192 protein-coding genes, 7 pseudogenes and 1 riboswitch (1 of these 200 running past the window's edge) are annotated in these 225,545 nt (G+C 72.3%); of the genes and pseudogenes, 114 read left to right on the top strand and 85 right to left on the bottom strand.

Annotated elements, in window-relative coordinates:
* The first annotated feature begins 119 nt into the window (after positions 1–119).
* Genes AC6I72_RS33950 through AC6I72_RS33940 form a run of 3 tightly spaced genes read left to right on the top strand, consistent with a single transcriptional unit; the run spans position 120 to position 2,598 of the window.
* Positions 120–923: an alpha/beta fold hydrolase gene (locus tag AC6I72_RS33950; RefSeq protein WP_498005300.1), complete on the top strand. Its 804-nt coding sequence runs from the start codon at positions 120–122 to the stop codon at positions 921–923.
* Positions 923–2,284 (top strand): PP2C family protein-serine/threonine phosphatase, encoded by a 1,362-nt coding sequence (locus tag AC6I72_RS33945; protein ID WP_498005299.1) that lies wholly within the window; start codon positions 923–925, stop codon positions 2,282–2,284. Before AC6I72_RS33950 ends, AC6I72_RS33945 begins: the two co-directional genes overlap by 1 nt.
* Complete coding sequence (locus AC6I72_RS33940) at positions 2,281–2,598, top strand: STAS domain-containing protein (protein WP_498005298.1); 318 nt, start codon at positions 2,281–2,283, stop codon at positions 2,596–2,598. Before AC6I72_RS33945 ends, AC6I72_RS33940 begins: the two co-directional genes overlap by 4 nt.
* A gap of 199 nt (positions 2,599–2,797) precedes the next feature.
* Here the strand turns inward: AC6I72_RS33940 and AC6I72_RS33935 are convergent, their stop codons facing one another.
* Entirely contained in the window at positions 2,798–3,409 is a 612-nt protein-coding gene (locus AC6I72_RS33935) for a lysozyme family protein (RefSeq protein ID WP_498005297.1), read from the bottom strand.
* Between the two features lie 246 nt (positions 3,410–3,655).
* Here AC6I72_RS33935 and AC6I72_RS33930 point away from each other — a divergent pair, with 246 nt between their 5' ends.
* The gene (locus tag AC6I72_RS33930) at positions 3,656–4,483 is read left to right on the top strand and encodes an SMI1/KNR4 family protein (protein WP_498005296.1); all 828 of its coding nucleotides are present in this window, start codon (positions 3,656–3,658) and stop codon (positions 4,481–4,483) included.
* A gap of 6 nt (positions 4,484–4,489) precedes the next feature.
* Here the strand turns inward: AC6I72_RS33930 and AC6I72_RS33925 are convergent, their stop codons facing one another.
* A complete protein-coding gene (locus tag AC6I72_RS33925; RefSeq protein ID WP_498005295.1) occupies positions 4,490–4,714 on the bottom strand; it encodes a hypothetical protein in 225 nt (74 codons plus the stop codon).
* A gap of 272 nt (positions 4,715–4,986) precedes the next feature.
* Here AC6I72_RS33925 and AC6I72_RS33920 point away from each other — a divergent pair.
* Positions 4,987–5,232 (top strand): annotated as a pseudogene (locus AC6I72_RS33920) (MBL fold metallo-hydrolase); the annotation flags it as partial.
* 499 nt (positions 5,233–5,731) lie between these two features.
* On the opposite strand, the gene AC6I72_RS33915 reads toward AC6I72_RS33920, so the two are convergent.
* A complete protein-coding gene (locus tag AC6I72_RS33915) occupies positions 5,732–6,685 on the bottom strand; it encodes an alpha/beta hydrolase family protein (RefSeq protein ID WP_498005294.1) in 954 nt (317 codons plus the stop codon).
* A gap of 512 nt (positions 6,686–7,197) precedes the next feature.
* Here AC6I72_RS33915 and AC6I72_RS33910 point away from each other — a divergent pair.
* From AC6I72_RS33910 to AC6I72_RS33865, 10 genes are all read left to right on the top strand, one after another.
* Positions 7,198–7,365 carry a hypothetical protein gene (locus AC6I72_RS33910; RefSeq protein WP_158771598.1) on the top strand — a complete coding sequence of 56 codons (168 nt, stop codon included), beginning with the start codon at positions 7,198–7,200 and terminating at the stop codon, positions 7,363–7,365.
* Positions 7,366–7,609: 244 nt separating this feature from the next.
* Positions 7,610–9,196, top strand: a complete 1,587-nt coding sequence (locus AC6I72_RS33905) for a radical SAM protein (RefSeq protein ID WP_498005293.1) — start codon at positions 7,610–7,612, stop codon at positions 9,194–9,196.
* Positions 9,197–9,290: 94 nt separating this feature from the next.
* Positions 9,291–11,177 (top strand): carbamoyltransferase C-terminal domain-containing protein, encoded by a 1,887-nt coding sequence (locus AC6I72_RS33900; protein ID WP_498005292.1) that lies wholly within the window; start codon positions 9,291–9,293, stop codon positions 11,175–11,177.
* Between the two features lie 115 nt (positions 11,178–11,292).
* Complete coding sequence (locus AC6I72_RS33895; protein ID WP_498005291.1) at positions 11,293–12,195, top strand: phytanoyl-CoA dioxygenase family protein; 903 nt, start codon at positions 11,293–11,295, stop codon at positions 12,193–12,195.
* Positions 12,188–13,726 (top strand): MFS transporter, encoded by a 1,539-nt coding sequence (locus AC6I72_RS33890; RefSeq protein WP_498005290.1) that lies wholly within the window; start codon positions 12,188–12,190, stop codon positions 13,724–13,726. Before AC6I72_RS33895 ends, AC6I72_RS33890 begins: the two co-directional genes overlap by 8 nt.
* Before the next feature lie 3 nt (positions 13,727–13,729).
* The gene (locus AC6I72_RS33885) at positions 13,730–14,665 is read left to right on the top strand and encodes an NAD(P)/FAD-dependent oxidoreductase (protein ID WP_498005289.1); all 936 of its coding nucleotides are present in this window, start codon (positions 13,730–13,732) and stop codon (positions 14,663–14,665) included.
* 54 nt (positions 14,666–14,719) lie between these two features.
* On the top strand, positions 14,720–15,637 hold the full coding sequence (locus AC6I72_RS33880) for an SGNH/GDSL hydrolase family protein (protein WP_498005288.1): 918 nt from the start codon (positions 14,720–14,722) through the stop codon (positions 15,635–15,637).
* Complete coding sequence (locus tag AC6I72_RS33875) at positions 15,634–15,897, top strand: hypothetical protein (protein ID WP_498005287.1); 264 nt, start codon at positions 15,634–15,636, stop codon at positions 15,895–15,897. The genes AC6I72_RS33880 and AC6I72_RS33875 overlap by 4 nt, the downstream gene beginning before the upstream one ends.
* A gap of 1 nt (position 15,898) precedes the next feature.
* On the top strand, positions 15,899–17,875 hold the full coding sequence (locus AC6I72_RS33870; RefSeq protein WP_498005286.1) for a carbamoyltransferase family protein: 1,977 nt from the start codon (positions 15,899–15,901) through the stop codon (positions 17,873–17,875).
* Positions 17,853–18,092 (top strand): hypothetical protein, encoded by a 240-nt coding sequence (locus AC6I72_RS33865; RefSeq protein WP_498005285.1) that lies wholly within the window; start codon positions 17,853–17,855, stop codon positions 18,090–18,092. The genes AC6I72_RS33870 and AC6I72_RS33865 overlap by 23 nt, the downstream gene beginning before the upstream one ends.
* On the opposite strand, the gene AC6I72_RS33860 is transcribed toward AC6I72_RS33865, so the two are convergent.
* Positions 18,073–18,702 (bottom strand): class I SAM-dependent methyltransferase, encoded by a 630-nt coding sequence (locus AC6I72_RS33860; RefSeq protein WP_498005284.1) that lies wholly within the window; start codon positions 18,700–18,702, stop codon positions 18,073–18,075. The genes AC6I72_RS33865 and AC6I72_RS33860 overlap by 20 nt on opposite strands.
* 1,014 nt (positions 18,703–19,716) lie before the next feature.
* On the opposite strand from AC6I72_RS33860, the gene AC6I72_RS33855 reads away from it, so the two are divergent.
* Together AC6I72_RS33855 and AC6I72_RS33850 are read left to right on the top strand one after the other, a co-directional pair.
* Positions 19,717–22,146, top strand: coding sequence for an SdrD B-like domain-containing protein (locus tag AC6I72_RS33855; RefSeq protein ID WP_498005283.1), 2,430 nt, complete (start codon positions 19,717–19,719; stop codon positions 22,144–22,146).
* Between the two features lie 500 nt (positions 22,147–22,646).
* On the top strand, positions 22,647–23,327 hold the full coding sequence (locus AC6I72_RS33850) for a hypothetical protein (RefSeq protein ID WP_498005282.1): 681 nt from the start codon (positions 22,647–22,649) through the stop codon (positions 23,325–23,327).
* A gap of 7 nt (positions 23,328–23,334) precedes the next feature.
* Here AC6I72_RS33850 and AC6I72_RS33845 read toward each other — a convergent pair whose 3' ends face one another.
* Positions 23,335–24,678: a right-handed parallel beta-helix repeat-containing protein gene (locus AC6I72_RS33845; RefSeq protein WP_498005281.1), complete on the bottom strand. Its 1,344-nt coding sequence runs from the start codon at positions 24,676–24,678 to the stop codon at positions 23,335–23,337.
* 87 nt (positions 24,679–24,765) lie between these two features.
* Between AC6I72_RS33845 and AC6I72_RS33840 the strand changes: the two genes are divergently transcribed.
* Entirely contained in the window at positions 24,766–25,932 is a 1,167-nt protein-coding gene (locus AC6I72_RS33840) for a Dyp-type peroxidase (RefSeq protein WP_498005280.1), read from the top strand.
* 606 nt (positions 25,933–26,538) lie between these two features.
* On the opposite strand, the gene AC6I72_RS33835 is transcribed toward AC6I72_RS33840, so the two are convergent.
* The gene (locus tag AC6I72_RS33835; protein WP_498005279.1) at positions 26,539–27,924 is read right to left on the bottom strand and encodes a hypothetical protein; all 1,386 of its coding nucleotides are present in this window, start codon (positions 27,922–27,924) and stop codon (positions 26,539–26,541) included.
* A gap of 238 nt (positions 27,925–28,162) precedes the next feature.
* On the opposite strand from AC6I72_RS33835, the gene AC6I72_RS33830 reads away from it, so the two are divergent.
* From AC6I72_RS33830 to AC6I72_RS33795, 8 genes are all read left to right on the top strand, one after another.
* Positions 28,163–29,182: a LacI family DNA-binding transcriptional regulator gene (locus AC6I72_RS33830; protein WP_498005278.1), complete on the top strand. Its 1,020-nt coding sequence runs from the start codon at positions 28,163–28,165 to the stop codon at positions 29,180–29,182.
* A 149-nt stretch (positions 29,183–29,331) separates the two neighbouring features.
* Positions 29,332–31,971 (top strand): serine/threonine-protein kinase, encoded by a 2,640-nt coding sequence (locus AC6I72_RS33825; protein ID WP_498005277.1) that lies wholly within the window; start codon positions 29,332–29,334, stop codon positions 31,969–31,971.
* A gap of 289 nt (positions 31,972–32,260) precedes the next feature.
* The gene (locus AC6I72_RS33820) at positions 32,261–32,977 is read left to right on the top strand and encodes an SDR family oxidoreductase (protein ID WP_498005276.1); all 717 of its coding nucleotides are present in this window, start codon (positions 32,261–32,263) and stop codon (positions 32,975–32,977) included.
* A gap of 215 nt (positions 32,978–33,192) precedes the next feature.
* A complete protein-coding gene (locus AC6I72_RS33815) occupies positions 33,193–33,591 on the top strand; it encodes a hypothetical protein (protein ID WP_498005275.1) in 399 nt (132 codons plus the stop codon).
* 109 nt (positions 33,592–33,700) lie between these two features.
* Positions 33,701–35,848, top strand: coding sequence for a hypothetical protein (locus AC6I72_RS33810; RefSeq protein WP_498005274.1), 2,148 nt, complete (start codon positions 33,701–33,703; stop codon positions 35,846–35,848).
* Positions 35,849–36,005: 157 nt separating this feature from the next.
* The gene (locus tag AC6I72_RS33805) at positions 36,006–36,752 is read left to right on the top strand and encodes a DUF4232 domain-containing protein (RefSeq protein WP_498005273.1); all 747 of its coding nucleotides are present in this window, start codon (positions 36,006–36,008) and stop codon (positions 36,750–36,752) included.
* Positions 36,753–37,278: 526 nt separating this feature from the next.
* On the top strand, positions 37,279–39,876 hold the full coding sequence (gene rph / locus AC6I72_RS33800; protein WP_498005272.1) for a rifamycin-inactivating phosphotransferase: 2,598 nt from the start codon (positions 37,279–37,281) through the stop codon (positions 39,874–39,876).
* Between the two features lie 568 nt (positions 39,877–40,444).
* On the top strand, positions 40,445–41,122 hold the full coding sequence (locus AC6I72_RS33795; protein ID WP_498005271.1) for a hypothetical protein: 678 nt from the start codon (positions 40,445–40,447) through the stop codon (positions 41,120–41,122).
* Positions 41,123–41,187: 65 nt separating this feature from the next.
* Here the strand turns inward: AC6I72_RS33795 and AC6I72_RS33790 are convergent, their stop codons facing one another.
* Positions 41,188–42,210 carry an Lrp/AsnC family transcriptional regulator gene (locus tag AC6I72_RS33790; RefSeq protein WP_498005270.1) on the bottom strand — a complete coding sequence of 341 codons (1,023 nt, stop codon included), beginning with the start codon at positions 42,208–42,210 and terminating at the stop codon, positions 41,188–41,190.
* A 107-nt stretch (positions 42,211–42,317) separates the two neighbouring features.
* Between AC6I72_RS33790 and AC6I72_RS33785 the strand changes: the two genes are divergently transcribed.
* The 3 genes from AC6I72_RS33785 to AC6I72_RS33775 all read left to right on the top strand — a co-directional run bounded on the left by AC6I72_RS33785 (position 42,318) and on the right by AC6I72_RS33775 (position 46,420).
* Complete coding sequence (locus AC6I72_RS33785) at positions 42,318–43,730, top strand: MFS transporter (RefSeq protein WP_498005269.1); 1,413 nt, start codon at positions 42,318–42,320, stop codon at positions 43,728–43,730.
* Positions 43,727–44,968 (top strand): amidohydrolase, encoded by a 1,242-nt coding sequence (locus tag AC6I72_RS33780; RefSeq protein WP_498005268.1) that lies wholly within the window; start codon positions 43,727–43,729, stop codon positions 44,966–44,968. Before AC6I72_RS33785 ends, AC6I72_RS33780 begins: the two co-directional genes overlap by 4 nt.
* Before the next feature lie 417 nt (positions 44,969–45,385).
* Positions 45,386–46,420, top strand: coding sequence for a DNA topoisomerase IB (locus AC6I72_RS33775; protein ID WP_498005267.1), 1,035 nt, complete (start codon positions 45,386–45,388; stop codon positions 46,418–46,420).
* 141 nt (positions 46,421–46,561) lie between these two features.
* Here the strand turns inward: AC6I72_RS33775 and AC6I72_RS33770 are convergent, their stop codons facing one another.
* Positions 46,562–47,239, bottom strand: coding sequence for a GntR family transcriptional regulator (locus AC6I72_RS33770; protein ID WP_498005266.1), 678 nt, complete (start codon positions 47,237–47,239; stop codon positions 46,562–46,564).
* 162 nt (positions 47,240–47,401) lie between these two features.
* Between AC6I72_RS33770 and AC6I72_RS33765 the strand changes: the two are divergent.
* Positions 47,402–48,796, top strand: a pseudogene (locus AC6I72_RS33765) (malonyl-CoA decarboxylase domain-containing protein).
* Positions 48,797–48,826: 30 nt separating this feature from the next.
* Entirely contained in the window at positions 48,827–50,353 is a 1,527-nt protein-coding gene (locus AC6I72_RS33760) for a malonate--CoA ligase (protein WP_498005265.1), read from the top strand.
* Between the two features lie 305 nt (positions 50,354–50,658).
* On the opposite strand, the gene AC6I72_RS33755 is transcribed toward AC6I72_RS33760, so the two are convergent.
* The 7 genes from AC6I72_RS33755 to AC6I72_RS33725 all read right to left on the bottom strand — a co-directional run bounded on the left by AC6I72_RS33755 (position 50,659) and on the right by AC6I72_RS33725 (position 59,188).
* Entirely contained in the window at positions 50,659–52,086 is a 1,428-nt protein-coding gene (locus AC6I72_RS33755; protein ID WP_498005264.1) for a sodium:solute symporter family protein, read from the bottom strand.
* Complete coding sequence (locus tag AC6I72_RS33750) at positions 52,083–52,328, bottom strand: hypothetical protein (RefSeq protein ID WP_498005263.1); 246 nt, start codon at positions 52,326–52,328, stop codon at positions 52,083–52,085. Before AC6I72_RS33750 ends, AC6I72_RS33755 begins: the two co-directional genes overlap by 4 nt.
* A 15-nt stretch (positions 52,329–52,343) precedes the next feature.
* The gene (locus AC6I72_RS33745; RefSeq protein ID WP_498005262.1) at positions 52,344–53,825 is read right to left on the bottom strand and encodes an amidase; all 1,482 of its coding nucleotides are present in this window, start codon (positions 53,823–53,825) and stop codon (positions 52,344–52,346) included.
* A 177-nt stretch (positions 53,826–54,002) separates the two neighbouring features.
* Positions 54,003–55,070, bottom strand: coding sequence for an Lrp/AsnC family transcriptional regulator (locus AC6I72_RS33740; RefSeq protein ID WP_498005261.1), 1,068 nt, complete (start codon positions 55,068–55,070; stop codon positions 54,003–54,005).
* A 61-nt stretch (positions 55,071–55,131) separates the two neighbouring features.
* Positions 55,132–55,641, bottom strand: a complete 510-nt coding sequence (locus AC6I72_RS33735; RefSeq protein ID WP_498005260.1) for a hypothetical protein — start codon at positions 55,639–55,641, stop codon at positions 55,132–55,134.
* 467 nt (positions 55,642–56,108) lie between these two features.
* Positions 56,109–57,359: an IS701 family transposase gene (locus AC6I72_RS33730; protein ID WP_498006430.1), complete on the bottom strand. Its 1,251-nt coding sequence runs from the start codon at positions 57,357–57,359 to the stop codon at positions 56,109–56,111.
* Between the two features lie 353 nt (positions 57,360–57,712).
* Complete coding sequence (locus AC6I72_RS33725; RefSeq protein ID WP_498005259.1) at positions 57,713–59,188, bottom strand: DHA2 family efflux MFS transporter permease subunit; 1,476 nt, start codon at positions 59,186–59,188, stop codon at positions 57,713–57,715.
* Positions 59,189–59,302: 114 nt separating this feature from the next.
* Here AC6I72_RS33725 and AC6I72_RS33720 point away from each other — a divergent pair, with 114 nt between their 5' ends.
* The gene (locus AC6I72_RS33720; RefSeq protein ID WP_498005258.1) at positions 59,303–59,734 is read left to right on the top strand and encodes a MarR family winged helix-turn-helix transcriptional regulator; all 432 of its coding nucleotides are present in this window, start codon (positions 59,303–59,305) and stop codon (positions 59,732–59,734) included.
* A gap of 554 nt (positions 59,735–60,288) precedes the next feature.
* Positions 60,289–60,768: an ATP-binding protein gene (locus AC6I72_RS33715; RefSeq protein ID WP_498005257.1), complete on the top strand. Its 480-nt coding sequence runs from the start codon at positions 60,289–60,291 to the stop codon at positions 60,766–60,768.
* Between the two features lie 247 nt (positions 60,769–61,015).
* On the opposite strand, the gene AC6I72_RS33710 is transcribed toward AC6I72_RS33715, so the two are convergent.
* Both AC6I72_RS33710 and AC6I72_RS33705 read right to left on the bottom strand, forming a co-directional pair.
* Complete coding sequence (locus AC6I72_RS33710) at positions 61,016–63,469, bottom strand: SpoIIE family protein phosphatase (protein WP_498005256.1); 2,454 nt, start codon at positions 63,467–63,469, stop codon at positions 61,016–61,018.
* Between the two features lie 37 nt (positions 63,470–63,506).
* Entirely contained in the window at positions 63,507–67,781 is a 4,275-nt protein-coding gene (locus tag AC6I72_RS33705; protein ID WP_498005255.1) for a HAMP domain-containing protein, read from the bottom strand.
* Positions 67,782–68,393: 612 nt separating this feature from the next.
* On the opposite strand from AC6I72_RS33705, the gene AC6I72_RS33700 reads away from it, so the two are divergent.
* On the top strand, positions 68,394–69,482 hold the full coding sequence (locus AC6I72_RS33700; RefSeq protein WP_498005254.1) for a hypothetical protein: 1,089 nt from the start codon (positions 68,394–68,396) through the stop codon (positions 69,480–69,482).
* Between the two features lie 415 nt (positions 69,483–69,897).
* Here AC6I72_RS33700 and AC6I72_RS33695 read toward each other — a convergent pair whose 3' ends face one another.
* The 3 genes from AC6I72_RS33695 to AC6I72_RS33685 all read right to left on the bottom strand — a co-directional run bounded on the left by AC6I72_RS33695 (position 69,898) and on the right by AC6I72_RS33685 (position 72,488).
* On the bottom strand, positions 69,898–70,524 hold the full coding sequence (locus AC6I72_RS33695) for a hypothetical protein (protein ID WP_498005253.1): 627 nt from the start codon (positions 70,522–70,524) through the stop codon (positions 69,898–69,900).
* A gap of 209 nt (positions 70,525–70,733) precedes the next feature.
* Complete coding sequence (locus AC6I72_RS33690; RefSeq protein WP_498005252.1) at positions 70,734–71,546, bottom strand: alpha/beta hydrolase; 813 nt, start codon at positions 71,544–71,546, stop codon at positions 70,734–70,736.
* Between the two features lie 276 nt (positions 71,547–71,822).
* On the bottom strand, positions 71,823–72,488 hold the full coding sequence (locus AC6I72_RS33685; protein ID WP_498005251.1) for a DUF4097 family beta strand repeat-containing protein: 666 nt from the start codon (positions 72,486–72,488) through the stop codon (positions 71,823–71,825).
* Between the two features lie 232 nt (positions 72,489–72,720).
* On the opposite strand from AC6I72_RS33685, the gene AC6I72_RS33680 reads away from it, so the two are divergent.
* Positions 72,721–73,458: a helix-turn-helix domain-containing protein gene (locus tag AC6I72_RS33680; RefSeq protein ID WP_498005250.1), complete on the top strand. Its 738-nt coding sequence runs from the start codon at positions 72,721–72,723 to the stop codon at positions 73,456–73,458.
* A 395-nt stretch (positions 73,459–73,853) separates the two neighbouring features.
* Here the strand turns inward: AC6I72_RS33680 and AC6I72_RS33675 are convergent.
* A pseudogene (locus tag AC6I72_RS33675) lies at positions 73,854–74,079 on the bottom strand (hydrolase); the annotation flags it as partial.
* Positions 74,080–74,362: 283 nt separating this feature from the next.
* On the opposite strand from AC6I72_RS33675, the gene AC6I72_RS33670 reads away from it, so the two are divergent.
* From AC6I72_RS33670 to AC6I72_RS33640, 7 genes are all read left to right on the top strand, one after another.
* Positions 74,363–75,991, top strand: coding sequence for an Hsp70 family protein (locus AC6I72_RS33670; protein ID WP_498005249.1), 1,629 nt, complete (start codon positions 74,363–74,365; stop codon positions 75,989–75,991).
* A gap of 34 nt (positions 75,992–76,025) precedes the next feature.
* Positions 76,026–77,159, top strand: coding sequence for a tetratricopeptide repeat protein (locus tag AC6I72_RS33665; protein ID WP_498005248.1), 1,134 nt, complete (start codon positions 76,026–76,028; stop codon positions 77,157–77,159).
* Complete coding sequence (gene grpE / locus AC6I72_RS33660) at positions 77,156–77,719, top strand: nucleotide exchange factor GrpE (protein ID WP_498005247.1); 564 nt, start codon at positions 77,156–77,158, stop codon at positions 77,717–77,719. The genes AC6I72_RS33665 and grpE overlap by 4 nt, the downstream gene beginning before the upstream one ends.
* A gap of 740 nt (positions 77,720–78,459) precedes the next feature.
* Positions 78,460–78,663 carry a hypothetical protein gene (locus AC6I72_RS33655; protein WP_498005246.1) on the top strand — a complete coding sequence of 68 codons (204 nt, stop codon included), beginning with the start codon at positions 78,460–78,462 and terminating at the stop codon, positions 78,661–78,663.
* The gene (locus tag AC6I72_RS33650) at positions 78,660–79,556 is read left to right on the top strand and encodes an XRE family transcriptional regulator (RefSeq protein WP_498005245.1); all 897 of its coding nucleotides are present in this window, start codon (positions 78,660–78,662) and stop codon (positions 79,554–79,556) included. The genes AC6I72_RS33655 and AC6I72_RS33650 overlap by 4 nt, the downstream gene beginning before the upstream one ends.
* A gap of 9 nt (positions 79,557–79,565) precedes the next feature.
* Positions 79,566–80,588, top strand: a complete 1,023-nt coding sequence (locus tag AC6I72_RS33645) for a hypothetical protein (protein WP_498005244.1) — start codon at positions 79,566–79,568, stop codon at positions 80,586–80,588.
* 216 nt (positions 80,589–80,804) lie between these two features.
* Positions 80,805–81,182 carry a nuclear transport factor 2 family protein gene (locus AC6I72_RS33640; RefSeq protein WP_498005243.1) on the top strand — a complete coding sequence of 126 codons (378 nt, stop codon included), beginning with the start codon at positions 80,805–80,807 and terminating at the stop codon, positions 81,180–81,182.
* 275 nt (positions 81,183–81,457) lie between these two features.
* Here the strand turns inward: AC6I72_RS33640 and AC6I72_RS33635 are convergent, their stop codons facing one another.
* Entirely contained in the window at positions 81,458–85,855 is a 4,398-nt protein-coding gene (locus AC6I72_RS33635; protein WP_498005242.1) for a hypothetical protein, read from the bottom strand.
* Positions 85,856–85,998: 143 nt separating this feature from the next.
* On the opposite strand from AC6I72_RS33635, the gene AC6I72_RS33630 reads away from it, so the two are divergent.
* Complete coding sequence (locus AC6I72_RS33630) at positions 85,999–86,205, top strand: hypothetical protein (RefSeq protein ID WP_498005241.1); 207 nt, start codon at positions 85,999–86,001, stop codon at positions 86,203–86,205.
* Positions 86,206–86,227: 22 nt separating this feature from the next.
* On the opposite strand, the gene AC6I72_RS33625 is transcribed toward AC6I72_RS33630, so the two are convergent.
* Positions 86,228–87,214: a hypothetical protein gene (locus tag AC6I72_RS33625; protein WP_498005240.1), complete on the bottom strand. Its 987-nt coding sequence runs from the start codon at positions 87,212–87,214 to the stop codon at positions 86,228–86,230.
* Between the two features lie 77 nt (positions 87,215–87,291).
* Complete coding sequence (locus tag AC6I72_RS33620; protein WP_498005239.1) at positions 87,292–87,774, bottom strand: hypothetical protein; 483 nt, start codon at positions 87,772–87,774, stop codon at positions 87,292–87,294.
* Positions 87,775–88,156: 382 nt separating this feature from the next.
* Here AC6I72_RS33620 and AC6I72_RS33615 point away from each other — a divergent pair, with 382 nt between their 5' ends.
* The 9 genes from AC6I72_RS33615 to AC6I72_RS33575 all read left to right on the top strand — a co-directional run bounded on the left by AC6I72_RS33615 (position 88,157) and on the right by AC6I72_RS33575 (position 98,576).
* Positions 88,157–89,200 carry a winged helix-turn-helix domain-containing protein gene (locus tag AC6I72_RS33615; RefSeq protein ID WP_498005238.1) on the top strand — a complete coding sequence of 348 codons (1,044 nt, stop codon included), beginning with the start codon at positions 88,157–88,159 and terminating at the stop codon, positions 89,198–89,200.
* Between the two features lie 224 nt (positions 89,201–89,424).
* Positions 89,425–89,533, top strand: a riboswitch (SAM riboswitch).
* Between the two features lie 357 nt (positions 89,534–89,890).
* Positions 89,891–90,871, top strand: coding sequence for an amino acid ABC transporter permease (locus AC6I72_RS33610; RefSeq protein ID WP_498005237.1), 981 nt, complete (start codon positions 89,891–89,893; stop codon positions 90,869–90,871).
* Positions 90,868–91,665, top strand: a complete 798-nt coding sequence (locus AC6I72_RS33605) for an amino acid ABC transporter ATP-binding protein (RefSeq protein WP_498005236.1) — start codon at positions 90,868–90,870, stop codon at positions 91,663–91,665. The genes AC6I72_RS33610 and AC6I72_RS33605 overlap by 4 nt, the downstream gene beginning before the upstream one ends.
* 61 nt (positions 91,666–91,726) lie before the next feature.
* Positions 91,727–92,749 (top strand): transporter substrate-binding domain-containing protein, encoded by a 1,023-nt coding sequence (locus AC6I72_RS33600; protein WP_498005235.1) that lies wholly within the window; start codon positions 91,727–91,729, stop codon positions 92,747–92,749.
* A gap of 86 nt (positions 92,750–92,835) precedes the next feature.
* Complete coding sequence (locus AC6I72_RS33595; RefSeq protein WP_498005234.1) at positions 92,836–93,561, top strand: GNAT family N-acetyltransferase; 726 nt, start codon at positions 92,836–92,838, stop codon at positions 93,559–93,561.
* A gap of 188 nt (positions 93,562–93,749) precedes the next feature.
* Entirely contained in the window at positions 93,750–94,949 is a 1,200-nt protein-coding gene (locus AC6I72_RS33590; protein ID WP_498005233.1) for an LLM class flavin-dependent oxidoreductase, read from the top strand.
* A 21-nt stretch (positions 94,950–94,970) separates the two neighbouring features.
* The gene (locus tag AC6I72_RS33585) at positions 94,971–96,347 is read left to right on the top strand and encodes an NtaA/DmoA family FMN-dependent monooxygenase (RefSeq protein ID WP_498005232.1); all 1,377 of its coding nucleotides are present in this window, start codon (positions 94,971–94,973) and stop codon (positions 96,345–96,347) included.
* Positions 96,344–97,435 (top strand): LLM class flavin-dependent oxidoreductase, encoded by a 1,092-nt coding sequence (locus AC6I72_RS33580; RefSeq protein WP_498005231.1) that lies wholly within the window; start codon positions 96,344–96,346, stop codon positions 97,433–97,435. The genes AC6I72_RS33585 and AC6I72_RS33580 overlap by 4 nt, the downstream gene beginning before the upstream one ends.
* The gene (locus AC6I72_RS33575; RefSeq protein WP_498005230.1) at positions 97,428–98,576 is read left to right on the top strand and encodes an LLM class flavin-dependent oxidoreductase; all 1,149 of its coding nucleotides are present in this window, start codon (positions 97,428–97,430) and stop codon (positions 98,574–98,576) included. Before AC6I72_RS33580 ends, AC6I72_RS33575 begins: the two co-directional genes overlap by 8 nt.
* A gap of 225 nt (positions 98,577–98,801) precedes the next feature.
* On the opposite strand, the gene AC6I72_RS33570 is transcribed toward AC6I72_RS33575, so the two are convergent.
* Complete coding sequence (locus AC6I72_RS33570; protein WP_498005229.1) at positions 98,802–99,767, bottom strand: serine hydrolase domain-containing protein; 966 nt, start codon at positions 99,765–99,767, stop codon at positions 98,802–98,804.
* Between the two features lie 615 nt (positions 99,768–100,382).
* Between AC6I72_RS33570 and AC6I72_RS33565 the strand changes: the two genes are divergently transcribed.
* Positions 100,383–101,267, top strand: a complete 885-nt coding sequence (locus tag AC6I72_RS33565) for a fructosamine kinase family protein (protein ID WP_498005228.1) — start codon at positions 100,383–100,385, stop codon at positions 101,265–101,267.
* Positions 101,268–101,393: 126 nt separating this feature from the next.
* Here the strand turns inward: AC6I72_RS33565 and AC6I72_RS33560 are convergent, their stop codons facing one another.
* Positions 101,394–101,813 carry a VOC family protein gene (locus AC6I72_RS33560; protein ID WP_498005227.1) on the bottom strand — a complete coding sequence of 140 codons (420 nt, stop codon included), beginning with the start codon at positions 101,811–101,813 and terminating at the stop codon, positions 101,394–101,396.
* Positions 101,814–101,930: 117 nt separating this feature from the next.
* Complete coding sequence (locus AC6I72_RS33555) at positions 101,931–102,779, bottom strand: helix-turn-helix transcriptional regulator (protein ID WP_498005226.1); 849 nt, start codon at positions 102,777–102,779, stop codon at positions 101,931–101,933.
* Positions 102,780–102,917: 138 nt separating this feature from the next.
* Here AC6I72_RS33555 and AC6I72_RS33550 point away from each other — a divergent pair, with 138 nt between their 5' ends.
* Complete coding sequence (locus AC6I72_RS33550) at positions 102,918–103,697, top strand: NAD(P)H-dependent oxidoreductase (RefSeq protein ID WP_498005225.1); 780 nt, start codon at positions 102,918–102,920, stop codon at positions 103,695–103,697.
* A gap of 196 nt (positions 103,698–103,893) precedes the next feature.
* Here AC6I72_RS33550 and AC6I72_RS33545 read toward each other — a convergent pair whose 3' ends face one another.
* Together AC6I72_RS33545 and AC6I72_RS33540 are read right to left on the bottom strand one after the other, a co-directional pair.
* Positions 103,894–104,499 (bottom strand): peptidase inhibitor family I36 protein, encoded by a 606-nt coding sequence (locus AC6I72_RS33545; RefSeq protein WP_498005224.1) that lies wholly within the window; start codon positions 104,497–104,499, stop codon positions 103,894–103,896.
* Between the two features lie 367 nt (positions 104,500–104,866).
* Complete coding sequence (locus tag AC6I72_RS33540) at positions 104,867–105,739, bottom strand: aldo/keto reductase family oxidoreductase (protein ID WP_498005223.1); 873 nt, start codon at positions 105,737–105,739, stop codon at positions 104,867–104,869.
* 130 nt (positions 105,740–105,869) lie between these two features.
* Between AC6I72_RS33540 and AC6I72_RS33535 the strand changes: the two genes are divergently transcribed.
* Positions 105,870–106,304, top strand: coding sequence for a winged helix-turn-helix transcriptional regulator (locus AC6I72_RS33535; protein WP_498005222.1), 435 nt, complete (start codon positions 105,870–105,872; stop codon positions 106,302–106,304).
* A 309-nt stretch (positions 106,305–106,613) separates the two neighbouring features.
* Here AC6I72_RS33535 and AC6I72_RS33530 read toward each other — a convergent pair.
* Together AC6I72_RS33530 and AC6I72_RS33525 are read right to left on the bottom strand one after the other, a co-directional pair.
* A pseudogene (locus tag AC6I72_RS33530) lies at positions 106,614–106,835 on the bottom strand (amidohydrolase family protein); the annotation flags it as partial.
* Between the two features lie 218 nt (positions 106,836–107,053).
* Entirely contained in the window at positions 107,054–107,431 is a 378-nt protein-coding gene (locus tag AC6I72_RS33525; protein ID WP_498005221.1) for a MerR family transcriptional regulator, read from the bottom strand.
* A gap of 67 nt (positions 107,432–107,498) precedes the next feature.
* On the opposite strand from AC6I72_RS33525, the gene AC6I72_RS33520 reads away from it, so the two are divergent.
* From AC6I72_RS33520 to AC6I72_RS33510, 3 genes are all read left to right on the top strand, one after another.
* On the top strand, positions 107,499–107,834 hold the full coding sequence (locus AC6I72_RS33520) for an EthD domain-containing protein (protein ID WP_498005220.1): 336 nt from the start codon (positions 107,499–107,501) through the stop codon (positions 107,832–107,834).
* Positions 107,835–108,509: 675 nt separating this feature from the next.
* Entirely contained in the window at positions 108,510–109,451 is a 942-nt protein-coding gene (locus AC6I72_RS33515) for a ketopantoate reductase family protein (RefSeq protein ID WP_498005219.1), read from the top strand.
* Positions 109,452–109,633: 182 nt separating this feature from the next.
* Complete coding sequence (locus AC6I72_RS33510; protein WP_498005218.1) at positions 109,634–109,870, top strand: hypothetical protein; 237 nt, start codon at positions 109,634–109,636, stop codon at positions 109,868–109,870.
* Between the two features lie 395 nt (positions 109,871–110,265).
* Here AC6I72_RS33510 and yczE read toward each other — a convergent pair whose 3' ends face one another.
* The gene (yczE, locus tag AC6I72_RS33505) at positions 110,266–110,937 is read right to left on the bottom strand and encodes a membrane protein YczE (protein WP_498005217.1); all 672 of its coding nucleotides are present in this window, start codon (positions 110,935–110,937) and stop codon (positions 110,266–110,268) included.
* Positions 110,934–111,506 carry a TetR/AcrR family transcriptional regulator gene (locus tag AC6I72_RS33500; RefSeq protein WP_498005216.1) on the bottom strand — a complete coding sequence of 191 codons (573 nt, stop codon included), beginning with the start codon at positions 111,504–111,506 and terminating at the stop codon, positions 110,934–110,936. The genes yczE and AC6I72_RS33500 overlap by 4 nt, the downstream gene beginning before the upstream one ends.
* 243 nt (positions 111,507–111,749) lie before the next feature.
* On the opposite strand from AC6I72_RS33500, the gene AC6I72_RS33495 reads away from it, so the two are divergent.
* The 3 genes from AC6I72_RS33495 (at position 111,750) to AC6I72_RS33485 (ending at position 114,550) form a co-directional block, all read left to right on the top strand.
* Complete coding sequence (locus AC6I72_RS33495; protein ID WP_498005215.1) at positions 111,750–112,688, top strand: NADP-dependent oxidoreductase; 939 nt, start codon at positions 111,750–111,752, stop codon at positions 112,686–112,688.
* A gap of 13 nt (positions 112,689–112,701) precedes the next feature.
* Positions 112,702–113,181 carry a MarR family winged helix-turn-helix transcriptional regulator gene (locus AC6I72_RS33490; RefSeq protein ID WP_498005214.1) on the top strand — a complete coding sequence of 160 codons (480 nt, stop codon included), beginning with the start codon at positions 112,702–112,704 and terminating at the stop codon, positions 113,179–113,181.
* Positions 113,182–113,476: 295 nt separating this feature from the next.
* Positions 113,477–114,550, top strand: coding sequence for an alkene reductase (locus tag AC6I72_RS33485; protein ID WP_498005213.1), 1,074 nt, complete (start codon positions 113,477–113,479; stop codon positions 114,548–114,550).
* A gap of 429 nt (positions 114,551–114,979) precedes the next feature.
* Here the strand turns inward: AC6I72_RS33485 and AC6I72_RS33480 are convergent, their stop codons facing one another.
* Entirely contained in the window at positions 114,980–115,777 is a 798-nt protein-coding gene (locus AC6I72_RS33480) for a DUF1963 domain-containing protein (RefSeq protein WP_498005212.1), read from the bottom strand.
* A gap of 494 nt (positions 115,778–116,271) precedes the next feature.
* Complete coding sequence (locus tag AC6I72_RS33475) at positions 116,272–116,961, bottom strand: nitroreductase (protein ID WP_498005211.1); 690 nt, start codon at positions 116,959–116,961, stop codon at positions 116,272–116,274.
* A gap of 115 nt (positions 116,962–117,076) precedes the next feature.
* Here AC6I72_RS33475 and AC6I72_RS33470 point away from each other — a divergent pair, with 115 nt between their 5' ends.
* Positions 117,077–117,691 carry a TetR/AcrR family transcriptional regulator gene (locus AC6I72_RS33470; protein ID WP_498005210.1) on the top strand — a complete coding sequence of 205 codons (615 nt, stop codon included), beginning with the start codon at positions 117,077–117,079 and terminating at the stop codon, positions 117,689–117,691.
* A gap of 307 nt (positions 117,692–117,998) precedes the next feature.
* On the opposite strand, the gene AC6I72_RS33465 is transcribed toward AC6I72_RS33470, so the two are convergent.
* Positions 117,999–118,643, bottom strand: coding sequence for a TetR/AcrR family transcriptional regulator (locus tag AC6I72_RS33465; RefSeq protein ID WP_498005209.1), 645 nt, complete (start codon positions 118,641–118,643; stop codon positions 117,999–118,001).
* A gap of 50 nt (positions 118,644–118,693) precedes the next feature.
* Here AC6I72_RS33465 and AC6I72_RS33460 point away from each other — a divergent pair, with 50 nt between their 5' ends.
* Complete coding sequence (locus AC6I72_RS33460) at positions 118,694–119,659, top strand: NADP-dependent oxidoreductase (protein WP_498005208.1); 966 nt, start codon at positions 118,694–118,696, stop codon at positions 119,657–119,659.
* A gap of 126 nt (positions 119,660–119,785) precedes the next feature.
* Here AC6I72_RS33460 and AC6I72_RS33455 read toward each other — a convergent pair whose 3' ends face one another.
* On the bottom strand, positions 119,786–120,592 hold the full coding sequence (locus AC6I72_RS33455; RefSeq protein WP_498005207.1) for an SDR family oxidoreductase: 807 nt from the start codon (positions 120,590–120,592) through the stop codon (positions 119,786–119,788).
* 63 nt (positions 120,593–120,655) lie between these two features.
* On the opposite strand from AC6I72_RS33455, the gene AC6I72_RS33450 reads away from it, so the two are divergent.
* Both AC6I72_RS33450 and AC6I72_RS33445 read left to right on the top strand, forming a co-directional pair.
* Entirely contained in the window at positions 120,656–121,441 is a 786-nt protein-coding gene (locus tag AC6I72_RS33450) for a helix-turn-helix domain-containing protein (RefSeq protein ID WP_498005206.1), read from the top strand.
* A 173-nt stretch (positions 121,442–121,614) separates the two neighbouring features.
* Entirely contained in the window at positions 121,615–122,178 is a 564-nt protein-coding gene (locus tag AC6I72_RS33445; protein WP_498005205.1) for a dihydrofolate reductase family protein, read from the top strand.
* A 409-nt stretch (positions 122,179–122,587) separates the two neighbouring features.
* On the opposite strand, the gene AC6I72_RS33440 is transcribed toward AC6I72_RS33445, so the two are convergent.
* A complete protein-coding gene (locus tag AC6I72_RS33440; protein WP_498005204.1) occupies positions 122,588–123,253 on the bottom strand; it encodes a TetR/AcrR family transcriptional regulator C-terminal domain-containing protein in 666 nt (221 codons plus the stop codon).
* Positions 123,254–123,318: 65 nt separating this feature from the next.
* Here AC6I72_RS33440 and AC6I72_RS33435 point away from each other — a divergent pair, with 65 nt between their 5' ends.
* Positions 123,319–124,833 (top strand): monooxygenase, encoded by a 1,515-nt coding sequence (locus tag AC6I72_RS33435; protein WP_498005203.1) that lies wholly within the window; start codon positions 123,319–123,321, stop codon positions 124,831–124,833.
* A gap of 382 nt (positions 124,834–125,215) precedes the next feature.
* Here the strand turns inward: AC6I72_RS33435 and AC6I72_RS33430 are convergent, their stop codons facing one another.
* The gene (locus tag AC6I72_RS33430) at positions 125,216–125,590 is read right to left on the bottom strand and encodes a winged helix-turn-helix transcriptional regulator (protein ID WP_498005202.1); all 375 of its coding nucleotides are present in this window, start codon (positions 125,588–125,590) and stop codon (positions 125,216–125,218) included.
* Positions 125,591–125,664: 74 nt separating this feature from the next.
* Between AC6I72_RS33430 and AC6I72_RS33425 the strand changes: the two genes are divergently transcribed.
* Complete coding sequence (locus tag AC6I72_RS33425) at positions 125,665–126,075, top strand: RidA family protein (RefSeq protein WP_498005201.1); 411 nt, start codon at positions 125,665–125,667, stop codon at positions 126,073–126,075.
* A 131-nt stretch (positions 126,076–126,206) separates the two neighbouring features.
* Here the strand turns inward: AC6I72_RS33425 and AC6I72_RS33420 are convergent, their stop codons facing one another.
* Positions 126,207–127,187: an intradiol ring-cleavage dioxygenase gene (locus AC6I72_RS33420; RefSeq protein ID WP_498005200.1), complete on the bottom strand. Its 981-nt coding sequence runs from the start codon at positions 127,185–127,187 to the stop codon at positions 126,207–126,209.
* Between the two features lie 193 nt (positions 127,188–127,380).
* Positions 127,381–128,340: a LysR family transcriptional regulator gene (locus AC6I72_RS33415; protein WP_498005199.1), complete on the bottom strand. Its 960-nt coding sequence runs from the start codon at positions 128,338–128,340 to the stop codon at positions 127,381–127,383.
* Positions 128,341–128,495: 155 nt separating this feature from the next.
* On the opposite strand from AC6I72_RS33415, the gene AC6I72_RS33410 reads away from it, so the two are divergent.
* The 4 genes from AC6I72_RS33410 (at position 128,496) to AC6I72_RS33395 (ending at position 135,203) form a co-directional block, all read left to right on the top strand.
* Entirely contained in the window at positions 128,496–130,898 is a 2,403-nt protein-coding gene (locus tag AC6I72_RS33410) for a M4 family metallopeptidase (protein WP_498005198.1), read from the top strand.
* A gap of 401 nt (positions 130,899–131,299) precedes the next feature.
* On the top strand, positions 131,300–132,868 hold the full coding sequence (locus AC6I72_RS33405; RefSeq protein ID WP_498005197.1) for an alpha-L-arabinofuranosidase B: 1,569 nt from the start codon (positions 131,300–131,302) through the stop codon (positions 132,866–132,868).
* A gap of 212 nt (positions 132,869–133,080) precedes the next feature.
* A complete protein-coding gene (locus AC6I72_RS33400; protein ID WP_498005196.1) occupies positions 133,081–134,286 on the top strand; it encodes an NAD(P)/FAD-dependent oxidoreductase in 1,206 nt (401 codons plus the stop codon).
* Positions 134,283–135,203 carry an RNA polymerase sigma-70 factor gene (locus tag AC6I72_RS33395; protein ID WP_498005195.1) on the top strand — a complete coding sequence of 307 codons (921 nt, stop codon included), beginning with the start codon at positions 134,283–134,285 and terminating at the stop codon, positions 135,201–135,203. The genes AC6I72_RS33400 and AC6I72_RS33395 overlap by 4 nt, the downstream gene beginning before the upstream one ends.
* A 40-nt stretch (positions 135,204–135,243) precedes the next feature.
* Here the strand turns inward: AC6I72_RS33395 and AC6I72_RS33390 are convergent, their stop codons facing one another.
* Positions 135,244–135,630, bottom strand: coding sequence for a nuclear transport factor 2 family protein (locus AC6I72_RS33390; protein WP_498005194.1), 387 nt, complete (start codon positions 135,628–135,630; stop codon positions 135,244–135,246).
* Positions 135,631–135,730: 100 nt separating this feature from the next.
* Between AC6I72_RS33390 and AC6I72_RS33385 the strand changes: the two genes are divergently transcribed.
* Positions 135,731–136,411 (top strand): TetR/AcrR family transcriptional regulator, encoded by a 681-nt coding sequence (locus AC6I72_RS33385; protein WP_498005193.1) that lies wholly within the window; start codon positions 135,731–135,733, stop codon positions 136,409–136,411.
* Here the strand turns inward: AC6I72_RS33385 and AC6I72_RS33380 are convergent.
* Positions 136,389–136,772 carry a hypothetical protein gene (locus AC6I72_RS33380; RefSeq protein ID WP_498005192.1) on the bottom strand — a complete coding sequence of 128 codons (384 nt, stop codon included), beginning with the start codon at positions 136,770–136,772 and terminating at the stop codon, positions 136,389–136,391. The two genes, AC6I72_RS33385 and AC6I72_RS33380, sit on opposite strands and share 23 nt — an antisense overlap.
* Before the next feature lie 435 nt (positions 136,773–137,207).
* Between AC6I72_RS33380 and AC6I72_RS33375 the strand changes: the two genes are divergently transcribed.
* Positions 137,208–137,495, top strand: coding sequence for a hypothetical protein (locus tag AC6I72_RS33375; RefSeq protein WP_498005191.1), 288 nt, complete (start codon positions 137,208–137,210; stop codon positions 137,493–137,495).
* Positions 137,496–137,627: 132 nt separating this feature from the next.
* On the opposite strand, the gene AC6I72_RS33370 is transcribed toward AC6I72_RS33375, so the two are convergent.
* The 3 genes from AC6I72_RS33370 to AC6I72_RS33360 form a co-directional block, all read right to left on the bottom strand.
* Positions 137,628–138,191, bottom strand: coding sequence for a TetR/AcrR family transcriptional regulator (locus AC6I72_RS33370; protein ID WP_498005190.1), 564 nt, complete (start codon positions 138,189–138,191; stop codon positions 137,628–137,630).
* Between the two features lie 217 nt (positions 138,192–138,408).
* Positions 138,409–139,800 carry an amidase gene (locus AC6I72_RS33365; protein WP_498005189.1) on the bottom strand — a complete coding sequence of 464 codons (1,392 nt, stop codon included), beginning with the start codon at positions 139,798–139,800 and terminating at the stop codon, positions 138,409–138,411.
* A complete protein-coding gene (locus AC6I72_RS33360) occupies positions 139,787–139,996 on the bottom strand; it encodes a hypothetical protein (RefSeq protein ID WP_037853426.1) in 210 nt (69 codons plus the stop codon). Before AC6I72_RS33360 ends, AC6I72_RS33365 begins: the two co-directional genes overlap by 14 nt.
* A gap of 290 nt (positions 139,997–140,286) precedes the next feature.
* On the opposite strand from AC6I72_RS33360, the gene AC6I72_RS33355 reads away from it, so the two are divergent.
* The 6 genes from AC6I72_RS33355 (at position 140,287) to AC6I72_RS33330 (ending at position 147,643) form a co-directional block, all read left to right on the top strand.
* On the top strand, positions 140,287–141,690 hold the full coding sequence (locus AC6I72_RS33355; RefSeq protein WP_498005188.1) for an MFS transporter: 1,404 nt from the start codon (positions 140,287–140,289) through the stop codon (positions 141,688–141,690).
* A 153-nt stretch (positions 141,691–141,843) separates the two neighbouring features.
* On the top strand, positions 141,844–142,758 hold the full coding sequence (locus AC6I72_RS33350) for an MBL fold metallo-hydrolase (protein WP_498005187.1): 915 nt from the start codon (positions 141,844–141,846) through the stop codon (positions 142,756–142,758).
* Positions 142,759–142,897: 139 nt separating this feature from the next.
* Positions 142,898–143,527 carry a DUF4291 domain-containing protein gene (locus AC6I72_RS33345; protein WP_498005186.1) on the top strand — a complete coding sequence of 210 codons (630 nt, stop codon included), beginning with the start codon at positions 142,898–142,900 and terminating at the stop codon, positions 143,525–143,527.
* Positions 143,528–143,880: 353 nt separating this feature from the next.
* Entirely contained in the window at positions 143,881–144,576 is a 696-nt protein-coding gene (locus AC6I72_RS33340; RefSeq protein WP_498005185.1) for a rhodanese-like domain-containing protein, read from the top strand.
* 342 nt (positions 144,577–144,918) lie between these two features.
* Positions 144,919–146,283: a rhodanese-like domain-containing protein gene (locus tag AC6I72_RS33335; RefSeq protein WP_498005184.1), complete on the top strand. Its 1,365-nt coding sequence runs from the start codon at positions 144,919–144,921 to the stop codon at positions 146,281–146,283.
* Positions 146,284–146,866: 583 nt separating this feature from the next.
* Positions 146,867–147,643: a sulfite exporter TauE/SafE family protein gene (locus AC6I72_RS33330; protein WP_498005183.1), complete on the top strand. Its 777-nt coding sequence runs from the start codon at positions 146,867–146,869 to the stop codon at positions 147,641–147,643.
* A 225-nt stretch (positions 147,644–147,868) separates the two neighbouring features.
* Here the strand turns inward: AC6I72_RS33330 and AC6I72_RS33325 are convergent, their stop codons facing one another.
* Positions 147,869–148,861 carry an alpha/beta fold hydrolase gene (locus AC6I72_RS33325; RefSeq protein ID WP_498005182.1) on the bottom strand — a complete coding sequence of 331 codons (993 nt, stop codon included), beginning with the start codon at positions 148,859–148,861 and terminating at the stop codon, positions 147,869–147,871.
* Positions 148,862–149,005: 144 nt separating this feature from the next.
* On the opposite strand from AC6I72_RS33325, the gene AC6I72_RS33320 reads away from it, so the two are divergent.
* A complete protein-coding gene (locus AC6I72_RS33320; RefSeq protein ID WP_498006429.1) occupies positions 149,006–149,590 on the top strand; it encodes a helix-turn-helix domain-containing protein in 585 nt (194 codons plus the stop codon).
* A gap of 378 nt (positions 149,591–149,968) precedes the next feature.
* Here the strand turns inward: AC6I72_RS33320 and AC6I72_RS33315 are convergent, their stop codons facing one another.
* Positions 149,969–150,589 (bottom strand): TetR/AcrR family transcriptional regulator, encoded by a 621-nt coding sequence (locus tag AC6I72_RS33315; RefSeq protein ID WP_498005181.1) that lies wholly within the window; start codon positions 150,587–150,589, stop codon positions 149,969–149,971.
* A gap of 87 nt (positions 150,590–150,676) precedes the next feature.
* Here AC6I72_RS33315 and AC6I72_RS33310 point away from each other — a divergent pair, with 87 nt between their 5' ends.
* Positions 150,677–151,696 carry a DMT family transporter gene (locus tag AC6I72_RS33310; RefSeq protein WP_498005180.1) on the top strand — a complete coding sequence of 340 codons (1,020 nt, stop codon included), beginning with the start codon at positions 150,677–150,679 and terminating at the stop codon, positions 151,694–151,696.
* 123 nt (positions 151,697–151,819) lie between these two features.
* Here the strand turns inward: AC6I72_RS33310 and AC6I72_RS33305 are convergent, their stop codons facing one another.
* Together AC6I72_RS33305 and AC6I72_RS33300 are read right to left on the bottom strand one after the other, a co-directional pair.
* Positions 151,820–153,022, bottom strand: a complete 1,203-nt coding sequence (locus AC6I72_RS33305; protein WP_498005179.1) for an acyl-CoA dehydrogenase family protein — start codon at positions 153,020–153,022, stop codon at positions 151,820–151,822.
* A gap of 24 nt (positions 153,023–153,046) precedes the next feature.
* The gene (locus AC6I72_RS33300) at positions 153,047–154,603 is read right to left on the bottom strand and encodes a class I adenylate-forming enzyme family protein (RefSeq protein WP_498005178.1); all 1,557 of its coding nucleotides are present in this window, start codon (positions 154,601–154,603) and stop codon (positions 153,047–153,049) included.
* A gap of 153 nt (positions 154,604–154,756) precedes the next feature.
* On the opposite strand from AC6I72_RS33300, the gene AC6I72_RS33295 reads away from it, so the two are divergent.
* Positions 154,757–155,353: a TetR/AcrR family transcriptional regulator gene (locus tag AC6I72_RS33295; protein ID WP_498005177.1), complete on the top strand. Its 597-nt coding sequence runs from the start codon at positions 154,757–154,759 to the stop codon at positions 155,351–155,353.
* A gap of 60 nt (positions 155,354–155,413) precedes the next feature.
* Here AC6I72_RS33295 and AC6I72_RS33290 read toward each other — a convergent pair whose 3' ends face one another.
* On the bottom strand, positions 155,414–156,736 hold the full coding sequence (locus AC6I72_RS33290) for an MFS transporter (RefSeq protein WP_498005176.1): 1,323 nt from the start codon (positions 156,734–156,736) through the stop codon (positions 155,414–155,416).
* Positions 156,737–156,920: 184 nt separating this feature from the next.
* Between AC6I72_RS33290 and AC6I72_RS33285 the strand changes: the two genes are divergently transcribed.
* The 3 genes from AC6I72_RS33285 (at position 156,921) to AC6I72_RS33275 (ending at position 159,385) form a co-directional block, all read left to right on the top strand.
* On the top strand, positions 156,921–158,105 hold the full coding sequence (locus AC6I72_RS33285) for a serine hydrolase domain-containing protein (protein ID WP_498005175.1): 1,185 nt from the start codon (positions 156,921–156,923) through the stop codon (positions 158,103–158,105).
* Between the two features lie 181 nt (positions 158,106–158,286).
* Entirely contained in the window at positions 158,287–159,012 is a 726-nt protein-coding gene (locus AC6I72_RS33280) for a pyridoxamine 5'-phosphate oxidase family protein (RefSeq protein ID WP_498005174.1), read from the top strand.
* 73 nt (positions 159,013–159,085) lie between these two features.
* A complete protein-coding gene (locus AC6I72_RS33275; RefSeq protein ID WP_498005173.1) occupies positions 159,086–159,385 on the top strand; it encodes a hypothetical protein in 300 nt (99 codons plus the stop codon).
* Between the two features lie 155 nt (positions 159,386–159,540).
* Here AC6I72_RS33275 and AC6I72_RS33270 read toward each other — a convergent pair whose 3' ends face one another.
* The 6 genes from AC6I72_RS33270 to AC6I72_RS33245 form a co-directional block, all read right to left on the bottom strand.
* Entirely contained in the window at positions 159,541–160,488 is a 948-nt protein-coding gene (locus AC6I72_RS33270) for a PfkB family carbohydrate kinase (RefSeq protein ID WP_498005172.1), read from the bottom strand.
* Positions 160,489–160,565: 77 nt separating this feature from the next.
* Complete coding sequence (locus tag AC6I72_RS33265) at positions 160,566–161,567, bottom strand: SIS domain-containing protein (protein ID WP_498005171.1); 1,002 nt, start codon at positions 161,565–161,567, stop codon at positions 160,566–160,568.
* Between the two features lie 88 nt (positions 161,568–161,655).
* A complete protein-coding gene (locus tag AC6I72_RS33260) occupies positions 161,656–162,501 on the bottom strand; it encodes an ABC transporter permease (protein WP_498005170.1) in 846 nt (281 codons plus the stop codon).
* Positions 162,498–163,325, bottom strand: coding sequence for an ABC transporter permease (locus tag AC6I72_RS33255; RefSeq protein ID WP_498006427.1), 828 nt, complete (start codon positions 163,323–163,325; stop codon positions 162,498–162,500). Before AC6I72_RS33255 ends, AC6I72_RS33260 begins: the two co-directional genes overlap by 4 nt.
* Before the next feature lie 41 nt (positions 163,326–163,366).
* A complete protein-coding gene (locus AC6I72_RS33250; RefSeq protein WP_498005169.1) occupies positions 163,367–164,638 on the bottom strand; it encodes a polyamine ABC transporter substrate-binding protein in 1,272 nt (423 codons plus the stop codon).
* Between the two features lie 15 nt (positions 164,639–164,653).
* Positions 164,654–165,829 carry an ABC transporter ATP-binding protein gene (locus AC6I72_RS33245; protein ID WP_498005168.1) on the bottom strand — a complete coding sequence of 392 codons (1,176 nt, stop codon included), beginning with the start codon at positions 165,827–165,829 and terminating at the stop codon, positions 164,654–164,656.
* 162 nt (positions 165,830–165,991) lie between these two features.
* Here AC6I72_RS33245 and AC6I72_RS33240 point away from each other — a divergent pair, with 162 nt between their 5' ends.
* The 3 genes and pseudogenes from AC6I72_RS33240 to AC6I72_RS33230 all read left to right on the top strand — a co-directional run.
* Positions 165,992–167,155 carry a LacI family DNA-binding transcriptional regulator gene (locus AC6I72_RS33240; protein ID WP_498005167.1) on the top strand — a complete coding sequence of 388 codons (1,164 nt, stop codon included), beginning with the start codon at positions 165,992–165,994 and terminating at the stop codon, positions 167,153–167,155.
* A gap of 516 nt (positions 167,156–167,671) precedes the next feature.
* Positions 167,672–168,349: a GAP family protein gene (locus tag AC6I72_RS33235; RefSeq protein ID WP_498005166.1), complete on the top strand. Its 678-nt coding sequence runs from the start codon at positions 167,672–167,674 to the stop codon at positions 168,347–168,349.
* 219 nt (positions 168,350–168,568) lie between these two features.
* Positions 168,569–168,664, top strand: a pseudogene (locus tag AC6I72_RS33230) (TetR/AcrR family transcriptional regulator C-terminal domain-containing protein); the annotation flags it as partial.
* A gap of 17 nt (positions 168,665–168,681) precedes the next feature.
* Here the strand turns inward: AC6I72_RS33230 and AC6I72_RS33225 are convergent.
* Complete coding sequence (locus AC6I72_RS33225; protein ID WP_498006425.1) at positions 168,682–169,029, bottom strand: TetR family transcriptional regulator; 348 nt, start codon at positions 169,027–169,029, stop codon at positions 168,682–168,684.
* Positions 169,030–169,097: 68 nt separating this feature from the next.
* Between AC6I72_RS33225 and AC6I72_RS33220 the strand changes: the two genes are divergently transcribed.
* Positions 169,098–170,246 (top strand): FAD-dependent monooxygenase, encoded by a 1,149-nt coding sequence (locus AC6I72_RS33220; protein WP_498005165.1) that lies wholly within the window; start codon positions 169,098–169,100, stop codon positions 170,244–170,246.
* A 592-nt stretch (positions 170,247–170,838) separates the two neighbouring features.
* Positions 170,839–171,546, top strand: coding sequence for a CBM20 domain-containing protein (locus AC6I72_RS33215; RefSeq protein WP_498005164.1), 708 nt, complete (start codon positions 170,839–170,841; stop codon positions 171,544–171,546).
* Between the two features lie 297 nt (positions 171,547–171,843).
* Here AC6I72_RS33215 and AC6I72_RS33210 read toward each other — a convergent pair whose 3' ends face one another.
* Positions 171,844–172,869 (bottom strand): LacI family DNA-binding transcriptional regulator, encoded by a 1,026-nt coding sequence (locus AC6I72_RS33210; protein WP_498006423.1) that lies wholly within the window; start codon positions 172,867–172,869, stop codon positions 171,844–171,846.
* A gap of 277 nt (positions 172,870–173,146) precedes the next feature.
* Here AC6I72_RS33210 and AC6I72_RS33205 point away from each other — a divergent pair, with 277 nt between their 5' ends.
* Genes AC6I72_RS33205 through AC6I72_RS33185 form a run of 5 tightly spaced genes read left to right on the top strand, consistent with a single transcriptional unit; the run spans position 173,147 to position 180,266 of the window.
* Positions 173,147–174,508, top strand: coding sequence for an ABC transporter substrate-binding protein (locus AC6I72_RS33205; RefSeq protein ID WP_498005163.1), 1,362 nt, complete (start codon positions 173,147–173,149; stop codon positions 174,506–174,508).
* A complete protein-coding gene (locus tag AC6I72_RS33200; protein ID WP_498005162.1) occupies positions 174,505–175,437 on the top strand; it encodes a carbohydrate ABC transporter permease in 933 nt (310 codons plus the stop codon). Before AC6I72_RS33205 ends, AC6I72_RS33200 begins: the two co-directional genes overlap by 4 nt.
* Positions 175,438–175,439: 2 nt before the next feature.
* Positions 175,440–176,399 (top strand): carbohydrate ABC transporter permease, encoded by a 960-nt coding sequence (locus tag AC6I72_RS33195; protein ID WP_498005161.1) that lies wholly within the window; start codon positions 175,440–175,442, stop codon positions 176,397–176,399.
* Between the two features lie 56 nt (positions 176,400–176,455).
* Positions 176,456–178,546, top strand: coding sequence for a glycoside hydrolase family 2 protein (locus AC6I72_RS33190; RefSeq protein ID WP_498005160.1), 2,091 nt, complete (start codon positions 176,456–176,458; stop codon positions 178,544–178,546).
* Positions 178,547–178,601: 55 nt separating this feature from the next.
* The gene (locus tag AC6I72_RS33185) at positions 178,602–180,266 is read left to right on the top strand and encodes a ricin-type beta-trefoil lectin domain protein (RefSeq protein ID WP_498005159.1); all 1,665 of its coding nucleotides are present in this window, start codon (positions 178,602–178,604) and stop codon (positions 180,264–180,266) included.
* A gap of 193 nt (positions 180,267–180,459) precedes the next feature.
* Here the strand turns inward: AC6I72_RS33185 and AC6I72_RS33180 are convergent, their stop codons facing one another.
* The 3 genes from AC6I72_RS33180 to AC6I72_RS33170 all read right to left on the bottom strand — a co-directional run bounded on the left by AC6I72_RS33180 (position 180,460) and on the right by AC6I72_RS33170 (position 183,374).
* Positions 180,460–181,329 (bottom strand): 3-hydroxyacyl-CoA dehydrogenase family protein, encoded by an 870-nt coding sequence (locus tag AC6I72_RS33180; RefSeq protein WP_498005158.1) that lies wholly within the window; start codon positions 181,327–181,329, stop codon positions 180,460–180,462.
* Positions 181,330–181,437: 108 nt separating this feature from the next.
* Positions 181,438–182,349, bottom strand: coding sequence for an SMP-30/gluconolactonase/LRE family protein (locus tag AC6I72_RS33175; protein WP_498005157.1), 912 nt, complete (start codon positions 182,347–182,349; stop codon positions 181,438–181,440).
* Entirely contained in the window at positions 182,295–183,374 is a 1,080-nt protein-coding gene (locus AC6I72_RS33170) for a 3-hydroxyacyl-CoA dehydrogenase NAD-binding domain-containing protein (protein WP_498005156.1), read from the bottom strand. Before AC6I72_RS33170 ends, AC6I72_RS33175 begins: the two co-directional genes overlap by 55 nt.
* A gap of 211 nt (positions 183,375–183,585) precedes the next feature.
* On the opposite strand from AC6I72_RS33170, the gene AC6I72_RS33165 reads away from it, so the two are divergent.
* Together AC6I72_RS33165 and AC6I72_RS33160 are read left to right on the top strand one after the other, a co-directional pair.
* Positions 183,586–184,500: a LysR family transcriptional regulator gene (locus AC6I72_RS33165; RefSeq protein WP_498005155.1), complete on the top strand. Its 915-nt coding sequence runs from the start codon at positions 183,586–183,588 to the stop codon at positions 184,498–184,500.
* 322 nt (positions 184,501–184,822) lie between these two features.
* Positions 184,823–185,518, top strand: a complete 696-nt coding sequence (locus tag AC6I72_RS33160; protein ID WP_498005154.1) for a restriction endonuclease — start codon at positions 184,823–184,825, stop codon at positions 185,516–185,518.
* A gap of 105 nt (positions 185,519–185,623) precedes the next feature.
* On the opposite strand, the pseudogene AC6I72_RS33155 reads toward AC6I72_RS33160, so the two are convergent.
* Both AC6I72_RS33155 and AC6I72_RS33150 read right to left on the bottom strand, forming a co-directional pair.
* Positions 185,624–185,719, bottom strand: a pseudogene (locus AC6I72_RS33155) (MBL fold metallo-hydrolase); the annotation flags it as partial.
* Positions 185,674–185,862 carry a hypothetical protein gene (locus tag AC6I72_RS33150; protein WP_498006422.1) on the bottom strand — a complete coding sequence of 63 codons (189 nt, stop codon included), beginning with the start codon at positions 185,860–185,862 and terminating at the stop codon, positions 185,674–185,676. The gene AC6I72_RS33150 and the pseudogene AC6I72_RS33155, both read right to left, overlap by 46 nt.
* A gap of 293 nt (positions 185,863–186,155) precedes the next feature.
* Between AC6I72_RS33150 and AC6I72_RS33145 the strand changes: the two genes are divergently transcribed.
* Positions 186,156–186,287 (top strand): hypothetical protein, encoded by a 132-nt coding sequence (locus AC6I72_RS33145; protein WP_498005153.1) that lies wholly within the window; start codon positions 186,156–186,158, stop codon positions 186,285–186,287.
* 153 nt (positions 186,288–186,440) lie between these two features.
* Here the strand turns inward: AC6I72_RS33145 and AC6I72_RS33140 are convergent, their stop codons facing one another.
* Entirely contained in the window at positions 186,441–187,898 is a 1,458-nt protein-coding gene (locus AC6I72_RS33140) for an MFS transporter (protein WP_498005152.1), read from the bottom strand.
* A 134-nt stretch (positions 187,899–188,032) separates the two neighbouring features.
* On the bottom strand, positions 188,033–189,094 hold the full coding sequence (locus tag AC6I72_RS33135; RefSeq protein WP_498005151.1) for a GntR family transcriptional regulator: 1,062 nt from the start codon (positions 189,092–189,094) through the stop codon (positions 188,033–188,035).
* Positions 189,095–190,002: 908 nt separating this feature from the next.
* Between AC6I72_RS33135 and AC6I72_RS33130 the strand changes: the two genes are divergently transcribed.
* On the top strand, positions 190,003–191,331 hold the full coding sequence (locus tag AC6I72_RS33130; protein ID WP_498006420.1) for an amidohydrolase family protein: 1,329 nt from the start codon (positions 190,003–190,005) through the stop codon (positions 191,329–191,331).
* A 106-nt stretch (positions 191,332–191,437) separates the two neighbouring features.
* Here the strand turns inward: AC6I72_RS33130 and AC6I72_RS33125 are convergent, their stop codons facing one another.
* The 4 genes from AC6I72_RS33125 to AC6I72_RS33110 form a co-directional block, all read right to left on the bottom strand.
* Entirely contained in the window at positions 191,438–192,094 is a 657-nt protein-coding gene (locus tag AC6I72_RS33125) for a maleylpyruvate isomerase N-terminal domain-containing protein (protein ID WP_498005150.1), read from the bottom strand.
* A gap of 289 nt (positions 192,095–192,383) precedes the next feature.
* On the bottom strand, positions 192,384–192,917 hold the full coding sequence (locus AC6I72_RS33120) for an EF-hand domain-containing protein (protein ID WP_498005149.1): 534 nt from the start codon (positions 192,915–192,917) through the stop codon (positions 192,384–192,386).
* Positions 192,918–193,153: 236 nt separating this feature from the next.
* Positions 193,154–193,621, bottom strand: coding sequence for an HIT family protein (locus AC6I72_RS33115; protein ID WP_498005148.1), 468 nt, complete (start codon positions 193,619–193,621; stop codon positions 193,154–193,156).
* Between the two features lie 96 nt (positions 193,622–193,717).
* Entirely contained in the window at positions 193,718–194,920 is a 1,203-nt protein-coding gene (locus tag AC6I72_RS33110; RefSeq protein WP_497999502.1) for an IS110 family RNA-guided transposase, read from the bottom strand.
* Positions 194,921–195,390: 470 nt separating this feature from the next.
* On the opposite strand from AC6I72_RS33110, the gene AC6I72_RS33105 reads away from it, so the two are divergent.
* Positions 195,391–195,663: a DUF4190 domain-containing protein gene (locus AC6I72_RS33105; RefSeq protein WP_498005147.1), complete on the top strand. Its 273-nt coding sequence runs from the start codon at positions 195,391–195,393 to the stop codon at positions 195,661–195,663.
* 360 nt (positions 195,664–196,023) lie between these two features.
* Here AC6I72_RS33105 and AC6I72_RS33100 read toward each other — a convergent pair whose 3' ends face one another.
* The 3 genes from AC6I72_RS33100 to AC6I72_RS33090 all read right to left on the bottom strand — a co-directional run bounded on the left by AC6I72_RS33100 (position 196,024) and on the right by AC6I72_RS33090 (position 198,863).
* A complete protein-coding gene (locus AC6I72_RS33100; RefSeq protein WP_498005146.1) occupies positions 196,024–196,443 on the bottom strand; it encodes an SRPBCC family protein in 420 nt (139 codons plus the stop codon).
* Between the two features lie 53 nt (positions 196,444–196,496).
* Entirely contained in the window at positions 196,497–197,507 is a 1,011-nt protein-coding gene (locus tag AC6I72_RS33095; RefSeq protein ID WP_498005145.1) for an aldo/keto reductase, read from the bottom strand.
* A 405-nt stretch (positions 197,508–197,912) separates the two neighbouring features.
* Positions 197,913–198,863, bottom strand: coding sequence for a CPBP family intramembrane glutamic endopeptidase (locus tag AC6I72_RS33090; RefSeq protein WP_498005144.1), 951 nt, complete (start codon positions 198,861–198,863; stop codon positions 197,913–197,915).
* Positions 198,864–199,001: 138 nt separating this feature from the next.
* On the opposite strand from AC6I72_RS33090, the gene AC6I72_RS33085 reads away from it, so the two are divergent.
* The 5 genes from AC6I72_RS33085 (at position 199,002) to AC6I72_RS33065 (ending at position 204,876) form a co-directional block, all read left to right on the top strand.
* Positions 199,002–201,362, top strand: coding sequence for a sensor histidine kinase (locus AC6I72_RS33085; RefSeq protein ID WP_498005143.1), 2,361 nt, complete (start codon positions 199,002–199,004; stop codon positions 201,360–201,362).
* A complete protein-coding gene (locus AC6I72_RS33080; RefSeq protein ID WP_498005142.1) occupies positions 201,362–202,018 on the top strand; it encodes a response regulator in 657 nt (218 codons plus the stop codon). The genes AC6I72_RS33085 and AC6I72_RS33080 overlap by 1 nt, the downstream gene beginning before the upstream one ends.
* 401 nt (positions 202,019–202,419) lie before the next feature.
* The gene (locus AC6I72_RS33075; protein WP_498005141.1) at positions 202,420–203,253 is read left to right on the top strand and encodes a PIG-L family deacetylase; all 834 of its coding nucleotides are present in this window, start codon (positions 202,420–202,422) and stop codon (positions 203,251–203,253) included.
* A gap of 288 nt (positions 203,254–203,541) precedes the next feature.
* Complete coding sequence (locus tag AC6I72_RS33070) at positions 203,542–204,459, top strand: DUF6891 domain-containing protein (RefSeq protein ID WP_498005140.1); 918 nt, start codon at positions 203,542–203,544, stop codon at positions 204,457–204,459.
* Between the two features lie 234 nt (positions 204,460–204,693).
* A complete protein-coding gene (locus AC6I72_RS33065) occupies positions 204,694–204,876 on the top strand; it encodes an Lrp/AsnC ligand binding domain-containing protein (protein WP_498005139.1) in 183 nt (60 codons plus the stop codon).
* 58 nt (positions 204,877–204,934) lie between these two features.
* On the opposite strand, the gene AC6I72_RS33060 is transcribed toward AC6I72_RS33065, so the two are convergent.
* Positions 204,935–205,342 carry a winged helix-turn-helix transcriptional regulator gene (locus tag AC6I72_RS33060; RefSeq protein ID WP_498005138.1) on the bottom strand — a complete coding sequence of 136 codons (408 nt, stop codon included), beginning with the start codon at positions 205,340–205,342 and terminating at the stop codon, positions 204,935–204,937.
* 81 nt (positions 205,343–205,423) lie between these two features.
* Here AC6I72_RS33060 and AC6I72_RS33055 point away from each other — a divergent pair, with 81 nt between their 5' ends.
* On the top strand, positions 205,424–206,893 hold the full coding sequence (locus AC6I72_RS33055) for an MFS transporter (protein ID WP_498005137.1): 1,470 nt from the start codon (positions 205,424–205,426) through the stop codon (positions 206,891–206,893).
* A gap of 42 nt (positions 206,894–206,935) precedes the next feature.
* Here the strand turns inward: AC6I72_RS33055 and AC6I72_RS33050 are convergent, their stop codons facing one another.
* From AC6I72_RS33050 to AC6I72_RS33030, 5 genes are all read right to left on the bottom strand, one after another.
* Positions 206,936–207,751: a class I SAM-dependent methyltransferase gene (locus AC6I72_RS33050; protein ID WP_498006418.1), complete on the bottom strand. Its 816-nt coding sequence runs from the start codon at positions 207,749–207,751 to the stop codon at positions 206,936–206,938.
* A gap of 397 nt (positions 207,752–208,148) precedes the next feature.
* Positions 208,149–208,583 (bottom strand): PRC-barrel domain-containing protein, encoded by a 435-nt coding sequence (locus AC6I72_RS33045; RefSeq protein WP_498005136.1) that lies wholly within the window; start codon positions 208,581–208,583, stop codon positions 208,149–208,151.
* On the bottom strand, positions 208,580–209,221 hold the full coding sequence (locus AC6I72_RS33040; RefSeq protein ID WP_498005135.1) for a PRC-barrel domain-containing protein: 642 nt from the start codon (positions 209,219–209,221) through the stop codon (positions 208,580–208,582). The genes AC6I72_RS33045 and AC6I72_RS33040 overlap by 4 nt, the downstream gene beginning before the upstream one ends.
* A complete protein-coding gene (locus AC6I72_RS33035; protein WP_498005134.1) occupies positions 209,218–209,364 on the bottom strand; it encodes a hypothetical protein in 147 nt (48 codons plus the stop codon). The genes AC6I72_RS33040 and AC6I72_RS33035 overlap by 4 nt, the downstream gene beginning before the upstream one ends.
* Before the next feature lie 704 nt (positions 209,365–210,068).
* Entirely contained in the window at positions 210,069–210,749 is a 681-nt protein-coding gene (locus AC6I72_RS33030; RefSeq protein WP_498005133.1) for a TetR/AcrR family transcriptional regulator, read from the bottom strand.
* A 103-nt stretch (positions 210,750–210,852) separates the two neighbouring features.
* Here AC6I72_RS33030 and AC6I72_RS33025 point away from each other — a divergent pair, with 103 nt between their 5' ends.
* The 4 genes and pseudogenes from AC6I72_RS33025 (at position 210,853) to AC6I72_RS33010 (ending at position 214,246) form a co-directional block, all read left to right on the top strand.
* On the top strand, positions 210,853–211,818 hold the full coding sequence (locus tag AC6I72_RS33025) for an NADP-dependent oxidoreductase (RefSeq protein WP_498005132.1): 966 nt from the start codon (positions 210,853–210,855) through the stop codon (positions 211,816–211,818).
* A gap of 360 nt (positions 211,819–212,178) precedes the next feature.
* Positions 212,179–213,276, top strand: a complete 1,098-nt coding sequence (locus AC6I72_RS33020; RefSeq protein ID WP_498005131.1) for an FAD-dependent monooxygenase — start codon at positions 212,179–212,181, stop codon at positions 213,274–213,276.
* A 219-nt stretch (positions 213,277–213,495) separates the two neighbouring features.
* Positions 213,496–213,639: pseudogene (locus AC6I72_RS33015) on the top strand (alpha/beta hydrolase fold domain-containing protein); the annotation flags it as partial.
* Positions 213,640–213,847: 208 nt separating this feature from the next.
* Positions 213,848–214,246 (top strand): hypothetical protein, encoded by a 399-nt coding sequence (locus AC6I72_RS33010; protein ID WP_498005130.1) that lies wholly within the window; start codon positions 213,848–213,850, stop codon positions 214,244–214,246.
* A gap of 251 nt (positions 214,247–214,497) precedes the next feature.
* On the opposite strand, the gene AC6I72_RS33005 is transcribed toward AC6I72_RS33010, so the two are convergent.
* Complete coding sequence (locus AC6I72_RS33005) at positions 214,498–214,689, bottom strand: hypothetical protein (RefSeq protein ID WP_498005129.1); 192 nt, start codon at positions 214,687–214,689, stop codon at positions 214,498–214,500.
* 115 nt (positions 214,690–214,804) lie between these two features.
* On the opposite strand from AC6I72_RS33005, the gene AC6I72_RS33000 reads away from it, so the two are divergent.
* Together AC6I72_RS33000 and AC6I72_RS32995 are read left to right on the top strand one after the other, a co-directional pair.
* On the top strand, positions 214,805–215,716 hold the full coding sequence (locus tag AC6I72_RS33000; protein WP_498005128.1) for a hypothetical protein: 912 nt from the start codon (positions 214,805–214,807) through the stop codon (positions 215,714–215,716).
* 110 nt (positions 215,717–215,826) lie between these two features.
* Positions 215,827–216,936: a PP2C family protein-serine/threonine phosphatase gene (locus AC6I72_RS32995; RefSeq protein ID WP_498005127.1), complete on the top strand. Its 1,110-nt coding sequence runs from the start codon at positions 215,827–215,829 to the stop codon at positions 216,934–216,936.
* A 267-nt stretch (positions 216,937–217,203) separates the two neighbouring features.
* Here the strand turns inward: AC6I72_RS32995 and AC6I72_RS32990 are convergent, their stop codons facing one another.
* The 4 genes from AC6I72_RS32990 to AC6I72_RS32975 form a co-directional block, all read right to left on the bottom strand.
* The gene (locus tag AC6I72_RS32990; protein WP_498005126.1) at positions 217,204–218,055 is read right to left on the bottom strand and encodes an ATP-binding cassette domain-containing protein; all 852 of its coding nucleotides are present in this window, start codon (positions 218,053–218,055) and stop codon (positions 217,204–217,206) included.
* Positions 218,052–219,926, bottom strand: a complete 1,875-nt coding sequence (locus tag AC6I72_RS32985) for a dipeptide/oligopeptide/nickel ABC transporter permease/ATP-binding protein (protein ID WP_498005125.1) — start codon at positions 219,924–219,926, stop codon at positions 218,052–218,054. Before AC6I72_RS32985 ends, AC6I72_RS32990 begins: the two co-directional genes overlap by 4 nt.
* A complete protein-coding gene (locus AC6I72_RS32980; RefSeq protein WP_498005124.1) occupies positions 219,923–220,864 on the bottom strand; it encodes an ABC transporter permease in 942 nt (313 codons plus the stop codon). Before AC6I72_RS32980 ends, AC6I72_RS32985 begins: the two co-directional genes overlap by 4 nt.
* A 73-nt stretch (positions 220,865–220,937) precedes the next feature.
* Complete coding sequence (locus tag AC6I72_RS32975; RefSeq protein WP_498005123.1) at positions 220,938–222,467, bottom strand: ABC transporter substrate-binding protein; 1,530 nt, start codon at positions 222,465–222,467, stop codon at positions 220,938–220,940.
* A gap of 365 nt (positions 222,468–222,832) precedes the next feature.
* Between AC6I72_RS32975 and AC6I72_RS32970 the strand changes: the two genes are divergently transcribed.
* Complete coding sequence (locus AC6I72_RS32970; protein WP_498005122.1) at positions 222,833–223,492, top strand: TetR/AcrR family transcriptional regulator; 660 nt, start codon at positions 222,833–222,835, stop codon at positions 223,490–223,492.
* Here the strand turns inward: AC6I72_RS32970 and AC6I72_RS32965 are convergent.
* Positions 223,482–224,459: an SGNH/GDSL hydrolase family protein gene (locus AC6I72_RS32965; RefSeq protein WP_498005121.1), complete on the bottom strand. Its 978-nt coding sequence runs from the start codon at positions 224,457–224,459 to the stop codon at positions 223,482–223,484. The two genes, AC6I72_RS32970 and AC6I72_RS32965, sit on opposite strands and share 11 nt — an antisense overlap.
* Positions 224,460–224,811: 352 nt before the next feature.
* Between AC6I72_RS32965 and AC6I72_RS32960 the strand changes: the two genes are divergently transcribed.
* A protein-coding gene (locus tag AC6I72_RS32960) for a glycoside hydrolase family 3 C-terminal domain-containing protein (protein ID WP_498005120.1) crosses the window boundary here: on the top strand, positions 224,812–225,545 show its start. Its footprint extends 1,735 nt past the window's final position; only the first 734 of its 2,469 coding nucleotides appear in the window; it begins with the start codon at positions 224,812–224,814; the stop codon falls past the right edge of the window.

Genomic DNA, 225,545 nt, shown 5'->3' with positions numbered 1-225,545 from the left:
TCGTACCCCCGGACCGTGCGCCTACTCCCACCGGATCCGGCACGCGGGGCACCACCGCGATGCGGAGCGGTCGTGAACCGCCTGCGGGGCGCGTCGTGCCGAATGGGAGGATGACGGGCATGGACATCCGCCGCAGGAACAATGTGACGATCACGGGCCCCGCCGACGGACCGGTCGTGGTGCTGGCCCACGGCTTCGGCTGTGATCAGAACATGTGGCGCTCGATCGTGCCCGCACTGGCCGAGCGGCACCGGGTGGTGACGTTCGACTACGTGGGATCCGGCGGGTCGGACCTGTCGGCGTGGACCGAGGAGCGGTACTCCTCGCTCCACGGCTACGCCCTCGACGTGGTGGAGGTCTGCCAGGAGCTGGACCTGGAGCGGGCCGTGTTCGTGGGGCACTCGGTCAGCGCGATGGTCGGGGTGCTGGCGGCCCGGACCGCGCCGGAGCGGATCGGAGCGCTGGTGATGGTGGCCCCGTCCCCCTGCTACATCGACGACGACGGCTATCGGGGTGGCTTCACGGCGGACGACATCGACGAACTGCTCGCCTCCCTGGAGGCGAACTACCTGGGCTGGTCCTCCGCCATGGCCCCCGTGATCATGGGCAATCCGGACCGTCCCGAGCTGGGGCGGGAGCTGACCAACAGCTTCTGCGCCACCGACCCCGACATCGCCCGGGTCTTCGCCCGCACCACCTTCCTGTCCGACAGCCGCGAGGACCTCAAGAGCGTCAGCGTGCCCACGCTGGTGCTGGAGTGCTCCCAGGACGTCATCGCGCCCCGCGAGGTCGGCGCCTTCGTGCACGCGGCGGTCCCCGGCTCCCGCCTGGTCACGCTGGACGCCACCGGCCACTGCCCCCAGCTGAGCGCCCCGGAGGCCACCTCGGACGCGATCCTGGACTTCTTGAAAGAGCTGCTGTGATGTGCCGCACGGGCGAGCAGCCGGATCCGTGGGAGACGGGCGACAGCGTCACCGACGCCGCCTTCACCGCGCTCCTGGAGGACAGCGCCAAGGACCTGTACGAGTCGGCGCCCTGCGGTTACCTCTCCACGATGATGGACGGCACGATCGCCCGGATCAACACCACGCTCCTGGACTGGCTCGGCCTCGCGCGCGAGGAACTGGTCGGGCGCCGGTACTTCACCGACCTGCTCAGCGTGGGCGGCAAGCTGTACCACGAGACGCACTTCGCGCCCCTGCTGCGGATGCAGGGCGAGCTGCGCGGCATCGCCCTGGAGATGAAGACCGCCGACGGCGGCCGTCTGCCGGTCCTGGTCTCGTCCCAGGTCAAGTACGGTGGTGAGGGCGAGCCGCTGCTGATCCGTACCACGGTCGTCGACGCCTCCGACCGGCGCGCCTACGAAGAGGAGCTGCTGCGCCGCCGCCAGGACGCGGAAAAGGCCCGGGCGCAGGCCGAGAAGGCGCGGGCGGAGGCCGAGAAGGCGCGGGCGGAAGCCGAAGCGGCCCGTCGGGAGGCCGAGGCCGACCGGGCGAGGCTGGCCCACGCGCTGACCGTGCTGCAACGGTCCCTGCTGCCCGACTCGCTGCCCACGGTGGCCGGGCTGGAGACGGCCGTGTACTACCACACGGCCTCGCCGCACCGCCTGGGCGGCGACTTCTACGACCTCTTCCAGAGAGACGGCAAACGCTGGGCGTTCTTCCTCGGCGACGTGTGCGGCAAGGGGCCGGAAGCGGCTGCCCTGACCTCGCTGACGCGCTACACCCTGCGGGCCGCGGCCCTGCACGACCCGGAGCCCGGCGCCGCACTGACCACGCTGAACACCGTGCTCTACGAGCGGTACTCCGCCGGCGGGGACCCCCGCTACTGCACGGTGGTCCACGGCGTCGTCGAACCCGGCGACGAAGACGGTCACATGACCGTGCGCCTCGCCTCCGGTGGCCACCCGTCCGCCCTCGTGCTGCGCGCCGACGGCCGCGCGGAGTTCCTGCCCACCCCCGGCGGCCTGCTCGTCGGTGTCCTGCCCACCGCCCCGGTCGGCACGACCGAGACCACCCTGGCCCCCGGCGACACCCTGCTGCTCTATACGGACGGCCTCACCGAGGCGCGCACCGGCCCCGCCCGGGACGACCTGTACGGTGAGGACGCCCTGCACGCCTTCGCCCGCGACCTCGCCCCCGCGACACCGCAGGAGACGATCGCCGCCCTGGGCGAGCTGCTGAAGAACTTCGGTGACGGCCTCGACGACGACACCGCGCTCCTGGCGGTCGGCGTCCCGCCGCGCCCCCTCCCCACCCGCCCGGCAACGAATCACCTGCGATGAGCCCGTTGAACATCACCCGACGAGAAACCCCGACCGGCCCCGTCCTGCGGGTGGCCGGCGAACTCGACTACGCCCGGGCGGCCGCCCTGCGCGAACAGGTCGGCGGACTCGTACTGAACGCGGACCAGTGCCTGGTGATCGACCTGTCCGGGCTGGAGTTCTGCGACTCCACCGGCATCACCGCCCTCCTCGCCGCCCGCCAGCACGCCCACGCCGCCGGAGCCGACATCGTGCTGGCCGGCGTCCCTTCCAACACCCTGCGCGTCCTGTCCATCGTCGGACTCGACCAGGTCTTCACCATCCGGCAGGACTGACCCCTCCACCCGGCGGGACTACTCCTGCACCTGCTGGGACTCTCCTCCACGTGGTGGGACTGGCTCCTCCACCGTCCGGCGGGACCGACCGGGGCCGAGCCGAAGCGAGCGCGGACCGGCCGAGCCGAAGAGAGCCCGGCCGAGCCGATCCGGGCCGGTCAGGTCAGGTCGGGGCGAGGGCGGGGTCCGGAGCGGCCGGTCACCGCTGCGCCGTGCTCCCCAGGGCGCCGCGTGAACCGTCCGCTTCCGCCACCGCCCCGGCGGCCCTGGGCCAGTGGGCCCGCAGACGGCGGAGATAGGACCGCGCCATCGGGCCCGGGGGCACGCCCCGGGCGAAGGCCCGCATGTTGCGTTCTCCCGCGTTGTAGCCGAGGGCGAGGAGTTCGTCCCGGCGGTAGCGGCGCGCGCACCGCTCGGGCAGCACGCGGTCGAGGTCCTTCAGGTGCAGGGCCGCCACGTGGACGGCGAACGCCGGGTCGTCACGCAGGTCCTGCCAGCGTCCCGGCAGCGCGTGCGCGCGCCGCACCTTCTCGAACGTCGCCCGGTGCATGTTGGCGACACCGAAGGAGGCGTCCCGCTTCCACCACTGCCAGACCCGTTCGAGGAGCGGATGGTGCGGTTTGTACGCCTCGTTGTGGAGCACGGCCATCAGCAGCACCGGAGAGACACCCGCCTCCCGGGCGCTGCGCACCACCGCCGTGGTGTAGTCGGCCGGGTCGTAGCCGCCGGGCCGCAGGGGCGGGGTGCGCGCGGCCTCCCGGCCGCCCGGTCCCACCGTCCGCCCCCGCGTCGCTCGCAGTCCCTCACCCATCCTCGTCCCGTTCTCCCTCGCCGTACCGAAGGGCCGCCGGAGCGACCACCGTGTGGAGGACCACGTGCCCCCGCGACCGCACCTCAATCCGAGGGGGCCTGCTCCGGCCCCGCACCTCACACCGTCCCGGCCGCGCCCTTCGTACGACCCCGGCCACACCCCTCGAACGGCCTCGGCCCCGCACCTCGCACGGCCCGGCCGCGGTCCGGCGCGTCCGTTGTCAGTGGGGTGCGTTTCACTGTCGTCATGGAGCTCACACAGACGACCGTCGGCGACCTGCTGGCCCGGCTCGGTCCGGGGGACGGCTGCATGTACCTGCCCGACGACCTGGACCCGGGGGCCCTGACCGATGTGCTCGCAGACAGGTACGGAGCCCCGCGCACCCTGGTCCTCGACGGTTCCACCGATCCCGCGGTCGACATGTCACGGGGCGCCGCCCTCCTCGTCCCCTTCCAGGACCGGGCCGTGCGGATACGGGCGTGGGCGTGGGGGGACCGGTGGATCGGCGCGGGCACGGCGCGGGACGCCCAGGGGGTCGTACGGCCGGTGCTGGCGGTCGCGCACAGGCGGGTGCCGGAACCTGCGGTCGTCGCTCCGGAGGAGGGCGCGGCCCAGGACACCGACTGGACGCAGCGGCTCCTGGGGATCACCGGATGGTGGCATCCCGCCCAGCGGCCCGACGTGAACTGGGGGGAAGTGGAGTCGCGCCTGGGGACCGCCCTCCCGCGCGACTACAAGTGGATGGTCACGACATTCGGCGTGGGCGCCTTCGACGGATACCTGGGCCTGAACCAGGAGCCGTGGACACACCTCCAGGAGGAAGGGCTCCTCGTCTGGGCGGGCACGGAGCACGAGGACCTGTACTGCTGGCGGGCCGACGGCGACGACCCCGACCGCTGGCCCGTCGTCGTCCGGACCTTCGACGGCGAGTACGTCCCCTACGACTGCCGGGCCGCCGAGTTCGTCTGCCGCATCCTCGCCGACCCGCACCACCGATTCACGATGGCCCGCTACTTCGACACCCACTGGTTCATGAACTACCGGCGGACCGACCGCTGTCCTGACCGGTTCTGACGGGGCTCAGCGCCGTGCTTCGGTGGGGGCGGCCAGCAGCAGCCCCGCCCACAGCGCCGCCTGCACCGCGAGGCCGAGCACGGTGCGCACGCCGGCCCCGGTGGCGAGGGCGGACGCCAGAAGGGCGACGGAGAGCAGCAGGAAGGCGAGATAGGCCAGCTGGGCCGAGCGCAGGAGCGCGGCCGTCCAGGCCGAGGACCGTGAGAGCTGTCGATTCTGATGCACTGTCATCCAACCGCCCGAATGGACATCGACGTCACCGTCCTGATCCGAGAAGGACCCCCGGGACCGGCCACGAGGCTCCTCGCCCGGCCGGCGGGACCCTGATGCTCTCCGGGTGCCCCGGCCGACGAGACCGACACCCCGGCCGCCGCACGAGGGGGTGAACTCGGCCCGGCGGTGGGACGGTTCCGCGGTGGGCGCGCACACCGACGTATGGGGGGTGGTGTCGTTGATGGTGCCGGTCGGCCTCGGCGGGGCGCTGACCGCGTCGCTGCTCGACGTTCGTCGGTGACCTGCTGCACAACCCGGTGCAGATCCTCGAACCGGACGCCAACAGCTGCTTCTGCGAGGACCCGGCGGGCGCCCGCGCCACCCGCCGCAAGGTGCTCGGCTGGGCGGCCGACAACAACGCACTCGTGATCCCCGCGCACCTGGGCGGGCACGGCGCCGCCGAAGTGGAGCGCGACGGCGCCAGGTTCGCCGTCAAGGGCTGGGCGCCCTTCACCCCGTACACCGAGCAGGCCTGACACCCCACGGAAGGCACCACCGTGCACCACCACCCCGACCCCATCGTGACCACGGCGCAGGGAGCGGTCCGCGGCCTGCGCCGGGGCGGCACCACCGCCTTTCGGCCGGCCCGCCTCATCGATCGGGCCGGCTGCCCGCAAATCCTCGTCACCGGCGGCGCTGTCGAGCGCCGTGCCCACGACGACGCCTGGCTGCGCGGCGAAACCCCGGATGCCGTACCCGGCCCAGCGGTTGTCGGGTCCGACGGCGGTCAGGACGGGGGCGCACTCCGACTGGGCGTGCCGATGCCGTCGAGGGCTACTTCAGCGGTGGTGGCCGGGGTGAACCCCGCGCCGAGGGGGTGCTGCTGCCGACTCATGCGACCGGCCTTTCGGGGGTGAGCGGTGTCAGCGCGGGACGGTGAAGTCGAACCGCCTGGTCCGGGTGACGTGTGCGGTGGAAGGGGCGGGCGGGAGCACCGTGCGGGACGTTCCCGCTTCGGGGCACCCCCGCGGGGGCCTACTTCGACTCCACGCGACCCACCGGCTCAGAACCGGCCAGCAGGTCTTGGCAGGCCCGCTGCCAGGCGTGGTCGTCGAGCCCGAAGCGGGTGGCGAGGTAGGCCGCCGTGAGCCGCCCCAGACTGGAGACGCGTTCGGGGTTCTCGTCGGTGGTCTCGGCCGCGTCGTATCCCGCGATGCCGCCCAGCCCGTGCTCCGCGTCGAAGAGGGTGAGCAGAGTCTTGGGAGCGGGCGCGAGGGCGTAGGGGTCGGTGTGCCAGCCGGGGCCGGCGTCCGTGAAGTGCCGGGAGTCGTCCTTGTCCCCGGCGACGATCAGCGCGGGGGTGGCCATGGTGGAGAAGTCGATGGACCCGAAGACGGGTATCCGTTCGGCCATGGCCGCGTGGATGACGTCACCGCGGCCCGGTGCGGCGAGCACCACGCCCGCCTTGATCCGGGGCTCCAGAACGCTCACCCGCTCTCCGGTGCCGGGGTCGGTGACCCGGGCGCCCAGCAGGAGGTTGGCGGTGAAGCCGCCGAGCGAGTGCCCGGCGACGGCGACCTTGTCGTGGTCGATGCGCCCGGCGAGCCCGGGCACGGTCTTCTCGATGACGTCGAGCCGGTCGAGGACGTGCGTCATGTCCTCGGCGCGCGAGCGCCAGAACAGGGGCGCGCCGGGGGCGCCGGCGAGGCGGTGGGCCAGGGTCCTGGAGGAGAGGTGGGTGGGCTGGACGACGACGAACCCGGCCTGCGCCCACAACTGCGCGATCGGCGCGTAGCCGTTGAGCGAGGACAGGTTGTTCGAGCCGCCGTGGCCGTGGGAGAGCAGGATCAGGGGCAGGCTCGTCCCGGTGGCGGGCGCGGTGACGCGGATCTGGAGGTCCACGGGGCGCCCGGCCACGGGAAGGACCAGGGGGCTGTAGGACAGCACCGGGGTGGGCGACTCACCAGCGGCGGAGGCGAGTTCGTTCATGGGAGAGGGTCCTTTCCAGGAAGTCCGGGACGCTGCGCCGTCCGGAGACGGACAGGACGGAGGAGCGCGCGGTCGCAGGCGCCGGACTGAGGCGGAACGCTGCTCCGATTAGTATGTGGAGCACTGTTCCGCTTTGTCAACGGCGCGCGGCACCGGCAGGTCCGCCCCGCCGGGAGGGCCCTCCCGGCGCCCCCGGGCCGGCTCCCGCCGAGATCGTCCGGGCGCGCCGGCCGCCCCCGGTTTCCCCTTCTGGCCGGAATTCGTCCCGGCGGAGATTCGTCCCGCAGTCGCCCGGAGGGCGGCCGGCCGGCTCGCCGGAAATGCGATCAAGAATAGAGACCGGGCAAAACACCGGACCGGTCGGGCCGTCCGTGGTCGACGGAAGATCGATTCCGTGCCCTAAACCCTGCGGTCGCCCGTGGATTCGAGTGTGTCCGGATGAAGTCTTATCGCCCCTGTTCTCCTCTGCTTCAGTGGAACGCGTTGTGTCCCGCACCTATCGAGGAGGCCACATGGCCGAAGTCAGGAAGGTCGCCCGACCTGCGGTCACCGCATCGTCGCGGCCCTGCGCGTTCGTCTCGCCGGACAAGGGCAACGCGCCGACCATCACGCCCGTCCGCAAGCAGGTGGAGGCCGACACCGCCCCCGCCGAGCAGCGGAAAGAGTCCGCCTCCGCCTGAGCGCCGAGGCTGACCGGGGTTCCGTCCGGCAGGCCGGACCCCAGGGCCGTAGCGCGGACCGAACCCCTGTGCGGGGTCGGTCCGCGTTCCAGGGACCGCGCGCCCGCAGAGCCCTTACGCCGACGCCGTACCGCGCGCCCGCCGCGCCCGCGCCCGCCCCGCCGAATCGTGCGGCCGGGCCGTGGAGGAGGGCCGCGCCCCGCACCGTGCCGAAAGCCGTGAGACGCAGGGAGAAGTCTTCAGCATGCAGAATTCGGTGTACCAGTCCTCGCGTTACGTCCGCACCCTGCGTGCCGCGGGTGACCGGGATTTCACGTCTTTCGGGGGACGCGTCAATTCCTTTGAGGGCGACGAGCGGACGATGGCCTTTCATTCGCTGTACGGGAATGCGCGGCTCGTCGACAAGGACGTCGTCGACCTCCTGAAGGACGCCTCCCAGGGCCTCAGCGTGGAGCGGCTGAGGGAGCGGCTCGACGACGACTCGCTGCGCGACCTCGTGGAGGCGCGGTTCCTGGTCGAGGCCGGCCACGACGAGGCCCGGGAGATCGACCGCCTGCTCGAGAGCCGTCAGGAGGCGCTGGGCACCGGGGTCTTCCACTCCTCCATCCAGCTCGTGCTCACCAACGCCTGCAACTTCTCCTGTCAGGGCTGCTTCGCGTACAACTTCGACGGCGGTGTGCAGGAGCGCAACACCTCCGGCGAGTCCGTGAAGCCCGGCCCCGTCCTCGTGGAGCTGCGCCGTTCCCGCGAGGACGGGACCGGGCCGGTCCGCCAGGACTCCGGGCCCACCCTGGCGAGCGGCGACTGGAACCACGGCTCGGACAGCGCCCGCAACCCCTCGATGCACATGTCCCGCGAGGTGGCCGAGAAGACGATCAAGGAAGCCATCGCCCTGCGCAAGGCCAACGGCGGCGGCCACCTCACCGTCTCCTTCTTCGGCGGCGAGCCCACCCTGGCCCGGGGGACGATCCTGCACGTGCTGCGCACCTTCGGCGACAGCCACGACGGGGTCACCCTGTCCTACGACCTGACGAGCAACGGCTCCCGCATCGACGACGAACTGCTGGCGGCCCTGGCCGAGCACCGGGTCGACACCACCGTCTCCATCGACTACCTGGTGCCGGAGACCGGCGAGTTCCGCGGCGGGCAGCAGCAGCGCACCCCGTGGCCGGTGGTCCGCAAGGCGATCCTCGACATGAAGGCCGCGGGCGTCCCGGTCAGCATCACCACGGTCCTGTCCCAGTACACCTGGGACAAGTGGGGCACCCCGCTGATCGACTTCGTCGCCGAGGCGGGTCTGGACACCCTGGACGTCATCGTCTCCTTCCAGGCCAAGGAGTTCTTCCAGCAGCACAGCCCGCACGACGTGGCGCAGCGGCTGCTGGCCGCCGTCGACTACGGGCGCGAGCGCGGCGTCCAGCTCAGCGGCTACTGGTACCAGACCTTCCAGATGATCATCGACGAGGCGAAGTGGGCCGAGCAGGCCGACTACAAGACGTGTCCGGCGGTCGGCCGGCAGCTCTCCATCGAACCCAACGGCAGCGTCTTCGCCTGCAAGGCCACCGCCCGGGTGCTGGGCACCATCGACGACTGGCGGGGCATCTTCGCCTCCCCGGCCTACCAGGACTACGGGATGCGCGCCTACACCAACGGGCCGGGCTGCCAGGGCTGCGAGCTGCAGGGCACCTGCTCGGGCGGTTCGGCGGGCGCGCTGGAGGAGGAGAACGGCTCGATCCAGGTGATGTCGCCCGGCTACTGCGCCTACATGCGCGAGGTGGTGCAGGGCCTCCTGGAGCGGCACCACGCGCAGAGCCTCGCCGCGCTGTCGTGAGCGCGTCCCCGCGCACGTCCCCGGCGTCCCGCGCACGGCGGGCCGCCGCTCCACGGGTGAGCCCGCGGCCGGCTGAGGAAGGGTGACTGGTTCCATGGCAACGATCGGGATGCACTTCGGCCACGACGCGGGCGCCGCCCTGACCGACGCGGACGGCTACCGGATCATCGAGGCGGAACGCCGCCTGCGGCTGCGCCACGTGTGCGGCGGCAACGACGGATTCCGGCAGGCGGCGGGCGGCTGGCTGGCGGAACTGCGCGAGCGGGCGGCCGGCCCGGTGACCCGGGTCGCGGTGGCCGACTGGTACACCCCCGTGTGCCGGGTCCTGCCGCCGGCACTGGTCGAGCTGGTCAACGAGGACGCGCGCTGGACGGCCAGGGGCGGCGCCGGGCTCGCCGACGCGGTGACCCGGGTGCTCAAGCCCGTCGACTGGCCGCTCGCCGAAGGGCTCGGCGACATCACGCTCGTCGCCGTCCGCCACCACTACGCGCACGCCGCCCTCGCCTACTACACCTCCGGCGCCCGCAAGGCGCTCGTACTGGCGCTCGACGGGACCGGCAACTACGCCGAGTGCGGCATGGTCTGCCTCGGCGACGGCGACCAGCTCACCCCGGTGATGTCGTTCACCAACCGCGGCGGCCCGCGCTTCGGCCTGGTCTACGAGGCGCTGGCCCGGCGGGTGCACGGCAGCCAGTTCGACACCGGCAAACTGCTCGGCCTGGCGGCCACCGGCGACAGCGATCCCTCCCTGCTGCCGGTGCTGCGCGCCATGCTGGTCCCGCAGTCCACCCGGCGCGCCTCACCCGACCTGTACGAACAACTGGACGAGGACCGGCTGGCCGGCTCGGCGCTGCGCTACGCCGACACCTGGTGGGAGTACGACCCGGTCAGCGGCGGCTACCTGGACGTGGGTCTGGCCGACTCCTCGGACGACGACGTGGTGCACTCCTTCGGGTCCGTGTTCCCCGACGAGATCCGCACCCCGGACGGCCGGAGGACCCCGGTGGGGACCTCACCCGACGAGCGGGTCTGCCGGGATCTCGCCGCCACCCTGCAGTCCGCCGTGGAGCGGGACCTCACCCGGCTGGCGACCGGAATCAGCCGCCGCTTCCCCAGCTACTCCACACTCTGCTACGCGGGCGGCTGCGCGCTCAACATCACCGCGAACAGCTGCCTCGCCGAGTCCGGTCAGTTCACCCGCGTGTCCGTCCCGACCTGCTGCGACGACTCGGGCATCGCGCTCGGCGCCGCCCTGGCCGCCGCGGAACCGTCCGACCGTCCGGTTCTGGCCGGCCGCTCCGGATGGGCGCGACTGGCCTACGCCGGGCCTCAGTTGGAAGGACTCGACGATCCGCCGGCGGGGGAAGCGGAACAGCCGGGCGGCGGACTCGCCGCGCGGCTGAGCGCGCTCGGACGGTCCGCGCGCGAAGCCGCCGACGACGACGAACTGGTGCGGACGGTCGCGGACCTGCTGGCCGGGCAGCGCTGCGTGGCCTGGCTGGACGGCGGCATGGAGACGGGGCCCAGGGCGCTCGGGCACCGCTCGCTGCTGGTGTCGGCACACTGGAACGGCGCCCGCCGGCACGTGTCCCAGACCATCAAGGGACGCGAATGGTTCCGGCCGGTCGCGCCGATCTGCCCGCAGGAGGTCGCGGACCGCTACTTCACCGGCCCCCTGGACCACACCGAGAGCATGCTGTTCGCGGTGCGGGTACGGCCGCAGGAGGCCCACCGGCTCGCCGAGGCACGGCACATCGACGGCACGGCCCGCCTGCAGACCGTACGGCGCGACACCCATCCCCTGCTGCACCGGCTGTGCCACGCGGTCGGCGACCTGACCGGGCTGCCCGTCCTCATCAACACCAGCGCCAACGCGGGCGGCAGGCCCATCCTCAACCACCTCGACCAGGCCCTGGAGCTGCTCGCGGAGACGGAGCTGGACGCCGTGGTGCTGCCCGGCCGCCGGCTGATCGTCGAGTGATCCCCGCCCCGCCGCTCGCCCCCGGCCGGCGGGCGGCGATCGGCCGAAAACGGCGGTGCCCGTTCCGGCCCGCCCACCCGATCCTGTACAGGCGTCCTTCCCCTGGAGAGTGCACGTGCCCGCCACCCAACTGCGCGACATCCGCAAGACACAGCCGCTGCGTGTCCTGTCCCCCGCCGACTGGGCCCAGTGGACCGAACAAGGCTATGTGATCGTCCGTCAGGCGGTGGCGCCCGAGACGGTCGCCGCGCTCACCGACGGGCTGCGCTCCTTCCTCGACATGAGCCCGGACGACCCCTCGACCTGGACCTCCCCGCACACCGGCAACGACCGGCTGCCCGGCCACAGCGGACTGGTCGAGATGTACAACCACCAGGCCCAGTGGGACGCGCGCCAGACCCCGCGGGTGTACGAGGCGTTCACCGACATCTGGGACCAGGACGAGCTGTGGGTGACCATCGACTTCGCCAACGTCAACCCGCCCAACCGGGGTGAGCGGGCCTTCGGCGGCTTCGTCCACTGGGACGTGGACACCTCCACCGACCCGCTGCCGGTGAGCTGCCAGGCGGTCCTCTCGCTCACGGCGGGCGACGAGGAGATCGGCGGCTTCCAGTGCGTGCCGGAGATCTTCGCCGAGTGGGAGAAGTGGCTGAGCCGGCAGCCCGCCGACCGGGACCCGTTCACCCCGGACATCACCGGCTACTCGATCACCACGCCCGAGGTCGCGCCCGGCGACCTGATCATCTTCAACAGCCTGCTCCCGCACGGCGTGCACCCGAACGTCTCCGAGCGGCGGGTGCGCATGGCGCAGTACCTCACCATGGCGCCCGCCTGGGAGGAGAACGCCGAGCTGTGCGAGGCCCGGGTGCGGTTCTGGCGCGACCGCGTCCCGCCGCACCCCCCGGAGGGCGGCGTGCGCAAGGAGGAGGCCGAGCTGTACGGCCCGGCGCGGCTGACGGAACTGGGGGAGCGGCTGCTGGGGCTGCGGGCGTGGCACGGAGGGAGCGTAGTTGGCTAGCACCACGTCGCCGGGGACCCGCACGGCGGGACGGGCGGACCTGGGCCGTCCGTTCCGCTGGCTGTGGGCCTCGGCAGCGGCTTCCAATGCGGGCGACGGCATCACCCGGACGCTGCTGCCCCTGCTGGTGGTCGCGCACCACCCCGACCCGGCGGCGGTCGCCGGCCTGACCGCCGTGAACATGCTGCCCTGGCTGCTCTTCGCGCTGCCGGCGGGAGTCCTGGTGGACCGGACGGACCGGCGGCGCGTCGTGCTCGCCAGCAACGTGGTCCGGGCGGCGGCACTGGCCGCGGCGGCCCTCCTGCTCGCGCGGGACCGGCCGCTTGGCCTGCTGTACGCGCTGGCGTTCGTCCTGGGCATCGCCGAGACGCTGGCCGACACCGCCGCCCCCGCGATGCTGCCGCGCCTGGTCGAGGAACGGCACCTGGAACGGGCCAACGGGCGTCTGTCGGCGGCCCAGATCGTGCTCAACGAGACGGCCGGGCCGCCCGTGGCGGGCCTCCTCGCCGGACTGACGGCCGCCGCCGCGCTGGCCGCCGGAGGCGCACTGTACGCGCTCGCCGCGCTGCTCCTGCTGGGCCTCGCCCCGCTCGTCCGGCCGGGCCGCGGACCGGCGCCGGACCGGGCGGGCGGGACGGCGACGCCCTCCGCCGGGCCGCCTTCGGCGCAGCCGCCCTCCACGGGACCGGCCCCCGAAGGACCGGCCGCGGGAGAACCGGCCGCCGAGGGACGGGCCACCCGGAGGCCGAACGCCGAGGGGAGGCCCGCCGAGGAGCCGGCCGGTGACGGGCCGGTCACCGAAGGGCAGACCGGCCAGGGACCGGCCACCGCAGGTCCGGCCGCCCACGCGACGGCCCCCGGCGCGCGCCGCGGTGTGCTCGCGGACATCCGCGAGGGCGTAGCCTTCGTGCTGCGCCACCGCACCCTGCGGCTCACGCTGGCCGCGAGCGCCCTGTACGGCCTGGTCTTCTCCGCCACCTTCTCGATGCTCGTCCTGCTCAGCGACCGCACCCTGGGACTGAGCGGCACCGGGTACGGGCTGCTGCTGACCGCCGGGTCGCTGGGCGCCGTCGCGGGCAGCTGGCTGGCGCCCAGGGCCGCCGACCGGCTGCCCACCGTCCGGCTCGCCCGCTGGTCCCTGGTGGCGTCCGGGGCCGCGTACGCCCTGCTGGGAGCGGCGCCGAACCCCGCGCTCGCCGCCGTGGCGCTGGCCGCGAACGGCGTCTTCATGATGGGCTGGAACATCCCCGTGATGTCCCTGCGCCAGCGGCTGACCCCGGAGCACCTCCAGGGCCGCGTGATGAGCGTGTCCCGGCTGTGCGCCTGGGGGACGATGCCGATCGGCGCCCTCCTCGGCGGGCTGCTCGCCGAGATCCTGTCCGTCCCGGCGGTGTTCGTCGTCTGCGGCGCCGTCCTGGCCGCGGGCGCCCTGCTGCTGCTCGCCCCCCTGCGCGAGACCCCGGCCGGCCCCGGGAACGCGCCCCCGCGTCCACCTTCCGAACCGCACACCGACCTTCCCGACAAGGGGTGACCATTGGACACACAGCTCTACGACACGGTGATCGTCGGAGGCGGCCCGGCCGGCCTGAACGGAGCCCTGTACCTGGGCCGTTCACGCCGCCGCGTCCTGCTGATCGACTCCGGCGACGCGCGCAACATGGCGGCGGGCGTCATGCACAACGTGCTGACCAACGACGGCGCGAGCATCGCCGACTTCCGGGCCCGCTCCCGAGCGCAGCTCGCCGAGTACGACGTGTCGTTCCGTGACGACGAGGTGGTGTCCGCGTCCGGTGAGGGCGACCACGTGGTGGTCACCACGAAGGAGTCCGGCACCTTCCGCGCCCGCACCCTGCTGTACGCGGCGGGCGTGCGCTCCCTCTTGCCCCCCGTCCCGGGCATCGCGGAACTCTGGGGCACGTCCGTGTTCGAGTGCCCGTACTGCCACGCCTGGGAGGTCCGCGACCGCACCCTCGCCGTGTACGGCGGCAAAGTGCCCAGCGAGTGCCTGGCCTCGACCCTCACGGTGTGGTCCGACGACATCACCTACCTCTCCGACCGGCGCGAACTGCCCGAGGACGAACGCGACCGGCTCACCGCCGCCGGGGTACCGGTCCGCACGGAGAAGGTCGCGGGACTCGAACCGCACCCCGAGGGCGTACGCGTCCTGTTCGAGGACGGTGGCGGCGCGAGCTACGGCGCGCTCTTCCTCCACCTCGACATCGAACCCCGGGTGGAGCCCCTGCGCCCCTGGATCGACGCCCCCGACCTGGAGTCGCTGCAGACCGACGACCGGGGCCGCACCAGCGTCCCGCGCCTGTACGTGGCGGGCGACCTGGGACGCACCATGCACCAGGCGGCGATGGCCGCGGCCAGTGGCGGGCTGGCGGGCATGGCCGTCAACGCCGACCTGATCCGCGAGGACCGGCCCGGCTCCCTGCCCGCGCCGCCGCCCCCCGCCCCGGCGCCCTGACCGGTTCCCCGCAGTCCGTCCTCCACCGCGCCCACCGACGGGAGCACCGCAGCGATGACGTCACCCCGCGCCCAGTACACCCCGCACATGGAGCACTACACCTTCGTCCTGGAGGACCAGCCCTATCTGGGGTACTTCCAGTACGGCGGCGAGAAGACCCCCGTCTACACCACCGACCGGCACGGCTTCCGGGTCACGCCCGGCCCCGGCGGGCAGCGGGCCACGGTCGGCGACGACCGGCCCGAGGGCCCCGTGCGGGTGCTGGCGGGCAGTTCCGCCGTGTTCGGCGTGGGCGCCACCGGGGACCCCGCCACCGTCCCGGCGCGCCTGTGGAACGCGTACGCACCCCGCCTGCCGTGGCTCAACTTCGCCGGCCAGAGCCACAACTCGGCCCAGGAACTCCTGCTGTTCACCCTGTTCCAGCACGAACTGCCGCCCGTCGCGGACATCGTGCTGCTGTCCGGGGTGAACAACCTGGTGCTCAGCAGGCTCCCCGAGGAGAAACAGGGCCGCCACGGCGCCTTCTTCGACTGCGGCCCCGCCCCGGAGGTCGTACCCCCGCCGGACCGGCGCGTCGCACACGCCACGGAGCTGACGCTGCGTCACCTCAGTGCGTGGAAACTGCTCGCCGACGGGCTCGGGGCCCGGCTGACGTTCGTCCTGCAACCGCTCGCGCCGTGGGTGCGCGAGGAACCGCTGCCGCGCGAGAAACTCCTCTTCGAGGAACTGGACGAGGTGTCCAACTTCCGCCGGTTCCACAACGACATCTCCACCATGGCGGTCGGCCGCTCCTACGCGGACCGGCTCGCCGCCGGCTGCGCCGCCCTGGACGTGCCGTTCCTGGACATGAACGTGGCGCTGGGCGAGGCCGCCGCACCGCAGGACTGGCTGTTCATCGACCGGGTGCACTGCACGGACCTGGGCTACGACCTGGTGGCCCGGCAGCTGGCGGACCGCCTGGACCTCGCATGAGGAGCCCCCGGCCCGGCGACGCGGAGGAGCACGGGGCGGCCCCGGCCCCGGCGGCCCGCCGCCTCGCGACCTGGCTGCGCGCCCGCGGCCGCGCCGAGCGGCCCGCCGACGCCCAGGACACCGACGGCCCCCCGGCCCCCGGCGAGTCCCCGGCCGCCCCCGCGGCGGACCCCGCGGCCGAACCGCCCCCGTCCCCGCCGACGCGGTCCCGGCTGCGCCCGCAGCCCGAGGACGACGCGTCCGTCTACCCGTTGTTCTGACATGCGGACGCGGACCGGCACGGGGCAGGCGGACGGCGGACGGCCCGGAGGCGGCGGGCGGCCCGGTGACGGGCGAACCGGTGGTGGGCGGCCCGGGGGCGGGCGAACCGGAAGCGGGCGGCCCGGCGGCCCCGGCCGGGACGGGCCCGTCCTGGGCATCTCCGCCTACTACCACGACAGCGCCGCCGCCCTCGTCCACGACGGCGTTCCGGTCGCCGCCGCCCAGCAGGAGCGGTTCAGCAGGCGCCGCCACGACCCGGGCTTCCCGGCCGATGCCGTCGCCTACTGCCTGCGGGAGGCGGGGCTGCGCCTGGACGAGCTGGCGGCCGTGGCGTTCTACGAGGACCCGGCACTGAAGTTCCGCCGTGTGATGGCCACCTGGCTGGCGACGGCACCGCACGGCTTCCCGGTCTTCCGCCGGGCCTTCCCGCAGTGGGCGGGCTGGAAGCGGCACGCCCTGGACGACGTGCGCGCACGGCTGCGCCCGCTGTCCGGCGGACGGCCGCTCCCGCCCGTCGTGGCCCACCGGCACCACGCCTCGCACGCCGCCTCCGCGTTCCTGCCCAGCCCGTACCCGTCGGCGGCGGTGCTGTGCGTCGACGGCGTCGGCGAGTGGGCGACGACGACGCTGTGGCACGGCCGGGGCACCGAACTGGTCCCGCTCGCCGAGCTGCGCTTCCCACACTCCCTGGGCATGCTCTACTCCGCGTTCACCCACTTCTGCGGCTTCAAGGTCGACTCGGGCGAGTACAAGCTGATGGGCCTCGCCCCCTACGGCACGCCGCGCTGGGCGCCCCTCATCCGCGAGCGGCTGATCGACGTCAAGCCGGACGGCTCCTTCCGTCTGGACCTGCGCCACTTCACCTTCCAGTACGGCAGGACCATGACCGGCCGCGCCTTCGAGGAACTGTTCGGCGGTCCCCGGCGCATCCCCGAAGGACCGCTCACCGAGCGCGAGTTCGACCTCGCCGCCTCCGTCCAGGCGGTGACCGAGGAGGTGGTGCTGCGGCTGGCCCGCACGGCGCTGGAACGCACGGGGGAGCGGCGGCTGTGCCTGGCCGGCGGGGTCGCGCTGAACTGCGTGGCCAACGGACGGCTCCTGGACGAGGGCGTCTGCGACGAACTGTGGGTGCAGCCGGCCGCCGGGGACGCCGGCGGCGCACTGGGCGCGGCCCTGGCCGAGTCGCACCGCCGGGGCGCGCCCCGCGCCCATGTGCGCGCCGGCACCGACGCGATGGCGGGCGCCCTGCTCGGGCCCGGGTACGACGCCGCGGAGATCGCACGCTTCCTGGACCGGGAGCACCGTCCCGCCGTACGCCTGCCGGAGGGGGAGCTGGTCGAGCGGGTGGCCGCCGAACTCGCGGCGGGCAAGGTGGTCGGCTGGTTCCAGGGCCGTATGGAGTTCGGCCCGCGAGCCCTCGGAAACCGGTCGATCCTGGCCGATCCGCGCGACCCCCGTACGCAGTCCACGCTCAACCTGAAGACCAAGTTCCGCGAGTCCTTCCGGCCGTTCGCCCCCGCGGTGCTCGCCGAGGACGCCAAGGACTGGTTCGACCTCACCGGCGAGAGCCCGTACATGCTGCTGACCGCGCGGGTCGCGGCGGCCCGGCTCCGGGAGCGCGACCCGCTGCAGGAGCGGCTGACCGGCCTGGACCTGCTGCGGGTGCCGCGCTCGACGATCCCGGCCGTGACGCACGTGGACGGGTCGGCCCGGGTGCAGACCGTCACCGCCGGCCGCAACCCCCGCTTCCACGCGCTGCTGACCGCCTTCCGCGACCGCACGGGCTGCCCGGTGCTGGTGAACACCTCCTTCAACGTGCGCGGCGAACCGATCGTCCGCGACCCCGCCGAGGCGTACGCCTGCTTCATGCGGACCCGGATCGACCTGCTGGTGCTGGGCGACTTCCTGCTGGACAAGCGGGACCAGCCGCCCTGGCGGGAGGAGGGGGACTGGCGTGCCGCGATCCCGGTGGACTGAGCGCCTGGGCCGACTGGGCCTGGCCGTCCTGTACTTCGGCGTGCTGACACCGCTCGGCCGGTGCGTCCGCGCGGTGCGCGACCCGCTGCGCCGGACCTGGGAGGCGGACCGGGCCGGCTACCTGGAGCCGCCGGCCGGAGCCGGACGGCGCCGGGGGGCGGGCCGCGGCGACCCGGGTCCGGGACGGGCCCGCGGGTTCAGCGGCCGCCGGGCGTGACGGCCGAGACGACCACCACCCGGCGGTCGCCGAGGACGTGGACGCGTGCGGTGGCGTCGGTGAAACCGCTCGCCGCGGCCCACGCACGGGCTTCCTCGGCGCCGCCGGGCAGCGGGACGTCCGCCGCCAGCAGCGCGCGGAAGCGTTCGGACGGCCGGAAGTGCGTGGCCAGCGGCAGCGTGAACCCCACCCGGCCCCCCGGCCGCAGCGCGCGCCGCCAGTCGGCCACCGCCCGCCCGCCCAGGAAGTGCAGCGAGGAGGCGCACAGCACGGCGTCGAGACCGCCGTCGGCGACCGGCAGCGGCACGGCGTCCGCCACACGCCAGTCCACCGCCGTGGCGGGCAGCCCCTCCACGGCGGCACGCGCCCGCCCGGCCTCGATCATGCGCGGCGACACGTCCACGGCGAGGACGGGCGGCGCCGCGGCGGAGCGGCCGCGGGCGAGTTGCACGGCCACGGCGCCCGCGCCGCAGGCCACGTCGGCGACGGCGTCCACCGGCCCGGGCGCGGCCAGGGCCAGCAGGGCTCGCGCCACCTCCTCGTGGTGCTCGTGGTCGTAGCGGGGGGCGAGATCGTCGAAGACCCCGGCCAGGGTCGCGCTCTGGGTCACCGGGCGATCCTACGCACCCGCGCCCCCTCGCCACGAGTTCCGGCCCCAGTGCCGCCGTCCCCGCGTGCCGTGACGGCGGCCCAACGCGACCCCGCCGACCGCGTACGCGGCCTGCGCGATGCCCTGGCACCCCTGACGGACCGTCACACGTGACGACCCGTCGGTGCGGGCCGGCCGGGCCGTTCCGCGGGCCCCCGGCCGGCCTGACGGCCCCGCCACGCCGCCAGGCTCTGGGGCCCGCCCAAGGGGGCGCGTCACCGGGAGCTGCGCGCTGCGGAACAGACGCGCGCTCCTTCTGCCACCCCACGGCACCGACCCGCCATGACCGGCCATCCGGCCCGCAGAGGACGACCGCAGCGCCGGGCCGTCTCCGGCGACCGCATCGGCCTTCCGGGCAACGCCCCTGCGTGGCGGGTATTTCGCCGGAGTGACATCCGGGCGGGGGACAATCGGTGGGATCGAATCCGGCCATCCTGTCGCTGTCGCACATTCTTCCGAGTGCCATTCCCGGCGCTCAGGAACTCTCATGGTTCCCCCGGGATTCCAGGGATTCCGCTGGTGGTGGCGAGACCGCGGTGCATAGAATATCGCGCGCCGCTCGCGGGGGTGGTCGGTAAGGCAGGTGGGGGGTGAGGGCGTGGTGACTGAGCTGCGGAGAACGGCGATGCAGGGCGGTCCTGGCCGAGGTTCAGAACGCGCGTTCGCTTTTCCCTGCCCGCGCCTCTTACGGCGTGCCCGCAATATTCCGAACGATCACCACAAAGCGGTCCACTCCACAGGAGCGGACCCTTTTTCTTTTCCCCGGTGTTCCCCGGTGGCCCCCGGCCCGGCGTCCGGGCCCGGGCCGGGTGCACGGCCTGCGGCGAGAAGCGGATGCTTCGTTCTCAGGACAAGAGAAGTGTGGAGTGTGATGCCATGAAACGAGTCGGCAGAGACTCGCGACGGCCGGCCTGGAGACTTGTGGATCCGCTGGCGCGAACGGGCTTGTCCGTTCTCTTATTGGCGGGCGGCGCAGTGGGGGCGACGGCCGGACCGGCCGCGGCTGCGGCCGCCGACGGCACGCTGACGGTCGAGGTGCTGCGCGACTTCTTCGGCACCGGCGTGCTCAACGCGACGATGGACGTGCCCCAGCGGGGCATGAAGGTGCAGATCTCCGACCCCGCCGGGCACGAGGTCACCGGCGTCACGGATGCCACCGGAAAGGTCGTGGTGTCGGCCTCGACCGTGCTGAGCGGCGGACGGTACCGCGTCGACGTCAGCGTCCCGGCCCCGTACAGCGGCCATCTGCGGGCGGCGCCCGCGTCGACGGCGGAGAACCACTTCGACAGCTTCACCTCGTTCGTGGACGTGTCGGACGGGAAGAACGCCTCGGTGGTGACGGGCGTGTGGGATCCGGCCGACTACGCGCTGCCGGACTCGCGGTACTTCGTCCCCGTCCAGAACGGTGCCAACGGAACCGACAACCGGGCGTTGGTGGCGTTCGGCACGAAGGTCCGGGGCACGTGTCCCACCGACGCGGCCTGCCCGGCGACGCTGGCCACGCAGGCGCAGGTGGGCACGACGTTCGCCTTGGCGTACGACCAGTACCGGACCCGGCTGTTCCAGGGCGCGTTCGCCCGCCGGTACGCCCCGTACGGGCCGGAGGGCGGTGGCGCGATCTACACGGTGCCGGTCGACGGCTCGGGTACCCCGAAGCCGTTCGCGCAGGTGCCGGACGCCGCGGTGACGGCGCACGACAGCTCGAACATGATCAAGGATCCCGGATTCACCGACGCACCGGGCAAGGAGAGCATCGGCGGCCTGGCGCTGTCCGAGGACGGCTCCACGCTGTACGCGGTGAACCTGCGGACCCGCAGCCTGGTGAGCTTCGACGCGACCGGGGACACCGCCGGGGCGCCCGAGGCGACGGTCCGGATCCCGGACCCGGGGTGCGCGAGCCCCGAGGACTGGCGGCCGTTCGGTCTCCAGGTCCACGACAACACGCTGTACGTCGGCGGAGTGTGCAGCGCGGAGAGCACGCAGCAGCGCTCGGACCTGAAGGCCTTCGTCTCCACCTACGACGGCAAGCGGTTCACCACGGTGCTGAGCCACCCGCTCACGCAGGAACGCGGCACCGTCTTCGGCACCGGCGACAAGGCCACCCACTGGAACCCGTGGAACACCGGCCTGGACACGTGGGACGACCGGAAGGCGGGCAACGTCTTCATCGATCCGCAGCCGGAGCTGGCCTCCCTCGCCTTCACCCGCGACGGCTCGATGGTCCTGGGATTCCGTGACCGGTTCATGGACGTGCTCAGCTGGGGAGGGCTGGACCCCCGCCCCGGGAACGACGCGGTGGAGAACGGCATGTCCGGTGGTGACATCACCATGGTCTGTGCCAGTTCCACCGGCGCGTACGAGTGGGAAGGCACCGGATCCTGCCCCAACCACGCCACTCCCGCCGACAGCGGCGGCCAGGCCGCCGGTGTCGTCGAGTACTTCCCCGGCGACTTCTACCGCGGCGCGCACCAGGAGACCGCGCTGGGCTCGGTGGCCTACATCCCGCAGCAGCAGTGGGTCGTCAGCACGGAGTTCGACCCGGTCGACGCCGTCGCCACGTCCGGGACCGGGTACCACGACGTCACGACCGGTCAGGGCCCCGGCAACGACCCGGCCGCCAACGGCTTCCAGTTCGTCAGCCAGGAACAGGGCGGCGGGTTCGGCAAGGCCGGCGGGCTCGGTGACGTCGCGTACGCGGCGGCGAACGCGCCGATCCAGATCGGCAACGTCGTGTGGTTCGACGGCGACCACAACGGGATCCAGGACCCGGGGCACGTGCTGCTGCCGGGCGCGACGATCAACCTGCTGGACGCGGACGGCAAGCAGGTCGCCACGACGAAGACCGATGCCGACGGCGAGTACTACTTCGGTGGCGTCGGCGCCGAGTACCAGCTCACACCGGGAGCGAAATACACGGTCCAGTTCGATGTGTGCACCGCGGACACCAGCGAGGTGCCCGGCCGGCCCCCGGCGTCCGCACTGCGGTTCACGCTCCCGCGAGCCGGTGCCGACCGTGCGCACGACTCCAACGTGACTCCGCCGTCCACCGGGCCGTTGTGCAGCGGGCAGGCGCCTGTCACGGCGCCGCGCAAGCCGGGCGGGGTCGATCACACGATCGACGCCGGGGTGTACATCCCGAAGGCGACTCCGAGTCCGTCCCCGACTCCGACTCCGACGCCGACCCCCACCCCGTCCCCGGGTCCGGCCTCGCCGTCGGCCTCGGTGCCGCCGGCACCCGCGCCGCCCGTCAACCCGGCACCACCGGGCGGAGGTTCGGGCTCGATGGCGCACACCGGCATGTCCGCGCTGCCGCAGATGCTCGCCGCCGCCGGGCTGCTGGCGGGTGCGGGCCTGGCCATCGCGTACATGAGCCGGCGCCGCCTGCAGAAACACCGGGCGAGCTGAGCACCGGTGAGCTGAACAACAGCCCGCTGGTTCCAGCGAGTTGAGCAACAGTTCGCTGAAATCAGCGAGTTGATCAACAGCTCGCTGCAGCACACGGGTTGAGCAACAGCTCGCTGGAGCAGTGAGCCGAAGAGAGCGAGCCGAAAAAGGGGGCTGCCCGCCCGCGGTCCGGAGGGTGCGGCCGGGCAGCCCACGTCCCGGCCGGTCCACGCGGACCGGCCGGGACCTAACCTGTCACCGGGGACCGCCCGGGAACCGGGTGACGCGACCGCACCAGGTGACATGACCTGTCACCGGGGCACCGAGTGACGCCGCGGGCGCACGGCGGTGAAGCCAGGGTGGCGACCGAGAGGATGAAGCGAAGAGTGTCAGCGTCGAGCCGCACGCGGAGCGTGCGAAGCCGGCAAGCCCCACCGGACCGTGCGGCCGCCCGGCGCCGATGGCCGCGGTCACGCCGGGCGGCAGTCGTCCTCGTCCTGGCGGTCGCGGCGGTGGCCACGGTGGCCGGATTTCTGGTCCTGAGCGACGGCTCCGGCACCGGCGGGCCGCGCGCACTGACGTCCGACGAGGCGAACCGGCTGGCGATCACGCGGTTCCGCAACTACGAGGCGCACGGCCGCGCGGTGACGATCACCGTGCCGGGCACCGCAGGCGACCTGACCGTCACGGGGTCCGTCGACTACCGGGGCAAGCTCGGTTACGGCGTGGTGCGCGGCACCGGGCGCGACACCTCCAGCGACGGGCTGATCGAGTGGACGCCCACCTCGGTGTCGGTCCACCCGATGGCGAACGCACCGGCGTACGCACCCGCGGCACCGCCCCGCTCGGGCTGGTACGGCCGTCCGCTGCTGTCGTCCGGCAGCGCCCTGGACAGTTCGCTGGCCATCGCGCTCAGCCTCGGCAGCGACCGGCCCGACAACGCCGAACTGCTGCCGCAGAACGGCGCCGCCTGGTGGGGCCGGGACCAGGCGGCCGGGCACCGGGTGGACGTCATGACCGGGCCGTCCGCCCGCGACCGCTCCGGCACGGCGGGCAACGTGCGCTACTGGGTCGGCTCGGACGGCACGATGTACCGGGTCCGGGTCAGCGTGGGTTCCCAGCCGCAGCCGGTGGTCATCGATTTCGACACCCACCGGTACGTCCCCGTCAAGCCGGTCCCCTCAGCCACGCCGAACCGGTAGCCGCCGTTCAGGGCGTCCGCACCCGCGCGTTCGCGGCGAGCAGGGAAGCCGGCGGGAGCTGGATGCCCGCCGTCCTCGGCAGGGCCGGAACGGCCGGGACGGCGGTGGCGCCCGCGGTTTCGGCGTGGGGGAACTGCGGCTGCGGACCGGGCGCCGCGACCTCGGTGAACGGGATGCCGCCGGGCGCCGCCGGTCTCGTCCACCTGCCGGCCGGAGAAGGCGACCCGGCCGCGACCGGGCAGGACGCGGTGGCCGCGAGCCGGGCGGGCACGGTGCTCCGCAGATCGTTGCCCCGCAGGCAGTTGCCCCGGCCCCGCGCGGCGGTGGGGAACGTCCAGCCGACGTCGACACCGTTTCCGGTGAACGTGTTGTCCACGATCCGGTTGCCGGCCGGAGGCAGGTCCGCGGTCGCCGTGATCACCAGCCCGGCCTGGCGGTTGCCGGTGATGCGGTTGCGGAGGAACTGGTTGTCGTTGCCGCCGTCGATGCCGACGCCGATGCCCCACCCGCCGTCGGCCTGCTGCGGCGTGGCCCTCTGCTGATTGGCCGCGATCAGATTGCCCGCGATGACGGCGCCCTGTTGCGGGAGCAGTTTCTCCTGGTGGTCCGAATTGGTGGTGAGTCCGACCCGGTTGCCGACCAGGCGGTTGCCGACCACGTACATGTCCCCGCCGGCGTTGGTGCCTTCGTAACCGACCGCGTTGAGTTCGGCGACGTTGTCCCGCACCACGATGCGACAGGGCTTGCACTGCCCGACGTAGATCCCCGAGTCGGCCCCGCCCGACGCGTACGAGTGCTCGATGACGCCGTTCTGCGCGGAGAAGGCGTAGATGCCGTACAGACCGTTGCGGGTCGCGGTCACGTACGAGACCAGGAACGACTTCAGGAAGGTGACGGGCTCCTCGCCCGTGTCGTAACCACCGCTTCGTCCCGGCAGCCCGGCGGCCGCCTTCGCCGAACCGGTGACCAGGACCCCGTTCTGCGTGTTGTTCTGCACGGTCAGGTTCTCCACGGCCACCCCGGGCGCGGCGACCACGACACCGTTCGGCTGCTGCAACCGGCCGTCGATGACCACCTTGTCCCGGGACACCCCGCGAAGAGTGACGCGCGCCGTGTCGATCCGCACCGACTCGTGGTACACCCCCGCGGAGACCAGCACCAGGTCACCGGGCCGGGCCAGGGACACCGCGGCCGAGATCGTCGGGGCGTCGCCGGGCACCCGGATCGTCACCCGCGCACCGTCCGGTCGCCGGCCCTTGTCCGCACCGTCGTCACCACCACCGCCGCAGCCGGACACCAGGGCCAGCGTGCCCACCACCGCCGCCAGCACGCGAAGAGCTAATCGAGGCATGATCCCAGTCTGGCACGGGGCCCAATCGGCCGCCGGGAAATGGAAGTTGTGCGGCATCCCCGATGCGGATGTGGCACTCTGCACACCATGCACCGAGCCGACCCCCACCCGTCGCGTCGCAGGTTCCTCGATGCCACCGGCGCCATGGTGGCCGCAGGACTGACCGCCGGGTGCACCTCGGACGCCGCCCCGCCAGGACGGCACGCCCCTTCCGCGCCGGCCGCGCCGGCCGCGCCCACGACGGTCCCGGCGACGGGCCGGCACCAGGCGGGCGTCACGCTTCCGCAGCCGGCCCAGCGCAACCTGCTGGCCGTGGTGGCCGACCTCGGAGCCGCCGCGGCTCCCGGTCCGCTGCTGGCCGAACTCGGCCGGACCATCCGCACCCTCGTCGCGGGCACCGACCGGCGGCTGCTGGGCCTGCCGCCGGGCGACCTCACCGTGACCGTCGGCGTGGGCCCCCGGCTGGTACGCGCGGCCGGTGCCTCCCTGCCCGGAGCGGCCGACCTCCCGGAGTTCTCCCGCGAACGGATCCACCCGGAAGCACGCGGCGGTGACCTGCTGATGCAGATCTGCGCCGACGACGCGCTGCTCCTCCCGGTCGCCGCCGCCGCGCTCCTGGACCAGGCCGGCGACCGCCTGCGCGAACGCTGGCGGCAGTCCGCGCGCCGCGGCGCGACCGTGCCCCTCGGCAACGGCCTCACCGCGCCCCGCAACCCCCTCGGCTTCATCGACGGCATCGTGGGCCCGCACACGGCCGCCGAACAACGACGCGACCTGTGGCTGGCCGGACCGCCCGCGGTCGCCGGCGGCACCCTTGCCGTACTGCGGCGCATGGAGCTCGATCTGCCGCGGTTCGCCGCGCTGTCCGTGGCTGAGCAGGAAGCGGTCCTCGGGCGGCACCGGGCCGACGGCGCCCCGCTCTCCGGCGGCACCGTCGCCTCCGTCCCGGAACTCGGCGCCAAGACGGCGGACGGACGCTATCTCGTCCCGGCCGACGCCCACGTGCGCAGGGCGAACCCCGCCGTGGTCGGCACCGGCCTCATGCTCCGCCGCTCCTACAGCACCGACGAGCCCGCGCCCGGCCTGCTCTTCATCAGCTTCCAGAACGACCTGCGGACCTTCACCGCCACCCTCACCCACATGGACACCTCCGACGCACTGCTGCGGTTCACCACCACGACCGCCAGCGCGACGTTCCTCATCCTCCCCGGCTTCGACCGGCAGCACCCGCTCGGTTCCTCCCTGTTCGGCTGAGCACGCGCCACCTGCCGTCGCTGCCACGCCGGACTGACCGAACGGCCGGCAGGACCGCAGGGGGCCGGCGGTGCCCGGTCAGGCGTGATCGAACACGTCGAACCCGTACGCGCATTCGTACGGCTCTCGCCGTCACGGCCGTCCGGACGCGCGCGTGCGACCCCCGTCCCGGCTGCCCGTATCCGCGTCCGCGCGACCCTCGCCCAGGCTGCCCGTACTCGCGCCTGTGCGTCCCCTGTCCCGGCTGCCTGTGCGTGTGTCCGCGCCACCCTCGTCCCCGCCGCTCGTACGCGCGTTCGTGTGTCCCTCGGTATCCCGGTAGCCCTCCGGCCGTCCGGTGAGCCGGGTCGCGAGGCGGTAGGTGACCGAGGCGTCGCGGTACTCCTCGCCGGCTACGACCTCGCCGGGCAGGTTCGTACGCTCGCAGCAGGACAGCGACGCCCGTGGCCCGCTGCCGGGGAAGCGGACGGCGGTCAGCGGATCCTCCTCGAAACGGAGACGGCCGGAACGGACCGTGGCCCGGAACGCGATGTCCGGCGGCGGCCCGGGGACCCCCTCCGGATCCGGCACCTGCCCCGGGGCGTCCGGCGCGGACCCGCGGGCCGTTCAGGGCGGCTCGTCCGCCTCCCCGGCCGCGCGGCGGCGCCGGGACCGGGGCGGCAGCTTCCCGTCCTCGCCGCGCACTCGACGTCCGCGGGTGCCGCCGCGGTCCGGGACGGCCGGGTCCGCGTGCTCCTCGCCGGACCCCCGCACCCCGCTCCGCCGGGGCCGCGTGCTCCGGCGCACGGCTCCGCCCGCCCGGCCCGGAACCTCCGCGGCACTCTCGGCGCCCTCCACACTCTCGGCGTCCTCGGCGTCCTCGGCGTCCTCGGCGTCTGCGACATCCGCGGCATCCGCGTCGTGCGGCCCGTCCGCGACCTCCGGTACGTCCTCGACGACTCCCGCGCCCCGGCCCGCCGTACGCTCCACGACGCGCCCGCCGCCCCGCGCCGCCCGCCCGGCCGTGCCCGCGGTGACATCACCGGCTGCCTCACCGGCATCGGCCACGACCCCGCTCAGCCCGCCCGCGGTGTCCGCCACGGTGCGTCCCGCGCCACGGCCCACCTCATCGACGGCTCTCCCGGCGCCCCGCCCGACATCGCCCACCGCCTCGCCCGCACCGCGGCCCACCCCTTCGAGCCCGCGCCCGGCCCCGCGCCCCACGTCCGCCACCCCCGCGCCCGCACCGCGTCCGACGTCCCGCACGGCCGAGCCCGCTCCCTGGCCGATGTCACCGACCGCTCTCCCCGTGCCCGCGCCCAGCTCACCGAGGGCCTGCCGCGCACCACCCCCGATGTCCTGCACCGCGGAGCCGACCCCGCGGGTCAGCTCCTCCAGGATCTGCGGATTGCGGTCGAGCGTGGTGAGCACCCGGTTGATGATCATCGCCACGTTGTCGAGACGCACCTTGAGCTGGGCCTGGGCCTCCACCCCCGAGATGCCCAGGTGCACCCGGCCCAGCGCGACGTCGGCGCCGACGTTCAGCTTCAGCAGGTCCAGCACCTCCGCCTGGAGCGAGACGTGCGCCCGCAGGTTCTCGACGTCGAGGTCGATCTCGTCGACCTTGAGCAACGGGACGTCGAGGTACACGTCGGGCTCGGCGTCGGCCGCCCTCCTTCCGACCACGCCCTCGTCCTCGGGGAGGGTGGCGTCCTCGCCGCCGTGGACGCCGGCGGCGCGGTCCTCCTGGGGGAGCGCGGGCTGTTCGGGACCGCCGGCCGGCTGTTCCTCGTCGTGCTCCGGCTCCTCGTCCCCCTCGTAGTACTCCGGCTCGTCGTCGGCGTAGTACTCCGGTTCCTCGTCGTCGTACGCCCCGGACCGGTCGTACGCCTCGGATCCGCCGTACGTCCCGGACCCGGTGTGCTCGCCGGTGTCCTCGGTATCGCCGGGTGCGCCGTCGGGCACGGCACGCTCATCGAGGGGCCCCTGCTCGTCCTCGGCGCTGTCGCGCATCACCGGGCCTCCGCTGGTTCGCCGGACATTTCGTCCATTCTGGGGCTGTCCGCGCATCGGTGCACGGGCGGCGCGTCCGGACCACGGGCCCCGCCCGCACCGGCGGAGCACCCGGCGGGCCTCCGCGCCTCCGTGCCTCCGCGCGCTCGGCTCGACGGGAAAGGCGTTGGGCACAATGGTCGGCGGCGGTTCACGGACGGTGGGGCGGGAGACAGGTATGGCGGGCGACGGCGGTCCGGTGACATTGCGCGGGATCGCGGAGCATCTCGGGCTGCACGTGTCGACGGTCTCCCGGGTCCTCAACGGACCGTCCGGGGAACGGGGCCGCGCGGCATCGGGCGAGACGGCGCGACGGATCCGGGAACTGGCCGAAGAACTGGGCTATCGGCCCAACCCGCACGCCACGAGCCTGCGGACACGGCGCAGCAATCTGATCGGGGTGCTCTTCCCCCGCCTGTCGGAGATCGTGGTGGCCACCATCTACGAGGGCGTCGAGGAGGAGGCGACCAGGCGGGGCCTGTCCACCTTCGTCACCAACACGCACGACGACCCCGACACCCAGCGCGGGCGCATCGGGATGGTGCTGGGGCGCCGGGTGGACGGCCTCATCATCGGCGACGCGCACCTGGACGGGGCCGCGCTGACCGAGCCCGCCCTGGACGGCACGCCCTTCGTGCTCGTCAACCGCCGCACCGACACCGGCCACCCCGCGGTCACCTGCGACGACCGGCTGGGCGGGCGGCTCGTGGCCGAGCACTTCCTGTCCCTGGGCCATCGCCAGGTGGCCGTCGTCGCCGGCGAACCCTTCGCCAGCACGGGCACCGACCGCACCGCCGGTTTCACCGACCGCTACCGCGAAGCCGGTCTGCCCCTGCCCGCCCACCGGGTGCGGCACTGCCGCTTCGACACCTCCGGCGGCCACGAGGCCGCCGCCGAGCTGCTGAGCGGGCCCGGCCGGCCGACCGCGATCTTCGCCGTCAACGACCTCGCGGCGATCGGGACCATGGGTGCGGCGCGCGACCTGGGCCTGCGGCTGGGCGAGGACCTCGCGCTGGCCGGCTTCAACGACACCCCCCTCGCCGCCGAACTCCCCGTCCCCCTCACCAGTGTCCGTTCCCCCATGGCCGAGCAGGGCAGACGCGCGGTGGAACTGCTGCTCCGCGGTATCGCGGGCGAGCCCGTCGTCTCGCAGACGCTCACCCCCCGCCTCATGGTGAGAGCCTCCTCGGGCGCGCCGGTGGGTGCGCGTCTGCGGTGATCGGTGAAGCGTGAGACGCGGAGCCGCTGGGCTCGGCGGCTCCGGCCGATTCCGGTCGGCATTGTTGCCCAAACGATTGGCGCAAACGATTGGGTAGACCATACTGGCCGCTCGGCACACGTCCGGTCGGGCCAAAAAGAGGGGGCTCTGTGAGGTGGTGGGGGCGGCCGCGCGAGACGGCATCGGATTCCGGCGCGTCGAACCGGGAGGCGTTCGTCGCGGCGTTACGTGAGGGCAGCCGGGAGGCCGAGACGACCGGCCGTCTGGGCGGCGCCGCCGCGGCGGCCGACCGCTACGGCACACTGGTCGCGCAGGCGGAACGCGTCCTGGGTGACCGGGACACCGACACACTGGCGCTGCGGCACCAACTGGCCCACTGGACAGGTGAGTCGGGCCGGCCGGAAGCCGCCGTGCGGCTGTTCGCCAGGCTTTCGGCCGACCGGGAGCGGGTGCAGGGGCCGCGCCATCGCGACACCGAACTGGCCAGGCACCAACTGGCCCACTGGCACGGCCGCGCGGGGCGGCCCGAGGAAGCGGTTCGCCGCTACGAGAGCATGCGGCGCTCGGCCGAGCGGGAGAACCGCACCGAGACCGCGCTCACCCTGCTCTGCGAGGTGGGGTACTGGCACCAGAAGAGCGGGGACAACGCGGCCGCGCTGCGCGCGTTCTCCCAGATGCTGCGGACGGCGCAACAGGAACTCGGGCCCCGCCACCAGCTCGTCCGCATCGCCCGTCAGCGCTACATCGAGGTGGCCGGTGAACTGCCGTTCGGCAACGAGGGCGGCCACGAGGGGCTGCGCGACCTGCTCGCCACCGCTGCCGCGGTCGAAGCCGCGGGAGACCTCGCGCGCGCGGGCCGGATGTACGGCGAGGCAGCCACGCGGTACGAACAGCTCGACGGACCGGGCAGCCCCCACACCATTTCCGCCCGCGTCGCGCAGGCGAAGGCGATGGTGGGTGCCGGGGACTACGAGGCGGCCGTCCCCTGCTTCGGCAAGGTGCTCGCCTGCATGGAGCTTCGGGGCCACGGCCCGGGGACGCCGGAGTACGACGTCCTGAGCGGACAGCGCGACGAACTCGCCCGGATGGCCCGGCGCACGGTGCTCCGCATCGCGCGCGGGACCGCGTCGCTGCTGGGCGAGGCGGTGCGGGCCGGGACCGGAGCGGCATGCGTGGTGCTGGCACGCCGGTCCGGGGCGTCCCACGCGACCCGGCTGGTGGCCGTGGACGACGACGCCGGTGACCCGGCCCGGCAGGCGTGGCCCGCGGAGCGGTGGGCGGCCGTGCTGCGGGACCTGACGCGGCAGGGGGACGACGCGACGGCCCTCTGCTTCCCTCGCGGCGGCGCGCGGCCGGGACCTGACCAGAGTGCCCTGTGCGAGCGACTGGGACTGCCGGGCGTCTTCGTCTCCCCCCGCGGTGACGGGACCGTGCAGATCGAGGCGTACGTCTTCCACGCGGGGGAACCGGCGGCGGCGCACGTCGTCGTGGTGGAGGACGAGCAGCCGGCCGTCGCGGTGCAGGACGGGCAGCCGCCGGAACGGGACACGCGCACGCGGACGGCCACGCGCCCCGCGGACGACCGGGTCGCGCTGCACCCGGGGGCCGTGGCCCTCGGCGGCTGGCGGAAGATGGAACGGGCCCGGCCCGCCGCAGGAGCGGACCGCCCGCCGGCCTTCGGTGTCTACGAGGTGCTGGAACCCGTCGGCGAGGGCGGATTCGGGCGTGTCTACCTGTGCCAGGACCCCGACGGGCTGATGGTCGCGGTCAAGACGCTGCACGCGCACCTGGCGGCGGCTCCCCCGGTCAAACGGGGATTCGCCCACGAGGTGCAGGCCGCCCGGCGGGTCGACGGGCGGTTCACCGTGCCGGTGATCGCCTCGGACACCGACGGTCCGACGCCGTGGATGGCCGTGCCGTACGTGGCGGCCCCGTCGTTGCAGACACTCGCCGAGCACTGCGGGCCGCTGGACCCCGAACTGGTGCGCACACTGGGGGCGGGCATCGCCGTCGCCCTGAGCGCCATCCATGCGGAGGGCATCGTGCACCTCGACCTCAAACCGGCCAACGTGCTGCTCACCGAGGACGGCCCGCGCGTCATCGACTTCGGCATCGCCCAGATCGAGCAACTCACCGAACCGCGACGGGGCTTCACCGGCACCTACGCGTACGCCTCCCCCGAGCAGCTGCGCGAGCAACCCGCCTTCACACCCGCCAGCGACGTGTTCTCCCTGGGCACCGTTCTGGCCCGGCTCGTCCTGGGACGCAGCCCCTGGGGCCAGGACACGCCGTCCGTGGTCGCCAACATCCGCGCCGGCCTGCCCGACCTCACGGGTCTGCCCGCGGACTTCGCGGCGGTCGTCCGGTCCTGCCTCCGTCCCGACCCCCGTCAGCGGCCGACGGCAGCAGACGTGGCCGACGCACTGGTTCCCGGCGCCGGTGCGGGCGCCATCGGCCGGCCGCCCCTGACGGAGCAGGCGCGCTCGCTCGTCGCGGAACACACCACCCTGCCCGCGACGCGCCACTTCCGGACGCTCGCCTACACCCGGACACCTGGACCCGGAGAGTCCGCGCGGGAGGTGACCCGTCCGCGCCGCCCGGCCGAGGCCACAATGGCTGAGGCCACGACGCCCGCCACAACGGCTGCGTCCACGGCGGCCGCCCCAACGGCTGAGTCAGCGACGGCTGAGGCCACGACGGCCGCCGCGGCCACCCCGGCCTCGGGCACGCCGGACGCCGGCAAGGACGCCGCCGCCCCGCACGGAGACACCCGGCGCGGCGGACCGTGACGGCCCGGCGGACGCGGGCGCGGGCGACCAGGAATCCGTCCGCGACGGCGGCCCGGGCCGCCCCTCGGCCGCCACCGGCCGGTGCCTGACCGGCCACTGCCTGACCTGACGGGCCAGTACCTCTCACCGGCCGACGGCCCGTCAGTCGCCGCACCGGCGGCCCCGGGACCGCTCGCAGGCCGGAGGATCACCCCTCGCGGCCGGATCCCGGCCGGGCCTACGGGCCGGCCGGGGCGCGAGTGGCATGATCGGGTGGCGCGGGAGGACCGAACGGAAGGATCGCGAGCCCATGCCCGGGAGGACCGTACTGATCACCGGAGCGTCGCGCGGCATCGGGCGCGCCACCGGCCGCCGTCTCGCCGGACAGGGCCACACGGTGGTCGGCATCGCCCGTACCGACCCGGGGGAGGACTTCCCCGGCCGGCTGTACCGCTGCGATCTGGCGGACACCGAGGCGACCGGGCGGGTGCTGGAGACCATCGCCCGCGAGCACCGGGTGGACGTGGTCGTCAACAACGTCGGCGTGGCCGTGCCCGAGCCGCTGGGCGAGGTGGCGCTCAGCAGTCTGCAGACCGTCCTCGACCTCAACGTACGTACCGCCGTGCAGGTCACCCAGGCCTTCGTGCAGGGCATGCGGGAGCGCGGCTGGGGCAGGATCGTCAACGTCACCAGCCGCTCGGTGTTCGGGGCGCGGCGGCGCAGCAGTTACGCGGCGGCCAAGAGCGCCCTGGCGGGCCTGACGCGGACCTGGGCACTGGAACTGGCCATGGACGGGATCACCGCGAACGCCGTCGCGCCGGGCCCGGTCGAGACGGACCTGTTCCGCGTCTCGCACCCGGCCGGCGGCGAGGCGGAGGCGCGGGTGCTGCGCTCCCTGCCGATGGGGCGGCTCGGCCGGCCGGACGAGGTCGCCGCCGCCATCGCCTTCCTGATCGGTGAGGACGCCGGGTTCATCACCGGCCAGATGCTGTGCGTGGACGGCGGAGGCAGCATCCCGGGGCGGTGACCCGGCCGCGCGCTCCGGCGCACACCCCGCCGGACGGGTGCGCGCTCCGGCGCACACCGCGCCGGACGCGGTGAGTTCCCCGGCGGCCGCTCGTGCTTTTCGAGGAGACGAACGGCTCCGGACCGGGCACGGAAGAGGCCCGGAACGCCGGGAGGATCGCGTCAGTGGTGGCTTTCGGCCATCGAGAGGGGCGCGGCACACCGCAGACTGGGGACATGAGCAGATTCGCAGAGGTCATCGTGGTGGCGCGGGACGCCGAGGACGTCATGGAGCCGTTGACCCGCCCGGACGCCGGCCGGGAGTGGCATCAGTGCTTCACCCGGGTGGACGACTCCGTCTTCGCCGGCACGGGTAGGGGATCGGCCGAGTGCTACCTGTGGGTCATCCAGTTCACCCGGCACAACTGGCGGGGCCTGCTGGCCCGTCTGGAGGCGCTGCCCTGGCCCGATCCCCGTTCCGTGCAGGTCCTGGTCCACGACGAGGAGGACGACTGCTTCGGGCTGTGGATGATCTACGACGGCCGGCTCACCGAGGTGCCCCTCCCGCACACCGTCCGCCGTCTCCACCCCGACGTCAGCGTCACCGGCACGCTCAGCCGGACCGACCGGGGCTGAGGGGGCACCGGGCGCGCGCGTCCGGTGGCTGTCGCGCACCTGTACCGGCGGCGGCCGCGGGTCTACCGTCGAGCGGGACGACGTAGGCGGAACGGGGGTGCGTTCGCCCATGCGGAGAGACGACGCAGGCCTGCACGGCAGGCGGTTACGGTCCCGGACGCGCCGGCTCGCGGCGCTGATCACGGTTCTGGTCGCCCTGGCCGGGGCGCCCGGCGCCACCGCGGCCGGGCTCGCACCGGCGGCACCGGCGGCCCCGGCGGCCGCCGCGGCCGGCCCCGGCAGCCCGGGCACGCCCCCGTACACCAAGTGGGGGCCGCCGCTGACGGTGCGCACCATCAACGGCCGCAGGACGTACATCGACGTCAACGGCGTTCCCCACGTCGTCGGTTCGAGCGGTGACACGCCGGACGCGGACGCGGCCCTGACCTTCATGAACCGCCGGCTCGCCGAGCAGGGACTGGCCTACGACGCCAAGACGAAGACCGGCTCCGAGTACCTCTTCCAGGACGAGACGAACCGTCTGGAGGAGAAGGGGAGCGTCGGCAAGGGCGTCACCGGGACCACCTCCGACATGATCAAGGTCACCTGGAGCGAGGGGCGGCTCGTCAGCGTCGACTCGGTCGACGCGACCACCACCACCCGCACCGGCACCACCACCGAGGACCTCTCCTCGATCGGCACGACCATCACCGGCAAACTGCCGGGCGGACGCAAGAGCCAGACCGGCAACGTGGTGTTCACCGCGGCCACCGAAGAACAGGCCAGGGCGGTGGCGGAGCGCTTCAAGGACAATCCGAACGTCCGCGTGATCCGGCCGGGTTCGGGCTTCGACAGCGGGGAGCTGAACACCGGCGCCGAGGGGCTGGAGGCGGCCGCCGGTTCCGTCTTCACCGCACCGGGCGACTGCCCCGGGGGCGGCACGCAGAGCGGTTTCGAGCCCGCGGGCACCCGGCCGCAGGCCCGGTACGCCGCTTTCGCGCGCGCCCGTGCCGCCGGCTGCGGCGGCACCTCCGGGGTGCCGCGCGCGGGCGGTCTGGCGAAGGGCCTGTCCGCGCCGCAACGGACGCCCGGCGGAATCGACTTCTCCCGGCTGGAGTTGCACTACCTCGCGGATCCCGGGCCCGGCGCCGGCGGTCTGCGGTACGCCTTCCGGGCGCCGGCGGCCACCTCGCGCGGCGGCTCCGCGCTGACCGGGCTGGGGCACGCCACGCAGGCGTCCGACTCCTTCTTCACCTGGCTGGAACTGGATCCCTCGACGTTCTGGGTCAATCTGAACCCGAACGAACCCGACCGCATCGTCGACGCCCGGCTCGGCCGCACCGACGCGGGACGTGTACTGCTCCAGGCGGATCTGACGTTGAAGAAGACGACGGGCAGGCTGATCCATCCGGACACGCCCCTCGGGACGGAGTTCTGGCGGTCGCTGTCCGGGGACTGCATGTCGTTCCGCACCTGGATCGTGCCGGCCCCGGCGACCGTGTACACCAAGGGGGAGGAGCTGTACATCCTCAAGTCGCCCCTGAACGTGCAGATGGAGACGCAGTACCTCAAGCAGCACGGCGGCTCGGACGCGGTCTCGTGCCCCCGGCAGTCCCGGACCGTGCAGGACCACAACGAGGCACTGTTCCGGCGGCTGATCCTGCCCAGGGTGGTGGAGGCGGTGAACACCGCCCCCGAGTACGCCGATCTGCGGCGCGTGTACCTCAGCCGGGTGGCCGCCGAGTGGTACCGGGGTCTCAGCCTGCGCACCCGTACCACCTACTCCGACCTGATCGGCAAGGGCGACGTCGACGCGTACGCGACCCACGAGGACTGGAAGCCGGTCGACACCTTCGACGCCTACGTCCGCTCGTACACCAAGGGCGAGTTCAAGGTGACGCACCGCACCCGCGAGGGCGACACCCTCTACACGAGGACGTACGTCTACGGCGGCGTCGACTTCTCCCGTGTGCCCGTCACCTCCGTGTCCGACGCCCAACTGGAGGCGTCGTCGCCCTCGTTGACAAGGGATGTGAGCCGGTCGATCGAGGCGCCGGTCACGGACACCGGGGAGGGCCAGGTCTGGCTCGGTGGCGGTGTGCGGACGGCGGGACCCGGCCGGGCCCCGGGCGCTCCGGGCGCACCGGGCAGTGTCGCGACGTCCGCCCCGGGCTCCGGGACGGGCGTCGCGCCGTGGCTCGTGGGGGCGGCAGGCGCACTCGCCGCCCTGGTGGTGCTGCGCTCGGCGGTGCGGCTGCGGCGGGCGCGACGGCGATAAAGCCCCGGACTCGCCCGGCCGGCCGTGGCCGAGCAGGCGGACCGTAGGGTCCGTACGCCTGTGACAGAACGAAGACGTCGCGGAGGACCGCCCGTGACTCGGTGCGAGATACAAATATTCCCGACCGCACGCACCGCGCCCATCCTGGGGGAATCCCGTGAAGTACACCCGCATCACCGCTCTCGCCGCCATCGGTGTCGCCGCCACCCTCTCGCTCACCGCCTGCGGCAGCGACGGCTCCGGAACGGACTCGGCCTCCAAGAACTCCTCGTCCTCGTCGTCCTCTTCGTCCTCGGACGGCGCCTCCGGCCCGGACGCTGCCTCGAACCCGCAGGATGGTTCCGGCTCCGGATCCGGCCCGGCGCAGGCCGGCAACGCCAAGGCGCAGGGCAGTTCGGGCACCGGCGGCGCGGGCACCGGCAGCGCGAAGGCCGGCTCGGGCAAGGGCACCCGGGCGGGCGGCGACTCGGCGAACGGAGCGGCGCAGACCAGCGGCAAGGTCACGTTCTGCAAGACGGCGAACCTGGCCATCCACGCCGTCGACGCCGCACCGGACGCGCGCTCCGGCAGGATCGACATCACCATGACCAACAGGGGTTCGACCACCTGCTCGGCGACGGGCTTCGCGGGCGTCGACATCAAGGACGCGGACCACACCTCGAGCCCCATCGAGCGCGGCCACGCCCAGCCGCGGATCACCATCCTCAAGCCCGGCGACGCCGCCGTCTTCGACCTCGCCTACGACATCGACAGCAGCGGCCACAGCCTCGCGTCCCCGACCAGCATCCTCGTGACGCCCCCGAACGAGACCCACACCGTGACGCTGAAGTGGCCCGCCGGCGCGGGGGCCATCAAGGGCGCCTACACCGACGTCCAGGTCTACCCCACCCACACGACCGAGTAAGGTTCGCCGCGGGCCCAGAGGGCGGCCCCCGCGAGCCGTCGCATCCCGGAGAGCAGGAGCCTGGACACCGAAGCCGGTCGCACCACCGCTCGGCGGAAGGCCCGTCCCAGCTCACCCGACCGCCAAAAAAGCGAAGGCAAGGAGAACTCCCTCTCCTTGCCACTCTCAACATATAGCGCACCAGGGGGCTTGCCGCAAGGCCCCGGTCACAGCGCACAATCGTCGGCCGTGGCCACAAACAGCGGACGCGGCCTGCGCGTTTCGCTCCCGGCCGGGGTACGGCGGACGCCGTGACTCGGACCAGGTGCGGGACGGGCAGGGCGGGTGCCCGTGTGGCCACGGGTGCTCGGCGCGGAGGCGAAGGCGCCCGCGCCGCCCGGCCGGGCGGAGCGGCAAGCCGTCTCCGCAGAGGGAAGGCGACCAGGGATGACGATGGGCTCGACAAGAGGTTCGACGGAGTGGGGGCACCGGTGACGCGATCGGCCACCGCGGTGCGACACAGCACGGCCGCCCCGGAGGTGTCGCGATGAGCGAGCCGTATGTGCTGGATCTCCAGGAGGTCGACGAGACGCAGGCCGCGGTCGTCGGCGGCAAGGGCGCGCACCTGGGCGGACTGTCGCGGATCGAGGGCGTCCGCGTGCCGGGCGGCTTCTGCGTGACCACGGACGCCTTCCGGCGGATCATGGCGCAGGAGCCGTCACTCGGCGACCGGCTCGATCAGCTGGCGCGCGTGGACCCGGACGACCAGGAGGCGATCCGCACGCTCAGCGCGCGAATTCGCCGGACCGTCGAGGACATCGCCGTCCCGGCCGACCTCGCGGCGGCGATCACCCGCGCGCTCGCCCGGCTCGGCGAGCGCACCCCCTGCGCCGTCCGGTCCAGCGCGACGGCGGAGGACCTGCCGACGGCCTCCTTCGCCGGCCAGCAGGACACCTACCTCAACGTCGTGGGGACGACGGCGGTCCTGCGGCACATCAGCCGGTGCTGGGCATCGCTGTTCACCGAGCGGGCGGTGACCTACCGCCGGCGCCACGGCATCGACCACCGTACGGTCCACATGGCCGTGGTCGTGCAGCGCATGGTCTTCCCGCACGCCGCCGGCATCCTCTTCACCGCCGACCCCGTCACGGGCGACCGGAAGACCGCCACCGTGGACGCCGGCTTCGGCCTCGGTGAGGCCCTGGTCTCCGGCCTGGTGAACCCGGACGTCTTCAAGGTGCGGCACGGTGAAGTCGTCGCCAGGACGATCGCCGCCAAACAGCGTGCCGTGCACGCCCTGCCCGCCGGCGGTACGCGGGAAGTGGCGATCGACCCGCGGCGCCGGGAGCAGCCCGCCCTGACGGATGCTCAGGCCGTGTCGCTCGTGCGGCTCGGGCGCCGGATCGAGGCGCACTTCGGCCGCCCGCAGGACATCGAATGGTGCCTGGCCGACGACGGCTTCCAGATCGTCCAGAGCCGGCCGATCACGACGCTGTTCCCCGTCCCCGACACCGGCGGCCAGGAGAACCACGTCTACGTCTCCGTCGGGCACGGGCAGATGATGACCGACCCCATGAAGCCCCTGGGGCTCTCCATGTGGCAGCTGACGGCCATGGTGCCGATGCACGAGGCGGGCGGCAGGCTGTTCGTCGACGTCACCCCGCGCCTGGCCGCGCCCGCGAGCCGCGCCGGCCTCCTGGACGTCATGGGGAGGGGGGATCCGCTGATGAGGGACGCCCTGGAGACCGTCCTCGACCGTGACGACTTCGTCCTGCCGCGCGCGGACCCGGGTCCCGGCCGGCCGCCTGCCGGTGGGCGGCCCGCCCCGGTCGAGACCGATCCGGCCGTCGTCACCGAGCTGGTCCAGCGCAGTCAGGCGTCCCTCGCCGACCTGGAGCACGACATCCGGACGAAGAGCGGACCGGACCTGTTCGACTTCCTGTACGACGCCTTCAAGGAGCACAAGCGGGTCCTCAGCGATCCGCTGAGCCTTCAGGTGATCACGGCGGGCATGGAGGCCACCTGGTGGCTCAACGACAAGCTGCAGGAGTGGCTGGGCGAGAAGAACGCGGCTGACACGCTCACGCTGTCCGCCCCCGGCAACGTCACCTCGGAGATGGGACTCGCGCTCCTCGACGTCGCGGACGTGATCCGCCCGCACCCCGAGGTGGTGGCGTTCCTCCAGGGCGTCGAGGACGAGGGCTTCCTGGACGAGCTGGCGAAGCTCCCGGGCGGGACCGAAGCGCGCGACGCGCTGGAGGCGTACCTCGACCGGTACGGCATGCGCTGCGTCGGCGAGATCGACATCACGAGGCCGCGCTGGCGCGAGCGCCCCACCACGCTCGTGCCCGTGATCCTCGACAACGTCAGGAACTTCGAGCCGGGCGCCGCCCAGCGGCGCTTCGAGCAGGGGCGGCAGAAGGCGCGGGAGAAGGAACAGGACGTGCTGGCCCGCTTGCGGGCCCTGCCGGACGGGGACCGGAAGGCCGACGAGGCCAAACGGATGATCGACCGGGTCAGAACCTTCATCGGGTACCGGGAGTACCCCAAGTACGACATCATCAGCCGCTACTTCGTCTACAAGCAGGCCCTGCTGCGGGAGGCCGAGCGCCTGGTGCGGGCCGGCGTGCTGGTGGAGAGGGAGGACGTCTTCTACCTCACGTTCCAGGAACTCCACGACGTGGTGCGCTCGCACCAGGTGGACGACCGCCTCGTCCAGCGGCGCAAGGAGGCGTTCCGGTCGTACCACGCGCTGACACCGCCCCGCGTGCTCACATCCGACGGTGAGGCCGTCACCGGCGCGTACCGGCGCGACGACGTGCCGGACGGCGCCCTGACGGGACTGCCGGTCTCCGCCGGGACCGTCGAGGGGCGGGCCCGCGTCGTCCTCGACATGGCGGAGGCCGATCTCGAGGCGGGCGACATCCTGGTCACGACCTTCACGGACCCGAGCTGGTCCCCGCTGTTCGTCGGGATCGCCGGCCTGGTCACGGAGGTCGGCGGCCTGATGACCCACGGCGCGGTGATCGCCCGGGAGTACGGCCTGCCGGCGGTCGTCGGCGTGGAGCGGGCGACCCGGCTGATCCGGGACGGGCAGCGGATCCGCGTCCACGGAACCGACGGGTACGTCGAGATCCTCTCCTGACCGGCCGCACGCCCTCCGTCCCGCAGGCGCTGGGGCCGCTGGGGCCGCTCTTCCCGCCCGCCGGTGCCTTCGCCGGCGGGGCCGGTGTCGCGGATGGGGTCCCGGCGGAGGCTCGTTCGGGTCGCCGGTGGGCGGTGGCGGCGCGGATCACCCGCCGGTCCGGGCAGGGACGACGTAGGACGCCGTCGTGCGGAGGGAGCCCCAGCCGCGTGCCTTCACGGCCGAGGCGGGCGCGACCGGCGCGGGCAAGGCCGAGCGCCGCGAGGGGCGGGGTGGCGCCCCCGCCTGCGTTTGTACGGCCTGGCGCGGGGGGACCCGCCGACCGTGGTGGCGTGGACCCGGCCGAGCGGCCGACGGAACGGGAGGTGCGGGCCGCCGCCGCTCCCGGGGTCCTGGACGGGACGCTGACCGCCGCTGCCGGGCCGCCGGCCCCTGCCGGCGGGCCTCGGGGCACTTCCCGCAAGGAGTCAGGCATGCGCGCTTCGCAGCACCACGGCCCTGTGCGCCGACGGCTGCTCCTTCCCCACGCAGGCCCGTGGCGCGAATTCGCCCCGGACGGCAGGCGCCGATGAGCCGGTGCCCGGGGCGGGTCCCGCGTCGCCCTGCGCTGCTGCGGTTCGAGGGATGGATCGCGGGCCTCGGCACATGCTCCGGGACGCGCATCGTGCTCGGCCACTGGCAGCGCTCGCCGTTCGGCCCGTTCAGCGACGTGATGCTGGAAGGAGCCGACGGAGAGCGGCTGCTGCTGGCCCCGACGCGGCAGACCGCGGACTTCATCGGCGGGACCTACGTCTTCGACACCGTGCGCGTCGTCCCGGTGCGGGTCCGGATCGCCGACGGCACCTGGACGGTCACCGCAGGCCCCCTGCGGCTGTGCTTCGCCGCGGGCAGACGAGGGCCGCTGGGCCTCCTCCTGCGGGCCCTGCCCGGCGCTGTCGTCCGCCGGCCGGCGTGGAGCACGCTCACGGACTGGCCGGCCCGCCTGCTCCTGCCCGGCGTGCGGACCCGGGGCAGTGCCGGTGCGGGCCGCCGCGAATGGTACGGCGCACGGGACCTGCGGCCGGTCCGTCTCGTCTCGGCGTTCTTCGAAGGCGCCGACCTCGGCGCCGCGGCACCCGTGGAACCGCCCGTCCGCTTCGGCTTCGGATCAGCACCGAGGAAACCCTCGCTCACCCGGGTCACGACGACGGTGGCTCTCGGTCCCGGGGAACGGGAGCCGGCCACGGCCGCCGCCCGGCCCGCCTGAGCTTCAGAGCTGCGAAAAGAAGTGGGCCCCGGAGATCGTGGCCGTCCGGGGCGCTCACCAGGCGTCTACCAGCAGCGGATCGGCAAGGTGGCGGTGCGCCGGCCGTCGGCGTCCAGCAGGTGACCCATGCGCTTGACGGTGCGGACCCCGACGAGCCGATCGGTGACGGCCAGGGACGGCAGCCGGGCCGCCATGGCCGTCTCGTGGTGCTGGACGCCTCCGATGCCGGGCAGCCAGTAGGTGGCGAGGACGTTGGCGCTGCCCGTGACGGCGGCGACCAGCCGGCAGCCGGGGAGGGTGGCCAGGGTGCGGTGCAGGCCGTTGACCTCCCGGACCGGCGCCCGGCCGCGGAAGGTCACGCTCACCGGCAGCCCCGTGAGAGACCGGGCCGTGTCGCAGCGGAACGCGACCGTCCCCGAGCGCGTGAGCCTGCCGAGACGGCGCCGGACGGTGGCGGCGCTGGTGCCCAGCCGCTCGGCCAGCGCGGCCAGACCGAGCCGCCCGTCACGGGCCAGGGCGTCCAGAAGCGCGCGGTCGACCTCACCGAGCGCGGCCGTGGACGGCTCCCCGTCCGGGTCCGTGCGGTCCGCACGGCCCAGGGCCGAGAGCTGGGCGGAGTCCAGGGAACCGAGCCGCCACCGACTGCCCTCCGTGTACAACGAGGTGGCGAACAGGCACTCCACCCCCGTCACGCCGGGCAGCCGGGCCAGACGCTCCTCCACGAACCGGTGCACCCCGGCCACATCGGGCGCCGGCACGTCCAGCAGCAGGTCGGCACCGCCCGGCGCGGTCAGTTCGACGGTCGCCGCCTCGTCCAGCCCGGCGATCCGCGCCGCCAGGCGCTCCCGTGCCGCGGGCCGGCATCCGACGAGGACGAACGCGGTGCACCGGGTCCGGGAGAACGCCGGGCCGGGAACGGCGGACAGCCACGCCAGCCCCTCCTCGGTCAGCCGCTCCCAACGGCGGGCCAGCGTCACCGCCGTCACGCCCAGCGAAGGCGCGAGATCGCTCCACGCGGCACGCGGCCGGATCTGCAGCGCGTGCACCAGGGCGAGATCGAGTTCCGAGACACTGCCCGATTCCTTCATCCCCCTCGCCCTTCTCGCACGATTCTTGCGAAGTCGGCGCTCGGTTCCCGCGGCGCTCGCACTGTAGTCACCACTTCGCGCTCCAGCCAAGGGAAGAGGGTGAGACAGTGACGTGTGCCATCGACCGTGGTCGCGGACTGCTCGCGGTCATGACGGCGATCGTGATCTGCAGCGGAGTCGTCCAGGGATATCTGACACCGCTGCTGCCGGCGGTGGGCGACCACGTCGGCGTCGGAGGGGTCGGACAGAACAATCTGTACCTGCTGTCGCAGCTCGCGTTCGCGGTCCTGACCCCGCTGCTGTCCCGCTGGGGCGACCTCTGGGGCCACCGGCTGCTGCTGCGCATCGCCGTCGCCCTGGTGGCGGTCGGTTCACTGCTCATCGCGGTGCGGCCCACCACGGCCACGCTCGCACTGGGCGTGGTGCTCCAGGGCGCTGTCGTGGGCTTCTTCCCGCTGCTCGCCGGAATCCTGCGTTCCCGCGCCCCGGAACACGGCCGGACAGGCATGTCCGTGCTCGTCGGCGCGCTGCTGCTGTCCATCGGCACCGGCGGACTCGTCGCCGGCTCGCTGAGCGAGGAGCACGCCCTCGCCGGCCTGTGGACCGCCGTCCCCTTCGGCGCCGTGGCCCTCGTGGCGGCGTTCGCGCTGCCCGCCGGCTCCACGCCCCGCGCGGGACGCTTCAACGCCCCGGCCGCACTGCTGCTGACCCTCGGTCTCGGCGCGCTGACCCTGCTGCTCACCGAGGGCGGCTCCTGGGGATGGGCCTCGGCGTCGTCCCTGCTCACCGCCGCGGTCGCGGTGGCTCTCCTCACCCTGTGGGTCAGGGTGGAACACCGGTCGGACCATCCGCTGGTGGACCTCGCCCTGCTGCGTGACCCGCGGCTCACGATCGTCAGCGCGCACACCTTCTGCGCCGCGTTCGGCACCATCGGCTTCCTCGGCGCCAACGCCGTCTTCCTCGGCGCGCAACCGGACGGCGACGGCTACGGGATGGGCCTGGGATCCCAGGCCATCTCGCTGGTGTCCCTGGCCATGGTCGTCGCCGGATTCTGCGGTTCCACGGCATCGCCCCGGCTGGCCCGGCTCGTCGGCGACCGGGCCACCATGGTCCTCACCGGCGGTCTCGCGGCGCTGGGCTTCCTGTCCCTGACACTGTTCCACCAGTCGCTTCCGCGGTACCTCCCGGGGGCGCTCCTGGTGGGCGTGGCGACGGGCATGTTCGAAGCGGTCACACGGACGCTGTCGGCGGAAGCCGTCGAGGAGACCGAGACGGCCCTGTCCGTGGGCATCAACGAACTGGCACTCTCCCTGGGGGCCGCGATCGGCGCGGCCGTGATCAGCGCACTGTTCGCCGCCCATCCCGGGCACGACGGAGGTGTGTCCGGGGCGGGTTACCAGTGGTCGTGGGCGGCGTGCGCGGCGGTGGCGCTGGGCGGGGCACTGCTCGGCCTGCTGCTCGGCGGGCCGGACCCGGCCGTGCGGACCGCCGGTCACGCCCCCGGCAAGGAGGCGGCATGACGCACGAACGTTTCGACGGGGCGCGGGAAGAGGCCCAGGCTGCCGTCACGGCCGCCGTCCGCCGTGCGCGGGAGACCCTGACCGGCCTGAGCCACAGCCTGCACGCGGAACCGGAGACCGCGCTCCAGGAACACCGGTCCGCGGCGAAGATCGCCTCCCTGCTCCAGGACGCGGACTTCCAGGTGACGCGCGGCGCGGCAGGACTGCCGACCGCCCTCGTCGCCACCTACGGCACGGGCAGCCTGGTGATCGCCGTCTGCGCCGAGTACGACGCGCTGCCGGGCATCGGGCACGCCTGCGGACACAACGTCAACGGCGCCGCGGCCGTGGGCGCGGCGCTCGGCCTCGCGGCGGTCGCGGACGCCGTCGGCATCACCGTGAAACTCGTGGGCACCCCCGCCGAGGAGGACATCGGCGGCAAGGTCGTGCTCCTGGAGGCGGGCGTGTTCGACGACGCCGCCGCCGCGCTGATGGTGCACGCGGCGCCGGAGGACTCCGTCGGGGCCTCGTCGCTCGCCGTCGGCGCCTGGGACGTCACCTACCGCGGCACCCCGGCCCACGCCGCGCTCGCCCCCTGGGAAGGCGTGAACGCGCTCGACGCCGTCGTCCTGGCACACACGGCCGTCGGCATGCTGCGCCAGCAACTGCCTCCGGGAACCCTGGTCCACGACGTGGTCCACGAGGCGGGCCACGCGGTCAACGTCATCCCGGAACGCGCGAGGGCACGCTACGAGGTGCGCGCCCGCACCATGGACGACCTCCTCGCCGCCCGCCGGCGTGTCCGGGCCTGCCTGGAGGCGGGCGCCCTGGCCACCGGAGCGGAACTGGAACTCACCCCGCACGGCCACGACTTCGCCGAGCTGCGCCAGGATCCGTTCCTGACCTCCGCCTACCTGCGGGCCGCGCGCGCCCTCGGCCGCGAACCGGTATCCCGGCACGGCGAGCTGACGGCCTCCACCGACATGGGCAACGTCTCCCACGCCGTACCGTCGCTCCACCCGTGCATCGGCTACGACACCGGCGGCGCGCTCCAGCACACCGAGGACTTCACCCGGTACGGGACCGGTCCGGGCGCCGACCGTGCCGTCCTGGACGGCGCGACCGCGCTGGCCCATGCCGCGGTGGAGCTGGCCACCGACCCCGTCAGGCGGCAGACCTACCTCCGGGCCGCCCGCCGCCGGGCCGCCCCCGCGGCCGGCCCGGAACCCGACAGCCCCGCACGACAGGCCACACGGTAGGCGTCCCGCCGACGCCCGACGCCCGACGCCCGACGCCCGACGCCCGACGCCCTGGCGACCGGTGTCCGCCGGCCGGGACGCGGCCTCCGTCGGCACGGTGCTGACGATTTCCGGCCTTCCGGGGTCGCGCGGTACGACCTCGGCACGATGTTCGGCCCCGGCTCCGGCGACCCCGCCGACGGCCGGCCGCTCTGACGGGAGGCCGGCTCTCCTGCAACACGCCCGCGTCGGCGTCCCGTTGTGGTTCGCCCGGGCCCTGCCGGCACCGTCCTGCGCCGGCCGCCGCCGCGCCGGTACGGGCAACGGTCAGCTCCCCCCGGGGGAACCCACCTGGGGGCGGGCGAAGTTCGGACCAGACGACCGGCATACCGCGCGGCGAGAGGGGGACGGGATCCTGGGTGACTCGGAGGAGGTCGGATGCGTCTTTGTCACAGCCGTCCCACTGACCGCGGCTACCGCCGGCTGCGGCACGGGCGCGGCTTCCGGTACCTGGACGCCGAGGGGGAGCCGTTGCGCGATCCGGCGGAGCTGAACCGGATCCGGGGGGTGGTCATACCGCCGGGCTGGCGGGACGTGTGGATCTGCACCCGGGCCAACGGCCATCTTCAGGCTGTGGGTACCGACGCCGCCGGACGCCGTCAGTACCTGTACCACCCTCAGTTCCGTGCCGAACAGGAGCAGACCAAGCACGAGCACGTGCTCGATGTCGCCGAGGTCCTGCCCGTGGTGAGGGAGGAGGTCGAGAAGCATCTGAGCGACCGGGGGCTGACCCGGCAGCGGGTGCTCGCCACGGCGGTACGCCTGCTCGACCTCGGCTTCCTGCGCGTGGGCAGCGACCGCTACACCGAACTGAACCACAGCTACGGCCTCACCACGCTGCTGCGCGAGCACTCCCGCTGCAAGGACGGTGCCGTGCTGCTGTCGTTCACCGGCAAGCACGGCAAGCAGATCATGAAGACGGTCGCGGACCCCGCCACCTGCCGCACCCTGACCGCGTTGCGGCGGCGCCGGGGCGGCGGCGACCGGCTCCTGGCCTACCGGCAGCAGCGGACCTGGCACGACCTGAGCGGCGACGACATCAACGCCTGTCTCAGGGAAATGGCCGGACTGGACATCACCGCCAAGGACTTCCGCACCTGGCACGCCACCGTCATGGCCGCCGTGGCCCTCGCCGTCTCGGAGTCCGTCGCACGGAGCGAGACCGCCCGGCGCCGGGCCGTCGCCCGGGCGGCGCGCGAGGTGGCCGGGTACCTCGGCAACACACCTGCGGTCTGCCGCGCCTCCTACATCAACCCACGGGTGATCGAACTGCACGAGGAGGGCGTGACGGTCGCCGCCGCGCTGCCCCGGCTCGGCGAAGAAGGCTCCGACGGCGTTCCCGCCACACAAGGACCCGCCGAGCGGGCCGTACTGCGGATGCTCCGGACCGGCCGCCCGCCCGGGACCCGGTGACGGCAACGGGGGTCCCGCCACAGGGTCCCGCACGGCCCCGACGGCCTGACCGGGGCTCGCCGGCGGTCCTCCGCGACCTGGCCGGGGTGGCGCGGTGCCCGCTCATCACGGCGGCGGCCGCGGTCCGCCCCGGCGGCGGACTCATCCGGCGTCGTGCGCGGGAGCCGTCAACCGGCGCCAGGTGTGCACCAGTTGGCTGAACTCCTTGACCTGGACGAGCACGTGGTCGCGGGCGGCGTTCTCCGCAGTCTCGGCGTCGCCCCGGGTGATGGCGTCGGCGATCTCGCGGTGCTCGGCCAGGGAGCGGCGGATGCGGTCCGGGACGCGCAGCTGCAGTCGCCGGTACGGCTGCAGGGCTCGCTTGAGCGCGTGGGCCTGCCTGCGCAGGTACTCGTTGCCGCAGGAGTCGTAGACGATGCCGTGGAACCGGGCGTTGGCGTAGTAGTAGCGGTCGGCGTCGCCTGCCGCCGCGTGCCGCTCGCACTCCCGCAGGGCGCCTTCGAGGCCGTCCAGCGCCTCCCGGTCGATCCTGCGGGCGGAGAGCCGCGCCGCCATCCCCTCCAGCTCGGCCATGACCTCGAAGCGCTCGGCCAGCTCGGAGACGCTCAGCTCGGTGACGTACGTGCCCTGCTTGGGGCGGATCTGCACGAGTCCGGAGCGCTCCAGGGCCTGGAGGGCCTCCCGGATCGGCGTACGAGAGCAGCCGAACTCACGTTCGAGTTGGGCGGGATCCAGCCGCTCGCCCGGACGGTAGTGACCGTCGACCACAGCGTTCTCGAGCGCGTCGCGCACGCGCTGCGCTTCCGGGACCCGGGCCATGCGCACCTCCGAGCGGTCAGGTTATCCGGGCGCGCGAGGGGGTGGTGCGCGAGCCTGGATACGTCCTACGGTGGGACTGTTATATATATCGTGCCGCGCTCATGGATTTTTCAGCCAGGGACAGCGTGGGCGAGCGGGCCAGGCGCTACGGAAGGTGCGGACATGGAACGTCACGACGGCCGGCCGCCGGCCGACCGGTTCCGGGCCCTCGGGCAGCGGGGCGGCGCGGACCCGGCGTCCGGAGAGCCGCCGGACTCCCCGCTGGACCAGCTGCTCGCCGCCTGCGAAGTCCTGATGAGCGACGTGGGCGAGGCCTCCGTGCGCACGGTCGCGGCCGGCGCTCTCGCCGCCTACGGCGCGCTCGACGACGACGGCAGACGCTTCTTCTTCACCCACATCACCCAGGCCTACGACGCCGACCCCGACCAGGTCCGCGCCGCCTACCGCCGCTGGGAGGACGCCCGCAGCGCCGGGTCGGGGGGCGAGGAGGAACTGGTCCGGCTCTTCGACGTGGTGGAGCCGGCCCGCCAGCAGCTGCTCCGCCGGATGAACCACGCGCCGGACGCCACGCTCGCCCTGGTCGGGATGCGCGCGGACCTGCGCCGGCTGATGCGCGGCCACCCCGGGCTGGGGCCCCTCGACCATGACTTCCACCACCTGCTCACCTCGTGGTTCAACCGAGGCTTTCTCCGCATGGCGGAGGTCACCGGGGACGCGCCGCAGGAGCTGCGCCGGCACCTGATGCGGGGCGAGAAGATCCACCCGATGCGGAGCACGGCCGAGCTGCGCCGTCGCCTGGAGCCGGCCGACCGTGCCGTCTACGCGTTCTTCCATCCGGCCACCGGGGAAGTACCGCTGATCTTCGTGGAGGTCGCTCTGGTGCGCGGTGTGCCGGACCGCATCGCTCCGCTGCTGGAACCCGGGCCGCCGCTCAGCCCCGCGGAGGCGGACACGGCCGCCCTCTACTCGATCAACAACGCCCTGGACGGTCTGGCCGGGGTCTCCTTCGGCAGCTTTCTCATCAAGCAGGTCATCGAGCAGGTCGGCGAGCGGATGCCCCGTCTGAGGCAGTTCGTCACGCTCTCGCCGCTGCCCGGATTCCGGCGCTGGCTCGGTGAGCGGGCCGGGCAGGACGCCGAGCTGGGACTGCTCGTCCGTGAGCTGGACGCCTGGGAGGGCCCGGCGGAACTCGGTGCGGCGGACGTCGAACGGATCCGCGCCCGGCTCCTTCCCGCCCTGGCCCGGTAGGTCACGGTCGAGCGGCGCGAGGACGGGCGCCCCCTCGACCCGGTCGCCCGCTTCCACCTGCGGAACGGGGCCGCCGCCTGGCAGTTGAACTGGCCGGCGAACGACTCGGCCGAAGCCTGGCGGCAGTCGTACGGCGCGATGATCAACTACCGCTACGAACCGGGGGAGCTGGAGCGCCGGCACGAGGAATTCGTCCGTCACGGCACCGTGGCCCTCGGCGGACCGCTGCGCGACGCCTTCCCCGGGACCGGGGGCGCGCCCCGCCCCGGAAACGCTCCCTGCGCCTCCACCCCCTGGAACGATCGATGAGAAGCGGTCGATGAGAGAGGAACACCCCTGATGGCACCACCCTTGCCCACCATCTACCGGTCCTTCGCCGAGCAGGTGCGGCGGCAGCCGGACAGAGCGGCCTTCGAGCTGCCCGGCGGCCGGCAGATCACCTACCGTGAGACGGCGCGGACCGTGGAACGGATCGCCGCCCGGCTCGTCGCCGACGGCGTCACCCCCGGTGACCGGGTCGCCATGCAGGTGGACAAATCCCCGGAGGCCATCGCGCTGTACCTGGCGACGCTGCGGATCGGTGGCGTCTTCCTGCCGCTCAACACCGCGTACACCGACGCGGAGACGGAGTACTTCCTCGGCGACGCCCGGCCGCGTGTGCTGGTCTGCTCCCCGCAGCGGCGGGCCGGCCACGCGCACCGCGAAGGGGACGGCCTCGTCGTCGAGACCCTCGGCGCCCAGGGCGACGGCACCCTGATGGAGGGCGACGGTCACCACGACGAGGTCTTCGACGCGTCGGCCGACGACCCGGCGGCGATCCTCTACACCTCCGGCACCACCGGACGCTCCAAGGGCGCGGTGCTGACCCACGGGAACCTCGCCTCCAACTGCCGGGCGCTGCTGGAAGCATGGCGGTTCACCGACCAGGACCGGCTGATCCACGCCCTGCCGATCTTCCACGTCCACGGGCTCTTCGTCGCCGCGAACATGACCCTGGCGGCCGGTGCCAGCATGTACTACCTGCCGAAGTTCGACGTGGACACGGTGGTGGACCTGCTGCCCCGGGCCACGGTGCTCATGGGCGTACCCACCTTCTACACCCGGTTGCTGAAGAGCGACCGGCTCACCCCGCGGGCCTGCGCGTCGATGCGGCTGTTCGTCTCCGGCTCGGCCCCCCTGCTCGCGAGCGACCACCGGGCCTTCGAGGCCCGCACGGGCCACGCCATCCTGGAGCGTTACGGGATGACCGAGACCGGTATGAACACCACCAACCCGTATGAGGGCGGCCCGCGCAAACCCGGCACCGTCGGCAAGCCGCTGCCCGGCACGGAGATCAGGGTGGTGGACGGCGAGACCGGACGGACGCTGCCCGACGGCGAGGTCGGCAGTGTCGAGGTGCGCGGCCCCAACGTCTTCAGCGGGTACTGGCAGATGCCCGAGAAGACGGCGGCCGAGTTCCGTGCCGACGGCTTCTTCATCACCGGTGACCTGGGCCGCATCGACGAGGACGGCTATCTGTGCATCGTCGGCCGGGGCAAGGACCTGGTGATCTCGGGCGGCTACAACATCTACCCGAAGGAGATCGAGGAACTCCTCGACGCCCACCCGGCCGTGCTGGAGTCCGCCGTGATCGGTGTACCGCACCCGGACTTCGGGGAGACGGTCGTGGCCGTCGTCGTCCCGGCGCCGGGCCAGGAGCCCCGGGAGAGTGAACTGCTGGAGTTCATCGCCGGCGGCCTCGCCCGGTTCAAGCACCCGCGCGCCGTACGCGTCGAGGAGGCGCTGCCGCGCAACGTGATGGGGAAGGTGCAGAAGGCCGAGCTGCGCAAGCGCTACCGGGACCTGTTCGCGGGCTCGGACGCCTGATCCGTGGCGGGTCGGCAGGAGCGGACATGAAGTGAAGGGCCGCCGAGGAGGCGGCCCTTCACTTCATGTCCGTGGCCGGCCGGTCGGCCGGGAACGGAGCGGATCCGTCACCTGTGACGTGACCGTGAGCGGGGGAGCGCGGGAGAGCGCGCGGGCTGACGGGCGGCGCGCGGCCCTACGCCGCGCGCCGCCCGCCGGCCGGTGCCGTCGGCTTCGGCGGTCCCGTCGTCGCCGGTGCCGCCGGCTTCGGCCGGCCCGTCGTCGGCAGGCTCGTCGGCCCCGGCGCTCTCGTCGGCCCGGGCCGGTCAGTTGGCGTCGGCCGGGACCGGGGTGAGGGAGCGGGACCGTACGATGAGCTGGGCGAGGGCCGTGACCAGCAGGTTCGGGGCGAGCGCGATGAGCCCGGTGTCGACCGTGCCGACGTCCACGCCCCCGAAGGTGAGCCAGATCAGGACGCCGACTCCGGTCAGGATGCCGAGCAGCGCGGGCACCGCGTCCAGACGGACCTTCCTCGCCAGGCCCATGACGATCGCGGGGGCGAGCTGGGTGAGGCCTCCGTAGGTGAGCAGCAGCAGGTCGGACAGGAGCCCGGGCCTGGTCAGGCCGAGGAGCAGGGCGAGGCCGGCGGCCGCGACGACGCACATGTGGTTGGTGCGCAACTGCGCGCGTTCGTTGCGGACGCTGAGCAGGTTGCGCGACAGCAGACTGGAGATCCCGACGACGATGGCCGCGGACGGCACCATCGCCGCCGAGGCCGCGGCGACGGCGACGATGCCGACGAGCCAGCCGGGCAGCGTCTGGCCCGCCAGGGTCAGGGCGACGGCGTTCGAGGGCGAGTCCGGCTTCACGAGCAGGATCCCGGCGAACCCGACGATCACCGGGATGCCGAGCGCGATCTGGTAGAGCGGCAGCCAGACCGCGTTCTTGCGCAGCGCGCGCCCGCTGCCGGCGGCGAGGACCGGCGGCCACAGGTGCGCCATGGTGCCGAGCCCGCCGCCGATGCCGGAGACGATGACGGCAGTGACGAAGAACGTGGCGTCGTAACCCTCCTGATGGAACGTCAGGAGATCCGGGTGGCTGTCCCGTACGGTCTCGAACAGGCCGCCGATGCCGCCGTGCACCGACAGTGCCACGCCGGCGATCAGCACCACGAGCCCGACGATCATCAGGGCGTCCTTGAGGTAGGCGACGCGTGCGATGCCGCGGATGCCGGACCACAGGACGAAGGCGACGGTGAGGACGGTGGCGAGCACCATGCTCAGGTCTCCGCCCGTACGGCTGCCGGTGGCGAGCTGCACGATCAGCCCGAGCCCGGTGATCTGGAGCTGGAGGTACGGCAGCAGGAAGACGGCACCGACGACGGCGACGACCTTGCCGAGCAGGGGACTGCGGAAGCGGTCGGCGAAGAAGTCGGCCTGTGTCAAGTAGCCCCCTGCACTGCCCAGTTCACGCATGCGGGGCGCGGTGAAGTACTGCAGGACGAAATTGATCGCGAGATAGCACAGGGCGAAGGCCGCGGCGACGCCGCCGCCGAAGGCGATGCCGGCGAGGCCGAGGAAGCTGAAGGTCGTGAAGGACTCGCCCGCCTGCAGGAACCAGGTGGTGAAGGTGGAGAACCTGCGCTTGCCGACGGTCCATTCGCCGAACTCCCCGCGGCCCGGGCGGCGCCCGCTCATGCCGACGACGGCGACGCTCACGATGCCGGCCAGGGTGATGGCCATGGTGGTGTTCACGCGGCGGCCTCCTCGTACGCGTCGCGCGTCACGTCGTCGTCCTCGTCGCCCTCGCCGGCGGGGTGGGCGAAGTGCTCGACGAGCGCGAGCGAGGCCGTCGTCCCCGCCGTCCACAGCAGGCACCAGACGAGGACGGAGGGGAGGCCGAACCAGAGGTGCGGGCCGTTGACGAAGGGCAGGAAGGGAGTGCTGAGGAAAGCCACTACGGGCACCACGGCCCACAGGGCATGCGGTTTTCTCATCGGGGCTCCATACGGCTACGGGAGGCGGGGGCGACGGCGTCCGTGCCCGGTGGCGGCCTCGTAGGCGGCACCGGTCTCGAGCACGGTCCTCTCGGCGCGGGGCGGGCCCACGATCTGGAGGCCGACGGGAAGCCCGGCCGGAGTGAAGCCGGCGGGGACGGAGAGGGCGGGTGAGCCCAGAACGCTGACGAAGTACGCGGAGCGCATCCAGTCGAGGTAGGAGCGCTGCGGCTCCCCGTCGATCTCGGTGGGGTACTCCGACTCGACGGGGAACGGGGTGACCTGGCTGACCGGGGCGATCAGCACGTCGTACCGTTCGAAGAAGGCGGTGGCGGCGAGGTGGATGCGGGCGTGCCCGGTGGTGGCACGGACGAGGTCGGCGCCGGTCAGCCGCCGCCCCTCCTCGATGTTCCGGACGAGGCTGGGTTTCAGGGCCGCGCGGTCGCTGTCGAGCAGCGTGCCGAGGCCGAGACTGAACTCGTGGGCGCGCAGCGTGCGGAACACGTCCTCGGCGCCGTCCAGGTCGGGGCAGTCCTCGGCGACGACGCAGCCGAGGCCCTCGAAGACCTCGGCCTGGCGTGCGAAGACGTCGCGCACGTCGCGGTCGACGGCGACCCGGCCGCCGAGGTCGGGGGTGAACGCGACGCGCAGCCCGGCGGTGTTCCGCCCGAGCGGCGCGCGGAAGCCGGCGCCCGGCTCGTCGAGGGAGATCGGGACGCGCGGGTCGGGCCCGGCCATGACGGACAGCAGCAGCGCGGTGTCGGCGACGGTGCGGCCCATGGGCCCGGCGACGCCGAGGGTGTCCCAGAGGTTGCCGGCGGGGTGCGAGGGGACGCGGCCGGGAGTGGGGCGCAGCCCGACGACGTTGCAGAAGGACGCCGGGTTGCGCAGCGAGCCGCCCATGTCACTGCCGTCGGCGAGCGGCTGGAACCCGGCGGCGAGCGCGGCCGCGGCCCCGCCGCTGCTGCCGCCCGCGGAGCGCGTCAGGTCGTACGGGTTGCGGGTCGCGCCGAAGACGGGGTTGAAGGTGTGCGAGCCGGCCGCGAACTCGGGGACGTTGGTCTTGCCGATGCGGATGGCGCCGGCGTCCTGGATGCGCCGCACGAGGAGTTCGTCCTCGTCGGGGACGTGATCGGCGAAGAGCGGCGAGCCGTGGGTGGTGCGCATGCCGCGGGTGAGGTGGGTGTCCTTGAAGGCGATGGGCAGGCCGTGCAGCGGGCCGAGTTCCCCGCCGCGCGCCTGCCGCTCGTCGGCGGCGGCAGCGGCGGCCAGCGCGCCCTCCGGGTCGAGGGTGACGATCGCGTTGACGGCGGGGTTGTGACGTTCGATGCGCTCGAGGTGGGCGCGGACGACCTCGCGGGCCGAGAGTTCCCCGCGGCGGATGCGCGCCGCGAGGTCGACGGCGTCCAGCACGCAGATCTCGTCCCCACCGGGGGAGGCGGGGCCGGACGCGGTGGATTCCGCGGGGGAGGGGGCGGGGCCGGGAGCGACGGGCATGGCAGTCCTAGGGCAGCGGGCACGGTGGGACGGCGTCGCGGTGATGCGGGTCCGGCGGGGGCCGAGGCGCGACGCGTGTGAGGCACCACACTGGCGCTGCTGACCTTTTCAGTCAATGACTTGGCCTGTATGAAGTTTTAAGACGTGGAATCATCGGTGGTGAGTATTTCGGTCGCGCTACGGAAGTCCGCGTCCGCTGCTCGGGAACTCGACGCCGCTGCGCTTGAAGGATTCGACGACCAGATGGGACTGCACGGCCTCCACGTGCCGCACCCACGGCGCAGCCGTGAGGAACGCGTGCAACGCGGCCTTCGACGGCTGGGTGACGTCGACCAGGAGCTGATGCTCGCCCATCACGACGGCCGCGTACCGCACGAGCGGCGACTCGACGAGCAGCCGGCCCACCTTCTCGACCTCGTCGGGCCTGACCTTGATCCACAGCAGCGCCTCGACCGGCAGGCCGAGCAGCGCGGGCTCGACGGCGGCGCGGATGCTCACGAGGCCTTCCCGCGTCAGCGTCTCCACGCGGCGCCGCGCGGTCGCCACGGACACCCCGGCGACGGCCGCCAGGTCCTCGTGCGTGCGCCGCCCGTCCTCGGCGAGCGCCCCCAGGATCGCCAGCTCCTCCGGCCCGACCTCGATGTCGGGGACAGCGAGGTCGTCGGCGATCGCGGACCGTCCGCCGAGCGCCTCGACCTCCCCGGCGTCCAGGATCCCGGGCGACCATTCGTGCACCGTGCGGAAGTACCGCAGGACCGGTGACACGCTCTGCGAGACCAGCCCCGGCAGCGCGGGCACCTCGTCGAGCATCAGCGGTGCCAACCGGCCCGGCGGGCACTGCAGTTCGGCCACGCAGTCCACCGGCCCGGCGAGCGCGTACGAGAAGATGCAGTCCGCGCGCCGGGCCGCCGCCACGGCCGCGTCCCGCACGGCGCCCGGCCGGCACGTCATGCGCAGGATCACGGTCTCGCCCCGCACGACGAGCCCGCGCACGGCGACGTCCCCGCTCTCCAGCAACCGCAGCCCGCGCCGCGCCACCTTCCGCTCGGGCTCCCCGAGGGCGCCCGCGATCCGCCGCCAGGAGGCCCGCCCGTCGATCTGCAGAGCGGCGACGATGCGCCGGTCGAGCCCGTCGAGAGGCGCACCGGACGGGTCGGCGGACACGCCTCGGTGCGTGGCGGGACGCGCGGACGGCGCTGCGGGGAGGGTCGGCTCGGCCGGCGTGGCCGGTGGTGGGTAGGTCACGGGAACGACCCTAACGACCGGGGCACCCCCGCACCCAGGGGCGTCGGGCCCGGCAGCCCGGTCAGGCCGTGATCCCCCGACGAGCGTCGACGGCGGACCGCCTGATCCTCTTCGTCCGCCCCTTCCGGGCGAGGACACCCAGGACGTCCCGGTCGGCGCTCACTTCGACCGCTCTGCGTTGCAGCCAGTCGGACCAACCGCCGACGAGATCGTCGACGGCCTCCGCCGGCACGCTGCCCCGCTCGAGCGATTCCAGGACCCCGAGTTCCCGCACCCGCTGCGCCGAGAAACCCCGCACAGCGGTCGGCAGAAGCCGTACCCAGTCCGCACGCTCCTCCTCCGGCACGCGTTCCAGTACGTCACCGACGACAGCGGACGCCACAGGACCGTCCGGTTCCAGGGCCACCGCCTCGAACAGCAGCGGCAACGCGGCGGGGGTGCCCGCCACCGCGTGGTAAAGGGACCAGCGGGCGTGTCCGTCGGCGCAGGAGGCATCGTCCCCGTACCGGCCGACGGCCCGGGCGAGCTGTTGCAGCACCTCGCCCAGAGCGGGGGAGGGTTCAGCGACCACGCGCCTCGGACCTTTCCACGGCGACTCGGACGTTCTCTCCGATCGTACGGGTGTCTTCGCCGGCCACGGTCCGCTGGTGCCCGGACGGTTCCGGGTCACCGGCCAGTGGCTCGCGGTTCCGGCCGACGCGGCCTCCCCCCGAGGTCCTCGACGCGGCCTCCCCTCGCCGCCCTGGCCGGGCGGCGGCCGCCGCCCGCATCGTCGCCACGAACGCAAGGCCGAACACTTCCGGGCCTTCACCGCCCGTGCCTCCAGCCCCCCGTCGTCCCGGTCCCGTCGGATGGGACGGGGCCGAAGGTGAGCATGCCCTCAGAAACGCCCTCTCGTACCTCGTCCGTTCAGTGTCACCTCTCTAGTAGGGCTTGGTCAGGTCCGTATCAGTGTGGGTATGTCGCGGTGGCAGGTGGGGCAGGCGCCGGCCCAGGTGGCGAGAAGGGTTTGGAGTTCTCGGACGACTTGGTAGAGGCTCAGGCCTGCGCCGCGTCTTTTGGGTTTCGTGCCAGTCGTTGCAGCGTGCAAAAGGCATGGGCGGCCGATACGAGGGTGACGTGGTGATGCCAGCCACCCCAGGTGCGGCCTTCGAAATGGGCCAGGCCCAGAGCCTGTTTCATCTCCCGGTAGTCGTGTTCGATGCGCCAGCGCAGCTTGACCAGCCGGACCAGGGTCGCCAGCGGCATGCCGGAGGGCAGGCTGGAGAGCCAGAACTGCACGGGTTCGGCTTCAGTGGCCGGCCATTCGGCCAGCAGCCAGCGTTCGGGCAGCTCAGGACCGTCGGTGGCCTGGCGGACACCGCGTCCGGCCGGGCGGATGCGCAGAGCCACGAACCGCGAGCAGATGCGTTTGAAGCCGCTGATTCCTTTGCCAGGGCGCGAGCCTTCTCGCCAGGACACCGGTCTCGCGGCCGTCCTGCCGGCCGCGATGACCAGGTCTTTGACGGTCTGCGCAGGCTCGGGATACTGCAACTGCGGTGGCCGGCCGGTGCCGGCGTAGGCGGGCTGGACGGGCCGGGCGTCGGCCGGGTGGGCGGTGTGACGGCAGGAAATGCCCACCGCGTAGGGCAGGTTGCGTTCTTCCAGGCCGTGGCGGAAGGCGGCGGCATCGCCGTATCCGGCGTCCGCGACGACCAGGGGAATGTCGATGCCCCACGACCTGCTCTCGTCGATCATGTCCAGGGCCAGCTGCCACTTCTCCACGTGCCCCACCTGGTCGGGGATGCCGCAGCGACTGCGGCGGGCGACCTTGACCGCATCGGCCTCCGGCGAGTCGGGATCCCACGAAGCGGGCAGGAACAGTCGCCGGTTCACCGCGGCCGAGGCGTGATCCCGGGCCAGGTGCAGCGACACCCCGACCTGGCATTTGGTGACCTTGCCCGCGGTGCCGGTGTACTGCCGCGACACACACGCCGAGGCGTCCCCGTCCTTCAAGAAGCCGGTGTCGTCGACGATCAATGCCTCCGGACCGATCGCCTCGGTCATCCGCCAGGCCAGCCGGGCCCGGACATGGGCCGGATCCCACGGGCTGGAGGTGATGAAGTGCGCCAGCGCCTGACGGTTGCCGTCCTCACCCAGACGTGCCGCCATCGGCTCCACCGACTTACGCCGGCCGTCCAAAAGCAGTCCCCGCACATACGCCTGCCCCCACCGCCGCTGATCCGCACGGAAGAACCCGTCGAACAACTCCGCCGCGAACGCCTCCAGATCCTCCCGGACCCCGGCCATCTCCTCAGGTGTCACACCATTCCAACGACGCTCGCGAGCAGTAGACACGCATGCACGAATGAAGATGACCAAGCCCTACTAGGCTCGCCGGCACCGGCCGGGGAAGGGGGAGGAAAGCGTGCGCGAGCAGCTCAGGGCCACGCAGGCGGGGACGACGCCCCGGGCCGCCGTCAGGCGTGAGACGCCGCCCCTCACCGGTATGGCCGCGCTTCAGCAGCGCGCGGGGAACGCGGCGGTGACCCGCTGGGTGCAGCGCGAGGCGGGCGGCCTGAACGAGCACTACGCCACGAGGCCCACGGAGCACCCCGAGTGGGGGCCGTACCAGGAACCGCGCAGCGGTGACTTCCGCTGCTTCACGTCTTCGGCTCCAGGGTGCGCGGGGCGGTGGAGGCCGCCGTCGCGGTGGTGCCGCGGGCGGCGGCGCGGGCGGGGCCGTCGGGGAGGGTGAAGGCGAAGACCGCCGTCGCCGCCGCGACGGCCGCCAGAGCGAGATAGGCGTGCTGGTAGGCGGGCAGCGGTGGTAGGGCGGAGGCCCCCGGCGATGTGCCGAGCACGAGGGCCGTGGTCACCGCTGCCGGGGCGAGCGCGCCGCCGGTCTGGCGCACGACGGTGTTCAGCATCGTGGCCTGGGCCAGGTCCGCGCGCTCGACGGTGGCCAGCGAGGCGATCGTGGTGGGGATGAAGAAGCACCCGATCGCGGCACCGAACAGGAACATCAGCCCGCGGAAGGTCCACAGACCGGTGTCCGATCCGCAGGCGGCGAAGAGCAGCAGCACGACGGTGACACCGGTCAGGCCGCAGCCGGCGATCACACGCGGACCGACCCTGGCGTACAGGACGCCGGCGAGCTGGACGGTCAGCAGCACTCCGAACGCCTCGGGGAAGGTGGTCAGGCCCGACTCCAGCGCCGTACGGCCCTGGGCCTGCTGGAGGAAGAGCGGACCCAGGTACAGCGCGCCCATGATGGGGATCAGGCCGATCAGGTTGATCAGGTTGGTGTCCCGGAACAGCCGGTCGGTGAACAGGCGCAGCCGCAACAGGGGCTGGGCCGTGCGCAGTTCCACGGCGACGGCGGCCGCCAGCAGGGCCGCGCCGGACGCGAGGGAGACGAGGACGGCGGGGGAGGCCCAGCCGCGCTCGGGTCCTTCGCACACACCGAACATCACGGTCCCCAGGCCGCCCGCGCTCAGCAGCAGCCCTGGCAGGTCGAAGCGGCCCGGCCGGCCGCCGCGGCCACCGGCCAGGAACAGTGCGCCGAACAGCAGGGCGGGCAGGCCCACCGGCAGGTTGACGTAGAAGACCCACCGCCAGGACAGGTGGTCCACGAGCAGCCCGCCCAGCACGGGGGCGGCGGCGGGGGCGATCTGCTGGGGGACGATCATGTAACGGGAGACGCGCAGCTGTTCGGCCGAGGTGAAGGTGCTGAACAGCAGTGCGGTGGAGGCCGGGAAGAGGAGCCCGGCCGAGAGCCCCTGCACGGCTCGGTAAGTGACGAGCTGACCGATCCCGAGCGCCGCCCCGCACAGCAGCGACGAGCCCAGGAAACCGGCCAGGGCGGTCAGCAGGACGCGTTTGCCGCCGAACCGCTCGACCAGCCACGCGGAGGCCGGTATGGCCATGGCCAGGCAGACGGGGTAGACCACGACCACGCCGTCCAGGGCGGCGGTGGTCAGCCGGAACTGACCGGCGATCGAGGGCAGGGCCACGGTGGTGATCGCTCCGTCGACGATCGCGACGAACGTCACGCTGACGCACACGATGGGGACGACCAGCCGCTGGCTGAGCCGGAACGGCCGGGCGGCGCGGGGCAGGGGGAGACGTCGTGGCATATGCTGAGCATACTCACTATGTGCTTGCTCAGGACACGGCTTTTCCCACGGTGCGGCAGTGGCCCCGCCCGGGACACGTGCGAGGGCGGCGCGGGACACGGGAGACTGGGCGGCATGGCAGTGCAAGGCAGCAGCGACGTCCTGGTCGACGAGCTGTACGAGACGACGTACCGGCTACGGCAGTTCGTGGAATCCCGGCTGCGGGAGAAGGGCGCCTCGGTGGCCCGGTTGCGCGCCCTGCGCATGCTGGCCCGGGCCCGGCAGCCGCTGCGCATGGGCGAACTGGGCGAGATGGCGGGCATCGCGGCCCGCACCGCCACCACGATCGTGGACAGCCTCGAACGCGACGGCCTGGTGCAGCGCATCCCCCACCCGCAGGACCGGCGGGCGCTGCTGGTCCGGCTCACCGAGGAAGGGCTCCGCTGCCATCGCGAGGCGGAGGAGATCGACCGCCTCGCCCTCGCCGAGGCGACCGCGGCCCTGGACGAGGACGACCGCGAGCACCTGCGGACCCTGCTCGCACGGATCCGCGCCCACACCTCCTAGGCGTATTGACCCGCGGGGTCGCAAGGCGGAGGGCCGTCCTCGTACCGGGCGTACGGGGATGATCCCGGCAAAGCGGCGAGCTTGCGTGCCGGACGCCGCGGGGCAGACTTCCGAAACCCTCCCTGGCGGCCGGCCGCTCGGCGGCGGAGGACCGGGAGGGGTACGCGACTTCTCGGCGACGCCGGGCACGCGGGAGGTCCCGGGTGCCGCGCCGTGCCGTGGCGCAGTGGCCGGCGGGGGAGGGCTGATCGACCTCCCCAGGTGGCGGCCCTTCCCCGTCCGGCTCCGCGCGTCTACCCGCGGGCGTCGTTCCCATGCCTGTCCGGCGGCAGGGTCTCGACGGCGGCGCGGGCGTGTGCGGTGACCGTCACCTCCTCCTCGGCCCCTCGGGAGGTGCTGGCACAGTGGCCCGTCGGCCCGGGATACTGCTCCCTGCGGCACTCCGTGATGCCCGTGTGCACCGAAGGCCGCGGAGGGACAGCGGAGCAGTGGGTGTCAACCTGATCGGCGTGGGTATGCGCGCGAGGGTGAACGTGGCAATGAAGGCGACGGCGATGGATGCAGGGCCCACGGGCGAGGACGGCGCCATGCCGGACGACTATGTGATACAGACCACTGTTGCTCTGGAGGGTGACGGCACCGACATCGCGCAGGCCCGCCATCTGGCCGCCGAGTTCCTCGGCCGGGTGCAGGCCGAGCACGGACTGCCTGTCTCCCGGCGTGCCATGGACCTCACGCAGCTGGTGGTCAGTGAGCTGGTCACCAACGCCCGCAAGTACGCGCCCGGACCGGCCCTGCTGGACCTGCGGATCACCGGGGGCATGGTCGAGATCTCGGTGTGGGACTCCGATCCGGTGCTGCCTGTCGCCCGGGCCGCGGACGCCGGCCGGGTGGGACAGCACGGCCTGGAGATCGTCATGGCCGTTGCCCAGGGCTTCGCGGTACAGCGCGAACCGGTCGGCAAACGCATCACCGCCCGCCTCGCCCTGGCCGACGACCCCGACGGCGCCATCACCGGCCGCCCGCCCCTGTAGGCCGGGTACGGCCGGGGACCCGTCCGGTCGCACCCAGGACCGACGCGTGCCGGTGAGGAGCCGCCGACGGGCCGGGGCCCCTGACCGCGTCTGCGGGAAGCAGCACTGACTCCCCGTCACCCGGTGAGGCGGCGACCGGGCGGATCACGGTCTGTTCGGCACGCCGGGCAGGGGCCTCCCCTCACCACCCGGGTACCGACGACGCAGGCGTCGTCACACCACCCGGGTGCCGACGACGCAGGTGTCGTCACACCACCCGGGTGCCGACGACGCAGGTGTCGTCGTCCGTGTCCGACTTGCTGTAGGTCAGCAGGCGGTCCAGCTGCTGGTCCAGCGTCCTGGGCGCCGTACGGGCCGTGGCCAGCAGGTGGGCCAGGGATTCCTCCACGGTCCGGTCCCGGCGTTCGATCAGTCCGTCGGTGTACATCAGCATGGTGTCCCCCGGCGCCAACTGCAGCTCCGCCTCCTCGTACACGGCGTCGGGCACCGCGCCCAGCAGCAGGCCCTTGATGAGGGGGAGCGGCGCGGCCTCCGACCCGCGGACCAGGACGGGCGGGAGGTGGCCCGCCCGCGCCCACCGCAGGGTGCGGCGGTCGCGGTCGTAGAGCGCGCAGACCGCGGTGGCGGTGACCGCGCCGGTGAGGTGGTGTGCCACGATGTTCAGCCACGACAGCAGCTGGCCCGGTCCCGCCCCGGTCACGGCGAGCCCGCGCAGGGCGTTGCGCAGCACCACCATGCTGGTGGCGGCCTCGATGCCGTGCCCGGCGACGTCGCCCACACAGAGCAGCACCAGCCCGGACGGCAGCACCACGGTGTCGTACCAGTCGCCGCCCACCAGGTGCTCGGTCTCCGCCGGCCGGTAGCGCACCGCGATCTCCAGACCGGACACCCGCAGCGGTGCCTGCGTCGGCGGCATGATGGCGTGCTGCAGTTGCAGGGTCAGCCGGTTGCGCTCCGTCGCCTGCTGCTCGGTGTGGGCGAGTTGGTCACGGGTTGCGGCGAGTGCGACCTCCGTCCAGTGCTGGGCGGAGATGTCCTGGTAGGCGCCCCGGACCGCGAACAGCCGGCCGTCGGTGTCCAGCACGGGTTCGGCGACGACCCGGATGTGCCGGGTCACGCCGTCGGGGCGCTGCAGGCGGAACGCCGCGGAGGACGGCCTGCGCTGGTGCAGCACCGTGCGCAGGAAACGGCCCAGGGGCACCGCGTCGTCGAAGTGCGCGTGCTCGGGCAGTTCCTCCAGGGGAACCGGCGTGCTGGACGGCGGCCGCCCGTACAGCTGGAACAGCTGGTCGTTCCAGGTGATCTCACCCGTGAGCAGGTTCTCCTCGAAGCCGCCGATGCGGCCCAGACGCTGGGCGTGCTGGAGGAGACTCGCCAGCCGTGCCGTCTCGTCCTCGATGCGCCACAGCAGCAGCACGCTGCTGCCGTGCCGGCTGATGCTGATGTCCGCGACCGTCGACAGCGGCACCTGGTCCACCAGCGAGGTCAGCTGCATGCGGCGTGCCCGGAACGGCTCGCCCGTGGCCCACACCCGCTCCACCCGCTGGAACAGCTCGCTCTTGCCGGCGGCCATGGGGTACGCCTCCAGCAGCAGCGCACCGTTGACCACCGCGCGGGGGCGGCCCGCCGGGTCCAGGAAGCGGCTGTTGACGTGCTGGATGCGGAAGTCGACCAGCTGCCCGGAGCCGTCGATGTGCGGGACCAGGACCAGGGCGGGGTCGTGCAGCCCGTCCGCCAGGTCCATCAGCTCGGCGGTGGGCGGCAGGATCCCCGGCTCGTGCCCCGCGTCCCGGCGCAGCGTGTACGTCTCCAGGGTGTGCGCGCACAGCTCGGCCAGGGCGTCCACCTGCCGGACGATCTGCGGCGGCTGGGGTGCGAGCGGTTCCGGCCAGGCGATCTCCAGCACGCCGTGGATGCGCCCGCCGGTGCCCGCGGGGACCGCGACCCGGCCGCCGTCCGGGTGCGCGTGCCGGCCGATGGTCGGCAGCCCGGTCGCGGAGAGCGAGGACAGCCACTGCCCGTCGCGCTCGGTCAGGCCGCGGCGTGCCACCGTCGCCACCTCCGGCGGGACGTACCGCCACCGGGTGGCCTCCGCCGGGGAGAACCCGGCGCTGCCGACGAGGGTCAGCGAGCCGTCGGCTCCCGCGGCCCACACGGCCACGGCGACCGCGCCCAGCGGACGCAGCGCGTGCTCCAGCAGGGAGTCGGCGACGGCCTGGGTGTCGTCGGCCGCCAGTGCCCCGCTCTCGGCCGCCCTGAGCCGTACGGCGGCGGTGTCGCGTTCGGCCGCGCCGCCGGCGGCGGCCAGGAAGGCGTCCGTGACCTCCGCCACGCGGTCGCGGGCGGCCTGGTTGATGACCTCGACCGCGAACTCCAGCGTCGTCATCTTGGCCTGTTCGGTCAGCTCGGCGAGTTGCCGGGCCGCCTGTGCCGGACCGCACCCCAGCCGCTCGACCAGGATGCCCTTGGCCATCTCGACCAGTGCCCGGCCCTCCGCCTCCGCCTGCGCGCTGAGGACTTCGCGGCGCAGCCGCTCCACCGTGGCGGCCAGCCTGCCGACCGGTGAGGCGGGTGAGGCGGGTGAGGCGCCGGCCAGGTCCGGCGGGACCGCGGCGCCGCCCGCCGCCGGCCAGGTGGGCGCGGCCGGCTCCGGGCGGGGCCCGGCGGCTCCCGGCCCGTGCGGCTTGTCGGTGGTGCTCACGTTGCGGAGGCTCCTCGGCCGAAGGGTGCTCGCTCGCTCATGCGGACAGCCAGCGTCGGACGCAGGCGATCAGGTCGTGGGCGTCCACGGGCTTGGTGACGTAGTCGCTCGCACCCGACGCCAGGGACTTCTCCCGGTCACCCGGCATCGCCTTCGCGGTGACGGCGATGATCGGCAGATCGGCGTACTGGGGCAGCTTGCGGATCTCCGCGGTGGCCGTGTAGCCGTCCATCTCCGGCATCATCACGTCCATCAGGACCAGCGCGATGCCGGGATTGCCGAGCAGCGTGTCGATGCCCTTGCGTCCGTTCTCCGCGTGCAGCACCCGGAAGCCGTACATCTCCAGGATCCCGCTGAGCGCGAACAGGTTGCGCGCGTCGTCGTCGACGACCAGGACGGTACGGCCCCGGAAGCGGTCGTCGACGGGCGGCGCGAGATCCTGCGGCTCCTCGGACCGCACCAGGGACAGCACATCCCCGGGCTCCTCGGCCGACAGGTGCAGGGCGATGCGTTCGCGCAGCTCGTCCAGGCCGGAGAGGAACTCCACGGATCCGTCGTCCCGGTGCCGGCGCAGCACCTCCTCCGAACCCGCGTCAGGACGGTGACCACCGTGGACGAGCACCGGCACACCCGTCAGCCCCGAGTCGCTGTGCAGCGCCATGAGGAACCGGTCGGCCTCGCCCTCGGGCATGTCGAGGTCCAGGACGACGCAGTGGCAGGGCCTGGCGGCCAGCGCGCCCGCCGCCTCCTGCGCCCCCACCGCGGTGATGACCTCCACCGCGGACAGCGCGGTGCCGTCGTCCGGGCTGTGCCGGGACAGGTCCGCGACCACGCTCTCGGCGACCAGGGTCAGCAGACCACGGGAGCGCTCCTCGACGACGAGCAGCCGGCGCGGATGCGGCCGGGCCGGGGCCGCCGGCTGCCCGGTCGCGGCCACCGGACCGGTGAGAGCGGCCGGCTCGTCCGTCGCCTGCTCGGCCGGGCGTCCGCCGCCGAGCAGCCGCTCGAAGTCGGGGCGGGCCACCGGCAGGAAGAGCGTGAAGGTGCTGCCCCGGCCCGGGACGCTGTCCACCACCACGGCGCCGCCCAGCAGATGGGCGATCTCGCGCGTGATGGACAGGCCCAGACCGGTGCCGCCGTACTTGCGGCTCGTGGTGCCGTCCGCCTGCTGGAAGGCACCGAAGATCGTCTCCAGGTGCTGCTCCGGAATGCCGATGCCGGTGTCCTTGACCCGGAAGGCGACGACGGCGCCGCCCCGCACGACCCCCGCGGGCACCTCGTCGTCCGCCGCGGACTCGATGGACAGCTCCACGCCGCCCTGCTCGGTGAACTTCACCGCGTTGGACAGCAGGTTGCGCAGGATCTGCCGCAGGCGGGAATCGTCGGTGAGCAGATCGGCGGGCGCGCCGGGCGCGGTGCTGACGTCGAACTCCAGGCCCTTCTGGGTGGTCATCGGCCGGAACGTGGCCTCCACGTACTCGATGAGCCGGTCCAGCGGCACCCGCTCCGGAGTGACGTCCATCTTGCCGGCCTCGACCTTCGACAGGTCGAGGATGTCGTTGATCAGCTGGAGCAGGTCGCTGCCGGCCGAGTGGATGATTCCCGCGTACTCGACCTGTTTCGGCGTGAGGTTGCGCGAGGGGTTCTGAGCCAGCAACTGGGCCAGGATGAGAAGACTGTTGAGCGGGGTGCGCAGCTCGTGGCTCATGTTCGCCAGGAACTCCGACTTGTACTTCGAGGCCAGCGACAACTGCTGGGCGCGGGCCTCCAGCTCCCGTCGCGCCTGCTCGATCTGCAGGTTCTTCGCCTCGATGTCACGGTTCTGGTCCGCGAGCAGCGACGCCTTGTCCTCCAGCTCGGCGTTGGAACGCTGCAACTCGTCCTGCTGGGCCTGCAACTCGGCCGAGCGGGCCTGCAGTTCGGCGGTGAGCCGCTGGGACTCCTCCAGCAGCTCGTCGGTGCGGGCGTTCGCCACGATCGTGTTGACGTTCACGCCGAGCGCCTCGCGCAGCTGTTCCAGGAAGTCCCGGTGGGTCGGCGTGAACGCGGTGACCGACGCCAGCTCGATGACGCCGAGGACCTGGTCCTCGAACAGGATCGGCAGCAGGACCAGTGCCCGGGGGACGGCCTGCCCCAGCCCGGAGGAGATGGTGACGTACCCGGGGGGCAGGTCCTCGACCGCGATGGTACGGCGACTGTGGGCGGCCTGACCGACCAGCGAGCGGCCGAAGGAGAAGCGGGTGGGCCGGAAGTCGTCCTCGGCCCTGCCGTAGGAGCCGACGAGCCGCAGCTCGGGACCGCGCTCCCCGTCCTCGGCGAGGTAGAAGGCACCGTACTGGGCCGACACCAGCGGTGTCAGCTCCTCCATGATCAACTCGGCGACCACCGGCAGCTCCCGGTGGCCCTGGAGCAGCGAGGAGATCCGCGCCACATTGGTCTTCAGCCAGTCCTGCTCCTGGTTGGCCCGGGTGGTCTCGCGCAACGACTCCACCATGGAGTTGATGTTGTCCTTGAGCTCGGCGACCTCGCCGGACGCCTCCACGGTGATCGACCGGGTCAGGTCGCCCTCGGCGACGGCGCTGGCCACCGCGCCGATCGCCCGCACCTGGCGGGTCAGGTTGCCGGCCAGCTCGTTGACGTTCTCCGTCAGGCGCTTCCAGGTGCCGGAGACGCCTTCCACCTCGGCCTGGCCGCCGAGGCGGCCCTCGGTGCCGACCTCGCGGGCGACGCGGGTGACCTCGTCGGCGAACGCGGACAGCTGGTCGACCATGGTGTTGATGGTCGTCTTCAGCTCCAGGATCTCGCCGCGCGCGTCGACGTCGATCTTCTTCGACAGGTCGCCCCGGGCCACCGCGGTCGTCACCAGCGCGATGTTGCGCACCTGACCGGTGAGGTTGTCGGCCATGGAGTTGACGTTGTCGGTGAGGTCCTTCCACGTGCCCGCCACGTTCGGCACATGGGCCTGGCCGCCCAGGCGGCCCTCGGTGCCGACCTCGCGGGCGACGCGGGTGACCTGTTCGGCGAACGCGGAGAGCGTGTCGACCATGGTGTTGATCACGTCGGCAAGGGCCGCGATCTCGCCCTCGGCCTCCACCGTGATCTTGCGGGAGAGGTCGCCGCGGGCCACGGCGGTGGCGACCTGGGCGATGGAGCGGACCTGACCGGTCAGGTTGGACGCCATCACGTTGACGTTGTCGGTGAGGTCCTTCCACGTGCCGGAGACACCCTTGACGTCGGCCTGGCCGCCGAGGCGGCCCTCGGTGCCGACCTCGCGGGCGACGCGGGTGACCTCGTCGGCGAACGCGGACAACTGGTCGACCATCGTGTTCATGGTGGTCTTCAGCTCCAGGATCTCGCCCCGGGCATCGACCGTGATCTTCTGCGAGAGGTCGCCCTTGGCGACGGCGGTCGCCACATGGGCGACGTTGCGGACCTGGTTGGTGAGATTGCCCGCCATCGAGTTCACGGAGTCGGTCAGGTCCCGCCAAGTGCCCTTGACGCCCTTGACGTCGGCCTGGCCGCCGAGACGTCCCTCGGTGCCGACCTCGCGGGCGACGCGGGTGACCTCGTCGGCGAACGCCGACAACTGGTCGACCATCGTGTTGATGGTGCTCTTCAGTTCGAGGATCTCGCCGCGGGCGTCCACGGTGATCTTCTGCGAGAGGTCGCCCTTGGCCACCGCCGTGGTCACCTGAGCGACGTTGCGGACCTGACTGGTCAGGTTGCCCGCCATGAAGTTCACGGAGTCGGTCAGGTCCCGCCACACGCCGGCGACACCGGGCATCTTGGCCTGGCCGCCGAGGCGGCCCTCGGTGCCGACCTCGCGGGCGACGCGGGTGACCTCGTCGGCGAACGCCGACAGCTGGTCGACCATCGTGTTGACGGTGTTCTTCAGCTGGAGGATCTCGCCACGCGCCGGAACGTCGATCTTCTGCGACAGGTCGCCCTTGGCGACCGCGGTCGCCACCTGGGCGATGTCACGGACCTGCGTGGTCAGGTTGCCCGCCATGGCATTGACGGAATCCGTGAGCACGGCCCAGGTCCCGGACACCCCGGGCACCTCCGCCTGCCCGCCCAGCGTCCCCTCGGTACCCACCTCCCGGGCCACCCGGGTGACCTCGGAGGTGAACACGGACAGCTGGTCGACCATGCCGTTGAACACGGTCGCGATGTCACCCATGAGACCGGCGGCGTCCTCCGGCAGCCGCGTGCCGAAGTCACCGTCCCGTACGGCCGTCAGACCGGCCAGCAGCTGCCGCAGCTCCCGTGCGTCCGGCACGGCCTCGACGGCCCTGGTCCCCTCGCTGGTCATGCGTAACCTCGTCCCGCTCGTCCCTGCCCGAACTCCCCCTGACCACGCATGCAGGGACCACCCACGTGAAGCCCCCCGAGAGGCGCGCAGCCACGCGATGCCCGTTCAGCAGAAGGGCCGCCCCCCGAGTCGCGGACACTCCGCATGACGTGACGGCTTCGCGGACCGGCACACGGGTGCCGCCGCGAAGCCCGGGCTTCCGCTGCCTGAAAGACCCGGTGCTGCTCTGTGAGAGCAACGCGACTCCGTAGCTTAGTCCAGAGCCCGGAGCACTCGACCGGCCCAGCACCCCGGGGCCGCCCTCTCCGGCCCCTGGCGCGGACCGGCCAGGCAGACCAAAGGGCCTTGGAAGGCGGCCCGGCGGTCTCCCTCCGCCCGGAGTCGCTGGAGGATCAGGAGACGTCCGGGCCGCTCACGCCGCCCTCTGCGGGGAGGAGTACGAGCCCCGCACCGCCGGCGGCCTCGGGCCGTCGCCCGCGTACCCTCCCGCACCGCCGCGAGCGGGCCGCTGCCGGCCGGCGAATGCGTAACATTCGCGCCTCTTGCGCCGCCGGAGCTGACCAGCAGCGCCGTTTCGCCCTCTTCCCGGGTGACCGAACTACTGGAGGCACGATGAACTGGTCCAGGGCCCTGGCCGTCACGGCGGGGTGGCTCGTGCTGTGCGGGTGCGCCACCGCGGGGAGCGCGGCCGGAGCGGCGCACACCACGGCCGCCTCCGCGCCCGCCGTGCACAAGACCGCGTCCGCCACCCCCGGGAGCACCAGCGGCAAGCCCAGCCTGATCCTCAACGGCCACACCGATGCCCGCCCCGGGCAACTGGTCCACATGATGCTCTACGGCGTCAGCCGTGCCCAGGGCGGCGACGCGGTGACCGCCCGGTCGCCCGCGCTGGGCGGGACGGCACGGCTGGCATGGGAGGGCGACCACTACTGGGCCCTGGCGGCCCTCAAGATGACGGACGAGCCCGGCTGGTATCCGCTGACGGTCGCCGTCCACGGCCGTACCGTGGCCCACGACAGGATCCAGGTCGTACGCTCCCGGCGGCCCTCCTTCAGTCTGCCGGCGTCGCACCACGTGGCCCGCCCCGGGGAGACGGTGTGGGCGGGTTTCGACGACCTGTACCCCGGTGAGCGGGGCACCGGCTTCACCGTGCGGTCCGCGGCCCTGCCCGGGCCCGTGCGACTCGTCCACGACGAGACCACGGACTTCTACAACCCACGGGCCTTCTCCGCGCAGTTGCAGCTCAAGCCCGTCCTGGCGGACGGCACGTACACCTTCGGACTGTACGGCCCGCACGGCCGCCGCATCGCCGAGAAGCGCCTGAAGGTCCGCGCGTCCCGCCCCGGCGACCGCGACTACCTTGGCAAGGCGTACGGGCCGGACTTCTACGACCCGGCCCAGGGCTACTCGGGCGGCACCCACCGGTTCCGGGTCCGCGTCGGGCATCAGGTCGCGGTCATGTGGCACGACGAGTACCCGGACCCGGGCGAGCAGACGCGGCTGACCGCCACCTCCCCGGCGTTCACCGGGGCGCTGCGCCTTCGCTACGACGACAGCAAGGCCGCCGACGGCGACGACCCGCGCTTCTTCGGCACGGCCACCATCCGTTCCGGCCTCGCGCCGGGCCGCTACCCCGTGACGGTCGTCGCCCATCACGGCCGGGTGAAGAAGACGCGGTACGTGACGGTGACGGCGCGGTAGGCCCGCCTCGACCGGGTGCCTCGGCTCCGGGCGGCGGCCGGGCGCCCGGGGGCGCTCGGGAAGGCGCCCGGACATCGGCCCGCCCCGCGGTGGCCGGGCCGGGGGTGCGGGCCGGCCGTCAGACGGTCGTCGACTCCTGGAGCCGGCGGCCGGCCCGGTCCGGCAGCCCCCGGGCGAGCGGCCCGACGTCCGGGACGAGCCTCGTCCGCTGCCGCCCGCCGCGATCCCGCCGCCCGACGACGCGTGGCCATCGGCCGGCGAACGAGACCGTCCGTCACAACGCCTCGGACCACTCCCCGCGGCCGCTGCCGCACGGTCTCCACTGACGAGCCGGCCGCCGTCCTCGCGGGCCGACACCGATGCGGGGAACCAGTCGGTCGCGTGCCTCGGCGACCGCGGAGTTCCCGTACGCCGCTCAGCGACGCGGTGAAAGCCGGCGACGGTCCGTGCCTTCGGCCGCCGCGATGACGCGGTCGGTCAGGTTCGCCCAGGGGCGCGGAGCGATGACCGGCACGCGGGCGGCCCGTGCCTGCGCGGCGAGCCATCGGCCGTACAGCACGCTGACGCGTGCGCGATGGCGCTGCGGTCCGGTCTCCGGCTCCCGGCAGAGGTAGTTGGCCGCCACCTGTGCCTCGTCGTCCTCGTGGAGGAAGACGGTACGGACGGGCCCTCCGGGGGAGGCCGGAACGGGCAGGACGTAGTCGCCCTCCAGGACCACCGGCGTGCCGGTGTCCACATGGTTGGCCGTCACGGCCGCGACCGCCGGGGCCAGCGTCCGGGCGATCGCGATCTGCTGTTCGACCACCGACTCGGGCGCCTGGTGGGCGGCGTCCGGGTGCGTGCGCCAGAAGTGGACCTCCGGCAGGTGCCTGGGCAGGGTCACCGCGAGGAGGGCCTCCACGATGTCGTCGACCTCCACGAGGGGGATGCCGTATCGCCGCGCCAAGGCCCGGCCCACACCGGTCTTCCCCATCCCCGACGCGCCCCCGACGACGAGCACGCGCCACCCGGGAAGACCTCCCGCCCCCTCAGTACCGTTCATGCGGGCAGAGTAACCGCCGGTCGGCGGCCCGACGACGGTGCGGGGCCCGGACCGGGCTCACGCGGGGGAAGCGCCGTTCGGGGCCCGCTCCGCGCCTCGGCCGGACGGTGCCGGCGGACCGTGCGGACGCCCGGGACGTTCCACCTTCGCGCCGCGACGGGACCCGCGGACTTCCCGCACCGACGCTGGGGACTCCCGCGAGTAGGTCCTCAGCGCCGGCCGCCGCCGAGGCCGACCTCCCGGACGGCCTCCGCGACGGCACGGAAGTCCTTCTTGAGGATCGCGCCGTGGTTGCTGGGCACCTTGGTGCTCTGGATGTGCGCGTTGCGGGAGGTCACCGCGGCGAGGCTGGTGCGGATCCGTTCCTGCTCGTCGCCCCGGCTGCCGAAGGACGTCCCCGACGCGACGACGTAGCGCACCGGGACGGTGATGCCGTCCAGCACGGGACCGAGTTCGCGCTCGCGGGAGAGTCTGCCGAGTTCGATGTTGCTGTCGGCCTGCTCGGCGGGCGTCATCCGCGGCGTGAGCCCCGTCGGGCGCAGCAGCGGGGTGAACCAGCCCATCCGCTTGAACAGCTTGCGGATGCGCTGCTCCATCGCGTCGTCGAGCCAGTCGTAGGGGTACGCGCCGTCGACCAGGACCGCGCCCAGGGCGCGGTCGGGGTTGCGGTGGGCCCAGTGCGCGGCGACCAGGGCTCCGTAGGACCAGCCCACCACCACGGCCCGGTCCACGTCGCGGGCCAGGAGGACGGCGTCGACGTCGCGGACGGCGGCCTCGAAGGAGTAGTCCGCGGAGCGGCCCGACTTCCTGCCGCGGGCCCGCTCGTCGAAGGTGATGTGGCGCCACTCGCCGCCCAGTTCGGCGAGGACCCGCCGCCAGTACCCCTGGGTGGCGAACTGGCCGTTGAGGTAGATGACCGGGACGCCGTGGCCGCCGGTGTCGGTGACGGCCAGGGCCGTGTCGTCGACCTGCACCATCCCGGTCCACTGCGAGACGGACGAGGGCGCGTTGCTGTTCGTCATCGGGATTCCCCCTGGTTGGGTGAGACGTTGCACGACTGGCTCGGGACGGCCGGTCGAAGTGGCAGGCGACGAGCCCGGGAACCGGCCGGACGTCCCGTGCTGCCGCTGTTCCAGAGCTGCGGACGAAAGGGGAGTGCGATCGGCTCGCGGCGTCGCGCGTGTGCGATCACAAGGCGCCGGAGGGGCCTTGTGACGGAGCTGTCAGGGCCTTCCGGTCACGCCGCGAGCGTGCGCGCCGGGCGTCGTGAGCCGCTGCGCCCCTTGTGTTCCCAGCTCTCACAGGCTGCGGGCGGTGATGTCGCCGCGGGAGGTGGTGGCGCGGATGTCGAGCGTGGTGGTGCCGTCGTTCTTGAGGGCATTGCTGACGCGGCCGTAGGAGGTGCCGGCGTCCAGGGCGGACGAGACGCCGGCGGCGGCGGCGACCGAGATGCTTCCGTCCTGGGTGCTCAGCTCGACCTTGCCGCCCAGGGCCTCGGCGATCCGGATGTCCCCCCGCGCGGTGCTGATCCGCGCGGCACCTCCCAGCCGTCCGATCTCGACGTCGCCGTCGACCGCGGTGAGGCGCACGCTCGCGGCCTCGTCGATCTTGGCCTGCCGGTACGCCCCCTCGAAGACGACGTCGCCCAGCCGGCCGACACCGCGCAGCTCGCAGGAGGCGGTCCTGGCCTCGACGGCCGATCCGGCGGGCAGTCGGACGGTGACCTCGACGGCTCCGGAGGGGCCGAAGTACTGGTTCCCGGGCTCGGGAACGCGGATCCGCAGGACGCCGTCGGCGCATTCGACGGTGGTCTGCTCGGCGGTCTTCACGTCACGGTCCTTGGCGGGGTCGGCCGGGCGGACCTCGACGGTGGTGTCGGCGCGGTCGGCGGCGATGACCTGGATACGTCCGGCGGGGACGTCCAGGACGGCGGTGACCGGGGCGGGAGTGGCGAACTGCTGCATCGTTCTTTCCTTCGGATCGGCGTTTCTTACGTGGGAAACACTACGTTGCGTTCATGAGAGCGGCAATGAGCGTGTTGCGAGGAAGGCGCATAAGCGCAGGTCATTCACCCAGTATCGTTGCGATGACCCTCGCGATTAACGCAACGCTGGCTCGCCGGTCGTTGCAATGAACTGGTGGTGAACGCTAAGCTGAGCACCCCACGAGCCATCAGGAAGCAAGCAGGAGGCCGCGATGCCGGGAGGCAGGCTCACCCAGTCCGAACGTCAGCGGATCGCGCTGGGCCTGGCCGACGGCCTCGCCTACGCGGAAATCGCCAGACGCCTGGAACGGCCCACCTCGACGATCACGCGCGAGGTGATGCGCAACGGCGGTCCCCTCGCCTACCGCGCCGACCTGGCCCACCGTGCCACCGAACGCCGCGCCCACCGCCGCAGGCAGGCCGCGCCCCGCGACGCGTCGGCGCCCCCGCAGCCCCACGGGCGCGACCCCGAGGCGGTGCGTGAGTACGAGGAGACGCTCACCACCGTCTTCATCGCCTCGGGCACGCCCAGGATGATGGCACGGGTCATGGCCTGTCTGTGCGTCAGCGACACCGGCAGCCTCACCGCCGCCGAACTGGTCCAGCGCCTCCAGGTGAGCCCGGCATCCGTCTCCAAGGCGATCGCGTTCCTGGAGAGCCAGGACCTCGTCCGCCGTGAACGCGACGAGCGCCGTCGCGAGCGGTACACCATCGACGACGACGTCTGGTACCAGTCGATGATGGCCAGCGTCCGCTCCACCGCCCGCGTCGCCGAGACCGCACGCCAGGGCGTCGCCGTCCTCGTGCCCGGCACCCCGTCCGCCGTCCGCATGGAGAACATCGCCCGCTTCCTCGACTACGTCTCCGAAAGCCTCGCCCGCGCCGCGGACCAGGCCCGCGACATCCTCCACACCAAACCCGCCACGACGTCGAACGCCGCCCAGCCGTGAGCCGAAGACCGCCGGGAACCGGTGGCACCTCGGCCGGGAGGGCGGCGGGGCCGTGAGGCCGCCCGGGCCCCCGCGCACAGGGGGCAGGACCGCGGGGGCTCGACGACTGGCCGAAGCCGGTGTCACCGTGCCGCGGACCAGGGACGAACGAGACGGACACGGGGTCCGAGGCCGCCGCCTCGCGGGCCCCGAGGGGGCTAAGAGCTGCGAACAATAGGGGAGTCCGATCAGCTCGCGGCGTCCGGTGCGTGCGATCGCAAGGCGCCGGAAGGCCCTGGTAGCGGAGCTACCAGGGCCTTCCGGCAACGCCGCGAGCGTGCGTACCGGGCGTCGCGAGCCGGGCGCCCCTATTGTTCGCAGCTCTAAGGCGGGCGGCCCGCGGGCGACCGTACCGGTCATCCCGTGAACGCCCGCGCGAACGCGCCTTGTTCCTGCGTCACCTCCGCTGCAGTCGGTCGCGGCGTCGTCCCCGTCCCGATCCCTCTTCGCGCACTGCCGGTCCCGGCACGCGGGCCACATCGACACCCAGACGATCTCCCTCTCCTCGGCGAAGGACCGCACCCGTGCCGCGTCGGCCAGGGTGAAGGTCTCACCGGCGATGTCGTTGACGCCGATCATGGAGGGGCGTTCGCAGGCGATCGAACGGCTGCAGAAGCAGTTGTGCGGATGGGTGGAGGACGTGGCGGCGCGGCGCAGGCCGAGAGCGCTTCCGTGACGCGGGTCGACGGCGTGCCGCGGACGCGGGCCGGAGAGTCTGCCGGAGCCGTCCGTCCGCCTCGCCCGGCTGCCTGACGGCGCGGACCGGAACCCCGAAAGAGCTTCATCGCTGAAAGCATGTCAACTGTGCCTGGAATGGGCATGATTGCTGCTGTCGGCAGTTCCGCGTGCAGAGGGGGAGACAGCGGTGACACGTGTGGTGGGCATAGACCTCGGGACGACGTACTGCGCCGTGGCGGTCGCCGACCGGGCGGGAAGCCCGTCCATCGTCCGCAACCGGGAGGGCGAGAACATCACACCGTCCGTGGTGATGTTCCAGGGCGACACCGTGGTCGTCGGCTCGCAGGCGAAGCGGTCCGCGGCCACGGCCCCCGACCACGTGGTGCAGTTCGTCAAGCGCTACATGGGGGAGACCAACCCCGTCTACCACTCGGAGTCGGGCACGCCGTACCGTCCCGAGGAGATCTCCGCTCTGCTGCTCAAACGCCTGAAGGAAGACGCCGAGATCATGCTGGGCGAGCCCGTCGAGCGGGCGGTGATCACCGTACCGGCGTACTTCGACGACGTCCGGCGCAAGGCGACACAGGATGCCGGACGGCTCGCCGGGCTGGAGGTGCTGCGTATCGTCAACGAGCCCACCGCCGCCGCGCTCGCCTACGGCCTCGACCGGTCCTTCGCCGACGGGGAGGAGGACGGGGAGGACGAAGAGGGCGGCGCGCGCATCGGCACCGTACTCGTCTACGACCTCGGCGGCGGCACCTTCGACGTCACCGTCATGCGGGTCGAGGACGGCGATTACACGGTGATCGCCACCGACGGGGACCGCAACCTCGGCGGATTCGACTGGGACGGCGCGCTGATGAACCACCTCAACGGCGCGTTCAAGGCCTCGGGCGGCCCCGACCTCACCGAGGACAGCGGTCTGCAGGCCGAACTGCGGGACAAGGCGGAGATCGCCAAACGGACCCTCTCCCACGCCCCGCAGGCCGTCGTGATGCTCTCCGCCGGCGGCCGCCACGAGCAGATACGGGTGACCCGCGAGAAGTTCGAGGAGATCACCGCCGAACTCCTCGACCGCACCCGCATCATCACCGAGGGCGTACTGGCGGAGGCGAGGCTCGGCTGGGACGGCATCGACCGGCTCCTGCTGGTCGGCGGCTCCACCCGGATGCCCATGGTGCAGGAACTGGTCCGGCACCTCTCCGGCAAGGAGCCGGAGCGCGGCATCTCCCAGGACGAGGTGGTCGCGCTCGGCGCCGCGCTGGTCGGGCTGGACGCCGCGGTGCGCGCCGAGGAGGCGGCGGAGAAACGGAAGTACGTCGGCAGCGGGGCGAGCGTCGAGTCCTCCCCCGGCGACGGCCTGGCCCGCCTCACCCAGGGGAAGGTGAGGTCCATCAAAGACGTCACCTCTCAGTCCCTCGGCATGGTCGCGACCGACCTGGACAACCACGACCGCCAGTACAACGCGGTGATCATCCCGCACAACACGCCCGTACCCACGAAGAAGAGCGACACCTTCTACACGCTCTTCGACCGGCAGCGGCGGCTGCGGGTCCAGGTGACGGAGGGGGACGACGAAGACCTGGCCTATGTGAAGAAGGTCGGGGAGGGCGACATCGAGATCCCGCGATATCCGAAGGGGGCGCCCTTCGAGGTGTTCTACTCCTATGACGTCGACGGCATCATCCACGTCGAGGTGAAAGACGGCACCACCGGCAAGTGGCTCGGCGAGTTCGAGCTCGAGCGCCCCGACAACCTGAGCCCGGACGAACTGACCGAACTGGGTGACCGCGTCGCCCGCGTCCCGACTCTCTAGGTCCGGTCCGCCCCTCCAGCCGGAGCCGACAACGATGACGCCAGAGGACATACCCGACTACTACGCCGAGTTCGGCATCGACCCCTCCGCGACCGCCGACCAGGTCTCCGGACAGCTCGACCGGGCCTTCCGTACCTGGTCGAGCCGGGCCAGCCGGGCCCCCGACGCCAAGAAGCGGCGAGAGGCCGAGGACAAGGTCGAGCTGATCTCCGAGGCACGCAAGGAACTGCTCGACCGCGCCCGGCGCAAGGTGTACGACCGCCGGCTCCACCAGACGCGGCGCCTGGTCGATTCCGGCCCCGGGCCGCAGCCTCACCGCCAGCCGCAGCCGGGCCGGCAGGTTCGGGACTGGGTGGGCCACGCTCGCAGACTGATGAGCGAGGGCGACAACGAGGGCGCCCTGTACGAGCTGCGGCAGGCTGTGCACCATGACGAGGCCAACGGGGCGGCCTGGCGGCTGCTCGGTTCCCTGCACGCCGGCCAAGGACAGCTCACCGACGCGGTGCAGGAGTTCCGGCGGGCCCTCGCGCTGTCTCCCGGCGACGCGCTCCTCCACGTCCTGATCGCCCGGGTCTACGAGCGGATCGGTGACCCGGTGACCGCCGCCGACTGGTATCTCGCGGCGGTCCGGCTCGCGCCCCACCAGATCGACCACCGGGTCGCCGCGGCCAAGAACCTCCACGAGGCCGGACGTCACGACGAGGCCCTCAGCAACTACGAGCGGGTCCTTGTGGAACGGCCCGGCCACGCGGTCGTCCGCAACGAGATCGGCAGGATCTGGGCGCTGCGCGCCGAGGAATCGATGTCCTGGCACCCGGACAGGCAGCGGTACGTCGTCGCTTCGGAGACCGGCGCCTCCATGGTCACGCACTGTGTGGAGCAGGCACTGGCCGTCGGTATCACGGACGATGAGCTGCGTGACCTCCTGAACGGCTACCGGGAGGAAGCGAGCAGGGCACGCACCAGGACCTGGCGCTGGTACAAGAGCATGGCCTGGGTCATGGCCGGCTGCTTCGCGCTCATGTTCGTGGTGCCGCCGGAGTTCGGTCTGCCGGCCCTCGCCGGACTCCTCGGGCTGCCGATCGCGATGGGCGTCAAACCGCGTTGGCGGCACAACTACAACGACCTGCCCCCCGACCAGAAGCCGCAGACCGGGAGAGCTTCATGACCACTCCGCCCCCCGTGCCGCAACCGGAAGAGCCGCCGGGCCCCCAGCCCGCGGAACCGTCCCGGCCGCCGCAGAGCCCACCGCCCGCCCCGGCGGCGGACCCGTTCGCCGTGGTGGCCGATGCGGTCGACGGCATGCGCGAGGAACTCGCCGCACTCGGTGACCAGTTCCGCCGGCGGCTGCTCAACGACCGGGAGACCCGTCGCAGCATCGACGCTCTGCTCGCCGACCTCGACCACACGCGCAAGGCCGCCGAGGGACGCGTCCTGCAGCCGCTGCTCTACGACCTCGTACTCCTCGTCGACCGGGTAGAGCGGCAGGACGACGCCTTCGCCGGCTCCGTCGCCGCCGAACTGCTGGCTGTCCTGGAGAAGTACGGCATGACCCGGATCCCCGTCACCCCTGGCCCGTTCGACCCCGACACGCAGGAGGCCGTCGGAGTGATCCCCGCGCTCTCCCCGGAACAGAGCGGCTATGTCGCCGAAGTGGTGCGGCACGGCTACCGCTTGGAGGAGCGCATCGTGCGGCCGCAGCAGGTCCGTGTCTACACCGACCGCTGAGGGGCAGCGGAATCCGCCAGGACGATTCTGACACCTGTTTCCCCGGCCTTCCCCGGCTTTCCCCGGCTCGGCGGCCGGCGTCAGCCCGGCCCTCGTGGCCGCCGACGGGCGGGACCGGACGACACGTCACCACGCCGGTGAAGGCAGTGCCGGTCGCGCGGCCTCGTTGACCAGGGACCTTTGGCCTTCGGCCGCCTTGGCCTGCCGAACGGTCGACGATCCGTCCCGGGCACCGATGAATGCGCACGGGCAGGAGCGGGTGCGACGGACCGAAGCAACCGCCCTTGGGCTGAACGCCGGGCGAGATCCACGCCGGTGCCGCTCGGTGGGGAGCGGGCCGCTTCCGCCCAGCGTGGATGGCTGGACGGAAGCGGGGCGGTCCCCTTCGGGGGTTCTTCAGCACAAGGGGCCCGCGCGGCCTCCCAGACCGGAAGGTGCGACGCCGGGGCGTCACTCCCATAGTGCGCTCTCCGGCTCCACCCGCACCGCGAAGGACGAGTTCACCCCCAAAAGTGTTCATTCAGGCGTCATTTGGTGTCGGTGTGGGCCGGCATCGACGTGCTGCGGCACCTGCCTGCGCCGGGGTGACGGCAGAGGCCATTGTTCCGCAACTTCATGATCACGTTGAGTGATGCGAGGGGGAGCACCATGCTGTGGTCCAGCTTTCCCGGCGGCGCTTCAGCACCGCCGCCAGGAGAGCACCCCCAGACCCCTCTTTCTGCCTGCGCACGGAAGGTGCCATGAACAGTAAGCAGGTGATGACCGTGGTCGTGATGGCGACGGTCCTCGCGTGGAGCACGGTGATGACCGTGCTCGGCCATCTCGCGGCAGTGGCCGCGCTGCTGCCCTCCCTCGGACTCCTCGTCCGGCAGATCGCCGCCGCGTTCGACGGCGGCGGCACGCGGCGCGCTCCGGCGGCCGGGAACGAGGAGCTGTCGCGGTGAACACGCCCCAGATATCCGACCAGTCCGACGGTGAGCCTCCCAGCCGCAGAGGACGCCCGCCCGGGCCCATCTGCGACACCGTCGGAGTGACCCACCGGACCTGGCTGGAGCAGGTCCGCCGACGGCTCGCCGCCAGCGGGCTGACCCTCGACGACCTCGTCAGCCGCTCCGGCTACTCCAAGACCAGGCTGTCCGAACTGCTGCGGGGCAAGGGCTACTACCCGGGCTGGGCGATGACCTACAGCGTGGTCAAGGTCCTGGACATCCCTCCCTGGCCGTTACGGCGCCTGTGGACGGCAGCCGCCCGGGAAGCGGATAAGAAGGACATCTGGATAAAAAACGGTATCCACGCCGTGCAGCCCCTGGGGCCGGAGGACCCGCCCGTCCCCCACCTCGCCTTCAAACAGGCCATGGACCGCCCCTACACCGCCTACGCCCAGGCGTTCCTGCAGACCGAGGCCCGCGCCCGCCGGGTCGTCGCGGAGACCTTCGACATCCTGTGGCTGAACTGGAAGGAGGCGACTAGCAGCAGCAACACGCCCCGTCACGCGTGGAACCTGCTGAGAGCCAAGGTCATGGCGCGGGCCGACACCCACGCCGGGCACCCGGACCTCCGGGCCGCAGCCCTGCGGACCGTGGCCGTGGCCGGGAGCGACGACCTCGACGACTGCCTGGCCCGGGCCGCCCGGATGGTGGCCTTCTTCGACGCCGTCGCCCGCCTTGCCGAGGACCAGATGGATGTCACCGTCCTGCGCTTCCTGTGCGGCGTCGACGAGGACGCCGTGCCCGGCATCATCGGCCTGCCCCCGGCCATCACCCACAGCCTCGCACGCCACGCCAGGGGCGCCCTGCACGGCCTCCACCCCGGCACCCACCCCGACACCCTGGAGTGATCAGCCCCCATGAGCGTCATCGACGATCTCCTCGCCCAGTCCCGCCTGCTGGACGCCTCCGTGCCCGCCGACGTCGTGCCCCACGACGACTCGGCCTACTACGCCTTCGACGACCTCGGCCAGACCACGGGGAACCCCAGTCCCGGCTCGGCCGACGAAGATGCTGCGGGAGAGCTCGCCGCCCTGTGCGAGACGGCCGTCGCCCACTGCAGCGCCGCACAGATCGTCGACTTCCTCACCGACCAGGTCCCCCAGCCGCGCGCCGCGTGGATCCTCGGCTGCGTGCTGCGCATCGCCGGCGACGACGACGGCGCCCGGTTCTGGTGGCAGTATGCCGCCGGCGCGGATGACGCGCCCGCCTCCTACTGCCTCTACCTGCACCACCTCGCCCGCGGCGACGCCCACGCGGCCGCTCTGTGGCAGACCCAGATCGGCGCCTACGCAGGAGAGGCGGACAGCGCCTCCTTCTACGACCGGGGCTCGCCCGCCTCCGACGTGGTCAACGCCGATACGAGTCTGCCCACCCTGCTGCGGATCCTCAGCCGCCTCACCCCGGCCGGTCCCCGCCGGCACACCCAGACGGCCACCGCGGTCATCCAGTTCGTCTCCCGCGCCGTCACCATCGGCTACGACCGCCACCCCGACCTCGAAATCCCCGCCCCCGGAACGAACTTCGCCGAACTCCTCCAAGTCATCCTTGCCGCGGTCCCCTCAGACCCTGCCGTCCCCGCATCGCCGGCACTCGGGTCTCGTGTCGCCGGAACGGGACGGTCCGAGGAACTGCCCAACAGGACGGCGCCGGAGGCCGTTGACGAACGGGTGCCCGGCGAACAGCACACCCCCGGCCCTCGGCGCCTCCTGGTGGAAGTCACTGCCGACGACCACGAGTCCGCCCCCCAGTTCTTCAAGGAAGCGAGTGCCGTGTGCTGGAAAGAGGCCACCGACGCCCAGCCCGCCCGCCGCGGCAACACCCTCGCCTACTACTTGCACCGGTTCCTGGGCACGCGCGTACGCACCGCGCCGGCGCACTGAAGGCGAAAGGCCGCACCGCAGCCGCCGGTCCGGCCCGGGGCGTGCTGCGGGCGTGCGCCACGGACCCTGACGGTGGAAGACCGAGACCTCTTCCAGCGCGGCCCGTTCGGTCACGACGTGTTTCACGGGCGCGGCGTCGCCGGCGCGGCTGCGACGGGCGCTCCAGGGTGGTTCACCGCGATTGGAAGAGGGGGAGGCGGCTGGTATTAGTGGTGTATGCAGGAAGAAACCGCGCGATCCGCCATCGACATGTTCCTCTCCGCGTTCAACGCCTCGCACGACAGCTACGTGCCGGCTCTGCTCTCCCAGGCCCTGACCCCGGACGTGGTCTTCTGGGGGCCGCTGGGCCGCCGTGAAGGAATCGAGGCGGTCGAGCGGTTCGTGCTGGACATCCGGCGCCACCCGGCGGGGACCGGCACCATGGTGCGCTGTTCGGCGGTGGACATGCCTGACGAGTGGGCCCGGTACCGGTGGGCCTTCACCACGCCGGACGGAGGCCCCCGCCTCGCGGGAACGGACATCGTCCATCTACGGCGGAACCTCCTCGACCAGGTGATCGTCTTCGCGGGGGAGATCCAGCCGTCCGCCTCCTGAGCGGTCCTCCTGCGGCGCCGTCCTTTCCCTGAACCGGCCTGTTCGGCCCCGGAGTCGCGGTGCGCAGTTCGGGCGAGGACCACGCGACGAGCACGCTCGCCCTGCTCCAGACCTGGAATGACGACGTCCGCGCCACGGCCGGCATCCAGGTCCTCCCGGCCCGCTTCCACTTCCCCGATCCGGCCTCACTCTCACCGTCCGTACCGCAGAACGTCCATGCCGCGACCTCTCGGCCTCCGGGCCAATGGGCCTGGGGTGTTTGTCCGGGCGGGCTCTCAGCCGTGCTGTTCGTAGAGGCTCAACGAGTGAGTACAGCGGGCGACCTCGATGAGGACCTCGGGTACGGCCTCGGAGATCGTGCTCACGAGGTCGGTGACGGATCCAGAGGCCAGGGCCTCCGCCACGAGGGTCCGGCGCCGCACGTCGCAGAGGGCATGGCCGCCCGCCACCTGCAGAAGGGCCTCGCCTCGTTCATTGAAGACGTCCGACGTGTCCAGGGGAATCCCGCGGGCGAGGTCCGCGGCCTGGTCGAGCTCGCCCGCGGAGACGAGCCGCTCGACCTCATGCCGCTGCGAGAACCTCGCGTCGTTGTTTCTCCCGGCGTGTTCTCGACCGCTTCTCGTGGGTGGTGCCTTCGGCCGGGAGACCGTGGCCCGGAGCGATTCCTCCGTCCCCTCCGGCCCCGTCCCGGCTGCATCGGGCTCCGCGGTCGCGGGGACGCCGGACGGGACGTCCGCCAGCCGCTTCAGCTTGTCGCTTCGCGCCGCTTCCACCAGCTTCAGCGCCCGCCCCCGCTGCCCGGTGTCGAGCAGTGCACGGACGATGGTGGACAGCGCCTCCTCCGCTTCCCCGGAAACGTACCGGCGGGCCGTCTCCGGCAGGTCGTCCGCCGTGCGCAGGGCCAGGACGGCCGCGATCAACGGCTCGGCGCCGTCCGAGTCGCCGCCTCGGACGAAGACCTCCGCTGTTTCCTTCAGGGACTGGAGGGACCAGGTGAAGTCGTCGATGCTCTGCGCCAGTCCGGCGGCTTCCTCCAGTCGTCCTTCTTCGAGGAGATGCCGGACCCCTCGGTACAGTGCTCTGCCCCGGAAGAACGGGGAGGACACGTGCCGGGCGATGCGCAGGGCGGCGGTGAACCTGCCCTTCACCAACTTCGTGGCTGCCTCCTCCAGGGAGCAGTCGAGCCCCGGAGGGATCTCCGCCACGGAGGTGGTCAACTCGCAGGCGTCCTCGGCGGCCCGCACGGCCTCCTCGGTGCGGCCGCAGTCCGACAGGCGGATGGAGATCTGAGCCAGGGTCTCGCACCGCAGTACCGTGTCACTGATCGACTCCGCCAGGCCGAAGGACTCCGGGGCGCGGCCCCGCCTCGCCCATGCCTCTGCGGTCTGCTTCAGCGCGCGGTCCCTGACGTCGGGCTCCGTGATGGAGCGTGCCAGGTCTGTCGCCTCGTCCACGCTGCCGTGCCGCACAGCACCCGACACCACCGCGTGCAGCGCGTGGTCCTTCCCCGCCGGGTTCGGGATCGCCGAGGCCACGTCGAAGGCGGCTTCCAGATGTCCGGACGAAGCCATGTCCCGCACGGAGTCGAGCAGCCACTGCAACAGGCCGGAGTGAGCGCTGGAGCGCGCCAGCGTGGTGGCCTCGCGGGCCAGTGCCACCGGTGCCCCGCCCATGCTCGCCAACCGGTACGCCACCGCTCCCAGGACGATGCCCCGCCACTGCGCCCTGGCGACCGACCTCGCGACAGCGATCGCGCGTTCCTGCTCGCCCTGTTCGACGAGATCCGTCACGATGTCGATCAAGGCGTTCCCGGCCTGGTGGCCGGCCTGAGTGCCGGCGAGCAGTGCCAAGGCTTCGTCCAGCAGGCCCACGCGCGCCAGAGTCAGTGCGGCCTGCGGCGTCAGGCGATGACTCACGGAACGGGAGTACGACCACGCCAGTTCCGCGACTTCCCGCGCGATCCGAGCGGCGTCCTGCGTTCTGCGGGCGCTCGCCCACCCGAGGGCGACCCGGTTCAGCGCCGCGAATCGTGCGGAAAGTTCGGGAACCTGGTGAGCCAGCTTGTCCGCCTGGCCGAGCGCGCCGGCCGCCACCAGGAAACCGACGACATCCCGCAGGACGGGGCTGACCTCCTCGGCGGTCCGGAAATCGCGGGCCTCGTCCATGGCCGCGCCGGCCGCTTCCTCGGCCTCCGCCGACCGCCCCGCCTCCGCCAGCGCCTTGGCCGCACTCGCCCTCGCCGCAGCGCGCAGCGACGGCTCACGGATGGCAGCGGCGGTGGAGAGCGCCTCCTGCCAGGCTCCGGTGCGGGCCCCTGCTGCGACGACGTGCCGCAGAGCGTCGTCGTGAAGGTGCGGATCCAGCATGGCGCGTACGACGGAGACGGCTCGACGCACTTCGCCGCTGCCGGCGAGCTCCTCACAGAACACGGACCACGCGTCGGGCCGTGCGTCGGCGGCCACTGCCCTCGCGAACAGGGCGCGCGCCACCTCGACGAGCCCGGCCCTGCCCAGGGCCCTGATCAGATCGCGGATCAGGCCACGGTGCTCGGAGTCGCTGTCCTCCCCGGAGCACGCGGGCACGGCCTCAGCGGCCCTCTGCGCCAGCCCGGAGAATTCCCCGGCATCGCAGCCTTGCTCCGACAGGCGCAGGCAGCACCAGGCCAGTGCCCGGGACCGCTCTTCGGGGTCCTCGATGGCCATACACAACTCCTCGGCCTGTTCGGGGAGTCCGCGAGACGCCAGGGCCAGGGCGCACCAGCGCAACGCACTGTGCCGGTGGGAGGCCGCAGGAATGGCGAAGACGGCGTCGAGGACCATGTGCGCGTCCTCCGCGCAGCGGCATTCCTCGAGAACCCGGCCGTAGAGATCTCCGGGTTCGCTCAGGTGACTGAGCGACGCCTGCTGAACGGCTCTTCTCACCTGTCCCAGCCGCGCCCACATGCGCACGACGCCCGAGGGAACGGATCCGGCTCGCTCCCGGATCTCGTCCCGCTGGATGGCCAGCCGCACGCAGACCCCCACGTCGGGGTCCGAAGCGGAGACGTGACGCTCCAACGCGTCCAGAGTCTCGGCGAGTGCCTCGGCGTCCGACGCGCTGCTCTCCCAGAACCGTTCCTGGCGTTCCCGGTCCGTTGCCAGCTCGGTCAGCCGCCGCAGATCCCCGCTCTCCCTCAGCATCGCCGGGTAGCCGAGCAGCGCGAACTCCGGCGTTTCCTCCGGCCAGCCGGCCGCCCGGAACACCGCGACGAACTGGTGCAGGCGGTCGCGTGCAGCCCTCAGCTCGGCGGGCCGCAGCAGGTTCCGGGCGGTGACAAGCAGTTCCTGGTGTGCGAAGTAGTAGAGCCTGCCTCCCTCGGGAGCGAGGCGCGCGGCGCTCTTCTGGAAGACCCTGCCCGCCGATCCGCCCAGTACCTGCTCGACGCCCAGCGGGCTGAAATCCGTCAGCCGTGCGAAGTCCTCGGAGTCGAGACCGCCGCCGGCCGCCGCGGTGAAGGCGACCAGGTCGCGCGCGAGGCCTTTCGATTCGAGGAGCAGGCCGAGGTTGCGTTCGGCGTCCTCGCGGATGGCGCGCGCGGCCGGGATCTCGCGCAGTGGGTGATCGATTCCGGGGTCGCGCAGCGGATGCTTCCGCGCGACATCACCGGGGACAGGCGGGTGCGGCCGCCCCGCGACGACGATCCGCAACCCGTCCGGCGGCTTGCTCGGCAGCAGCGCGGCGATGCTGTGCCCCGCACTCGACCGCGGAAGTCCGGTGTCCTCGTCCATGCCGTCGACGAGCAGGACGAGATGCCGTCCGGCGGCCTTGGCCTGCTGCGCCGCACGTTCCAGGGCTTCGTGGAGGGTGCCCTGGTCGCAACATTCGAGTCCGGTGTCGTTCAGGTAGCCGCTCAACCGCTTTTGGAGCACGTGGAGGAAGGCGCGCCGGTCGGACCGTCCGGGCATACGGGCTGTGACGAAGAAGGGCAGGACATCCATGTTCCGCGGGTGGTGGAGCGCGAAGTGCGCCATGAGGGCGGTCTTGCCGCACCAGGCGTCCCCGACCCACCGCCAGTACGGTGAGGGCGAGCCGTCCGTGCCGTCGCAGAACGCCGTCATCGCCGCGAGTTCGGCCCGGCGTCCCTCGAACCTCTCGGCCTCGAACTCGAGGATCTCGTAGTGGTAGGAGGGCATCCGACGCTGGGCACGAGCCCTCACGACCAGGTCCCCGTCGACCGGGAACCGGCTGTCGTCGCCCGTGACTGCCACGGGACCGGAGACTCCGGTACCGAGCAGCGCGGTGACGGGACCGGTTCCTGCCGGTGTACCGGCCCCTTCTTCGCCCGCCCGCACGGACGCGTCCGGCTCGGCCGGGCCGCCGCCGTCGCGCTCGGCAACAGGCGCGAGGAGCCGGGGGCTGGTCTGTTGCAGAGCGCTCCTGCGCAACGCCTTCAGCCGGTCGAGGCCGATTCTCAGGACGTCGTCAAGGGCGGTGAGCGTGCGGATGCTGGGCGCCGGCCGCTTGTTGTTGAAGGCGTGACTGACAGTGGTCGTCGACAGCGAACACCGCTGTGCCAGCGTCGCTTTGGTCCACCCCTTCCTGCTGAGCGCGGTCTCCAGCAGGTCGCTGAGTTCGTCGCGTGCGACCTGCGGGTCCGTGATCCGCCGCTCGCCAGGGGTGCGCCGCGCCTCCAAGAATCGCCCCCCGACGCGATGGTGCTGTCATTGAATTCCGTTCGCTCCCATTCACTGTGAACGTCATTCAACGCTTAGTCCAGCACCTTCGGTACATGCAGCGATTCCCGCTGCGTGTACCGAGAGGCTGGTGAGCTGTGGCGATGATCGTGTTCATGATGGGGCTGGGCTGTGTGCTGGTGGTGCTGGCCGCGGCCGTGGTGGGTGTCGGCGCGGGGTACCTGGTTCGCCGGTCCGGTGGGTCGTATCCGGCAGCGGCGCTGCGGGCGGGAGCGGCGTTCGGGGCCACGCTGATCGTGGTGGCGACGGTGACCGGGGCCCTGGCGGCCGTGGCCGCCCTGCTGCGGTGATCCCGCCGGCTGCTCTCGAGGCTCACGGCGAGGCAGGGACCTTGCCGGACAGGTACCGCTGCACCGCGGCGAGTTCGCGGTCACGGTCGCGTGCGACACGGGTGAGACCGTCGCGTTCACGGGTGATGGCCGCCTCCTGGTAAGCGGATTCGACCGCGAACCAGACCCCGACCAGGTTCGTCTGCTGCTTGCAGGCGACGTCTGTCCGCGCCTGCGCGAGTTCCGCGTGATCGGGCTCGGGGAGGTCCAGCGCCGGCAACCGGGCCGAGGCGCTCAGCGGGTCGGCGGGTACGCGGTAACCGTTCCGCTCCATGCACTGCTGCCAGCGGCGGAAGACGGCCGTGACGCGCGGGTCCCGGGACGAAGCGACGAAACTCTCGGCTTTGATGCGGGAGACGACGCCGCCCGCTCCGGTGCCGGGTCCCTGGAGGCCGTCCGACGCCGAGGACCGCATGCCCAGTGCGCGGTCGGGAGCGCCGTAACACCCGTTCACCGGAATGCGCCGGCCAAGATACTCGGTGATCCGTCTGCCGGTGGTCACGTCGACACCGCTGAGGACGGTCCGGGCCTGCGCGGACAGAGCCGGTGGCTTGGCCTGTGCGCGACCGGCGGTGGCGGTGGACGGAGGTTCGTCGCGAGGCACGTGATAGCCCCAGGTCCGGGCCGCATCGGGGTCGGTGACACCGTAGCGCCGGAACATGACCGAGTACTGGAGGGCCCGCACACCCGTGGCGGGGGCGTGACTGACGGGATAGGTGAAGCCGAACTCGCGCATGCACTCGCGCACCAGCGAGGCCGCCACCCAGTCGTACCGCGCGGTCTGCGCCGGAGTCAGCATGTACCGCTCGATGGGCAGGTGCAGGGACCGGACGTCCGCGCCGGGGGCGTGCGTAGCCGCGGGCGGGACCTCCTGTCCGGGCTGGGCGCGGCCAAAGGTGCATGCCGTCGTGAGGGCCAGGAGGAGCGCGCACAGCGCGACGGGCCGGCGGGCGGAGCGGAAGTACCCCATGGTGTTGTCTCCTTGCCGGGCGGGGCCGCCGGTGGTGCACGGCCCCGCACCAGATCACATCAGCCGAACGGACTGGGTCAGTGGCCCACGCCCGGGCAACGGGTGTGATCCGAAATGGCTATGGAGGCCTCGTTGTTGCGCAGGTACGTCTTGAGGTTGCCGCCCTTGCCGGGGCTGAGCCAGTTCGAGTCCCCCTGGAAGTCCGTCGAGTACCAGATGCCGACGTTGCAGGCGGAGGAGGCGTTCTCTGCGGAGGCCGCGTTGTTGCGCACCGGCTGACCGGCGCCCGCCGAGCCGTACCCGTCGTCGTGGAACGTGGCGCCGCTGAGGTTGCGCACGGCGTTGGACGTGGACTTCCAGACCGCGCCCTCGGCCCCCGGTGAGTAGTAGAGGCAGAAGAAGTACGGGCTGGTCGTCCCGCACCGCACGGGCGCGCTGTTGGTGTTCCAGCCGTCGATCCTGTCGCTCGTGGCGCTGGACTGCCCGGCCAGGACACCGACCAGGGCGAGTGAGGCAGCGGCCGCTGTCCCGAGCCGCGCGACGATGCGCTGTGCATGCATGTGGGTTCCTCGTTTCTCCTCGCGCCCTGACGAGGCGCGAGAGGGATCAAAGACGGTCCTGAAAGGGGGGGCGGAGCGGTTCACGGCTGCCCGGGTGGCAGCCGTCGACGCCCGCACGGGCAGGCGCTACCCCACCGGCCGGTGCCGTTTCCTCCGGCCGGAACGGGGGCCTTGCCGGGCCCGCTCCATCAGGATTCCTCCGACGCCCGTGGCCGTTCGAGGAGATTCGGGCTGCGCCGAATAGCGGACAAACGGCCTGCCCGGCCGGCTCGCTGGGGGGCTGCCGGCGAGCGGGCGGTTGCCGTCCTGATTCGGTCTGGACCGGCCCGGGAGATTCACGAAGGATCACCCTCGGCTCTTTCGCACCGGGCAGGGGGGAAGCATGGTCTACCGCATTCACTTCACGGTCGAGGACCTGATGAGGACCCGGGTGGCGCAGCCCTCGCCACTGATGGAACTGGCCGCCGCGGTACGCACCCTGCAGAGCCGCAGCCACCCGGTACGCTTCGGAGCCTGGAGACGAGCCGCCTTCGCCGGCTTGGAGCCCATGGCCCGGATGGTCCTCGACCTGATCCCGCCAGGGGGCTGGGCGCCCACGTTCCTGAGCTCCGCGGGCACGGGCGAGCCGCACGAGCTGCTGGACCGGGCGCGCGCCGCACCCCGTTCCCGGATCCGCGAGGACCTGGCCCACATAGCGGAACAACAGCCGCTCCCGCCGTGGGCCCGCCACCTGGCCGACGACTGCGACCTGCGGCGACGGCTCCACGAGAGCCTGGATCACGTCTACGACGTGCTGCTGTCCCCCCACTGGGCCCATGTCGTCGGCGAAGCGACGGCCGACCAGGGGATACGGATGCGGCATCTGCTCACCGGCGGAGTGGAAGCCCTGTTCGCCTCACTCGACCCACGGCGGATCCGCTGGACGGCACCCGTCCTGGAAGTCGCCATGGCCTCCGGTTTCGACGGCGACCTGCACCTCGAAGGCCGAGGGCTGCTCCTCGTCCCTTCGGTCTTCGGAGCGGGCTCGCCCGCCATCGACATCGACGCCGAACCGCAGCCCGTGGTGAGGTACCCCGTCGGCCACGACTCGGCACCGCCCTTCACGGTGCCGGTCCGCCCGGCCCCGTCCGCAGCACACACCTCACTGAGTTCACTGCTGGGCAGGACCCGCGCCTCCGTGCTGTACGCCATCGCCCAGCACCCCGGTTGCTCGACCAAGGAACTCGCCGCTCTCACGGGCATGACGCCCCCCAGCGCCAGCGAACACGCGACCACCCTGCGCGCGGCCGGACTGATCAGCACGGTCCGGCACCGCAACACGGCACTCCACAGCCCCACCGCCATGGGTATCGCTCTGCTCAACTCCCCGACTCACAGCGGCTCAAGTCCTGTCCGGGATGATCTGATGTCGCTCGATCGTGGGTGACAGGACGGTTCCCCGCGCGCCATGTCCGGGCAGGCGGGATGGCGGGCATCGAACGGATGCCGTACGCGACAGAGCGACGGCCCACGGGGCGAGCCCGGGCGGGCCGGAGCGTCGGCACGACCGGAAGGACCGAGGGGCCGGCACTCCCGGCCCGGGGACCGTTCCATCTGATGGACCGGCGTTGACATTCGTCCGGGTCATTGTCTTAACTACGTGCCCAGAACGGTCATGAGTGTCAGCGACAAGCCCTGGCTGGCTGACCGGCAACCCTCGCACCGCGGTGGGGTGCCCCAGGCGACGACCAGACCGATGAGACATCGGTAAGCGCGAGGCCCCCGGGGCCGGAACAGTGACGGTGACGCCATGTACGCAGCTCCCAGGACGGCGACACGCCGCCCGCAGGGCTGCGTACAGCCGTACCCGGCCCCCCTCGTCGCCGATCGCGCCATCGATCTGCTCCGCGTGAACAGCGCACTGTGTACCGCACCGGGCGACAGCGCCCGCTGCCGGGGCTGACACCTCCCCGCAGCGCCCGCTGCCGGGGCTGACATCTCCCTCAGCCCCCGCCTCCACCGACCGACACCGCCCGCGCGGTGTGCCGTCGTCCTCCACGCCCCGGTGCCTCGCCGTCGTCCGCGCCTGCGCGCGCCGCCGCGCTTCCGGGGTGTTCCCACCCAGCCGGAGCCCACCATGAGTGAACCCCCTGGCGCCACCGTCACCCTCGCCGAAGCGCCGGCCGCCGACGGACGTCAGCAAGCCCTCACCGCCCAGCGAGTGCTGCCGCTACGACGGCCGGGACGCTGGATCGCCACCGCGGCGGTCCTGGTCCTGGTCGCCCAGTTCGTCCACGGACTGGCCTCCAACCCCTTCTACCAGTGGGACCGCTTCGGCTACTGGTTCCTGCGGCCGAACATCCTCGAGGGACTCCTCATCACCTGCGAAGTCACCGCCTACAGCGCGGTGCTGGGCCTCCTCGGCGGCATCCTGCTGGCCGTCGCCCGGCTGTCGAGGAGCCCGGTGCTGCGCGCGGTCAGCTGGACCTACGTCTGGGCTCTGCGCTCCATCCCGCTCATCGTGGTGCTGATCTTCCTCTACAACTTCAGCGCCCTGTACAAGACGCTGAGTGTCGGAGTCCCCTTCGGCCCGGCCTTCCTCACCTTCGACGAGTCCCGGCTCGCCACCGACATGGCCGTCGCCGTCGTCGGCCTCAGCCTCAACGAGGCCGCCTACGCCGCCGAGGTGGTACGCGGCGGCATCCTCTCCGTCGACCAGGGCCAGCACGAGGCGGCCACCGCGCTCGGGCTGCCGAAGAGCTACCAGTTCCGGAGGATCGTCTTTCCGCAGGCGCTGCGCTCGATCGTCCCCAACTACGTCAACCAGCTCATCGGCCTCGTCAAGGGCACCTCGCTGGTCTTCTACGTCTCCCTGCTGGACCTGTTCGGCACCGCCCAGTCCATGGGCTCCACCTACCCCGGCGACATCGTGCCGCTGCTGCTGGTCGTCACCGTCTGGTACCTGGTCCTGACCAGCGTCGTCTCCGTTCTCCAGTTCTACGTCGAGCGGTACTACGCCCGCGGTGCCACCCGCGGCCTGCCGCCGACGCCGCTGCAAAGGCTCCGCACCGGTCTCGGTGACCTGCGGACCCGCATCCGCCGGGAGGCCGCCGTATGACCGCCAGGACGCCCGAAGCCCCGGCCGCCGTCGAGCCCGCCACCGTGGAAGTGCACGACGTGCACAAGTGGTACGGCCCGCACCGGGTGCTGAACGGCATCGACCTGACCGTCCGCCCCGGTGAGGTCACCGTCATCCTCGGCCCGTCCGGCTCCGGGAAGTCCACCCTGCTGCGGGTCATCAACCACCTGGAGCAGCCCGAGATCGGCTACGTCAGCATCAACGGCGAGCTGATCGGCGTGAAGCGGCAGGGCGAGCGGCTGAGGGAGCTGAGCGAGAGGGCCATCCTCACCCAGCGCGCCCGGATCGGCTTCGTCTTCCAGAACTTCCACCTCTTCCCGCACCTGACCGTCCTCGACAACGTGGCCGCCGCGCCGGTCGCCACCGGGAAGCTCGGCAAGCCCGAGGCCCTGGAACTCGCGCGCGAACTCCTCGGCCGGGTCGGCCTCGCCGACAAGACCGGCGCCTATCCACGCCAGCTCTCCGGGGGCCAGCAGCAGCGTGTCGCCATCGCCCGCGCCCTCGCGCTGCGCCCCGGCGTCATCCTCTTCGACGAGCCGACCTCCGCCCTGGACCCCGAACTCGTCGGCGAGGTCCTCGCCGTCATCAAGGACCTGGCGACCAGCGGCACCACCCTCGTCATCGTCACCCACGAGATCGGCTTCGCCCGCGAGATCGCCGACCGGGTCGTCTTCATCGACGGCGGAAGGATCGTCGAACAGGGGACGCCCACCGAGGTCCTCGACACACCCCGGCACGAGCGGACCCGGGACTTCCTCAGCAAGGTCCTCTGACGCGCCGCACCCCTCGACCTCCCCACCCCGCCCTCATCCCCTGAAGCGACAAGGAACAGCCATGTCTGCCCACTTCACCCGACGCAGCCTGATACGCGGCATCACCGCGGCGACCGCCGTCGCCACCCTCGCCACCGGGCTCGCCGCCTGCGGTGGCGACAGCGAAGCCGCCACCGCGGTGAGCGACACCGCCGGCACCGTCACCGTCGGCCGGCTGTCCAACGGTGCCGCCAAGGAGACCACCCTGAAGGTCTCGGAGGTCAAGTCCATCAGCGCCGAACTGCCCGACGCCGTCAAGAAGAGCGGCAAACTGGTGATCGGCTCCGGCACCCTGCCGTCAGGCTCCCCGCCGCTGGGCTTCGTGGGCAGCGACCAGAAGACCCTCACCGGGTCCGAGGCCGACCTGGGCAGACTGGTCGCGGCCGTCCTCGGCCTCGAACCCGAGGTCAAGCGGTTCACCTGGGAGAACCTCTTCGTCGGCATCGACAGCGGCAAGGTGAACGTCGGCTTCTCGAACATCACCGACACCGAGGAGCGCAAGCACAAGTACGAGTTCGCCTCCTACCGCAAGGACGACCTCGCCTTCGAGACGCTCAAGTCCTCGAAGTGGACCTTCGGCGGCGACTACCGGGCCCTCGCGGGCAAGACCGTCTCGGTCGGCGCGGGCACCAACCAGGAGCGGATCCTGCTGGAGTGGCAGAAGAAGCTCCAGAGCGAGGGCAAGAAGCTCACCGTCAAGTACTTCCAGGACAACAACAGCCTCTACCTGGCCCTGAACAGCGGCAAGATCGACGCCTACCTGGGCCCCAGCCCCAACCTCTCCTACCACGTCACCCAGACCGCGAGCACCCCCGACCCGACCAGGATCGCCGGCCAGTACTCCGGTGCCGGCGAGGCCCTCCAAGGGCTGATCGCGGCCACCGCGAAGAAGGGCAGCGGCCTGGCCAGGCCCCTCACCGACGCGATCAACCACCTGATCGAGAACGGCCAGTACGCCAAGTGGCTCGCCGCCTGGAACCTCTCCCACGACGCCGTCACCAAGTCCGAGGTCAACCCGCCCGGACTGCCGCTCGACAACTCCTGACCACTGCGTACCCCGGACTCCACCGCCGCCCGCGGTGGAGTGCCCGCGCGCCGCACACCCGAGCCGCCCACGGAGAACGCCACGCCATGTCCGTCACCACCCTCGACGCAGGCCCCTCGCACATCCTGGACAACCCCGCCTGGGCCGCGCTCACCGGCCCCCACGCCCACCTCGCCCGACGCATCGGCCGTGCCGCCCGCTACCACGAGGACGTGTCCCCCTTCCACGCCGTCTCCGACGAGGACGACCCGCGCGCCTGGGCCGACCTCGCCGCGCTCGTCGGCCCCGGCGGCACCGCCTCGGTGCGGAGCGTCACGCAGACTCCGCGTGGCTGGGAGATCGTGCGCACCGGACACGGCGTCCAGCTCGTGGACACCGGCGTGCGCGCGGAGCCCGACCGCGAGGCCGTACGGCTCGGCCCCGACGACGTGCCCGAAATCCTCGACCTGGTCGCCCGCACCCAGCCGGGCCCCTATCTGCCCCGCACCGTCGAAATGGGCACCTACCTCGGCATCCGCCACCACGGCCGGCTGATCGCCCTGGCCGGCGAGCGGCTGCACCCGCCCGGCTGGAGGGAGATCAGCGCCGTGTGCACCGACCCGGACCACCGCGGCCGGGGGCTGGCCACCCGCCTCGTCCGCGCGGTCGCCGCCGGCATCAAGGAGCGCGGTGAACGCCCCTTCCTGCACGCCGTGGCCACCAACGCGAACGCGATCCGGCTGTACGAGTCGATCGGCTTCACCCTGCGCCGCCGTACGGTCTTCTCGCTCGTGCGGCACACCGGCGCCGCCGCTTCGGAAGAAACGGCATAGCTGTGCCGTCGTGCTCGTCGCAGGCGACCGCCCCGACCGTCGGGGCGTCCGCCTCCCCCCGGCCCCACGCCGGCCCGCAGCGCGTGCCCGGCCCCCTCCGTAGCTCCCGACCCGGTTTCCCCAGCGCCGTGCGCCCCGGTTCCCGCGGGCCGGCGATCTCGTACGGACCTCCAGGAAGGCATCCCTCCGTGTCCCCTTCTCCTTCGCTGCACCTTGCCGTGGCCCTAGACGGCACCGGCTGGCACCCCGCCTCATGGCGCGAGCAGGAAGCCCGTCCCAGGGACCTGTTCACCGCCGGATACTGGGCCGGCCTGGTCGCCGAGGCCGAGCGCGGCCTGCTCGACTTCGTCACCTTCGAGGACGGACTCGGTCTGCAGTCCTCGCACTACGGCGAGCCGGACGGCCGCACCGACCAGGTCCGCGGCCGCCTGGACGCCGTACTGATCGCGTCCCGCATCGCACCCCTCACCCGGCACATCGGTCTGGTGCCGACCGTGATCGCCACCCACACGGAGCCGTTCCACGTCTCCAAGGCGATCGCCACCCTCGACCACGTCAGCGGCGGCCGGGCCGGCCTGCGGGTGCAGATCAGCGCCCGCCCGCACGAGGCCGGCCACTTCGGGCGGCGCACCTTCCCGCCGCTGAGCCTGGAGGAGTTGCGGACCCCGGCCGGACAGGAGCGGCTGACCGGCCTGTTCGACGAGGCCGCCGACCACGTCGAGGTCGTGCGCCGGCTCTGGGACAGCTGGGAGGACGACGCCGAGATCCGGGACGTCGCCACCGGCCGCTTCATCGACCGGGACAAACTGCACTACATCGACTTCGAGGGCAAGTACTTCAGCGTCAAGGGACCCTCCATCACTCCCCGCCCGCCCCAGGGCCAGCCGCTGGTCACCGCCCTGGCCCACCAGACCGTCCCGTACCGGCTGGTGGCCCGCCAGGCCGACGTCGGCTACGTCACCCCGCACGACGCCGGGCAGGCCCGCGCGATCGTCGCCGAGATCCGCGCCGAGCAGGAGGCGGCCGGGCGGGCCGGCGAACCCCTGCACGTCTTCGGTGACCTGGTGGTCTTCCTGGACGCCGAGCAGGCCGCCGCGGAGGACCGGCGCGCACGCCTCGACGCCCTGGCGGGGGAGCCGTACACCAGCGACGCCCGCATCTTCGCCGGTACGCCCGCCCAGCTCGCCGATCTGCTCCAGGAACTCCACAGCGCCGGGCTGACCGGTTTCCGCCTGCGCCCCGCCGTCGCCGGTCACGACCTGCCGGCCATCACCCGCGGACTGGTCCCCGAGCTCCAGCGCCGCGACGCCTTCCGCACCGCCTACGAGGCCGGCACCGTCCGCGGCCTGCTGGGCCTGCCCCGCCCCGTCAACCGCTACGCCGCCTGAGCCGGAGGGACCGCACCCACCATGAGCAAGCCGCTGAAGCAGATCCACCTGGCCGCGCACTTCCCGGGCGTCAACAACACCACCGTGTGGAGCGACCCGGCCGCCGGCAGCCACATCGAGTTCGGCTCCTTCGTCCACTTCGCGCAGACCGCCGAACGGGCCAAGTTCGACTTCCTGTTCCTCGCCGAGGGATTGCGCCTGCGCGAACAGGGCGGGCAGATCTACGACCTTGACGTCGTCGGCCGCCCCGACACCTTCACCGTGCTGGCCGCGCTCGCCGCCGTCACCGACCGCCTCGGCCTGACCGGCACCATCAACTCCACGTTCAACGAGCCCTACGAGGTGGCCCGCCAGTTCGCCAGCCTCGACCACCTCTCCGGCGGTCGCTCCGCGTGGAACGTGGTCACCTCCTGGGACGCGTTCACCGGGGAGAACTTCCGCCGCGGCGGCTTCCTGCCGCAGGAGGAGCGCTACTCCCGCGCCGAAGAGTTCCTGGCCACGGCGAACGAGCTCTTCGACTCCTGGCACGGCGACGAGATCGCCGCCGACCAGGAGACCGGGGTCTTCCTGCGCGATGCCGAGCCGGGCTCGTTCGCCCACACGGGGAAACACTTCGACATCCGGGGACAGTTCAACGTGCCGCGCTCCCCCCAGGGCCGTCCGGTGATCTTCCAGGCCGGCGACTCCGAGGAGGGCCGCGAGTTCGCCGCGTCGAGCGCCGACGCCATCTTCAGCCGGTACGCCACCTTGAAGGAGGGCCAGGCGTTCTACACGGACGTCAAGAACCGCCTCGCCAAGTACGGCCGCCGCCCGGACCAGCTGCTGATCCTGCCCGCCGCGACCTTCGTGCTCGGCGACACCGACCAGGAGGCCGCCGAACTCGCGCGCGAGGTGCGCCGGCAGCAGGTCAGCGGCGCCACCGCCATCAAGCACCTGGAGTTCGTGTGGAACCGTGACCTGTCGGCGTACGACCCGGAGGGGCCGCTGCCCGACGTCGACCCCGTGGTGAGCGAGGAGCACATCGCGCGGGGCCGCGCCCAGGTGCGGATGTACCGGGACCCGATCGCCGTCGCCCGCCAGTGGCGGCAGCTCGCCGAGGCCAACAAGTGGTCCATCCGCGACCTGGTCGTCAACACCGGCAACCGGCAGACGTTCGTCGGCTCCCCGGCCACCGTGGCGCAGACCATCGACGACTTCGTGCAGGCCGACGTCTCCGACGGCTTCATCCTCGTCCCCCACATCACCCCCGGCGGCCTCGACCCCTTCGCCGACAAGGTCGTCCCGCTCCTTCAGGAGCGGGGCGTCTTCCGCACCGACTACGAGGGCACGACCCTGCGCGACCACCTCGGCCTCGCCCACCCCGACTCCCTGCCGGGCGAGCAGCGGGTGGCGTCGTGAAATTCCTGGCCATCACCCTCATCGTGCACCGCCCGGACCCTGTCACCGGGATACAGAAGCCGACCCACGAACGCTTCCGCGAGGTCCTCGACAGCGCCCTGCTGGCCGAGGAATTGGGCTTCGACGGCTTCGGCGTGGGGGAGCGGCACGAGCGGCCGTTCATCTCCTCGTCCCCGACCGTCGTGCTCAGCCACGTGGCCGCCCTGACGAAGCGGATCCGCCTGTTCACGGCCGTCACGACGCTCAGCCTGCTGGACCCGGTGCGGGCGTACGAGGACTACGCCACGCTGGACCACCTGTCCGACGGGCGCCTCGACCTGATCATCGGCAAGGGCAACGGCGCCGCCCAGCGCGACCTGTTCCACGTCACGCCCGAGGACCAGTGGAGCCGCAACGCCGAGAGCTACGAGGTCTTTCACAAGCTGTGGCGTCAGGACAGGGTCACCGCCGCGACCCGCTTCCGTCCCCCGCTGACCGACGCCGAGGTGTGGCCACGGCCCTACCAGCGGCCGATCCGGGTCTGGCACGGCAGCGCCACCAGCAAGGAGTCCGTCGACCTGGCCGCCCGCTACGGCGACCCGCTGTTCTCGGCGAACGTCACCCACCCCATCGAGCCGTACGCCGAGCTGGTCCGCTACTACCGGCAGCGGTGGGACCACTACGGTCACGACCCGGCACGGATCGCCGTCGGCGCCGGTACCGCGGGCATCTGTCTCGCCCCCACCTCGCAGGAGGCGCTGGCCGCGTACCGGCCGGTCTTCGAGGCCAACCGCGCCTTTGCCGAGAGGGCCGGCCTGCCGGTCGTCTTCGAGACCCTGGAGGACTTCGCCGAACGCAGCTCCGCACTGATCGGCAGCCCGCAGCAGGTCATCGACAAGGTGCACCGCTACCACGAACAGTTCGGGCACACCGTGCTGCACCTGCACGCCGACGCGGGCGGGCTGACGGAGTCCCGGCACCGAGCCTCCCTGGAGCTGTTCCAGTCCGAGGCCGCCCCCGTGCTGCGCCGCGAGATCCCGGACCCGCCGTTCGCATGGGGACCCGTGCTGCCTGCACCACCGCTTTCCCAGGAGTCCGCCCATGTCTGACATCCCCCTCGGCATCCTCGACCTGGTCCCGATCCCGTCGGGTTCGACGGCAGCCGACGCCCTGCGCAACTCGATCGACCTCGCACAGCGGGCCGAGCGCCTCGGTTACGCCCGCTACTGGTTCGCCGAGCACCACCTCAACCCCGGCGTGGCCGGCACGTCACCCGCCGTCGTCCTGGCGCTGACCGCCGCCTCGACCTCCACCATCCGGCTCGGCTCCGGAGCCGTACAGCTCGGGCACCGCACCGCGCTGTCCACCGTGGAGGAGTTCGGACTGCTCGACGCACTGCACCCGGGCCGGTTCGATCTGGGACTGGGCCGCTCGGGCGGCCGCCCGCCGGGACAGCCGGCCGCACCGCTGCCGACGGCGACCCCGGTCGTCGACGGCCGCGCCCCGAACGGCCTGTTGATCCCGCCTCGCTTCTCCTTCGAGCATCTGCTCGGGTCACCCCGCATTGCGCTGCAGCGCAGACTGCTCCTGCTGCCGGGCGCCGCGCCACAGGACTACGCCGAGCAGATCGACGACCTCCTCGCCCTGCTGGCCGGCACCTACCGCTCGCCGGAGGGCGTCGAGGCGCACGTCGTGCCGGGGGAGGGCGCCGACGTGGACGTGTGGATCCTCGGCAGCAGCGGTGGGCAGAGCGCCGAGACGGCGGGCGCCAGAGGGCTGCGGTTCGCGGCGAACTACCACGTCAGCCCGGCCACGGTGCTGGAGGCGGTGGAGGGCTACCGGTCCTTCTTCCAGCCCTCCGAGTTCCTCGACAAGCCGTACGTCAGCGTCTCGGCGGACGTCGTCGTCGCCGAGGACGACGCCGCCGCCCGCGAACTGGCCACCGGATACGGCCTGTGGGTGCGCAGCATCCGCACCGCCGAGGGCGCCATCGAGTTCCCGACGCCGCAGGAAGCGCGCGCCCGTACGTGGACCGACGAGGACCGGGCCCTCGTCCAGGACCGCCTCGACACCCAGTTCACGGGATCGCCGGCCCGGGTGGCCGACCAGCTGGAACAACTCCAGGAGGCGACGGGCGCGGACGAGTTGCTCATCACGACGATCACCCACGACCACACGGACCGGGTCCGCTCGTACGAACTGCTCGCGGAGGAATGGCGCCGCCGGGGTCACTCCTTGCGTCCCAGCTGATGCCCGCAGGCACTCCACCGACCGGGCCGTAGCGACCGCTTCGGCGCGGCTCGCCTCGTCGCCGCGCCGAAGCCGTGGGCGGCGGGACGCAGCCGCGCTCCGGACAGCGGCCCGGTGCAGGGCGGCCCGCTGCCCGGTCGCGGAACAGCGGAGCCGGTGACTGCGACGGGCTCTGCCCCGCCGTGTCGACGACGGCATGGACCGGCCGGACGGACGGTCCGGCTGTCATGCGGTGAGCGCGGCGTCGATGAGGGCTTTGATGTACGGGAGGTCATCGCCGGCCCCTGTCGGGTTCAGGGAGTACACCAGGCGGTGGCGGAGGTCGCGGGTGGCGAAGAAGCCGTTGTCCCAGCCGGGACGGGAACCGGTCTTGCCCCACACCTCCTCGCCGTCCGGAAGCTGGTGGCGCATGAGCCCGCCGACGCTGTAACAGGGCGTCGGACCGGAGCAGTTCTTGTTGTCGGGGCCGTTCGTCGCGACCGGCACTTCGAACACCAGTTTCTGCTCGGCGGGTGGGAGCAGGCGGCCCCGGAACAGGGCGGTCGTGAACCGGTCCAGGTCGGCTGCGGTGGAGATCAGGCCTCCTTCCGCCCACGGGTACGGGCTCTGCTCGGTCACGTCCTGTCCCTCGACGTACACCTCCGCGTGCGGCGAGGGGATCGTGGGGTCGTCGGCGGCGGGCAGGCTGGTGTGGCGCAGGCGCAGCGGGCGGATGATCCTGCGCTCCAGCTCGGTGGCGAAGGAGTGACCGGTGACCTTCTCCACGATCAGACCGAGGACGAAGGAGTTGAGCCCGTTGTACTGCTGCTCATGACCGGGTTCGGGCGGCGTGCCCGTGGCTGCGGCGAACGATTCGCGCAGGAGGTCTTCGGGCGTCACAGATCTCGACTGCCATCCGGGTCCGTCGGCCGGGCCGGGTGTCGGGGCGGGCCTGGGCAGGCCGCTGGTGTGGTCGAGGAGGTGGTGCACGGTGACGCCGTCGTACGCCTCGGGCAGCACCTGGGGGACGTACCGCCGTGCCGGTGCGTCCAGGTCGATCCGGTGCTCGGCGATGAGTTGCAGCACCACCGTGTCGGTGAAGACCTTGGTGACGCTGCCGGCCCGGAGGTACGCGTCGGCGGTGACGGGGCCGGCAGCGGCGCCCACGCCGTCCTGCCTGATCAACGCGCCTGCGACGATGTCGTCGGGCACGTGGCCGAGGATGTCCTGGACAGTGGGCTGCGCGGACGCCGGGGCACCGGAAGCGGCAGAGGCGGCGGCTGCGGGCAGAACCGCACCGGCCGTGAGAGCAGAGGTCAGAAGAAGAGCGGTGACGGCAAGGCGTAGCTGCATCGAGGTACCTCCGGCGGTGCTCAGGTGACTAGGCCCTGTCGTCACATTCCCGCCTGCCTCGCGACGACATGCACGCACTCTCGCCGCACCGGGCCCAGACCCGAGTACGTCCAGTACGAGGGTCAGGGCCCGGCACGCCGAGAGCACGCACCTGACGCCGCGAGGCCCGCCCTCCGGGCGGACGACGGGAATGTGACGACAGGACCTAGGGTGACTACGACAACTCTGCTGCGTGGCAGCGGCGTTGCCCATCGGTGATCACCCTGACGACAACCCTGAACTCCCCCTGACTCCCCGACTCCACCGCCGCGGCGGACTCCCCACGAGCGAGCCCCCAACCGAGCGGATGAAATCAAGCGGGACGGCGGCACAGCCGGCTCGCCCCCTGCGCCTGCTGCCCGTACTTCACCGGCCCCGCCGTTCGGGCCCGGATCCCCCCTCGTTGACCGCGACCACGACGACAGGAGCACCCCCGTGACAGCCGCGATGTCCTTCTTGCTCGAACGCCTGCGTGCGGCCGGCCTGACCGATGTCGTCACGGCCGAGCCGGCCACCGGCGGCCTCGCCGCGACCGCGGGGATCGCGCGCCGCGGTGACGGCACGCGGGTGTTCGTCAAGGCGTTCACGGAGCCGCCGTCGGACGACGCGTTCGCCGCGGAAGCCGAAGGACTCACCGCGCTGCGCGAGGCGGGCGGCGTCGTCACGCCCGAGATCATCCTCGCGGACCGCGACCTGCTCGTCCTGTCCGTGCTGGAGACCCGGCCGGGCACCGAGGCCTTCTGGGAGCAGTTCGCGCATGCGCTCGCCCACCTGCACACCACCACGCGACACCCCCGGTTCGGGTGGCACCGGGACAACTGGCTGGGCCGTCGTCGGCAGGTCAACGCCTGGGACGACGACGGGTTCGAGTTCTTCGCCCAGCACCGTCTGCTGCGCTGGCTCGGCGAGCATCGCGTCCAGGAGGCGCTCGACGCCGCGGACCGGGCAGCCCTGGAGCGGCTGTGCGACCGGCTGCCCGAGCTGCTGCCGGTCAGGCCCGCGTGCCTGACACACGGCGACCTGTGGGCGCAGAACGTCATGGCCACCCCTGACGGGCGGCCCGCGCTGATCGACCCGGCCGTGTCGTACATGTGGGCCGAGGTCGACCTGGCCCACCTGTGGACGACGGCGCCGCCGCCCGAGGCCCACGTCTTCTTCAGGCTGTACGCCGAGCTGACCGGGCTCGACCGCGACTGGCGCGCACGCATGCCGATCCTCCAGCTACGCCAGCACCTGGCCGTCATCGCCCAGTTCGAGCCCGACTGGGGCGCAGCCGATCTGGTGCGGGCCACCCTTGCCCCGTTCCGGCGGCGCCCCTGAGCGGAGCCGAACGGCCGTAGCGGGGCCCGTGTGGTACGGCGGTCCGGGCCTGCGGTCGGCCTCGACGAAGGCGCGCGGGGAGCGGAAGCCGCGCACAGACGCCGGACACGGGCACCGGCGCCGGAGTCAACCTCCCAACGACTCCCGGAGCCGGTCGTCAGGCGCCAGGGTGCGCACGACGTCGAACTCGTTGCCCTCGGGGTCGGCCATGACCACCCAGCTCCGGCCGGGGCCCTGGCCCACGTCCGTCGTGGAGGCGCCGAGGCCGAGCAGCCTGGTCACCTCGTCCTCGGTGCTGCCGTCGATCGGGCTGACGTCGAGATGGAGCCGGTTCTTGGCGGTCTTGCCCTCGGGCACACGGATGAACACCAGGGTGGGCGGCATCTGGCGGGCCCGCACCTCCTCGACGGTCGGCACCCAGGAGCCGATCTCGACCTTGCCCTCCGCCCGGTCGATCACCTTGAAGTCCAGCACCTCGCACCAGAAGGCCGCGAGTCTCTCCGGATCGTCGCAGTCGACGGTCAACTCGGTGAACCTGCTTGTCATGCTTCTCCCAGATAGTAGGAACGAGGCTCAGGGTAGGCCGCCCGCCCGGCACATCTGAGATCTTTTCTGCCAGAAACCGTCCTCAGCCCCTGGCCCGGCACCGGCGCCCGCGCCCGGTCACCGTGCCCGCTGAGCGTTCACCGGGGAATGCGCGTCACCGCTGTCCGCGCCGAGGCCCGCGAGCAGGCGCAGTCCGTTCTCGTCGGGGGTGCCGGGGGCCGCGGACAGCACCAGCAGCTCCATGCCTGACTTGTCCGGTAGCGGGAAGTTCTCCTGGTGCAGCTCCAGGCGGCCGACCAGCGGGTGCCGGTAGGCCTTGCGGCCATGTGTGCGGGCGCGCACGTCCGCGCGAGCCCAGAGGCGGCGGAAGCGCTCGCTGCCCATCGCCAGCTCCCCGATGAGCGAGGCCAGGCGGGGATCGTCGGGGAACTTCCCGGCGGCCAGACGCAGGTGCCCGACCGCGTCGAGCGTGCAGTTCTCCCAGTCCGCGTAGAGACCGTGCTCGGCCTCCTCCAGAAAGATGTGACGGGCCGTGTTCAGGCCCGGAATCGGCCGGCCGAAGAGGAGTCCGGCGAGACGGTTCCCGGCGAGCACGTCCAGACGGTGGTCCATGATCAGCGCGGGAGCGTCGGCGACCAGGTCGAGGAGGCGCAGCAGCTCCGGCCGGACCCGCCCGCCGGGCGCCTTCGCGCGGCGGCGGCGCTGGCGGGCGAGCCGGTAGAGGTGCTCGTGCTCGGTCTCGTCGAGACCGAGGACGCGGGCCAGCGCGTCGAGGACCTGCTCGGAGGGCTGGGTCGCACGGCCCTGCTCCAGGCGTACGTAGTAGTCGACGCTGACTCCGGACAGATGCGCCACCTCTTCGCGGCGCAGCCCTTCGACCCGGCGGCGGCTGTCGGTGGGGACGCCGACGGCCGCCGGGGCGACCCGGGAACGCCGGGTCCGCAAGAAGCCCGCGAGATCGTCCATGTCCCCAGTATGGCCTCGCCGGTGCCCGTGAAGGTGGCCCTGCCGTTACCAGGAAGTCCCGTCCGACGGAGAAGGAGCCCCTGAACGCCGGGCGCCGGGACGCCCAGGATCTGAGGCACCAGATCCGAAGGAGTTCCCATGAAGACGCTGATCGTCTACGCCCACCCGGAGCCGGAGTCGCTCAACGGCTCGCTCAAGGACCTCGCGGTGTCCACCCTGGAGGCCGCCGGGCACGAGGTACGGGTGAGCGATCTGTACGCGATGAACTGGAAGGCGGTCGCGGACGCCGCGGACTACGGCCCCCACGCGTCCAGTCCGCTGAAGGTCGTCCGGGACTCGGGCCGGGCCTTCGAGGCGGGGACGCTCACCCCGGACGTCCTCGCCGAGCAGGAGAAGCTGCTGTGGGCCGACACGATCGTCTTCCAGTTCCCGCTGTGGTGGTACACCATGCCCGCGATCCTCAAAGGCTGGGTGGACCGGGTGTTCACCTACCGCTTCGCGTACGGTGTCGGCGAGCACAGCGACACCAAGTACGGCGAGCGCTTCGGCGAAGGCACTCTCGCGGGCAGGAAGGCCCTGCTGTCGGTGACCGTCGGCGGGCCGGAGCCGCATTACGCCGCTCGCGGGATCAACGGCCCCATCGACGATCTGCTGTTCCCGATCCAGCACGGCATCCTCTACTACCCGGGCATCGAGGTACTGCCGCCCTTCGTGCTGTACGGCACCGATCGGATGACCGGCGAGGACTACCGGGACGTCGCCAAGGCCTGGGAACAACGCCTGCTCACCCTGGAGTCGACCGAGCCGATCGCATTCCGGCGGCAGAACTTCGGCGACTACGAGATCCCCTCGCTGCACCTGAAGGAGGGACTGGAGCCCGCCGGCCGCACGGGTTTCGGGCTGCACGTCCGCGGCTGACCGCCCGCGGGGAGAGAGCAAGCGGGGCGCGACGACCCAGGAGGGCAGAGCAAGGGCGTGACGGCGGTCACCGGTGGATGATCGATGAGGGCCTCCTGCGGTCGGGCGTGAGTGTCGCAGTCCACACCGGACCCAGAAGGCCCTCACCCGTCCAAGCACCCGGCACGCGTGTCACCAACGTCCCGGGACACACGCCCTAGCCGCAGGGGATCACGTAGCGGACGGGGCTCCAGTCGCCGTGGGCGTCCGAGCTGTACGCGCGCGGCGTCTTGTAGATCATGGTGCCGTTGGGGTTGTACATCCGGGCCCGGCGGCTCTCCAGGTCGCGGGTCTGGTCGTTGACCCAGGAACCGCCCTTGCCCCAGGTGGACACGTAGTACTTCGTGTTGCACTGGCGCATCTTGATGATGCTCCCGCTGAAGTCGTCCCGCTGGTAGGCACAGAAGTTCCCGGACACCCCCGCAACGTCCAGGCACGGGTCGGCGGCGGCGCGCAGCCCGTTGCCCGAGGCGAAGTCGCGCGGGTGGGCTTCGCCCGGCAGGGCGACGAGGATCTCGCCCTTGCCCTTGAGGTCGATCTTGTTGAGCGCGACCTGCGTCCCGCCCGTCTTCTTCAGGTAGCGGTCCACCTCCGCCTGCAGCGCCGTGGTCTGCGCGCTGGTCAGGTGCGCGGACTCGGCCTGCTGGGCGAAGCGCGAGGCCGCCGGCGCCCCCGGTCCTGCCTCGGCGGTGCCCACGCCCGTGACGAGCATGAGCAGTCCCCCTGCCGCCGCGACGGCTGCACGCCCCTTCGTGACTGCCATGTGTTTCCCCCTGTCTCTTCGCGGTTCTCCGCTGGAGCCGCCGCCCTTCGCGGCGCCCTCAGCAGGTTCCCATCGGCGGGAAGTCACTTCGTCCGTCAAGGAGTTGAGCCGTGGTAAACCTTCGCGGTAAGTGCCACGGATGACGTCGGTTTCGGTCAGCAATGCCGTCGGGGGCCGCACTCCGAAGCCTGTCCGGTCCTCGGGGCGTCCGGTCGGCCACCGGCACCGACAGCACCTCCGCCGCACCCACCCGCGCCGCGCCCTCGTAGCCCTCGCCGGGAGACGCATGGCCGGAGCCGGCCGCCCACGCAGGAATCAGACGGTTAGGACGAGCTTGCCTAGGAGGTGACCGTGACCTGTGTGTCGTTCAGTGGCCGATGCTGTCCAGTTCCGCCACATCCTCGTCGGAGAGTGAGATCCCGGCGCCTGCGATGTTCTCGCGCAGATGAGCGGTGGACGAAGTACCGGGGATGAGCAGGATGTTCGGCGAGCGCTGCACCAGCCAGGCCAGCGCGATCGACATGGGCGTCCCACCCAGTCGGTGCGCGACCTGTGAGAGGGCCTCGGACTGCAGCGGTGTGAAGCCTCCCAGCGGGAAGAACGGCACGTAGGCGATGCCCTCGGCGGCGAGATGATCTATGAGGTCGTCGTCGTGGCGGTGGGCGAGGTTGTACATGTTCTGCACGCACACGATCGGGGCGATGCCGCGCGCCTCAGCGATCTGCTCCCCGGTGACATTGCTGACGCCGAGGTGGCGGATCAGTCCCTCTCGCTGGAGGTCGACGAGCGTCTCGAATGCTTCGGCGATCGGGCCGGGCCGGGGGCCCTGAGCGTCACCCATGCGCATGTTGACCAGGTCGAGGGTATCGACCCCGAGGGATTCGAGGTTCTCATGGATCTGCTTGCGCAGGTCTTCGGGGCGCCGGGCCGTGGGCCAGCCGCCCTGCGCGTCGCGGGTCGCACCCACCTTGGTGGCGATGAACAGCTGCTCCGGGTAGGGGTGCAGCGCTTCACGGATCAGCTCGTTCGTGATGCGCGGTCCGTAGGCGTCGCTCGTGTCGATGTGGGTGATCCCGAGGCCGACCGCCTCGCGCAGCACGGCCAGGGCGGCGTCGTGATCGGCGGGCGGCCCCATGACCCAGGGGCCGGCGAGCTGCATCGCGCCGTAGCCGAACCGGGTGACGGGCGAGTCACCCAGCGTCCAGGTTCCACCGGGAAGAGGTGCGGAGGGCGTGTTCATCGTGGTGCCTTTCACTTCGTGCGAGGGGTGGTGTCTCCGGCCCCCTTGCACCAGTCTTGGAGAGGAACTTCCTGTCGGGAAGTAGGCACTTCGAAGTGCGTAACAACCCAGAAGGTGAGAGGCAAGACCAGTGGCGACGACGAAGGCCGACAAGAAGGCGCAGGCCAAGGCGGAGTACAACGCGTTCCTGGCGGTGTGCCCCAGCCGTCAGCTCCTCGACCGGATCTCGGACAAGTGGGTCGTCCTGATCCTGTGCGCACTGGGCGGTGACACGTCCGAACACTCCGGTGCGTCGCACACGCCGAAGGCGATGCGCTACTCCGAGCTGGCCCGGCTGCTGGCCGGCGTCAGCCAGAAGATGCTGACCCAGACCCTGCGGGCTCTCGAACGCGACGGCTTGCTCATCCGTACCGTGACACCCACGGTCCCTGTCACCGTCACCTACGAGCTGACCGGCCTCGGCCTCTCACTCCACCACCTGACACGCGGGCTCAGGCAGTGGGCCCAGACCCACATGGAAGAAGTCCTCGCCCATCGCGAGGACCACGACGCGCGAGCTTCCTAGGGTCGCGGCGTTCCCCGTCTCTGCTGCCGGCCTGACCCTGTGGGTGGTGCAGTGGACGCGCGTCGAGTCGAGCCCGCATCACGGGGGGGCAGGAGGACCTTTCGTCGCTCGGTGGGGATGTCGCGATCCGTACCGAACCGGAAGGCCCTCATCTGTTCGAAATCCCCCGGCCGAGACCTGACTCACCCGTTCACAGCCTCCGCGGACATCACAACTGACGCCGATCGACGGCGAGTTCGCCGTTCAGGATCACCATGCGGAGGTCGCGTACGTGGCGGATGTCCCTGGTGGGACCGGTGTTCAGCAGGAGCCGAAGACCGTGGCGGCGGGGTGCCCGCCGCGTCCGGTGATGCCGCAACCGGTCGCCAGCAGTCGCGGGCCCCGCAGCGTGCCTGCGGCGAGTCCGTCCCGTGCGGCCAGGATCCCGTCCGTCGGATCGCCCACCGACTTGATGGTGGTGATCCCGTGGTCGAGGAACAGACCGAGCCGTCCGGGAAGCTCGTTCTCCTCGAAGACCCGCATCGGTTTCGGTCGGATCTTCCTCCGGTCCGCGCCCTGGGCCGGACGGCCCCCGCTCACGGAGCTTCGTCCGCCGACCGTGCCAGGTACGCGTGGTTGTCCTCGATGAGTTGGTCCAGCGCGGCCCTGGCGGCGGCGAGGCCCTGTCGTCAAATTCCCGCCTGCCTCGCGACGCCATGCACGCACTCTCGCCGCACCGGGCCCAGACCCGAGTACGTCCAGTACGAGGGTCAGGGCCCGGCACGCCGAGAGCACGCACCTGACGCCGCGAGGCCCGCCCTCCGGGCGGACGACGGGAATGTGACGACAGGACCTAGGCCCTCGATGGCCTCGGACAGCCGGGCTCGTTCACGGCCCATGATCTCCAGTGCCTGCCGTGCCCTGTCCTCGGTCGGCTCGGACATGCAGGGAGCCATCTCGGCGATGGTGCCGCTGGACATGCCTGCCGCCAGGAACGCCTGCACGAGGCGCACCCGCTGGACGTGCTCGTCCTCGTAGTGGCGCTGTCCGCTGGGCGAACGGGAGCTGACGAGCAGGCCCTGTTCCTCGTAGTAGCGCAGCGACCGGCGGCTGGCTCCCGTCCGGGCGGACAGTTCACCGATCCGCATGCCGAACTCCTCACGTTCTGCTGACTCACTTGCCCCTGACACTGATGTGAGCTTTTAGGTTAACCCCATGCTGAAACTCATCTTCATGATCAACCGCGTCGAGGGCATGTCGTACGAGCGTTTCGTCGAGCACCACCGGGACCGGCACGCGCCGCTGTTCACCTCCATCCCGGAGGCGGAGCGCTACGTGCGCAAGTACACCGTGTCCCACCCGGTCCCCGCCGAGAATTACCCGCCCCGGGCCTACGACGGCCTGACGGAGATCTGGTTCGAGGACTGGGAGGACCACGACGCCTTCTTCGCCTCCGAGAACTACCGGACGCTGGTCAACCCCGACGAAGCACGCTTCATCGACATGGACTCGGTGGCCGTGATGGTCACCGAGGAGAAGAAGGTCATCTGACGGACGGATTCGGCAGAGGGACACCAGCTCAGCTCTTACGGCCTCCCCCGGGTACACGTCGACGACCGCGCCTGTCACATCGTCGGCGTCCCGGGGCAGGGGCCAGGGGCCTGGACTCGGGTGACGCGGTGGACCGGCGGTCGAGTTCCGGCTCGCGACGATGGCGGTGGCGACAGCTGCCTGCCGGGCGAGCCTTCGGCCGTGAGCGACGTCACGCATGTCGACGACGTTCCAGCCGATGCGGGGGACGGCGGGGACCTTTCGGGTGAGCAGGCGGCGGATGACGTCGGTCGTTCCTGCCCCGTTCCGCGCGCCCAGCGGGGGGCCCTGCATGAAGGTCGGCAGGACAGCGGACAGTTCGAGCCCGGGCGCTCCGGCGGGCTCCCACGCTCCGTGCTCGGCGAGGATGTTCGAATCCGGGCGAACGCGCTGCGGGGTGCCGGACGGCTCGGCGTAATGGGCTTTCGGTGGTGCGGTGGTGCGGTGGTGCGGTGGTGCGGTGGTGCGGTCGTGCGCCGACACGCTGCGTCAGCTCCCCGACGGCCCGGCGCCGTTCTTCCTCCCCGCACGCCCGAGAGACTCTGCATCCGTGCCCCCACTGGGACGACAACTCTGCGAAGATCCTCTTGAAGGCGGCCACCGATCACCGGGGCCGACCGACGAGAGGACATCCTCATGACGAGCAAGCCCACTGTGGCCATCTTGGGAGCCGGCGGCATCGGCGGCCTGCTGGCCGCCCTGCTGTCCCGCTCCGGCCACCGTGTCATCTGCCTGGCCCGCGAAGCCACGGCACACACCCTGCGCAGCAGTGGGATCGAGGTCCGCAGCCGCCAGTTCGGCGGCTTCACGGCCGCCGTGGAGGCGGCCACCGAACTGTGCGAGCCGGTTGACGCGTGCCTGATCACCGTCAAGCACACCACGCTGGACGCCGCGCTCACCCGCGTCCCGCCCGAGGTCCTCGGCGACGCCCTCGTCGTCCCCCTTTTGAACGGCGTCGAACATCCCGCGATCCTGCGCGCTCGCTACCGGCCCGACCAGGTGGCCCCCGGAGTGATCCGTGTGGAGTCCACCCGCCTCCGGCCCGACGGCACCGGGCCCGTCCTGATCGAGCACGGCAGCCCGTTCGTCGAGATCGACCTGACCGCCGAGACGGCCCCCCGCCCTCGCGTCGAAGCCCTGGCCGCGAGCCTGTCCGACGCGGGCACGACGTCCCGCGCAGCGGAGGAGGAGACCGGGGCCCTGTGGGCGAAGATGGCCTTCCTCGCACCCATGGCCCTGCTCACCACCCGGTACAGGCTCCCCCTCGGCGAGGCCCGTACCCGCCACCGCGATGAGCTGGAGAGCCTGGTCGCTGAAACCGCTGCGGTGAGCCGCGCCTGCGGTGCCCCCGCCGACATCACCCAGACCCTGGCGCGGTACGACGCCTTCCCGCCCGCAACGAAATCCTCCATGCAGCGCGACGCGGAAGCGGGCCGGCCACTGGAACTCGACGCCATCGGCGGCGCATTGCTGCGCGCCGCCGCCCGCCACGACGTACCGGTGCCGGTGACGTCCCGCTTGGTACGGGAGGTAGGGGCCGCTGCCGGCAACTGGGCCGTCTCGGAGACCCCGCGCTGATAGCCGTCGCCCGACGTAGGGCGGTGAGCGATGTCCCGTCGTCGCCGGCTCGGCGGTGCCATTGGGAGATGTGGTGCCGGTGTCGTGAACTGAGGACTGTCCGGGGGTTCTCCGGGCACCGGTCGAGCTGACATGGAAGACCCGGCCGGCCCGGGTCCGGCCCTTTATGTGAGGAGAGATGCATGAAGTCGTGGCGCAAGCGAACGACCTACGGTCTTGCTGCCGTTGCCGCCGCGGTCGCGATTCCGCTGACGGCTGGTTCCGCCTCCGCCGCCAGTTGGCACGACATCGCCGGTGGACCTGAGATGTACCCCGACATGGCCGCGTGCCAGGCGGACATCCCCGAGGCGAAGAAGCACTACCAGGACGCCACCTGCGTCGACAACAACGGGCGTATCTCCCTCTGGGCGCTCTACTGATGCCGTAGCCGCCCGCCCTCACCGGGCTGCCGCCTCCCTCCGGCACCGCCGGCTCATCGCGGCTCCCGTGGGCCGCGGTCTTCAGGACCTGCGGGCACTGGGCGTGACACGGACGGCCTCCGCGCCTGGCGCGGAGGCCGTCGGCAACTTCACCGAGCACCGGCTTGCCGGGCCGTGGACGCGGTGGCTCGCCGATCACCGCCCCGGACACCGTGAGCCTGGCCGGCCGTTCCCGTGTGTTGCAGGCCCGGGTGATGCCGCTGGGCCCGCCGCGAGGTGAAAATGCGGGGCGGCTGCGCCGGCAGCACCGGGACGTGAGCCGAGTGCGCACAGGCTGCCGCCGAGCCGCTGCTCAACGCCCGGCGGGGGAACGGTCCCTCCGGTCCGGCGCGGACTCAGGGTGCGGGCGAATCCACCGCGGCGTCCGGCCGGGACGCGCGAGCGTGCCCGTCACGCGGCGGCTTCCCCGGCTCGCTCGACCCCAGAGCCAGGCGCGGCAGAAAGTAGCCGACGAGTGGTCCGATGCCGATGGCGTACACCGCCGTGCCGATTCCGACGGTGCCACCGAGCAGCCACCCGCCCACCAGGACCGATGCCTCCACGAGGGTACGGGCGACGCGGACGGAGAGACCCAGCCGCGCCAGCCCCGTCATCAGCCCGTCGCGGGGGCCAGGCCCCCAGCCGGCCCCGACGTACAGCCCGGTGGCCACCGCGGTGCCGACGAGGCCGCCGACCAGGAAGAGCAGCCGGTACGGCCAGGGCTGCGGCGCGGGCAGTACCCGCAGGGCCTGGTCGAGAACGGGGCCGACGAGGACGGCGTTGGCGAGCGTACCGATGCCGGGCCGCTGCCGCAGGGGGAGCCAGAGGAGGAACACGCCGGCCGAGACCAGGACGACGACCGCCCCGAGGGCCAGCCCCGTGGTACGGGCGATGCCCTGGGTGAGCACCGTCCACGGGTCCGTGCCCAGGCCCGCCCGGACGAGCAGGGCCGTACTGACCCCGTAGAGAGCCAGACCCGCCAGAAGCCGGGTGGCGCGCCGCGCGACCCGGTCCCCGGCCCACCTCATGAGGCGGCGGCCAGCAGCACGGCGGCGGCGTCCGCGGCGTCGGCCACCGCCCGCGCGGCGGCCTGTGGCCCCTCGACGACCACGCGCCCGGCAACGCCGTCGATGAGCAACAGCAGTTGCGAGGCGAGGAGTTCGGGTGCTGCCGTCCCGGCCTGTGCGCACAGGCCGGTGAGCAGTTCCCGCAGCCACCGCTTCTCCTCCCGGACCGCCAGGCGCACGGGGTCCTCGGGATCGACCACCTCGGCCGCGGCGTTGAGGAAGGCACAGCCCCGCCCGCCCTTCCTCTCGTACCGGTGAGCCAGCCACGAGAACACCGCCAGCGGCCGGTCGCCGGGATCGCTCACGCCGGCCAGCCACTCGTCCAGTTCCGCAGCCGCCTCGCCGTGCCGGTGCCGCAGTGCCGTGGCGGCCAGTTCGCTCTTGCCGGAGAAATGGGCGTACAGCGTCGGTTTCGACACACCTGCCTCCTGCACGACGGCATCCACACCGGTGGCCCCGAGGCCCCGGTGGTAGAAGACCTCCTCCGCGCTCTCGATGAGCTGGTTCCTGGCACTCCTTCGAGGACTCATGAAATTTAACTTACCAGTCAGGCAAGTTTCCGTCGACGCCTCAGAGAGGAAGAAGGGGTGGGCCCCCGATGAGCCCCCCGATGGGCCTCCGATGGGCCCCGGATGGGCCCCTTGGAGGTGGGCGGCCCGCGCCCGGGATCCCGCGCGAAGCGATTACTTGGCTAGCCACCTAATCGGTGCTACTTTTATGTGGCTGGCCACGGAAGTTGGCCGGTGTGGCATCCCACTGCGAGGAGAACAGTCATGAAGGCCATCGTTTTCGACACGTTCGGCGGCACCGAGGTCCTGCACGAGGCGGAGATCGACGTTCCTCGGCCCGGGCCCGGTCAGGTCCGTGTGCGCGTCCGGGCTGTCGGCGTCAACCCGGTGGACGGCAAGATCCGCTCCGGCGGCATGGAGGCCGTCTTCCCCACCACGCTGCCCGCCGTGCCCGGCGGCGAGATCGCCGGTACGGTCGACGCCGTCGGCGAGGGCGTCGACCGCCTCAAGGTGGGGGACGAGGTCCTGGGCTGGTCCGACACCGGCTCCTACGCCGAGTACGCCCTGGCCTCCGCTGCCGTCCTCGCGCACAGGCCGGCCGGTCTGGACTGGGTACACGCAGCCGCCCTGCCCGTGGCGAGCGACGGTGCCGAACGCGTCCTGGACCTGCTCGGCGTCACCTCCGGTGAGACGCTGCTGATCCACGGCGCTTCCGGCGCGCTCGGCACCATCGCCGTCCAGCTGGCCGTCGCCCGCGGCGCCCGCGTCATCGGCACCGCCGGACCGGCCAACCAGGAGTACGTCACCTCCCTCGGCGCGACCGCACTGGTCTACGGCGACAACCTGGTCGAGCGGGTCCGTGCGCTCGCCCCCGAAGGGGTGGACGCCGTCTTCGACGCCGCGGGCAAGGGCGCTCTGGAGGACTCCATCACCCTGCGCGGCGGCACGGACCGGATCGTCACCACCGCCGACTTCCGCGCCGCCGGACTCGGCGTCGTCTTCGCCGAGGGTCCCCAGCGCCGCTCCGCCGCCCGCCTCGCCGAGCTGGCCCGGCAGGCCGCCGACGGCACACTGGTCACCACGATCAGCGCCACCTACCCGCTCGCCGAAGCGGCCAAGGCGCAGCAGGCCAGCGACGCCGGCCACAATCGCGGCAAGATCGTCCTCACCGTCGACCAGTCCACCAGCCCACTTGCTGCGTGACGAGGGAGCAGCCATGTCAGACCCCACCCCATCGGAGCTTCCGAACACGGCGGAAGCGGGGCCGTTGAGCTACGCCATCTTCCAGCTCGCCCGCACCCACCGCGCCCATGCCGCCGCCATGCTGCGCGCCATGAACCTGCACCCGGGGCAGGAACTGCTGCTCATGCAGCTCTTCGACCGCGACGGCCGGACCCAGGCGGAACTGCTGGAGCGGGCCGGTCTCGACCACTCCACCGTTTCCAAGTCCCTGCGCCGCATGCAGGAGGCCGGGCTGCTCACCCGGGAGCCCGCCTCCCACGACCGGCGGGTCATGGTGGTCCACCTCACCGACGCGGGGCGTGCTCTCCAAGAGCCCATCGCCGACATGTGGCGCACCCTGGAACAGGTTTCCGTGCGCGACCTGACCCCTGATCAGATCCAGGCGTTCACCACCTGCGCGCGCATCATCGAGAAGTCGGTCAGGGACCACGGCCGACAGCCGCCTGGCGAGTGAGCGGCACGGGGAGCCGGCTGACTCGCCGGCACCACCGTGTCCGGGGGGAGCGAGGGCTTGCCCGACGGCAGCCCTCGCTCCCCACCGGCCAGGAGTACATGCTTCAACTCCGCCCATGAGCGACGTATCAGCCCGGCGGGAGCGCACGAACACGCACGCGGGCCTCTGCGGTCCCTTCGGCGCTACGCGGGCTCAGCTCCGTACCAGGACCGGCGCGCAGAGACGGCTCGCAGGCCGGCGATGCAGCAGGTGCCCCCCCTTTTTCTTCCATCTTTGTGACAGCAGGGAGATGCTCATGACGAACGCCTTCGCCCCGGTCGATGTGGCAGGCCGGTCGCTGGCCAACCGCATCGTGATGGCGCCGATGACCCGCAGCCGGGCCTACGGGCCGGGCGCCACCGCCACCGACCTGATGGCGACCTACTACGGCCAGCGAGCGAGCGCGGGCCTCATCGTCACCGAAGGCATACAGCCCTCTCCGGTCGGCCAGGGCTACCCCGACACACCGGGCCTGTACTCGCCGGAGCAGGTGGCCGCCTGGCGCAAGGTCACCGACGCCGTCCACGCCAAGGGCGGGGTGATCTTCGCGCAGCTGATGCACACCGGCCGCATCGGCCACCCCCGTCTCCTCCCCGCCGGTCTGCACCCCGTCGCGCCCTCACCCGTCGCCGCGAAGGGCCAGGTGTTCACCCACGAGGGGCCGTTGGACTTCGTCACCCCGCAGGAACTGGACGCCGCCGGCATCGCCCGCACCGTCGCCGACTTCGCGGACGCGGCACGCAACGCGATCGCCGCGGGCTTCGACGGGGTCGAGATCCACGGCGCGAACGGCTACCTGATCCACCAGTTCCTCGCCCCCGACACCAACCGGCGCGCAGACGGCTGGGGCGGTGATGTGGCAGGCCGGGTCCGGTTCGCTCTGGAGGTGGCCGAGGCCGTCGCACAGACGATCGGCGGCCACCGCACCGGCTTCCGGATCTCGCCCGCGAACCCCTACAACGACATCGCCGAGCACGACCCGGCGGACGTGGAGAGCACCTACACCACGCTGGTCACCCGGCTCAGCGAGCTGAACCTGGCCTACCTGCACATGATGGAAGGAGCCGACCGGGAACTGACCGCACGCCTGCGCAAGCTCTGGCCCTCGACGTTCATCCTCAACCCGCTCACCCACCCACAGCCCACCGGCCCGGACGCGCTCACCCTCATCCAGGACGGCACCGCGGACATGATCGCCTTCGGGGCACTGTTCCTCGCCAACCCCGACCTGCCCGCCCGCCTGGCCGCCCAGGGCCCCTACAACACGCCGGACCGCGCCACCTTCTACGGCGGTGACCACCGCGGCTACACCGACTACCCGCACCTGTAAGAGCTGCGAACAAAAGTGGGCCCCGGCGGCCGGCGCCCGGCACGCGCCCTCGCCGTGTTGCCGGAAGGCCCTGACAGCTCCGCTACAAGGGCCTTCCGGCGCCTTGCGACCGCACGCACCGGACACCGCCCGCTGACCGGAACCCACTTTTGTCCGCAGCTCCAAGGCACGCCCTCACCGGGGACGGACTCTCACTCCGGTCGGCCGCTCGCAGACTCCGGTTCACGTTTCGCCGTCCCCATCCGGCTCCAGCGGGTCCGGGTCGCGCGGCGGGCGCCCGCTTCCGTGCCCTGAAACACCGTCCCGGCATGGATCTGCCGCACCGCGTCCCCGGCACGGGGCAGGAGGGCGCACCGCCCCGCGGCCCGGCCCGCGCCCCGCGTCACCTCGGCCGCGCGTGCGGCCGACGGCCGGGCGCAGGGCCGGGCGTCATGCCCTGTCGACGTGGCTGTACACGCGATCGAAGCGCAGGGACGCCAGGTCCTGGCGGCGGATCATCCAGCTGACGACGTACGAGCCCAGCTCGCGGACCTGCTCATCGCCACGCCAGGTGGCCAGCAGGGCCCAGTCGTCGGCGTCCGCCGCGGCGTCGCCGGTCTCCGGCTCGTCGTCTTTGGCGAGGAGAAGAGGGTCGTCGTTGAGGACGACAGGGTGGGCGCCGAGGGCGAACGTCCAGGTCGGCCAGGAGCCCCCCACGTGCGTCCAGGCGCTCTGCAGCTCCTCGGCGAGTTCGTACTCCTCGTCGTCGGGGGCGTCCCACCTGGCCTCCGCGAAGCTCTCCGGCATCGGCGGGGACACGTGGTGCCACATCGTGCGCATGTCCTGCGGCTCGAACGGCCCGTACGCGGTGTCCACACGCCGGACGGCCGCCGGTGTCCCGGCGGGGACATGGCACACCGCGTCACTCGTCGGGCCGTGCAGGCCCGGCTCCAGGTCGGCGAAGAACAGCAGGTGGCCGTCCGACGGCAGGGGGAGTCCGGTGGCGCCCTGGGGTATCAGCGCGCAGTCGACGCGGGCGATCAGGGGGTGGCACGGATCCGGGGCGCCTTTCGGCAGTACCGGATCACCACCCGTCCGCGCCGCGAGCGGCCCGTCCCCGCCCTGTGCGAAGAACGTGCCCGGCACAGCGGTCCGTATCCACTCCTCGACCTCCTCCGCCGGCAGCCCACGGGACACGGCTTCGGCGCGGAAGCGATGCACTCTGTCGGTGTTCCAGTCATCGATCACAGCCACACCCTAGCCGGGACGTAGGACAGCGCAGGGGGACCGCGGCCGCGGCAGCGGGTCATCGGGGCCCGCGCAACAGACCTGGCCCCGCGTCCTGACTTCGGTGTTCCGGGGGCCCTGCCCGGAAGCGCCGCAGGCCGACGACACTCCGAGAGGCCCCTGAGACCAAGGTGCCTGACGGCCACGGTCAACTACCGGTACGCCACGAGCCGGTGTGCCGCGCGCGCTCAGGGAAGGCACCCCTCGCGTGCGGCGGATCGAGCCCCACGCGGCGCCGGGGCGAGGACGAACGGCACCGTCGCTCGTGCGCCTTCCGGCCGAAGGCCGGCGTTCTGCCGTCGGCCGGTCCGCGCCGCATCCGGCCGGCCTGTCGGTCGGCCCGTACCGCGATCACCGCGCGGACGCCGCGCTTGTGCGGGTGATCGCCCGGACTGTGACGCGGAACGAACCCGGAACGACCGTGACCCCCCGCCCGCCGCCCCACACGCAACTGCCTAGTCGTGGAAGGCCGTGGTCGACTCGAGTGGAGCCCGCTCGGTCTTCACCTGATTCACCGGCGCCGCCTCGTCGGCGTAGCCGAAGGAGATGCCGACGAGCAGCTTCCCTGCGGTGACGCCGAGTTCGGCGCGGACGGTGTCGGCGTAGAAGCTCAACAGCCCCTGCGGGCAACTGTCCACGCCGTACGCGCTCATCGCCAGGAGCAGCGTCTGCATGTAGGCGCCGACATCCGCGGCCAGCCTGGCCCCTCCGTCACCGTGGACGAAGAGGAAGGCCGCGTGTGGTGCGCCGTAGAAGCCCAGGCTCTCCGAGTCGTAGGCCGCACGTGCCGTGTGATCGTCGGGTCCGATGCCCAGCGCCCCGTACAGTGCGGCACCGAACGCCGCCCGGCGTGTCTGGTGCACCTGCGCGTACATCGTCTCTGCATACGGGAAGTCCACCGAGGTGCGCCCTTCGGCGTGGGCCGTCTGCAGGGCTCCGGCCAGACGCTGACGTGCCGCGCCGCTCACCACCTCCACCCGCCAGGGTTGGGCGTTGGAGTTGGACGGCGCGGTGCCGGCCAGCGAGAAGATCCTGCGCATCGTGTCCTCGGGCACGGGCTCCGGACGGAACGCGCGGGTCGCGTGACGGCCGCGTATCAGCTTCTCCGCGCAGCTGCTCAGCTCAGTGGGGACGGTCCTGCTCATGGGACTCCTTGATGACCTCGATGACGAAAGCGTCCATGTAAACGGATGCGTTTACATGCGGGACCACCTTAGCGTGAGACGCCGACCTAAGTAAACGAGTGCGTATACTTCCTTCATGGACACGACCGCGAGTACGACGGCCACCGCACCCGGGCGGCGAGGGCGCGGCGGGCGGGAGCGCATTCTGGCTGCCGCCGCCCGGCTGTTCGCGACCCAGGGCATCAGCGCGACCGGCATGGAACAGGTCGCCGAGGAAGCGCCGGTGTCCAAGCGGACGCTCTACGCGCACTTCCGCACCAAGAACGATCTGGTCATCGCCCACTTGCAGGGCCTCGCGCTGTCGGGGGCCACCCTGGAAGGCGTGCTGACCCGCGAGGACATCCCTCCGCGTGACCGGATCCGCAGGTTGTTCGACCTGCCGGTGGCGGACGCGACTCCGGTGCGCGGGTGTCCGTTCATCGATGCCGCCGCGGAGTTTCCTGACCCGGAGAGCGCGGTGCACTCCTACGCGCGGGAGCAGAAGCTGCGCATGGTGCAGCTGATCGTCGCGGTGCTGACGGAGCTGGGCTGCCGCGAACCCCTCCCGCTCGCCGAGCAACTGGCAACCCTCGCGGACGGGGCGGCCAGCCGAGCCATGGTGCTGGGTGAAGCGGATTACGGTCGGCACGCGTGGGCGGCGGCGGAAGTCCTCCTCAGTCAGGCTCTGCAGGAGAAGCAGGGGAAGGACTGACGAGGAAGACGTCCGGGCGGGCCCGGCCGGAAGGCCGGAGGCGCGCTGATGCCCCGAACGAAACGGCCCGGGCGGTTCCCGTCCGGATCAGCCGCTCGTCGGTGCGCGTGTGTCGTTGACCGACGTGCCTGCGCTGCGGCCCAGGGAGTGGTCCTCCATCCGGCTCCACCGGTTCAAGCGCCTACGGATCCGTCACGGACTCGCCGGCCTTCACGTCGGTCTGCTCCCCTGGCCCCCGCCTCGGTCTGCTCCCATCCGCTTGCAGCACCGTCTGCCCGCGCAGGCCCCGAAGCTCCCTTCGGAAGGGTCAGGAAGTGACGTCCTGTGGTTCGAGGGGGCCCGGTCGGCCATGGGACCGGAGGCCGTCCATCAGGAGGTCGAGCAAGCGGCCGGCCCTGGCCTTGTGTCCGACCGGTGGGAACACGGTGAAGATGCCGATGAGCGAGGCGGCGACGTCGTCCGCGGTGACGTCGGAGCGGAGTTCCCCGGTCGCGCGGCCTGCGTCGAGGATCGTGCTGATGGCCGTCAGCAGCTCGGTCCGGGTCTGCGCATGCGTGATCTCACCGGATTCGATCATCGCGAGCAGCGTGTCGAGCATGCCGTTCTTGGTGGCGATCCAGTCCCCGAACGAGTCCATCCAGCGTCGCATCGCCGCAGGTGGGGGCAGTTGGCCGAGCAGTTCGCGGGCGCCGGTCGTCAGACGCACGACCTGGTCCTGGTAGACCGCGTCGACGAGCGACTCGCGGGTCGGGAAGTGCCGGTAGAGGGTGGCGATGCCGACCCCTGCCTCGCGGGCGATCACGCGCATCGACGGCTCGGCGTCGGCCGACATGAAGACGCGAGTGGCCACTGCGAGCAGGTGGTCGCGGTTGCGGACCGCGTCCGCCCGTGGCGCGCGGACCCCTGTCCCGCCGGAAACGGAACGTGCTCCGTTTGTGCTACGGTCGTTCATGTAAACGGAGCATAGTCCGTTTCGCTGTACGGCAAGGAGAGGGGAGCCCCGTGCAGACCCACAGCAGGCGACCGAGCGCAGACGGCAGCAGGGCGGTCCAGCTCGATTCGTTCGGCGGCCCGGAGGTCCTCGATGTCCGCGAGGTCCCCGCGCCGCAGGCCGGCCCGGGGCAGATCCGTGTGCGGGTCACGGCGGCCGGCCTGAACCCGATGGACTGGATCATGACCGCCGATGCGGACACCGCCGCCAGGTTCGGCCTGGCCCTGCCTGTCGGGTTCGGGACCGACTACGCGGGAGTGGTCGACCAGGTCGGTGACGGGGTGGGCGGCTTCGCGCCCGGCGACCGGGTGTTCGGGGGAGCCCTCTCCCGCGCGGTCGCCGACTTCGTGGTGGTCGACCCGGCCGCGGGGATCGCGGCGAACGAGGCCCACCACACACCCGACGGCGTCGACGACCGCACCGCCGCCACCCTCACGATCGCCGGCCGCACGGCATCCGCCGCCCTCGCCGCGATCGACCCCGGCCCGCACGACACCGTTCTGATCGGCGGCGCCGGGGGCGGGGTCGGGGTGTTCGCCGTCCAGTTGGCGCGGATCGCGGGAGCGCGCGTCATCGGGACGGGATCGGCGGCATCGGCCGACTACCTGCGCGGCCTCGGAGCCGAACCGGTCGCCTACGGCGACGGCCTGGGCGACCGGGTCCGAGCCCTCGCTCCCGGCGGTGTCACCGCCGCCCTCGACCTGTACGGGACCGAGACAGTGCACGTCGCAAGGGAACTCGGCGTCCCGGACAGCCGCATCTGCACCATCGCCGCGCAGGTCGAGGGGGTGGCAGCGGGCAATGGCGCGAATGCGGCCCCCGAAGCTCTGGAAGAGATCGCCCGCCTGGTCGCCGCGGGCCGGCTGCGGGTGCCGATCGCGGGGAGCTTCCCGATCGGGCAGATCCGCCGTGCGGCCGGGCTCCAGGCCGGCCGGCACGTGCGGGGCAAGATCGTCATCGACCTCCAGACCGAGTAGCGCCAGGCTCCCCGCGACGATGAACGTGCTCCGGCCACGGCCGAGGCGTCCCGTCCCCGATGCCGGGGACAGCATGCAGCACGTGGCACGCGGCGACCCTGGACGCCGCGGGGTGCTCCGTACCGGTCACGCACGGGACGCGAGGTGGCGCCAGTCGTTCCATGTGTCGAGCCGCTTCCGATAGGCCGCCTCGACCACCGGATAGGGGTAGGTGCCGAGGAAGAGCCGCAGGGGTGGTGCGTCGGTGTCGACGAGTTCGAGGACCACGGCGGCGGTGCCCCGCGCGTCCTGTGGTGCGCGGGCGGAGGCACCGGCCCGGCGTGCGGCGCGGACGGGTTCGTAGGCGGGGAGCGGCTCGGTGTGCACCGCGGAGGCCCCCGACCAGTCGGTGCCGTAGGGGCCGGGTTCGACCAGAGTCACGTGGATCCCGAACGGGGCGACCTCCTGGGCCAGGGCTTCGCTCATCCCCTCCAGGGCCCACTTGGAGGCGTTGTACAGCCCGAGCGTGGGGAAGGCGGCCAGGCCACCGAGGCTGGAGACCTGAAGGATGTGACCGCTGCCCTGGGCCCGCAGGTACGGCAGGGCCGCCTGCGTCACCCACAACGGGCCGAACAGGTTGGTGTCGAGCTGGGCGCGAGCCTGTTCCTCGGTGGTCTCCTCGACCATGCCGAACAGGCCGTAGCCCGCGTTGTTCACGACCACGTCCAGGCGGCCGAAGGTCTCGGCGGCCCGCCGCACCGCGGCAGTGACGGCAGTGCGGTCGGTCACGTCGAGTCCGATGGGGAGGACGTCGTCCCCGTGTGCGTCCAGGAGAGGCCGCAGCGTCTCGGTGTCACGTGCGGTGGCGGCGACGCGGTCGCCGCGGTCGAGGGCGGCTTCGGCCCAGATACGGCCGAAGCCGCGGGACGCGCCGGTGATGAACCAGGTCTTCATGACGTCGAGCCTGCGCCGTCTGCCCCTCGGCAGCCAGCACCCCCACGGGGTTACCCTCGCGGCATGGTGGCCGACAATCTTCTGGGAGATTTCCTCAAGGCCCGGCGCGGACGGGTCGCTCCGGCGGACGTGGCGGTGCCCGCCGTCGGACGTCGCCGGGTGGCAGGACTGCGCCGGGAGGAACTGGCCCGGCTCGCCGGAATCAGCGAGCCGTACCTGGTCCGGCTCGAACAGGGCGTCGACCGGCATCCCTCGCCGCAGGTGCTGAACTCCCTCGCGCGGGCGTTGGAGCTGGACGCCGACGCCTGCGCCCACCTGCACGCCCTCGCCGGCCCCGCCCCCGTGCCGCCGTCACGGACCGAGGTCTCCGAGGACGTGCACCGGCTGCTCGACGCGTGGACGGACCGCCCTGCGTACGTGCGCGACCGCTACTTCGACGTACTGGCGGCGAACAAGCAGGCGCGCGCCCTCGCCCCCCTGTACGAGCCCGGGAGCAACCTGGTCCGAGCGGTCTTCCTCGACCCGGCGTCCCGCCGGCTCTTCCCCGACTGGGCGGAGGTGGCCGCGCAGACCGCAGCGGCCCTGCGCGCCGAAGCCGACCCACGCGACCCCAGGACCGTCCGCCTGGTCGCCGAGCTGGAGACGGACGAGGAGTTCCGTCAGTTGTGGATGCGGCACGAGACGCGGCCCGCCCGGGACGAACTCAAGCGCTTCGCGCACCCGGTCGTCGGCAGCCTCGCCCTGCGAAGGCAGGCGCTCACCGTCGGCGGCGCCGAGCAACAGGTGATCATCGTGTACCAGGCGACGCCCGGGAGCCCGTCCGAGGCGGCCCTGACCCGCCTTGTGTGACGCGCCGGACGTCTGCCGCCGGCTTCGGATCGATGTGACTGAGCGCTTCAGCCGGCGAGGTGAGCACCTCGGACAGTCTCATGGGGGCACGGTCCAGGAGCCCCGCGAGCGACGATGAGTTCCGGGGCGTCCGGCGGTCGTACTGCCGAACCCGTCAGCGAGGAGGGCTTCTGATGCGCAGCGTGACCTATTCGATGAACGTCTCACTCGACGGCTACATCGTCGGGCCGGACGGCGACTTCGACTGGTCGGCGCCCGACGAGGGGGTGTTTCGCTTCTGGATCGACGAGATCCGAGAGGTCGGCGTCCACCTGTTGGGACGACGGCTGTACGAGACGATGCTGTACTGGGAGACCGCGGATCAGGACCCCTCGCTCGACGACTCCATGCTCGAGTGGGCCGCGCTCTGGAAGCCGCTGCCGAAGGTGGTGTTCTCCACCACGCTGTCCGCGGTGCAGGGCCGTGCCCGCCTGGCTTCCGGCGCTCTGGCGGAGGAGATCGAGCGGTTGCGGGCCGAGCCGGGGGAGGGGGACATCGCGATCGGCGGCGCGACCCTCGCCGCAGAGGCGGCCGCAGCGGGTCTGATCGACGAGTACCGGGCCGTGGTCCACCCGGTGCTGGTCGGCGGTGGCATTCCGTTCTTCCCCCGGGACGAGCACCGGGTGGACCTCGAACTCGTCGAGACCCGCGCCTTCGGCTCAGGAGTCGTCTACCTCCGCCACCGAGTGGCGCGCTAACCGGCTCGTCCGCCGGGCCCCGGGAAGAACGACGCGGTGGCACTCGTTGCTCCCCGGCACCGGCGGTCGCGGCTCATCGAAACCGTGGTCGAAACCCTGGAGGACGGGGCCGAGTTCGGCAGCCGCACCGCACAGCGAGCCCAGCCGTCCACCCGGCTGCTTCGCTGCGTCCAGCACCGGTCCAGCGCCGTTCCGGCGCCGTTCCGGCGCCGGTCCAGCGGCAGCACCGGCGCCCAGGCCGGCGCCTCTACGCGGTCGACGGCGTGCACGACGCCGCTCCGGCCGGGACCGCGGCCGCCGGCCCGCGCGAGCACCCGGCCGGACGGCCGCCGCGGGCCCCGCGCCTCCGGGACGGGCGGAGGGCGGCGTCACGCCGCGCGGGGACCGGGGGGCGTCACCGCCACCGGGCTCACCGGCGGACGGCACGCAGTCCGTCCAGGAGCAGCCGCAGTCCGAACTCGAAGTGTGCCGTGAAGTCCGTACTGGTGAGCACCGGCAGCGTGGCGGCGAGGTGCGGATACGTCCCGGCCCCCACCGCCTCGTGCAGGGCTCCCGCGTCGGTGGGCCCCCCGTCCCCCGGCCGGAGGGCGGCCTGTTCCTCCAGGGTGTGGCCGACGGTGAAGTTGGCCACCGCGTAGAGCGCCCGCGCGGCCTCGCCGTCGCCGAAGCCCGCCTCACGCAGCACGCCGACGAGGCTGTCGGCGAAGCCCAGGGTGTTCGGGCCGGTCGAGTGCGTGCCGGTGAAAACGCGTGCGCCGTCGCGATGGGCGAGCAGGGCCGTGCGCAGCGCGCGGGCGAGGCGCGCCGCTCTCTGGCTCCAGTCACCGTCGCTCGTCGGCCCGGCGGCGTCGGCGACACCGACGACCATGCGCTCGGCCATCGCGGTGAGCAGGTCCTGTTTGGTCGCGAAGTAGCGGTACAGCGCACCGGCCTGGACGCCCATCGCGTCGGCGAGCCGGCGCATGGTCAGCGCGTCGAGACCGGACTCGTTCAGCAGGTCGAGGGCGGTCTGGACGGTGCGGGCCTGGTCGAGTCTGGCGGGCCGGCCTCGGGCCGGGGTTGACGGGGAGCTCATGGACCTCACTATAGTGAACGCCGTTCACGTGAACGTCGTTCACTAAATAGAGGAGGTCATCTCCGATGAACACCGACGTGATCGTCGTGGGTGCGGGCCCGACGGGGCTGATGCTTGCCTGCGAGCTGGCGCTGGCGGGTGTACGGACCCGGATCCTGGAGCGGCGCACCGTACCGCAGCGCGATTCGCGGGCGCTGAGCCTGCACCCGCGCAGCGTGGAACTGATGGACCAGCGCGGGCTGCTCGACCGGTTCCTCCCGCTCGGCCGGACCGTGCCGGGCTGGCATTTCGCGGGGCTGCGCACCCAGCTGGACTTCAGCACCCTCGACTCCCGGCACGGCTACACCCTCTTCCTTGCCCAGGCGCGCACCGAGGCGATCCTCGAGGAGCGGGCGCACGAGCTGGGGGTGGAGATCAGCCGGGGACACGAGACCCTCGGCGTGCGCCAGGGCGGCGACGGAGTCGAGGTGGAGACGCGCGTCCCCGGCGGCGGCACCGAGACCGTGTGTGGTCTCTACGCGGTCGGGTGTGACGGCGGACGTAGCGTCGTGCGGCAGGCCGCGGGAATCGGTTTCCCCGGCACCGACGAGACTCTGACCGGGGTGCTCGGAGACTTCGCGGTCGTCGACGCACGCCCCGGCGCCCTCGACGGGGCACGGGCCCGGGGCGTGATCGTCGCGCCGTTGGAGGGAGGGCTCACCCGGTTCGTCTACCTGGATCCGGAGCGGCTGCGGGTGCCGGCCCGGGAGCCCGTGACTCTGGAGGAGTTCCGTACGTCGCTCAGCCGGATCACCGGCTCCGACTGCGGGATCGCCGAGCCGCGCTGGCTGTCGCGCTTCGGCAATGCCACCCGGCTCGCGGAGAGCTACCGCTCGGGACGCATCCTGCTGGCGGGCGACGCCGCCCACATCCACTTCCCCGCAGCGGGCCAGGGGCTCAACACCGGCCTCCAGGACGCCATGAACCTGGGGTGGAAACTGGCCGCCGCGGTCAACGGCTGGGCCCCACCCGGGCTGCTGGACAGTTACGACGGGGAGCGGCGGCCGGTCGGCCGGTCGGTGACCGAGAACACCCAGGTCCAGACCCTGCTGGCGGAGCTGACGTTGATCGCGCGCTACCAGCGCCCGGCGGCAGCCCTGCGCAAGCTCTTCGACGATCTGCTGGGCATGGCGGAGGTCAACCGGTGGCTCGCCGATCAGGTCTCGGCGCTCGGCACCCACTACCCGCCGGCGGACCCGGGCGCCGACCCGCTGGTGGGCCGGCGTATGCCCGACGTCGGGCTGACCGCCGCCGGTTCGGAGGCGACACGGGTGTACGAACTGCTCGCCCCGGGCCGATTCGTCCTGCTCGCTCCGGCCGGGGACCCGGCCCTTCGGGAGGCCGTCGATGCAGGCTGGGGCTCGCGGGTCACGGCGGTCACCGTTGACAAGTACGACGAGCACGCGGACCTCGACGGGGTCACCGAGGTTCTCGTACGCCCCGACGGCCACGTAGCGTGGGCCACCCGCACCACCGACAGCGGCGCGCGCCGGGACGAGCGGGTCCAGGCGCTGACCGCCTGGGCGGGTACGCCCTCGTGACCCCTGGAAGAAGCTGATCAGGCCTGTGAACCGCGTCAGTGACCTGATGCGCGAGGCGGACGCGAAGCCTTGTCGGAGTGAGGACGCCGCTCGGCACACAGGCGTGCGCCGTGCCGTTGCCCAGGGAGGCCGCGACGCCTTGAGCCCCGCAGATGCGGGCGAGTCCCCTGTGCCGCTGGAAGGGGCGTTGCCGCAGGGTCCGACGGCGCACGTGTCCGCACTCCGGCTGCTCCTTGCGGGTCTGCAGGCCACGGGCGGTGACGGTGCCGCACTGGCCTGGCGGGCCGGGGCGCCGGGGCGTATGCCGGCCGGCGAGTGCGGCGACGTGGCCGCGCGGTTCCGCGGGGCGCCCGGCGGGTGAACGGCGGGGGTCGGCAACGTCTCAGAGGACGGCCTCTTCCTCGCGTCCGTCGAAGTCTTCGCGGGCGCGTTCGATGGCGGGCATGCTCTCTGACGCCCAGGCCAGCAGCACGTCGACGGGGTGCCGCAGGGTCTTGCCGAGCGGTGTGATCCGGTACCTCACCGCCACGGGACGGGTGGAGACGACCTCGCGCTCGACCACGCCGTTGCGTTCCAGGCGCCGGAGCGTCGCGGTCAGCGACTTCTGTGTGACCTGGGGGACGGCCCGGCGCAGTTCGTTGAAGCGACAGGGGCGCTCGCACAGCTCGTTGAGGACGCTGAGCGACCACTTGTCGAGGATCTGGTCGAGCAGTTCACGGTGGGGCGTGTCGATGTGGAGTCCGTCGGCGGTATCCATGGCGAAACCTGGTTTCGTTGAAGTGTCCTTCGTCCACTAGGTAGCTTCAAGATACCTATTGGAGGGCGAAACCCATGACTGTTCAGCACTTCACGCCGGAAGGCATGCTGCGGCCGGTCCCGTACCACCACGTCGCCGTGGGCACCGGGACGAAGCACGTCCACGTCAGCGGACAGGTCGCGCGCCAGGCCGACGGGACTCCGGTCGCGCCCGGTGATCTGGCCGGCCAGGTGGCCCAGGCACTGCGCAACACGTCCGTGGGACTGGCGGGGGCGGGCGCGTCGTTCGCGGACGTGCTGCGCCTGACGTTCTACGTGACCCGGTGGGCCCCGGAGAAGATCGGCGACCTCATGGCCGGCGTGGAGGCCGTGGCCGAGGAGATCGGCCTTCGGACTCCCATGCCTCCAGCCTCACTCATCGGCGTCGAGTACCTCTTCGAGCCGGACGTGCTCGTCGAGGTCGAGGCGACCGCGATCCTGGACTGACCCCTTCGGGCCCGGCCTCCCCCGCCACCGGGCCGCCGTCACCCGGCCGCCGGCGCCCGGTGCCGGGTCCGGACCGGGCGCGGGTACGGGCCCGGGACGCTCTGTCTGCGGAGTGTGCCGGCGTCGTCGTGTCAGACGGAGGGTGAGGGGAGGGCGGTGGGGGGCGGGCCGCCGCCGGGTGTGCCCTCGCCGTTGCCCGTGGCGCTGGGGTCGACCGCCATGGTGAGGTAGCCGATGACGCCGCGCTCGAGGTGCCTCTTGTCGTGGACGAGCTTGAGCAGACCGCCCTGCGTGCCGGTTTTCGGGTAGATCGAGTCCTGGTCGAGAGTCACGCGTGTGACGGGATTCGCCGAGTAGGGGGCGATGGTGGTGATGGCCTTCACCGAGTCCTCGGAGAAGTAGAACTGGCCGGTGTGACAGGTGCGTCCGCCGGTGTAGCCGTCGGAGGTCCGGGAGCCACCGGTGTGCACCTTGGTGTGGATGTGGACGGCGCGGCCTGTGTACCAGCCGGGGAAGATGGTCCGGAAGGTGACGAACCCCTGGTGGTCGGTCATCTGGATGCCGCGCAGCCACGTGAGGTCGTCGGTCGGGGTTGCGTGGCCGCCCCTGCCGCCGCCCGGGCCCCCTGGACCGCCTGGAGGCGTCGTCGGCGTACCGGAGGGTGGCGGGCCGGGAGGCGTGCCGCCGCCACCGCCGTTGCCGATCTGGGTGTAGCCCGAGTAGACGCCGGACGCGTCGCAGTGCCAGATCTCGACGGCCGAGTTGCGCAGGGGCTTGCATGTCGCGCTGTCCACGGCACGCAGCACGAGGAGGAGCGGGATCCCGGTGCGGTCCTCGACGACGTTCTTCCGGAAGAGTTCGTAGTCGATGTAGTAGGGGCCCTCGATCTGCTCCGTGGTCAGCGTCATGCAGGCGCTGGACGCGGAGGCGGCCGCCTTCACCGATTCGAGAGTGCCGGCGCCGGCGGTGTTGCGGTCGGCGGCGCTCGCGGCGGCACCCGCGCCGCTGAGGGCTACGGCGCCGGCCGCACCGCCCAGGACCAGCATGCGGCGGCGGGACACGAGTCGGGAGACGAGGGCGTTGTCAGGCTCTTCGGGGGAGAGTCTCGGCATGTGCAGGACAGTAGGAGCGCTGTCTGTGGATCTCATATGAACCAGTCTGTGAATCTCATATGGAACACCACCCGTTGACGCGTCAACGTCCTTACCGCAGCGCTGAAATGACGGAGCATCACGTCCGGGACGGAGCTCCTGGAGCCGTCCTGCACCGAGAAGGAGGCATCCCCGCCGCGGTCCGCGGGTGCGCTCAGTCGAGGACCGGGTGCAGCTCCGGACGGGCTTCCCACCAGGTGCGGTAGAAGGTGTTGGTGGGGATGCTGTCGAGGTAGGAGCGTCCCGCCGCCCGGTACAGCAGCCCGGCACGCTGCTCCGTGACTGCGGACCGGTTCCAGGCGATCCGGATGCGTTCGGTGAGCGGGTCGCCGGCCAGCGGGCGCAGGACCGTTCCCTCGACATGCGGAGAGGTGGGCTGGCACATGGATATGGCCCGTCCGGCGGCGATCAGTTCCCAGCGCATCTTGCGGTCGGCGATCCGGTAGCGCAGTGTCGGCGTGAAGCCGGCCTGGAGGCAGACGTCGGCCATGGCCTCCGGGCCGCCGTCGCCGTCGTCGGTCAGCGCCGTCCAGGTTTCGCCCGCCAGGTCGGCGAGTTCGATCTCCTCCTGCCCGGCCAGGGGGTGGGTGGCCGACAGGCGCACGCAGGCGGGTTCCTTCGGGATGAGGGTGCGGGCCGCCACGCCGTCGGGGAGCGGCACTTCGTGGTCGCCGACCTCCCCGTACAGGATCGCGTCGTACTTCCCGGCACCGAGCATCCGGGTGAGCGTCGTCGCCGAGTGCTCGATGGCGATGTCGACCTCATGGCCGGGCAGTTCCTCCTCCAGGCGCCCGAACAGCCGGTCCACCAGCACCAGTTGGACACAGCCGAGCCGCAGTGCCGGATGCGGTGCGGCGGCTCGCGCTCCGGCGGTCAGGGCGTCCATCTCGCCGAGCACCCGGCGTGCCACGGACAGCACGAACTCGCCCAGCGGAGTGGGCTCGACGCCGCTCCTGCCGCGGACGAACAGCTCGCCGCCCGTGACCTGTTCGATACGCCGTAGCTGCGCGGAGAGAGCCGGCTGGGACACCCCGAGCCGAACCGCCGCACGCCCCAGACTGCCCGCTTCCGCAATCGCGCGGACGGCTGCCAGATGCCTCAACTCCAGTTGCATTTCACCAGCATATGCAGGGCGACGGACGGCCTGGAGGGGTTCGGGCGGCTGGTCATAACACCGGTCTTATGCCCGATGGGAGGTCCCTTTTTTGCCATGCCCACGCTCATACTCGGCGCATCCCACTGACTCCCCGTTACGAAACTGGAGCAGACGTGCACCCCACCAGACTCACGGTGGCCCTCGCGGCGCTCACGCTGACGGCGGGCCTCGCGGGCACGCTCGCGAGCACCACCGCCGCGGCCGCCGAGGGCAGTTCCGCCCCTGCTGCCGCGCACCACCTCAGCCCGCTGCGCACCGGCGCCCTGGAGGCAAAGCTCAGCCCGGCCCAGCACAAGGCCCTGATCCAGAGCGCCCAGGACAAGACGGCCAGCACCGCCCGCACCCTCGGCCTCGGCGCCAAGGAGAAGCTGGTCGTCAAGGACGTCGTCAAGGACGCCGACGGCACGCTGCACACCCACTACGAGCGCACCTACGACGGCCTGCCCGTCCTCGGCGGCGACCTCGTCGTGCACACCCCGCCCGCCTCGCTCGCGGCCGGCACCGTGAACGCCACGTACAACAACAAGCACAAGATCGCGGTGTCCTCCACCACCGCGACCGTCGCCAGGGCGGCCGCCGAGAGCAAGGCGCTGAAGACCGCCAAGGCCCTCGACGCCACGAAGCCCGCCGCCGACAGCGCCCGCAAGGTGATCTGGGCCGGCAGCGGCACCCCGAAGCTCGCCTGGGAGACCGTGATCGGCGGCTTCCAGGACGATGGCACGCCCAGCGAGCTGCACGTCATCACCGATGCCACCACCGGCGAGGAACTGTACCGGTACCAGGGCATCGAGACCGGCGTCGGCAACACCCGCTACAGCGGCCAGGTCTCGCTGACCACGACCCAGTCCGGCTCGTCCTACAGCCTGACCGACGCCACGCGCGGCGGCCACAGGACGTACAACCTGAACCACGCCACCTCCGGCACCGGCACCCTGTTCTCGCAGAGCAGCGACACCTGGGGCGACGGCACCAACTCCACCGCCGCGACGGCCGGCGCGGACGCCGCCTACGGCGCGCAGGAGACCTGGGACTTCTACAAGAACACCTTCGGCCGCAACGGCATCAAGAACGACGGCCAGGCAGCCTACTCCCGCGTCCACTACGGCAACGCGTACGCCAACGCGTACTGGGACGACAGCTGCTTCTGCATGACCTACGGCGACGGCACCGGGAACAACGACCCGCTGACCTCGCTGGACATCGCGGGTCACGAGATGAGCCACGGCGTCACCTCCAACACCGCGGGCCTGAACTACAGCGGGGAGTCCGGCGGTCTCAACGAGGCGACCTCCGACATCTTCGGCACGGGCGTGGAGTTCTACGCCAACAACTCGTCCGACCCCGGTGACTACCTCATCGGTGAGAAGGTCGACATCAACGGCACCGGCGCCCCCCTGCGCTACATGGACAAGCCCAGCAAGGACGGCAACTCCGCCGACTCCTGGTCCTCCTCCCTCGGCAACCTGGACGTGCACTACTCCTCGGGCCCCGCGAACCACATGTTCTACCTGCTGTCCGAGGGCAGCGGCACCAAGACGATCAACGGTGTCACGTACAACAGCCCGACTTCCGACGGCGTGGCCGTCACCGGTATCGGCCGTGACGCCGCCTTGCGGATCTGGTACAAGGCGCTGACGTCGTACATGACGTCCAGCACCAACTACGCCGGTGCCCGCACCGCGGCCCTCAACGCCGCCTCCGCCTTGTACGGCGCCGACTCCGCGCAGTACGCGGCGGTCGGCAACGCGTTCGCGGGCATCAACGTCGGCAGCCACATCACCCCGCCGAGCAGCGGTGTGACGGTCACCAACCCGGGCAGCCAGTCCTCCACCGTGGGCGCCGCGGTCAGCCTCCAGGTCCAGGCGTCCAGCACCAACGGCGGCGCCCTCACCTACAGCGCCTCCGGCCTGCCCACCGGCCTGTCGATCAGCAGCTCCACCGGCGTGATCTCCGGAACGCCCACCACGGCCGGGACCTACAGCACCACCGTCACCGTGAAGGACTCCACCGGTGCCACCGGCACCGCGGCCTTCACCTGGACCGTCAGCACCAGCGGTGGCGGCGGTGGCTGCACCTCGACGCAACTGCTGGCCAACCCGGGCTTCGAGTCCGGCAACACCGGCTGGACCAACAGCGGCGTCATCACCAACGACACCCGTGAGCCGGCCCACAGCGGCTCCTACACCGCCTGGCTCAACGGCTGGGGCTCCGCGCACACCGACACGCTGTCCCAGACGGTGACCGTCCCCGCGGGCTGCAAGGCGACCCTGACCTTCTACCTGCACGTCGACACCGCGGAGACCGGCAGCACCGCCTACGACAAGCTGACGGTGACCGCCGGCTCGAAGACCCTGGCGACGTACTCGAACGCCAACGCGGCCTCCGGCTACAGCCAGAAGTCCCTCGACCTGTCCTCCCTGGCGGGCCAGACGGTCACGCTCAAGTTCACCGGCGTCGAGGACGCCTACCTCGCGACCGACTTCGTCGTGGACGACACCGCCCTGACGACCAGCTGAGCAACACTCGCCGGCACGGACCCGCACGCCCTCCCCGGGTGCGGGTCCGTGCCCGCTCACGGGTGAGGCGGCGGCCGCGGGAGGAGGACGCGGAGCCGCCGGGACGCGGATCACCGCCCCTCCGAACGCCTCCTCAAAACGGCCGAGTCGAGACGTTTGAAGCGGTCAGGCTCCGCGCGATGTCCGCTCACTCCATTGACGTGTACGCGACTGCGCCCTACCTTCTGACCGGTTAACCGAACTCCGTCCGATATGTCGAACAATCAGCAGCGGCGACCCCGCTCCGGATTCCACCGTGCCCCCCGGCGAGCCGGGGGCCGGGCCGTCGGACGGAGGACCCGCGGGGCTGTCCGGCCCTGCCGGGGGAGCCCCACCGTCGTCCCACTCCCAGGAGACCACTCATGTCCATGAGAACGTCCCGTGCATGGCGGGGCAGGCCGCTCGCCGTACTGGCCCTGGTGCTGGCCCTGGCCGGCGCGGTGCTCGGTGTGCAGACCTCGGCGGGCGGCACCGCCATGGCCGCCGGCTCACTGCCCTGTGACCTGTACGCCGCCGGCGGTACGCCCTGCGTCGCCGCGCACAGCACCACCCGTGCGCTGTACTCCGCCTACAACGGCCGCCTCTACCAGGTGAAACGCGCCTCGGACGGAGCCACCCGCGACATCGGCGTGCTGAGCGCGGGCGGTTACGCCGACGCCGCCGCACAGGACTCCTTCTGCGCGCGCACGAGCTGCCTCATCACTGTGATCTACGACCAGTCGGGCCGCGGCAACCACCTCACCCAGGCACCGCCCGGAGGGTTCTCCGGCCCCGCCGCGGGCGGATACGACAACCTCGCCGAGGCGTCCGCCGCTCCGGTCACGGTGGGCGGCCACAAGGCGTACGGCGTCTTCATCGCCCCCGGCACCGGATACCGCGACAACAGCACCAACGGCATCGCGACCGGGGACCAGCCGGAAGGCATGTACGCGGTCCTCGACGGCACCCACTACAACGGCGGCTGCTGCTTCGACTACGGCAACGCCGAGACCAGCAGCCGGGACACCGGCAACGGTCACATGGAGACCGTCTACTTCGGCAACATCAAGGTCTGGGGCTACGGCACCGGCAACGGCCCCTGGGTCATGGCCGACCTGGAGAACGGCCTGTTCTCCGGGGCCGACCGCGGCTACAACGCCAACAACCCCAGCGTCAGCCACCGCTTCCTCACCGCCGTCGTCAAGGGCGGACCGAACCACTGGGCGATCCGGTCCGGCAACGCCCAGTCCGGAGGCCTCTCCACCTCCTACGACGGGCCGCGCCCCAACGCCACCGGCTACAACCCGATGAAGAAGGAAGGAGCCATCATCCTCGGCATCGGCGGCGACAACAGCAACAGCTCCGCCGGGACCTTCTACGAGGGCGTCATGACCTCCGGCTACCCCTCGGCCGCCACCGAGAACGCGGTACAGGCCGGCATCAACGCGGTCGGCTACGCCACCTCCTCCGCGGCGAGCGCACTCACCGTGGGCTCCCGCGTCTCGCTGCGAGCCACCACCGCCTGCTGCACCAGCCAGTACCTGCGGCACGACAGCGCCGGCACCAACGCCTCCATCGCCACGGTCTCCTCCGCCAGTGCCCCGGCCGACAGGGCCGCCGCCACCTGGATCGTGCGCGCGGGCCTGGGCGACGCCTCCTGCGTCTCGTTCGAGTCCGCCGACAAGCCGGGGCAGTACCTGCGCCACTACGACTTCCGCCTGCGCGTCGACAGCATCGACGGCGGGCTCGCCCAGCAGGACGCCACGTTCTGTCCGCAGGCCGGTCACAACGGCCAGGGCATCTCGCTGCGATCCGCCAACTACCCGAGCGACTTCGTCCGCCACTACGACTACGCCGCCTACATCGCGGGCCAGGGCGGATCCCACGACTGGGACAGCGCGACCGCCTGGCCCGACGACACGAGCTGGGCCGTGACCTCCCCCTGGGCCTGACGCCGGACCCGCACCGCACACGCTGCGCCACCCGCCCCGGGTGGCGCAGCCGGACGGCCGGTGCGCCGGGGACCGACGTCGGGGACGTACTGGCCGGGGCGTCCAGCCGGGACGGTCAGGCTGTGGCGCGCATCACATTCGGTTCATGTCACGTCCGGACCCTCTGCGCCCATCTGGTGGGCGTCAGTGAGTGAGCCGAGGAGGACGTGACGATGAGCGCACAGCAGGAGACCGGCACGGCGAGCACCCACCGCGTGGTGATCCTGGGGGCGGGCTACGCGGGCATGGCCGCGGCCGTCCAGCTCGCGGCCCGCGCCCGGCGGCACGAGGACGTGCGGGTGACCGTGGTGAACGCGCAGGAGCGGTTCACCGAACGCATGCGGCTGCACATGACGGCGACCGGGCAGCGGCTCGCCGAGCTGAGCGTCCCGCACCTCCTGGAGGGCACGGGCGCGCGGTTCGTGCGCGGCTGGGTCACGGCGGTGGACGCCGGCACGAAGACCGTGCGGATCGACGACGACCGGGTGCTGCCCTACGACACGCTGGTGTACGGACTGGGCGGGATCGCCGACACCTCGGCCGTGCCGGGAGCGGAGGACCACGCGTACACCCTGAGCAGTGCCCAGGACGCCGAGTTGCTGGCCGGCCGGCTTGCGCGGCTCGGCAGCGGCACGGTGGTGGTCGCCGGCACCGGGCTGACCGGCATCGAGTCGGCCGCGGAGATCACCGAACGGCATCCGCGGCTGAACGTCGTGCTGCTGGGCGCACAGGAGCCCGGCGCGGCCATGAGCCCCAGGGCCAAGGCGTATCTGCGCACCGCGCTGGACCGGCTGGGCGTCCGGGTGCGGGCCGGCGTGGAGGTGGCCAAGGTGCTGCCGGGCGCGGTGGAACTGGTGGGCGGGGAGAGCGTCCCTGCCGACGCGGTCCTGTGGACCGGCGGCACACGGGGGTCGCGGCTGGCGGCCGCCGCCGGGCTGACCGTCGACGAGCGCGGGCGCATCGTCACCGACCCCGCGCTGCGGTCGGTGTCCCACCCCGAGGTGTACGCGATCGGTGACGCGGCCGCGGTCCGCCAGGGCCACGGCGTCCTGCACGGCACCTGCCAGGGCGGCATGCCGACCGGGGTGCACGCCGCGCTGTCGATCGACCGAGTGCTCAGGAGCAAGCGGCCCAAGCCGTTCCGGTTCGGCTACTACCACACGCCGGTGAGCCTGGGACGAGGCGACGCAGTGGTGCAGTTCACCCGGCCCGACGACAGCCCGCGCCGGATCTGCCTGACCGGACGGGCGGCCGTCCGGTACAAGGAGACGGTGACCGCATCGCCCTGGCCCACGTACGGCCGTATGAAGAAGATGCCCGCCTCGGGCGCGTTCTGGCCCCGCGGGGGCCGCTTCACCCGGGTCCGGAGGGCCAAGTGACCGACCTGTCCGCCCAGCCCGACCAGCAGGTCTTCCACGAGCACCGGCGGCTGCTGTTCTCCGTGGCCTACCGCCTCCTCGGCAGCGCGGCCGACGCCGAGGACGCGGTCCAGGACGCCTGGATCAAGTGGTCCGCCGCCGACCGCTCGCAGGTGGCCGACCCCAGGGCGTACCTGACGCGGATCGTCTCGAACCTGGCACTGGAACGGCTGCGGTCCACCCGGCACAAGCGGGAGACCTATGTCGGACCGTGGCTGCCGGAGCCCATCCTCACCGGCGGCGACGCCTCCGAGGCCGTCACGGGCGCCGAGTCGGTGTCGATGGCCCTGCTGGTGGTGCTGGAGACGCTCAGCCCGCTGGAGCGCGCGGTGTTCGTGCTGAAGGAAGTATTCGGCTTCAGCCACGCCGAGATCGCGGAGGCGGTGGAGCGTTCCGAAGCCGCGGTGCGGCAGGCCGCGCACCGGGCCCGCGAGCACGTACGGGCCCGGCGGCCGCGCTTCACCGCCGACCGCAGGCGGCAGCGCGAGACCACCGAGCGGTTCTTCGCCGCCGCGACCGGCGGGGACGTCAACGCCCTGATGGAGCTGCTGTCCCCGGACGTCACCCTGTGGACCGACGGCGGCGGCAAGGTCCGCCAGGCCCTGCGCCCGGTGGTGGGCGCGGCCACGGTGGCCGCCTGGTTCGCGGCCATCGGCACCGTCCCCTACCAGGGCGTGGAGCCCGCCGACATGAGAGCCGAACTCGCCGAGATCAACGGTGGGCCGGGCGTGGTGTTCAGCGGGCCGGGACGTGTGATCGCCACCCTCACCTTCGATTTCGACACCGAGGGCCGTATCACCGCCCTCCACAACGTGGCCAACCCGGACAAACTCCGGGCCGTCACCGATGGCACCCCGTACGACGTCGGGACGCGGTGAGCGCCGTCCCGGCCGGACCGCCACGGTGGGCGTTCCCCGTTCAGACGAAGAACGCGTTCATGCCCGCGACGTCGGACAAGTACGTCTCGATGCTCGCGATCCTGCCGTCGCGCAGGCGGCAGACGGTGGAGAGGTGCTCGTCCAGGCGGAGTTCGCCCCGGCGGGCGGTGTTGTGCAGGGACAGGGCCATGTTCTCGCGGCTGACCAGGATGTGCAGCAGTTCGAAGTCGAGCCCGTAGGAGGCGATCTTCTTCGCCCGCTCCACGACCTCCTCGGCGCCGTCGGCCGTACCGGAGATGGTGTTGTCGCCGGGCAGCGTCCAGGTGGCGTCGTCGGTGAGCAGGGCGCGGATGCCGTCCCAGTCGCCGGCGGCGAGGCAGGAGTGGAATGTCCTGCCGAGCTGGTACTGGGCCTCGTAGTGGGACATGGGTCTCCTCGGGAAGTCTACTTAACGCGGCGATCACCGCTTTAAGCGACTCTAGGAGGGTGGTGCACTAAAGCGCAAATCATTGCTTTAAACTGAGGGGGTGACCGCCAAAAGCAAAGAAAGCCGCCCCGGAGGCCGGAGCGCCCGGGTGCGCGCCGCCGTGCACCGGGCGACCGTGGAACTGGTGCAGGAAGTCGGCACCGACAAGGTGACCATCCCCGCGGTGGCGCGCCGCGCCGGCGTCAACCCGAGTTCTGTCTACCGCCGTTGGGGTACGACCTCCGCCCTCCTGGCGGACGTGGCCGCCCGGCGGCAGGACGAGGGGACGCCCGAGCTGCTCGGTGATCTGCGCAAGGACCTCGAACAGGCCGCCGTGTGGACGCTCACCGACCTGTCCCGGCCGGGAGGCGTGGCGTTCTTCCGCGCCGAAGTCGCACCGGACGTCGACGAGCGCCGCGCCGGGCTGCGCGAGTGCCTGGAGCGGGTCAGCACCCGGTTCCACGCGGCCCTGGAGGCCGCGGCCCGGCGGGGGGAGGCGACCCCCGCGCTGGAGCAGGTGCTGGACCGCGTGGTCGCGCCCCTCTACTTCAGGGTGGTGTTCTCCATCCCGGAAACGGACGAGGACTACGCACGAGCCCTGGTCGCCGAGTTGTACGACCGGCACGCCGCGGCCGCGGAACCCGCCCCGGCGCACACCACAGGTGTGCACACCGGGCGGTCCGCGCACGAGACACCTGCCCGGTCCCGCGACACCCGCGTCAGCGACCCCGGTCCACGGTGAAACCCGCCCGGAACGCGCCGCCGTCGGGGCAGGTGCCGTCGACACCCCACTGCGACAGGCGCCCGACGGGGTCGGGACCGGCGGAGGAGAAGTTCCCGGCCGGGGCGATGGTGGCCTGGCCGGTGTACACCGCGCCCTGGGTGCGGCGCAGCGTCACCGTCCCGTCCCGGAAGGCCTGGGACGTGGCGTCGACGGTGTGCGACGTGCCGGTGTCGCAGGTGACACGGATCGTGACCGTACCCCCGGCCTCGACCGTCGTCGGTGAGACCTGCGCCGCCGGGTTCGCCGCCGCCCCGGAGGCGAACAGGCCCACGCTCAGGACCGCTGTGACGAGGGAGAGGGGTGCCCTTGTGCCGCGCATGTGTCCTCCTCACTGCCGGCCGGCGCTCTCGTCCCAGTGCAGGGCCTCCCTCCCGGCGCGGCATCTCCGTTAGGCCGAACGGGTGACGTGAATGCTCTGCTCGAAAGGCTCCACGACGGCGTGCGGCACCCGCGCCGGCCTGACGGCGGACCCCCGCCGGTGGCGGTGCCCGTCTCCCGGAGGGAGGGTGGTGTGCGGACACCCGGGCGTGTGCGGACACCGGCGTCCACGCGCAGGCATCCGGTGGCAGGAGAGACCGGCGCGCCCCGGACCGCGGGGCGGTGCACCACGGGCAGGGTGTGCCCCGGCAAGGGGCACGGTGCGCCACGCACAAGGGACGCCACAAGCAGGGGTGCGTCCCCGACAACGTGTGTGTGCGCCCCCGACAACGTGCGTCACCAGCAAGGTGCGCCATGGGCAAGGGAGTTCCAGGACATGGAATCGATCCGTTCGCTCGCCGGTACGGCCGCCGCGGCCGTACTTCTGGCGCTTCCCCTCACCATGCTCCCGGCGGCTGCCGCCACGACCGACGACTGCACGAGCGCGCAGGCGGCCGCGGACCGGGCCCGGAAGGATTTCGACGAGACGAAGAAGGCCTACGAGGCCCAGATCGCCGCGGGCGGGCACCCGGGCGCCGCCGGGCGCCAGGAACTCGCGGACGCCGATGTCCGGCGCAGCGTGACCGCCGCCGAGGCTGAACGGGTCTGTGACAGCACCGCCTGACGGCGCGTTCCGCCGGGGCTCCCGGCCCCCGGGGCGGGCTCTGAGCGGGACGGGCTCTGTGAGGTCGTGGAGCGGCTGAGGCCAGGGGGCGGCTCAGGTCGTGGGGCGGTTGAGGTGATGGAGCGGCTGGGGTCAGGGAGCGGTGGGGTCGAGGAGGGTGCTGACGAGGTGGTGTGCGTAGGGGGTGCTGAGTTCCTGGGGGCGGAAGAGGATGCGGTACATGAGGGGGGCGACGATGCGGTCGATGACGGTCTCGGTGCCGGGTGTCTCCTCTCCGCGTTCGCGGGCGCGGGTGAGGATGAGGTCGATCTGCTGGGCTGCGTAGGCGGAGCACTGGCCGGCGTTGCCGCCGTCGGGGTCGCCGAGCAGGGCGTCGCGGATGTAGGCGCGGCCGGCCGGGGAGGACATCTCGTCGAGGAACTGTTCGGCCCAGGCCGTCAGATCGGCCGCCAGGGTGCCGTGGTCCCCGGGCGCGGTCTCGGGGCGCAGGTGCTCGACCGCTACGTCGGAGAGCAGCTCCTGCAGGTCTCCCCAGCGGCGGTAGACGGTCGACGGCGTGACGCCGGCGCGCTGGGCGATCATCGGTACGGTCAGGGCGTCGCGGCCCACCTCCGAGGCGAGTTCGCGTACGGCGGTGTGTACCGACGCCTGGACGCGGGCGCTGCGTCCGCCGGGGCGTACCATCTGCCTGCTCATGGCGACCATCTTAAAGCGAATTCGTTGCGTCTGGCGGGGGGTGGGGCCGGGGGGCGGGGCCGGCTCCCGCCCCACCTGGCCCGCGCGGGTTCGGCGGGCGGGAGACCCTCGGGTGCTGCTCCGCCTCGCCCCCGGGCACTCGGCACCCCACTCCGCACCCCGCACCACGTACCCCGCGACCGCTACCCGGCCGCTGCCGCGGGGTCCGGCGGTTCGTTCACGCGGTGTGCGCGAGGGCGGAGGCGGGCCGGGTCTGTTCGTAGGCGTGGCCGGCCCGCAGGAGCACGTCCTCCTCGAGCGGCCGCCCGAGCAGCTGCATGCCGATCGGCAGTCCTGCGCTGTCGTGGCCCACGGGCACGGACAGGGACGGTGTTCCGGTGATGTTGGCGGGGGAGGAGAGGCGTACGTAGGCGTCGGAGACACCTTCGACGGTGCCGTCGGTCCAGGTGATGGTCTCCTGGCCGGCTCTGACGGCGGTGGTCGGGACGGTGGGGGCGGCGACAAGGTCGACCTCCTCGAGCATACGGGCCCATTCCTGCCGCAGGAGGGTGCGGGCGCGCTGGGCGCGCAGGTAGTCCCCGGCGGTCATCAGTTCGCCCGCTTCGAGGAGGATGCGGACGTCGGCCTGGTAGAGGTCGGGGACCGTGCGCAGGGTGGTCTCGTGGTAAGCGGTGGCCTCGGGCACCATCAGCCCCCACTGGATGGCCCGGATGTAGCGCGTCATGGGGATCTCCACCTCGACGAGGCGGGCGCCGAGGTCCCGGAGCTGGTCGATGGCGCGGCGGACGGCGTCTTCGGTCTCGGGGTCGACACGGTCGAAGTAGTAGGTGCGCGGCACGCCGACCCGCAGTCCTGTCAGGTCCGTGCCCGCCCGCGGCCGGTAGTCCGTGGCGGGTGCGGACAGGGAGGCGGGGTCGCGGGGGTCGTGCCCGGCCAGGGCGGTCAGGACCAGGGCCGCGTCCTCGGTGGTGCGTGTGATCGGGCCGACGTGGTCCAGTGACCAGGACAGCGACGTGACGCCGTGGCGGGGGAGGAGGCCGTAGGTCGGCTTGAGGCCGACCACGCCGTTGAGCGCGGAGGGCACCCTGATGGATCCGCCGGTGTCGGTGCCCAGGGCGAAGGTGGCCATGCCGGCGGCGACGGCGACGGCGGAGCCGCCGCTGGAACCGCCGGCGACCCGGTCCGTGTCCCAGGCGTTGTGGGTCTGCGGGGTGGTCAGGCCGTAGGCGAACTCGTGCGTGTGGGTCTTGCCCAGCAGGACCGCGCCGGCCCGGGCCAGGCGGGCGGCGACCGTGCTGTCGGTGTGCGCGCGGTGGCCGGCGCGGACGCGGGAACTGGCCGTAGTCGCCGAACCCGCCACGTCGATCAGGTCTTTGAGGCCCATGGGGATGCCGTGCAGCGGACCGCGGTGGCGGCCGGCCGCGATGTCGTGTTCGGCGTCCCGCGCGGCGCTTCGGGCCCGGTCCGCGACGACGCTGACGTAGGCCTGGAGGTGCGGCTCCCGCTGCGCGATGCGCTCCAGGACGGAGTCCGTCAGCTCGACGGGGGACAGTTGCCGGGTGCGGATCGCGTCGGCGGCTGCGGTCAGGGTGAGTTCATACGGCTGCATCGTGCGTCTCCTGTCCCGCTCGGTAGGCGGGGGCGGGCGGGGTGTCGCCGAAGTCCAGCTCGCGCAGGACGGCGACGACGGAGTGGATGTGGTCGGCGGTGGCTGCGACCGCGGCGTGGCGGTCGGCCGGCAACGGGAGCCCGCCACGGGCGGCCCAGCGGGCCGCTTCGGGCGGGGTGAGTTCTGCGGCGGACATGAACTTCCTTCTTCGCGGGCTTCGAAGCTCCGCGGGCTTCGCGGACTTCGCGGGTTTTCGGTGGGCTTCGGACGGATCGCGGGCCTCGCGGGCTGCGTGGGCTCCGCGGGTTTGCTGCGTGACGTTCTGGGGTTCTGAGGTTCTGACGTTCTGAGGTTCGCCGGAGGGGCGAAGCGCGCGGCGCGCTACCGGCGACCGCAAAAGCTAAGTATTTGCGTTAGCCCACTGTAGGGTCTACGGTGAATAAACGCAAACGAATAGCTTTTAGCGGTGAGGAGCAGAGGAGTCCCATGCCCACCGTCACACCACGAGCACCGGCGTCCGGCCCCTCCCCGGCCGTCCGCACCCGCACGGCCCGCCCCGGGGCTCCCTTCGCCCTGAACGCCTCGGTCCTCGCCACGTTCCTCGCGGCATCGAGCGCGCCCACGCCGCTCTATCCCCACTACCAGGACGCCTGGCACCTGTCCGCGCTCACCGTCACGGTGGTCTTCAGCGCCTACTCCCTGACCCTCCTGCTGGCCCTGCTCACCACCGGAGCGCTCTCCGACCACCTGGGACGGCGCCCCGTCCTGGTCGGTGCCCTGGCGTCGGAGGTGGTCTCCATGGTGCTGCTGGCCTCGGCGGACGGCGCCGGCGCACTGATCGCCGCCCGTGTCGTGCAGGGCGCGGCCACCGGTGCGGCCACCAGTGCCGCGGGCGCGGCCCTCCTCGACCTGGCGGACCCCCGGCGCCCCGGCCGGTCCGCCCTGACCAACAGCATCGCCCCGGTGGCAGGCATGGCCGCCGGCGTCCTGGCCTCCACCCTCCTCATCCGTCTCGCCCCCGCCCCGGCCGTCACCGTCTACGCCGTGCTGGCAGTCCTCTTCGCAGCCCAGGCGGTCGCGGTCGTGCTCACCCCGGAGACGGCCCGACCGCGCCCCGGCGCCCTGCGCTCCCTGCACCCGCACCTCGCCGTGCCACCGCCGGCCCGGCGCGCCCTGCTCGCGGGCGGCACCGGCGTCGTCGCCGTCTGGGCCCTGGGCGGCTTCTACTCCTCCCTCGGGCCGGCGCTGGTGCGCCTGGTGGCTCCCGGCGCCCCGCAGGAGGCCGGCGGCATGGTCTTCTTCACGCTCACCGCCGCTGCCACCGTGACCGTGTGGACGCTGCGCCGGGCGGCGCCGCGCGCCGTCGCCGCGGGCGGCAGCCTGGCCGTCCTGCCCGCCGGCGCTCTGACGCTGAGCGCTCTGCACGGCGCCGGCCTGCCCGCCCTCTACGGCGGAGCGGCCCTGGCCGGGACCGCCTTCGGCGCCGTCTCCCAGGGCGCGCTGCGCATGACACTCGCCTCACTCGACGAGCAGGACCGTGCCGCGACCCTGGCCGCCTACTACGCCCTCAGCTATCTCTCCATGAGCCTGCCCGCCGTCGCCGCGGGCGCCGCCACCGGGCACTACGGGCTGCGCGCCACCGCCCATGCCTACGCCCTCACCGCCGCCCTGCTCGCCGTCGCGGCCCTGGCCGCACTCGGCGTGTCGAGGAGCACCCCGGCCCACCGCCCACCCGAAGGCACCGCACGCACCGACACCCCATGCCTCGCCACCGCCCACCCGGTGGCCCCCCGCACACCGAAACCGCGCACCGCGGCAGCGCACGCCCCGGCAGCGCACGCACCAGCGCCTCCGCACACCGACACCGCACATTCCGACGCCCACACCTGACGACACCCCCGCGCTCCGGTACCGCACGCAGCGACATCGCACGCACCGGCACCACACACCCCGACACCTTCCCGCAACGACCTTCCGTAACGACACTCCGTAACGACACCCCGCAACGACACTCCGCAGCGACACCCGAAGGACAGCCCGATCATGAGCACCGCACCCACCCCCCACCCGACCGCCGCGGCCTCCTGGACCGTGGGGGACGTCACCGTCCACCGCATCGACGAGACCCCCCTGCCGCCCGCCACCGGCCCCTGGCTGCTGCCCGACGCCACCCCGGACCTCGTCACCGCGCAGGACTGGCTCCACCCCCACTTCGCCGACGCCGAGGGCACCCTCCGCATCGACAGCCACAGCTTCGCCTTCACCCTCGGCGGTCTGCGGATCCTGGTCGACACCGGCATCGGCAACGGCAAGCAGCGGGCCAACCCCGCCTGGCACGACCTGAACACCGGCTACCTCCACCACCTCACCGCCGCCGGGTTCCCCCCGGACTCGGTCGACCTGGTGATCCTCACCCACCTGCACGCCGACCACGTCGGCTGGAACACGCGGAAGGCGGACGGCGACTGGGTTCCGACCTTCCCCCGCGCCCGCTACCTGACCGCCCGCACCGAGCGGGAGTTCTGGGCCGGGTACGACATGGACGAAGCACGCGCGCAGATGTTCCGGGACTCCGTGATCCCGGTGGAGGAGGCGGGGCTGCTCGACCTCGTCGACGTCCCCGCCCACGGTGCAGGCATCGTCCCCGGGCTGCGCCTGCTCCCCACACCGGGGCACACCCCCGGACACGTCGCCGTCCAACTGACCAGTCACGGCCGGACGGCTGTGATCACCGGCGACTGCATCCACCACCCCGTCCAGTTCGCCCACCCCGCCATCGGCGCGTGCGTCGACATCGACCCCCAGCAGTCCGAGACCTCGCGCCGCACCCTGCTCGACTCCCTCGCCGGCACGGACACCCTCGTCCTGGGCACCCATTTCGCCCCGCCCACAGCCGGCCATGTCACCCGCCACGAGAACGGTTACCGCCTCTCGCCCGTCCACCCCGACGCGCACTGACGAGCGGCTGCCGGCCCGAAGACCACCCGGCCGCCACGGGAGACGCCCGCCGGCCACCACCGGAGACACCCCGGCAAGCTCCCCGCAGACACGGGCCACGCCGGCACCGCCGCTGCGCACGCAAGGCCGCGGTAATTCGATGGCGTGCACGCGGCGGTGCGATCACCCTGGTCCGGTGACAGAACCCAAGCACCGGATCCGAGCCCTTCACACGGACTCCACGATCACTGTCTACCAGGCGTACAGCCCGGAGATCGGCCGGGCAGCAGCCCGGGACGGCCGATTCCCGGCGGAGTGGCGGCGGGATCGGATGACGTGGATCAAGCCGTCATTCCTGTGGATGATGTACCGCTGCGGATGGGGCACCAAGGAAGGCCAGGAGAACGTCCTCGCTGTCGAGATCACCCGGGACGGCTTCGAGTGGGCCCTGCGGCACGCCTGCCTGTCCCACTACGAACGCGGACTCCACGCCGAACACGACGTGTGGAAACGGCAGTTGAAGCGGGCTCCTGCCCGGGTGCAGTGGGACCCCGAGCGCGACCTGCACCTTCAGCCGCTTCCCTACCGCTCGCTCCAGCTCGGCCTCGCGGGCGAAGCCGCCCGTCTCTACGCCGACGAGTGGATCGTCTCCCTCACCGATGTCACACCGCTGGCCCGCGTGATCCACGCTCATGTACGAGACGGAGAACTGGACGTCGCCCGGCAACTCCTGCCGCATGAAGGCCCCTACCCCGTGAGCGATGAGGTTCTGGCCCACCTGCGCCCGTAGGCGGCCCCCGCCGCGTTCCTCACCGGGTCGGTCGGCACCGTCACGCAGGCTCGCGCCGGCCCGAACGACGGATACATCCGCGACGGCCGCCGACCACACACGGCGCGCGGTGCGTGCAGCACCTCCTCAACGACGTCATAGCGGGCCAGGGCCCGCCCACTTGCCGGTTCAGCAAGGTTGATTGCTGCTCGCGGACGGCTGGGCGCAGGCTGCGTTCGGAAGCACCGGCTCACACCGCGGAGCCGGTGCCCCGTGGACTGCAGACCCGGTCGTTTCCCTTGTTCGCTGCGTAATCCCCGGCCGGAGTGCTGCACCAGCAGTCACCAGTTCCTTGCACGCAGAGGAGTCGGCGGATGGAAAATCGCCATGTCGTGATCATTCCGATCGAGATCGACGAAGAGAAGGAAAGCTCCTACCTGGACGCCTGGCAGGATGCCGCCGACGTGATGGCGGCTCAACCCGGGTTCATCCGGACGTACATGTTCCGCACGATCGTTCCCGGGAGCAGGTTCCATCTCGTCAACGTGGCGGAATGGGAGTCCACCGCTCACTGGGAAGAGGCGATGAACGTCTGCCCGATGCTGGGGCAGCAGATAGCCGTCGCCCACGCCTCGAACTACGAGGCGATCCGGACGGTCCTGCCCGCCCCGCGGCAGGACCCGGAACCCGGTGACGGACACACACCCGTCCACCTGTCTCCTGCCGAGACACGCCGCCGCGTCCTGGACGGTGACCTCACGCTGGTCGACGTCCGCGAAGACGATGAATGGGCCGCGCGTCACCCGGCCGGCGCCGTCCACGTCTCCCTCAGCACGTTCCCGGACTCGTTGCCGGGTCTGCCGGACGGCCCGCTGGCCTTCGTGTGCCGCACGGGCGCACGCAGCGTGCGGGCCGGTGCGCACGCGATCCGCGCGGGCCGTTCCGCCGTCTACAGCGTGGCAGGCGGCCTCGAGGCATGGGAGGCGGCAGGGCTGCCGGTCGCCCTTCCCGAGCGCGCGGGTCCCCTGAGCAACGACGCCCGTGCCGAAGCCGCGGCACGCGAGGACTGACCGAAGCAGAACCGGCGGATGACCGTCGCATGCGTCTGTCCGCATGCCTCTGCCGGCGTGAGTCTGACGGCAGGCGTCGGTATGAGCCTGCCGGCCTGCCGGCAGCTGATACCGACGCCATGTTTGCCGGCACGCGTCCGGCCGGCCGATTCATCCGCCTCGCACCCCGCTCGGAATTCTCCGCTGCCGTCTCCGACGGTGACCGTCGTGAAACGGATCAGGACATGGAGAGCGCGGACGTCACGAGCGGCTCCGAACGGTACGAGCGTTCCGGAGCCGCGGCGGCGGCTTTCCGATACGGAAATGCCCGGGGTGCACCCTCTGGAGAAAGGAGCCACTCCCATGTTTTTTGTCGACACCCTGGAGTTCGAAGGGCTGGGCAACCGCAGTTACCTGGCCGGCGGTGCGAGGTCCGCGGTCGTGGTCGACCCGCCGCGGGACGTCGACCAGGTGATCGCCACCGCCGCCCGCCGGGGGGTGCGCATCGCCTACGTGGCGGAGACGCACCTGCACAACGACTACGTCAGCGGCGGGCTGCAACTGGCCCGTCTCACCGGAGCCCGCTACCTGGTCCCGGCCGGCGCTCATGTCTCCTTCCCCCGCACGGCCGTCTCGGACGGCGACACCTGCGAGGTGGACGAGCACCTGGTGCTGCGTGCGACAGCCACCCCGGGTCACACTCCGCACCACACCTCCTACGTGCTGGAGGAGGGGGGACACGCGGTGGCGGTCTTCACCGGCGGCTCGCTGCTGATCGGCACCGTGGGGCGCCCGGACCTGGTGGATCCGCGGCTGACCGAGCACCTGGCCCGCGCGCAGCACGCCTCCGTCCACCGGCTGGCGGCAACGCTCGACGACGAGGTGTCCGTCCTGCCCACGCACGGCTTCGGCAGCTTCTGCTCCTCGGCGCAGGCCGAGGGCGATGCGACCACGATCGGGGAAGAACGTACCCGCAACGACGCTCTCACTCTGGACGTGGACACCTTCGTGCAGCGGATCCTGGCCGGCTTGGAAGACGTGCCCGCGTACTACACGCACATGGGCCCGGCCAACGCCGCCGGCCCCGCGCCCGTCGACCTGACCCCGCCCGAGCCTGCCGACGCGGCACAGATCGCCGAACGGCTGGCAGCGGGTGAGTGGGTGGTGGACCTGCGCGGCCGGGTCGCCTTCGCCGACGGACATGTGGCCGGATCGTTCAACTTCGAGGGCACCGGCAAGCCGGCCACCTATCTGGCCTGGCTGATCCCGTGGGGCAAGCCGGTCACCCTGCTCGCCGACACCCCGGAACAGATTGCCGACGCGCAGCGGGAGCTGGCCCGGGTCGGCATCGACCGCCCGGCCGCCGCCGCCACCGGCGATCCGGCCACCTGGATCCGTGCGGGGGAACAACTCGCCTCCTTCCCCCGCGCCCGCTTCGCCGACCTCGCCGGTGCACAGGGGCGCGGCGAGGACGTGGTGATCCTGGACGTGCGCCGGGTTTCGGAACGCGCCAACGGCTTCATCAGGGGCTCCGTGCACATTCCGCTCCACGAGCTGCACGGCCGGGTCGGTGAGGTGCCGGCCGGCACGGTGTGGGTGCACTGCGCGGGAGGGATGCGGGCGGCGATCGCGGCTTCCCTGCTGGACGCGACCGGACGGAAGGTCGTCGCCGTCGACGACAGCTTCGAGGCCGCCGCCGGCACGGGCCTGACCGTGACCCGGCCCTGAAACCACCGGCTCTCAACCGCCGGTCTGGGCCCGGTCCTGAACCCCCGCTCTGAACTTCCGGTCCGGGCCACGGTCCCGAACGCCCGCTCTCAACTGCCGGTGGGGACCCCGTCCTGAACCACGTTTTGAACCGCCGGTCCGGGCCCCAGCTCGGAACCGCCGGTCCGGGCCCGGTCATGAACCCCGCTCTCAACTCCGTCCCTGAACCTCGCTCTCAACTCCGTCCCTCAACCCCGACTCTGAAATCCCTTGCTCCGCCTGGAAAGAAGCACGCGATGTTCCTCTCCCGTCACGGCCCTGGCCGCTCCGGTCCGGAACGGGCCCACCCTCACGTCCCTGACGGCGCTGCCGTGCTGCCGCACGTGCGCCGAGCCCCCGAGCGCCGGGCCGGGCACGTGCCCGCTGCCGTCCACCTGCCGCTGTCCCGGCCGCCGGCCGAGCTGACCGCGCTGATCGATTCCAGCGGTGCCGGCGCGCCAGACATACCCCGCGGCACGAGCGCCTGGACCGGTACGGGTGCGGGTGCGGGTGCCGGTGCCGGGCCGGCGGTGGCCGGCGGCAGCGGACACAGTGGGTGCACAGCGTGACCGCCCTGATCCTGGCCCTGGCCGCGGGAGCCGTAGTCGGCCTGACGCTCGGCGCCCTCGGCGGTGGCGGCAGCGTTCTGGCGGTGCCCGTGCTGGTCTACCTGCTCGGCTTCACCCCCGCCGCGGCCACCACCGCCGGCCTGGTCATCGTCACCGCCACGTCCCTGACCGCCCTGTACGCGCACGCCCGGGCCGGACAGGTGCGGTGGAGGGCCGGGGCGGCGTTCGCGGCCGCCGGGATTCTCCCCGCGGCTGCCGCCGGAGCCGCCGCCGTCCGCGTCCCCCAGTCCCTCCTCACCATCGCCTTCGCCGCGACGGCCGCCCTCTCCGCCGTTGCGATGCTGCGGCCCCCCGCCACCGCCACCGCCACCGCCACCGCCGCCACCGCCCGCCGGGCGAGCGGCGACGTACCGCCGGGCAGGGCAGCCGCGGCCGGTGCCGGCCTGGGCACGCTGACCGGCCTGCTCGGTGTGGGCGGCGGTTTTCTCGCCGTCCCCGCCCTGGTCGCCGTCCTGGCCTTCGAGATGGAGGCCGCGGTCGGCACGAGCCTGCTGGTCATCACGGTCAACTCGGTGGCTTCCCTGGCCACTCGCTGCGGCGCCGCCGCCTCGCTCGACTGGACGGTGATCGGCCCGTTCGCCGGAACGGCGGTCCTGGGCGCCTGGGACGGCAAGCGCATGGCCGAGAAGGTCACCGGACCCCGCATGCAGCGCATCTTCGCAGGGGTCCTGCTGGTCGTGGCCGCCTTCATGCTCGCCGACGCCGTGACGTGAGGGCGCCGGCCCGGGACGGCGGTGCCTGGCCGTGCGTCCGCCGCCGGTGACGGCGGTGCCTGCCCGTACGTCCGCCGCCGGTGACGGCGACGGGCGCCGGCACGGTCTGCCGTCCGTACAGGGGCAACTCACCGACAGGAAGCCTCTCTTGGACGCGGCCGCCGCGCGTGGCCGGCCCGGCGTCGGGGTGCCTTCCCGCGGCGGCGGGCCGGTCCGTGGCCCGGGTCAGTCGCCCAGGGAGGCGAGCCAGCCGGTCAGGAGACGGTTGACCTCCTCCGGGCGTTCCTGCTGGATCCAGTGGCCGCAGTCGTCCAGGATGTGCGACGAGACCAGACCGGGGAGTGTGGCGGGGTAGGCGTCGATCGCGTCGGCCATCCAGGTGGTGGAGGCATCCAGGCCGCCGCCGATGAACAGGGACGGCTGCTTGAGCGGCGCGCCGCTGTGCGGGCCGAGGTCTTCCCAGTCCCGGTCCATGTTGCGGTAGCGGTTGAGGGCGCCGGTCATGCCGGTGCGCTCGAACTCCCCGGCGTAGAAGTCGAGATCGTCCTCGGACAGCCAGGCGGGGAGCGGGCCGCTCGGGAAGCGGTCGCGCAGCCGTCCTGCGCCTCGGCTCACGAAGTGCGGGTCGGGCTCGGCCGGGGACGGCATGGTGTCGCCGGACAGCGCGGCGAAGAAGCCCGCGAGCCAGCCCCGGACGTCGGGTTCCATCTCCGCCTCGGCGCGGCCGGGCTCCTGGAAGTAGGAGACGTAGAACTCCTGCTCCGGGCCGCCGATGCCGGAGAAGACGTCGGTGGGGCGGGGGCCGCCGGGCGGGGCGTAGGGGACGCTCAGCAGTCCGACCGCCCGGAAGACCTCGGGGTGGAGCAGGGCCGAGGTGGCAGCGATGTTGGACCCCCAGTCGTGCCCGACGATCACGGCCTGCTCCTCGCCGAGGGCGCGTACCAGGGCGACGTTGTCCTCCACCAGGTCGAGCATGCGGTACGCGTGCGTCGCGGCGGGCTTGGAGGAGCGGCCATAGCCACGCACGTCGAGTGCGACCGCCCGGTACCCGGCCGCCGCGAGGGCCGGGAGCTGGTGGCGCCAGGAGTACCAGGACTCGGGGAAGCCGTGCACGAGCAGGACCAGCGGTCCGGTGCCCTGCTCGACCAGGTGCAGCCGTCCGGCGGGTGCCTCGACGGTGCGGTGGCGCCGGCGGGCGGGGGACGTGGGCTGGGACATGGTTGTTCTCCTCGGTTGCCGGGGGCGCGGGTGCCCACCGATCATGCGCTGCGGCGGGCGGCCGATGCGACAAGCGTTGCCGCCGTGGCAAAGTGGCAGGACACGGCCGTGGACGCGGCCCGCGGGGAGGCGGTGGGGCGGAGCATGACGGACGACGGTGTGGCCCGGACGCTGGCCGCGATGGCGTCGCGACTGAGGGCCGCACGCGAGCACCGCGGTGACACGCTTTCCGACGTGAGCCGTGCGACCGGCATCGCCCTGAGCACCTTGTCGCGGATGGAGACCGGCCGGCGCAGGCCGACCCTGGAGGTGCTGCTGCGGCTGGCGAGCGCGTACGGCCTCTCCCTCGACGAACTGGCAGGCACCGCGCCCGCCCCCGGGGCCGGAGCACGTGTGCGCACGCCGCGGAGCCGCGGTGACGACAAGAGGGTCCTGCCCCTGACCCGGTACGTCGGGGGCCTGCACGTCCACAAGCACGTGCTGCCGCCCGTGGACGGGCCACCACCGCGGCCGCGGCAGACCGTCCACGACGGCCACGAATGGCTGTGCGTGCTGTACGGGCGGCTGTGGCTGGCGCTGGGTGAGCAGGACCTCGTCCTCTCGGCGGGCGAGGTGGCCGAGTTCGACACCCGCACCGCCCACGGCATGGCGAACGCGGGTCCCGGTGGGCCGGTCGAATACCTGATCGTGTTCGGGCCGCAGGGCGAACGCCTGCGACCACGCACTTGAGGCTGGGCCCCGGGGCCTGGCGGGGACCGGCCTGGCCGGGTTTGTTCTGATCTCATCTGGTCCGGCCCGGCTTCCGGGACGGGGGCAGATGCCGGCAGATGCCGGTCCCATGCCGTCGAGCCCTCGAAGGGCACCCGGTGACAGGACCGGCTCGGGCGCCCCCGGAATCTCTCGTGCGGCCGCGGCGGGCCCTCGGCGCCCCCTCGCCCCCGCGACGGACGGGCGACCGCCGGGTCGTGCGACCGCTGGGCCGTAATGGCCATCGGGTCGTGCGACCGCCGGGCCGTAATGGCTATCGGGCCGTAACGGCCGTCGGGTCGTGCGGCCACCGGGCGGGAGTGTTGTCCGAGGGCCGCTCGCTTCACCGGGCCGCCCGCTTCACCGGGGCGCCGCGCCCGGCCCGGCCGCGGCCCGGTGTTCCAGCAGCTCGCGGGCCCGGTCGAGGGCCTGGCCGAACGGGTCGGGGAAGACACCCAGCCCGTGCGCGACCACCGCCCCCTCGTGCAGCAGCATCAGACCTTGGGCCAGCCGGTCCGCGCCCGCCTCGTCGATCTCCCGGGCGAGACGGGTGAACAGGCCCAGCATCCACTGCTTCTGCCCGGTGATGACCAGGTACGCCGGGTGGGCCGGATCCCCGATCTCCGCATGAGCGTTGATCATGCTGCACCCTCTGGAGCCGTGTTCCCCCGCCCAGGCGCGCGCGGCCCGGAAGACGGCCAGGATCCGGGCCGCCGGCGCCTGTTCCGCGGCCGCGTCCAGGTGGGTGCCGAGCAGTTCCCGCCAGCGTTCGTCGCGTCGGGCGAGGTACTCCACGACGAGCTGCTCCTTCGAGCCGAACCGGTCGTACAGCGTCTTCTTGGTCACCCCCGCCTCGGCGGCGATGAGGTCCACGCCCACGGGGTGGATGCCGTGCTCGTAGAACAGCCGCTCGGCGGCTTCCAGCACCCGTCGCGCGCCGGGCGTCATGCGGATGCGGTGCGGGACCACCTCGGACTCCATGACCCCGAGTATACCGGTCTGTATAGTGGGCACCCATGGTAGGTATACCGTTCTGTATAACTCCGAGTGTCCACGGGATGTGGTCGTGTGAACGCCCTGCTGTCCGTCGCCTTCGTCCTGTGCTGGAGCTCCGGCTTCATCGGAGCCAAGCTCGGCGCCGGGACATCGACCGTGACCACGCTCCTGATGTGGCGCTTCCTGCCGCTCGCGCTGGTCCTCGTCGCCGCCGCGCCCCTCTCCCGGGCGGTGTGGCGGGGCCTGGGGCCACGGGATGTCGGCCGGCAGATCGTCATCGGCGCGCTGTCGCAGAGCGGGTACCTGCTCAGCGTCTACCACGCCATCCAGCTCGGCGTCTCCACCGGAACCACCGCCCTGATCGACGGAGTCCAGCCGCTTGTCGCCGGCGCGCTGGCCGGACCGCTGCTGCGTCAGCACGTCTCCCGTCGGCAGTGGGCCGGGCTGTGGCTGGGGCTGGCCGGGGTCGCCACCGTCACCTCCGCCGACGCGGCGGCGTCGGGCTCCGACGTCGCCTGGTGGGTGTACCTCGTGCCCTTCCTCGGCATGCTGTCGTTGGTGGCGGCCACCCTCCTGGAAGGCCGCTCACGCGAACCGGTCGCACCCCGCGCGGCGTTGACGATCCATTGCGTGACCAGCGCCGTGCTCTTCTCCGGGCTGGCGCTCGGCAGGGGAGCGGCGGTCCCGCCCGCGTCCGTCTCGTTCTGGGCGGCGACCGCCTGGCTCGTCGTGCTGCCCACCTTCGGCGGGTACGGACTGTACTGGCTGATCCTGCGCCGCAGGGGCGTCACCGAGGTCAACACCCTCATGTTCCTCATGGCCCCGGTCACCGCCCTGTGGGGCGCGCTCATGTTCGGGGAGCCCTTCGGTGTGCGGACCGCCCTCGGACTGGCCGCCGGTCTCGCGGCCGTGGCCGTCGTCCGCGGCGGGGCGGGCGCCTCCCGCTCGGCCCGCCCGATCCGGCGCCGGCCCGGGCGACCGGCCGGTCGGGCCGCGGCCGGGGCCGGCGATGCGGGTGCGGCGAGGAACGGCAGGAGGGCGCCGGCCGGCTCGTCGGGAGCTTCCTCCGCCAGGTCGATGCGGCGCCAGTGAAGTGGTGACCGGACGTGGGTACGCCGTGCGGCACCACCGGTGCAGGGGCCGCCCGGCCGCCCGGTGGTCTCGGGTGCGCCGTGCGGCGCCACCCGCGCAGGGCCCGACCCGGACCCGGCCGGGTCAGTGGTCGAAGGCCAGGATCCTGGCGATGCCGTTGCGCTGGATCTCGGACGTGCCGGTGAGGATGCGGAACATGCGGATCTTGCGGAAGAGGTACTCGATCTCGTTGCCCTGGGTGAGCCCTTCCTTGCCGTGGATCTGCACGGCCTCGTCGAGGATGCGGAAGGCGGACTCGGCGACGAACAGCTTGCACATGAAGGCCTCCGCGGGCACCTCGCGGCCCGCGTCCAGGGCCGCCAGCGCGGCATACGTCATGGAACGGGCGGCGTAGAGCTCCGTGGCCATGTCGGCGACCTTGTGCTGGATGGCCTGGAGCATGAGGAGGGGCTGCCCGCCGGCCGCCTTGCGGGTCCGGGTCCGCTCGAGGGTCAGGGTGAGAGCGCGGCGGGTGGCGCCGAGGACGGTGGGGCAGTGCAGGAGCCGGTTGGTGGTGACCCGGCCGAGTGCGATGCGCATGCCCTCGCCCTCCTCGCCGAGGAGGTTGGCCGCCGGGACGTGGCAGTCGTCCAGGACGATGTCGCTCTCGATGTGTTCGCCCGACATGGGGGCCGCCCCGTCCTCGACGCGGCACCCCGGGCTGTCCAGGTCCACGAGGAACGCGGAGAACCGCGGTTTCTCGCCCTCCCGCTCTCCGGTGCCCGCCATGCGGGCGACGACGATCGCGAAGTCGGCGAACGGACCGGCCGAGGAGAAGACCTTGTGCCCGGTCAGCCGGTAGCCGTCGCCGCCGGCATCGCGTACGGCGACCGTACGCATGGAGCGGACGTCGGAGCCGGCGTCGGTCTCGGTGAGGGAGAAACAGCACGCCCGCTCGCCGCGGATCAGCGGCAGCAGGTACGTGTCCAACTGGTGCTCGGTGGCGTGCTTGAGGATGTCACCCGCGCGCAGGGGGCCGCCCATGTCACCGAGCACGCTGTGGCCGAGGACGCGTGAGCTGGCGCCGATCTCCTCCTTGAGAGCGGCGAGCTGGGTGTAGGTGAGGTTCTGGCCGCCGTACTCCTCGGGCAGGTGGATGCCGTAGAAGCCCAGTTCGCGGCTGCGCCGCCAGACCGGTTCGAGGTCGGCGCGGGTGAGGCGGCTGCCGGGGGTGAGGCCGCGCTCGCGTTCGTAACCGGCGAGCTCACCGTCGAGGTAGTCGCGCAGGCGGTCGACGAGTTCGGCGGTGCGCGGGTCGTCGTGGGCGGGGCGGAGGGAAAAGGTCACGGCGGAACTCCGAACAGGGTGGGGTCAGTTGACGCGGCGGGCGGCGTGCGCCCAGAAGGGTTCGCGTACGGTCTTGCGGTCGAGCTTGCCGTTGCGGTTGTGGGGCAGTTCGGGCACGAAGTCGACCGAGCGCGGCTTCTTGAAGCGGTCCAGCCGGCCGGCGCAGAAGGCGATCAGTTCCTCGGCCGTGACGGTCGTACCGGCATGGGTGACGACGACGGCCTTGACGGCCTCGCCCCACTGCTCGTCGGGCACGCCGACGACACATGCCTCCTGGACGGCGGGGTGTTCGTACAGGGCGGCCTCCACCTCGGTGCAGTAGATGTTGAAGCCACCCGAGATGATCATGTCCTTCTTGCGGTCGACCAGGAAGAGGTAGCCGTCCTCCCGCATCCACGCGAGGTCACCGGTGTGCACCCAGCCGTCGCGGAAGGTCTGCGCCGACAGCTCCGGCTCCCGCCAGTACTCCCTCACGCAGTCCGGCCCCCGCACGATCACCTCGCCGACCTCGCGCGGGCCCAGTTCCCGGCCCGACTCGTCGACGACACGTATCTCGGTGTCGTAGGACGCACGGCCGCACGACTGGAGCAGCTCCGGGTCCTCCCGCACGGCGCGCGCGATTTCCTCGCTGCTCAGGCCGGCGACCACGCTGGTGGTCTCGCCCAGCCCGTAGCCCTGGGCGACGACCGGGCCGAAGAACTCCACGGCGTCTCGCAGCCGCTGCGGTGAGACGGGCGCGCCGCCGATGCGCACGCTCGTCAGCGAGCGCAGGTCGTGGTCGGCGGCGCCGGGATGGGCGAGCACCATGTTCAGCATGGCCGGCACCAGGAAGGTAGCGGTGATGCGTTCCTTCTCGACCGTCTCCAGGAAGCCGCCCGGGCTCCAGCTCGGCAGCACGTAGGTGGTCGAGCCGCCGAACACCCCGGCGAGCAGGCCCATGCCGGTGGCGTGGGTGATGGGGCCGCAGGCGAGGTAGCGGGTGCCCGGGCGCGGGCGGGACTCGTCGGCCATCAGCTGCTTGCGCATGTTGGCGAGGCGGTTGCCGACCGTCTGCACCGCGGCCTTGAGTGCACCGGTGGATCCCGAAGTGAAGTTCAGGACGCAGGGGTCGTCGAGGCCGGCCTCGACGCGGACCGGTGTGCCGTCGCCCTCGGCCAGCAGGTCGCCGTAGGAAACCTCGCCGGGCTGAGCGCCGTCGAGGGGGACGGGCAGGCATCCGGTACCCGCCGCGGCGATGGCCGCGAGGGCGTCCTCGCGGTGCGCCGCGTCGTAGACGAGGGCGCGTACGGGGGCGTAGCGCAGGATGTGCTCGATCTCGCCGGTGCCGAGCCGGGCGTTGATCGGTGCGCGCGTCAAGCCGGCCTTGTACAGCGCGAATTCGACCTCCACCAGCTCTCCGCGGTTCCAGGCGAGGGAGGCCACCGCGTCGCCGGGACGCAGGCCCCGGCCGGCCAGGGCGGAGGCCAGACGGTCGGTCGCCCGGTCCAGGTCGGTGAAGGTCCAGACGCGGTCCCCGCAGACGAGGGCGGGGGCCTGGGGCCAGTAGCGGGCGCTGCGCGAGAGGTAGTTGCCGAGGTTCATGAGGGCCTACTCGATAGAGGGCGTCCATAGAAAATTTACATACCGCTCAGTTCCAGACAGCTTGTTCAGTAACGTCTCTCCTGTCAAGGGTCTTCTAGACTGGCCCCGCATGCGGCACCACGGCCGTGCGCGACGATCGACGAGGAGGGGTGCATGGCGGAGGACAGGCGGACCAGACGTTCACGCCGGGCTCTGGGGGACGCCCTGGTGGAGCTGGTGCTCGAACGGGGCTTCACGGCGCTGACCGTGGAGGACGTCACCGAGCGCGCGGACGTGGCCCGCGCGACCTTCTACGCGCACTTCCGTGACAAGGAGGACCTGTTCGCGCGCGTGACCGCTGACCTGCTCGCCGAACTGTCCGAGCGCCTGGCCCCCGCGGTCGCCGACAGTGCGGTCGGGTTCACCGGCAAGCCGGTCCTGGAGATGCTGCGGCACGCGAGAGAGCGGCGCGATCTGTACCGGATCGTGCTGCGCGGCGAAGGGGACGGCCGGCCCTTGCAGACGTTCGTCGACGCCTGCGCGCGGGCCACGGCCGAGGAGTTCCGCGCCCGCGCGGAACGCAACGCCGTGCAGCCGCGCATCGATCCCGAGCTGCTGGCCCGGGTGTGGGTCGGGGAGCAGATCGCGGTGCTGCGCTGGTGGGTCGAGCAGGACACCCCCGCACTGCCGGACGCCGAGGTCGTCCGCATGCTCCTCGACCTGGCCCTGCACGGGCGCTACTGGGCCAGCGGTTTCGAGTCGCCGGCCTGAGCCCCGCCCCCTCCCCGCCGCCCGGCTCAGCCGGCCCGCCGCAGCCGCCGTACGTCCCGCTCAGCCGGTCCCCCGCAGCCGCCGTACGTCCCGCTCGGGACGGATCGCGATCACGGCGATCAGCCCGCAGACCAGCATCACCGCGGCCGACAGCAGGAACGCGTGGGTGTAGCCGGTGCTCCGGGAGGGAGCGGAGTCCAGCAGGCGCCCGGTCAGGTACGGGGCCACCAGGCCGGGCAGGGTGCCGGTCGCGGCGACGACGCCGAAGACCGCTCCGCGCCGTGCGGACGGCACGACCGCGGCCGTCGTCATGTAGTGCAGCGGGAACGCGATGGCGTGCGCGCCGAAGGCCACCGCCAGCAGGGCCAGGAGCAGCGCCCGGGCGCCGGCGAAGGGGAGCGCCGCCATGGCTGCCGCGGCGACGGCGACGGCGATTCCCTGCGGCGCGCCGGTCGACCAGCGGATCGGCACGCCCCGCCGGTTGAGCGCGTCGACCAGCGGGGACACCGCCAGCAGCAGCACGAAACTGAACGCCGAGACGGCGCTGATGAGCGTGGCCGCCCCGCCCGGTGAGATGCCCAGTTCGGTGCGCAGGTAGGCGGGCAGCCACGCCTGGCTCAGCGACAGGGCCCAGGAGGCGCCGAAGGCTCCCGCGATGCTGCCCAGTACGGTGCCGTTCAGCAGCAGCCGGCGCAACGGCAGCCGGACCGCCGCTCCGGAGGCGGCCGCGGCGCCGTGCACGGGCTCGTGGCCGTACGGTCCGTCGTGCCCCGTGCGCCACCACAGCAGACCCCACACCACGCTGACCGCGGCGAGCGCGGCGAAGGCGGAACGCCAGCCGAACGCGGTGATCAGCCAGGTCACGACCGGCGCGGCGATCAGCGTGCCGAGCGCGGCGCCGCTGATCTGCAACGCCGACGGCAGACCCCGCCGGTCCTCGGGGAACCACGTGTAGAGCGCGTGCATGGACATGGGCGCGGCCGGCCCCTCGGCGAAGCCCAGCAGCACCCTCCCCGCCACCAGGGCGGGCACGGACGCCACGAGGAGCACGGGCAACTGGGCCACCGCCCACAGGGCTGCCAGCACGGTCAGGAGCACGCGGCTCGAAACGCGCGCGGAGACGATTCCGCCCAGCAGTCCCGAGAGGCTGAACAGCAGGGCGAAGGAGCTGGAGATCAGGCCGTAGGTGCTGTTGCTGATGTGCAGTTCGTCCATGATCGGTACGGCCGCGAGGCCCAGGACGGACTTGTCCGCGTAGTTGACCAGCATGAACGCCACGATCAGCGCGGTGATCAGCCAGGCGCGGCGACGGCCGGGCGGCGAGCCGGGCGGCGGCCCGGTGGCCTCCGGGCGGGAGGCGGGGCGGGACTGCGGCTGGACCATCGGGCACTCCTGGGGCTCAGGATATTGAAAATGGAGTATGTTCCCGTACAAGGTGTCTGGTACTGATCGCTTGACTCGGCAACCTAAGTGGCCGGACGTCGCCAGGTCAACGCCCCGGACGACAGCGCTCTCGCAGAACCCGAAGAGCAGCACTTCCCAAGACCCGCACCGACAGGAGTGACCCATGACCGAGACAGCCCCGTCGAGTCATCTGATGTGGAGCCGCGGCTACACGGACCCGGCCTGGATCCGCCGCTTCACCGCGCAGGGCCGTGAACTCTCACCCAGCCGACGCGTGTGGCGGGGCCGTGCTCCCGCCCGTCACCTGCCGCACCGTGAGACGGACCTGGACGCCCTCGACGTCGTCACCACCGACGCCGGCGCACTCAAGCTCGCCGACCTGTTCGCCGCGGCCCAGACGGACGCGTTCCTGGTGCTGCACCGCGGCGAGGTCGTCTACGAGCGCTACCTGCACGGCACCGACGCGCACACCCCCCACTTCAACGCCTCGGCGGCCAAGTCCTACCTCGGGCTCGTCGCGGCGACGCTCGCTCACCAGGGGCTCCTGGACCGCACGGCCCCGGCCTCCGCCTATGCCCCGGAACTCGCGGGGACCGCCTTCGGCGACGCCCGGGTCCAGGACCTGCTGCACATGGGCACCCGGGTCAGCTACGCGGGACGGCCCTTCGACAAAGCACTGGAGGCCCAGCGGTACCAAGCGGTGATCGCCCCGCAACTGCGGCCGTTCGGTTACAGCGGACCGGCCAGTATCCGCGAGCACCTGCTGACCGCCCGTGCCACCGGGGTCCCGGGAGAGGAGTTCCGCTACGAGAACGGCAACGTGGAGACGCTGGCCGAAGTCCTCCGGCGGGTCACGGGCCTCACCACGTCCGCCCTGCTCAGCGACCTCCTGTGGGCGAGGATCGGTGCGGAGGAGGACGCGTACTACATCCTGGACGGCGACGGTGTCGAAGCCGCCTGCGGAGGCTTCAGCGCGACAGCACGCGATGTGGCCCGGCTCGGTGAGATGCTGCGCTGCGACGGGGCGGTGGAGGGCCGGCAGGTGGTCCCGGCGGAAGTGGCCCGCACCATCACCAGCGGTGTGCCCGACGGCTACCCCCGCCGTGTCCGCTTCCCGGCCGCGCCCCCCGACTCACCGGCCACGCTCTCCTACCACGACCTGTGGTGGATCCTGAACGACCCCTACGGCTCCTACATGGCCAGCGGCATCCACGGCCAGCGGCTCTTCGTGTCGCCGGGCCTGGATCTCGTGGTCGTCCACTTCGGCTCGCAGGTCATGTCACCCGCGGTGCCGCCGGTCCCTCTGGTGCAGGCGTTCGTGCGGATCGGCGTCCTGCTGAACTCGTGAAAACGGGCGCCGAGAACGGCGGAGTCCGGTCCGTGTCGGGCAGCGGATTTCGTTGTCTCACGTCTTTCAGGCAACGAAATACGGAGATCCATGGCGGCATTGAAATGGAATCAGTACCATCCCTCTCTGTCCGGCCCGCCGCAGGACCAGCACCCGGCCCGCACCCAGAGAGAGAACAGCCATGAACTCCGCTACTCCAGAACGCCGGTTGCCGGTCAGCGAGCGCACCCGTCACCGCCGCCTGCGGCAACAGGGCAGCCTGGACCGTGACCAGCTCGACGCGATCCTCGCCGCCGGTTTCGTCTGCCACCTCGGCGTCACCGTCGACGGGACGCCGATGGTCGTACCGACGGTCTACGGTTCCGACGGCAGCACCCTGTACTTCCACGGCTCGGTCGCCGGCCGCAGTCTGCTCGCGTCACCCGAAGCCATGGTCTGCGTCACGGTCACCCATGTCGACGGACTCGTCCTCGCCCGCTCGGTGTTCGAGCACGGCGTCAACTACCGCAGCGCCATGGTCTACGGCATCCCCCGCCTGGTCACGGACGCGCAGGAGAAGCTCGCCGGCCTGCGCTGTCTGACCGAGCAGGCCGCGCCCGGGCAGTGGGACTACGCCCGCAGCCCGAGCCGCAGGGAACTCGCCGCGACCGCTCTGCTCGCCCTCTCCCTGAACGAGGCGTCCGTCAAGATCCGCACCGGCGCCCCGGACGACGGCGACAGCGAGGACGCCCGACTCGGCCTGTGGGCAGGCGTGCTGCCGTTGCACGCGACCTGGGGCGACCTGGAGCCGGACCCGGTGCTGCCCGAGGGCATCGAGGCCCCGGCCCATCTGACGCGGCGTGTCGGTTCCCCGGCGGACCGGGCCGGGGGGACCCCGGCGTCCGGCAGCCAGGTGCCTCCTGTGTGAACCGCACGCCCCGTACCTGCGTCTTCCCGCACGACCGTCACCACACGAACGACACGAACAGGGAAGACGTACTGTGACAGACAAGGGCGTCGAGCGCAGCGACGAGCGGCACGGGGCGGAGCCATGGTGGGCGGGTCTCGGGACCTGGGGAGCCGTCGCACTGATCGCCTTCGGTGGTCTCGCGGTCATCTGGGTCTCGTTGCGACTGCCCGGCACGCCCGAGGAGTTGGCGACCGGCTACTACGGGGCCGCCAAGGTCGTCGCGGTCGGGCTGGTGGTCGCGGGAGGCGCCTTGCTGGGGCGCCTTCGTACCCGCGCCGCGGCCACCGAGGAGACGACCGAGGGGGCGGGCCGGGCGCAGGCCTCGGAGTAGCGGACCCCGAGGAGAACCCGCGCGCGGAAGGCGATCCGCGAGCCTGGGCACGGCTCGTGACCCGGGCTCGGCCGGGCCGGGCCGGGCGAGGACGTGCGGGCGCCGGCCGGGCCGTCGGTGCGTACGGGCGAGGTGCGTTCGGCGCGCGCGGCCGGTCAGCGGGGTGTGGGCTCGCTCGGACCCTGGCCGCCGGTCCGCGCTACTGGGGTCGGCCAGCCGCAACCGAAGGCGGCCTCCACGAAGCACTGGTGGTAGGCCGCCTGCGCGCCCTGGTGCAGGGCGCGTTCGAGGGCTTCGGGCGCCGGTGAGGTGCGCCGGGACCACCCCCCGCGCAGCAGGGAGACGGCGAACCCGGCGAGGAAGGCGTCCCCGCAGCCCATCGTGTCGGACATGGCGGCGGGATCGGCGACCCGGGCGGGCGCGGCGGCCGTGGTCCGGCCGTCGTACGCGATCGCCCCGGCCAGGCCCCGGGTGGCCAGTGCCATCCCGGCCCCCCGCCGCACCGCCTCGGTGAGCAGCGCACGCGTGGCGGCCTCGTCCAGGTGCGAACACGACAGCAGGGCCAGGTCGACATGGGGGCAGACCCGGTCGAGGTAGGCGGGCGTGCGGTACTCGTCCTCGTCGGAGAAGTCGAAGCTGATCAGCGGGCCGGCCGTGGCGAGGCGGGGGAGCAGGGCCTCGGTACCGGAGTAGACACTGGAGTGCACGAGGGTGAAGGACGCGGCATAGGCGAGCAGGGCGGGGGTGAGGGGGAGGGCCCGGCGGACCTCGGGGCCGCCCGGGTCGTAGCCGAGGAAGACCCGGTCGCCGTCGCGCACGTGCAGGGTCGAGACCGAGGTCGCGCCCGGGCGTACGACGCTGTGGTCCACGGTGACGTCCTGCGCCGCGACGGCCGTGCGCAGGGCGGTGCCGAGGCCGTCGTCGCCGAACACCCCCAGATAGGCGGCGTCCAGACCGAGCCGGCGGGTGTAGACGGCGACGTTGACGCAGTTGCCGCCGGGGTAGTCGGTGCCGCGGTCCACGAAGCGGTCGACGGTGTTGTCGCCGAAGCCGAGGACGTTCATGAGCAACTCCCGGGGTGCGGGCACGGTGTGCGCAGGCACGGCGCCCGGCGTGGGCGCGCCGGTGCCGGGGCACCGGCGCGCGGGACGTGAGGGACGGGGATGACCGGTCGGAGGGCTCAGTAGTCCATGACGCGGTAGTAACGGCGCAGGTCGAGCGAGTGGTCGCGCACCCGCTCCAGGTGCTTGCTGACCCGGTCCATCACGGTGTCCAGCACCAGCGGCGCGAGCAGTCCGCGGAACTGCGGGCTGATGCCTTCCAGGGGGTAGTCACGGGTGTCGAAGACGGTGACGTCCTTGGAGACGCGCTTGGCGAAGGCCTCGGCCCGGTCGGTCAGGGCCCGGGTCTCGTCCTCGCCCTGGAAGACGATGACGCTCGTGTCCTCCTCCAGGAGTTCCAGCGAGCCGTGGAAGAACTCGGCGCTGTGCACCCGGGTGGTGCGCAGCCACTGCATCTCCTCGAGGATGCACATGGAGTACAGGTAGGTGAACCCCCACAGGTTTCCGCCGCCGATGAGGAAGTGGTAGTCGGTGTCCTTGTGGGCCTCGGCGAAGGCCGCCGCCACCGGCTCGGCCTGCCGGGCGACGTCCACCAGGATGCGGGGCAGGCCCGCGAGTTCGTCGGCGAGGCGTTCGTAGCCCTCGAACTCGCCCCGGCGCGACAGCAGCCGGCCCATGAACAGCAGCAACTGGACGTCGAACGGCCAGGCCTTGGGCTCGGAGATCAGCGCCGTGTCGACGTTCCGGGCGACGGGGGAGTCGGGGTAGCCGGTGAAACCGATGGTGTGGGCGCCCTTGGACTTGCAGTGGGCGATGGCGCGCAGACTGTCGTCGGTGGTGCCGGAGACGGAGGTGAAGACGGCGATGGTGCGGTCACCGAGCAGGGCGTCGCCGGAGGCGACGAGTTCGGCGGCGACGGCGGCCCGCACCGGCAGCGGCGAGGAACGCCGGGCGAGGTGCTCGTAGGGCCACATCTGCGCGTACGTGCCGCCCGCGCCCACGAGGAGGACGCTGTCGTAGCCGTCGTCGGCCAGCCGGTCGACGGTCTTCTCGATCTGGGGACGCAGCGCCAGGAGGCTCTCCGTCTGGGAGACGAACTCGGCTTCGTTGAACTTGAGCACGATGGTGACTTCCTCGAAGGTTGTTCCGTACCGGCCGGCGTGGGCCGCCGGACCGGTGTTCCGAAAGAGCGCGCGGACCGGGTTCGGGTCAGCTCGCGCGGCGCCGGGAGAACAGCACGTTCGCCCCGGCGATGATCAGGCCGCCGACGAAGATCAGCGTCCCCATGACGTTGACCTGCGGGGGCACGCCGGTACGGCTGGCGCTGTACACCCACAGCGGGAAGGTGACCGTACGGCCGGCGTTGAAGCTGGTGATGACGTAGTCGTCGACGGACAGGGCGAAGCACAGCAGGGCGCCGGAGGCCACGCCGGGCAGCAGCATCGGCAGGGTGACCAGCCGGAACGCCGTCCACGGTCCTGCCCCCAGGTCGCGGGCGGCCTCCTCCAGCGTCGGGTCGTGGCCGGCCATGCGCGCCCGAACGGTGATGGCGACGTAGGGGATGCAGAAGGCCACGTGGGCGATGACGACCGTCCAGTAGCCGCGGGGCACGCCCATCACGATGAACAGCGACAGCAGCGCGGCGCCGAGGGCGATCTCCGGGGCCGCGATGGCGGCGAACATCAGCAGGTCCACGGAGCCGCGGCCGCGGAAGCGGTGGCGGCCGAGCGCCAGCCCGACGGGGGTGCCCAGGAGGGTGGCGACCACGGCGACGACCACGGCGATGGTGAGGCTGTTGACCAGCGCGGAGGTCAGGTTGGGGATGGCGAACAGGTGCCGGTACCAGTGCAGGGTGAAGCCCTGCCAGGTGAAGTTCACCTTGCTGCCGGTGTCGTTGAAGCCGAAGAGGATCATCACGGCGATCGGCAGCAGCAGCCAGGCCAGCACCAGCACGGTGTACAGGGTCAGGGCGGGGCGGCGGCGCCGGCGCGCGGTGCGGGACGGGCGCGGCGTGGCGGCCGCCTCGGCCGCGGGGGCGACGGTGGTGGTGGTCATCGCGCGGCCGCCTCCAGGACCTCTTCGGTGCCCAGCGTCCGGGCGTAGGTGAACACGGCCAGCAGCAGCGCGCCCATGAGGACGAAGGACAGGGCGGCGGCGGCCGGGTAGTCGAGATTGGTGAAGTACTCGGTCTGGATGATGTTGCCGATCATCGTCGTGGAGGGGCCGCCGAGGATGCCGGCGTTGACGTAGTCGGCACAGGCGGGCACGAACGTGAGCAGGACGCCGGCGAAGACGCCGGGCAGCGACAGCGGCAGCACCACGCGCAGGAAGGTCTGCGTCCGGGAGGCGTAGAGGTCGGTGGAGGCCTCGATCACCTTGGGGTCCACCCGTTCCAGGGCGACGTACACGGGCAGCACCATGAACGGCAGGAAGTTGTAGGTCAGGCCGCCGACCACCGCGTAGGGCGTGGCCAGCAGGTGGAATCCGGCGGGAAGCAGACCGATGTCCTTCAGCGGGCCCAGCAGGACGCCGTGGTCGGCGAGCACCACGTTCCAGGACTGGGTGCGGATGACGAAGGAGACGAAGAAGGGCAGCAGGAGCAGGAAGAGGAACACCGACTTGTGCCGGCCGGCCCGGAAGGCGATCCAATAGGCCACCGGGTAGCCGACGGTGGCGCAGGCGACGGTGGCGACGGCGCCGTAGAGCAGGGACCGGACCAGTTGCACGTGGTAGGCGCGGACCACGTCGGCGTAGGTGCCGAAGTGGAACGTCTGGCGGAAGCCGTCGATGAAGTCGCCGGTCTGCAGCGACAACGACACCATCACGATCACCGGGGTGACGAAGAACGCGGCCAGCCACAGCCAGCCCGGCAGGATCATCAGATACGGGGCCAGCGCGCCCCCTGCGCGCCGCCGCCGGGTCAGGCCTGGTAGATCGGCTCGAACAGTGCGTTCCACTGCTTCTCCTCCTCTTCGTCGAGCACCCGCAGACGGCGCAGCCTGGACTGGTCGGCCTCGGTCGGGAAGACCAGGGGACTGGTGCTCAGGGCTTCGAGCACGGAGCGCCGCTTGCCGGTGGCGGCGGCCGCGTCGCGGGCGACGACCTGCCGTGCGGCGGGAACGGGGCAGACGAACTGGACGGTCTCGCTGATCCTCGCGGCGACCTCGGGCCGGTAGGCGTAGTCCATGTAGGCCAGCGCGTCGACGGGATGGGCGGCTGTCGAGGGGATGCAGAGGTTGTCGGTCCACAGGAGACCGCCCTCGTCGGGGATGACGAACTCCAGTCGTGAGCCGCTCTGGTTGGCCTGGAAGACGTCGCCCGAGTACACCAGCGAGGCCGCCAGGTCGCCGCGCTGGAGGGAGGACTGGTAGGTCGAGGTGGAGTAGGAGCGGACCATGCCGGCGTCGCGCTGCCGGCGCAGCCAGGCGGCCGCCTTGCGCCAGTCGGCAGGGGTGGAGGTCTCCGGGTTCACCCCGACGGCCAGCAGTGCGACGTTGCCCATCTGCACCGCGTCGTTCCACATGCCGACCCGGCCGTGCAGTTTCGGGTCGAGCAGGTCCTGCCAGCTGGTGATCCTCCGGCCGACCTGGGCCGGGTCGTAGCCGATGCCGGTCATGCCGGACTGCCAGGGCACGGTGTAGACGTTGCCGTGGTCGAAGGGGGAGTTCTTGAACGCGGCGCCGCCGTGGCGGGCGAAGTTCGGCAGGCGGCTGTGGTCGAGCGGGGCGAGGTAGCCGAGTTCGATGTACTTGGTGAGGTAGCTGTCGCCGCCGACGACCATCAGGTCGTAGCCGATGCCCTGGCCGGAGGCGAACTCGGGCTGGATCTTGCCGAACCAGGAGGCGCTGTCGTCGATCAGCTCGTCGTAGGTGACCTTGGTGCCGCTCTCGCGGGTGAAGGCGTCGAGGGTGGGGTGCCTGCTCTGGTCGGCCGGGTCGACGTCGATGTACTGGGTGTAGTTGACGAAGTCCAGCCTCCCGGACCGCTTCTTCCCGTTCCAGAAGCCGGTGACGGCGGCGGCGATCTCCGCCTCGCCGGTGGGGACGTGGACGCGGGCGCCGGGGACGCTGCACGCGGCGAGCGGGGCCAGCGCGGCCGTGCCGAGCGCGGCACGCAGCAGGCCGCGCCGGCTCAAGCCGCGGGGCGCCGGGACGCGCGGCGGGGGCGCGAGAGGTAGGGGTTGCTCGGGCATGGGGTCCGCCTGTCGTCAGCGCGAGGTGAGGGAAACCGGGGCCGCGGCCGTCGCCGCGGGCGTGGGGGCGGTGGTGAGCAGGTAGGAGTGGTCGGTGGCCCAGGAGAGCCAGACGGTGTCGCCGCGGGCCGGGGACACGCAGGCGGTCCCGTCGTTGGGCTGGAAGACCGTCATCTCGGCACCCGTGCCGGTGTCCACGGTGTAGCTGGTGGAGGTGCCGAGATAGACCACCTCCCGGACGGTGCCGCGCAGGCGGCTTGCGGTGCCGGCCGGCTTGGCGGTCAGCGTGATCTTCTCCGGTCGCACCGTGAGTTCGACGGTGTCCCCGGCCGTGTGGGGGCCGCGCAGCGGGACCGTGACGCGTTGGCCGTCGCCGAGGTCGAGCACCCCGGTCGCCGCTCCCACGGAGGCCAGGCGTCCGCGGATCAGGTTGGAGGTGCCGATGAAGCCGGCGACGAACGCGGTGGACGGCCGCTCGTAGACCTCCTGCGGCGGGCCGACCTGTTCGACCAGGCCGCGGTTCATCACCGCGATCCGGTCGGACATGGTCAGCGCCTCGGCCTGGTCGTGCGTGACGTAGACGAAGGTGATGCCGACCTCGCGCTGGATGCGCTTGAGTTCCAGCTGCATGCTCTGCCTCAGCTTGAGGTCGAGGGCGCCGAGGGGTTCGTCCAGGAGCAGCGCGCGGGGGCGGTTGACCAGGGCGCGGGCGAGGGCGACACGTTGCTGCTGGCCGCCGGAGAGCTGGCGGGGACGCCGGTCGGCCTTGTCGGCGAGTTCGACGGTGTGCAGGATCTTCTCGACCCGGTCGCGGATCTCGTCCTTGGGCACACGTTTGCGGCGCAGGCCGAACGCCACGTTGTCGGCGACGCTCAGGTGCGGGAAGAGGGCGTAGGACTGGAACACCATGTTGATGTCGCGCTTGTCGGCGGGCACGCCGACCATGTCGCGGCCGTGGAGGAGGATCTGACCGGAGGTGGGTTCCTCGAAGCCGGCGATCATCCGCAAGGTGGTGGTCTTGCCGCAGCCCGAGGGCCCGAGCAGCGAGAAGAACTCACCCTCACCGATGACCAGGTCGACGCCGCGGACGACCGCCGCGTCCCGGGCGCCGGCGCCGAAGTCCTTGACCACGTCGACGAGCGTGATGGCGGGGCCAGCGGCCGGTGGCGGCGAGAGGGTGTCGGTTGCCATCCGTGATACCTCCGGTGTTCGGGGCGCGGGCTCGTGACGGACACGGGCAGCCGTGCCGGGCCCGGCCTGAAAAAGCAGGCGGTGTCGGTACCGGTGAGGATTGATAACGTTACCAACGGGCCAGACCTTACACAGGGACGGCCGCAGCCCGTCAATGGTTGAATGGCAGCGAATTTCATCGGCCGGTTCCTCGGCGTCCGCCGACCCGTCACCTACGAAAGATCGCCCATGCCGCAGCCCCCACCACCGCCGCGCCGCGTCACCATCCCCGACGTCGCCCGGCACGCCGGCGTCGGACAGGCCACCGCCGCCCGAGTCCTGGGCGGATACGGCTCCTCCAGCGCGGCCACCAGGGAACGGGTCCTGGCCGCCGCCGCGGAACTGGGCTACAGCACCAACGCGGTGGCCCGGAGCATGATCAGCGGACGTACCCACACCCTGGGTGTGGTCGTCGCCGACGTGGAGAACGCCTACTTCGCCCGCGCCGTGCGCGGGGTCACCGACGTCGCGGCCAAGGCCGGCCTGCAGGTCGTCCTCGCCAACAGCGACGAGAAGGGCGACACGGAGCGGGCCGCGGTGCAGATGTTCATCGAGCGGCGCGTGGACGGCCTGGTCGTGGCGCCCGCCGCGACCGATCACGGGCACCTCGACAAGGCGGTCGCCGCGGGCATCCCCGTGGTCCTCCTGGACCGTGCGCTGAGCGGCGCCACGCTGGACACGGTCGTCGTCGACAACCGCGGTGCCGCCAAGGCCGCGGTGTCCAGGTTCACCGGCGCGGGACACACCCGCATCGCGGTGGTCACCTCGGCGTCCCCCGATCAGAACGCCAGCCGGCTCGCACCCGGTGCGGACATCTGGACCACCACCGAGCGGCTCACCGGCTACCGGCAGGCCCTGCGGGCCGCCGGCATCCCCCGCGGGGCGGAACTGGTCCGCCACACCGGGTACGACCGGGCCTGGGCGCGCTCGGCCGTGATGGAGCTGATGAGCGCGCACGACCGGCCCACCGCGCTGTTCACCACCGACAACGTGGCCACGCTCGGGACCCTCGATGCCCTGCTCGACCTCGACGCCCGCATCCCCGGCGACGTCTCCGTCATCGGCTTCGACGACGCCGACTGGGCCACGCTCGTCCGGCCGAGGCTGAGCGTGGTCAGCCAGCCGGTGCAGGAACTGGGCGGTCTGGCGGCCGACATCCTGGTGGGCCGCATCAACGGCTCCACGGCCCGCCCCCGCAGGCACACCCTGCGCGCCACCTACGTCCCCCGCGAGTCCACCGGCCCCGCGCCCGCCCGGGTACGGCGGCTGCGGGCGCCCGGCGGATGACACGCCGACGGGCCCGGTCCGCCGCGCCGCTGTGACGCCGGGCTGCTGCGGCGGGTGCCCACGGCGCCGGCCCCGGCGGCCCGAGGGCGCCTCTTCAGAGAGCTGCGGACAAAAGTGGGTGCCGGTCAGCGGGCGGTGTCCGGTGCGTGCGGTCGCAAGGCGCCGGGAGGTCCTTGTGGCGGAGCTGCCAGGGCCTTCCGGCAACGTGGCGAGGGCGCGTGCCGGGCGCCGTCCGCCGGGGCCCACTTTTGTCCGCAGCTCTCACGCACGCGGTACCGCCGTGCCGGAGCCGCTCCCGAGGACAGATCGAGCCGGGCGCAGGAAGATGGGACTGGGCCGCGTGTGCTGACCGCGGGATCGTGTTCGTCGCCTTCCCGGTCAGCTTCTTGCGCGCGGGCGTGAAGCCGGGGCGCGGCCGTCGCATCAGCCCCCCGCGGTTCCCACAGGCGGTCGGGGCGTCAGTCGGCTGTGCCCTGCTCGATCGGATCGCCACCCTGAGCCCAGCTGGAGGCAACCATGGGCGCAGTCCTCGGTGACGTGCTGGGTTTCGCGGCCGGCGTCGCGGTCAGCCCGCTCCCCATCATCGCCGTCATCCTCATCCTGGCCACGCCTCGGGGACGTCTGAACGGCATCCTCTTCACCGTGGGCTGGATCCTCGGACTCGCGGTACTGGGCGCGGTGATGCTGGCGATCGCCTCCCCCGCGGGTGCCTCCGCCCACAAGCACCCGGCCACCTGGGTGGGAGCGCTCAAGCTCGCTCTGGGTCTGTTCCTCGTCGTCTTCGGCGCCCGGCAGTGGCGCCGGCGTCCGAAGGACCCCGCGCAAGCGAAACTGCCGAAGTGGATGGGCGCCATCGACCGCCTCACACCGGTCAAGGTTTTCGGACTGGGCACGGCCCTGGCCGCGCTCAACGCCAAGAACGCCCCGCTGACCATCGCCGCGGGCGCCGCGATCGGCTCGGCCGGGCTGGCGGTCGGGCAGCAGATCGCATCCCTGGCGATCTTCGTCGTGATCGCCACGCTCGGCCTGCTGGTTCCGCTCGGCGTCTTCCTCCTCGGGGGAGAGCGGGCCAGGACGACGCTCGGAAACTGGAAGGACTGGGCAGCTCAGCACAATGTCGCCGTGATGGCCGTCCTCTTCTTCGTCCTCGGACTGAAGCTGCTCGGAGACGGCATCTCGATCCTCACCTCCTGACAGAGTCACGACGCGTCGCGGGGCGCTCCGATGACACACGTGAGCCGCCGCGGCATGTGCTCCCGATGACCGGCGCCAGCCGTCACCGCCCGCTCGCCCAGCCGAGCAGAGCATCCCCCGGACCTGCGGATCCGGGCGGGCAGGGCCTCAGTGCACGAGGCCGTTCAGGATGAGGGCGAGGCCCGCCTCGAACGCCGACTCGTTGTCAACGTGACGAAGATGAACCGTGAGACCGTGGTCGCCGAGGCGCTCGGCCTGCTCGACGAGGTCGGGCTGGACGCCGTCAGTACGCGGCGGCTGGCGCAGCGGCTGGGTGTGGAGCGGCCGTCGCTCTACTGGCACTTCCGGACCAGGAAGGACCTCCTGGCCGCCATGGCGCAGGCAGCCATGGCGCCCCTCGCGGCCGAACCGCTGCCGGCGCCCGGCGACGACTGGCGCCAGTGGTTCCTGGAGAACACGCGCAGCTTCAGGCGATCGATCACCGGCATGCCGGCCGGTGGCTCCGCGGCGTCCCCGGCACCGGTGTCCGCCTGCTCCTCCAGGACGCTGCCGACCGTGAAGCGGCTGGCGGCCAGCATGGCCATCTGCGCGTCCCGCTCGGGCACGCCGGAGGCGACGAGGAACTCCATCTTGCGGCGGATCCGGTCGAGGTCGTCGCCGGGGGTGCTGCCGGCGTGCAGCCGGGCGCCGTCCCGGTGCCTCAGCAGGGTGCGCCCTGGCCTTCTGGCTCACGCGGGGCGGCCACCGGGTGACCGTCGTCGAACGCTTCCCCGCGCTGCGGGCCACCGGCGCTCAGGTCGACCTGCGGGGCCAGGGCATCGAGGCCGTCCGGCGGATGGGACTCCTCGACGCCGTCCGCGCCGCGCGCGTGGACGAGGCGGGCGTCGCCTTCGTCGACGCCTCCGGCAGGGCCAGGGCGACGATCATGGCCAACACCTCGGGGCGGGGACGGCAGACCCTCACGTCCGAGTACGAGATCATGCGCGGCGACCTGGTGCGGCTCCTGCACGACGCGACGAGCGACGCCACCGAGTACGTCTTCGGCAAGAGCGTGGACGGCTTCGAGCAGGACGCGCACAAGGTCGTCGCGCACTTCTCCGACGGGACCAGCGGCGAGTTCGACCTCCTGATCGGCGCGGACGGGCAAGGATCGCGCATCCGGCGAGCGCTGCTCCCGCGGGGGTCCGACCCCTACCGGCGCCTCGGCATCCACATGGCCTACTCGTTCGTCCCGCGCATCGCGTCCGACAGCAACGTCCGGGACACCTACATGGTCCCGGGCGGGCGCCAGATCATGCGCCGCAGCCACAACGCGGCCGAGACCCAGGCGTACTTCGTCCTGCGGGAGGAGTCCGCGGAGGCCTCGGCGATCCACCGCGCGCCCGTCGAGCGCCGGCGGGAGTTCTGGGCCGACAGGTTCCGCGACGCCGGGTGGCAGACCGAGCGCTTCATCGAAGGCATGGGACAGAGCCCGTTCTTCTACTCCCAGGAGGTCGTCCAGGTCCGCACCGGCACCTGGTCGAAGGGTCGCGTGGTCCTGGCCGGCGACGCCGCCCACTGCGCCTCCCCCTACAGCGGCATGGGCGTCTCCGGCGGTCTGGTCGGCGCACACGTCCTGGCCGGCGAGATCAACCGGCACCCGGACGACCTGCCTGCCGCCCTGGCGAACTACGACACCGTGCTGAGGCCCTTCGTCGACGAGATCCAGGACCACGTCAGCCCGCGCCTCCTGCGCCTGGCCCTGCCGATGACCCGGCGCGCGATCGACGCCTTCCAGGCCGCCGCCGCGCTCGCCTGCCGCCTGCGCGTCCCCGACCTCCTCGCGCGCTTCTCGAGGCAGGACCGGGGCGGCAGCTGGCAGCTCCCCCGGGACCCGGCACCGGGCAGCGCCGGGTGAGTGCCGGGTCGGCCGCGGAACACAACGGCATGCTGCGGCGCCGCCCTGCGTCCGACCGGCGCCGCAGCGGTCGGGCGATGCCAAGGTGCGCGTCCCGGCGTGACTGGTCCCCCTCGATGCAAGGAATTTCAGAAAATTTCTGCCGGACTCTTCTGCACTTCGGCGGGAAGATGCCCCGGTATCTGACGGGCGTGCACCGAGAAGACCGCCGGTCGGTATGCCACTTGCCCGCCCTGACATGAAAAGTTTTGCGTCATCTTGCGCAACGACTGAACGCGCCCGCGGGGGCGGGGGCGCGGCCTGGAGGTGACCGGGGGACGGCGTCGGAGAGTCCTTGCCGAGAGCCTGCGGGCCCGGCCCTACCGGTTGGCGAGGCGATCCGTCCCCGACTCCCGCTTTCGTTCAGGTCTTTGAGGAAGTCCTCGGCGGAATGGGCGTTGTGCGGCCGAATCACATCCCTTCTCGAACGCGTGCAGCACTTTCTGTGACTTCCTGACTCCAACTTGTGTTGGGATGTGCGCGGACGGCGGGCAGTGACCCGTCTCCGCCCGCGGCGGCGTCCGCCGCCTCCTCCTTCGTCGGAAGGGATGTCATGCTCTCGATACGTACTCGGGTTCCGGCCGCCTGGCGGTCGGTGCTCATGCTCGGCGTGCTCCTCGCCGGACTTCTCGCCGGTACGGCCCCCCACGCCCGGGCAGCCACGACGGAGAACGTCTCCGTCACTTTCAGCGTGCAGGCCGTCATGGAGGGCGAGACCCTCCTGCTCTCCGGCAGCGCTCCTGAGCTGGGCGCCTGGGACCCCGCCAAGGCAGTCCCCCTCGGCACCACCCCCAGCGCCTACCCGCACTGGTCGACCAGCGTCCAGCTGCCCGCCGGCGCCACGGTGCAGTACAAGTACCTCAAGCGTTCCCCCGCCGGCACCGTGACCTGGGAAAGCATCCCCAACCGCACCCGGACCGCCGCCCCGGACGTGCCGGGCAACGACGACCGCTGGAACGTCAGTCCGGTGCCCACCGTCTTCCACGCCACCGCCACCACCACCTGGGGCCAGAGTCTCTACGTCTGCGGCAACGTGCCCGACCTCGGCGCCTGGGACCCGGCCCGGGCCCTCCCCCTGACCACCGACTCCGCTGCCTACCCGCTGTGGTCCGGCACCCACCAGCTGCCGCCCGGCACCGCCGTGCAGTACAAGTACCTGAAGAAGAACCCCGACGGCTCCATCACCTGGGAGAACGGTGACAACCGCACCGTCGTCACCCCGTCCGCCGGCACTCTGACGCTCGACGACACCTGGCGCTGACACGGCGGCACCGGGCCGAGGGGTATGGGACAGATACCCCTCGGACCCGGCACCTCAGTATCCCCCCGCCTTCCGGGCAGGGCGGTCCGGCCGACTGACGTTCCGTCACCCGAGCATCGGTCAGGAGGACTTCACGGGGGCGTTTCACGAGGGTGCCATGACGAAGGCGCTTCACGAGGGCGCAATGACGAGGGCGCTGACGAGGGCGTCACACCCGGCGTCACACTCTCTCCCCGGGTGCCGCGCCTTTCGCGGAACGGGCCCGGAGCGCTCCGGCCCCGCCCCCGCCTCAGCGGCTCAACTCCGCCCGCCCGCCCCGACGGTGCTCTCCCGCACCAGCAGCCGGTGCGGCGCCCTGGTGTCGGCGGGCGGAGGGGCCGAGCCGTCGATGATGCCCAGCAGCGTGCCGACGGCACTGCGGGCGATGTGCGTCTTGTCCGGGGCGATCGTCGTCAGGGAGGGCGAGCTGTACTGGCCCTCCTGGATGCCGTCGACGCCGACGACGGCGATGTCGTCGGGCACCCGCACGCCCGCGCGCGTCAGGGCGTTCATCGCCCCGATGGCCAGCAGGTCGTTGTAGCAGAACACCGCGTCGGGCGGCTCGGACAGGGCGAGCAGGCGCTCCACGGCCTGCGCGCCGAGACGGCGGTGGAAGCGCTGTGTGGGGACGATCAGCTCCTCGTCGACCGTCAGCCCGGCCCGCTCCAGCGCCTGGCGGTACCCGATCGTACGCAACTGCGCCGTCTCGCCGGTGCTGTACGGCTGGTCGCCGATGGCCGCGACGCGCCGCCGGCCGAGGCCGAGCAGGTGCTCCGTCGCCTCCCGGGCCGCGGCGATGTTGTCGATCGCCACATGGTGGAAACTGCCGTTGAAGATGTGCTCGCCGAGCAGGACGAGCGGCACCCGGTTGGTGCGGCTGCGCAGTTCCTCCGCCGAGATGGCCAGCGGGCTCAGCAGCACACCGTCGAACATCGTGGCGCGTGACTCCCGGCCCAGCAGCTCCCGTTCGCGCTGTCCGTCGCCGTCGGTCTGGTCGAGCATGACCACGTACCCGTGGGCGCGGGCGGCGGTGATGACCTCCCGGGCCAGCTCCGCGAAGTACGGCACGTCGAGTTCCGGTACGACGAGGGCGATCATCCCACTCCGGCCCCGGCGCAGGTTGCGGGCCACCAGGTTCGGCCGGTAGTCGAGTTCGTCCAGCGCCGCCTGCACCCGGGTGCGCAGTTCGTCGGAGACGGGCACCGAGCCGTTGACCACGTTGGACACGGTGCGGATCGAGACCCCGGCGCGTCGGGCGACGTCGCGGAGCGTGGAGCCGGCCATCCAGTTCCCCCTCACAGCCCTCACGGGCTCTTCCCTCGGCAGTATCGCTGGTCGGCGCCGGTGCGGACCACCGCTGACGCAGGTTGATGTTACTCAGGTATTGCATCGTTGCAATAAGCGAAGCATCATCTCTGCATCGTTGCAGAGCAGTTGGCGGTGACCGCGGGCTGCCGTGCCGATGACGCCTGCGCGCCCTCCCCTCCACCGCGCACGCGCCCCGGCCCGGCCGGCCCCCCGCGACCGCGTTCCCGCACTTCCGACACCAGGAGCCGACCTCATGTCCAGACCGTCCGTCCCGCGCCGCAGCGTCCTGCGCGGTGCCCTCGGCGCCGGCGCGCTCGCCGTCGCCGCAGGCCCCCTCGCGGCCTGCGCCCCCGGCTCCTCGGCGTCCGCACCGCGCAAACTCACCGGTACGCCCAGCGCCTCGACCAAGGGCGAGATCACCATCTGGAACCGCTCGGGCGACCTCTTCAAGGTCTTCGAATCGGCCATCGACGCCTTCCGCAAGGCGTACCCCGGCGTCAAGGTGAACCACCAGGCCGTCGACATCGACAACAAGCTCGCCAACACCCTGATCAGCGGCACCGACGTGCCGGACGGCAGCTTCTGGGACGACGCCAAGATCGGCAGCCAGGCGGAGCACCTGTTCGATCTCACGGATCTGATCGCCCCCTACCGCGACAAGACCTCGGCGTACAAACTCTCCGTCAACACCGTCGACGGCCGCATCTACGGCGTGCCCTGGGACCTCGACCCCGGCCTGCTCTGGTACCGCGAGGACCTGCTGGAGGACGCGGGTGTCGACCCGGCGGGCCTGAAGACCTACGCCGACCTGCTGACCGCGGCCCGCTCGCTGAGGGAGAAGAACCCCGCCGCCCGCCCGCTGCACATGGAGAAGGACCCCTTCCTCGGCCAGTTGTGGCTGGAGATGCTCGCGGGCCAGCAGGGCACCAGCCTCGCCGACGCGCACGGCAAGGTGCGCCTCGACTCCAAGGAGTACCGCACCATCCTCAACTGGATCCGGGACGCCGTCGACGACGACCTGGTCACCCACGCCGAATACCTCAAGCAGGCCGACCTCGCCGCCCTGGAGAACGGGCAGCAGGCCCTGGTCCCCTGGGCGGTGTGGTGGTCCTTCGCGCCGCAGCAGCTGCTGAAGAAGACCAAGGGCAAGTGGCGCGCCGCCCCCCTGCCGGCCTGGACGCCGGGCGGGGCGCGCAGCGGCGCCATGGGCGGCAGCAGCTTCATCATCCCGGCCAAGGCCAAGAACCCCGAACTCGCCTGGCTGCTCTACGAGTTCCTGTGCTTCAAGGAGCCCGGCTACAGCGCGGTCTACGGCCCCAGCGACATCTACCCCGGCGGACTGACCACCTCCGTGCCCAGCTACACACCCGCCCTGCGGCCCGACAAGCCGCTGATCAAGCCGGTGGCCGCGCTCGGCGGCCAGGACCTGTGGAAGGTCGCCGTGGACGCCGCCGCCACCATCCCGGCCGCCGCGCCCATCCCGGCCTGGTGGAACAAGTCGGTCGACTACCTCGGCGACAACCTCCAGCGGCTCATGGAGGGCAGGATGACACCTGACGACGTCATCGACGACTCCACGAAGAAGATCCAGCGCAACCTGGTGGACCGCGCATGACGCCGACGATCCTCACCCCGGCCCGCCGGGAGCGGCGGGCCACGGCACCGCCGCGCCCCGGCCCCACCCGCCGCAGGCCCTTCCTGGCGCCCTACCTGTTCGTCGCGCCGTTCTACGTCGTCTTCGCCGCCTTCGGCCTCTACCCGCTCGTCTTCGCGCTCCAGTTGAGCTTCACCGACTGGAAGGGCGCGGGCGCGGCGCGCTTCATCGGGCTGGAGAACTACACCTACCTGCTCACCAGCGAGGAGTTCTGGTCCTCACTGGGCAACAGCGCGGTGATGTGGCTGCTGATCGTGCCCGTGCAGATCGTCGGCGGTCTGGCCGCCGCGGTGCTGCTGGCCAACGCCAGGCTGCGGCTGCGCGGCATGTTCCGGGTCGCGTTCATCGCGCCGTTCGTCACCCCGCTGGTGGCCATGGCCCAGGTCTGGATCGTGGCCTTCGACAAGGACTACGGCCTGGTCAACCACCTGCTGGGCCTGGTGGGCCTGCCCGACGTCGACTGGCTCCAGTCCACCGCCTGGGCCAAACCGACGCTCGCCCTGCTGTTCCTGTGGAAGACCACCGGCTTCGCGATCATCATCCTGCTCGCCGGGCTCCAGGCCGTGCCCTCCGACGTGTACGAGGCCGCCGCCCTCGACGGCGCCTCCCGCACCCGGCAGTTCTGGTCGCTGACCCTGCCCCTGGTGCGGCGCAGCATCGCCTTCCTCGTCGTGGTGCAGACCCTCGCCGTGTTCCAGATGTTCGCCGAGCCCCACGTGGTCACCCAGGGCGGACCGTACGGCTCGACCACGACCGGCGGCCTGTACCTCTACAACCACATCACGACGTCCGACCTCGGGACCGGCGCCGCGAACTCCTTCCTGCTGGTGCTGCTGGTGTTCGCCCTGTCCCTGCTGTCCGTGCGTCTCCTGCGCTCCCGGGACGAGTGACCATGACCAGCCAGACAGTGACCGCGACCGGCCGGAGCGGGAAACCCGGGAACGACCGGAACGCCCAGAACGCCAAGAACGGCGACGACGCCGGGCGCGAGCCGCGCAAGAGCCTTTCCCGGCCACGGCCCAGCGCCTTCCAGTACGTCGTCCTCGGCGTCCTGGCCGTGGTGTTCGTCTACCCCATCTTCTGGGCCGTCAGCTCCTCGCTGAAGCCGCCGGCCGAGATCGTCAGCGACCCGCTGCACTTCTCCCTCGGCTCCCTGACCCTCGACAACTACCGGGCCATGTTCGCCGACGTGCCCATCGGCACCGGCTTCCTCAACACCGTGCTGGTCGTGGCCGTCAAGGGCGCCATGACGATGTTCTTCTGCCCGCTGGCCGGCTACGCCTTCGCCAAGTACCGCTTCCCCGGCAAGGACCTGCTCTTCGGCGTGCTCATGCTCACGCTCATGCTGCCTACGCTGGTGCTGATCATCCCGCTGCTGCTGGAGATGAGCCAGCTCGGCTGGGTCAACACCTACCAGGCGCTCATCCTGCCCGGCAGCATCGACGCCTTCAGCATCTTCTGGATGCGGCAGACCATCGCCGCGGTCCCCGACGAACTCCTGGACGCCGGACGCGTCGACGGCGCGAGCGAGTTCGGCATCTTCGCCAGGATCGTGGTGCCCGTCATCCGGCCCGGCATCGCCGCCCTCGGCGTGCTCACCGCCATGAACATCTACAACGACTTCGTGTGGCCGGTCGTCGCCGTCAACGACGAGCGGCACCAGACGCTCCAGGTCGTCCTGTCCACCCTCGCGCAGAACGTCACCGGCAACCGCGTCGGCGCCGACTTCGCGACCGTCTGGGGCGAACTCCTCGCCGCCGGCAGCATCGCGATGCTGCCCGTGCTCGTGGTCTTCGTCCTGCTGCAACGCCACTTCATCAACGGGATCCTCGCGGGCAGCGTCAAGGGCTGACCGCCTCGCCGTCCCCCGCTCCCCGAACCCGCGCACCGATCGGAGCCACCCACCCCATGCCCACCGCCGGCACCCCCCGCCCCGAGTACCCCCGCCCCCACTTCGACCGATCCCACGCCTGGCTCGGGCTCAACGGCACCTGGGACTTCCGCGCCGACCCCGACGCACGGCACGACGCCGGCTCGGGCGACGGCTACGACCAGCGGATCACCGTGCCCTTCGCCTGGGAGACCCCCGCCTCGGGCATCGAGGCGCACTGGCTGCCCACCGCCTGGTACCGGCGCACGTTCACCGTGCCGGCCGACTGGGCCGGCCGGCGCGTCGTGCTGCACTTCGGCGCCGTCCACCACGAGGCCACGGTCTGGGTGAACGGCACCGAGGTCGCCCGTCACGAGGGCGGCTACACCCCGTTCTCCGCCGACGTGAGCGACGCCCTCGTCGACGGCGAACAACTGCTCACCGTGCGCGTCCACGCCCCTGCCGACAAGCGGGACATCGCCCACGGCAAGCAGCGCAGCATGCCCCGCACCGACTACGACGGCGTCTGCTTCACCCCGTCCTCCGGCATCTGGCAGAGCGTCTGGCTGGAGGCCCGCCCCGCCACCCACCTCGCCTCCCTGCGGCTGCGCCCGAACCACGACCTGACCGGCATCAGCGTCGAGGCCGCCGTGCACGGCCCGGCCGCCGACGGGGCGTCGCTGGAACTGCGCGTGCGCGGCGAGGCCGCCGCCGTCACGGCCACCGCCGGCCCCGACGGGCTGATCCGCACCGAACTCCCGCTCGCCGCACCCCGCCTGTGGTCACCCGAGGACCCGCACCTCTACCACGTCGACGCCGAACTGACCTCCGCGGACGGCACCGACCGGGTCGCCTCCTACACCGGCCTGCGCACCATCACCGTCGACGGCGAGAACCTGTACCTCAACGGGCGCAGGCTCTTCCTGCGGGGCGTCCTCGACCAGGGCTACTGGCCGCGCACCGGCATCACCGCCCCCGACGACTCGGCACTGCGCGACGACCTCCGGCTCGCCGCCGAGGCCGGCTACAACCTCGTACGCAAGCACCTCAAGCTGGAGGACCCCCGCTTCGTCCACCACGCCGACACCCTCGGCATGCTCGTGTGGGCCGAACCCGCCTCCGCGGGACGCTTCTCACCGGCCTCCGTCACCGCGTTCGCCGAGCAGATCGAGCCGATGGTCGAACGCGACGGCAACAGCCCCGCCGTCGTCATCTGGGGCCTGTACAACGAGGAATGGGGCCTGGACTGGGACATCCCCGGCGACCCGGCCAAGCAGCGGGCCACCGCCGACGCCTACGACCGGCTCAAGGCCCTCGACCCGACCCGGCCGGTCGTCGACAACTCCGGCTGGACCCACGTCAGGACGGACCTGCTCGACTGGCACTACTACGACGAGAGCGCCGCCTCCTGGGCCACCACCGTCGCCGACCTGCTCTCCGGCGCGCGCGACGACTTTCCCGTCAAGCTCGGCCCCGACCACGTCGTCCACAAGAAGCTCGCCGTCCCCACCCAGCCGCTGCGCGGCCTGCCCAACCTCAACAGCGAGTACGGCGGCGGCTTCACCGGCCTGGAGCGCGCCTGGCACCTGCGCTGGCAGACCCAGGAACTGCGCCGCCACGACCGGCTCGCGGGCTACGTCTACACGGAGCTGTACGACATCGAGCACGAGAGCGCGGGCCTGTGGGACTTCCAGCGCGCCGCCAAGGACCTGGCCGGCGTCGACCCCGCGCACGTCAACGCGCCGACCACGCTCGTCCTGGACGTCACCCCGGTCGCACCGGGCCGCGACCTGCTCACCGCCGTGCCCGACTTCACGGTGGACCTGCGCGTCTCCCACCACGGGAGCGACCCGGTCGAGGGCGCCGTGCACACCGCCTGGACGCCGGTGTACGCACCGGCCCCCCAGGAGCCGGGCGACGCCGTGCCCGGCTGCCGCGCGGAGGCGAAACCGTACGTCCTCGGCGCACCCGTCACCGTGCCCGCCACCCTGCCCGAGGGCTGGACCAGCGGCCGGCTGCACCTGGCGCTGGTCGTGGACGGCACCGTGGCCGCCCGCACCGCCGTCGACGTGGACACCCGCACCGAACCGCACATCGGCGACGACCCGGCCGCCGGAACACACGGCTGACCGGGACCATCCGGCACCACCCACACCATCCGGCACCACTGAAAGGAGTCGATCCGTGCGTACGCAGTCACCCGGACGCAGATCACCCGCCCTGCTCGGCGTCCTCGCCCTGCTCGGGGCGCTGCTGTCCCTGTGGGCGCAGCCCGCCTCGGCCGCCCCCGCCGGCCAGGTACTGGCCTCCCCGGACCTGGCGGCACACCCGCAGGGCGACGACAGCTACCCGCGCGCCGTCCGCCTCGACCACGACGGCTCGTCCGGCCGGACCATGCTGGCCACCTACGCCGGGCGCAACCAGGGCTCCGTCAACGTGCTGCCGGTCCACCGCAGCACCGACGGCGGCCGCACCTGGAGCGCGGCGCCCATCTCCACGATCACCTCGCACACCGCCGGATGGGACATCGAGGCGCCCGTCCTCTACGAGGTACCGCGCACCGCGAACGGCCTGAACCAGGGCGACCTGCTCGCCGCCGGCACCGCCTGGAAGGCCGGCGACTACACCACGCAGAAGATCGAGGTCTTCAAGAGCACCGACCACGGCCAGAGCTGGCAGTACCTGTCCGACTGCACCCGCACCAGCGGCCTGCCGAACACCATCGGGCACGGCATCTGGGAGCCCTGGTTCCTGCTCGCCCCGAACAACACGCTGGCCTGCTTCATCTCCGACGAGCGGCCCGCGGGCAGCCCGACCAACAACCAGGTCATCGGGCACTACACGTCCACCGACGGCGGACGCACCTGGAGCGGCACCCTCACCCAGGACGTCGCCTTCCCCGCCGACAACCTCGCCCGCCCCGGCATGTCCGTCGTCGTCCCGCTGCCGAACGGGACGTTCATGATGGCGTACGAGATGTGCCGGGACGCCACCGACGCCGACCACGCCTGCGAGGTGTACACCAAGACCAGCCCCGACGGCCTGAACTGGGCGCCCGCCGACAACCCGGGAACCCTGGTGCGGACCGCCGACGGGCGGGAACTGCTGCACACCCCCTACCTGGCCTGGACCCCGGGCGGCGGACCGCAGGGCACCCTCCTCCTGTCCGGGCAGCGCGTCGTCACCGGACCCACCGGGAACAAGGCCGTGATGGCCGAGTCGGGCACCGTGGTGTTCGCCAACACCCGCCTGGGCGCGGGGGAGTGGACCGAGGTCGAGGCCCCGGTGCTGACCGCACCGACCGGCGGCTACAACAGCGGTGAACCGTCCTGCCCGGGCTACAGCTCCCCGATCGTCCCGGGCGCCGACGGCACGTCCTTCCTCTACCTCAGCGCCACCTGGCTCGGCACCGGCAACCAGTGCCAGGTCCGCTTCGGCACCGGTGCGCTCGGCGGCCCGGTGGGGCAGGTCACGACGCCGTGGACGGCGGGCAAGTGCCTCGACGTCGACACCAACACCAACGGCAACGGCAAGGCCGCCCAGCTGTGGGACTGCAACACGGCCACCGGCCAGCGCTGGTCCGTCGCCCCTGACGGCACCCTGCGCGCGTTCGGCAAGTGCCTGGACATCGACGCCAACGCCACCGCCAACTTCAGCAAGGTGCAGCTGTGGGACTGCGCCCCCGGTGTCGGCGGCCAGCAGTGGCGCCACCAGTCCGACGGCTCGCTGCTGAACCCGCAGTCCGGCCGCTGCCTGGACATCCCGTCCGGCGGCACCGCCAACGGCACGAAGCTGCAGATCTACGACTGCAACGGGCTCGGCACCCAGAAGTGGAACCTGCCCGCGTAGCAGGTCACTCGACGGCCGCGGCCAGGACGCCGGCCGGCCGGTCCAGCACGTCCCGGGGAGAGCCGCACGGATCCGGAGAAGGAGAGGGATCCGTGGCGGGCTCCGGAGAACGGGGGGTGCTGGACCGGCACCGGGATGTGCTGGGCCGGCGCCGGGGGTACCAGACCGTTGCGCGGCCGAGCCGGCCGCGGCGTCACCGCGGGGCGTCGTAGGTGTAGAAGCCCTGGCCCGACTTGACGCCCAGGTGTCCCGCGTCGACGTACTTCTTCAGCAGTTCCCTGGGCCCCGAGGGCAGGTGGGGGCGTTCCTGCGCGTAGTGGTTCTCGATGTCCAGGACGACGTCGAGGCCGACCTGGTCCATCATCCTGAAGGGGCCGGCCCCGAGGCCCGTGTTGATCTTCCACATCTCGTCCACGTCCTGGGGTGTGGAGACCCCCTCGGCCACGACCGCGAGCGCCTCGCGCTTGATGGCGGCCCAGACGCGGTTGAAGATGAAGCCGGTGGACTCCTTGCGCGCCACGAACGGGAAGATGCCGAAGCGCGGGAGTTCGCGCCGGAGCAGGTCGACGATCCCCGGGTCGGTGTGTCCGTCGGACATGAGGTCGACCGCGTTCTGCTGCGGCGGCATGTAGAAGTGCATGTTCAGCACCCGCTCGGGGTGCGCGACCTTGTCGATGAACTCACCGGTCGCGTACGACGAGGAGTTGCTGGCCAGGATGGTGTCGGGCCGGGCCGCCCGGTCCAGTTCCCCGAAGATCTCCTGCTTCAGAGCGAGGCGTTCCGGTACCGCCTCCACGACCAGCCAGGCGTCCAGCAGGGCTTCGGTCAGGTCGTCGGTGACCGCGACCCGGCCCGGCTCTCCGCCGTCGAGTCCGGCCGCGATCTCGCTCACGTGCTCCTCGACGTAGGCCCGCGCCGCCTCGCTCGACTCCGGGGACCTGTCGTAGATCCGTACGAGGCCGCCGCGGGTGGCGAACATGAGGGCGATCCGCCGGCCGAGCGTGCCGGCGCCGATGACGGCGACCGGCCGGTTCCGGATGTCCTGGGGGAGGGTGAATGCCATGTCTGTCTCCTGTGCTTCCTCGGGTGTTGCGGTGTGCGGAGAGCGCGGCCGGCCACGGGGGGCCTCGCGCCGTCGCGGGGCGGCCGGTGCCGGCGGCGTGAGCGCTGTCTAGCGATCCACCAGGCACAGCCCGGTCAGGGGGTACGGGAGCCGGACGATGTCGCGCGGCTTCTGGCCGGCGGCAGGACCGTCCGGCAGCGGAACCGCGCGGATGTGGCCGTGGAGGTCGGAGACGTAGGCGATCCCTGCCTCGCCGTCGACGGCGAGGCCGATCGCCTCCTCGAACCCGTCGGCGAGGATCTCGGGGCGCTGTCCCGCGGCTCCGGCGGGCGGCAGGGGTGCACGGTTGAGTGTGTTTCCGGCGGGCGGGGCTCCGCGGTCGGTCCAGTACAGCCGGTCGCCGTGCAGGTGCAGGTCGATGGGCTCGGGCAGGTCGCTCCACAGCACTTCGATGTCCGTGCGGTCCGCGGCGGTCTGCCCGGCGGGGATGTCCAGCCCGGCGCGGAGGATCCGGCCCCTGCCGCCCTTGGCGGGCCCCTTCTGCGTCCAGTACAGGTGCCCTCGTGCGGGGTCGACCGCCACGCCGACACACTCGCCCATGATCCCGTCCTCGGGAGGATTGACCACGAGGTCGGTCAGGCCGGTGCCGTCGGCCCGGACCCGGCTGACGCGGCGTCCCTCGCGGTCGCCCCAGTACAGGGTGCCGGCCCCGTCGGTGGTCAGCTGCTTGCCCGTGGTCATCGCCCCGGGCGGCACCAGGTCGCGTCGTTGCCCGCCGTCCGGGCTCAGGGCGTGGACGCCGCCGTCGGGGCGGGAGAAGTCCTGGCCGGCTTCGCCGGGAACGCGGGGATCGGCCACGGGAGTGCCCATCGTCGTCCAGTAGACGGCGGCCGAGTCCGCGGCGATGCCGTCCGGGGCGGGACCGGCGTCCTCCAGGAGGGTGTCCACCCGGCCGTCCGGAAGACTCACCCGCAGCACCTTCCCCGGCAGGATCTGCAGCGCGAGCAGTGTTTTCGGCATGATGGCTGTCCTTGCTCTCTTCCCTCGGTGGCGTGGCCTCGCCCCGGAAGGTGGAAGGGGCGTGGGCACGGTCTTTCCGGCTCCGGCGCGGGTGTCTCCGCACCGGGGCGGTCCTCTGCGCTGCGGCGCGCTCGCCCTTGCGTCTTGCCGTCCCGGGGCGCGGGGTCTTGCCAGCCCAGCGGCCCGAGGACGGAACGGGTGCGGTCGTCCCGCCGGTCCGCGAGGCGTCCGTAGGCCGCTTCCCCGGTGCCGTAGGCCTCTTCGACGGCGTCGAGGACCTCGCCCAGGCGGGCCGGGTCCGGGGTGCCGGTCTCGAAGGTCATCTGCGAGCCGACGTGCTCGACCAGGTGGCGCATGCCGGCGGGGCCGCCGCCCAGGGATCCGCTCTCGAACGGTCCCGTCACCGCCCAGCGCAGTCCGAGCGAGGCACGGACGAGGTGGTCGAGTTCCCGGACGCCGATCACACCCTGCTGCACGAGATGGACCGCCTGGTCGTTGAAGACCTTCTGCAGGCGGTTGCCGACGAAGCCGGGGATCTCCTTGTTCAGCCGGATCGGCAGCTTGCCGAGACCGCGGTACACCTCCAGTGCCCGCTCGACCGTTCCCGCGGTCGTCCGCGGTCCGGGCACCACCTCCACCAGCGGCATGAGTTCCGGCGGATTGAACGGGTGCCCGATGACGATCCGGCCGGCCGCCGGGTTGCCCCGGGCGATGACCGAGGGCAGCAGGGACGAAGAGGAGGAGGCCAGCACCACGTCGTCCCGTGTGTGCGCGGCCAGGGCCGCGAACATCTCCTCCTTGACCTCGACCCGTTCCGGCCCGGCCTCCTGCACGAAGTCCGCTCCGCGCGCGGCGGCGGCCAGGTCGGCGGTCACGGTCACCGGGCGGCCCGGAAGCTCCCGCTGCACCAGTTCGTGCAGGTCGGGCCGCGGGTCGGTGATGCGTACCTCCCAGCCGGCCTCGTCGAACAGACGGGCCCAGGAGACACCGATGACACCGGCGCCGACGATCGTCACGACCGCCATGTGAATCACCTCGGAGAAAGGGCGGAGAAGAGCTGGTACGGGCCCGGCCCGGCGACCTGCCCCTCGCGACGAGGGGACGGGAGCGGAGAGAGGTGAGCGGGCCGGACTGAACGGTGGCGCTCAGTGCCGCGCACTCCGGCGGGCGGTTCCGGTACCCAGTGGACACCCGATACGTCGGGTCTGTCCAATATATGATTGTCTAGTGAGTGATATGCCCAGTGATATCAGCCTGTCGCGCCGGCTCCTCGAACAGTTCCTCGTGGTCGCTCAGGAGAAACACTTCGGCAGGGCCGCCGAACGGCTCGGCATGAGCCAGCCACCGCTCAGCCAGTCCATCCAGCGGCTGGAACGCACGGTCGGGGCGCGCCTTCTGGACCGGGGCCCCGGCGGTGTCCGGCTGACCGCGGCCGGCGAGGGATTCGCCACCGACGCACAGCGCCTGCTCGACCTGCAGACCGCGGCCGTCGCCCGCGCCCGCCGCGTGGCGTCAGGCGTCAGGGGGGAGGTGCGGGTCGGATACGTGAGCCTGCTGAGCTACCTCTACCTCCCCGCCATGCTGCAGGCCGCGGCAGCCCACCTGCCCGAACTCCGCGTCCACCTGCAGCACGACTCCTCGGCCGGCGTGGTCGACCAGGTCCGCGGCGGGACCCTGGACCTCGGATTCGTCCGCGACCCGGCCCGGCTCACCGGCGACCTCGTCAGTACCGTCATCGCCACCGAGCGGATCGGCGCCGCCCTGCCCGACGGTCACCGGCTGGCCGAGGCGGACGGGATCGACCTCGCGCAGCTCGCGGACGAGGACTTCGTCCTGCCCGACCCGACCGCGCTTCCGGCGCTGGCCGAGCAGGTCCACGTCGCCTGCCGCGAAGCCGGATTCACCCCCCGCGCGGTGGCCGTCGCCGACGACCTCAGCGGCCTGTTCAGCTACGTGGGCGCGGGCCTCTGCGTCAGCCTCGCCCCCGAAGGCCTGCGTCACCTCGCCTTCGCCGGGGTACGCCTGGTACCCCTGCGCGGGCGCTCCGGGCACCTCGACACGGCGGTGCACGCCCTCCACCGCCCCGACGCCGACCCGGCGGTGATCCGCCTCCTCGCGGTGGCCCGCAACGCCCAGCTCCGGACACACTGACCTCAGTGACGAGGCCTGATCACAGCGGGACATGCCGAGGAGCACGCCTGCGCTCGCGGGGCCCGCAAGTGACCGCCTTCGCACGGCATTCGGCCAGGTCCGACGGGTTCGTGCCATTCATCGGCCACCCGCCTCCACCATCGCCGCGGCCCGGCTACACAGGAAGGCCGGGACGGCGCGCCGCCGCCCCGGCAGGGTGACGGCCGGTCGTGGGGGAGGTCGGGACGGTTGCTGACCATCGACGTGGAAGCGCTGCCACGAGCCCCCGCACACGCAAGGGTCGGACGGAGTGCGGGCCACGGGTCCGCGGAGCGGGGGAGTGATGGCGGCACGTCGACGACGCCGGCGCTTGAAGAAGCGGACGCACAGGCAACTGCGGGGCGTTGGTGCGGTGGTGGCCGTGGTTGCCGCGGTGTGGGCGGCCGGACACTGGTCGGCGGTGTGGCCCGTCCTGGTGGCCGTGCTCGTCGCGGCCGCGGTGGGCGGGACCGCATGGGCGCTGCTGCGGGCGCACCGCCTGGCGGTCGGCCAGGACCGGGCGTGGCGGGCCCAGGAGGAGGCCAGGGCACGGGAATGGTCGATGGCCGAGGTCGACGCGTTGTCGTGGCAGGAGTTCGAGAGGTACGTCGCCGAGCTGTGCCGGCGGGACGGCTGCACGAGGGTCGTCGTCAGCGGCAGGAGCGGCGACCTGGGCGCGGACGTCGTCGGCTACCTGGCCGACGGCCGCAAACTGGTCGTCCAGTGCAAGAAGTACGCGCCGCACCGGAGCGTGTCCTCGCAGGACATGCAGAAGTTCGTCGGCACCGCCCGCCTCGAACACGGCGCCGACGTCGCCCTGTTCGTCACCACCTGCCGCACCTTCACGAAAGCCGCGCTGGGCCTCGCACTGCGCCAGGACATCGTGGCCCTGCACCGCGACCTGCTGGGCTCCTGGGTCAAGGGCGCTCGTCTGGAGACCTTGATCCCGCTGAACGGAAGCGGCGGCGGCACCGGACGGCGCCCCTCCGCCCGACCGTGACGGCGTCAGGTGCCGCTCCATGGAGGACACGTGCCGGCCCGCCGGGATCAGCCGCGCGGGAAGCCGGCCCATGCGGTGATGATGAAGGCGTCACCGTCCTGCCCGATCTCGGCGGCCGGTGTTCCAGCCGACGTGCTCGTAGCGGATATGGGTGTTCACGACGACGTCGACGTCCTCGGGCGCGACCCCGGCCGCGCGGACCACTCGACGACGCGGGTGATCTCCACGTTGCCGACCCTGTCCGTACCGCCCGCTTCATCATCCCCGACAGCGACGATGCGTACGGCCTCCTCGATCACCACGTCCGCCGAGGGCTGGAGGGCCATCTCCGCCTCGAAGGCCATCACCCTCGGCCAGACGAGGAACTCCTGGATCAAGCCCATGAACTGACGGGCCGTTCCTCCTGACGGTCAACGGCCCGGCCGCCACCGAGCGGCTGCTGACGGCCCTGGAGCGCGCGGGCTCGCCGACCCACGTCCTGGCCACCCCGTTGCCGGCCGGCGAGGACTCCGGACGGTTCGGCACCGCCGCCGGCTGACCGTCCGTCCTGTTCCACTTCGGCGGCGCCGACCCCGCGGCCTTCACCGACGAGGACGGCGCCGCGCTGGGGGGCGGCTCCCTGCCGCCGGGCACCGTCATGAACCACTCCCCGCGCTACGCGCCCTCCGACCGCCACGCCGTCGCCGCCGGCGTACGCCAGTTCCTCACGGCCGCCGCGGCCTGGCTGTCGGACGCCGATGACGGACCGGGAACACCGGGCCCTGCCTGAGCGTGTCGTCGTGGCGGCGCGGGTCCGGACCCGCGTCCGGACCCGGACCGCGGGGAACAGGCCAGGCGGCGGGGCCGTAGGAAGCGCACATCCGCACAGTCCGCCTCGTGACCGTCCTGCCGGTTTCCGTGAACGCGGGCCCGGCTCCTCCCTTCACGCGCCGTCTCCGCCCGCGGCCCGGGGCTCGCGGCGCGGGTACCAGGCGACCACCAGGGCGCCGACCGCCACCACCAGGACGGCCAGCACGCGCATCGCGGTGTCGAGGGAAGTGGTGAAGTCCGTGACGACGGCGTGCCGCAGGCCGGGCGAGGTCAGACCCTGGGCGGCCAGGCGCTGTTCGGCGGCGGGGACGGTCGTCGGCGCGCCGGGCCCGCGCAGCGGCTCCGGGAGGCCGGAGGTGAACACCCCGGTCACCACACTGCCGCCGACCGCCACTCCGAGTGCGCTGCCCAGCTCCCGCGCGAGGCTCTGCAACCCCGAGCCCACTCCGGCCCGGTGCGCCGGCAGCGCGGACATCATGCCGTGCGACAGCAGCGGCGTGGCCAGGCCGCACCCGGCCGCGGTGAGCGTCGCCCCGAACGCGTACAGGGCGTACGGGGTGCCCGGACCGACCAGCGAGACGGTGCCCAGACCGGCCGCCAGCACCGCCAGCCCGAACCCGAGCGTCACCCGTGGGCCGGTACGCCGCTCCACAGCCACCGCCCAGCGCGGTGCGAGCAGCAGCGCACCCGCCATCGGCAGCAGCCGCACGCCCGCGCCCAGCGGCGAGCAGCCCTTGGCGTACTGGAGGTACTGCCCGTTGACGTAGAACAGGCCGAACATCCCGACGAACGCCAGTGCCATCCCGACCGCCCCCGCCCGCACCACCGGCACGGTGAACAGCCGCGGGTCCAGCATCGGATGCTCACGTCGCAGCTCCCAGAAGGCCCAGGCCGCCAGCAGCACCGCCGCGGCACCGAAGCCGCCCAGCACCCGCGCGCCGCCCCAGCCCGCCTGCGGGCCGGAGACGATGCCCGACAGCAGCGCGAGGAATCCCGCCGTCAGCAGGCCCGCCGACACCACCGACACCGGCCGGTCGTGCCGCGGCGGAGCCGGGGAGAGGGCCACCACCAGGACGAGTGCCGCCAGCGACAGCGGCACCACGCACCAGAACACCGCCCGCCACGAGCCGGTCTGGAGCGCCGCGCCGCCGCCCACGTTGCCCAGCACGGCCGCCAGACCCGTCATCGACGCCCACACCGCCACCAGCCGCGGCCGGCGGCACGCCGGGGCGCCGTCCACCATCAGGGCCAGCGTCGTCGGCAGCACCGCGGCGGCGCCCACACCGCTGACCATCCGGCCCGCGATCACCGCGCCGATGCCCGGCGCCACGGCACACAGCACGCATCCCGCGGTGAACAGGCCCATGCCCGTGGCCAGGACCAGCTTGCGGCCGAGCCGGTCGGCGAGCGCGCCGCCCGGGACGAGCAGGCAGGCGAAGAACACCACGTAGCCGTCGACGACCCACATCACCGACTCGGCCGACGGGCGCAGCGCGCTGCGCGACAGCGCGGGGACGGCGAGGTTCACGGCGGAGACCATGCCCACCACCAAGGTGACGCACAGACACATCACGGCGACGGTCAGCGGTCCGGGACCCTGGGCACCGGGGTCGTCCCGGGTACCGGACGCGGACCCCGCCCTGCCCGCCCACGCGGTCCCGGCCGGCCCGGGTGCCGCCCTGCCTGTGGTCCCGGGACCGGAGTTCACCGTCCGCCTCCTGTCCGCCGTACGCCGTCGTCGTCCCGGGGGTCCGGACCGGCGTGCGCGTCTGGACCGGCGTGTGAGTCTGGACCGGCGTGCGCGCCGGGGCCGGTGTCCGGGGTCGGACCGGCATACGGTGCAGGGCCGGTGCGCGGGGCAGGTCCGGTGCGCGGGGCAGGTCCGGTGGGCGGTGCAGGGTCGGTGTGGCGGTCCGGGCCGGCGTGCGGTTCCGGACCGGTGTGGGGAGCCGGGAGGGCCGGGGCGGCGCGGACGAGTTCGGCGCGGAACGCCAGCCGGTCGCCGCGGATGCGCAGGAACTCCAGGTCCACCGGGCGCCCGTCGGGCAGTCTGGTCAGCCGTTCCACGGTGAACAGCGCCGAGCCGGCCGGGATGTCCAGCAGCGCGCACGTGTGCGGGTCACCGCCCACCGCGTGCACGGTGACACTCGCCGAGCCGAGCCGGCCGCCGGTGGTCTGCTCGATGAGGCCGAAGAGGTCCCGTCCGGCCAGGTCGGCGGCGAGCAGCGGCAGCCCGATGTCCGCGGCCAGGTAGGTCAGGTCGAGGGACAGCGGCACACCGTCCAGCAGCCGAAGCCGTTCGATGTAGACCACCTGCCCGCCGTCGGGCACGTGCAGCTTGCGCGCCGCCTCACCGGGCGGGCGCACCAGGTCCGCGACCCGCACCTGGTTGGTCACCTCGCCGTGCGCGCGCAGTGTCTCGGCCAGGCCGGTCAGCCGCTCCAGCGTGTGCTCGTAGGGCCGCCGCACGATCACGGTGCCCACCCCCTGGCGCCGCTCGACCACGCCCTCGGCGCGCAGCATGCCCAGCGCCTCGCGGACGGTGTTGCGCGACACCGCGAAGTCGGCGATCAGCACCCGCTCGTCCGGCAGCATGCCCGAGGCGAACGCCCCGGAGGCGATCTGACGCCGGAGCACGTCGGCGACCTGCCGGGCCCGGTCCGCCCGGGTCCGCCGCCGGCTCTCCGGTGCCGGACCCCGCGCACACGCTCCACCCGGACCCGGGTCGGCGCCCGGGGGTGCGGGCTCGGTGGGCGAGGCGTTCATGGGACCTCCGCAACGCGTGGGGGGCGGGGACGGGCGGGGACGGACGTGGACGGGCGTACGCGCGGGCCCGGCGCGCCTCGGCGGTCGCTGAGGGCGGCAGCCGGACGCCACGCGCGGCGGTGACCGCGACGGGCCCGCGCGCCTCGGAGCAGCCGCCACCAATCGGGCCGGTCGTCACGGCAGGGCACCACGGACCGTGCCCGTACGCCGTCCACCGGTACGGCCGTCAGGGACCGTGCCCGTACGCCGTCCACGGGGCCGGCCGGGACGGACCGTGTTCGGCCTGCCATGCCCTGTGTGGTTCCGCCCAAGCTAGGGCGCCCATGTTTCCGGCACGTTACGCCACCCCTCCTGACCTGCGCTGACGCCCGTGACGTGCGGCGCGGCAGGAGGGCCTGGCCCGTTGCGCCACCTCGTCGCCGCGACGGCACCGGCATGAGGAGCCGGGCGGCCTCCCGACCCGGAGGCCGTCCTCTTGTTCCGTCTGTCGAAACTCTTGTTCCGCCTGGCGGGCTCGCTTAGGGTCGGCGCCTCCGGCTCGGTCGCCCCGCGCGGCCGGGTCTCCCTGTGCGGACACGAAGGAGCGTGCGGTGGTGCAGCAGGCGTCGCAGGACGGGTCGTCGCAGCCGAGGGACGAGGCGGTGGGCGAGGACGACAGACACGGCACCGGCGGACGGGCCGACGCGGGGCAGGGCGTGCGGCCGGGAGCGGCCCGCGAGGACGGCGGGACCCGCGGCGTGGGGCGCCGCGGCTTCGTCGTCGGGGCCGGACTGGCCGGTGCCGGCGGCCTGCTGGGCGCCGGCGGGTCCGCCCCGGCGGCTGCCGCCGCACGCCCCGGCCAGGAGGCTCACGGCGCTCACGGCGGCGGCCACGGTACGCCCGGACCGGAGGACTTCCGTGCCGAGCGGCTGCTGCTCGTACCCGACGTCGTCCTGCTGGCCGAAGGGCCGGTCAGGGACCGCGCGGTGCTCGTCCAGGGCGGCACCTTCCGGGCTGTCGGACCGGTCCGCCGGCTCACCGACGCGCACCGCGACTCCCGCGTCGTGCGGCTGACGGGCCACCTGCTGATGCCGGGCTTCGTGGACGCCCACCACCACCTGACGCAGAGCTTCGGCAAGGCCCAGGCGTTCGGACAGCCGTCGGAGATCTTCAAGACCGTCTGGGAGCCGCTGGAACACGCCCTGGACGAGGAGACCGCCCACCTCTCGGCGAAACTCGCTGCCCTGGAGGCGCTGCGCGGCGGGTTCACCACCGCCGCCGACGCCGGCACCCGCGCGCCCGTCGACGTGGGCGTCGTCGCCCAGGCAGCCGAGGAGGCCGGGCTGCGCTGCGTGCTGTCCAAGGTCGTCTCCGACGGCAAGGGCGGCGAGGAACACCTGGAGCGCTTCCACGGCTCCCGGCTGATCCACCCCTCGCTCGCGATACCCGTCCCCGAGGACGCCACCGCCGAGGTGCTGAAGAAGACCGCCGACCTGTGCGCGGACGCCGGCGCGGTCTTCCAGGTCCACGTCAACGAGCACCTGGCCGCCGTGGAACGCTCGCTCAAGAGCGTGGGCCGCCGCCCGGTCTCTTACCTGCACCACATCGGCGCCCTCAACACGCAGACGCTCGGCGCCCACGCCACCCTGCTCACCCCCGACGAGATGCGCATGCTCGCCGACACCGGCGCCGCGGTCAGCTACAACCCGGTGGCCAGCGCCTGGAAGGGCAACGCCGTCGCACACGCCCTGATGTGGCAGGCCCTGGGCATCCGCTTCGGCACCGGCACCGACGGCACCCGCGGCGACGGCTTCCGCCTGGTCGACGCCGCGGAGAGCGCCCAGCGCCTGACCCACGGCCTGACGACCGGTGACTCCGCGTGCGGCGCCGGCAGCGTGTGGCTCGCCCACGCCACCGCCCTCGGCGCGGACGCGCTCGGGCTCGGCAAGGTGACGGGTGAGATCGCCGTCGGCAAGGCCGCCGACTTCCTCCTCGTCGACCTCCGGGTGCCCGAACTCACCCCGTCCTACGACCTGTCGTGGGAACTGGTCCGGCTGGCCGGCCGCGACCAGATCACCGCGGTCTTCGTGGACGGCAGGCTCCGGCTGTGGCACGGCTGGCCCACCGACTGGGACGGGCCCGCGCTGGTCCGCAAGGCCGCGGAGGTGGGACCGGAGGTCGTACGGCGTGCCCGCGTCCAACGCGTGGACCCGGACCCGGACGGCTCCGCCCGCCACCCGGGCCGCCCCCGCTCCTGACCGGCCACGCCGCCCGGTGACCGATCCGGCCGCCGCTCCCGCCCTCACCGAGCCTCAGAGCCCGGCGGACCTCTCGTCCACCGGAGGACAGAAGACGGCCGCGCCCCTATGCACGGGGTGTGCCGTCCCAGCGCCAGGTGATGGGACGAGGGCGCCCGGGCAGTTCGGCGCGTCCGGTGGCCCACAACAGGGTGGGCCAGGGGTCCGTAGTGCGTGGGGCATCCGGAAACAGCCGGGCGAGCACCCGGGAGCACAGATCGGCGGGCGGGTTCCAGTCAAGCCCGAGCCCTTGGGCCAGATCATGCGTGTGCACCAGGGTCTCCACGATCCCCATCGCGGCGAAACCCTCGGCGTCGGAGACACCGAAGACGTGGTAGGCGCGAGTCTGCGGGGGAGTCGTGCGCACCATGGCGACCAGCAGGGCGCCGCTGGCCTCCAGCACCTGCAACAGGCCGGCGGGTCCCGCCGCACGGTCCGCGTGAATCGCGTTCGCGGGACCGCCGGGCCGCCGGCTCTCCCACAGGAAGGGCACCTCGCCGTCCAGCGGCGGGGTGCCGGGGCCCAGTTGCACGGCGTAGGCGAAGAGGTCGTCGCTGAGGTGCTCGACGGTTTCCCAGCAGTCCCATTCCAGCGAACCCGCCTTCCCGTTCCACGCCGCTGGGGACGCCTTGCGGAGGACCGCCACGGCGAGGCGCACGGCAAGGTCGAGGTCGTCCGCGGTGACGGCGGACTGAGAGGGGTCCATCTCAGCTGATCGGAACATGGCAGGACCGTACCGTGACGGGAAGGAATCACTGCGGGCTCCACGACCAGGGCGGCTGGAAGGAAGCGGCCTTCGCTCTCGGCCTGGCGGGCATCACGGCGGCGATCACGCTCAGTCTGTAGAGGCGGAGCACCCACTCACCGCGGCCGACCGCCGCGCTGCGACCCGGTCGACCACCGTGAGCGCGGTGCCATCGAGGGCAGGATCAACGCCTCAAGAGGCACCGCGCCGTTGCCACGGGATGCGACAAGGACAGCACACTCATCGAGTGCCGGGCATCCCGCGGTTCTCAGGCCGCCGGGGTGCCGACCAGGAGGTCTCCTGCGGTGCCCGCCGCGTCGGGGTGGTAATACTCCCTGATGGCGTCGGCCCAGGCCGGTACCGACGCCTGGTCCGCGCCCACCGGCTCCAAGGCGTCGAACAGCGCGTTGATGTTCGGCAGGGCGAAGCCGATGGCCTGCATGACCGCCGCGAATGTCGGGCGCTCCACCAGCCCGTCCCCGTCCAGGTCCGTCACAGCCGTGAGCGCTTCGGCGAACTCGTCGACCGCCCCGGCGAACCGCTCCGGACTGAGGACGATCGCTTGGAACTCCTCGAAACTGATGTTGCCGTCGCCGTCGGCGTCCAGCTCGGTGACCAGAGTCGTCCAGAACCTCCGGAGGGCTTCCACCAACGCGGTGCGCTTGGCGGCGTCCGCCTCGGGGACCGCCGCGACGACTCTGCCGGCCATCAGCTCGAAATCGTCGGACTCGATGGCGCCGTTACCGTCGGCGTCGAACAGTGTGAACACCAACCGGACCCGGTCGACTGCCTCTGCCTGCATCAGGACCCACCCCTTCACATCCGCATTTCGGCACCGTCCACTTTATGGAGCAATGACCGGCCTGCTCTTCGAATGCGCACCATTCACACGAACGAGTGGCAGCGGCCGAAAGGCGGCGCAGAGGTGTCTTCGGACGGCGGCTCATGGCCGGGCGAGCGCCCCGTAGGAAGTCCGCCTCCAGCAGGAGGAGGACCAAGAAGCCGAGCCCCCTCTATGGAGGCTGCGGAACTCAGAACTCAGCCGAGGGCTTCCCGCAAACTCTCGCAGACCCGCTCCACCTCCGCCGCCTCGGGGAAACATCCTGCGGCGCCCATGGCCACCTGCAGCGCCGGACCGGAGGCATCGAACCGGGCCATGTCCTGTTTCCCGACGGGCTGCACAACGAAGTGGATGTGTCCGGGAATCCCGCCCGCATGCGACCACAAACACACATACACCTGCTCCGGGGCCGTGACCTCGGTGACGGCTGCGCTCACCCGCTGCAGCAGCGGTCCCAGCTCCCCGGATTCCTGTGCGGTCAACTCGGCGACGTGCAGCACATGCCGAGTCGGTTTGACCACAACGGTGCCCAGCCCCAGCGGCCCGACGCAGTGCTCGACAACCCAGGAGTCGGTCCGCAGCACGTTGCCGCCAGGCAGGGGTGCCCTGCCGGCCGTGAGGTCACACGCCATACATCCGCCGGCCGCGCGGGCGTCTGCAACCATCGATGCTTCCCCCCTCTGCGCTGATCCCCTCGTTCTCGCTCAGCATTTGAACACAGAGGCCTGACTCGCGGGGGGGGGGTGCCTCTATGTCTTTCGTCAAGCGAGTCGAGGGTTCCTCGGTTCGTAGAAGGTTCCGTCGCGGAGCATGGCGAACAGGACGCTGATGCGGTGGCGGGCGAGGCGGAGGAGGGCCTGGGTGTGGGTCTTGCCGCGGGCTCGGCAGCGGTCGTAGTAGGTGCGGGAGGCGGGATCGTGGAGGGCTGCGAACGCGGAGAGGAACATCGCCCGTTTCAGCTGCCGGTTCCCGCCTCTGGGGGCGTGTTCACCATGGATCGACGTGCCGGACTGCCGGGTTGCCGGGGCGAGGCCGGCGTAGGAGGCCAGGTGGGCGGCGGTGGGAAAGCTGCTGCCGTCACCGACGGTGGTCAGGAGGACTGCGGCGGTCCTGACTCCGATGCCGGGCATCGACGTCAGGACCTCGGAAAGAGGGTGGGCCTCCAGCAGGGCTTCGATCCTGGCCTGAAGGGCCCGGCGTTGTTCGTGGACGGCGGCCAGCGACTTCGCCAGCGACGGGACGATCACGTCGAGAGTGCCGGTGCCGGGGACGGTGACGGTCTGTTCGTCGAGTGCGGTGAAGATGTCGTCGACCAGCCGCTCGGCCATCCGCGGTGCCCTCGGACGGACGATCTCGACCAGCCTGCGGCGGCCTGCCTTGCGCAGGGCCTGCGGGGATCCGTAGCGCTCGAGGAGCCAGGTGACGGCCTGGTGGTCCAGGCGGGGGCCGAGGACGCGTTCGAGGCTGGGGTGGAACTGGGTGAGCAGGCCGCGGATGCGGTTGGAGGTGCGGTTGGCCTCGCCGGCGAGGTCCTGGTCGAAGCCGACCAGCATGGTCAGCTCGGCGGTGGCCTCGTCGGTCAGGTCGAGGGTGCGCAGGGTGTGGGGCATGGTGCGGGCGGCGTCCGCGATGACGGCGGCGTCCTTCGCGTCGGTCTTGGCCTCGCCGGGGTAGAGGTCGGCGATCCTGCGCATTGCCAGGCCGGGCAGGTAGGCGACCTGGCAGCCGGTGTCCCGGGCGACGGTCAGCGGCAGGGCGCCGATGGAGGCGGGCTGGTCCACGACCACCAGGACGGTGCCGAACTTGGTCTTGAGCTTGTCGAAGACGGCCCGCAGCTTTGGTTCGCTGTTCGGCAACGCCTTGTCGAAGACCGTCTTCCCGGCCGGGGTCAGACCGTGTCCGTGATGCGTCTGCTTGCCGACGTCCAGGCCCAGGAAGACGTCCACCCCGTCGATGCTGATCACCGTGCCCCCACATGCGTCGATGCGTGCCGGCCCCAGGGTCGGGAGCCGTTCTCGCGCAGCCACGTTATGCAGACCTGCCGCCCGCGAGCGGCCGGGCATTGCGCCCGGCAGGACGGTGGTCGGACCTCTGATCAGCGTCTCCGACGGCACCCCTCGGACCCGGTGACACCACCCCCCAGGTCATCCGATCGACAGGGGGCAACAGTCATGCCGGGCCCGGAGGCCAGCGGCCCTCTTGCAGGACCGCGAAAAAGATAACGGGGGCCGACGATCAAAAGCTCCCGCCGAACCATTCACCGCTTCGCTCGCGGAGGAAGTGATTCCGCATCGACGCGGCGACGCGGCCACGGAAACTTCCGGTCGGACGAAGGCACTTGCTCGAACCGCGCAGGCATGACCCGGCCGGGACGGGCAACCAGGAGGGAACCGAAGGAATAAAGAAGCCAACCAGGACAGGTCAGGAGATATCGATGTCATCCTACAGTCGCACGGGCGCACACGGGACGAGCCGGACCAGCGGGCTGGCGATCGCGGGACTGGTCTGCGGCATAGTCGGCCTCTTCTTCCTGCCGATCATCCTCGGTCCGCTGGCCATCATCTTCGGTGCCGTCGCGCTGCGGCAGACCGGTTCCGCGATGGCGAAGTGGGACATCGGCCTCGGAGTGGTCGACATCGTGTTCATGGTCGTGATGTTCGCCGTCGCGGCCCACAACGGCGGCAGCTTCACCTGGAACTTCGGCTGACCCGTGTCCGCCCGCTCCCGCCCCCGCCGCTCTACCGGGACACTCTGGCTGTCGCCGCCGCCTGCACCGCGCCGGCCCCGGCAGACTGAGCAAGCCGGAACGGTCAACGTCACCGTGCGTGCCGTGCTTTTCGCGGGTGGACCCGATCGCAGCGACGGGAGCCGGGACGCGCCGAAGGATGGCCCCGGTCCACTTCGGGATATGTTCCGGTTCGTGAGCGATTCCGAGCCCTGAGCGATTCCGCGCCGCGAGCGATTCCGCACCCCGGGCGCGCCGCGGCCCAGGTGCGCGGGGTGCGTACCCGGGCCGTGCAAACCGGTCCCCTGGGCGGTCCGGTCCTCTGTGCGGGTGGTGCCGGTGTCAGGCGGTGAGGGTCGTGTGGAGGGCGTCGAGGCCGTCGCGGTAGATGCCGGTGAACAGGTCGGTGACCTCGTCCTCCGTGGCGCCGTCGGGGTGGAAACGGCCGGACCACTGGACCTCGGCGGCGTTCTCCTGCCCGGGGACGGCGTGGACGCGGAGGGTGGAGACGTAGCCGTTGACGGGGAAGGGGGCCTGGAGGATGGCGTAGCTGTAGTGGCGTTCGGTCTCGTTGAAGTCGACGAGGCGCTCGATGATGACCTCGCCTTCGGGGTTCTTCAGCCGGCGGACCCGGCCGCCTTCGAGCGGGGTGCTCTCGGGGATGTAGGGGAGCCAGTCGGGCAGGGCGTCGAAGCCGCCGATGAGGCTCCAGACCTTGTCGGGCGAGGCGGGGACGATGCGGCTGACGGACGTCGAGGCCATGGTGTTTCTCCGGATGGTGTTGCCGGTGGGGGGTTGCGGGAGCGTGGGTGGGGTCAGGCGCCGTCGGGCAGCGGTGCGGCGGGGCTGACCAGGTCCGCGGCGCGCAGGTCCGTCCAGAACGCGGCCGGGACGGTCTCGTTCAGCGCGGCGGTGTCCTCGGCGATGCGGCTGGGTCGGGTGGCGCCGGGGATGACGGCGGCGGCTGCCGGGTGGGCCAGGGAGAACTGCAGGGCGGCGGCCTTGATGCTGATGCCGTGCCTGTCGGTGAGAGCCTTGAGACGCTTGACCTTCTCGATGATCTCCGGCGGGGCCTGCTGGTACTCGAAGTGGGTGCCGCCGGCGAGGATGCCGGAGCTGTAGGGGCCGCCGACGACCATGTCGACGTTCTGCTCCTGGGCCATCGGCAGCAGCCGCTGCAGGGCGTGGGCGTGGTCGAGGAGGGTGTAGCGGCCGGCCAGCAGGAACCCGTCGGGCTTGGGCTCGTCCAGGGCCAGGGTCAGCTCGATGGGCTCGGTCTTGTTGACGCCCAGACCCCAGGCCCTGATGACGCCCTCCTCCCGCAGACGGGACAGGACACGGAAGGCCCCGGTGCGGGCCTCCTCGAACTTGCTGACCCAGGCGTCGCCGTGGAAGTCCTGGGCGATGTCGTGGACCCAGACGATGTCGAAGCGGTCGACGCCCATCCGCTTGAGGCTGCCCTCGATGGAGCGCTCGGTGGCGTCGGCGGTCCACTCGTGGAGCACCTTGTTGGGGTTGCCGTGCTCGAACAGTCCGCCCTTCTCGCCGAAGTCGGGGACGTCGGTCTCCCTCTCGTCCAGGATGACCCGGCCGACCTTGGTGGACAGCACGTAGGAGTCGCGGGGCCTGGCGGACAGGACCTGGCCCAGGCGCTGCTCGGCGAGGCCGGCTCCGTAGAAGGGGGCGGTGTCGTAGTAGCGGATACCCGCGTCCCAGGCGGCCTCGACGGTGGCCCGGGCGTCCTCGTCGGGGATCGCGCGGAACATGTTGCCGAGCGGGGCGGTGCCGAAGCCGAGCCGGCCGGGAAGGATGTTCTTGAGGGACATGAACGGTGCCTTTTCGATCGATGCCTCGTGGTGGGGGCGAGGCGGTGGGAGCGGATGTCTCCCGGTGCGGCGGCTCTTCCGAGGGAGCCGGGCACGGGGGTGAGGGGACACCCGCCGGGGTGGTACCGGCGGAACCACATATAAATGCAGAAGCGCCTTACGTGCGTCCACAATAATTGCAGACGCGGGCTAATGCAAGGCTGCCCGTTGCCGTCGCGATCGGGCGTCCGTCCGGGGCGATCGAGGGGGCGGGACCCCGGTTCAGGGCTGTGCCGGGGGTCGTCCGGAGGTCTCTCGGGCGTCCGGCGCCGCGTGCGGGGCGGGTGCGGGCGTCGGGCGCGGCCCGGTGGTCTGCGGGCCGGCCACGAAGGGGTGCCCGGGCGGGGTGGACGTAGGGGAGTGGGATTACCCGAAGGACGACGCGACCGGCACGGCCTCCTGCGCCGGGGCCGTACGCTGTGGCGGGTGCCCCGGAGACCTCCGGGCGAACCACAGGACGGCGACCGTGTACAGCGCGACGCCCGCGAGGTCGATCACGACGATGGGCAACGTCGCGTCGGCGGCCGTCTCCTCGCTGCTGAGGCCGTCGACGGCCGCCGCCGACAGGCCGAACGCCAGAAGGTTGTTGACCGCGTGCAGACCGATGGCCGCCTCCAGACCGCCGGTGCGAACGGTCAGCCCCCCGGCGAGCAACCCGAAGACGACGAGTTCGGCGAAGCCCCACAGCGTGCCCCAGCCGTGAGCGGCGGCGAAGAGCACGGCCTGCGGCGCCACCGCACACCACGGTGAGCGGAAGAAGGCCCCCACGGACTGCAGCAGCCAGCCACGGAAGACGTACTCCTCGGCGGCCGACTGCAAGGGAACAAGGACGACGAGCATCGCCATCGCGGGCAGGAACACCTCCATGTCCGCCCACCCGGACGGTGCCACGTCCTGCCCCGGCAGCAGCAGCACGACTCCGCAGGACAGGGCGAGAACCGGCAGCGCCACCAGGACGCAGACCCCCAGCCACCTCCACCGCAGCCCGCCGGTGACCGACGACGCCGTACCGGCCGGACGGCGGCCGATCCAGCCCGCGGCCAGCAGGACGAACGGTATGACGGAGGCGATCAGCAGCAGGTCGACGGCCGTGTTCGTCACCGGCCCGAAGTCGGCGAGGCCGTCCTGGTCCTCCGGATATCCGCCGATGTCACCGATCACGGCGGCGAGAAGGAGGATCAGGCCCAGCGCCGTCGTCCAGGCGGCGCCGATGAACAGCGTTCCCGTCACCGGCCGCCACCACCGGTAGCGGCGCGAGACACGGGCGAGCCGGTGGAACGGGAGCAGCGGTGCGGAGGGCGGAGGCGAGAACTTCATGATCACAACCTGCCCGGCCGGCCGTCCCCCGTCATCGGCCGTGCGCACGATCCGCGTCTCTACCCAAAGGTAGAGGCGGCCTCGGCCGGGGAGGGCGTGCGCCGGGCGGTCCGTCGGCGCCGTAGGCTCGGCCCGGACATGGAGACGATACGCAACTGGCTGCCTCCCGCGGTGATCGCGGCGGCCGAGGCCGCCTGGCTGGGCCCCGGCGCCGCCTGGGCCCAAGAGGCCGCGCCGGGCGTGGCGGGCGCCGCCGGCGCGGTGTGCGGCCTGGCCGTCCAGACGGCCGCCCTGGGCCACCGCCGCCGGACACCGGTGGGGGCGCTGGCGTGGACGGTGGCCGCTTCCGTCCTGGGACAGCTGTCCTGGCCGGACGGGTACCTCGGCATCGGCACGCTGGTCGCGCTGTACTCCCTGGCGGTCCTCCGCCCGGCGTCCGTGACCGTGCGGGCTGCGGCGGCGGTGATCGGTGCGGAATGGCTGCTGTCCCTCCTGCGTGTCGGCCCGCGGCCCGCGCTCGTACCGGAACTGGTGCTCAGCACGGTCGTCTACGCGCTCTGTGCGGGACTCGGTGAGCGGCGGCGGCAATGGCTCGCCGGGCGGCTCACCGCGGCCCGGCGGCTGGCCGCCGCCGAGGACGGCAGACGGCGGGCGGGTGAGACCGAACGCGAACGTCTCGCCCGGGAACTGCACGACGTGAGCGCCCATCACCTGACGTCCGTCGTCGTCACCGTGGACGCCGCCCGCCGGCTCGGCGGCAGCAGACCGGGCCTGCGGGCCGAGGCTCTCGCGTTCGCGGAGCGCACCGGCACCGAAACCCTCACCGCACTGAGGGGACTGGTCGGCCTGCTCCAGGACGCGGAACGGCCCGGCCCACCGCAGCCGATGACCGCACGGATACGGGAACTCGTCGCCGAGTTCGGCAGACTCGGCCGCCCCATCAGTACGGAGATCCCTCCCGACCTGGCGGGCACGGCGGCTGAGGCCGCTTGGGGTATCGTCCGTGAAGCCCTCACCAACGTGCTGCGCCACGCGCCCGGCACGGCCGTGCGGGTGCGCCTGCGGCGCTGTGACGGGCAGCTCCTGGTGGCGGTGGACAACACCGCGCCGCGCCCCGCCGGCACGCCGCGCCCGGCAGCCGCGCTGGGCGGGGGCCGGGGGATCGACGGCATGCGCAGGCGGGCGGCCGCGGCCGGCGGGCGGCTGACCGCGGGCCCCGGCCCCGACGGCGGCTGGCAGGTGCGGGCGGAGCTGCCCGACGACACCGGCCCGCGGCCCGCGACCGCCGCACGCCGACGCCGCGACGCACTGCGCGTACAGCGCCTGTGCGACCCCGCGCTCACCGTGGCTGCCGGAACTCTGCCGCTGTTCGCAGCCCTCGCCGACATGGAGAACCCGACGGACACCGGCCACCGGGCGGACGCCGGCGGCCTGGCCGTCCTCGCCCTGCTGGCCGCCGTGCACGCACTGCCGCTGCTGTGGCGGCGGCGCGCACCCCGGGCCGCCCTCGCCGGCGTACTGACAACGGCCTGGCTGTGGCCGCCGGCCGTCGCCTGCTCACTCCTGCCCGCCCCGATGGCACCGTTCCTCGCCGCGGGCCTCATCACCGAAGCTCTCGCGGTCTACGCCGTCGCGGTGTACGGCCCCCGTCCCGCCGGCACCTGGCCGCTGGTCTTGGCGGCCTCGACCGCCGCGGCGGCGGTGCTGCCGGTCACGGCCGGCGTCGACGGGACGCTCGGCGGCCTGCCCGCCTCGTGGACCTCGGTCCTCGTCGTCACCGCGGTGACATGGACCCTGCTGACACCGGCGTTCGCGCTGCTGTGGACCACCGGAGTGGCGGTCCGGCGCCACCGGCTGCGCGTGCTGGCGCGCGAGCACCACGCGCTCGCCAGTTCGGCATGGCAGGCCGGCCTCGCGGCGGACGCCGAACGGCGGAGGCTGGCGGCGAGACTACGCGAAGCGGTCCTGGACCGCACCGCCGGCGTCGCCGAGAACGCCGCTCACGGACGCCTGGAAGACGTCGCCGACGCGGCACGTTCAGCCCTCGCCGCGATGCGCGAGCTGCTCCACAGCCTCGACGGAGCCGGCCTGCGCGGTCAGCGGCTCGCACCGTCCCCCACCGCCGCCGACTTCGGAGCACTGTGTCACCGCCTGCGGGCGGCAGGACGGGACGTACGGCTGCGCGGCCTGGCCGGCACGGCCGCGGAACTGCCGCCGTCGGTGGCCCTGTTGGCGTACCGGACAGTGGCGTCCGCCCTCGACGCCGGTGACCGGGGACCGGCCCGGGTCACCCTCCGCAGGCGCCGCGGTACCCTGCACATCACGGTGTCAGGAGTACCTCTCGCGGTCACCGGGCCGGTCGCGGAACGCCTGCGGGTGCAGGCCGACGCGGGAGAGGGGCGGATCACCTTCGCTCCGACCGGTACCGTGCAGGTGTCACTCCCTGCCTCACCACGATCCACTCCGACTCAGGAGGTGCCGCCGTCACCACACATGTGATGGTCGTCGACGACCAGGCGGTGGTCCGTGCCGGTTTCGCGGCCATGGTGGACGCCGAACCCGACCTGGCGGTCGTGGCGGAGGCAGGTGACGGGGCGTCAGCGGTGGAACTCGCGGCGGCCCGGGCACCCGATCTCGTCCTGATGGACATCCGCATGCCCGGCATGGACGGACTCACCGCCACCCGTCTCATCACCGGGCTGGAGACCCGGCCCCGGGTGCTGGTGCTCACGACGTTCGACCTCGACGAGTACGTCTACGAGGCCCTGCGGGCCGGTGCGTCCGGCTTCCTGCTCAAGGACGCCCAGCCGGAGGAACTGCTGACCGCCGTCCGCGTGGTGGCCGCCGGCGACGGCATCCTCGCCCCCGGCGTCACCCGCCGGCTCATCGACACCTTCGCTCGGGGCGGCCCACTGCCGCCTCCGGTGCCCGCGTTCCTGGCCCGGCTCACCCCGCGCGAGCGCGAGGTGCTCCTGCAGATCGCCTCGGGCAGGACCAACGCCGAGATCGGCACCGAACTCGGCGTGGCCACGGGCACGGTCAAGACCCATGTGAACGCCCTCCTGGCCAAACTCGGCCTGCGCGACCGGGTACAGGCCACGATCCTGGCGTACGAGAGCGGTCTGATCCGGCCCGGTGGCACGCCCGCGCTGTGACCCGGCCGGCCCGCGCAGGGCCGACCACCGGTCCTGCGGTCGCCGGGGACGTCGATCCGCCGAGGACGCCGATCCCGCCGATCCCGCCGGTGCCGCCCAGGGGCCGGCGGTGCCGATGCGGCTGACGCCGCCGCCGAGGGCATCGATGCCGTCCACGGCGCCGATGTCGTCGCCGACGTCGCGTCCTGCCCTTGCCGTCCCCGTTCGCGAAGCCTTCGGTGCGTTGCGGGAACAGTCGGTTCGGCCGGCGGTGTTGCACGGACCGAGGGACCGGGGCAGCACGGGGCGGGGAGCGCGGAAAGCGCGAGGTCGTCGCCACCGTAGGATCCGGGCCCTCTCGGGATCGCGGTACGTCCGCCGCGTACCCGGACCGACACGCAAGTCCGCAGGAGGACTGTCTGATGACTGACCGGCCCTTGACGCTCATGGCCGTGCACGCCCACCCCGACGACGAGGCCACCGGAACCGGAGGAGTCCTCGCCCGGTACGCGGCGGAGGGCATGCGCACGGTTCTCGTGACGTGTACCGACGGCCGATGCGGGGACGGACCGGGAGGTGCCAAGCCGGGAGATCCGGGACACGATCCGGAGGCTGTCGCCCTGATGCGCCGTCAGGAACTGGAGGCGAGCTGTGAGGTCCTGAAGGTCAGCGATCTGGAGATGCTGGACTACGCCGACTCCGGGATGATGGGCTGGCCGAGCAATGACGTCCCCGGGTCCTTCTGGCAGACGCCCGTGGAAGAAGGCGCCGCCCGGCTCGCGGAACTCATGCGGCACTACCGGCCCGATGTGGTCGTCACCTACGACGAGAACGGCTTCTACGGGCACCCCGACCACATCCAGGCCCACCGCATCACCATGGCGGCACTGGAGATGACCGAGCTGACCCCGAAGGTGTACTGGACGACGATGCCCCGCTCGGCGATGCGGCGGTTCGGCGAGGTCATGCGCGAGTTCCACGAGGACATGCCGGAGCCGGATCCCGCCGAGGCCGCCGCGATGGCCGAGATAGGCCTCCCCGACGAGGAGGTCTCCACGTGGGTGGAGACCACCGCGTTCAGCGGCCAGAAGTTCGACGCACTGGCCGCCCACGCCAGTCAGGGCGAGAACATCTTCTTCCTGAAAATGGGTCGGGAGCGGTTCGGTGAGTTGATGGGCATGGAGACCTTCGTACGGGTCCGGGACACCACCGGAGCGGCCCTGCCTGAGAACGACCTCTTCGCCGGACTGCGCTGATGCGACGCGAGGCCGTCTCTCCCGGTCTCTGATCCTGGGAACCCAGATCCACGACAGCGCGCGCAGCCGCCGAGTGGGGGCAGGGCGGCCCGCGCCGCCCTGCCCGCCGGGCGCACCGCCGGCCGGAGTGCGCCGGCGAAGCGCCGGATGAGCGGCACGGCCGGCACGGACCGTCGTCCACCCCGGCCGACGGCCGTCCCCTGTCACGACTGGTCGTGCCGTCGCGGCAGCAGGTGCGCCGGGGGCCGAGGGAGGCCTGTGGTCAGTGGGATGTGTCAGAGTCGGCGCATGCTCGAGATCGTGGTGAAGACGGAGAACAGGGAACGGCACGTCCGTGTGTCCGCCGGGGAGTTGGCCGGACTGGTCCGGCGGATCGGTGGGGACGGCGACCGGTTCCTGGTGGTCCAGCGGATACCCGACCTGCCTGACGTCTTCGCGCAGGTGTGGCACGAGACCGGTGGCGGCTACACGCTGGAGCACCGCGACGGCGCCGCCGACCGGCATTTCCAGGCGGTCGTCGACGGGCCGGAGGCCGTGATCGCGGCGATCACCGGCTGGGCGTGCCAGGAGGCCGGATGGGACGGTGGTCCGGCTTGGTCGCCGCTGGACATGGGCCCCGCCCGTGAGGTGCCGCCGCTCGACCTCGGCGAGGACGAGCGGGAGGAGCTGGAGAGACGCGTCCGCGAGGTGCTGTGCGGCGGCTACGCCTCCCGCGCCGGACTGGCCGAGCTGGCTGAGGAGTATCTGGTCACCGGTGACCGCCGGCCCGTCTCACGCGAGCAGGCGGAGGCGCTGGCCGACCGGTTGTGGCTGGAGCGGGTCGCGGAGCAGGCCGAGTGGCAGGGGGAGACGGATCCTGAGCGGCTGACCCGCGCGTTCACCGCCCTTCAGGACGCCGGTATCACGGCCCGCGAGAACTTCACCTGCTGCCGTGGCTGCGGCCAGTCCGAGATCGGCGGCGAAGGCGGCCCCGACGCCCGCGGCTTCGTCTACTTCCATACCCAGGGCACGGACTCTGCCGCAGCCGGCCGCGGACTGACGCTCCTCTACGGCGGCTTCGACGGTTCGTCCGAGACCACGGCGGCCATCGGCCACGAGGTGGTGGCCGCGCTCGAAGCGGTCGGTCTGCGCGCCGAGTGGGACCATGACCCCGGCCGGGCCATCACCGTCACCCCCCTGGACTGGCGCCGTCGCCTCGTCGGCTAGGGACCGTGTCACCCAGCAGACGCATGAGGAGTGAGGGGCCAGGGGGCGGGTGCTGCCAGATTTGGCACCGGCGCGGCATCATCCAGGGTCAGCGCGCCGAGGTTTCCCTCCGCGCGCTCGACCGCTCCGTGCAAGCGATGGTCTTCACCCAGGTCCGTCCCCTGCGCCGGGACGTCGTCGCCGCCTTCGAGGAGTCGGTGACCCGGCTGCCGGAAGTGGTCTTTCGTCCACACGATGGCCGGCAACGACGACTTCCTCGTCCACGTCACCGCACAGGACATCGACCACCTGCACGCCTTTCTCCTGGACCAGTTCACCAACCGCCGGGAGATCGTCAGCTTCCGCAGGTCGATCATCTTCCAGCACCTCACCAACCCTGTGCTCGACCCGCTCCCCGCGACGGCGGAGCAGCTGTGAGGTCATGCCCGCACCGGAAGGGCCTGCGGCTCGCCCCGGGACGGAACAGGCGCCGCGGTCAATCACCGGCGGTCCGTCCGACCTGCGCCGCTGCCGTGGAGTCGTAGGCGGCCCGGGCCTGGGCGATGGCACCGCGGTGCCGCTCCGCCCACCCCACGAGGCCGGTGAGGTAGGAGTACAGCTCTCGCGCCATGGGAGTGAGGCGGTACTCGACCTTCGGCGGCACGGTGGGGTGCACGGTCCTCGTCAGCAGACCGTCGCGTTCGAGTCTGCGCAGGTTCAAGGTGAGCATCCGGCGGCTGATGCCGTCGATCGAGCGTTCCAGTTCGGTGAACCTGACGGGGCCACGCGCGGCGGCCACCAGGATGCTGATGCTCCACTTGCCCGCCACGTGATCGAGCACCTCGACGAGCGGACACGCCTCGTCGGTGACCTCCTCGGACACATGCGTGTTACTACGTGACATGAAAGTGCCTCCTTCCCCGGCGCCTGATGGTTACAGAAGATGACCGCTGTAACAAACAGTGCCCCAAAGGGAGGTTCGAGCATGCCCCTGCCCAACACGCGGGCCAGTGCGTCACCGTGGCCGACCGTCATCCTGCTCTGCATCGGCCAGATGATGATCGTCCTGGACCAGAACATCGTGAACGTGGCGCTGCCCGCTGTGCAGCAAGACCTTGACTTCTCCTCCGGAAGTCTCGTCTGGGTGGTCAACGCCTACGTCGTCCCGTTCGGCGGGCTCCTGCTGCTGGCCGGGCGGCTCGGAGACCTGGCCGGGCGGAAGACCGTTGTCCTCACCGGGATCGTGCTCTTCAGCGCCTCCTCGGTGCTGTGCGGTGCCGCCACCGGCGCGACCGTGCTGATCGTGTGCCGCTTCCTTCAGGGAGTCGGCGGGGCGTTCGCCTCCGCGTGCATCCTCGGCATGGTCGCGACCGTGTTCTCCGACCGTCGCGAGCGGGCCCAGGCCATCGCCGCCTACAGCTTCGCCTCGGCCGGCGGCGGCGCGGTCGGACCGCTGCTCGGCGGCGTCCTCACCGATCTGCTCAGCTGGCACTGGATCTTCCTCATCAACGCACCGATCGGTGCCGTCCTCGTCCTGGCCGGCGTGCGAGTGCTCCCGCAAGACCGCGGCGAGGGGATGGGCAAGGGCACCGACTTCCCGGGAGCCCTGCTGGTCACCGCGGGCATGACGCTCCTGGTGTACACCATCGTGGACGCTGAGCGGGCCGGCTGGGGAGCGGCCCGGACCCTCCTGCTCGGTCTCCTGTCGCTCCTGCTGCTGACCGGGTTCGTCCTCCGTCAGGCCACAGCCGGCGAACCGCTGCTGCCGCTGACGCTCTTGCGCTCGCGGAGCCTGACCGCGGCCAACGTCGTCCAGTTCCTGATGATCGCCGGCATGTTCGGCCTGTTGTTCTTCGGCACGTTCTACCTCCAACGCGTGCTGAGGTACGACTCGTTGCGGGCCGGCCTGGGTTTCGTACCCATCGCCGTGGTGATCGCGGCGGTGTCCCTCGGTCTCTCGACCCGGCTCGTCACCAGGTTCGGGCAGCGCGCGATACTCCTCCTGGGACTCGCCCTCGTCGTCGGGGCGTTCGTCATGCTGTCGTTCGCCCGCGTCGACGGCGTCTACCTGGTGGACTTCCTCCCCGCCAGTCTCGTCATGGGCCTGGGCTTCGGCCTGGCCGCGCCGGCCGTCATGGGGCTCGGCATGAGTGCCGTCACGCCGGCCGAGTCCGGCATCGCCTCCGGCCTGTTCAACACCACGCAGCAGATCGGGGGAGCGATCGGCCTGGCCGTGCTGAGCGCCATCGTCAGCGCGCGTACCCACAGCCTCACCGCCGCAGGAAAGACCGAGGCGGAGTCACTGACCGGCGGCTACCACACGGCCTTCCTCGCCGCCGCCGGATTCACATCGGCCGCCTTGATCATCGGCACCGCTCTGCTCAGGCCCCCTGCTCCCGCGGGCGCAGAGCGGCACAGCGCGGCACCTCCTGGACACAACGCCCCGGTCTCCTGAGCGGTGCCCCGCCCCGTCACGGACCTGCTCGGAAGCGGTGCTCTACCGGCGGACCGCCGAGATCAGTCCGCCGGGCCGCTCCTCGCGCCGCGGCGGGGTGGTGATCGGACGGCCGTAGGCGGCAGCGCACTCGCGCAGGGTGTGGCTGTCGGCCTCCCAGCCGTGCCCGGCCAGCCAGCCCACCGGGTCGTCGGGCATCTCCGAGACCCACATGGACGCCGCCGAACCCGGCACGGCGTCCGCGCCGAAGCGCTCGATCACACCGCGCGAACCCAACGTCAGCCCCATCCGGCTGCCTGCCGCCGACCGCGCGCCGATCCGGGCCAGCAGCAGCTCCACCGCGTCCTCGGGCAGATAGATCAGCAGCCCTTCCGCGATCCACACAGTAGGTACGGCCGGGTCGTGCCCCGCGGCGGCCAGCGCGGCCGGCCAGTCCTCCCGCAGATCCACCGCGACGGTGATCCGCTCGCAGCGTGCGACGGCCCGCTCCTGGCGCAGCACCGAAGCCTTGAAGTCCAGTGGCGCGGCGGTGTCGACCTCGAACAGCCGGGTGCCTGCGGGCCAGTCCATCCGGAAGGCCCGGCTGTCCATGCCCGCCCCGAGCAGCACGACCTGCCGGACACCGGACGCGCAGGCCCGCAGCAGCAGGTCGTCGAGGAACTTCGTCCTGATGACGATGGAGAACGACACGGCCAGCCGGCGCCGTCGCGCGGCCTCGTCGTCGGGCAGCGGCGCCGAGGAGGGCCACAGGCCGCCGGCGGCGGCGAAGGCCTGTGCCAGTGGGTCACGGAACAGCGCGTTCTCCCGCTCGGTCTCCAGCGCCCGCACCCTGGCCACCCCCACCGCCGTGGCCCACACCCCCGACGGCTGCACCCGCTCCTGCTCATCAGTCACCGCGCCACCCTAGACGATGGACGCCGAGGGGCCTGACGAGTGGAGCCGGCGTCATGCGCGGCCGGCCGGTCATGCGCGCTCCGGCCGCCTGCGATCCGTGCGTAGAACCGCCGTCAGGGCTGTAAGAGCTGCGAACAAAAGGGGCGCCCGGCTCGCGACGCCCGGCACGCACGCTCGCGGCGTTGCCGAAAGGCCCTGGTAGCTCCGCCACAAGGACCTTCCGGCGCCTTGCGATCGCACGCACCGGACGCCGCGAGCTGATCGGACTCCCCTTTCGTTCGCAGCTCCAAGTCGTGTGTGCGGTTGCTCTGTTCCCGGGCTCCTCTTGTCAAAGAGCGTCTGCCGGCCCGTCGCCTGGCCGCTACTGCCGGGTGGTCGTGGTCCGCACGACGACTGCGTAGCCGCCGAGGCCGAGGAGGCAGTCTCCGCTGATCTCACCGAGGGCTGTGTAGAGCGTCAGCACGCGTCCGGTCGTCGAGTCGTAGGCGATGTCCTTGACGCTGCCGTGCTCGGTGCCGTCTTCCGTCAGGACCCGCTGACCCAAGGCCTCTTGATGGGCGGGGAAGCTCTTCCCGCCGGGACCGGCGGCGTGCGCATGCACGATGACGGCGTCCCGACCCACCCCCTCGACGGCGCTCCAGGCGATGGCCGTGGCGTGTCGCGGGGCGCCGGACAGGCGCAGACAGGCGATGCTCCTGGTGTGCGGGTCGATGGTCAGGCTCTCCACCCGCCCGAGTGGTTCGGCCTCTTCCACCGTGATCACCGGCAGGCCCCGGGTCTGGGTGAACAGCCTCATGCCGGACTCCCCTCTCCACGTGCGGGTGTTTGGGTGGGTGTGTCCAGGGTCGTGTCCACGGGTGTGTCCGCGTGTCCGGTCGCTGTGTGCGCCCGGAAGGCCTCGACCTGGGCGCTGAAGCTGGGCAGGTCGTCGGCGACGAAGCGGCGGGCGTGGGCCGGTACGACCAGAGCACGTCCGGAGACGGCCAGAGTCTCCCCGCGCGGGATGAACGCCTTCCGTTCCCGCCGGTCCAGGTTCTCGTTGGCGGCGATCTCGAAACCGATGACCCGTCCGCTCCGCCCGCCCTCGATCACCACGTCCAGGATCGTGCCCACCTCGGTCCCCTGGTCCGTGAGCACAGGAGTACCGATGACCTGACCGCCTCCTCCCGCGCCGGATCCCAGGGCCACGCCCCGCTTCTCCAGGACCGCCTCACTGGGGATCATCACGGCGGCCGGTCCGATCGCGTGCACTCCGGACAACGGCAGGACCTTCTTGAGCGGTCCGGCCAGCAGGCCGCGGCCGCTCAGGGTGAAGCCGGTGACCCGGCCCCCGTCGGCGTCGAAGACGGTGTCCTTGATCTGGGCGACGGCTTCCCCTTCCAGCGTCACCACCACCCGCTTGGTCAGTTCGGAGGCGAGCGCGAGCGGGATCACAGCGCACCTCCCCGCCCGGGGCGGCGCCCCGACCGCACGGCGATCACCGTCCCGCTGCGCCGCCTCGCCTGGACCGCCAGCACCGTGACAGTGAGCACGATCGCCACCGCGACGAGAAGGACCACCCAGCCCCACCACACCATCGCCGACCACCTCGGTACAGTCTTGACTGCGAATGCCGCCTTGTTCCGGCGAACTCCCTGGGTTATCCGCTTGCCCGCGGTACGCCCACCGCACGCCTGCGGGCAGCCGGGCGGTGGCCAGAGCCTCGTCGACGGCCGCAGGGCCGGCGCGAGCGGACGTCATGGGCCCGCATCGATCGCCGCCGACCTCACGGCCGCGTTTCTCGTCGCGTACGGCGATGCCCGGTATCGGCGCTCACCGTTGGGCAACGGACTCACGCGGCTGTTCCGCGGTGTGCTGCTTCGTCCGGGTCCCCGTTCGGCCGTGTCAGCCCGTCGTCCACCGCCGGCCGACGGCCGCGCTCCGTCTCGTCCAGCTCCCAGTGGTGCTCGCATTCCTCACATCGAGGCCCGGTCCCGTCCGGCTCGAACACCTCCCCGTTCGGGCAGTCCGTGCCGTCGCCGCGGCCCACACATGCTTCCCTGGCGTCCTCCATGCGTCGACCGTGGCTCGCGTGCCCGAGGCGGGGGAGAGGGCCATGGGGGCGCACGGGCGCTCATCACCGGCACGACGCCCCAACACCCTCCGGCAGCACCAACAGTCAGCCGACGGTGCAGCGTCTGCCGGGCGCCGATGCCGTCGGCACCCGGCGGCTCGGCCTTACCGTCGCACGGCAGCGTCGTCCGAGGGGGGCGGACCATGCGGCAGGCGACGCCGCCTCGCATCAGGTCCTGGAAGGCCGCTGTCCGGGGGAGGCGCCGGCCGCGAGCGGGAGGCTGCGCAACGACAGCGCGCTGGGCGGGGGCAGCACGCCGTGGGCCGCCTCGGCACGAAACGACTGGAGCAGATACGCCACCAGGCGCCGGGACGCCGAACGGTCGTGCGGCAGAGCAGTGACCAGACCGCAGTGGGACAACAGGGCCACGGTGAGGTCGGAGGGATGGAAATCGGCCCGGAGCGCGCCCGCCGCCTGCGCCCTGCGGACCAGGACCAGGAAGTCCCGCTCGGCCTGCTCCCGGACTCGCGCGTCCTGCGCCGTACGGTCCGGGAAGGCCGCGACGAACGCGGCCGGGAACCCCCGTTCCTCCCGCTGGAGTTCGCAGACCTTCTCGACCAGCCGTTGGAAACCCCGCCACGGGTCGGCGTCGGCCAGCGCCTCGGTGAGCGTCCGGGCGCAGATCTCCATCTGCTGCGCGAACGCGGCCCGTACCAGGGCGTCCCGGGTCGGGAAGCGCCGGTACAGCGTCGCCACGCCGACTCCCGCCCGCCGGGCCACGGTGGCCATGGGCGCATCGATCCCCTGCTCGGCGAAGACCGCACGGGCGGCGGCGAGGATGCGCCCCCGATTGCGCCGGGCGTCGGCCCGGAGCCCGTCCGTACCCGCGATCCGAGAAGATTCGCCCACCACTGTCTCTCATCTCCGGCCCAAGCGGACGATGTCGTCCGCTTCCCAGCCTACGCTCGGCCCCCGGTCCCCCGCAGGGCCGCTCGTAGCGAAGGTGAGAACGATGAACGACCGCACGATGAAAGCAGTACTGTTCGACCGCTTCGGCGGTCCCGAAGTGTTGTACGTGGGCCGGGTGCCACGTCCCGAACCGGCGCCCGGCGAGGTCCTCGTGCGGGTGCGTGCGTTCAGCGTCAACGGTGGCGAACTCGCGGTCCGTTCCGGCCGTCTCCGCCTGTTCACCGGCCAGAGGTTCCCGCAGCGCATCGGGTTGGACCTCACCGGCGAGGTCGTCGCCCTCGGCACCGGTGCGACGGGCGTCGCGGTCGGCGACCCGGTGTGGGGCGTCATGGGCGCCGCCTCCAGGTTCGGCAGCGCCGCGGAGTACGTGACCGTGCGGGCCGAACGGCTCGGCCGGGTCCCGGAGGGACTGGACCTGGTGTCCGCCGCCGCGCTGCCGGTGGCGACCACCGCCATCACCGCGCTCCGCGACAAGGCCGCGCTGCGCCCTGGCGAACGGCTGCTCGTACGGGGCGCGGCGGGCGGCGTCGGCAACGCCGCCGTCCAGCTCGGGCAGGCGTACGGTGCCGAGGTCACGGCGCTGGCCCGCGCCGCCAATCTGGACTTCGTCCGCACGCTCGGCGCCCACCACGCCGTCGACCACCGGACCGTCACGCCGGCGGAACTGGGCCTGTTCGACGTGGTCCTCGACACGGCGGGCACCGACCTGCGGGCCTTCCGGCGCCTGCTGAAACCCGGTGGGCGCATGGTCTCCATCGCCTTCGACCCCACGCGCCCCGCCGCCTCGCTGGGCTACATCGCGGCCAGCGCCGTACACGGACGCGGCCGGGTGCGCTTCTTCAGCGGCAACCCCAAGCGGGCGCTCTTCGACGACCTTGCCCGCGAGGTGGCCCAGGGCAGACTGCGCCCGGCGGTGGACACGGTCTTCCCGCTGGAGGAGACAGCGGCGGCACACCGGGCGCTGGAGGCGGGCGGTGTGCGGGGCAAGTACGTCGTCAGGGTGGACTGAGACCGCCTCCGACGGGGTGAGGCGGACGAGTCGTGCGCGGTGGCGGAGGGCGGCGGCGCGGCCGGGAAGGGCCAGGCGGTCACGGGGACCGTGCTCGTGGCGGGGGCGGGGACCGGCTGGTCGCCGGAGACGCCGGCAGTCCGTCCCAGCGGTGAGCGCCGGCCCGCTCCGCAACCCGAACCGAGCCGTCATGTCACTAGCGGATCGGAAAATGGATTCGTTAGTAAAAACTAACCGTTAGTGTTAAGTTGATGCGTGAAGAGAGCGAGGTTCGCCGGGCCCGACGGTCCGCCGCGCCCGGCCGGCGTCCCCTCGCCGTCGGCCGCTCTCACCCCGCACCGGACGGCTGGAGGAGGAACGATGCGCACTGTGATCGCAGGAGCGGGCCTGGTCGGGCTCACCACCGCGGCATCGCTGCGGCTGATCGGACATGAGGTCACCGTGCTGGAACACGCTCCGCAGGTGCGGGCCGCCGGGGCCGGCATCGCTCTGTGGCCCAACGCACTACGGGAGTTGGACACCCTCGGCATCGGCGACGACGTGCGGCGCATGGGCGAGACCGTCGACGCCCGGTTCTTCGACGCCGCCGGACACCCGATGCGCGCGGCAGGCTACGACCCGGCCGCCCACCAGCTCCTGATGGTGCCGAGACCGGACCTGAACACCCTCCTCGCCGACACCCTCGGCAGGGACCGGATCCGCCTGGGAACACACGTCACCGGTTTCACCGAACACGACACACACGTGGAAGTGCACCTCGCCGACGGTGCGCCGCTGCGCGCGGATCTGCTGATCGGAGCGGACGGCGTGTACTCCGACGTGCGCGCCGCCCTGGTGCCCGGCAGCGCGGCCGTCGCCCATGCCGGCAACTACGCCTGGCGGGCCGTGCTGCCCTCCGGGGACGAGCGGCCGGAGGGCACGTTCGTCACGATCGGCACCGCGCGGACCCGAGGCGGCTACACGCGGGTCGCGCAGGGCCAGACCATGTGGTGGGTCGGCCAGTTCGACGCCGGTGAACTGGTCGGCAGCAAGAGGGAGCGGGCGCTGCGGCGGGCCCGCAACGTGGCCGAGTCCGGCTGGCACGACGAGCTTCTGGAGATGATCGCCGCGACGCCGGAGGAGGCCATCCTGGAGAACCAGATCATGGTCGTCCCCGAGCTGCCGCGCTGGACCACCGCCCGGGTCGCGCTGATCGGGGACGCCGCGCACGGCCTGTCCCCGCACATCGCGGCGGGCGGCACGCTGGGCATCGAGGACGCCGGAGTGCTGCGCGCCGAACTGGCGAGCGGAGCCGCCACACCCGCCGCCCTCGCCCGCTACGAGAGCGCCCGCCGATCCCGGTTCGAGCAGGTGCGCGAGCACTCCGCGGCGGTCGAGCACGCCCACGGCGCCGCCGAGTCCGCCGAGCGCTACGCCGCCTTCACCCACTGGATGATCACCACCGCGCCCACTGCCTGACACCGGACCAGGACCTCAGCCGCGGCGACCGAGATCGTGGCTGGAGCGTGGGGGACGCGGTTCGTCGCCAACGGCGAACCCGGACGCAGCCCGGGCGGGGCGGTTGTGTGCTGCGGCGGACGGGCTGACGAGGGATCGGGGGAGTTCGGGTTCCGTCCGGGGGGATGACCGTCACCTCGACGGCCCCTTCGTGGAACTGCTCCGGGGGCTGCCGGCCGTTCCATGGGACTGCTCCGGGGCCTGCCGGCCACGCTCGTCATCACCGGCGGAGCCGACGTACTGCGTGACGAGGGCGAGCGGTGCGCCGACAAGCTGCGCGAGGCGGGTGTGGAGGTCACCTCGGTCCGGGTCGACTCCCGTGTCGAGAGGTGCGGCCTCGCGGCGGCCGCGGCGCGGTCCCGGCAGCCCGGGGGCATGGACGCGGCCTGCTGCATTGGCGGTACCGAGGTCACCGGGTCGGGGGAAGGAACCCCCGGCTGCCGGGCCGGTCGCCCTGATCGGGTGTGATCATCACACAGAGATGACATGACGACTCCGGGCAGTCAACAGCCCCTGGCAGGAGGGCCCCTCGATGAGCCTGTTCGTGCAACCCCTTCTCGGCGTCGCCGCGGCGATCGCCATAGGCGCGCCGGTCCCGCTCGGCACAGCCGCCGCGTCCCCCGCCGTCACCGGCGAGGGCTCCCCAGCCGTCACCGCCGAGGGCACCCATTGCGACCGTGCCGACCAGGACGTGTGGGGCAGCGGGCCCAGCCGCAACCTGAGCGCCCGGCTCTGCAGCATCCCGGACCACCAGAAACGCTGGTACACCGTAGAAGTCGACACACTCATGCAGACCTACTACAAGGGCGACACCCCGGAGGGGGGAGTCGACCGGACCAAGGCCCTGCGCCACAGGACCATCAGGTGCCTCGGCTACACCCGCAACAGCGACACCGGCACGGTCGACTGGTTCGGCTGCCCGCCCGTCTGACGCGCCCGTCCCAGCTCCCCGCGGCCCGGCCTCGCGCCGCCTCCCGCGGCCGGACCCGCAGCGCGGCGGCGGTCCACCGCTTCACCGAAGGTGCCGAGCGAGCCGTGGGCATCCGACGAACGGAAGCACGTCGCCGGAACCGCCGTACGGCCGCTCAGGAGGTCCGTCTCAGCCGTCCCCGCACCGAAACCGATCGAGGGGACGGCCGGCCTCGCGGGCCTGCGCCCCCGCGCCGCCCGTGCACACGTCCTTCAGTAGCCGCTCAGGAGGGCCCGTACTTTGCGCAGGGCCTGCGGGCCGGCGCTGCTGTGCCAGCGCGAGGGGTCGGCGGGACGCCGTCCCCACAGCAGCAGCACCCGGGTGGCGGCGTCGCTCTCGATCGTGGCGGGACCCTCGGGAGCGGCCAGCCGGATGCTGCACCCGCCGCCGGTGTCGGCACGCACGGTGCCCCTCGGACCGGTCCGCGGCCCCCGGCGGCCGAAGCGTGCGGCGCCCCACCGGGCCAGTGCCCGTCCCTGCCGTGCCGCCACCACCAGCCGCCCGGCTAGGCTCACGGGCGTGGCGGAGATCATCGATTACGGGCGGTTCCGGGAGCGGCTGGAGAGCGTACGGCCCTCCGGCGGGGCGGACATGGCGGCGATCGGGCCGCGCTGGGAGCTGCTGCGGGAGTTCCAGGAGCAGTGGGGGTACGTCCCGACGGGCGGCGAGTGCCGGCAGCGGGACGCGCCCGATCCCCACAAGGAGTACCTTGCCGGGCTGAAGGCGGCGCATCAGGGCGGACCGGAGGACGGCCGGCCGGAGAGCGTCGACCCCCGGATCCCGGTACCGGCGGCACTGGACGAATGGTGGAACCTGCCGTTCAACTCGTTCGCCGACCGGTCCGAGCTGTACGAGACCAATCCCGAGTGGCCGCCCACCGTCCGTCCCGACCCGGGCGGCTACGGCGCCTCGGACGGGCTGCCCCGCGACAACCCGTTCACCGAACCGGACGAGGACCTCCGGGTCTGCGTGTTCATGGCGGAGAACCAGTACTGCAACGAGTGGGGCTACCCCGCGGCCCGCGCCCACCTCGCCGACCCGCCGGTCCTGGTGTCCGCTCTGGGCGACGACGGGGAGGAGGGCTGGATACGCCAGGCCCACAGCGTCTCGGAGTTCTTCCTGCTGCTCGCCGTGGTCCGGCTGCTCCCGCACTACGGCTGGACCGTCGAGGACGATGAGCCCGGTGAGGAACTCCTGGCCCGCCTGCGGGAGAAACTGACCCCCCTGGGCTTCGAACCCTGGCGGGAGATGACCTGCCGCAGCGAGTACTACGGCGGCCGCGACGTCATCGTCTGCCACGACCCGTGCAGCGACTACCTCAGCGAACTCACCGTCTTCGGCCGCACCCGCGAGGCACTCGGGCACCTCGCGCAGACCCTCGGCGTCGACTGGTCCGAGGACGTCCGCGAACCCGAAAGCCACCACTGCTGATCATCTCCTGCCGCCCCGGCGCCGGGAAACGAGGGCAGCGCGGGGAGACGCACGGTGCTTCCCGCGCGAAGCCCTCGCCCGCCACCCGGTCCCGTGGCAGTGTTGGGTAGGTGCGGATCGAGCAGGACTTCCTGCCATACCTGCGGAAGCCGAGTCACGCGCTGCTGGCGATCCCCGTCGCGCTCATCGTGGTGATCACGGCAGTGGACCAGTACGTGCCCGAGGACATCCACCTCAGTCCACTGCTGGTCGTCGCTCCCGCCGTCACCGCCTACTTCGCCAATGCCTGGACGACCGCGCTGATCGGGTTGCTCGCCGTGGGCGCGCAGGCGTACATCGGCTGGCGCTTCGACGTGCTGACGACACGCAACGTGCTGGTGCAGATCCTCGCCCTGGCGGTGCTGTCCGCCATGGTCGTCTTCTTCTGCGTGGTACGGGAGCGCCGCAGCCGCCAGCTGGCCCGCATGCGCACCATCGCCGAGGCCACACAGCACGCCCTGCTGTGGCCGCTGCCCGACCAGCTCGGCTGCGTGCGGATCGCCGTGCTGTACCTCGCCGCCGAGGACGATGCCCAGATCGGCGGCGACCTCTACGCCGCCACCACCACCGAAACCGGCACCCGCATCATGATCGGCGACGTACGCGGCAAAGGCCTGCCCGCCATCGGCGAGGCGGCCCTGCTCATCAGCGCCTTCCGGGAAGCCACCCACCGGCACGCCACGCTGCCGACGCTGGCCACCGCCCTGGAAGAGAGCGTCACCCGGAACCTGGCCCACCTGGGGCGCACCCCGGAAGTCGAGGAGCGCTTCGCCACAGCGCTGCTGGTGGAGATTCCCGACGAGGACAACATCACCCAGGTCATCAGCTGCGGGCACCCGCCGCCGCTGCTGCTCAGCTCCAACGGCGCCGGCACGGTCGCGCTCCACCCGGCGCTCCCCCTCGGCGTCGGCGGCCTGGGACCGGCCGACAACAGCGTCGACGTCTTCTCCTTCGAACCCGGGGACACCCTCCTGCTCTACACCGACGGCGTCATCGAGACCCGCGACGCCGACGGCACCTTCTACCCACTCGCCGAACGGGCCGCCCAGTGGGCGGACGACAGCCCCGAGGAACTCGTGCGCCTCCTGCGACACGACCTGATGGCGCACGCCGGCGGCCGGCTCGACGACGACGCGGCGGTCATCGCCCTGCGCCGCACCCACTACGGCCGCCGACACTAGACACCGCGGCTGGCAGCCGCAGCCCGGCGACGACTAAGAGCTGCGAACAAAAGTGGGTTCCGATCAGCGGGCGGTGTCCGGTGCGTGCGATCGCAAGGCGCCGGAAGGTCCTTGTAGCGGAGCTACCAGGACCTTCCGGCAACGCGGCGAGGGCGCGTGCCGGGCGCCGGCCGCCGGGGCCCACTTTTGTTCGCAGCTCTAAGTACGCCGTACCCGCCCCCGTCACCCTTGGCTTCCCGGCTCACCCCCTGACGGCAGCCCCTGCCGTCAGGGGATGAGCGGTCCCCGCGCGGTCTGCCTGCGCCGACGCTGCTCGGCGACATCCGCCACCGGCGCGGAGAGCATCAGCGCCCGGGTGTAGTCGTGCTGCGGTGCGGTGGTGACGGTGCGGGCGTCGCCTGCTTCCACGATGTCCCCGCGGTGGATCACCGCGACCCGGTGGCTCATGAAGCGCACGACCGACAGGTCGTGGGTGACGAAGAGGTAGGCGATCCCGGTCTCTTCCTGGATCTCCAGGAGCAGATCGAGAACTGTTCGCCGGGTCGTGAGGTCGAGGGCGGACACCGGCTCGTCACAGATCACGAGCCGGGGCCGCAGGGCCAGCGCGCGGGCGATGGCGACGCGCTGGCGCTGCCCGCCGGAGAACTCGCGGGGCAGGCGCGCCGCCGCGTCGGCGGGGAGGTGGACACGGGCGAGCAGCTCACCGACCCGGCCGCGAGCCTCCTTGGCGCCGATGCCGTGGCCGAGCAGGGGCTCGGCGAGGGTGTCGCCGACGGTGAGGGAGGGGTTCAGCGAGGTGTAAGGGTCCTGGAAGACGACCTGGAGGTCGCGGCTCAGCTGACGGCGGCGGGCGGCAGGGGCCTGGTCGATGCGTTCCCCGGCGAAGGTGATGGTGCCCGACCGGACCGGGACCAGCCCGAGGACCGCGCGGCCGATGGTCGTCTTGCCCGAGCCGGACTCGCCGACCAGGCCGAGCGTCTCGCCCGGCCGGATGTCGAACGAGACACCCTTGAGCACCTCCGTGCGCGGAGCACGCCGGCCCTTGCCGCGGAAGGAGACCCGCAGATCCCGCACCTGGAGCAGGGCGTCCGCCGAGGTGGCGGCTTCGGTCGCGGTCATGCGGTGGCGCTCCTTGTCTCTCGGGCCCGCCAGGGGGCCCTGGGCGGGGCCTCGTCGAGCACGGCCCCGAGCAGGGTCCGGGTGTAGGGGTCGCGGGGCGCGTGGAGAACCTCTTCGGTGCTGCCGGTCTCCACGATCCGGCCGGCGTTCATCACGGCGACGCGGTCGCACAGGTCCGCGACGACGCCGAGATCGTGCGTGACCAGGAGCACGCCCAGACCGCGGTCCTTCTGCAGGCGGCGCAGCAGGTCGAGGACCTCCGCCTGGACGCGTACGTCGAGCGCGGTGGTGGGCTCGTCGGCGATGAGGAGTTCGGGGTCGCAGGACATCGCGCCGGCGATGAGGACGCGCTGGGCCATGCCTCCGGAGACCTCGTGGGGGTAAAGACGCAGGGTGCGCTCGGGGTGGGGGATCTCCACCATGCGCAGCAGGTCGGCGGCGCGGCCGGCCGCTTCCCGGCGGGAGATGCCGAGGACGTGCCGCATGGGCTCCATGAGCTGGCTGCCGACGGTGAAGGCGGGGTCCAGGTTGCTCATGGGTTCCTGGGGGACGTAGGCCACCGTGCCGCCCCGCAGGGCGCGGTAGGCGCGTTCGGGCAGGCCGGTGACCTCCCGTCCCTTGACGGTGATGCTTCCGCCGCTGACCGCTCCGCCGTCCGGCAGGATGCCCAGCACGGAGAAGGCGGTCTGCGTCTTGCCGGAGCCGGACTCACCGACCAGGCCCACGATCTCACCGGCGCGGACGTCGAGGTCGACGCCGTGCACGACCTCCTTGCGGGTGCCGTCCGGCCGGGCGTAGGCGACGGTGAGGCCGCGCACCGAGAGCAGCCCGGAACGGTCGGAGCTGCTGGAGCGGTCGGCGGGCGACTCCTTCGCAGCGGCGGCGGCAACGGCAGAGGCGGCGGCAGGGGGTGTGGGGGCGGCGCGGTAACGGGTCCGGCGGGGCGCGGCCGTTTCGGCGCCCCGGTCCTCCAGGACGTCGCGCAGCGCCCCGGCGAGCAGGACGAGGCAGCCGTTGGTCAGTCCGAGAGCGAGACCCGGCCACAGCATCAGCAGCGGCGCGCGCTGGATGTTCTGGAACGCTTCGTTGAGCATCGCGCCCCAGGTCGCGGCCGATCCGCTGCCGACCCCCAGGAATTCCAGCCCGGCCTGGAGCCCGATGGCGATGCCGGTGACGAGGGCCACCTGGATGATGACGGGGCCGCGCACGACGATGAGAATGTGCCGGGCGACGATGCGGGCGTCGGACAGGCCCGAGACCTTCGCGGCGTCGACGTAGAGCGCTCCGCGTACGCCCGCGACGACGCCGCGCACGAGGCGGAAGAAACTCGGCGCCGCGAGCACGCCGAGCACCGTCATCAGGGCCCACACGCGGGGGCCGAGGATGGCACGGGAGGCGAGCAGCACCACCATGGCGGGCAGGGCCATGACGAGGTCGACGACCCAGTTGGTGAGGGAGTCGAACCAGCCGCCGCGGTAGCCCGCGTACAGACCGGACGGCACGCCGAGGACGAGAGCGACCCCGAGGGCGATCAGGGCTCCGCCGAGGGTGTTGCGCCCGCCGTAGAGGATGCGGGAGAGGATGTCGCGGCCGGCGGAGTCCATGCCCAGCGGGTGCGCGCCGCTGGGTGTGGCGAAGGCGTCGCCGAGCGAGGAGACCTCGGGGCCCTGCGGGGAGAGCAGGGGTGCCAGGCACACGGCCGCGACCAGGAGCAGCAGCACGGTGGCGGAGAGGGCGCCGAGCGGGTGCCGCAGCAGACGTCGGACGGTGCCCGTGCGGCGAGCCGGTGGTGCGCCGGCGGGCCCGGCGGCCGGGCCGGGGAGCCCGGTGCGGGCCGCCGCGGACGGGTCGGCGGGAAGGTGCTCGCTCATGCGGCCCTCGCCTTCGGGTCGAGCCAGCCGATCAGGATGTCGACCAGGAGGTTGATCAGGACGACGCCGGCCACGCTGAGCATGACGAGCGCCATGATCACGGGGATGTCGCCGCGGGTGGTGTAGGTGACGGTCATGCTGCCTATGCCGGGGAGCCCGAAGATCTGCTCCACCAGTACGGCTCCGCCGAGCAGGCCCACGAACTGCATGCCGAGGACGGACAGCGCCGGCGCCGAGGCGTTGCGCAGGACGTGCCGGAACACGATCCGGGAGGCGGGCAGGCCGCGGGCGCGCAGGGTACGGACGTAGTCCTGGCGTAGTACGCCGATCACGGCGCCGCGCACCTGCTGGGAGACGCCCGCCACGGAGGCCACCGACAGGGACAGGACCGGCAGCGTGATGGTGGACAGCCAGCCGCCGGGGGACTGGGTGAACGCGGTGTATCCGATGGCGGGGAACCAGCCGAGGCGGACCGCGAAGACCAGCACGATGACCAGGGTGACGAGGAAGCCGGGAAGTGCGTAGCCGACGACGCCCAGGATCTGGACGAAGCGGTCCACGGCGCCGCGCCGGACTCCCGCCCAGACGCCGAGCAGGAACGACACGACGGTCGTGACGAGCGTGACGCCCAGCATCAGGCTCACGGTGACCGGCAGCCGGCCCGCGACGGCCTCACCGACGTCCTCGCTGGTGAACCAGGAGGTGCCGAGGTCACCTCGTGCGGCGTGGGCAAGCCAGTCGGCGTACTGGGCGAGGACCGGCCGGTCCAGGCCCAGCGAGGCGTTCTTGGCGTCCACGGCCGCCTGGTCGGCGCTCTGGCCGAGGAGCTGGCGGCCGACGTCCACGTCCGCGACCGACAGCAGCAGGTAGGAGAGGAACGACAGGACGACCAGGAGCAGGGCCCCCGCCGCGATCCTGCGGGCGATGAACTTCAGCATGGCACTCGGTATCCGTGACCGGCCGCCGGGAGCGGTCGCGCGGGTTCTGGCCCGACCGCCCCCCTGCGCGGACTCACTTGACGGGGGTGTAGTTGTAGATCGAGGGGACGGCCATGCCGGACTGCGGGGTGATCTTCACCGTGCCGTCCGAGACGTGCAGGTAGGTCATCCGGTAGAAGGGGACGAACCAGCCCGCCTTCACGAGGTGTTCGTCCAGGGCCCGTGCGGCCTGCTTCGCCTGCTCGCCGCTGCCGGTCTGGATCCGCGTGATCAGCTCGCGCACGGTGGGGTCGGTGGTGCCGAACATGTTGAAGGCGCCGGGGGTGACCAGTTCGTTGACGACGACCCAGTCGGACGCGGACTGGCCGATGTTCATGACGAGGCCCGAGTACGCACGGTCGGTGAACACCTTCCGGACCGCCGAGCCGCCGTCGAGGTCGTCCCAGACCAGCTTGACGCCGATGGCCTTGAAGTCGGTGGCCAGCGACGACGCGAGCGCGTCGTTGACGATGGCGGCGATGCGCGGCAGCTTCAGGGTGAAGCCACCGGCGTAACCCGCTTCCTTGAGCAACTCACGTGCTCTGGCCGGGTCGTGGGAGTAGTACGTGTCCAGCCGTCTGTCGTACCCCTGGGTGCCGGGGCCGAAGACCTGGTCGGTGACCTGACCGCGGTCCTGGCGGATGGCGTGGAGCATGGCCGCGCGGTCGACCGCGTAGTTCAGTGCCTGGCGGACGCGGGGATCCTTCAGGGCCGGGGTCAGCTTCCCGTCGCGGTCGAAGAGCAGCAGCCCCTGGAAGTCGAACTCCTGCTTCGCCGTCTTCATCCTGGGATCGGACTCGACGCTGATCTGCTGGTCGGCGGTCTGCAGGAGGGCGGCGTTCACCTGCCCGGTCTTGAGGCCGTTGACGATCGCCGTCTCGTTGTCGAAGAAGCTGATCGTGAGGTTCGCGTAGGGCAGTCGCTTGCCCCAGTAGTCGTCGTTGCGCTGGTAGACCCACTTGGTGCCGATCGTCGTCCGTGCCTTGACGAGACGGTAGGGGCCGGTGCCGTCGGGGGTCGTCTTGAGGCTGTCGGTCTTCGCGAACTTCGCCGGGTTGGCCATCAGGCCGGCCGCGTCGCTCAGGTAGAACAGCATGGCGGGGTCGGCCTGCCTGAGTCTCAGCGTGACGTGCGCGGCGTCGGTGACGTCCACCGACTCCAGGCCGTTCAGCCACTTCGCGTCGGCGCCGCCGCCCTTCTTGAAGCGCTCCATGTTGGCTTTGACCGCCGCCGCGTCGAAGGCCGTGCCGTCGGCGAACTTCACGTCCTTGCGCAGGGTCAGGGCGAGTTCGGTGTGGTCGGCGTTGTACTTCCAGGAGGTGGCGAGCATCGGGCTGAAGGTGCCGTCCGGCTCCCGCTTGACGAGCGTGTCGTACGTGGCCTGGAAGAACGGCAGGGCACTGCCGACCGCCTGCGTGGGGTCGAGACTCTGCGGGAAGGTCAGGGTCGCGATGTTCAGCGTGGAGGAGTCGGCGCTCCCGGTGCCGGAGCCGGTGCATCCCGCGAGGGCGAGGGACGCCGCCGCGCATGCGGCGACGGCCCCGCTTCGGGTGTTTCTGCTCATGAGATTCGCTCCGTCTGGAGGGCCGGGGAGGGCGTCCCGGGCGAGATTGGCGGTGAGCTTACCCGTGGAATTAACCACTTGGTAGGTTTTTCGGGATGGAGTTGACCAGGGGCGTTGCGGCGGCTGTCGGCCGGTCGGCAGCGGGCAGCGGGCAGCGGGCGGTGGCCGGTGCAGGTGACCGCCGGCCGATGCCATGGCCGCCGGCCGGCGGCGATCGGCCTCGTCCGGTGCGGCGGCCGGCCGCCGCACCGGACGGCCCGCACCGGCGGGAACCGTGGCAGGCTGCCTGTGACGACCCGCCGAGGCGGGGACGCGCTCCCGCCGTGCGGCGGGCGCCGGTCGGACGACGGCAGGAGGCCGCAGAGTTGAGCGAACGACCCGAGAGTGTTCCGCGACGCCCGTCGAAGGGCGAACGCACACGGGCCCGCATTCTCGACTCCGCGACCGAACTGTTCTCCCGTTCCGGCTTCAACGCCGTGTCGCTGCGCGACATCGCCGCGCACGCGGGGCTGACGCACGCCGGGGTGCTGCACCACTTTCCGGGCAAGGAGTCCCTGCTGATCGAGGTGCTCGGCCGCCGCGACAGGATCGACGCGCAGTCGGTCTTCCCCGGCATCGTCCACCCGGGCACCCCCGAGCCGGGTCCGGGGGAACGGCTGCGCCTGCTGGTCGGCCTGGTGGCGCGCAACAGCCGGACTCCGGGACTCGTCGCGCTCTACACGAAACTCTCCGCGGAGGCCACCGACCCCCAGCACCCCGCGCACCACTACTTCCGGGAGCGCTACCGCATCCTCCGGGAGGAGATGACCGTGCTCATCGAGGCCCTGCGGGCCGAGGCCGCCCCGCGCGTCCAGGGCGACCCGGCGGTCATGGCACGGCAGTTGCTGGCGCTGATGGACGGTCTGCAGACGCAGTGGCTGATGGAGCCGGACGCCGTGGCGATGGAGGAACTGGTGCGCGACTTCCTGTGCCGGCTGGGACTCGACCCCGAAGGCGGCGCAGGGCAGGCCGGCGTCAGCGCGTGAGCGACGCGAGCACCGCATCGGCCGTACTCCGGTGCCCGGCCGCGTTGGGGTGGAACCCGGCGGCTTCCGCGGAGTCGCCGGGTTCGATCCAGCGCACGCCCGCGGGCTTGCACACGTCGTGCCCGACCGAGGGCCGGTAGGCGTCGACGTAGGTGGCGTCGTACACGTTGGCCTGCTGCGCGAGCATCGTGTCGAGCTGCTTCTCCTTGTCCCGGACCCAGGGGAAGTCCCCCGTGGCGAGCGCGACCGTCTCCCGGCACGCGGTGCCGTCGTCGGGGAACAGGGCCGGGTAGCCCACCAGCAGCACCTTCGCGCGCGGGGACCGGGCGTGGATCTCCGCGAGGACCGCGTCGATCCTGGGTGCCGTGGTGTTGATGCGGGAACCGATCTCGTCGGTGCCGAGCAGGGTGTAGCTCTGCTTGCAGGGGGAGCCGTTCGGCGCCAGGTACCCGAGGAGCACACAGCGCGTGATCACGCCGCCCAGGTCCAGGTCGTTGCCGCCGATGCCCAGGGTGACCAGGGTGGTGTCGGGGCGCAGGGCGTCGAGTTGCGGCGGCGCCGAGTCCTGGCGGCCCGTCATGTCGCTGGTGTCGGCTCCGGCGCAGGTCACGTCGGTGAACGACGTCGCGCCGACGGCACGCGCCACCAGCGACGGGTAGTTGTTCGAGGAGCGCCCGCAGAGGGAGTCGGTCTGCTCGGGGATGCCCAGGCCGGAACTGTAGGAGTCCCCGAGCGCGACGTACCGCACCTCGCCGGCGGCGCGCTGGGCGGTGCGCCGGGCAGGGTGCTCCGGTGCGGGGGCCGCGGTGGCGGCCGCCGTCGCGCCGGCCAGTACGGCGACGGCCGCCGCGGTTGCGACGCCGGTGCGCAGCAGTGCCCTGCGGGTGGTGCCGGTGCCGTGCGGGGCCGCGGTGCGCGACGTGTGTCCCGCGGCGGGCGGGGCGGACGGCTGACTGGCTGGGGACATGTCCGGTCCTCGTTTCATCGGCGAGCGGAAGGAGGCGCGGCGGCGGGATCAGGACGCTGTCCCGGAGCGGCGCGGCTCGAGCGCGAAAACCGTAAGTTGATCGGTTTCTGCTCGTCAATAGGTTGCGCGGAGCTGAATCGACCGACGGGACCCGCCCCTTACTCGCCGGTAGACAGTTCTTGACAGTGAAAACCGATCAATTTATGGTTTTTAGATCATCCGGCCGTCGACGCGGCTCACCCGCACCGGCCCGGAAGTCCTTCACACACCGTCAGCGAGCGGCCCGTCGCGGCCGCCCGGAAGCAGCGGCCCGGTCCCACCCCGCCTCACGAGACCTCGACAGGTGCGCCGAATGACCCACCACACCCCACCGCCCGCGGCCCAGGATCCGGCGCCGCCGCAGCTCACCCTCGCCGAGAAGGCGGCTCTGACCAGCGGTGCCGGTGACTTCGTCACCACCGCCGTCGCCTCCTGCGGCATCCCGGCGGTCGCCCTGTCCGACGGCCCGCACGGGCTGCGGCTGCCGAGGGAGAGCGGCGACGGCGGACAGCTCGACCTGCACAGCGCCGCTCCCGCCACCTGCTTCCCGCCCGCCACCGCGCTCGGCAGCAGCTGGGATCCGCAGCTCGCCCACCGCGTCGCCGGCGCGATCGCCGCGGAGGCCCGCGCCCACGGCATTCACGTCGTGCTCGGGCCCGGTGTCAACATCAAGCGGTCGCCGCTGTGCGGCCGCAACTTCGAGTACTTCTCCGAAGACCCCCTGCTGTCGGCCGAGATGGGCGGCGCGATGGTCCGCGGGCTGCAGGAGGCGGGCGTCGGAGCGGCCCTCAAGCACTACGCCGCCAACAACCAGGAGACCGACCGCATGCGGGTCAGCGCCGACGTCGACGAGCGTCCGCTGCGCGAGATCTATCTACGGGCCTTCGAACGTATCGTCCGCCGCGACCGCCCCTGGTCCGTCATGGCCTCCTACAACGGCGTCAACGGCGTCCCGCTGACCGAGAACACCCGGCTGCTCACGGACATCCTGCGCACCGAGTGGGGCTTCGAGGGCATCGTCATGTCCGACTGGGGAGCCGTGCGCGA

It is taken from the genome of Streptomyces sp. Xyl84, from assembly GCF_059731885.1.
This window is presented reverse-complemented; position numbering and strand designations above follow the sequence as displayed.

What these genes read in the sequence shown, in the direction of transcription:
- AC6I72_RS33180 (WP_498005158.1), bottom strand. Translation starts at nt 181,329, where the DNA reads ATGGCATTCACCCTCCCCCAGGACATCCGGAACCGGCCGGTCGCCGTC.
- AC6I72_RS33620 (WP_498005239.1), bottom strand. Translation starts at nt 87,774, where the DNA reads ATGCATGCACAGCGCATCGTCGCGCGGCTCGGGACAGCGGCCGCTGCC.
- AC6I72_RS33370 (WP_498005190.1), bottom strand. Translation starts at nt 138,191, where the DNA reads ATGAGCAGGCAGATGGTACGCCCCGGCGGACGCAGCGCCCGCGTCCAG.
- AC6I72_RS33105 (WP_498005147.1), top strand. Translation starts at nt 195,391, where the DNA reads ATGTCATCCTACAGTCGCACGGGCGCACACGGGACGAGCCGGACCAGC.
- AC6I72_RS33115 (WP_498005148.1), bottom strand. Translation starts at nt 193,621, where the DNA reads ATGGTTGCAGACGCCCGCGCGGCCGGCGGATGTATGGCGTGTGACCTC.
- AC6I72_RS33250 (WP_498005169.1), bottom strand. Translation starts at nt 164,638, where the DNA reads ATGCCCGAGCAACCCCTACCTCTCGCGCCCCCGCCGCGCGTCCCGGCG.
- AC6I72_RS33555 (WP_498005226.1), bottom strand. Translation starts at nt 102,779, where the DNA reads ATGGACGATCTCGCGGGCTTCTTGCGGACCCGGCGTTCCCGGGTCGCC.
- AC6I72_RS33200 (WP_498005162.1), top strand. Translation starts at nt 174,505, where the DNA reads ATGACGCCGACGATCCTCACCCCGGCCCGCCGGGAGCGGCGGGCCACG.
- AC6I72_RS33055 (WP_498005137.1), top strand. Translation starts at nt 205,424, where the DNA reads ATGCCCCTGCCCAACACGCGGGCCAGTGCGTCACCGTGGCCGACCGTC.
- AC6I72_RS33320 (WP_498006429.1), top strand. Translation starts at nt 149,006, where the DNA reads ATGACGGACGACGGTGTGGCCCGGACGCTGGCCGCGATGGCGTCGCGA.
- AC6I72_RS33135 (WP_498005151.1), bottom strand. Translation starts at nt 189,094, where the DNA reads ATGAACGCCTCGCCCACCGAGCCCGCACCCCCGGGCGCCGACCCGGGT.
- AC6I72_RS33715 (WP_498005257.1), top strand. Translation starts at nt 60,289, where the DNA reads ATGGATGCAGGGCCCACGGGCGAGGACGGCGCCATGCCGGACGACTAT.
- AC6I72_RS33615 (WP_498005238.1), top strand. Translation starts at nt 88,157, where the DNA reads ATGGTCTACCGCATTCACTTCACGGTCGAGGACCTGATGAGGACCCGG.
- AC6I72_RS33485 (WP_498005213.1), top strand. Translation starts at nt 113,477, where the DNA reads ATGACGAACGCCTTCGCCCCGGTCGATGTGGCAGGCCGGTCGCTGGCC.
- AC6I72_RS33630 (WP_498005241.1), top strand. Translation starts at nt 85,999, where the DNA reads ATGATCGTGTTCATGATGGGGCTGGGCTGTGTGCTGGTGGTGCTGGCC.
- AC6I72_RS33340 (WP_498005185.1), top strand. Translation starts at nt 143,881, where the DNA reads ATGGAAAATCGCCATGTCGTGATCATTCCGATCGAGATCGACGAAGAG.
- AC6I72_RS33290 (WP_498005176.1), bottom strand. Translation starts at nt 156,736, where the DNA reads ATGGTCCAGCCGCAGTCCCGCCCCGCCTCCCGCCCGGAGGCCACCGGG.
- AC6I72_RS33575 (WP_498005230.1), top strand. Translation starts at nt 97,428, where the DNA reads ATGTCTGACATCCCCCTCGGCATCCTCGACCTGGTCCCGATCCCGTCG.
- AC6I72_RS33695 (WP_498005253.1), bottom strand. Translation starts at nt 70,524, where the DNA reads ATGAACGGTACTGAGGGGGCGGGAGGTCTTCCCGGGTGGCGCGTGCTC.
- AC6I72_RS33095 (WP_498005145.1), bottom strand. Translation starts at nt 197,507, where the DNA reads ATGTCCCTCAAGAACATCCTTCCCGGCCGGCTCGGCTTCGGCACCGCC.
- AC6I72_RS33065 (WP_498005139.1), top strand. Translation starts at nt 204,694, where the DNA reads ATGGCCGGCAACGACGACTTCCTCGTCCACGTCACCGCACAGGACATC.
- AC6I72_RS33925 (WP_498005295.1), bottom strand. Translation starts at nt 4,714, where the DNA reads ATGACAGTGCATCAGAATCGACAGCTCTCACGGTCCTCGGCCTGGACG.
- AC6I72_RS33525 (WP_498005221.1), bottom strand. Translation starts at nt 107,431, where the DNA reads ATGCGGATCGGTGAACTGTCCGCCCGGACGGGAGCCAGCCGCCGGTCG.
- AC6I72_RS33680 (WP_498005250.1), top strand. Translation starts at nt 72,721, where the DNA reads ATGCCGGGAGGCAGGCTCACCCAGTCCGAACGTCAGCGGATCGCGCTG.
- AC6I72_RS33685 (WP_498005251.1), bottom strand. Translation starts at nt 72,488, where the DNA reads ATGCAGCAGTTCGCCACTCCCGCCCCGGTCACCGCCGTCCTGGACGTC.
- AC6I72_RS33405 (WP_498005197.1), top strand. Translation starts at nt 131,300, where the DNA reads ATGTCCATGAGAACGTCCCGTGCATGGCGGGGCAGGCCGCTCGCCGTA.
- AC6I72_RS33075 (WP_498005141.1), top strand. Translation starts at nt 202,420, where the DNA reads ATGACTGACCGGCCCTTGACGCTCATGGCCGTGCACGCCCACCCCGAC.
- AC6I72_RS33045 (WP_498005136.1), bottom strand. Translation starts at nt 208,583, where the DNA reads ATGAGGCTGTTCACCCAGACCCGGGGCCTGCCGGTGATCACGGTGGAA.
- AC6I72_RS33440 (WP_498005204.1), bottom strand. Translation starts at nt 123,253, where the DNA reads ATGAGCTCCCCGTCAACCCCGGCCCGAGGCCGGCCCGCCAGACTCGAC.
- AC6I72_RS33560 (WP_498005227.1), bottom strand. Translation starts at nt 101,813, where the DNA reads ATGACAAGCAGGTTCACCGAGTTGACCGTCGACTGCGACGATCCGGAG.
- AC6I72_RS33245 (WP_498005168.1), bottom strand. Translation starts at nt 165,829, where the DNA reads ATGGCAACCGACACCCTCTCGCCGCCACCGGCCGCTGGCCCCGCCATC.
- AC6I72_RS33840 (WP_498005280.1), top strand. Translation starts at nt 24,766, where the DNA reads ATGCACCGAGCCGACCCCCACCCGTCGCGTCGCAGGTTCCTCGATGCC.
- AC6I72_RS33520 (WP_498005220.1), top strand. Translation starts at nt 107,499, where the DNA reads ATGCTGAAACTCATCTTCATGATCAACCGCGTCGAGGGCATGTCGTAC.
- AC6I72_RS33175 (WP_498005157.1), bottom strand. Translation starts at nt 182,349, where the DNA reads ATGCCGAAAACACTGCTCGCGCTGCAGATCCTGCCGGGGAAGGTGCTG.
- AC6I72_RS33600 (WP_498005235.1), top strand. Translation starts at nt 91,727, where the DNA reads ATGTCTGCCCACTTCACCCGACGCAGCCTGATACGCGGCATCACCGCG.
- AC6I72_RS33170 (WP_498005156.1), bottom strand. Translation starts at nt 183,374, where the DNA reads ATGGCGGTCGTGACGATCGTCGGCGCCGGTGTCATCGGTGTCTCCTGG.
- AC6I72_RS33585 (WP_498005232.1), top strand. Translation starts at nt 94,971, where the DNA reads ATGAGCAAGCCGCTGAAGCAGATCCACCTGGCCGCGCACTTCCCGGGC.
- AC6I72_RS33625 (WP_498005240.1), bottom strand. Translation starts at nt 87,214, where the DNA reads ATGGGGTACTTCCGCTCCGCCCGCCGGCCCGTCGCGCTGTGCGCGCTC.
- AC6I72_RS33815 (WP_498005275.1), top strand. Translation starts at nt 33,193, where the DNA reads ATGAGCAGATTCGCAGAGGTCATCGTGGTGGCGCGGGACGCCGAGGAC.
- AC6I72_RS33820 (WP_498005276.1), top strand. Translation starts at nt 32,261, where the DNA reads ATGCCCGGGAGGACCGTACTGATCACCGGAGCGTCGCGCGGCATCGGG.
- AC6I72_RS33750 (WP_498005263.1), bottom strand. Translation starts at nt 52,328, where the DNA reads ATGAGAAAACCGCATGCCCTGTGGGCCGTGGTGCCCGTAGTGGCTTTC.
- AC6I72_RS33350 (WP_498005187.1), top strand. Translation starts at nt 141,844, where the DNA reads ATGAGCACCGCACCCACCCCCCACCCGACCGCCGCGGCCTCCTGGACC.
- AC6I72_RS33915 (WP_498005294.1), bottom strand. Translation starts at nt 6,685, where the DNA reads ATGAACGAACTCGCCTCCGCCGCTGGTGAGTCGCCCACCCCGGTGCTG.
- AC6I72_RS33950 (WP_498005300.1), top strand. Translation starts at nt 120, where the DNA reads ATGGACATCCGCCGCAGGAACAATGTGACGATCACGGGCCCCGCCGAC.
- AC6I72_RS33595 (WP_498005234.1), top strand. Translation starts at nt 92,836, where the DNA reads ATGTCCGTCACCACCCTCGACGCAGGCCCCTCGCACATCCTGGACAAC.
- AC6I72_RS33435 (WP_498005203.1), top strand. Translation starts at nt 123,319, where the DNA reads ATGAACACCGACGTGATCGTCGTGGGTGCGGGCCCGACGGGGCTGATG.
- AC6I72_RS33720 (WP_498005258.1), top strand. Translation starts at nt 59,303, where the DNA reads ATGGCAGTGCAAGGCAGCAGCGACGTCCTGGTCGACGAGCTGTACGAG.
- AC6I72_RS33455 (WP_498005207.1), bottom strand. Translation starts at nt 120,592, where the DNA reads ATGAAGACCTGGTTCATCACCGGCGCGTCCCGCGGCTTCGGCCGTATC.
- AC6I72_RS33545 (WP_498005224.1), bottom strand. Translation starts at nt 104,499, where the DNA reads ATGGCAGTCACGAAGGGGCGTGCAGCCGTCGCGGCGGCAGGGGGACTG.
- AC6I72_RS33150 (WP_498006422.1), bottom strand. Translation starts at nt 185,862, where the DNA reads ATGGCCTTCGAGGCGGAGATGGCCCTCCAGCCCTCGGCGGACGTGGTG.
- AC6I72_RS33900 (WP_498005292.1), top strand. Translation starts at nt 9,291, where the DNA reads ATGGCAACGATCGGGATGCACTTCGGCCACGACGCGGGCGCCGCCCTG.
- AC6I72_RS33300 (WP_498005178.1), bottom strand. Translation starts at nt 154,603, where the DNA reads ATGAACCTCGGCAACTACCTCTCGCGCAGCGCCCGCTACTGGCCCCAG.
- AC6I72_RS33355 (WP_498005188.1), top strand. Translation starts at nt 140,287, where the DNA reads ATGCCCACCGTCACACCACGAGCACCGGCGTCCGGCCCCTCCCCGGCC.
- AC6I72_RS33190 (WP_498005160.1), top strand. Translation starts at nt 176,456, where the DNA reads ATGCCCACCGCCGGCACCCCCCGCCCCGAGTACCCCCGCCCCCACTTC.
- AC6I72_RS33725 (WP_498005259.1), bottom strand. Translation starts at nt 59,188, where the DNA reads ATGCCACGACGTCTCCCCCTGCCCCGCGCCGCCCGGCCGTTCCGGCTC.
- AC6I72_RS33700 (WP_498005254.1), top strand. Translation starts at nt 68,394, where the DNA reads ATGAACTGGTCCAGGGCCCTGGCCGTCACGGCGGGGTGGCTCGTGCTG.
- AC6I72_RS32975 (WP_498005123.1), bottom strand. Translation starts at nt 222,467, where the DNA reads ATGAGCAGAAACACCCGAAGCGGGGCCGTCGCCGCATGCGCGGCGGCG.
- AC6I72_RS33905 (WP_498005293.1), top strand. Translation starts at nt 7,610, where the DNA reads ATGCAGAATTCGGTGTACCAGTCCTCGCGTTACGTCCGCACCCTGCGT.
- AC6I72_RS33165 (WP_498005155.1), top strand. Translation starts at nt 183,586, where the DNA reads ATGCCCAGTGATATCAGCCTGTCGCGCCGGCTCCTCGAACAGTTCCTC.
- AC6I72_RS33280 (WP_498005174.1), top strand. Translation starts at nt 158,287, where the DNA reads ATGAACTCCGCTACTCCAGAACGCCGGTTGCCGGTCAGCGAGCGCACC.
- AC6I72_RS33490 (WP_498005214.1), top strand. Translation starts at nt 112,702, where the DNA reads ATGTCAGACCCCACCCCATCGGAGCTTCCGAACACGGCGGAAGCGGGG.
- AC6I72_RS33515 (WP_498005219.1), top strand. Translation starts at nt 108,510, where the DNA reads ATGACGAGCAAGCCCACTGTGGCCATCTTGGGAGCCGGCGGCATCGGC.
- AC6I72_RS33775 (WP_498005267.1), top strand. Translation starts at nt 45,386, where the DNA reads ATGCGTCTTTGTCACAGCCGTCCCACTGACCGCGGCTACCGCCGGCTG.
- rph (WP_498005272.1), top strand. Translation starts at nt 37,279, where the DNA reads ATGAGCGAGCCGTATGTGCTGGATCTCCAGGAGGTCGACGAGACGCAG.
- grpE (WP_498005247.1), top strand. Translation starts at nt 77,156, where the DNA reads ATGACCACTCCGCCCCCCGTGCCGCAACCGGAAGAGCCGCCGGGCCCC.
- AC6I72_RS33255 (WP_498006427.1), bottom strand. Translation starts at nt 163,325, where the DNA reads ATGATCCTGCCGGGCTGGCTGTGGCTGGCCGCGTTCTTCGTCACCCCG.
- AC6I72_RS33540 (WP_498005223.1), bottom strand. Translation starts at nt 105,739, where the DNA reads ATGAACACGCCCTCCGCACCTCTTCCCGGTGGAACCTGGACGCTGGGT.
- AC6I72_RS33215 (WP_498005164.1), top strand. Translation starts at nt 170,839, where the DNA reads ATGCTCTCGATACGTACTCGGGTTCCGGCCGCCTGGCGGTCGGTGCTC.
- AC6I72_RS33360 (WP_037853426.1), bottom strand. Translation starts at nt 139,996, where the DNA reads ATGTCCGCCGCAGAACTCACCCCGCCCGAAGCGGCCCGCTGGGCCGCC.
- AC6I72_RS33835 (WP_498005279.1), bottom strand. Translation starts at nt 27,924, where the DNA reads ATGCGCGACAGCGCCGAGGACGAGCAGGGGCCCCTCGATGAGCGTGCC.
- AC6I72_RS33810 (WP_498005274.1), top strand. Translation starts at nt 33,701, where the DNA reads ATGCGGAGAGACGACGCAGGCCTGCACGGCAGGCGGTTACGGTCCCGG.
- AC6I72_RS33425 (WP_498005201.1), top strand. Translation starts at nt 125,665, where the DNA reads ATGACTGTTCAGCACTTCACGCCGGAAGGCATGCTGCGGCCGGTCCCG.
- AC6I72_RS33690 (WP_498005252.1), bottom strand. Translation starts at nt 71,546, where the DNA reads ATGACGAACAGCAACGCGCCCTCGTCCGTCTCGCAGTGGACCGGGATG.
- AC6I72_RS33880 (WP_498005288.1), top strand. Translation starts at nt 14,720, where the DNA reads ATGACGTCACCCCGCGCCCAGTACACCCCGCACATGGAGCACTACACC.
- AC6I72_RS32965 (WP_498005121.1), bottom strand. Translation starts at nt 224,459, where the DNA reads ATGTCCCCAGCCAGTCAGCCGTCCGCCCCGCCCGCCGCGGGACACACG.
- AC6I72_RS33285 (WP_498005175.1), top strand. Translation starts at nt 156,921, where the DNA reads ATGACCGAGACAGCCCCGTCGAGTCATCTGATGTGGAGCCGCGGCTAC.
- AC6I72_RS33125 (WP_498005150.1), bottom strand. Translation starts at nt 192,094, where the DNA reads ATGTTCCGATCAGCTGAGATGGACCCCTCTCAGTCCGCCGTCACCGCG.
- AC6I72_RS33235 (WP_498005166.1), top strand. Translation starts at nt 167,672, where the DNA reads ATGGGCGCAGTCCTCGGTGACGTGCTGGGTTTCGCGGCCGGCGTCGCG.
- AC6I72_RS33665 (WP_498005248.1), top strand. Translation starts at nt 76,026, where the DNA reads ATGACGCCAGAGGACATACCCGACTACTACGCCGAGTTCGGCATCGAC.
- AC6I72_RS33205 (WP_498005163.1), top strand. Translation starts at nt 173,147, where the DNA reads ATGTCCAGACCGTCCGTCCCGCGCCGCAGCGTCCTGCGCGGTGCCCTC.
- AC6I72_RS33605 (WP_498005236.1), top strand. Translation starts at nt 90,868, where the DNA reads ATGACCGCCAGGACGCCCGAAGCCCCGGCCGCCGTCGAGCCCGCCACC.
- AC6I72_RS33260 (WP_498005170.1), bottom strand. Translation starts at nt 162,501, where the DNA reads ATGACCACCACCACCGTCGCCCCCGCGGCCGAGGCGGCCGCCACGCCG.
- AC6I72_RS33935 (WP_498005297.1), bottom strand. Translation starts at nt 3,409, where the DNA reads ATGGGTGAGGGACTGCGAGCGACGCGGGGGCGGACGGTGGGACCGGGC.
- AC6I72_RS33930 (WP_498005296.1), top strand. Translation starts at nt 3,656, where the DNA reads ATGGAGCTCACACAGACGACCGTCGGCGACCTGCTGGCCCGGCTCGGT.
- AC6I72_RS33400 (WP_498005196.1), top strand. Translation starts at nt 133,081, where the DNA reads ATGAGCGCACAGCAGGAGACCGGCACGGCGAGCACCCACCGCGTGGTG.
- AC6I72_RS33845 (WP_498005281.1), bottom strand. Translation starts at nt 24,678, where the DNA reads ATGCCTCGATTAGCTCTTCGCGTGCTGGCGGCGGTGGTGGGCACGCTG.
- AC6I72_RS33100 (WP_498005146.1), bottom strand. Translation starts at nt 196,443, where the DNA reads ATGGCCTCGACGTCCGTCAGCCGCATCGTCCCCGCCTCGCCCGACAAG.
- AC6I72_RS33415 (WP_498005199.1), bottom strand. Translation starts at nt 128,340, where the DNA reads ATGCAACTGGAGTTGAGGCATCTGGCAGCCGTCCGCGCGATTGCGGAA.
- AC6I72_RS33745 (WP_498005262.1), bottom strand. Translation starts at nt 53,825, where the DNA reads ATGCCCGTCGCTCCCGGCCCCGCCCCCTCCCCCGCGGAATCCACCGCG.
- AC6I72_RS33345 (WP_498005186.1), top strand. Translation starts at nt 142,898, where the DNA reads ATGGCGTGCACGCGGCGGTGCGATCACCCTGGTCCGGTGACAGAACCC.
- AC6I72_RS33025 (WP_498005132.1), top strand. Translation starts at nt 210,853, where the DNA reads ATGAACGACCGCACGATGAAAGCAGTACTGTTCGACCGCTTCGGCGGT.
- AC6I72_RS33450 (WP_498005206.1), top strand. Translation starts at nt 120,656, where the DNA reads ATGGTGGCCGACAATCTTCTGGGAGATTTCCTCAAGGCCCGGCGCGGA.
- AC6I72_RS33020 (WP_498005131.1), top strand. Translation starts at nt 212,179, where the DNA reads ATGCGCACTGTGATCGCAGGAGCGGGCCTGGTCGGGCTCACCACCGCG.
- AC6I72_RS33325 (WP_498005182.1), bottom strand. Translation starts at nt 148,861, where the DNA reads ATGTCCCAGCCCACGTCCCCCGCCCGCCGGCGCCACCGCACCGTCGAG.
- AC6I72_RS33420 (WP_498005200.1), bottom strand. Translation starts at nt 127,187, where the DNA reads ATGCCGAGACTCTCCCCCGAAGAGCCTGACAACGCCCTCGTCTCCCGA.
- AC6I72_RS33645 (WP_498005244.1), top strand. Translation starts at nt 79,566, where the DNA reads ATGAGCGTCATCGACGATCTCCTCGCCCAGTCCCGCCTGCTGGACGCC.
- AC6I72_RS33085 (WP_498005143.1), top strand. Translation starts at nt 199,002, where the DNA reads ATGGAGACGATACGCAACTGGCTGCCTCCCGCGGTGATCGCGGCGGCC.
- AC6I72_RS33510 (WP_498005218.1), top strand. Translation starts at nt 109,634, where the DNA reads ATGAAGTCGTGGCGCAAGCGAACGACCTACGGTCTTGCTGCCGTTGCC.
- AC6I72_RS33010 (WP_498005130.1), top strand. Translation starts at nt 213,848, where the DNA reads ATGAGCCTGTTCGTGCAACCCCTTCTCGGCGTCGCCGCGGCGATCGCC.
- AC6I72_RS33430 (WP_498005202.1), bottom strand. Translation starts at nt 125,590, where the DNA reads ATGGATACCGCCGACGGACTCCACATCGACACGCCCCACCGTGAACTG.
- AC6I72_RS33610 (WP_498005237.1), top strand. Translation starts at nt 89,891, where the DNA reads ATGAGTGAACCCCCTGGCGCCACCGTCACCCTCGCCGAAGCGCCGGCC.
- AC6I72_RS33875 (WP_498005287.1), top strand. Translation starts at nt 15,634, where the DNA reads ATGAGGAGCCCCCGGCCCGGCGACGCGGAGGAGCACGGGGCGGCCCCG.
- AC6I72_RS33295 (WP_498005177.1), top strand. Translation starts at nt 154,757, where the DNA reads ATGGCGGAGGACAGGCGGACCAGACGTTCACGCCGGGCTCTGGGGGAC.
- AC6I72_RS33365 (WP_498005189.1), bottom strand. Translation starts at nt 139,800, where the DNA reads ATGCAGCCGTATGAACTCACCCTGACCGCAGCCGCCGACGCGATCCGC.
- AC6I72_RS33080 (WP_498005142.1), top strand. Translation starts at nt 201,362, where the DNA reads ATGGTCGTCGACGACCAGGCGGTGGTCCGTGCCGGTTTCGCGGCCATG.
- AC6I72_RS32985 (WP_498005125.1), bottom strand. Translation starts at nt 219,926, where the DNA reads ATGAGCGAGCACCTTCCCGCCGACCCGTCCGCGGCGGCCCGCACCGGG.
- AC6I72_RS33465 (WP_498005209.1), bottom strand. Translation starts at nt 118,643, where the DNA reads ATGAACGACCGTAGCACAAACGGAGCACGTTCCGTTTCCGGCGGGACA.
- AC6I72_RS33140 (WP_498005152.1), bottom strand. Translation starts at nt 187,898, where the DNA reads ATGTGTCTGTGCGTCACCTTGGTGGTGGGCATGGTCTCCGCCGTGAAC.
- AC6I72_RS33760 (WP_498005265.1), top strand. Translation starts at nt 48,827, where the DNA reads ATGGCACCACCCTTGCCCACCATCTACCGGTCCTTCGCCGAGCAGGTG.
- AC6I72_RS33945 (WP_498005299.1), top strand. Translation starts at nt 923, where the DNA reads ATGTGCCGCACGGGCGAGCAGCCGGATCCGTGGGAGACGGGCGACAGC.
- AC6I72_RS33060 (WP_498005138.1), bottom strand. Translation starts at nt 205,342, where the DNA reads ATGTCACGTAGTAACACGCATGTGTCCGAGGAGGTCACCGACGAGGCG.
- AC6I72_RS32990 (WP_498005126.1), bottom strand. Translation starts at nt 218,055, where the DNA reads ATGACCGCGACCGAAGCCGCCACCTCGGCGGACGCCCTGCTCCAGGTG.
- AC6I72_RS33090 (WP_498005144.1), bottom strand. Translation starts at nt 198,863, where the DNA reads ATGAAGTTCTCGCCTCCGCCCTCCGCACCGCTGCTCCCGTTCCACCGG.
- AC6I72_RS33770 (WP_498005266.1), bottom strand. Translation starts at nt 47,239, where the DNA reads ATGGCCCGGGTCCCGGAAGCGCAGCGCGTGCGCGACGCGCTCGAGAAC.
- AC6I72_RS33145 (WP_498005153.1), top strand. Translation starts at nt 186,156, where the DNA reads ATGAACCACTCCCCGCGCTACGCGCCCTCCGACCGCCACGCCGTCGCC.
- AC6I72_RS33910 (WP_158771598.1), top strand. Translation starts at nt 7,198, where the DNA reads ATGGCCGAAGTCAGGAAGGTCGCCCGACCTGCGGTCACCGCATCGTCG.
- AC6I72_RS33870 (WP_498005286.1), top strand. Translation starts at nt 15,899, where the DNA reads ATGCGGACGCGGACCGGCACGGGGCAGGCGGACGGCGGACGGCCCGGA.
- AC6I72_RS33120 (WP_498005149.1), bottom strand. Translation starts at nt 192,917, where the DNA reads ATGCAGGCAGAGGCAGTCGACCGGGTCCGGTTGGTGTTCACACTGTTC.
- yczE (WP_498005217.1), bottom strand. Translation starts at nt 110,937, where the DNA reads ATGAGGTGGGCCGGGGACCGGGTCGCGCGGCGCGCCACCCGGCTTCTG.
- AC6I72_RS33790 (WP_498005270.1), bottom strand. Translation starts at nt 42,210, where the DNA reads ATGAAGGAATCGGGCAGTGTCTCGGAACTCGATCTCGCCCTGGTGCAC.
- AC6I72_RS32980 (WP_498005124.1), bottom strand. Translation starts at nt 220,864, where the DNA reads ATGCTGAAGTTCATCGCCCGCAGGATCGCGGCGGGGGCCCTGCTCCTG.
- AC6I72_RS33640 (WP_498005243.1), top strand. Translation starts at nt 80,805, where the DNA reads ATGCAGGAAGAAACCGCGCGATCCGCCATCGACATGTTCCTCTCCGCG.
- AC6I72_RS33035 (WP_498005134.1), bottom strand. Translation starts at nt 209,364, where the DNA reads ATGGTGTGGTGGGGCTGGGTGGTCCTTCTCGTCGCGGTGGCGATCGTG.
- AC6I72_RS33780 (WP_498005268.1), top strand. Translation starts at nt 43,727, where the DNA reads ATGACGCACGAACGTTTCGACGGGGCGCGGGAAGAGGCCCAGGCTGCC.
- AC6I72_RS33475 (WP_498005211.1), bottom strand. Translation starts at nt 116,961, where the DNA reads ATGAGCAGGACCGTCCCCACTGAGCTGAGCAGCTGCGCGGAGAAGCTG.
- AC6I72_RS33380 (WP_498005192.1), bottom strand. Translation starts at nt 136,772, where the DNA reads ATGCGCGGCACAAGGGCACCCCTCTCCCTCGTCACAGCGGTCCTGAGC.
- AC6I72_RS33160 (WP_498005154.1), top strand. Translation starts at nt 184,823, where the DNA reads ATGGCGGCACGTCGACGACGCCGGCGCTTGAAGAAGCGGACGCACAGG.
- AC6I72_RS33335 (WP_498005184.1), top strand. Translation starts at nt 144,919, where the DNA reads ATGTTTTTTGTCGACACCCTGGAGTTCGAAGGGCTGGGCAACCGCAGT.
- AC6I72_RS33240 (WP_498005167.1), top strand. Translation starts at nt 165,992, where the DNA reads ATGGCAGCGAATTTCATCGGCCGGTTCCTCGGCGTCCGCCGACCCGTC.
- AC6I72_RS33195 (WP_498005161.1), top strand. Translation starts at nt 175,440, where the DNA reads ATGACCAGCCAGACAGTGACCGCGACCGGCCGGAGCGGGAAACCCGGG.
- AC6I72_RS33730 (WP_498006430.1), bottom strand. Translation starts at nt 57,359, where the DNA reads ATGGCCGGGGTCCGGGAGGATCTGGAGGCGTTCGCGGCGGAGTTGTTC.
- AC6I72_RS33470 (WP_498005210.1), top strand. Translation starts at nt 117,077, where the DNA reads ATGGACACGACCGCGAGTACGACGGCCACCGCACCCGGGCGGCGAGGG.
- AC6I72_RS33550 (WP_498005225.1), top strand. Translation starts at nt 102,918, where the DNA reads ATGAAGACGCTGATCGTCTACGCCCACCCGGAGCCGGAGTCGCTCAAC.
- AC6I72_RS33445 (WP_498005205.1), top strand. Translation starts at nt 121,615, where the DNA reads ATGCGCAGCGTGACCTATTCGATGAACGTCTCACTCGACGGCTACATC.
- AC6I72_RS33315 (WP_498005181.1), bottom strand. Translation starts at nt 150,589, where the DNA reads ATGGAGTCCGAGGTGGTCCCGCACCGCATCCGCATGACGCCCGGCGCG.
- AC6I72_RS33500 (WP_498005216.1), bottom strand. Translation starts at nt 111,506, where the DNA reads ATGAGTCCTCGAAGGAGTGCCAGGAACCAGCTCATCGAGAGCGCGGAG.
- AC6I72_RS33655 (WP_498005246.1), top strand. Translation starts at nt 78,460, where the DNA reads ATGAACAGTAAGCAGGTGATGACCGTGGTCGTGATGGCGACGGTCCTC.
- AC6I72_RS33070 (WP_498005140.1), top strand. Translation starts at nt 203,542, where the DNA reads ATGCTCGAGATCGTGGTGAAGACGGAGAACAGGGAACGGCACGTCCGT.
- AC6I72_RS33390 (WP_498005194.1), bottom strand. Translation starts at nt 135,630, where the DNA reads ATGTCCCACTACGAGGCCCAGTACCAGCTCGGCAGGACATTCCACTCC.
- AC6I72_RS33210 (WP_498006423.1), bottom strand. Translation starts at nt 172,869, where the DNA reads ATGGCCGGCTCCACGCTCCGCGACGTCGCCCGACGCGCCGGGGTCTCG.
- AC6I72_RS33705 (WP_498005255.1), bottom strand. Translation starts at nt 67,781, where the DNA reads ATGACCAGCGAGGGGACCAGGGCCGTCGAGGCCGTGCCGGACGCACGG.
- AC6I72_RS33940 (WP_498005298.1), top strand. Translation starts at nt 2,281, where the DNA reads ATGAGCCCGTTGAACATCACCCGACGAGAAACCCCGACCGGCCCCGTC.
- AC6I72_RS33495 (WP_498005215.1), top strand. Translation starts at nt 111,750, where the DNA reads ATGAAGGCCATCGTTTTCGACACGTTCGGCGGCACCGAGGTCCTGCAC.
- AC6I72_RS33375 (WP_498005191.1), top strand. Translation starts at nt 137,208, where the DNA reads ATGGAATCGATCCGTTCGCTCGCCGGTACGGCCGCCGCGGCCGTACTT.
- AC6I72_RS33795 (WP_498005271.1), top strand. Translation starts at nt 40,445, where the DNA reads ATGAGCCGGTGCCCGGGGCGGGTCCCGCGTCGCCCTGCGCTGCTGCGG.